Origin of the sequence: Curtobacterium sp. 18060, assembly GCF_902706105.1 — a bacterium.
Taxonomy (GTDB): Bacteria; Actinomycetota; Actinomycetes; order Actinomycetales; family Microbacteriaceae; genus Curtobacterium.
The window spans coordinates 111,664-277,172 of the sequence record NZ_CACSJV010000001.1 but is presented as its reverse complement, the minus strand read 5'-3'; the positions used below and the strand labels follow the sequence as shown (position 1 = coordinate 277,172).

Sequence of the window (165,509 nt, the reverse complement as noted above, 5' to 3'; positions counted from 1 at the left end):
GACCCCGACCCCGACGCCCACGTCGAAGCCGACCCCTGCTCCGACCCCGTCCGCGCCGAGCACGGTGCCGCCGGTGGCCCCGTCGGAGACCGGTCTGACCGACGCGAACCGCGGGAGCGTCTCGGCGCCGTCGTCGGCTCGTGCGGGGGAGACCATCACGGTGACGGTCGGCTCGCAGTACGCGGGTGACGTCGTGAACGTGTGGCTGTACTCGACCCCGACGCTGCTCGGCACCGTGACGGTCGGCGCTGACGGCACGGTGCGCGTCACGATCCCGTCGGACACCCCCGCTGGTGCACACCGCCTCGCGGTGACGGCCGCGGACGGGAGCCTGATCGGCTGGACCCCGATCACGATCACTGCTGACGGGCAGCTCGCGTTCACGGGTGCCGAGGGCCTCGGTGTCGGTGCGCTCATCGCGTTCCTGCTGCTCGCCGCGGGTGCGGGCGTCCTGATCGTCCGCCGCCGGAGGACCGCGGCCGCCGCGGAGTAGTCCCCACGCCCCACGGGGGCACTTCGTGAGCAGGAATGGTCGGGTTCGCCGTGCGCGACCCGACCATTGCTGCTCACCATGCGGGGGTGGGCGCGACCCACGGACGGACGGGAGGCCCGTGGCCAGGCCGCCACGGGCCTCCCGTCCGGCAGTGGCTGCGTTTGACCGACGCGACCCGCGTCGGCTACGCTCTCACCTTGGTCTGTGCGCCACGCGCGCCGGACAGTCAGATGAGCCCTCCATCCGGGCGTTCCGCCGGCTTCTGCCGTGGGGAACCCCGACCGGAGTGGGATTCACGGACTCCTCACCTCGACACGAAAGCAGCACTCCTGTGACTCGCACGTTCTCACCGAAGCCGGCAGACGTCCAGCACGACTGGATCGTCATCGACGCGACCGACGTCGTCCTCGGCCGTCTCGCCACCCACGCCGCGGCGCTCCTGCGCGGCAAGCACAAGGCCACCTTCGCCCAGCACATGGACATGGGTGACTACGTCATCATCGTGAACGCCGACAAGGTCGCCCTGACCGGTTCGAAGCTCGCGAAGAAGGTCTACTACCGCCACTCCGGGTACCCGGGCGGCCTGACGGCGACCTCCTACCCGGAGATGCTCGAGAAGCACCCCACCCGCGCCGTCGAGAAGGCGATCCGCGGCATGCTGCCGAAGAACACCCTCGGTCGCGAGCAGCTCAAGAAGCTGAAGGTCTACGCCGGCGCGGAGCACCCGCACTCCGCGCAGCAGCCCAAGGCGTACATCTTCGACCAGGTCGCACAGTAGTTCCGGCCACGACGACTTCAAGGACACAGAAAACTCATGGCTCAGATCGCTGATTCCCTCGACCAGACCCCGGAGAGCTTCACCACGGAGAGCGCACCCGCCGCTGCCGAGGCTGCTCCCCGTCAGATCCTCAACGTCTCCGGCGGTGCCGTCGGGCGCCGCAAGGAGGCCATCGCGCGCGTTCGCCTCGTTCCGGGCTCCGGCACGTTCGTCGTGAACGGTCGCTCGCTCGAGGACTACTTCCCGAACAAGCTGCACCAGCAGCTCATCAACGACCCGTTCAAGGTCCTCGAGCTCCTCGGCTCGTACGACGTCGTCGCCCGCATCACCGGTGGCGGCCCCTCGGGTCAGGCCGGCGCACTCCGCCTCGCCATCGCCCGCACGCTGAACGAGATCGACCGCGAGAACAACCGCGCGACCCTCAAGAAGGCCGGCTTCCTCACCCGTGACGCCCGCGTCATCGAGCGCAAGAAGGCCGGTCTCAAGAAGGCCCGCAAGGCTTCGCAGTTCTCGAAGCGCTAGTCGTCACCGGCTGAAGATCGCAATGCCGCGTCTGTTCGGTACCGACGGGGTTCGTGGTCTCGCCAACGGCGAGCTGACGGCCGCGCTCGCACTGGGTCTTGCCCAGGCGAGCGCGGCCGTTCTCACACACGGACACCATGCCGACGCCCGCCGGGCGTCCGGTCGACCGCGCCCGCGCGCGGTCCTCGCGCGTGACCCGCGCGTCTCCGGCGAGTTCCTCGGTGCCGCCGTCGCGGCCGGGCTCGCTTCCGCCGGCGTCGACGTGCTCGACGCCGGGGTCATCCCCACCCCCGCTGCGGCGTTCCTCGTCGCGGACATCGACGCGGACTTCGGCGTGATGATCTCCGCGTCGCACAACCCCGCCCCGGACAACGGGATCAAGTTCTTCGCCACGGGTGGTCGCAAGCTGCCGGACGAGGTCGAGGACCGCATCGAAGCGGCCATGCACGACCACTCCGCGCCGACCCCCACCGGCATCGACGTCGGCCGGATCACCCGGTTCGCCGACGCCGAGGACCGCTACGTCGTCCACCTGCTCGGCACGCTGCCGCACCGGCTCGACGGCATCCACGTCGTGCTCGACTGCGCCAACGGTGCTGCCGCCGGCGTCTCGCCCGAGGTGTTCGTGAACGCCGGGGCCCGCGTGACGCTCATCGGCGCCGAGCCCGACGGATGGAACATCAACGACGGCGTCGGCTCGACCCACATCGACAACCTGTCCCGCGCCGTCCTGGCTGCCGGCGCGGACATCGGCATCGCGCACGACGGCGACGCCGACCGCTGCCTGGCGGTGGACGCCGCGGGCAACGCCATCGACGGTGACCAGATCATGGCGATCCTGGCGCTGTCGTTGCAGGAGCGCGGGCGGCTGAAGGACGACACCCTCGTCGCGACGGTCATGTCCAACCTCGGGCTCAAGCGCGCCATGGCAGACGCGGGCATCACGGTGATCGAGGCCGGCGTCGGCGACCGCTACGTGCTCGAGAAGATGAACGAGGGCGACTACTCCATCGGTGGCGAGCAGTCCGGCCACATCATCTTCAACGAGTACGCCACCACGGGCGACGGCATCCTGACCGGGCTGCACCTGGTCGCCGAGATGGCGCGCACCGGGAAGTCGCTGCAGGAGCTCGCCTCGTGCATGACGGTGTTCCCGCAGGTGCTGCTCAACGTCCGCGGCGTCGACCGGCACGGTCTCGCCGACCAGGGTGTGCAGGACGCGGTCGCCGCGGCTTCAGCAGCGCTCGGTGACACCGGTCGGGTCCTGCTCCGTCCGTCGGGTACCGAGCCGGTCGTGCGCGTGATGGTCGAGGCCGCCTCGCAGGACGACGCTCAGCGCATCGCCGAGGAGCTCGCCGCCGTCGTGCAGGACCGCCTGGCGCTCGACGCCGCGTAGGGCGGGCGCGACTTCGCGCTGCGCGCGCGCCGCGTTCGCGCCCCGCTGCGGTCGTTGTGCCCCGACTCTTCGGGGCGCGATGCCCGTACCGGGGCGCAATCGGGCGAGCACGCGACCGCGTCGCGCCCCGCTTGCGTCGCGCGCCCCGCTGCGGTCGTTGCGCCCCGACTCTTGGGGGCGCGACCGCCATACCGGGGTGCAAGCCCGCGCGCACCCGCGCGCGCCCGCGCTAGATCTTGCGGAGCAGGACCGAGTTCACCTTGTGATCGGCGGCCTTCTTGAGCACCAGGGTCGCGCGGGACCGGGTCGGCAGGACGTTCTCGAGCAGGTTCGGCTCGTTGATCGCCCGCCAGACCTCGGTCGCCGTCCGCACCGCGTCGTCGCGCGACAGCGAGGCGAACCGGTGGAAGAAGGAGTCCGGGCTCGAGAACGCCTCTTCCTGCAGGGCCAGGAACCGGTCGACGTACCAGGCCTCGATGTCCTTGGTCTTGGCGTCGACGTAGATCGTGAAGTCGAACAGGTCGGACAGCGCGAGCCGCCCGTGCACCGGCGGGGCGAGCACGTTCAGGCCCTCGACGATGAGGATGTCCGGCTGGCGGACGACGATCTCGGCGTCCGGCACGATGTCGTAGACCAGGTGCGAGTAGTACGGCGCCCGGACCTCGGTCGCGCCGCTCTTCACCTGGCTGACGAACCGCAGCAGGGAGCGACGGTCGTAGGACTCCGGGAAGCCCTTCCGGTCCATGATCCCGCGACGCTCGAGCTCGGCGTTCGGGTACAGGAAGCCGTCGGTGGTCACCAGCTCGACGCGTGGGGTGTCCGGCCAGCGCTTCGTCAGCTCGCGGAGCAGTCGGGCGACGGTCGACTTGCCGACGGCGACGGAGCCCGCGACGCCGATGACGAACGGCGTGCGTCCGGCGCGGTCACCCAGGAACGCCGATGTCGACGCGTGCAGGTTGCGGGCGCCGGCCGCGTAGAGCGTCAGCAGCCGTGACAGCGGGAGGTAGACCTCCTGCACCTCCTGCATGTCCAGCCGGTCGCCGAGCCCGCGCAGCTGCACGATCTCGGTCTCGGTGAGCGACAGGTGCTCCTTGGGTGCGAGCTGCGACCACTCGTGCCGCGGGATCTCCACGAACGGGGTCGGGTGCGCGACGGCGGTCTCCGGGATCGGCATGGGGACGAGCGTACAGACGGGAGGCCCGGTGCAGGTGAGCTGACCGGCTCACCTCTACCGGGCCTCCCGTCCAGTGCTCGGTGTGCGTCCGCAGGACGCGGTGCGTCAGGCGGGCAGGGCGGCCTCGATGGCCGCGATCACCTCGGGGGCGTCCGGCTTCGTGGTCGGACGGAAGCGCGAGACGGTGCCGTCGGGGGCGACGAGGAACTTCTCGAAGTTCCAGCTGACCCGTCCGGCCTTGCCGTCGGCGTCCGGGGTCTCCTTGAGCGCGTGGTAGAGCGGGTGCGCGCTCTTGCCGTTCACCTTGACCTTCTCGGACATCGGGAAGGTGACGCCCCACGTGGTGGAGCAGTACTCGTCGATGGCCTCGGACGAGCCGAGCTCCTGCAGGAACTGGTTGCTCGGGAACCCGAGGACCGTGAAGCCGCGCGGGCCGTACTGCTTCTGGAGGGCCTCGAGCTGCTCGTACTGCGGAGCGAGACCGCACCGCGACGCCACGTTCACGACCAGCACCGCCTTGTCCGCGAACGAGCCGAACGTGGTGTCCTCGCCGTGCAGCGTGGTGATGGCGATGTCGTCGAAGCGTCCCATGGCCGAAACGTTATCCCCAGCCCTGCTGCTTCGCAGGGTCCGCGCTCAGGCAGACCGTAGGATCGCTTCCATGTGTGGAATCGTCGGCTACGTCGGCAGCAACAGCAGCCAGGACGTCCTCCTCGGTGGCCTCCGTCGCCTCGAGTACCGCGGCTACGACTCGGCGGGCATCGCCGTGGTCGACCCTGCGGGGGACCTCGTCTCCGCCAAGAAGGCGGGCAAGCTCCAGGCCCTCGTCGACGAGCTCGAGTCGTCGCCGATCCCGGACGGCACCACGGGCATCGGGCACACCCGCTGGGCGACCCACGGCGGCCCGACGGACGGCAACGCCCACCCGCACCTGGCCGACGGCGACAAGCTCGCCCTCATCCACAACGGCATCATCGAGAACTTCTCGGAGCTGCGCGCCGAGCTGCAGGCCGAGGGCATCGAGTTCCGCAGCGAGACCGACTCCGAGGTCGCCGCGCACCTGGTCGGTCGGGCGTTCCGCGAGACCGGTGACCTGACCGCCGCCATGCAGCAGGCCGTGCAGCGACTGGACGGGGCGTTCACGCTCCTCGTCGTGCACGCCGACCAGCCCGGCGTCGTCGTCGGCGCCCGTCGCAACTCCCCGCTCGTGGTGGGCCTGGGCGACGGCGAGAACTTCATGGGCTCGGACGTCGCCGCGTTCGTCGCCTACACGCAGCGTGCCCTCGCCATCGGGCAGGACGAGATCGCCACGATCCGCCCCGACCGCGTCGACGTCATCCACTTCGACGGCACCCCGGCCACCCCAAGCGAGTTCGAGGTGAACTGGGACGCCTCCGCAGCCGACAAGGGCGGCTGGTCCTCGTTCATGGCGAAGGAGATCAGCGAGGAGCCCGAGGCCGTCGCCAAGACGATCCTCGGCCGCGTGCACGACGGCGCCGTCACCCTGACCGACCTCGACCCGATCGCCGAGCGTCTGGCCACGGTCGACCGCGTCATCGTGATCGCCTGCGGCACCGCTGCGTACGCCGGCATCCTCGGCAAGTACGCCATCGAGCAGTGGGCCCGCATCCCGGTCGAGGTCGAGCTCGCCCACGAGTTCCGCTACCGCGACCCGGTGCTGAACGACCGCACCCTCGTCGTCTCGATCAGCCAGTCCGGCGAGACCATGGACACGCTCATGGCCGTCAAGTACGCCCGCGAGCAGGGCGCGCAGGTGCTGTCGATCTGCAACACCCAGGGCGCGACGATCCCGCGCGAGTCCGACGCCGTGATCTACACGCACGCCGGGCCCGAGGTCGCCGTCGCGTCGACGAAGGCCTTCATCGCCCAGGGCGTCGCGCTGTACCTGTTGGGCCTGCACCTGGCCACCCTCCGCGGCACCATGACGGCGGAGCAGATCGCCGAGCAGGTCGCCGAGCTCGAGGGCCTCGCCCCGAAGCTGCAGCAGACCATCGAGGACGCCGCCGGCATCAAGGACCTGGCCCGCTGGATGGCGGACACCCGCAGCGTGCTGTTCCTCGGTCGCCACGTCGGCTACCCGATCGCGCTCGAGGGTGCGCTCAAGCTGAAGGAGCTCGCGTACATCCACGCCGAGGGCTTCGCCGCAGGTGAGCTCAAGCACGGCCCGATCGCGCTCATCGAGCCCGGGCAGATCGTCTTCGTCATCGTGCCGTCGCCGCGTGACCCGCGGTCGCTGCACCCGAAGGTCGTGTCGAACATCCAGGAGATCCGCGCCCGTGGCGCTCGCGTGATCGCCATCGCGGAAGAGGGCGACGCCGCCGTGCTGCCCTTCGCCGACGAGGTGGTGCGCATCCCGCTCGCGACCCCGCTGTTCGAGCCGCTGCTCGCCGTGGCGCCGCTGCACATGTTCGGCATGGAGCTCGCCGCGGCCAAGGGCCTCGACGTCGACCAGCCGCGCAACCTCGCGAAGTCGGTCACCGTCGAGTAGTCGCACGATGATCATCGGCATCGGGGTCGACGTGGTGGACCTGGAGCGGTTCGAACGGGTGCTGTCGCGCACGCCGGCGATGCGTGCGCGGTTGTTCACCCCGGCCGAGCAGGTCCGCGACGGCGAACAACGGCCGATCGCGTCGCTCGCTGCGCGGTTCGCGGCCAAGGAAGCCCTGATCAAGGCGTTCGGCTCCAGTGCTGGGCTCAGCTGGCAGGACCTCGAGGTCGTGTCGGACGACCAGCGCAACCCGTCGCTGACGCTGCACCAACAGGCGCGACAGGTGGCGGATGCGCGTGGCGTGACGAGCGTGCACCTGTCGCTCTCGCATGATGGAGGGATCGCGACCGCGTTCGTGGTCCTGGAGGGAACAACGAAGTGAGTGCGTTCACCGGCATCACGGTCGATCGTGAAGCGCTGATCGAGAACTACGCGACGATCGCCGAGCAGGTCGCACCGGCCGGCGTCATCGCGGTCGTGAAGGCCAACGCCTACGGCCACGGCGCGCTCGACGCCGCACGGGCCTTCGTCGACGCCGGTGCCGAGTGGCTCGGCGTCGCGGACATCGACGAGGCCGTCGCGCTCCGTCAGGGCGGCATCGACGAGGACGTCCGGATCCTCGCGTGGTTGCACGCCCCCGACGAGGACTTCCGCCGGGCAGCGCAGTACGGCATCACCCCGGCGGTGTCGAGCGTCGAGCAGTTGTCCGCCGCTGCCGACTCCGAGGTCGGCGCCGTGCACATCTGCGTCGACACCGGCCTGAGCCGCAACGGTGCGGTCGAATCCGAGTGGACCGAACTCTTCGCGACCGCCGGGGCTCTCGCCCGTGGTGGCAACCGCACCCGTGTCGAGGGGCTGATGTCGCACCTGTCGAACGCGTCGCGCACGGACGACCTCGACCAGGACGCAGCACTGCAGCGCGCACTCGACGGCCTCGCCGCCAACGGCATCGTGCCCGACCTGGTGCACCTCGCCGCGAGCGCCGCGAGCATCGCCGTGCCGGAGACGCGCCGCGACCTGTCCCGCGTCGGACTCGCCCTGTACGGCCTGAGCCCGTTCACCGACCGCACGTCGGCCGACCTCGGCCTCCGCCCCGCGATGCGTGTGACCGCTGCCGTGCTCCGCACCGTCGACGTCCGCGCCGGCGAGGGCGTGTCCTACGGCTACACCTGGCGGGCGTCGACCGACACCCGCCTCGCCGTCATCGGCCTCGGGTACGCCGACGGCTTCGACCGCGACTTCGGCAACCGGGTCTCGGTCCGCATCGGCGACCGCACGTTCCCGGTGGTCGGCCGGGTCGCGATGAACGCCATGCACGTGGACATCGGCGACGCCGACGTCAGCATCGGCGACGAAGCCGTGCTCTGGGGCGACCCGGCGAACGGCGACCCCGCGGTCGAGGACTGGGCCGCCGCGATCGGCACCATCAACTACGAGGTGGTCGCCCGGGTCGGCCACAGCGTGCACCGGAGGACGACGTGAGCTCCGCACCCCTGCGCCAGGCACGGATCGACCTGGACGCCTACCGCGCGAACCTCGACCTGGTCCGCGAGTGGATGGACCCCGTCGCGGTCATGGCGATCATGAAGGCCGACGCGTACGGCCACGGTCTCGAGCCGATCGCGCTTGCCGCGGTGGACGCCGGCATCCGCTGGATCGGGGTGCTCACGGTCCCCGCGGCCCTGCGTCTGCGGTCGATCGGCGTCGGTGAGGACGTCCACCTCTTCACCTGGCAGCACGACCCCGCCCTGGACTTCCGCGACGCCATCGACTCCGCCGTCGACCTCGGTGTCTCGAACGTGCCGGAGCTGCGGCGCGTCATCGACGCCGTCGACCAGCGACCCGCGCGCGTGCACCTCGGCTTCGACTCCGGGCTGCACCGCGACGGAGCGACCCCGGCGGCCTGGCCGGCGCTCGTGTCGCTCGCGCTGGACGCCCAGCGCGCCGGCCGCATCGAGGTCGTCGCGGCGTACACGCACCTGGCGGAGTCCTCGGACCAGGACGACGCCGACGCCGTGGCGCTCTTCGACGCCGCCGTGGAGCAGGCCGACGACCTCGGGCTCGATGTCCCAATGGAGCACGTCGCCGCCTCGCTCGCCGGGTTGGAGCGCAAGGAGTTCCGCAAGGACATGGTCCGGATGGGCGCCAACTTGTTCGGCATCCCCGGCGCGGACGGTGTGTCGGCGGCCGACCTCGGGCTCGAACCCGTGATGACCCTGACGGCGTCGGTCGCGAAGACCAAGCGGGTGCCCGTCGACACCGGCGTCTCGTACGACTACACGTACCGCACCGCCTCGGAGACCACCCTCGCGCTCGTGCCCGTCGGGTACGCGGACGGCGTCCCCCGTCTGGCGCAGGGCCGCATCGAGGTGGCGATCGGCGGGAAGCGCTACCCGATCGCGGGCCGTGTCGCCATGGACCAGTTCCTGGTGGACGTCGGCGACGACGACGTGCAGACCGGCGACACCGTGACGCTGTTCGGCACCGGCGAGCACGACGAGATGACCGTCCTCGACTGGGGCCGTTCGCTCGGCACCATCGGCGAGGAGATCGTCTGCCGCATCGGGACCCGCGTGCCACGGTTCTACGAGGGCCACGACATCGAGGGACACGTCGGGGAGTACCTGCGGGGCGACCAGTCGTGACCGGCGCCGCTCGGGTCCTGCTGGACACCGCCGTCGACGGCACCGATGCGATGGGCCAGCTCGGGGCGCGGCTGGCCGCGGTCCTGCGTGCCGGGGACCTGGTCGTGCTCACCGGGCCGCTCGGCGCCGGCAAGACGACGCTGACCCGTGGCCTCGGCGCTGCCCTCGGCGCGCGTGGTCAGGTGTCGAGCCCGACCTTCGTCCTCGCCCGGACGCACCCCACCACCGTCGGCCCGGACCTGGTGCACGTCGACGCGTACCGGCTGTCCGACCCCGTCGAGCTCGACGACCTCGACCTCGACTGGGATGCGTCGATCGTCGTGGTCGAGTGGGGCCGCGGCATGGTCGACGGCATCAGTGACAGCGTGCTCGACGTCGAGATCACCCGTGCCACCGGAGCCGACGCGGCCGACCGCGGGGCCGACGACGACGTCGATCCCGACGACGTGACCGACGAGCCGCGCCGGGTCGTCGTCACCGCGACGGGCCCGCGCTGGACGGGCGTCGACCTCTGACTCTGCAGCGCGTGGACACCGGTGCGGTCGACGACCTCCGCACCTTCCTCGTCGGTGCCGACCTGACCGTCGCTGGTCTCGACCGTGCTGGCCTCGACCCTGCCGGTCTCGAGCCGACCGTCCGGCTGTGGGTCGACCGTGCCGACGACGGCCGCGTGGTCGGCAGCACCGGGTACGAGACGAGCGCCGACGGTGTCCACGTGCTCGTCCGCAGCGTGGCGGTGGCGCCGCACCTCCGGGGGCTCGGCCATGGCACCCGACTCGCACGCTTCGCCGTCGACCACGCCGCGACCACGGGCGCGCGACGGGCGTGGCTGTTCTCGCGGCGCTCCGGTCCGTTCTGGCAGTCGCTCGGGTTCACCCCCGCCGACCGTGACGACCTGGCGGCCGTGATGGCCGACACGCACCAGGTCCGGTCGTTCCGGCGGACCGGGCAGTTCGCGCACGAGGTCGCCTGGTCCCTCGACCTGACCGCAGTGTGAGCCGGCACGGCCTGGCGACAGCGGGCGTCCCGGTGCCGCCCAGCCGGCTCCGGGAGGATGCGGTGTGCCGACGCTCATCGTGACCGCCCACCCGGACCCCGACTCGCTCACCCACCACCTCGCGGCTCGCCTGCAGGACGCCCTGCCGGCCGGGACGGTCGAGACCGCCGACCTGGCGGCCGAGGGGTTCGACCCGCGGTTCACGCTGGCCGACCGGCACACCTACCGGACCGGCACGGACGCGCCGGCCGACGTCGTCGCCGAGCAGCAGCGCATCGACCGCGCCACCGACCTCGTCCTCGTGTTCCCGGTCTGGTGGTGGTCCGTGCCCGCGGTGCTCAAGGGGTGGATCGACCGCGTGTTCGTGAACGGCTGGGCGTTCGACGTCGACCCGCACGGCGGCATCCGTCGGGCGCTCGGACGGCTCACCGTCCACCTGGTGCCGATCGCAGGTGACGACGCCGGCGTGTACGAACGGCACGGGTACGCCGAGGCGCTCCGGACGCAGGTCGAGCACGGGATCGTCGACTTCTGCGGTGCCCGCCGGGGCGCCACTGTGTTCGTGCACGACTCCGAGACCGAGGACGCCGAGGCCCGCGAGCGCGCGGTCGCCGCGGCGGTGGAGGGTGTCCGTCGGGCGGTCGTCGACCGTGAGCCGGCCGGCGCACGGTAGCCTCGCAGCAGATCTGGTGAGCGCGAACGGGGGGAACCATGCGCATCGTCCTCGACACCGGCGGCTTCAGCGACGTGGAGGTCGGCACGGTGGACCGTGACGACACCGAGTTGGTGTTCCGGTCGCCCGCAGGATGCAGAGCCGGGGCGACGCTCCCGAGACAGCATGACGGATCGAACGTCCCCGCGCTCCCCACGTGCGGGTGCTTGGAAGTTCGACCCGAAGTTATAGGGCGGAGGGTACTTTGCTTATGATGAGGAGATGCGCCGAGAAGACTTCCGTTCAGATCGGTTCGGCACACTCACGACGCGTCCGTTGTCCGAGTGGCCGCACGCCTACTTCTTGCCTGCACCCCTCCCACGCGAACTCGTCCTCGAGCCCGTGACGAACGCTGCGGTGTCACGCGCCGACATCGCCATCGGCCGGTTGGCCGGGCTCGGGCAGCTCGTGCAGGAGCCGGAACTGCTGCTCGGCCCATCCATGGCACAGGAAGCCCTTGCGAGCTCGCGGATCGAGGGCACACAAGCGTCGCTGAGCGATGTGCTCAGCGTCGAGAACGACGACGAGATCCTGGACGACGACCTTCGTGAGGTCGACAACTACCTACGAGCGGCGCGCGAGGGCGTCGACCTCCTCGCGGACCTGCCGATCACGCAGCGGTTCATCTGCGCGCTGCACGAGACCCTCATGCGCGACGTGCGCGGCGACGAGAAGTCTCCTGGAGAGCTCCGCCGCTCGCCGGTCTGGATCGGATCACCGAACGCTCGGCCCGAAACCGCACGCTTCATCCCACCGCACCAGGACCACCTGCCGGACACGCTCGACGACTGGGAGCGGTTCGTGAACGGACGGTTGGACACGATGTCGGTGACCGTGAAGTGTGCGCTGCTGCACTACCAGTTCGAGACGATCCACCCGTTCCTCGACGGTAACGGCCGGATCGGCCGGCTCCTGATCGGTTTCTCGCTCATCGCGGACGGCATCCTGCCGGCGCCGATCCTGCACATCTCGGGCTACTTCGAACAGCACCGCACGGAGTACTACGAGCGGTTGCAGGCTGTCCGGGAGCGCGGGGAGGTGGACGAGTGGATCCAGTTCTTCGCGGAGGCGGTGACCGTCCGGGCGAACGACAGCGCCGAACGGATCAGGAAGCTCGTCGAGATCCGCGAGCGGTACCGCCTGGCCTCGCGAACGGAGCGTTCGGCCCTCCCTGGGCTCGTCGACGTGGTCTTCAGGAACCCGGTCGTGACGGTCACGTCCGTCCGGCGTGCGCTCGACGTCTCGCAGCCGACGGCCTCGTCCCTCCTCCGCCGCGCGGAGGAGTACGGCTGGCTCCGGTCGCTGGGGCGTTCGGGCCGAGGCGGACGCGAGCGGTGGCGTGCCGACGAGATCTGGAACGCGGTCGCTGGCAGCCTCGACGAGACCTGATCCCACCCCGCCTACGATGGACGGGTGCTCCTCGCCATCGACACCTCCGCCGGAACCTCCGTGGCCGTCGTCGACCCGGCCACCGGCAAGCCCCTCGCCACCCGCGACACCGAGGACAGTCGCCGGCACGCCGAGGTGATCGGCCCGTTCCTGGCCGAGGCGCTCGCCGAGGCCGGCATCACTGGCGCGGACGTCACGGGCGTGGTCGCCGGCATGGGCCCCGGCCCGTTCACCGGTCTGCGCGTCGGGATCGCCGCCGCCCGCACCTTCGCCGCCGCGGTCGGCGTGCCCGTCCTGCCACTCGTCAGCCACGACGCGGTCGCGGCCGACGAGCGCGACGGGCGACGAGACGGACCGTTCGTCGTCCTGACGGACGCCCGCCGGCGCGAGGTCTACTGGAGCGCGTACGACCAGACCGGCACGCGGGTTGCGGGTCCGGGTCTCGCCAGGCCCGCCGATCTCGACGAGGCGATCCGTGCCTCCCGGCCCGAAGCGGTGGGCTGGGACCGCGTGACGGCCCTGTCCATCCCTGCCTGGAGGCTCGGATCACTCGCCGCGGACCGCCTGCGATCCGGCGCGGGGTTCGACCAGGACACCCCCCTCTACCTGCGGGAACCCGACGTCACGGTGCCGGGTGCGCCGAAACGGGTGAAGCAGTGACGGTGCCGGACGGGCTCCGCCTGCGGCGGGCGCACCCACAGGACCTCGACGACATCATGTGGCTCGAGCACGTCTCGTTCCCGACGGACGCCTGGTCGGCGTCGCAGATGTCGGGCGAGCTGTACTCGCCGCACGGGTACTACGTCGTGATCGAGACCGTCGATGACTCGGCCGCGCCGTCGGTCGTCGGGTACGCCGGACTGTCCTCGCTGGCGGGCAACCCGGTCGCCGACGTGCAGACCATCGCGGTCGCAGCCGAGCAGCGCGGCAAGGGACTCGGGCGGGTGCTCTTCACGGACCTCCTCGACGAGGCCCGTCGCCGCGGTGTGCGGGAGGTGTTCCTCGAGGTCCGCGCCGACAACCCCGTCGCGCAGTCGATGTACACGGCGTTCGGGTTCGAGCACATCGCGACCCGGCCGCGGTACTACCAGCCGGACGGCGTCGACGCGTGGGTGATGCGGGCGGAGCTGCCGGTCGCAGCAGACGCGACGCCGTCGTCGTCGCCGTCGCCGTCGCCGTCGACCGTCGGACCGATCGGACAGGAGGCGCTCGATGAGCGTGGCTGAACCACTGGTGCTCGGCATCGAGACGAGCTGCGACGAGACGGGCGTGGGCATCGTGCGGGGGAGCACCCTGCTCGCGAACGTCATCGCGTCGAGCATGGACGAGCACGCCCGGTACGGCGGCGTCGTGCCCGAGGTCGCCGCGCGGGCCCACCTCGAGGCGATGACCCCGACGCTGCACGAGGCACTCGAGCGGGCCGGGGTCACCCTCGACGAACTCGACGCCGTCGCGGTCACCGCCGGGCCGGGGCTGGCGGGCGCGCTCATGGTCGGGGTCGGTGCCGCGAAGGCGCTCGCCGTCGCCACCGGCAAGCCCCTGTACGGCGTGAACCACCTGGTCGGGCACGTCGGTGCCGACGTCCTGCGCACGGACGGCAGCGACATCGAGCTGCCGACGATCGCACTGCTGGTGTCCGGCGGGCACACCTCGCTGCTGCTCGTGAAGGACCTGGTCGGCGACGTCGAACTGCTCGGCGAGACCATCGACGACGCCGCGGGTGAAGCGTTCGACAAGGTCGCGCGGCTGCTCGGCCTGCCGTACCCCGGCGGGCCGCAGATCGACCGGGCTGCGGCGGACGGCGACCCGAAGGCCATCCGGTTCCCCCGCGGCCTGACGCTGCCGAAGGACCTGGCCGCGCACCGCTACGACTTCTCGTTCTCTGGGCTGAAGACCGCCGTCGCCCGCTGGGTCGAGCGGTGCCGCGACGAAGGGCGCGAGGTGCCCGTGGCGGACGTCGCCGCGAGCTTCCGCGAAGCCGTCGTCGACGTCCTGCTGACCAAGGCCCTGAACGCGTGCCGCGACACCGGCGTGGACCGGCTCCTGCTCGGTGGCGGTGTGGTCGCGAACGCTCGGCTGCGGCAGGTCGCCGAGGAGCGGTGCGCCGCCGCGGGGGTGCAGCTGCGGATCCCGCCGTTCGACCTGTGCACGGACAACGGCGCCATGATCGCGGCCGTCGGCGCACGCCTGGTCGCCGAGGGGCACGCGCCGAGCGACCTCGGGATCGCGGCCGACTCGACGTTGCCGGTGACGACCGTCCAGGTCTGAACCGTCCGGGCACCGTCCAGGTCTGAACCGTCCGGGCACCGACCCGGTCTGAACCGTCCGGGCCCCGACCGGTCGGCCCTCGGGCGCCTGTGGGAGGATTCACCTGGCGTCGGAGAGACCGGGCGCCGAGAGGGGTGGACGGTGTCCGATCAGAACGAGTGGCCGAAGCCGGGCGAGACGACCCCGGGCGGCACGACCGGCGGGCAGCCCGAGGGGACGTCCGCTCCGGACGCACCGCAGGCCCCCGACGCACCACAGGCCCCGTCGGCTCCCGAGCAGCCGCAGAACCCGTACGGGCAACAACAGCCGTCGAACCCGTACGCGGCACCGCAGCAGCCGAACCCCTACGGCCAGCCCCAGCAGTCCAACCCGTACGGCCAGCCGCAGCCGTCGAACCCGTACGCGGCTCCGCAGCAGGCGCAGAACCCGTACGCGGCTCCGCAGCAGGCGCCGCAGAACCCGTACTCGGCACCGCAGGCGCCGCAGGACCCGTACGGCGCCGCCCAGAACCCGCACGGCCAGCAGAACCCGTACGCGCAGCAGCAGGGCGGCCAGAACCCCTACGCGCAGCCGCAGCAGCAGCCGTACGCGCCCGCGGGTGCCTACGGTGCGACGGCGTACCAGCCCTACGCGCAGCGCCCGAAGACGAACACGCTGGCGATCCTGTCGATCGTGTTCGGACTCGCCGCCGTCCCGATGTGGTTCATCGCGATCCTGCTCGGCCCCGCCGGCGCGATCCTCGGCCACGTCGCGCTCGGCAAGATCAAGCAGAACGGTGAGGCCGGCCGAGCGCTCGCCCTGACCGGCATCATCGCCGGCTGGGTGATGACCGGCGTCTGGCTGATCTGGATCGCCTTCATCATCTTCCTCGGCGTGATCGGCCAGAGCGGCTACTCCGACTACGGCTACGACTCGGGGACCGGCGCGTTCCTCAGCTGAGCCGCTCGCACAGGATCGCGGTGTGCCGGCCCTCCAGCCGGGTGAGCACGAGGGTCACACGACCGGTCCCGCGTAGCCGCAGGCGCTTGCGGAACTGCGCCGGGTCGACGTCGACGCCGCGCTTCTTGATCTCGACGGTGCCGATGCCGTCGGCGGCGAGCCGCGCTGACAGGCGCTTCACGTCGAGCGGCATGGTGTCGAGCACCCGGAAGCCCTGGGCGAAGGGCGTCGACACGGCACGGTCCGAGGTGACGTACGCGATCCCGTCGGAGAGCATGTGGCCGTCCAGGGTGCGGGCGAGGTCGCCGATGAGCCGTGCGCGGATGACGGCGCCGTCCGGCTCGTACAGGTAGGCCCCGAGCGGCCCCACCTCGGCGTCCTCCGAGTCTGCCGGGCCGGTCATCTCGGCGATGCCGCGCGCACCGATCACCGTGGCGGCACGGCGGATCCCCGGCCGGGCGAGGGGTCCGAACCACAGCGCGAGCTCGACGACCTCGCGGTCGACGGACGTCCACTGCGCCTCGGCGGTGTCCGGGATCAGGTCGCGGTCGATCCCCGGCCCGAGCTTCACGCCGGTCGGCGTCGTCGTCGCGGTGGCGAACACGGTGTCCAACGAGGGTGACCAGTCGTCCGGATCGGCCAGCCGGCGGGTGTCGGAGTGGCCGGAGGTCCGACGTGCGGGGTCCATCCAGATGCCGTCGACGCGGGAGACGTCGAACGAGGCCGCGTCGCCCAGTTCGACCCGGGCGTTCGGCCACACCGCGAGGTTGTGCGTGGCGACCGCCGCGGTGACCTCGTCACGGTCGACCGCCGTGACGTCGAGGTCGAGGGCCGCCATCGCCATCGCGTCGCCGCCGATCCCGCACCCGAGGTCGGCGACCCGGGTCAGCCCGGCTGCGGCGAAGCGCCCGGCGTGCTGGGCGGCGACCTGCAGCCGGGTGGCCTGCTCGAGTCCGGCCTCGGTGAAGAGCATGCGTCCGGCGAAGTCGCCGAACTTGCCACGGGCCTTCTGCCGGAGCTTGGCCTGGGTCAGGACCGCGGCGACGAGCTGCGGGTCGTGCCCCTCGGCACGGAGCCGCGACACCACCCGGACGATCTCGCCGCCGTCCGAGACGCCGGGGGTACGGTCGAGCAGGGCCATCCCGTCGGGGGTCAGCAGTGCGGCGAGTTCGGCGGCTTCCATGTCCCGATCCTCCCAGGTGCTGGATGTTCCCCTGATGTGCTGGCACTCGGATTGACCGAGTGCCAGTGTCCCCCTAGAGTTGGCGTTGGCACTCTCCTGTGCGTAGTGCCAACCCGGTTTTCATCTGTACCGAGTCCGTACCGAGAAAGAAGAGGTCACCGTGGCCGTCAGCATCAAGCCGCTCGAGGATCGCATCGTCATCCGCCAGGTCGAGGCGGAGCAGACCACTGCATCCGGTCTGGTCATCCCCGACACCGCGAAGGAGAAGCCCCAGGAGGGCGAGGTCGTCGCCGTGGGCCCCGGTCGCATCGACGACAACGGCAACCGCGTCCCGCTGGACGTCGCCGTGGGTGACAAGGTCATCTACTCCAAGTACGGCGGAACCGAGGTCAAGTACTCGGGCGAGGACCTGCTGGTCCTGTCGGCCCGCGACGTCCTCGCGGTCGTCGTCAACTGAGTCCAGTACTCCACGCGAACGCCCCGTTCGGCCTGTCGGCCGGCGGGGCGTTCGTGCGTCTGCGGGCTTCCGGTAGATCCGTTGCGTGCACGTGCTCCGACCGGGAGGCCCGTGGCACGCCCGGCCCGTCGGTGGCCGTTCCTAGGATGGTTCCGTGAGTGAACCGAGTCCCGCGCGACCCGTCCGCAGCGAGGCATCCGTCGGCGTCGTGCAGGCGATCATCGCGTACGGGCTCTGGGGCCTCATGCCCCTGCTCTTCGCGGCGATGGCCCCGGCCGGCGCATTCGAGATCGTCGCCTGGCGGATCGTCTTCGGGCTGGTGTTCTGCGCGGTCGCGATCGCCGTCACCCGCTCGTGGCTCCGGACCCGTTCCCTCATGGCGCAGCGCCGGGTGATGGCGGTGATGGGGCTCGCCGCGGTCCTCATCCTGGTGAACTGGACCGTGTACGTCCTGGCGACGACGACGGGCCACACCGTCGAGGCCGCGCTCGGGTACTTCATCAACCCCCTCGTCACGATCGCGCTCGGCGTCGTCGTGCTCCGCGAACGCCTGCGGCCGGCGCAGTGGGCCGCGGTCGGCATCAGCGTCGTGGCGGTCGTCGTGATCGCCGTCGGCTACGGCCAGGTGCCGTGGATCTCGCTCGTGCTGGCGTGCTCGTTCGGCCTGTACGGCCTGGTGAAGAAGCGCGTCGGTGGCACCGTCGACGCGCTGAGCGGTCTGACGATCGAGACCGTGTGGCTGCTGCCGATCGCGGTCGTGGCGCTGGTCGTGCTCGGCGCGACGGGGCTCGGCGGCGGCGTGACGTTCACGAGCGAGGGCTGGGTGCACGTCCTCGTGACGGTGCTCACCGGTCCGGCGACGGCGGTCCCGCTCCTGCTGTTCGCCTCGTCGGCGCGGCGGGTGAGCCTGTCGACCCTCGGGCTGACGCAGTACCTCGCGCCCGTGATGCAGTTGCTCGTCGGTGTCGTGGTGCAGCACGAGGCGATGCCGCCCGCGCGCTGGTTCGGCTTCGGCATCGTGTGGTTGGCGCTCGTGGTGCTGACGGCGGACTCGTTCGTCGCCGCGCGGGCGTCCCGTCGCCGAGCGCTCGCACCTGCTCCGGCCGAGCCCGCCTGACGGACGCACCCCGGGCCCCCCGTCCGCCCGTCGGTGCCGCGCCGTGCCTGGCCCGAGTCTCGGCGTGCGCGACAGTTCTCGCGTGCGCGACGCCGAGAAACGTCGCTGGGCCCGAGTCTCGGCTCCGTGAAGCCGAGACTCGGGCCCAGAGTGGGACCGGTAGTGCTGGTTACTTCTTGACCGCGCCCTGGATGGCGCTCTGGTAGACGGGCTTGTTGTCGCCGTCGAACTTGTAGATGCCGATGTAGGCGCTCGACGGGTCGTTGTTGTCGTCGAACGGACCGATGCCGGACGGGCCGGTGTAGTGGATGTCCTTGCCGTCGTCGAGGAGCGCGACGCATTCCTTGAACGTGGCGCACTCGGTGCCGCCGTCCGCTCCGGAGACCGCGGCCATGTTGGCCTGGATCGTGCCCGAGTCGGTGCCCTTGCCCTTCACCGCAGCGAGCGCGGCGAGGACGGTGGCGTCGTAGGACTCCGCCGCGTACGAGTAGTCGGCGAGCGTCTTGTTCGACGAGTCCTTGTAGAAGGCGGACAGCTGCTTCTTGAAGTCGTCCTTCGGCGAGGCACCGGGGATGGTGCCCTGGGCGCCGGTCAGGGTGCCCTTGTCGAAGTCCTTCGAGTAGTCGGCCGTGTTGCCGTCGGACATGTAGATCTTCGCCGTGTTCCCCTGCGAGACGAGCTCCGGGATGATCGACTTCGTCTCGTCGAAGGCCAGGACGACGATCGCGTCCGGCTTGGCTGCGAGTGCAGCCGTCACCTCGGACGAGAACGTGGTCTGACCGGGCGGGAACTCCTGGCCCTCGCCCTTGCCGCCGTAGACGACCTGGCCACCGGAGGCCTCGACCGCGGACTGCACCGAGTTGCGGAGGCCCGTGCCGTAGGTGTCGTTGAAGACGAGGAACGCGACCTTGGCGTTGCCGTCACCGGTCACGAGCTGACCGAGCGCCGAACCCTGCACCGAGTCCGGCGGAGCGGTCCGGTAGTAGTACGACGAGTAGCCGGACAGGTCGCTCGCGGTGTTCGCGGGCGAGATCTCGACGATGCAGTTGCTGGTGAGCTGGTCGATGACGTTGAGCGTGACCGACGAGGACTCGGCGCCGATCGCGACCGGGACCTTCGCGTTCACGAGCTTCGTCGCCGCCGAGCTCGACACGGTCATGTCGTTGCTGTCGCCCGAGTCCGTCGCCGGGTCGATGGTGACGTCCTTGTCGAGGACGCCGCCCGCGGCGTTGATGTCCTTCACCGCGAGGCCGACACCGGACTCGGCCGGCGGGTTCAGGTACGCCAGCGAACCGGTGAGCGGCAGGATCGTGCCGATCTTCAGCGCATCGGTGCTGGGGGTGTCGGGGGCCTTGCAACTGGCGGCGGGGTCCTTCTTCGCACCGCTCGACGCCGAGCTGGACGGGGAGTCGCCGCTGCTGGTGGTGGAACACGCGGCGAGCAGGACGGCTACTGCGCCTGCCAACGCCAGTGCCGTGGTGGCACGGGTGGTTCTGATCATCCGTGGAGCCCTTTCTCTGCGCGGAGGCCGTGCCGCTTCGGGTCGAACGCGGCGCCTCCACTGGATGTCGAGAAACGTAGGGTCCCGGTGTTTCGCCCGTGTGACGGGGCGGTACGGAAAGTGTTTCGTTACCGAGCCGTGATCGTTTCTGTGCGGAGGATCAGGGATCGGCGATCCGGGCAGCCCGCGCGTCAGCCGTCGAGTTCAGCCACGGAACGCAGCACGCAGAACTCGTTGCCCTCCGGATCGGCGAACACCACCCACCCACCGTCGTCGTGTCGGAGGTCCGCGAGTTCGGTCGCACCGATGCCCCGCAGCCGCTCCACCTCGGCATCGCGCGTGCGGTCGGTGGGACGCAGGTCGAAGTGGATCCGGTTCTTCACGGACTTCGCCTCGGGCACCTGGATGAACAGCACCTGGTGCGAGCCGTCGGGAGCGGTGATCATGCACTCCTCGTGCCCGAGGCCGTTCGGGTCGTCGGCGATGTCGACGTAGCCGAGGACCTGCTTCCACCACTCCGACAGGGCGAAGGCGTCACGGCAGTCGATCGTGGTGTGGGAGACGGCGCTGACCATGCCGTGACACTACTGCCGGCAGACGACGAACGCCCCGCTCCGGTGGGGAGCGGGGCGTTCGGGGTGCAGTCGGCTCAGCTGCGGTAGTTCGGTGCCTCGACGACCATCTGGACGTCGTGCGGGTGCGACTCCTTGAGCCCGGCAGCCGTGATGCGGACGAACTTGCCGCGGGCCTTGAGCTCCGGGATCGTGCGGCCGCCGACGTAGAACATCGACTGCCGGAGTCCACCGGTGAGCTGGTACACGACGTTGCCGACCGAGCCGCGGTAGGGCACCTGGCCCTCGATGCCCTCGGGGATCAGCTTGTCGTCGTTGGGGACGTCCGCCTGGAAGTAGCGGTCCTTCGAGTACGAGGTCTTCTTGCCGCGGGTCTGCAGTGCGCCCAGGGAGCCCATCCCGCGGTACGCCTTGAACTGCTTGCCGCCCACGAAGACCAGGTCGCCGGGGGACTCGTCCGTGCCGGCCAGCAGCGAACCGAGCATGACGGTGTCGGCACCGGCCACCAGGGCCTTGGCGATGTCGCCCGAGTACTGCAGGCCACCGTCGGCGATGATCGGCACGCCGGCCTCGCGCGCAGCCAGGGACGCCTCGTACACGGCGGTGACCTGCGGGACGCCGACGCCGGCGACGACGCGGGTGGTGCAGATCGAGCCGGGTCCGACGCCCACCTTGACGGCGTCGACACCGGCGTCGATGAGCGCCTGCGCACCGGCACGGGTCGCCACGTTGCCGCCGATGACGTCGATGTCCGCGAAGGACGGGTCGGCCTTGAGACGGCGCACCATGTCGAGCACGCCTTCGCTCTCGCCGTTGGCGGTGTCGACGACGAGCACGTCGACGCCCGCGTCACGCAGGGCCTCGGCACGCTGCCAGGCGTCGCCGAAGAAGCCGATCGCGGCACCGACGCGCAGTCGGCCCTCGTCGTCCTTGGTGGCGTCCGGGTACTGCTCGCTCTTGTCGAAGTCCTTGACGGTGATGAGGCCGCGGAGCTTGCCCTCGGCGTCCACCAGCGGGAGCTTCTCGATCTTGTGCTGCGCGAAGATCGCGATGGCTTCTTCGGGGTCGATGCCCTCCATCGCGGTGATCAGCGGCGCCTTGGTCATGACGTCGCGCACGAAGGTGGTCGACTGCTCGAACGTCGCCACGAACCGCATGTCGCGGTTGGTGATGATGCCGACGAGGGTGCCGTCCGCTTCGACCACGGGCAGGCCGGAGACCCGGAACTGTCCGCAGATCGCGTCGACCTCGGCCACGGTGGCGTCCGGGGTGGTGGTCACCGGGTTGGTGATCATGCCCGACTCGGAGCGCTTGACCTTGTCGACGTAGGCCGCCTGGTCCTCGATGGAGAGGTTGCGGTGGAGGATCCCGATGCCACCCTGCCGCGCCATGGCGATGGCCATGCGGGCTTCGGTGACGGTGTCCATCGCTGCGGAGAGCAGCGGGACGTTGACGGAGATCCGCCTGGTGAGCCGGGACGCGGTGGACGCCTCGCTCGGGATGACGTCGGTGTGCCCCGGCAGGAGCATGACGTCGTCGTACGTGAGTCCGATGAATCCGAACGGATCCGGCTGGTCCATGGGTCCCCTTCGTGGGCGAGTGAAGTGGTCGAGACACCGAGAACGCAACGGCGGGTTCCGGATAGCACATGGTAACGCGCGTGGGCCGTCCCGCTATTCCGCGTTCCGCCTGGGAGAACGGATCGCGGCTCTCCTCCACACAGGTCACGGTTGCGCGACGACTCACAGCGGGAACGAGTTGGAAACACGGGTGTCACACAATCCCCATAGCGTCACTCGACATCCGAACGAGAGGCTCTTCCGTGGGATCCATCACTCCTCCGGGACGGGCGCAGCCGCGCCTGTTCCGCCTCCGCCAGGCCCGGCGACGACCGGTCCTGGCGGCCGTGCTCGTCGCCGCGTTCCTGGCGACCTTCCTGATCGACTGGGCGGTCACCCTGCCGGCCTTCAGTGCCACGTCGGCACCGGCGACCAGCCAGGCCTGCACCGTCAGCCCGACGAACGGGTGCATCCAGGGCACGATCACCGACTCCGAGCGGGAACCGGCCGACGACGTCGACGTCGACGTCGCCGGGCCCGGCGGCTTCGCCGAGACCGCCACCACGAACGCCGACGGCCGCTGGTCGGTCAGCGTCGACGAGGCCGGCGAGTACACCGTGAGCGTCGACCAGGACACCCTGCCGAAGGGCCAGTACCTGACGAACGCGGCGGACGCGGAGCGCAAGGTCCAGGCGACCCTGAACGCCAACGTCGGGCAGATCTTCCAGCTGTCCGACCAGAAGGGCGCCACCACCACGACGGACTCGTCGAGCGTCAGCCCGCAGCGGGCCTGGCAGCAGTTCGCCTCGGGGATCCGCCTCGGCCTGCTCATCGCGCTGGCGTCGATCGGCCTCTCGCTCATCTACGGCACGACGGGGCTGTCGAGCTTCTCGCACGGCGAGCAGGTCACCCTCGGCGGGCTGCTGGCCTACGTGTTCGCGAACCAGCTCGGCTGGAACATCTGGGTGACCGGCATCGTCGTCACGCTGCTGTGCGCGGCGACCGGGTACCTGCAGGACGCCGGGATCTGGCGGCCACTGCGGCGCAAGCGGATCAGCCTCACGCAGCTCATGATCGTGACGATCGGTCTGTCGATCGCCGCCCAGTACGCGTTCCAGTACTTCTTCGGCGCCGCGACCGTCCGGATCCAGCAGGGCAACCCCGAGACCGTCCGGTTCGCCGGGGTCACGCTCACGGTGCAGTCCTACGTGGCGATGGGCATCGCGCTGGTCGTCCTGATCGCGACCGGCCTGTTCCTGGCGAAGACCCGCTTCGGCCGGGCCACCCGCGCGGTGTCGGACAACCCGGCGCTCGCCGCGGCGTCCGGCATCGACGTCGACCGGGTCATCCGGTTCGTGTGGACGCTCGCCGCCGGTCTCGCCGGCCTGTCCGGCGTGATGCTCGGCCTGGTGCTGAACGGCGTGAACTGGCAGACCGGCCTGCAGCTGCTCCTGCTCATGTTCGCCTCGGTGACCCTCGGTGGTCTCGGGACGGCCTACGGCGCGCTGGTCGGATCGATGATCATCGGCGTCGTCGTCGAGCTCACGAACCTCGTGCTCCCCGGTGACTTCAAGTACGCCACCGCCCTCGTCATCCTCATCCTCATCCTGCTGTTCCGGCCGCAGGGCATCTTCGGCCGCGCCGAGCGGGTCGGCTAAGGGAGCACGCGCATGGACTACATCCTCAACCTGCTGTCCTCGCTCACCCAGGAGGCCCTCGCCCCGACCACGGCGGCGTTCGCCCTGGCGGCCATCGGACTGAACGTGCACTTCGGCCTGACCGGGCTCGTGAACATGGGCCAGGCGGCGTTCCTGCTGCTCGGCGCCTACGGCTTCGCGATCTCGATCACGAACGGGCTGCCGTTCGTGATGGCCGTGCTCATCGCCCTGCTCGTCGCCATCGTGTTCGCGATCATCCTCGGCGTCCCGACGTTGCGACTGCGCGGCGACTACCTGGCGATCGTGACGATCTCCGGCGCCGAGATCATCCGCATGGTCGGCCGCTCCAGCCTGCTGACCACGACGACGGGTGGCTCCAACGGCATCACCGGGTCGAGCTACCGCGACCCGTTCACCGCCCTGAGCCCGCTGCCGGACGGCACCACGACCATCCTCTGGTTCACCTACGCGAACAACGGCGTCAACGGCTGGTGGATCCGCATTGCCGCCTGGGCCCTCGTCGCGCTGTTCACCTTCGTGCTCTTCCTGCTCATGCGCAGCCCCTGGGGCCGTGTCCTGAAGGCGATCCGCGAGGACGAGGACGCCGTCCGCTCCCTCGGCAAGAACGTCTACTCGTACAAGATGCAGGCGCTCGTCTTCGGTGGTGCGCTCGGAGCGCTGGCGGGGATCATCTACGTCCTGCCGAGTTCGGTGCAGCCGGACGCCATGGGCCGCTCGATGACGTTCTTCATCTGGACGGCGCTCATCCTCGGCGGTGCCGCGACGGTGTTCGGTCCGGTGCTCGGCGCAGTGCTGTTCTTCGTCGTCCGGCTCTTCATCCGCACCCTGGCCGGCGACTTCATCCCCGACTCGATCATGAACGCCCAGCAGGCCGAGCAGTTCTCGTACGTGCTCGTCGGCGTCGCGCTCATGCTCCTGATCGTGTTCCGACCACAGGGCCTGCTCGGCAACAAGAAGGAGCTGACGTTCAGTGTCTGAGACCTACGGCTACACGAAGGCCGACCCGATCCTCACGGTCGACGGCGTCACCCGGCACTTCGGCGGCATGACCGCCGTGGACGTCGAGCACCTCGAGGTCCAGCGCGGCTCCATCACGGCCCTGATCGGCCCGAACGGCGCCGGCAAGACGACCTTCTTCAACCTGCTGACCGGCTTCGACAAGCCCAGCCCCGGCGCCAGGACGCAGTTCGACGGCGCCACGCTGCAGAAGACCAGCGCGACCCACATCGCCAACCGCGGCATGGTCCGCACCTTCCAGCTGACGAAGGCGTTGTCGCGGCTCACCGTGATGCAGAACATGCTGCTCGGCGCCCGCGACCAGCCCGGCGAGAACTTCTTCGCCGCGCTGATCAAGCCGGTGTGGGCGAAGCGCGAGCGGGAGATCACCGCGAAGGCCGAGGACCTCCTCGCCCGCTTCAAGCTAGACGACAAGGCGGACGACTACGCCGGGTCGCTGTCCGGCGGCCAGCGGAAGCTCCTCGAGATGGCCAGGGCACTGATGTCCGACCCGACGATGATCATGCTCGACGAGCCGATGGCGGGCGTGAACCCCGCGCTGACGCAGTCGCTGCTCGGGCACATCCAGTCCCTGCGCGACGACGGCATGACCGTGCTGTTCGTCGAGCACGACATGCACATGGTCCGGCACATCTCGGACTGGGTGGTCGTGATGGCCGAGGGCAAGGTCGTCGCCGAGGGCCCGGCGGACACCGTGATGGACGACCAGGCGGTGATCGACGCGTACCTGGGCGCGCACCACGACACCGACCTGGGTGACGACTCGCTCCTCACCGAGGAGACCTTCGAGGAACTGGCGGAGGAAGTCGCGGAAGAAGACGCGGCGGACGCAGCAGCAGAGGAGAAGACCCGATGACGGACGCAGTCGACCCCACGAACGCGAGCAGCGCCTCCAGTCCGGAAGCGCCGAAGGCGAGCACCGCCACGCTGGAACGCGAGCCGGTGCTGAGCGCGAAGAACCTCGTCGCCGGCTACCTGCCGGGGGTGAACATCCTGAACGGCTGCGACCTGGACTGCTACCCCGGCGAGCTCATCGGGATCATCGGGCCGAACGGTGCGGGCAAGTCCACGCTGCTCAAGGCACTGTTCGGTCTCGTGTCGATCCGTGAGGGGTCGGTCACGCTGCAGGGTGAGGACATCACGAACCTCAAGGCGAACAAGCTCGTGCAGGCCGGCGTCGGCTTCGTCCCGCAGACGAACAACGTGTTCCCGTCGCTGTCCATCGAGGAGAACCTGCAGATGGGGCTGTACCTGCGGCCCCGCAAGTTCGCCGAGCGCCTCGAGGTCATCTACGACCTGTTCCCGGTGCTCGCGCAGCGCCGCGGCCAGCGGGCGGGGTCCCTGTCCGGCGGTGAGCGGCAGTCGGTCGCCATGGCACGTGCGCTGATGATGGACCCGAAGGTGCTGCTGCTCGACGAGCCGAGTGCCGGGCTGTCCCCGGTGCGGCAGGACGAGACGTTCCTGCGGACCCGCCGGATCAACAAGGCCGGTGTGTCGATCGTCATGGTGGAGCAGAACGCGCGACGCTGTCTGCAGATCTGCGATCGTGGGTACGTGCTCGACCAGGGGAGGAACGCGTACTCGGGCACGGGGAAGGAACTCGCGGACGACCCGAAGGTCATCGAGCTGTACCTCGGGACGCTCGCCAAGGACGTCGACGCGGGGCGCTAGCGCACTGTGTCGACTGCGGGTACCGCTGTGGGGGTGGTATCCGCGACGGGTGGGGCCGTGCGTGGTCGCTTCGCGCCGCACGGCCCCGCTCCTGCATGCGGTTGTCTGTTGGCCCACCCCGGTGCGTGGCCGGCTCCGGTTCTGACGGGAGGCCCGCCCCGCGTCCGCCGGGTCGGTATCGTTCCGCAGGTGCAGAGACTGTCAGCGGGTGCGATGGACGCCCTGGTGTGGGTGGTCTTCATCGCGCTGTTCGTCGGTGCGGCGCTGCTCGTGAAGGTGGCGGCTGCGCTCCTGGTCGTGCTCGTGGTGCTCGCGCTCCTGCTCGGCTTCGTGCTGCGGGTGCTCCGCAAGCGACGCCGGACCCCGCGCCGCCCCCGCTGACCGCGCCCCGCCGTCCGGTCCGCACCGTCCGGTCCGTGCACGCCCCCGGACCTGCCCGGTAGGCTTGCCGGGTGAGCGAAGTCGAGATCGGTGCAGGCAAGCGCGGACGTCGGGCGTACGCGTTCGACGACATCGCGGTGGTCCCCTCCAGGCGCACGCGTGACCCGCGCGACGTCAGCGTGCAGTGGTCGATCGACGCGTTCACCTTCGCGTCGCCGATCCTCTCCGCGCCGATGGACTCCGTGTCGTCGCCGGCCACGGTGATCCAGATGGGCAAGCTCGGCATCCTGGGCGTCCTCGACCTCGAGGGGCTGTGGACCCGCTACGAGGACCCGACGCCCTACTACGACGAGATCAAGTCGCTCACCGACGGCAACGTCACGAAGCGCATGCAGGAGATCTACTCCGAGCCGATCAAGCCGGAGCTGATCACCGCGCGCCTGGCCGAGATCCGTGCCGCCGGGGTGCCGGTCGCCGGCTCGCTCAGCCCGCAGCGCACGCAGGAGTTCTCGAAGACGGTCGTCGACGCCGGTGTCGACCTGTTCGTCATCCGCGGCACGACGGTCTCGGCCGAGCACGTGTCGCAGAACGAAGAGCCCCTCAACCTCAAGAAGTTCATCTACGAGCTCGACGTCCCCGTGATCGTGGGCGGTGCCTCGACGTACACGTCGGCGCTGCACCTCATGCGCACCGGTGCTGCCGGCGTCCTCGTCGGCTTCGGCGGCGGTGCTGCGTCCACCACGCGTGCCGCGCTGGGCATCCACGCGCCGATGGCCACCGCGGTCGCCGACGTCGCGGGTGCGCGTCGTGACTACCTCGACGAGTCGGGTGGCCGCTACGTGCACGTCATCGCCGACGGCGGTCTCGACACCGCCGGGGACATCGTCAAGGCGATCGCGGTCGGTGCAGACGCCGTCATGCTCGGCACCGCACTCGCCCGTGCCACCGAGGCACCGGGCGGCGGCTTCCACTGGGGTGCCGAGGCGCACCACCCCGAGCTGCCCCGTGGCCGCCGGGTCGAGGTGGGCACGATCGCCCCGCTCGAGAACGTGCTGAACGGCCCGACCCCGACGTTCGACGGCCGCGCCAACCTCGTCGGTGCGCTGCGCCGCTCGATGGCGACGACCGGATACTCCGACGTCAAGGAGTTCCAGCGAGTAGAAGTGGTCGTGGCGCCGTACCACCAGTGATCCTGGTGGCACCCGCGCACCGACGCGGGTGACGCTTCGGCGCCGACCGTGACCCGGAGGCGACGATGGCGAAGTCCAGCACCACGAAGCAGACCAGTTCGGCCGGACGTCCTGGCGACGTCGTGCCGGGGGCGGGGTTCGACCCCGCGGCCAAGCTCGGCCCCGACGAACGCGCGGCGGCGATCGAGACCCTCAAGACGAAGGAACTCGACGTCTTGGTCGTGGGCGGCGGCATCGTCGGTGCGGGCAGTGCGCTCGACGCCGTCACCCGCGGCCTGACCGTCGGCATCGTCGAGGCCCGTGACTGGGGTTCCGGCACGTCGAGCCGTTCGTCGAAGCTCGTGCACGGTGGCATCCGCTACCTGGAGCAGTTGAACTTCGGGCTCGTGCGCGAGGCCCTCATCGAACGCGGCCTGCTGCTGCAGCGGATCGCCCCGCACCTGGTGAAGCCGGTGCGCTTCCTGTACCCGCTCAACCACCGTGTGTGGGAGCGGTTCTACATCGGCATCGGCATGGCGATGTACGACGCCTTCAGCTGGTCCGGCGGTCGTCCGCCCGGGGTCCCGCACCACCGGCACCTCAGCCGTACGCAGGTGCTCCGCTCGATGCCGTCGCTCAAGAAGGACGCCTTCGTCGGCGGCATGACCTACTACGACGCCCAGGTCGACGACGCCCGCTACGTGGCCTCGCTCGTCCGCACCGCGGCCTCGTACGGCGCCCATGCGGCGAGCCGCATCCGGATCGAGGGCTTCATCAAGGTGGGGGAGCGCGTGGTCGGCGCGCAGGCCCACGACATCCAGACCGGCGAGCGGTTCGAGATCCGCGCGAAGCAGGTCGTGAACGCCACGGGCGTCTGGACGGACGACACCCAGGCGATGATCGGCACCCGCGGGCAGTTCAAGGTGCGGGCGTCGAAGGGCGTGCACCTGGTCATCCCGCGCGACCGGTTCCAGTCGAACATGGGCATGATCCTGCGCACCGAGAAGAGCGTGCTGTTCGTGATCCCGTGGGGCCGGCACTGGCTGGTCGGCACGACCGACACCGACTGGTACCTCGACAAGGCGCACCCGGCGGCGACCGCAGCGGACATCGACTACATCCTCGAGCACGTCAACAAGGTGCTCCGCGTCCCGCTCACCCGCGAGGACGTCGAGGGCGTCTACGCCGGACTCCGGCCCCTGCTGGCCGGGGAGTCCGACCAGACCTCGAAGCTCAGCCGCGAGCACGTGGTGGCGCACACGGTGCCCGGGCTCGTCGTGGTCGCCGGCGGCAAGTGGACCACCTACCGGGTGATGGGCAAGGACGCCATCGACGAGGCCGTCGCCGCGATGGACGGCAAGATCCCGGCGTCGACGACCGAGGACATCCCACTGCTCGGGGCCGAGGGCTACCCGGCCGCGTGGAACCGTCGCGCACGGACCGCCCGCAGCTTCAACGTGCACAAGGTCCGCATCGAGCACCTGCTGAACCGCTACGGCACCCTGGCCACCGAGGTGCTGCAGCTCGTCGAGCAGGACCCGACCCTGGCCGAGCCGCTGCCGGGAGCCGACGACTACATCGGTGCCGAGGTCGTGTACGCCGCCTCGCACGAGGGGGCCCTGCACCTGGAGGACGTCCTCGCCCGCCGCACCCGCATCTCGATCGAGGCCTGGGACCGTGGTGAGTCGGCGGCCCCGGTCGCCGCGAAGCTCATGGCCGACGTGCTCGGCTGGGACCAGGAGACCACCGAGCACGAGGTGTCGAACTACCTGAAGCGTGTGGCCGCGGAACGCGAGTCGCAGCTGCAGCCCGACGACGGGAGCGCGGACCGTGTGCGGCTCGAGGCACCGGACATCGCGTTCGGCTTCGACGAGGACGACGTCGTCGTGGGCGGTGGCCGCAGCAGCGGCGCGGAGGGCGCGAAGGCGTCCGACGAGCAGGTGGTGGGGGAGAAGACGAGCGAGCCGGAGTAGCGACCCGCGTTGCGGACGCGGCCACGGGCCTCCGGACGGGAGGCCCGTGGTGCGTCCGTCAGGCGGCCAGCGTCTCCGACACGGCGCGGCCACGGCGTCGCTCGCCGACGACGAGCACGACCGGGATCGCGAGCAGCGCGACGAGGCTGGTGACGTAGAGGACACCCGCCCAGATGGTGTGGTCCTCGCCGCCGATGCCGTAGCCGTCGGCCACGTCCATCCCGAGCTGGAAACCGGAACCGAACACCTGGACGGCGCCGGCGGCCACGATCGACAGTAGCCAGGCGGCGGCGACGTGCGCCGTCGTCCGCCGGACCAGCGTCACGATCAGGACCGTGACCGCCAACGCGATGCCGACCGCTGCGATGACGAGCACGGCCACGACGTCGGTCCGCACCTGGAAGCCCTGCGCGTCGAGGTGGCCGTAGATCGCACCGAGCGACTGCCCCGGCACCGCACTGAGCGGGTCGAGCACGAGCGCGTTCACCGCCAGCAGTCCTGCGTAGAGTGCGACGACCAGCGTCCCGACGAGCCCGACGACGATCCGCGTGTTCCCCATCCACAGAACAGTAGCGACCGGAATGCGCGGGGCCGTGCGGTGGTTAGCATGGGCGTACTCGAAAAGGGAGCCATCATGGTCGACGTCCATCGCGTCAAACTCCCCGGAGTCGGCGTGCTGCACAGCTTCTACACCGACGACGGTGGCAAGTGCGGTGTCATCACGCACCGGTCGGGTCACTCCGACCTCATCTCGTTCGCCGACGTCTCCGACGGCGCGGACAAGTCCGAGAAGGTCTCGCTGCGCCTCAGCGAGGACGAGGCGCACACCCTCGCCGAACTCCTGGGCGGCACCCGGATCACCGAGGGCCTCGACAAGCTCGACGAGATCCCCGGGCTGTCCATCGACTGGTTCTCGGTCGACTACGACGACGCGATCGCCGGCAAGCCGCTCGGCGACCTGCACGACTCCGGCTTCATCGGTCTGACCGTCGTGGCCGTGGTCCGTGGCGACAGCGCCAACCCGGCACCCTCGCCGGACTTCGTCGTCTTCCCCGGTGACACCATCGTCGTCGCCGGTTCCCCCGAGAAGGTCGCCAAGGCCTTCTCCTTCTACCGCAGCGGAGAGCTTGCGGCCGCATCGGCCGAGGCCCCGCGGAAGAGCTAGCGCATGCACCTGGGCGGTGAACTGCTCACCATCGGTGTGCTGTTCGTCATCGCCTACGTGCTCGGGCGGCTCGGCAAGACCATCGGTCTGCCGGCGATCCCGATCTACATGATCGTCGGGCTCATCGCGAGCCCGCACACGCCGTGGATCGGCCTGAACGTCGAGTCGCACACGATCGAGCTCATCGCGACGTTCGGGCTCATCCTGCTGTTGTTCAACCTCGGGTTGGAGTTCGACCAAGAGGAGTTCTACGGCAACGCCGGCAAGCTCCTGGTGTCGGGCGGCACCTACGTCGTCATCAACATGGGCGTCGGGTTCGCCTTCGGCTTCTCGCTCGGCTGGGGCACCCGAGAAGCCCTGATCATCGCGGGCATGACGGCCACCTCGTCGAGCGCGATCGTCACGAAGCTCCTCATCGAGCTGCGACGACTCGCGAACGACGAGACCCCGATGATCCTGGGCGTCACGGTCATCGAGGACGTCTTCATCGCCGTCTACCTGGCGATCGTCTCCGTCGTGCTGTCCGGCGACACCAACGCGTGGGCGGTCGTCGGCAAGCTCGCGCTCGCGTTCGGCTTCCTCATCGTGATGTTCACGCTCGCCCGGTTCGCCGGCAAGTGGGTCTCGAAGATCTTCGCGACGCGTGACGACGAACTCTTCACGGTGCTGTTCTTCGGGCTCGCCGTGATGTTCGGTGGCATCGGCGACCTGCTCGGCGTGACCGACGCCATCGGCGCCTTCGTCATCGGTCTGCTGTGCGGCGCCACCCGGTACCGCGACCGCATCGAGCAGCTCGCCCTGCCGATGCGTGACGTCTTCGCCGCGTTCTTCTTCGTGAACTTCGGGCTCGGTCTCGACCTGTCGACCTTCGGCGAGGTGCTCTGGCCGGTCCTCGGTGCGATCGGCATGACGGTCGTGCTGAACGCGGTCGCCGGGCAGATCGTCGCGCGCATGAACGGCTTCAACGTCCAACAGGGGATCAACACCGCCGTCATCCTGGTGAACCGTGGCGAGTTCGCGCTGATCCTCGCGACGCTCTCGGCTGCCGCCGGACTGGAGGCCCGGATCACCGCGTTCGCGGGCCTCTACGTCCTCGTCATGGCGATCCTCGGGCCGCTGCTCGCGGTGAACTCGGAGCGGATCGGCCGCCTCGTGGTGCGCCCCGCCCGCCTCGCCCGCCTGCGCGGACGACTCGGTGGCCGCCGTGCGGTCGCCGCGGCTGCCGCCGCCGAGGCAGCAGAGGCCGAGGAAGCCGAAGCAGCGTCCGCCGCCGCGGTCCGCCGTGCCGAGCGGGACCGCCAGTTCGCGGAGGAGTTCGCGCTCGTGGAGGCCGCTGGCAGGGACGAGCAGGAGAATGGGTCACCGGAGGCGACCGACGAACCCGTCACGTCGCCCGTCGAGATCCCCACCGAGCGCCCTGAGCGTCCGGTCCGACAGCGCGATCCGGAGTACTGATACAGATGTGGGCCGTTGCCCGACGACCGAGGTGGATCGCGCTGCTGTTGCTGGCGCTCGTGCTCGCGGCGGTGTTCGCCGGGCTGGGCAAGTGGCAGCTGGAGCGGAGCATCGCCAACGGCAAACCGCTGCCGGCGACCACCGAGACCCGCAAGGCGCTCGAGGCGGTCACCGCCCCGGAAGAACCCGCGAGCGAGACCATCGCCGGCCAGAAGGTCACCGTCACCGGCACGTTCGTCGCCGGCGACACCACGATCCTGACCGGCCGCACCGGGGGTGGGACGTACCAGACCGTGGGGCACTTGGTGGACTCGGATGGTGGGGCGAGCCTCCCGGTCGTCATCGGGTGGTCCGACCAACGGTCGGCCGCCGTCGCCGGTGGTGACCGCCTGACGGACGGGCAGACGCTCACGGTGCAGGGCCGGTACTACCCCGCCGAGTCGCCCGACCAGGACACCTACAAGCAGGCGGAGTACTCCGCCGTGGCACCCGCGCGCTTCGTGAACACCTGGAAGGCGTTCGACGACCGGATGTACCTCGGGTACGTCGTCGCCGATGGTGCCACCGCGCAGGCCGCCGACCTCGGCACCATCGCCGACCGGGCGCCGTCGCGCGAGGTCCAGTTCGACTGGCTGAACCTGTTCTACGCGATCGAGTGGGTCGTCTTCGCCGGCTTCGCGGTGTTCCTCTGGTACCGGTTCGTGAAGGACGCCTGGGAGCGCGAGGAAGAGGAGCGGCGTGAGGCTGCCCTCAGCGTCGACGGGGCCCTCGCGGACCGACGGTAGGCTGGTCGTCATGGCCTTGACCGTCCGAACCCGCGACATCCCGAAGATCCCGGGTGCGGTGAAGTGGTACCGCGTCTCCGCGTACATCACCGGTGTGCTGCTGCTGGCCCTCGTGATCGAGGTCATCATCAAGTACACGCCGCTCCAGCTCGAGATGCAGCTCGGCAACGGCCCGTTCTTCGTGCCGAACGGCACGGCCGGCGAAGCACCCGGCACGTTCAACCTGTCGATCGCGATCCTCATCGCGCACGGCTGGCTGTACGTCCTCTACCTCTTCACGGACTTCCGTCTGTGGAGCATCATGCGCTGGAAGCCCTCCCGCTTCCTGCTCATCGCCCTCGGTGGCATCATCCCGTTCATGTCCTTCGTGGTCGAACACCGCATGCAGCAGAAGGCCATGGACACCTACCACGAGCTGATCGCTGCCCAGCAGCGTGAGAAGGAGGCCGCTCGGTGAGCGAGACCGAACAGCGTCCCGTCCTCGTCGTCGACTTCGGGGCCCAGTACGCGCAGCTCATCGCGCGTCGGGTCCGCGAAGCGAACGTCTACAGCGAGATCGTCCCGCACTCCATCACGGCGGAGGAGATCCGCGCGAAGGACCCCGCAGCCATCGTGCTGTCCGGTGGTCCGTCGTCCGTGTACGAAGAAGGTGCACCGTCCCTCGACGGCGACATCCTCGACCTCGGCGTCCCCGTGCTCGGCATCTGCTACGGCTTCCAGGCCATGGCGACCGCCCTCGGTGGCGAGGTCGCGAACACCGGCCTGCGTGAGTACGGCGCGACGTCCGTCGACGTCAGCGGCACCGACAGCGTCCTGCTCGGCGGGCAGCCCGGGTCCCAGGTCACGTGGATGTCGCACGGCGACTCCGTGGCGAAGGCCCCCGAGGGCTTCGAGGTCCTCGCGTCGAGCGCGTCGACCCCCGTCGCGGCCTTCGCGTCCGACGAGCGCAAGCTCTACGGCGTGCAGTGGCACCCCGAGGTGAAGCACTCCGAGCACGGCCAGGCCGTCCTCGAGAACTTCCTGCACCGCGCCGCCGGTCTGCCCGGCGACTGGAACTCGAGCAACGTCATCGACGAGCAGGTCGCCCGGATCCAGGCCCAGGTCGGGTCGAACCGCGTGATCGCCGGCCTGTCCGGCGGTGTCGACTCCGCCGTCGCCGCAGCCATCGTGCACAAGGCCGTCGGTGACCAGCTCACTTGCGTCTTCGTCGACCACGGGCTCCTCCGCGCCGACGAGCGCAAGCAGGTGGAAGAGGACTACGTCGCTTCCACCGGTGTCCGGCTCATCACGATCGACGCCGAGCAGCAGTTCCTCGACGCCCTCGCCGGCGTGAGCGACCCCGAGCAGAAGCGCAAGATCATCGGGCGCGAGTTCATCCGCACGTTCGAGGCCGCGGCCGAGGCACTCGTGCTCGAGGCGCGTGGGGACGGCGACGACGGCGAGGTCAAGTTCCTCGTGCAGGGCACCCTCTACCCCGACGTCGTCGAGTCCGGCGGCGGAGCGGGTACCGCGAACATCAAGTCGCACCACAACGTGGGCGGCCTGCCCGAGGACATGACCTTCGAGCTCGTCGAGCCGCTCCGTGCGCTCTTCAAGGACGAGGTCCGTGCCGTCGGTCGCGAGCTCGGCCTTCCCGAGGTCATCGTCGGCCGCCAGCCGTTCCCCGGACCGGGGCTCGGCATCCGCATCGTGGGTTCGGTCGACAAGCAGCGGCTCGAGCTGCTCCGCGCCGCCGACAAGATCGCGCGCGAGGAACTCTCCGCAGCGGGCCTCGACGGGGAGATCTGGCAGTGCCCGGTCGTCCTGCTCGCCGACGTCCGCTCCGTGGGTGTCCAGGGTGACGGCCGCACGTACGGGCACCCGATCGTGCTCCGTCCGGTCTCGTCCGAGGACGCCATGACCGCGGACTGGACGCGCCTGCCGTACGACGTGCTCGCGAAGATCTCGAACCGCATCACGAACGAGGTGCCCGACGTCAACCGGGTCGTGCTCGACGTCACGTCGAAGCCGCCGGGGACGATCGAGTGGGAGTGACGCTCCCCTGAACGACCGGAGGCCCGGCACGCCCTGCGTGCCGGGCCTCCGCGCGTCCGGGGGCGGCGCTGCCGGGGGAGTGGGTGCTGCTGGGGGTCGTCGAGTGGCGACAACACCCCGCGGGCCCGGTGCCGAGCGGTCACGAACTGTCGGTTGGCCCCGGCCCGGGCGACACTTCGTGACCACTCGCCGGGCGACCGGCGGGGTGTTGCGACCACTGGCACTGCCGGCGCTCCCGCCCACCGCCCTGCTCCGGGAACGACGAAGGGCCCCGGCAGCGCCGGGGCCCTTCGTGTACGCAGTGGTACTAGTTGCGCGCGCTGCTCGCGACGATGGCGAGGATGCGCAGGATCTCGAGGTACAGCCAGACGAGCGTCACGATGAGGCCGAACGCCGCGGTCCACGCGTAGATCTTCGGGGCGCCACGCTGGACACCGGTCTTGATCTGGTCGAAGTCGAGGATCAGCGAGTACGCCGCCATGACCACGACGAAGATGCCGATGAGGACGCCGAGCGGGATACCGAACAACGTCACACCCATGAGGCCGAAGGCGCTCTGGGTCACACCGGTCCACATCAGGACGAGGTTCACGAGCGAGAACGCCATGTACCCGACGATCGCGATGAGGAAGAAGCGGGTGGCCTTCGGGGTCGCACGGACCTTGCCCGACAGGAACAGGAGCAGCGTGACCGCGAACACCCCGAGGGTGCCGAACACGGCCTGGGCGACGATGCCGCCAGTCTGCGTGAAGTTGTACTCGAAGAAGTTCGAGATCCCGCCGACGAAGAGCCCCTCGAAGAACGCGTACGTCAGGATCAGACCCGGCGAAGGCTTCTTCTTGAAGGTGTTCACGAGCGCCAGGACGAACCCGACGATCGCGCCGACGATCCACACGATCGGGGGCAGGTTCCAACCGGCCACCGCACCGACGAGCAGCACGCCGAAGGCGAGCAGCGTCTTGACGATGGTGTCCTCGTACGACATGCGGTCGGTGTCGACCGTCGATGCCGCCGGGCGGTCGTACATGTACTGCAGCTGCTCGGGGGTCATCCCGCCCTGTGCCTGCTGCGGGGTCTGTCCCCAGCCGGCCTGCTGCTGACCAGCGCCACGCCCGCCCCAGGTGTTGGGTCCCTGGGCGTTGAAGGCGGGGGACTGGTCGAAACCGGGCTTGAAGGCCATGGTGTCCTCTTCCTAGGAGATATGAGTCCTCTCAGCCTAGGTGCGCTCGGTCGCGGAAGGCTGAGGATTCGCGGCGAGCGGACGCGGGCCCGGAGGCCCTGACGACGGCAGCCTATGGGCACCCGCTGCGCGCGCGCCTCGAAGTCGTCGAGAGTCCGCCGTCCAACGCGCCGAGCCGGACGGCAGCGCCGAGCCCGACGGCACCGCCGGGTAGAGCCAGGTGACGAGCGCGACCGAGATCGTCATGAGCAGGAACCAGGCCACGATCTTCGTCGGGGCCACCGGGTGCCAGACGGCGAGCTGCGCGGGGTAGCTCCACGCTCCGGCCCAGGTCGCGACGTTCTCGGCGAGCCAGATGAACACGGCGACGAGTCCCATGGCGACGAGCACCGGCATGCGCATCGTCGCTCGGTGGATCCGGACGTGCATGGTCGTGCGGGCGAAGAGCAGGACGACGAGTGCGAGCAGGACCCAGCGGGCGTCGGGCAGGAAGTGGTGCCCGAAGAAGTTCAGGTACACGCCGGCAGCGACGACGGCGAGCAGCCACTGCCGCGGGTACCGGTCGAACCGCAGGTCGAACAGGCGGTGCACACGGACCATGTACGACCCGACCGCGCCGTACATGAACCCGGAGAACAGCGGGACCCCGGCGATGACGAGCAGCCCGCCGGGTTCGTACGACCACGAGCCCATGCGCGTCTTGAAGACCTCCATGGCGGTGCCGACGACGTGGAAGAGCAGGACGACCCGGAGTTCCCGCACGGTCTCGAGCCCGAACACGAGCATGCCGAGCTGCAGCAGCACCGCCACGGCGGTCAGCACGTCGTTCCGGAACGCCGCCGGCACGGTCAGTGAGGCCCCGGCCATCGAACCGAGCAGCAGCGCCCCGAACGCGCACGCCCACGCCTGCTTCGCGCCGAACACCAGGAACTCGGTGACGAACAACCGGACGGGCCGGTGCGGCTGGTGCCCGGCGTCGAGCAGTCGGCGGGCGGCACGGTCGATCCTGGCCTCGACGGCGGTGGAGAGCGATCGGACGGTCATGCAGCGATGGTCAGCGCCGATGCTGAGATGCACGGGCTCCGGCCGGGCGCGTGTGTCCCGCGACACAGGGCGGCCCGCCGTCACCCTGGCCCAGTAGGGTCGCGCCATGACCCTCGTGATCGCCCACCGCGGTGCGTCCGGCTACCGCCCCGAGCACTCGCGGAGCGCGTACGAACTCGCCATCGAGCTCGGTGCCGACGCGATCGAGCCGGACCTGGTGCCCACGAAGGACGGCGTGCTCGTGCTCCGCCACGAGAACGAGGTGTCCGGCACCACCGACGTCGCGGACCACCCGGAGTTCCGGCACCTGCGCACGACGAAGACCGTCGACGGCCAGAGCCTGACCGGCTGGTTCACCGAGGACTTCACCTGGGCCGAGCTGCAGACGCTCCGCACCCGGGAACGTCTTCCCGCGCTGCGGCCCGGGTCGGCCGAGCACGACGGCGAGGAGCCGATCCTGCGCCTCGAGGACCTGCTCGCGATCCTCGACGCCGCGCCTCGTCCGGTCGGGCTGGTCGCCGAGGTCAAGCACGCGGCGTTCTTCGACCGCGCGGGCTTCCCGATGGGCGAACTCGTCGACCGCGCGCTCGGTGACGCCGGGTGGCGCCGTGACGAGCGGCTCACGGTCGAGAGCTTCGAGAAGGGCGTGCTCCGCGACCTGCGCGAGCGGCACACGGGTGGTCGGCTGGTGTACCTCCAGGAGGCCCGCGGCAGCGCCGCCGACGAGGTCGCGTCCCACGGATCGCTCGCCCCCACCTACGCCGCGGAGCGTTCCGAGGACGCGCTCGCGTCGTTCGCGACCGAGTTCCACGGCATCAGCGTCGACCTCGGCACGCTGATGGCCGGGGCGGACAGCGTCGCGCTCGAGGACCCGACGCCGGTCCGGAGCGCGATCGTCGACCGTGCGCACGCCGCGGGCCTCGCGGTGTACACGTGGACGCTCCGACCGGAGAACCGGTTCCTGCCCGGGCCCCTGCGCCGCGGTGGGGACGTCGCGGCCTTCGGCGACTGGGAGCGCTGGTACACCTCGGTGATCCGGACCGGCCTCGACGGGGTGTTCGCGGACCACACCGACCTGGCGGTCCTCGCCCGGTCGGCTGTCGGGGGTCCCGCTTAGACTGTCCCGAACATGACGATCGTGCTCGACCCCTTCGAATCGACGCCCGAGCCGGGCGCCGGTGCCCGTGCGTACGAAGACCCGTTCACCGCGGGTCTGAACCCCCAGCAGAGGGAAGCCGTCGAGTACCGCGGCGAGTCCCTGCTGATCGTGGCCGGTGCCGGATCCGGCAAGACGAGCGTCCTCACGCGCCGCATCGCGCTGCTGCTCGCCAACCGTGAAGCCTGGCCGTCGCAGATCCTCGCTATCACCTTCACGAACAAGGCCGCGGCCGAGATGCGTGAGCGCGTCCGGGCCCTGGTGGGTGGCGAGTCCGACGGCATGTGGATCTCGACGTTCCACTCGGCGTGCGTGCGCATCCTCCGGCGCGAGGCGGAGCGCTTCGGGTTCGCGCAGTCGTTCACGATCTACGACTCCGCCGACTCCAAGGCCCTGCTGAAGCGGATCATCAAGGACCTCGAGGCGGACACGCTCGGGCTCACGGTGGGCGCCGCGGCGTCGAAGATCTCGAAGCTCAAGAACGAGCTGCAGGACATCGACTCGTACGCGCGCAACATCAACGTGAACGACCCGCAGGAAGTCATGTTCACCGAGGTCTTCCGTCGGTACACGAACGACCTGCGCCGGGCGAACGCGTTCGACTTCGACGACCTCATCGGCCAGACCGTCTTCCTGTTCCGGGCGTTCCCCGAGGTCGCTGCGCTCTACCAGCGGCGCTTCCGCTTCATCCTGGTCGACGAGTACCAGGACACCAACCACGCGCAGTACTCCCTGATCCGCGAGCTCACGCGTCCGGTGCCGGTCGACCAGGTCGACAAGCTCGAGGACTCCGGCCAGCACGTCGCCCGCATGCGCGAGCGCGACGGGTCGATCGCCGGAGCGTCCCTGACCGTCGTGGGCGACTCGGACCAGTCGATCTACGCGTTCCGCGGGGCCGACATCCGCAACATCGTCGAATTCGAGCGCGACTTCCCGAACTCCAAGGTGATCCTGCTCGAGCAGAACTACCGCTCGACGCAGACCATCCTCGACGCCGCGAACGCCGTCATCGCGAACAACTTCGACCGTCAGGCGAAGAACCTGTTCACCGACGTCGGCGCGGGCGAGAAGATCGTCGGCTTCACCGGGTACACCGGCCACGACGAGGCCCAGTTCGTCGCCGACGAGATCCAGCGCTTGCGCGAGGACGGCATGGACTACCGCGACATGGCGGTGTTCTACCGGACGAACTCGCAGACCCGTGCGCTCGAGGAGATCTTCATCCGTGCCGCGATCCCGTACCGGGTGCTCGGCGGCACGAAGTTCTACGAGCGCGCCGAGATCAAGGACGCCATGGCGTACCTGATCACCGTGGCGAACCCCGCCGACCCGATGGCGCTCCGTCGTGTGCTCAACGTGCCGAAGCGCGGCATCGGCTCCGTCACCGAGACGACCCTGCAGCGCTACGCCGACGAGCACGAGACCACGATGCGTGATGCCCTGCGGCACGCGGGTGAGCTCGGCTTCGGGCCGAAGGTGCGGAACGCCATCACTGAGTTCGCGGCGCTGCTGGACTCCGTGTCCGAGAAGGCCCCGACGCAGCCGGTCGTCGACACCCTGACCCAGCTGCTCGACGGCTCCCACCTGCTCGAGAACCTGCGGAAGTCGCCCGACGCGCAGGACGCCGCCCGGGCCGACAACATCGACGAGCTCGTGGCGGTGACGCGCGAGTTCCAGAAGAACAACCCCGAGGGCACGCTGACGGACTTCCTGACCGAGGTCTCGTTGGTCGCAGCGGCGGACGAGCTCGACGACTCGTCCGGCACGGTGTCGCTCATGACGCTGCACACGGCCAAGGGGCTGGAGTACGAGGCTGTGTTCCTGACCGGCGTCGAGGAAGACCTGCTGCCGCACCGGATGTCCGCGAACGAACCGGGTGGTCCGTCGGAGGAACGCCGGTTGTTCTACGTCGGCATCACCCGCGCGAAGAAGGTCCTGTTCCTGTCGCTGGCGATGACCCGCGCCCAGTTCGGTGACGTCAACGTCGCCATGCCGTCGCGCTTCCTGCAGGAGATCCCCGAGGGGCTCATCGAGTGGAAGCAGTCGCCGGGCATGGCGAACAGCCGTGGTGGCACGCAGCCCCGGGCGCTCAACGCGAAGCGCGAGGGCGGCATCGGCGGCGGCGGTGGCGGTGGTTACCGCGGCGGTGGCGGCTGGGGCGGTGGGTCGTACGACCGCGCGGCCGCTGCGTCGAAGACCCGCCCGAAGACCGAGTGGGCGAACCGGGTGTCCGGCCAGGTCCGCGACAACGGCGACATGGAACTCGTCGCCGGCGACCGGATCAAGCACGTCGACTTCGGCGAGGGCACCGTGTCGGCGGTGACCGGCCAGGGCGCGAAGCGCATCGCCGAGATCGCGTTCGACTCCGCGGGCCGCAAGAAGCTGCTCATCAAGATCGCGCCGATCGAGAAGCTCTAGCCAGAGCTGGCTGAACGTCCGTACACCCCGCCGGCTCCCCGGCGGGGTGCGTTCGTCGTGGGCACGAGGACGTCGCGCCACGCCCGAGACCTGGGAGTCCACCCCTGTTCGGGTGACACCGAAATACAGGTGAGGTTAGCCTTACCTAACGTGACACCCATCGAACTGCTGACCACTGCCAACGCCGAGCGCTACCGGTCGACCGTCGGGTCGACGGTGGACCAGCTCGCCGACCGACTCGCCACCGTCGACCGCCCGACGACCGCGACCGCCCCGGAAGCGCTCCACGACCGGGTGCGCGCGGTCGACCTGGACGCCGCTCCCGTCGGGACGGAACGGGCGCTCGCCGAACTCGACGACCTGTTCGTCCGCGAGGCCGTGTGGTTCCACGACCCCGGCTACCTCGCGCACCTGAACTGCCCGGTCGCACTGCCCGCGGTCGCCGCCGAGTCCGTCCTCGCCGCGGTGAACCCGTCGGTCGACACCTGGGACCAGTCCCGCATCGGCACGGACATCGAACGCCACGTCGTCGACTGGCTGGCCCGTCGTGCCGGGTTCACTGCCGGCGACGGGGTGTTCACCTCGGGCGGTTCGCAGTCCAACCTGCAGGCGCTGCTGCTGGCGCGCGAAGCGGTCGGCGTTGCCGGAACCGTGTTCACGACGGCGGAGACCCACTTCAGCATCGCGAAGTCGGCACGACTCCTCGGTCTCGAGGCCGTGGTCGACGTCGCCACCGACCACGCCGGTCGGATGCGGCCGGCAGCCCTCGCGGAGGCGATCGCCGCGACCCGGGCAGCGGGCCGTACCCCGATCGCGGTCGTCGCGACCGCCGGCACCACCGACCGCGGGGTCATCGACCCGATCGAGCCGATCGCCGACGTGTGTGATCTGGAGGACGTCTGGCTGCACGTCGACGCCGCGTACGGCTGCGGACTGCTCGTCTCCCCGACGCGTCGGCACCTGCTCGCCGGCATCGAGCGGGCGCGCAGCGTGACGACCGATCTGCACAAGTCCTTCTTCCAGCCGGTGTCCTCGAGCGCGCTGCTCGTCCGTGACCCGGCCGACCTGCGCCGGACGGCCTGGTACGCCGACTACCTCAACCCCGAGGACGCCGCCGAGCCGAACCAGGTCGACAAGTCGCTGCAGACCACCCGCCGCTTCGACGCCCTGAAGCTCTGGGCCACCCTGCGCGCGACCGGGGCCGACGCGATCGGCACCGCGTTCGACGCCGTCATCGACCTCGCCGCCGCCACCCACCGGATCGTCGAGGAGCACCCCGACCTGGTGCTCGTCGCGCCGACGCAGCTCAGCACCGTGCTCTTCCGCTGGCAGCCCGCCGGGGTGAGCGACGAGCAATCCGACGCGCTCGTCGCCCCGATCCGTGCGGCGCTGCTCGCCGAGGGCCGGGTCCTCATCGCGAAGACCGTGATCGACGGCCGACCCTGCAACAAGCTGACGCTGCTCAACCCCGAGACCACCCCGGCGCAGATGCGCGCCTCGCTCGAGCACGTCGCCGCGACGGCAGCACGGGTCCGCGCGACCACCACCGCCCCGGAAGGAGCAACGCGATGACCACCGACCGCACCGTGCACGACCTGATCGGCATCGGCATCGGCCCGTTCAACCTCGGCCTCGCCTGCCTCACCGACCCGCTCGACGACCTCGACGCGGTGTTCCTCGACGCCGCCGACGGCTTCGCCTGGCACCACGGCATGATGCTCGACGACGCCACGATCCAGGTGCCCTTCATGGCGGACCTGGTGACGATGGCCGACCCGACCTCGCCGTTCTCGTTCCTCGCGTGGCTCAAGGAGACCGGCCGCCTGTACCCGTTCTACATCCGCGAGGACTTCCACCCTCTGCGCAGCGAGTACGACGCCTACTGCCGGTGGGCCGCCGACCGGCTCGACACGCTCCGGTGGGGCCGGTCCGTCACAGCGGTGGAGCACGACTCGGCGACGGACGTGTTCACGGTGCACGCCGAGACCGATCAGGGTCCCGAGACGTACCGCGCACGCCACGTCGTGGTCGGCATCGGTACGGAGCCGTCGGTCCCCGCCCCGCTGCGCGGGATCGCCGGACCGGTCATCCACTCCGCCGAGTTCCTGCCGAACCGCGACGCGCTCCGCGGTGCCGCCTCGATCGCGGTGGTCGGCAGCGGGCAGTCCGCTGCCGAGGTCTACCGCGAGCTGCTCGAGGACCTGCGCCAGGACGGCTACCGACTCGACTGGATCACCCGGTCGCCGCGGTTCTTCCCGATGGAGGACACGAAGCTCACGCTCGAGATGACGAGTCCGGAGTACACGGACCACTTCCACGGCCTGCCCGAGGATGCTCGCGACCGTCTCGGGCGCGAGCAGCGCGGGCTGTACAAGGGCATCAGTGCGGACCTCGTCGACGAGCTCTACGACCAGCTGTACCGGATCAGCGCACGCGGCCCGATCCCGACGACCCTGCGCACCGAGACCAGTGTCGTCGACGCCGAGTGGCTCGCCGACCGGGGGTCGTACCGGCTGACGCTCCGCCACGAGCAGCTCGACCAGACGTACGAGCACGAGGTCGAGCGGCTCGTCCTGGCGACCGGCTACACGCCGCGCACGCCGCGGTTCCTCGACCCCGTCGAGCACCTCGTCGCCCGTGACTCCCGTGGTCGCCTGGCCGTCGCGCGCGATCACCACGTCGACACCCTCGGCGGACGCATCTGGGTGCAGAACGCCGAGGAGCACACGCACGGCCTGACCGCGCCCGACCTCGGCATGGGCGCGTGGCGGAACGCGTCGATCATCCGGTCCGTCACGGGTCGCCCCGTGTACGGCCTGGAGGCCCGGATCGCCTTCCAGGAGTTCGGCCTGCCCGCCACGGACCAGTCCACCGCCGCTCCCGCCGGTGCGCACCGCGCGCCGGCCCGGCAGGCGACCGAGCGCACGGAGGTGCCCGCATGAGCGCGCACCTGACGGGTACCGACGTGACGGGTAGTGGACTGACCAGTGCGCCCGAGGCGACGGTGTCTGCCGGAGCTGCTCCGGGCCTCCTGGCCGTCGAACCCGTGGTCCCGGAACGCGACGCCGTCGTCGTCCAGTCGTGGCTCGCGCATCCGGCGTCGTCGTGGTGGGAGATGGGCGACCTCGACGTGGACGGCGTCCGGGACTACCTGACCGGCGTGCAGGCGGACCCGGCGCAGGCTGCGTGGCTCGGCCGACGCGACGGTGAGCCGTGCTTCCTGGTCGAGACCTACGACCCCGCCGCCGTCCTGCTCACCGACGTGTGGGCGGCGGAGCCCGGCGACGTCGGCATGCACCTGCTCGTCGCACCGGTGCCCGCCGGCGGCCGCGTGCACGGACTGACGAGCGCCGTCATGCGCGCCGTCGTCGAGCACTGCCGCGACGTCCTCGGCGCGCGGCGGGTCGTCGTCGAGCCGGACGTGCGGAACACCGCGGTGCAGGCGAAGAACGCCGAGGTGGGCTTCCGCGCGCTGCGCCAGGTCGACGTCGACGGCAAGCGGGCACTGTTGTCGGTGCTCGACACCGACCGGATCGGCGTGCCCGACGACGACGGTCCGGCCGCGCACCTGCGACCCGAGCACCTGGAACCCGCCGAACGACACCTGGTGGCGAAGGCCATCGCCGAGTTCACCCACGAGCGGCTGATCGCACCCGTGCCGGACGGGGAGGGGTGGCGGCTCGACGCGGGGGACTCGACCTACCGGTTCCGGGCACGGCAGCACGTGCTCGAACACTGGTCGATCGACGAAGCCTCGCTGACGCGCACTCGCGCTGGGATGCCGGCGTCGCTCAGTGCGCAGCACCTCGTGCTCGAACTGCACGAGGTGCTCGGGATCCCCGACGAACTGCTCGGGACGTACCTGGAGGAGATCGCCTCGACCCTGGCGAGCGCTGCTGCGAAGCATCGGCGGGGCGGGCCGTCCGCCGCGCAGCTCGCGCGTGGGCGGACGGGCGACTCCGTCGAGGCTGCCGTCGCCTCGTTCCAGGACGTCGAGGCAGCGATGACCGAGGGCCACCCGGCGTTCGTCGCCGCGAACGGGCGGATCGGGTTCGGACTCGATGAGTACCGGGCCTTCGCGCCCGAGGCTGGCGGCCGTTTCCGGTACCGGTGGCTCGCCGCCCGACGGGAGCACACGCACCTGGCGCTCGCCGCGGACCGGACCGAGCGCGACCACTGGGCGGCCGAGCTCGACCCGCAGACCATCGCCGGGTTCCGCGCCACGCTGGAACGTCGAGGCCTCGACCCTGACGACTACGTGTGGATCCCCGTGCACCCCTGGCAGTGGCAGCACCGGATCGCCGTGACGTTCGCACCCGACCTGGGGCGGCAGGACCTCGTCGACCTCGGCGAGGGGCCGGACGAGTACCAGCCGCAGCAGTCGATCCGCACCGCGTTCGACCGCTCGGACCCGACGCGCTCGTACGTCAAGACGGCGCTCGCCGTGCAGAACATGGGGTTCCTGCGGGGGATGTCGCCCGCGTATATGCGGAACACTCCGGCGGTGAACGACTGGGTCGAGTCGATCGTCAGCGCCGACCCGACGCTGGCCTCGGTCGGGTTCTCGGTGCTCCGTGAGCACGCCGCCATCGGCTACACCGGCGACGCGTACCACCGGGTCGACGTGTCGTCGCCGCAGCGCAAGATGCTCGCGGCCCTGTGGCGGGAGAGCCCGCTGCCGCGGGTGACGGACGGCGAGCGACTGCTGACGATGGCGGCGTTGCTGCACCGGGACGCCTCGGGGAACGCCGTCGTCTCGGCGCTGATCGAGGCATCGGGGCTGCCTGCCGACGAGTGGGTGCGGCGCTGGCTCGACGCCTACCTCTTGCCCGTCGTGCACTGCCTGACCGTGCACGACCTGGTGTTCATGCCGCACGGCGAGAACCTCGTGCTCGTCGTCCACGACGGCGCCGTTGTCCGTGCCGTCATGAAGGACATCGGGGAAGAGGCAGCGGTGCTCGGGCGCCACGACGATCGTCCCGTGCCCGCCGACATCGACCGGATCGTGCACCCGGTGTCCGACGACGAAGCGGCCCTTGCGGTGTTCACCGACGTGTTCGACGGGGTGCTGCGGTTCGTCGCGGCGATCCTCGACGACGACGGAGCGCTGCCGGAAGGCCGGTTCTGGGAGGTCGTAGGGGAGTGCATCGACGCGCACGCCGCCGCGCACCCGGACCGCCGACGGCAGTTGGACCTCCGTGTGCCGACGTTCGAGCACTCCTGCCTGAACCGGCTGCAGCTGCGGAACACCCTGTCGATGGTCGACCTGGCGGACCAGTCGTCGTCGCTCATCCGGGCGGGGGCGATGGCGAACCCGATCGGGCGGTAGGGGCTGCGCGGCGGACGGCGGACCTACTCGGTGCGAGGTTGACCACTCCGTGCAGCGCAAGAAGCGCGCACGGAGTGGTCAACCTCGCACCAGCCGGAGCGGCGCCGGTGCGGGGTGCGGGAGACTGGACGGGTGCAGACGGGCGGGGGCGGCGCGACGGGTGAGGTCACGGTCGACCTCGGGGACGTCCTCGACGCGGATCAGACCTGGCGCCGTGCATTCCGGCTAGTCAGGTGCATCCGAGGCGCCGGACTGTTGCTCGGCGGGGCGGTCCTCGTCGGGGGGTCGTCGTCGCGGACCGGCCGAGAGACCGCGGTACCGCAGTGGTCCTGGTCGGCACGGTGCTGGTTGCCGCGGGGCTCATCGCCCTCGGGTACCTGGTCACGCGACGCCGGCTCCGGCTGGCCCGGGCTGCGCGGACGACGGCCGTCGATGCCGGTGTCGCTCGTGTCCTCACGCAGGCGCGGGCTGCTGGCGTCCCCGACCTCGACCCTGCCAGCGTTCGACGTGTGTTGGTCGAGACCGACAACGGACCGGGGCCCTGGTACGACCCGAAGCTCGGTCCGCACACATGGCCGGTGTGGCGCGTGCGGACCACCGACCCCACGGCGACGGTGTTCGTGGTGGCCAGGAAGTCCGACGACGCCCGGTCGCTGACGATCACCGTCGAGTCCGCGAAGCCGTCGTGGTGGCAGCGGGACTGACCGGGAGCGGACTCGACTACGGCTGCAGGCGGGTGGCCGACCAGGCGCCGTCGGCGAGCACGTACTGCAAGCGGCGGTGCATCCGGTCGCGGCTGCCGTGCCAGAACTCCACCACGTCGGGCTCGAGCCGCCACGCGACCCACCCGGCCGGCCGTGGGACGGCGTCGTCGGACTCGTCGAGCAGCACGTTGGCGTCGTCGATCAAGTCCTGCAGCGTCCGCGGTTCGAGCACGGCGGACTGGTCCGCGATGGCGGTGGCGGCGCGGGACTTCGGCGACCGGTCGGCGAACAGCGCGTCGGATTCGTCGTCGGACAGCTGCACCGCCCGGCCCTCGAACCGGAGCTGCTGCATGGTCTCGCGCCAGTAGACCTGGAGTGCCGCGTGCGGGTTGTCGGCGAGCTGACGACCCTTCGGGCTCAGCGTCGAGGTGCCGAACACGAGCCCGCGGTCGTCGAGTCGCTTCACGTCGACCGTGCGGGCGGACACCCGGCCGTCCGCTCCGGCCGTGGCGAGGGTCATCGACTTCGGCTCGGAGACGTCGCGTTCGTCCGCGGCATCCAGCCACTGCTGCGCGAGGTCGAGCGGCGACGCCGGGGGTGCGTCGAACTCGGGCAGGTGCAGGGAGTCGTCACCGGACAAGGAAGAGGACATGGGTCCACCCAACCGTGCTCAGTTCTGCCACGTCCAGGCTGCCGGGGGACGCCCGCCCCGGGGTCCCGCACTCGCTGGGAGCTCGACCCGGGCAAGCGCGGTGTTCGTACGGAGCGTCCGGTTGAGGTTGCCCGGATCCGGTGTGGTCCCCGTCAGGGCGATCCGCAGCCGAGCGGCGTCCGCCGTGGTGAACGGATCGTCGAGCAGCGCTCGTGTGAACGGCAGGTCTGACCAGAGGAGGACCCGTGCGCGCTCGAGCGCCGAGTCGACGATCCGGTCGTGGTCGAACGGCAGTCCGAGCGGCAGCGCGCCGACGTCGTGCCACGTTGCGTCGGCGTGCGCTGCCGGGTCGATGACCGCGAGGAACGCGATGCTGATCGCGGAGCTCCGTGGATCGCGGTCGGGTCCGTCGAACGCGCCGACCTGCGCGAGGTGGCGCACCGCTGCCGGGCCGACGCCGGTCTTGGTCCGCAGGGCGCGCCGCGCACCGTCGGCGAGGATCTCGGTGCCGTCGAGGAGCACGCCGGGGAGCGCTTCCTGTCCGGCGTACGGTGCGTACGCCCGACGCGCGGTGGCGACCCGCAAACCGTCCGTCGTCACGAAGGACACCGGGACGACGTCGATCGCGATGAGCGGTTGGTCGCGGATCGCCGCTGCGGCATCGGTCACGCGGTGGCCGCCCGGCGGGTGGCACGAGCCGAACGCTCGTCGCGGAGCGTCTGGCGGACGTCGGCGAAGGACTGGAGGCGCGTGAAGCGGCCGTCGACCCACACCGGCTGGAGCAGGCTGGTCGCCTCGTCGTCGGCCGTGGCCTGGTCGGTCTGCCGGATCTCGCCGGTCTCGTCGCGGTGCAGGGCGATGCGGCCCTTCGCGCTCTTCTTGCCGCTGCCGGTCTTCGGGTCCTTCTGGATGTCGACGGGCTCGCCGTCGACGAGTGCCCACGTGGCCTTGACCGCGCTGCCGAGGTTGTCGCGGGTCATGTACTGGTACGTGTACGACCCGATGCCGAGCACGATGTTGTCGCTCGAGTACCCCTTGGCGGCCAGGCGCTCGTAGATGCGACGGGCACGGTCGAGCGTGATGCTGTCGCCGTAGATGACGCCGATGTGCTGGTCGAGGACCTTGAAGCCCTGCTCGTTCACGGTGTGCCCGAAGATCTCGTCGAGCAGTTCGACGACGCCCTTCTGCTCGTGGCTGCGGTCGGCGGCGAACAGTTCGGCCTGGTCGACACCGTGCACGGTGCCGGTGACGATGTCGACCGGGTCGCCCGAGTCGGGTCGGATGACGAGCTTGCCGTCACGACCGGTGATGCGGTCCTTGAGCTGCGGCAGGGTCTCGGTGATGACCTTGAACAGGTCGAAGCCGTCGCTGACCGCCGAGACGATGCCCGTCGGGTACACGTCGAGGATCTGCTCGAAGGTCGCCAGCTCGCCGTCGGCGCCGCGGACGCACATCACGCTGTGCTCGGTGGCGGGCACGCTCGCGGCCACCCAACCGTTGTCGCCCGGGTAGTAGCGGTCGATGAAGTCGAGCGACGGCATCGAGTCGGTGCCGAGGAACGACAGGAGGTGGCCCGCGCCACCCGCTGCGGCCGACTCGATGCTCGACTGCCCACGGAACGAGAAGTCGTGCGCGGCGAAGTCGATGCCGGCCGGGACCGCGCCGGTGCGGGCGGCCCAGTCCTCCATCAGGTCGCGGTACTCGAGCGCCTTCGTCGCGACCGTCGACGGGTGCCAGATCGACGCCGACAGGGCGGTCTCGATGTAGTTGGGCAGCCAGTAGAACTCGTCGATCGTGTTCTCGACGGTCAGGGTCGCGACGCCGATCGGTGCGAGGGTGCCCTCGGGCAGCGCACGGATCTCGAGGGGCAGGTAGCCGAGGCGGTGCAGGGCCCGGACGTGGTCGGTGCCGATGTGGTTCGGGCCGAAGTAGCTCTGCAGCGCTTCGTCGAAGAGCCGGACGACCTCGTCTTCGTCCGCCGCGAAGAACGGTGCCCAGGCCTCGACGAGCGAACGCTGGATGAACGCCTGCAGCCCGAAGACCACGGCGTGCGTCGACTCGGGCATGTGCGCGTTCGACCGGTTCGTCCAGTTGATCAGGATGCGGGTGGTGCCGGCCGGGTAGACCTGCCGGTGCGAGTGCTTGTAACCGTCGACGGCCAGTAGCGGCGCGATCGGGCTCGCCGTGGTGATGCGCGGCTCGATCCCCGTGGTCGTTCCGGCGTTCGCGGTGGTCGTGGTGCTCGTGGTCTGCGTCATCGGATCTGCTCCGTCAGGTAGGGGGTGAGTGCGATCGTGCGCAGGCCGTCGATGGCGTTCTGCGCCGGGTACGAGTCGGTGGTGACGATCTCGCCGAAGTGGTCGGCGAGCTGTGCTGCCCGGCCGGAGAAGACGCCGTGCGAGACCCAGAGGCCGAGGCGTTCCTTGGGCAGGCCCGTCGAGCCCGCGAGCCCCATGAACGTGCCGCCGCCGTCGCAGATGTCGTCGACCACCAGGAACCGGCCGGTGTCGGGCAGGGGTTCGCAGGTGAAGCCGTCGAGCTTGCCGGTGTCGGGGTTGCGGTGCTTCTCGGCCCGGTAGAGCGGCAGCCCGCACGCCTCGGCGACCGCGGTTGCACGGGGGACCGCGCCCTTGTCCGGAGCGATGATGCCGGTGTACGGGTCGCCGCCGTCGTGCTCGGGTGCGCCGACCACGGCGTCACGGACGACCTGCTCGCTCGTGACGACGGTCAGGTTGTCGACCAGACCGACGATGACCGGCGAGTGCGGGTCGAACGCGATGACCTGGTCGAGGTGGAAGCCGTTGAGGACGTCGGCGTAGACCTTCGCGCCGAACGGCAAGCCGCGGTCTTGCCGGGCTCCGGGCAGGTATGGGACGAGCGCGACGGACCTCGATCCGCGCTGCCGCACGGCGTCCGCCCACATGCCGAGCATGATCAGGTCGTCGCCGCTCGTGCCGCGCAGGGTCGCGATCTCGGTGAGTCTCCCCGGCTCGGCGGTGTCGTTCGCGACCTTGACGTGGGCTTCACCGGCGGGGAACCGCATGGTGGAGAACGTCGCTGTCGTCTGGTTGCCCTGGGCGTCCCAGGTGCTGAGTTCGACTGCCATGGCTCGACCGTACCACGGTATTTGTCAGGAGGACAAGAACGCAGTCTCGATCGCTGCCTGCGCTCCAGCCCGCCACGGCCGCGGCAGCCCTGAGGGACGTTCCACCACGAAGATCGCCGGGTGCGGGCGGTCGCCGAGGGCGTGTCTGATCGCCGCAGCCGTCGCCCGGGGGTCTCGGGCCAGCACCACGGGGAGCGACCACCGACCCGAACGGAGCATGAGCGACCGCCCGGGCGAGACGGTGTCGGCGGTGATCGCGGCCCAGAGGCCGGCGGCCGTCCCGAGCGGCGTCGGCGTCACGGACCGGAGCGTGGCGAGCACCGGCGGCCGAGGAGGTGGGAGGAACTCCGTACCGGCGCGGGACGGGCCCGCCGGGTCGATGACGAACCGTACCGAGCCCGTGGCCTCGCGCTGGCGGAGTGTGTCGCTGGAGATGCACTGCGTCCCAGCACCGAAGTCGGTCGGACGGTCGGTCGGATCGCTGTAGGCCCACTGCACCGCGGCACCGCGGTCGGCCTGCTCCCGTTCCGGTCGGCCACGCGAGTCGACGACCACGTGCAGTTCTACCGGGACGCCGACCCGCTGGACCACGACCGCCGGGTGTCCACGGTGCATCGGGCTCAGTGCCGTTCGACGTGCGCGAGCGGCGGCTGCTGACGCACCCACGTGGCGTGCTCGACGGGGAGCTCGTCGATCCAGGCGGTGAGGACCGGCACCGGCACGTCGTGCGCGCGTGCGACCTCGAACACGATCTCGGAGAAGGCGAACGCGGCGTCACGGTCCGCCGTCGCCACCACGACCATGAGGTCCTCGGGCACGATGTCGACACCGTGGCGGAACAGCCACACCCGGACCACGCCCGGTGTGAGCGGAGCTCGTTCGGCGAGTGCGTCGGAGAACCCCTGGGACGCGGACGGTGCCGGGCGGAGCGTGACCTCGGCGCCGTCGGGGAACGGACCACCCGCGGCGATGACCGTCTGCTTCTCGTCTGGCTGCACGACCTGCGGGTAGGGCTGGTCGATGTCGAGCACGAGACCCCAGTCAGTGGGCAGGCCGGCGACCAGACGTGACATCGGCAGTGACAGCGGCGTCGCGGCGACCCCGGCCGGGATGCGGGCGACGGCCGCTGCGGGATCGGTGAAGGCCAGCGCGAGGGGGATGCCCTCGGGGCTGACGACGCCGAGTGGGATTCCCTGCTCGTCGTGACGGAGCGCGACGACCTCGGCAGCTGCGAACGCGAACCGCGAGCGCACCATCAGGGCGCGTCGCTGTGCGGAGGTGAGGTTCGTGGTGGTGCTCATCAGGAGAAGATCCTCGCGAACAGGCTCGGTCGTGCTGCCGACGGGGGTGTGAACACGAGCGCGAACGTCGGGTGCAGCGGGTCGCCGGGATGGGGGATGTCGCGGATGATCGCGTACCCGTCGGAGAGTACCTCCGACTGGACGCCCTGCGGGAACACGAACCGGGCGAGCAGTTCGGCCCAGTCGTCGGCTCCGCGGATCTCGGTGCCCCACGTCGGGCGGACGACACCGGACAGCGTCGCGTACGCGCCGAGGTCGGGACGCACGTCGTACCCGAGGTCGCCGATCGTGCGGACGATCGGAGCGAGTCTGCCCCAACCCTGTTCGTACGGGCCGGTCGACGGCACGGTGTACGTTCCGCGGGCATCGGCCGGCAGGGGTTCCACGGTCTTCTCGATGCGGGACACCGTCGTCGGCACCACCCCGGGTTCGTGGCGGTCGATCGCTGCTCGGTCCGGGCTCAACGTCGTGCGGAAGCGGCGCGGTTCGTACTCGTTCCGCCAGCCGTCCTCGATGTTCGCGTCGGTCCGGCCGTCGACGGCGAACGATGCGACGTGGAACGAGTCCGGCAGGGCCACCGACTCGAGGACCGCGGGTGCGGAAGTCGTGTGGACGAGCGCCGCGCGCGGGACGACGACCTGTCGCCCGCGTTCGAACAGCGTGCCGTCGAGGTCCTCGACCTCGTGGCCATCGTCCGACAGGGCGTTGAGCAGTCGCAGGCTCGCGCCGTACTCCGGCCACAGTGGGTCGACGGTGTCGGTGATGGTCCACCGGCCGTCCGCGGCGCGCTCGGGCAGGGCGTTCCAGGACGGTGAACGGTCCAGGAGCTCGTGACCCGCCCGGGTGACGCCGCTACGGGTCACCGCAGTCGGTCCTGGACGGACTGCGTCGCCTCGCTGATGTCCCACGGCGCCGTCACGATGCCCGCCGCGACGGCCGGCCCGCGCGAGCCGAGGTCGTGCAGCGCGTTCGCGTACTGGTTCGTCGTGAGGACCCCCGGCTGTGGACTCCGCGTGGCCGGGTCCATCAGGACCTGGTTCATCCCGTCGGGGACGACGTTCCCCGCCTGGTCGACCGGGCTGAGCACGCCGGTGTTCACCAGGTCGCTCGTCGACTTGTCCGTGAAGAGCTGGTGCTGCCCGCCACCGCCGAACTGGGTGTTCGCCTGCGCGGTGCCCTCGGCGTGCGGCAGCGGTTGGTTCACCAGGTAGCTGTCGCCGGTGTTGCGGTAGTCGGGGTGCGTCGAAGCTCCTGCCGGGACGCCGTCGTGACCGGCGTGGGACTGCACGCCCACCTGCACGGACTCGCTGTAGTTCGAGGCGCTGCCGCCGGCGTGCATGGTGCCGTCGGGGACGTAGAAGTTGCCGTGGCCAGGACCGCTGATCTGGAGCGTCTGCCCGACGAGCGAGTCGGCGTCGCCGTTCGCCCAGCGGTCGACACCGAGGTAGCCGCTCTGGAAGCCGCCCTTGCCACCCTGCCAGTGCCGCGCGAGTTCGGCGAGGGAGGACCCGCCGTTGTCCCAGTACGCCTGCGTGGCCTTGTTCGCGATCTCCGGCATCGACCGGACCGAGGCGATGAAGCCGTCGCCCGGACGTCGGAGTGCACCGACCGCCGCGGAACCGCCGTGCACGGCGAGGGCGCGGAGCGACTCGACCGAGCGGAGGGCTGCACCGTGGCGCAGGTTGTTGACGAGGTGCAGACCCGGCGCGAACAGCTGTCGGCTCTCCGAGGCGACGTGTCGACCGGCCGAGCTGAACTTGGCAGCGAGTGAGGCGCCCTTCGCGAACTCCTCGCCGATCTTCGCCGCGGTGGTGATCCCCTTCATCCCCGGGATGCAGTCGAGCAGCGCGAAGGCGAGGTCCCACCCATCGGCGGTGCCCTTCGACATCTTGTACAGGGTGTCGGCGAGCACGAGCAGGGCGGCGCCGAGCACGATCCAGGCCAGTGGCCCGCCGATGATCATGACGATGATCCCGCCCACCGCGACGACGACCTTTGCCACCGACACGATGGTCTCCCACGTCTCGGACCCGAAGATCTTGTCCCACGTGGACTGCTTCCCCAGCCCCGCGTCGGCCGCTTCACCGATCTTCGTCGCGGTCCGCTGCTCCGCGTCCTGCCAGTCACCCTTCGCATCGGCGACGAGTCGCTTCGCTGCGTCGATCCGCGACTGCGCCGCCGCGATGTCGCCCTGCGCGGACGACACGGAGCCCTGTGCGACGGAGGCGTTGTCGGACGCTGCCCGCAACTGCGCCGGTGACGGCACGTCCACCCCGTCGGGCACGTCGGACCCGGCCGGGTACTCGTCCGCGACCTTCGACAGGTCGGACGATGCCGACTGGTAGTGCGACAGGTTCGACTGCGCGTCGGAGAGCCGGTCCTGCGCCGCGGCGAGGTCCCCGGAGGCGTCCTTCGCGTCCGCGAGCGCACCATCAGCCCGGTACTGGGTGTCATCGACCGTGTCCGCCCACCCCGACAACGCCGTCGCGGCGAGTTCGTAGGAGTCGACGAGCTTGGTCAGGTCCGACGGGGTGTCCTCGATCGCGTCGACGAACACGTCGGCGGCTTCACCCTCCCAGTCGGTCAGCCACCCGGACCCCTTGACCGACTTCAGCCGGGTCGAGGCGTCATCGGCCGCGTCGGAGATGCGCTGGTACTCCCGCGACATCATCCGCAACGTCGACGGATCCCCCTTGACCGGGTCATCACCCTGATCGACGACATCCCACCCCGACGGCCGCCCCATGACTACTCCGCCCTCGAGGCAGCGGGTCCGCCGCCGCCGTTCTCGTCGTTGACCTGCAGTGCCTGTGCGAGCTGCTCGTCGGTCTCGGTGTAGGTCTCGACGGACGCGCTGAGCATGTCCGCCAGCGCCTTCGTCGAGTCGCTGATCTTGTCGCGCTTGTCACCCCAACGGTGGTCGAAGTCGTGCAGGGCGTCCTGCACGGTGCCCGAGCCGATCTCGTCGTCGGACGCATCGACGCGCTTGTGCGCCTGTTCGAGCGTGCTGTGCACGGTCGACAGGTCGGTCTGGAGCTCCCCGAGCCCCATCAGGTCAACGAGCAGTCTCGAAGCCACGGAACAATCCCTCCCCGATCACGAACCGGAAGCCACCGCCACCGGAACCGCGTCGACCCCGTGCCCCACGCGATCGCGGGACACGGGGTCGTCAGCGGTGTCAGCCCTTGAGGCCGGAAGCGAGCGACTCGTCCGTCTCGGACAGGGTCTGCGACGCCTTCGACAGGAACGTCGAGAGGCCCTCGAGCCCCTGGACGGTCTGGGTCACGCCACGGTTGAACTCGTCGTAGGACTCGCCGAACGCGACGGACGACTTGTCGGTGACGTAGCCGTCGGAGATGAGCTGCTGGATCTTGCGCTGCAGGGCGGAGAGACGGTCTTCGATGTCCGCCTGACCCGCCTTGAGGTCGGAGGCTGCTGCCTCGAGGTCTGCGTACGAGACGTTGATGTTCGCCACGGTGTGACTCCCTTTCCCCGGAGTTTCGTCATGTCCCCCCAACGGGGCGTGTTGCAGGGGACACTACCATCGTCCTGCGACATGTAGTCAATGCTACGGGGGATGCCATGACCTTCACGTTCACGATGGTCGACCGCGAGAGCGGTCAGACCGCCAACGTCTACGTCGACGGGGACGACACCCGTGCGGTCGGCGAGCTCGTCGCCGAGGCCGAACGCCTCATCGCGACGGACGTCGTGGCCTCCGGACGGACCCCGGCGTACTTCGTCGGCGAGCAGCCGCTCGACCTGGCGGCGACGGTCGCCGAGTCCGGTGTGCGCGAGGGCGTGGTCGTGGCCCGCAGCCTCGAGCAGGTGCCGCCGCAGCCGCTCCGTCCACTGACCGACGCCGAGATCCGGATCGTCTCGGGCCTGCACGCCGGCACCATCGTGCGGGTGGGCACCGGCACGGTGACGATCGGCACGGCGACGAACGCCACGGTGCGCATCCCGGTGAGCACCACCGCCGAGGTCGAGGCCGAGGCCACCGGGGCCGAGACCGTACCGGAGGTCGCCCTGCTCGTGTCGGTCACGGCCGACGGCGCGAAGGTCCGTCCGGCGAACGGCTTCGCCGGGGCGGTGCTCGACGGTGCTGCCGTCACCGAGGAGACCGACTGGCCGGAGACCGCGCAGCTCGCGATCGGCGGGGTCCTGCTCGGCTTCGGTCGGGCACCGGACCGTGGGGCGCACCTGTCCCTGGCCGACGACGGCATGTCGCTCGAGTACAACCGCCCGCCGCGCATCCTGCCGCCCGACGAGCACACCCGCTACCAGCTGCCGGCCCCGCCGACCGAACCCCCGGCGCGGGCGCTGCCCATCCTGATGGCGCTGGCGCCGATGGGCATGGCCGTGATGTTCGTGTCGACCACCGGTCGCTGGATCTACCTGCTCATCGCCCTGCTGTCGCCGATCCTGATGATCATCACGGGCCTCCAGGGTCGCCGTCAGGGCAAGAAGACGTACCGCCAGCGGATCGTGGAGTACGAGGACACCAAGGCGCGCATCGAGGCGGACGCGACCGAGAGCCTCCAGTCCGAACGGGCACGCTGGATCGCGAGCGCCCCCGACCCGGCTGCCGTCTACGAGACGGCGGTCACGCCGCTGCCGCGCCTGTGGGAGCGGCGTCGGACCGACCCCGACCACCTGCTCGTCCGCGTCGGCACGGCGACGCAGCGCTCCGAGGTGACCATCGAGGACCCGGAACAGCTGTCGCACAAGCGGACCGTCGCGTGGGACGCGACCGACGTGCCGGTCCGGATCCGCCTGGCGGAGCGCGGTGTGATCGGCATCGCCGGCCCGGACGACGACGCCCGACGGCTGGCGAACTGGGTGGTCGCGCAGCTCGCGACGCTGCAGAGCCCGAAGGACGTCACCTTCACGCTGCTCACCGACACCACCCGGACCGCGCTGTGGGAGTGGATGTCCTGGTTGCCGCACGTCCGCCGCGACGGCGCCGACCAGCCGATGACGAGCATCGCCTCGAACGCCGCGACGACCGCGCGGGCTATCGCCGAGCTCGCGGCGGTCATCGATGCCCGGAAGGAAGCCGGCATCGGCAAGAAGACGCCGCCGGCCGACGAGATCGTCGTCGTGATGGACGGCGCCCGACGCCTGCGAGCGATGCCGTCGCTCGTGCAGGTGCTCAAGGAGGGGCCGTCGGTCGGAGTGTTCAGCATCTGCCTCGACCTGGACGAGCGGCTCCTGCCCGAGGAGTGCGACGCCGTGGTCGTGGTCCGCGACGACCGGATCCGGGTCACGCAGCAGCGCAGCGAGCGGATCGACGATGCCCGACCCGACCTGGTCGACCAGGACTGGCTCGAGTGGGTCGCCCGGTCGCTGTCGCCGATCGTCGACGCCAGCCCTGACGTTCAGGACGGCGCCATCCCGTCGTCGGCGCGGCTGCTCGACGTCCTGCAGCTCGAGCCGCCGACGTCCGAGGCCGTGCAGGCCCGCTGGCTGCTCGGTGGGCGCAGCACGACCGCCGTCATCGGCGCCTCGATCGACGGGCCGTTCGCGATCGACCTGCGGAACGACGGTCCGCACGGACTCGTCGCCGGCACGACCGGCTCCGGCAAGTCCGAGTTGCTGCAGACGATCGTCGCGTCGCTCGCCGTCGCGAACCGGCCGGACGAGATGAACTTCGTGCTCGTCGACTACAAGGGCGGTGCGGCGTTCAAGGACTGCGTCGACCTGCCGCACACGGTCGGCATGGTCACCGACCTCGACACCCACCAGGTGGAGCGGGCGCTCGAGTCGCTCGGCGCAGAACTGCGCACCCGCGAGCACGCCCTGGCCGAGGTCGGCGCGAAGGACCTGGAGGACTACCAGGACCTGCAGGCGAAGCGCGCGGCGTCGGGCGACGCGATCCCGAGCCTGCCGCGGCTGCTCATCGTCATCGACGAGTTCGCCTCGCTCGCCCGCGAGCTCCCGGACTTCGTCAAGGGCCTGGTGAACATCGCCCAGCGCGGTCGGTCGCTCGGCATCCACCTCGTGCTCGCCACGCAGCGCCCCGGCGGTGTCGTGTCGCCCGAGATCCGCGCCAACACGAACCTGCGGATCGCGTTGCGCGTCACCGACCAGTCGGAGAGCCAGGACGTCATCGGCGCGAACGACGCCGCGCGGATCGCGAAGACGACGCCCGGTCGCGCGTACGTGCGGCTCGGCGCGGCCTCGTTGCTGCCCTTCCAGTCCGGTCGGGTGGGCGGGCGTCGGCCCGGCACGGACGACCAGGAGGCCCGGCCCGCCCTGGTCCGCGAACTCACCTTCGCCTCGTACAGCGAACCAGCCCCCCGCCCGGCAGCCGTCGAGGCCGCCGCCAGCGACGTGGAGGTCACCGACCTGAGCGTCCTCGTCGCGTCGATCGGCGACGCCACCCGCGCCCTCGGCACCCCCGAGCAGCGGAAGCCGTGGCTGCCGCCCCTCGGTGCGGTCGTCGGACTCGACGACGTCGAAGCCGCCGGTGCCTCGGCCGCCCCCGAGCTGCCGCCGCTCGCCGTGGCCTGGGGCATCGAGGACCACCCCGCCGACCAGCAGCAGCGCCCCGCCGTGTTCGACCTCGACGCCGACGGCCACCTGTTCGTCATCGGGTCGCCGCGCTCCGGCCGCAGCCAGACGCTCCGCACCCTGGCCGGTGCGATGGCCCTGCGCCTCGGCGTCGGCGACGTGCACATGTACGGGATCGACTGCGGCAACGGCGCCCTGCTCGCGCTCGGGGCCCTGCCGCACTGCGGTGCCGTGGTGCAGCGGCACGAGCCCGACCGGGTCTCGCGGCTGCTCGGCATCCTGCTCCGCACCGTGCAGGAGCGCCAGGCGGCCTTCGCGAGCGGCGGGTACTCGTCCATCGCCGAGCAGCGGTCCGACCAGCACACCACCCCGCTGCCGCACGTCGTCGTGTTCCTGGACCAGTGGGAGAGCTTCATGGCGACCCTGGCCGACGCCGAGAACGGTGCGCTGCACGACGCCGTCCAGACGCTGCTGCGCGAGGGCGTCGGCGTCGGCGTGCACCTGATCGTCTCCGGCGACCGCACGCTGACCTCCGGCCGGATGTCGAGCCAGGTGGAGCGGAAGCTGCTGCTCGCCCTGGCCGACCGCGGCGACTACAACTACGAGGGCATCAACGGCAAGAAGCTGCCGGAGTCGATCCCGCCCGGCCGTGGCTTCCGGAACGCCACCGCGACGGAGACCCAGGTCGCCGTGCTGCCCGGTGGCCTCGGCGGCCGTGACCAGGCGGCGGCGATCCGCGGCATCGGCGACGAGGTCCGCGCCCACGTCCCCGCGACCGTGCCGAAGCCGTTCCGGATCGATGTGCTGCCGCGGTCCATCACGTTCGAGGAGGCCGTGCGCTACCTGCCCTCGGCGGACGCCTCGGTCGGCCGGGTCGCGCTCGGCGTCGGCGGCGACGAGCTCCGGCTCTTCACCCACGACTTCGTGCAGGACACCCCGGTGTTCATCGTCGCCGGCAGCCCGCGCTCCGGCAAGAGCACCGCGCTCGTCGCGATGGCCCGGCACGTCCTGTCCGCAGGTGGGTCGGTCGTCGCGGTCACGCCGCGGGACTCCCCGCTCCGGGCACTCGAGGGTGCACCGCGCGCGACCGTGGTCACCGACGGCGGGATCGGGGCGGAGGGGCTCTCCGCCGCGATCGACACCGGCTCGGACGGCTTCACGCTCGTGCTCGTCGACGACGCCGAGGCACTCAAGGAGACCCCGGCCGAACCGGTGTTCCGGGCGGTCATGGACTCCGACCGGGGCCGTTCGGTCGGGCTCGTCATCGCGGGCGACGTCGAGGGCGTCGCGAGCGGGTTCCGTGGCTGGCAGGTCGACGCGAAGAAGGCCCGTCGCGGGATGCTGCTCGCACCGCTCAGCACCGTCGACGGCGACCTGATCGGCACGAAGCTGTCGAAGAGCCTGGTGACGCAGGACCGGGTGCCGGGTCGGGCGCTGCTCAACGACGCCGACCAGGCGCTGCGGCTGGTGCAGGTGCCCGCCGACTGACGGGGACAGCGCGACGTCGCGCGCCAGCGTCGCGCCGCCGCGCCGCTCGGCGTCAGCCGAGTGGGGCTTCGCCGACCAGCGCGGTCTGCGGCTCGGCGCGAAGCGTGTGGCCGCCGAACACGACCACGTCGCCCGGCTGCACCACGGTGCGCTGCGCCGGCGGCACCATCGTCGCCGGGAACCCCGGCCGCTGCAGCTCGACCCCGTTCGCCGACGCCGTGTCGAGCACCCAGAGCGACCCCTCGGCACCGAAGCCGAACTCCAGGTGCGTGCGGCTGAGCAGCTTGTCCGGGTCCTCGAGGGCGATCATGTGCGCGTAGCCGCCGTCCGGGTGGGCGCTCGCCGGGTCACGGCCGATCAGCCCGCCACCGGACACGGTCACCCGCTGGTGGTCGTCGAGCACCAGGACGGCCGCCGCGGTCTGCCGGGCCGGAGCCGCGTCACGGCGAGCCGTGCCACCGGCGGAGCCCAGGGGACGCCCGGGCAGCTGCGCGACGGTCGCCCGCACCCGGTCGGCGCTGGCGCGGGGAGCCGGCGGCGGCGTGACGACCGCGCGGGCGAGTTCGCCGCGCTGCGCCATCCGCGCGAGGTCGTCGACGGTGACCCGCTCGACGACGGGCTCGACGGGCTTCCGACGCTTCCGGAACGGCCAGATCCGCATCAGTCGACCCCGCCGCCGACCGTGGCCGAGTCGATGAGCTCGAAGGTGTCGGTCACGGTCTCGAACAGTTCGTACAGCGGCTCGGCCAGGTCGGTCGCGGGCGAGGACACGCTCACCAGCGCGACCTGGTCACCGGCCGGCACGAACGTCTGCATCAGCACGACGTCGAACGAGCCGCGGCCGTCCGGCGCCTGCACGGTCGAGACGCCCCAGACGCGCGGCACCCGGCCGACGCGCGGGACCTCGTGCACGTCGACGTGCATGCCGTCGTCGTCACCGCCGAGCGCGGCGACGTGGTCGGTCAGGGCGGCGAGCGGGTCGCCGCCGGCCTCGGGCGCGGGCAGGACCGTGACGGTCAGGGCGCCGGAGACGATGCCGTCGTCGCTCGGCTCGGCGAAGGCCGCGCAGTACCGCGCACCGCTGTCCCACGCCGACCGCGCGAACCGACGGAGAGCCCGGACGATCTCGGTCCGGTGGTCCCAGAGCTCGCGCTGGTCCTCGATGCGCTCCTGCACCAGGGCGCTGATCCGGTCGTCGCGGCGCTCCGGCTCGACGGGCAGTTCGAACCAGGAGCGCGGGACCGTGATGGCGAAGTGGTCGACCGACATGCCCGCTACCGTACCGTGGCGTGTCGCCCGGCCGTCCGGCGCATCGCCCGCAGCAGCAGCGGACCCGGCAGCCGCAGCAGGGCCCCGGGCAGGACCGACCGCACCCCGCTGACCACGGCGATCGTCCGCTGGAACCGACGGTGCTCGCGCGGCCCCCACGCGAACCCGTACGCGGTCCGCAGCCGTTCCGGCAGCATCCCGACCGTGACGATCCGGACGAGCGGCATCGCGGCACGCACCCAGAGCGGCGCGAACCGCGGGTGGAGCAGGTCACGCACCACCCCGCGGGCGTCGTCGGTGACCTCGAGCCGCTCGAGGGCGTCGGCCCAGTACTCGTCGAAGGCCGCGACCGAGGTCGGCCAGCGCTCGGCGGGCACCCGCAGCGTCGTCGCGATCGGGGCGTACGCGGCGAGCACGGCCTCGGCGCGTTCCGCCGTGACGGGAGCGCCGAACAGGTCGTGCGCCCGACGAGCCGAGTCGAACAGGGTCGCGGCCACCCACAGCTGCCGGTCGACGTCGTCCGCGCCGGTCACGGGCGCGTGGGCACGGTTCACGAAACCCGCGGCGATCGCGGCGTCCTGCTCCGTGCCGGAGACGACGGCGTACACGAACATCAGGGTGTGGGCCAGCCGCTGCTGCGGTCGACGGGCGAAGTCCGAGTGCCGGCGGACCCCCGCCGCGACGACCGGGTCGGCGATCTGCAGCAGGATGGCGCGGCCGCCCGCGGCCACGGGTGTGCTGTCACCGAGGAACCGACGCAGGCTGCGGTCGTGGACGCGACCGGACGACGGACGGGAGGTGGGCCCCACCAGCCGGGTCCGGCGCACCGCGCCAGCGGGGTGACGGCCGTGACTGGAGGGACGTGGCGGGCCCGGCACCGGGCCTCCAGGCCGTGGGGTGGTCACGGTCCACCCCGTCGGCGTCGCGCCCGCAGGTCGGGGACGAGATCAGCGACGATCGCCGCGACGAGCGCGACCGCGCCGGTCAGGAGGGCGGCCACCAGGTACGTGCCGTCGACCCGGACGTCGCCCGTCAGGGCGAGCAGGGTCGCGACGAGCCAGATCGCGGGGAGCGGCCAGAGGCGGCTCGGTGCTCCGGTGACGACGGCTCCGACCACCGCGACCGCGAGGAGCGGCACCCATCGACCTGCCGGCTCGGACTGCGCGGCGAGGTGTGCGGAGGCCGCGACGAGCAGCATCGCCGCGATCGCCACCAGGCGGGCGGCCGACGGCATGCTGCGGACGCTGGCTCGGACGCGACGGAACACGGCCCGATGCTACGGGCCGTGTTCCGCGGATCCCTGGGGGAGGCGCTGATCAGGCGGTGCGGATCAGAGCGGCTTGGTGCCGAGGTCGCCCCCCAGGTCCGGCCGGTCCTCGTCGGCGTCGTGCTCCCACAGGTCGGGCGACCCCTCGCGCGGGGAGCCGCCGGTCGGGCCGTCGTCGGTACCGTCACCGCGCTGCGGCTCGACGGTCTCGCCGGCGACCGCGTCGTTCGTCACGGTCTCGAGGGACTCCTCGGACTCGTCCACCTCGTACGGGCCGACGTGCTCGCGGTCGATGTCGTCGTCGCGGCGCTGCTGGGCCTCGAAGTCGTCGACGGGGCTGATGCCGGGATCGCTCATGGTGTCCTCCTGGGTGTGGGTGGTGCCGGGTGTCCGATGGTGTTCAGGCGCTGACGAAGTGGACGTCGCCGGAGCCGAGCGCGAGCTGCTCCGCCAGGCCCTTCTCGTCGGTCGCGCCCCAGCGTTCGGCGATCTTGCCGTCACGGAACTTCGAGACCTGGATGCCGCGGACCTCGAAGGCGCGACCCGTCGGAGCGTGGCCCTGGAACGGACCGGTGTGGGTGCCGCGGATCGTGAACACCGCGGTGATGTAGTCGTCCGTGACGACGAGCGGGTCGGGCTCGAGCGTGAGGTCCGGGAACGCGGTGGTGAACTCGGTCCAGAAGTCGACGATCCCCGCGAGGCCGGGCTGCTGGTCGGGCGCGGGGTCGTGGTCCACGACGTCCTCCGCCCACACCTCGGGGAAGCGGTCGAAGGCCCGCGCCTCCAGGATCTCGCCGAGTCGTTCCTGTGCCTGCTGGTTCTGTTCCGCGGTCATGCGGGGTCCTTCCGTCGGGGTGTTCCGGTGTACGCCGGTCCCCCTGGGACGACCCGGAACGCCGGGGGAGTTCACCTCGACGTCACCTGCTCGTCACGAGGGACGTGCACACTGCCGGTGCTCGGGGGAGTGGAGCGCGGTCGCCGACGGGTGGTCGAGCGACCGCGCCTTCCCCTGCGTCCCGCGCCGCCCGTTGTCTCGACGTCCATGTCGCCGCGCTAGGCTGCGTGACGGCCGTTGTCTCGACATCGAGCGACCCTCGATGTGGAGTGCGCGACCGGGAAACCGATGCCGATCGCACGAACCGTGCGGGAAGAAGAACAGCGTGGATCTTTTCGAGTATCAGGCCAGGGACCTCTTCGAGTCCTACGGCGTCCCCGTCCTCCAGGGGATCATCGCCGACACCCCGGAAGAGGCGAGAGCGGCGGCCGAGAAGATCGGTGGCGTCGTGGTCGTCAAGGCCCAGGTGAAGGTCGGCGGTCGTGGCAAGGCCGGTGGCGTCAAGGTCGCGAAGACCCCGGACGAGGCCTACGAGCACGCTCAGGCGATCCTCGGCCTCGACATCAAGGGCCACACCGTGCAGCGCGTCATGATCGCCCAGGGCGCGGACATCGCCGAGGAGTTCTACTTCTCCGTGCTGCTCGACCGGGCCAACCGCTCCTACCTCTCGCTCACCAGCGTCGAGGGCGGCATGGAGATCGAGCAGCTCGCCGTCGAGAAGCCCGAGGCACTCGCCCGCGTCGAGGTGGACCCGCTCACCGGGATCGACGCTGCCGCCGGTCGCGCGATCGCCGAGCAGGCCGGGTTCCCGGCGGAGCTCGTCGACCAGGTGGCCGACGTCTTCTCGAAGCTCTACGACGTCTACAAGGGTGAGGATGCCACGCTCGTCGAGGTGAACCCCCTCGTCCGCACCGGCGACGGCCAGATCCTGGCGCTCGACGGCAAGGTCTCGCTCGACGAGAACGCCGACTTCCGCCACCCCGCGCACAAGGACCTCGAGGACTCCGCCAGCGAGGACCCGCTCGAGGCCAAGGCGAAGGCCCACGGCCTGAACTACGTCAAGCTCGACGGCCAGGTCGGCGTCATCGGCAACGGCGCGGGCCTCGTCATGTCGACGCTCGACGTCGTCGCCTACGCCGGTGAGCGGCACGGCGGCGTGAAGCCCGCGAACTTCCTCGACATCGGCGGCGGCGCCTCGGCCGAGGTCATGGCCAACGGCCTCGACGTCATCCTCGGCGACCCGCAGGTGAAGAGCGTCTTCGTGAACGTCTTCGGTGGCATCACCGCCTGCGACGCCGTCGCGAACGGCATCGTCGCCGCCCTCGGGATCCTCGGCGACGCGGCCACCAAGCCGCTCGTCGTGCGCCTGGACGGCAACAACGTGGAAGAGGGCCGACGGATCCTGGCGGAGGCAGCGCACCCGCTCGTCACCGTCGCCGCGACCATGGACGACGCGGCCGAGCAGGCCGCCGAACTCGCCGCTGCCGCGGCCTGAAGGGACTGACCATGTCGATCTTCCTCAACAAGGACTCCAAGGTCATCGTCCAGGGCATCACCGGCGGCGAGGGCACCAAGCACACCGCCCTCATGCTCAAGGCCGGCACCCAGGTCGTCGGTGGCGTCAACGCCCGCAAGGCCGGCACCACCGTCACCCACGGTGACGTGTCGCTGCCCGTCTTCGGCACCGTGCGCGAGGCCATCGACACCACCGGTGCCGACGTCTCCATCGTCTTCGTGCCGCCGGCCTTCGCCAAGGACGCTGTGCTCGAGGCCATCGATGCCGCGATCCCGCTCGTCGTCGTCATCACCGAGGGCATCCCGGTGCAGGACGCCGCCGAGTTCTGGGCACACGCCAAGGCGCTCGGCGGGAAGACCCGCATCATCGGCCCGAACTGCCCCGGCATCATCACCCCGGGGGAGTCGCTCGTCGGCATCACCCCGGCGACGATCACCGGCAAGGGACCGATCGGCCTCGTCTCGAAGTCGGGCACCCTGACCTACCAGATGATGTACGAGCTGCGGGACCTGGGCTTCTCGACCGCCATCGGCATCGGCGGCGACCCGGTCATCGGGACGACGCACATCGACGCGCTCGCCGCGTTCGAGGCCGACCCCGAGACCGAGGCCATCGTGATGATCGGTGAGATCGGTGGCGACGCCGAGGAGCGCGCAGCCGAGTTCATCAAGGCGCACGTCACGAAGCCGGTCGTCGGGTACGTCGCGGGCTTCACTGCCCCCGAGGGCAAGACGATGGGCCACGCCGGAGCGATCGTGTCCGGTTCCGCCGGCACCGCCGAGGCGAAGAAGCAGGCGCTCGAGGCCGCAGGCGTGAAGGTCGGCAAGACGCCGTCCGAGACCGCTGCGCTGCTGCGCGAGGTCGTCGCCCGCTAGCGGTTCGTCCGTTCCGCTGAACACCGGTGTTCGTTCGTCGGACCGCGTCATGCGCGTGTTCGTCCGACGAGCACCGGTGTTCTGCGTGGGGTCCCCGCGGCACCGGTAGCATCGCGGCGTGGTCGAGCGGAGCGGGCAGCGGGGTGAACCCGGACGCTTGGGGATCGTGGTCGGGCTCGTGTCGGCACTGGTCGGCATCGGCTTCCTCGCCACCCCGATCCGTGCGGTCGACACCCCGGGAGGCGTGCACCTCTGGAGCATCGCCATCGCTCTGATCGCATTCGGTGCGTGGTTCACGTGGGCTGCATTCCTCCTGCCGCGTTCTCGCACGAACCCGAGCCTGCGGCGCGAGGACATCGACATGCCGCACGACCCGGCGATCTACGACCCGGCCGACTACGAACGGCGACCGGGCTACGTGACCGAGGTCGACGGTCGCACTGGCCAGACGCCCATCGCGGTCGCTGTGTCGGTTGCTTCCCTGATGTGCGCGCTCTTCGTCGGCGGACTCATCGGACTCGATCGGTGGATCGCCTGGCCATTCGCGATCGGCATCGCGGTCGTCGCGTGGCAGATCATCACGATCAGCGGGCGCCGTCGGAACTGAGTCCGTCCGGGACCACCCGCTGAGTCTGCTGCGGAGCCGCGCGGCTCACGGCCGAGAGCCGGACTGCCACGTATCCTCACTGCGATGAACCGCCTGGGAACCGCTCTGCTCGCCGCGATCGAGGCGGTCGTGACGGTCGGCGTCGGCATCGGGATCGCACTGGTCCCGCTCACCCTGCTGTGGGGCTTCGAGTACGGCCTGCAGATCGACTGGGACGTGTTCTGGAAGGCCACCGGCAGCGTCTGGCTCGTCGGCCACGGCGTCGACGTCTCGTTCCTGCTCGGGTCCGCGCTGGCGAAGAGCTCCGGGGTCAGCGGTGCCGCCGACCCCATCCACGTGACGCTGGCGGCGCTCGGCTTCGCGGTCGTGACCGCCTGGCTCGGCGCCCGTGCCGGTCGACGCTTCGCGGAGACCGAGCACCGCACCACCGGCCTGCTGGTCGGGACGGCGGTCGTCGCGGCGCTCGGCCTCGGCGTCGCGCTGTCGTCGACCTCCGCTGCCACGCAGCCGACGATCTGGCAGGCCGTGGTCCTGCCCGCGCTGTGGTTCGGGATCCCGGCGCTCGTCAGCTCGGAGGTCTGCCGACGACGACGGGACCTGCCGGCGGACCCCGCCACCCAGCGTGTGCTCGACCTGCTCGACCGCGTGCCCGTGCTCTGGCGTGCGATCGCCGGGTTCGGTCTCCGTGCCGGGACCGCCGCCACCGGAGTCGTCGTCGCGTTCGCCGGGGTCGTCGTCGCGTTCCTGCTCTTCACCTCGTTCGCCGAGGTGATCACCCTGTACGAGCAGTCCCACGCCGGTGTGATCGGTGGCATCGCCCTCACCGTCGGGCAGCTCGCGTTCCTGCCGGACTTCGTCGGGTGGGCGACGTCGTGGCTGATCGGCCCCGGGTTCGCCATCGGCACCGGTTCGAGCGTGTCCCCGATCGCCACGACCCTCGGACCGATCCCCGGACTGCCGGTGTTCGGCGCACTGCCGACCTCGGGCCACACCTTCGGCCTGGTCTGGATCCTGGTACCGGTGATCGCCGGCTTCGCGATCGGCGGCTCGATGCGCCCGCGACTCGTCCGTGTGCTGGGGAACGCCGACTCCGCACTCCACCGAGCGCTCGCCGGTGTCGCGACGGGCATCGTCGCCGGTGTCCTGACCGGGCTGATCGCCTGGGTGTCGTCCGGATCGTTCGGCCCCGGACGACTGGCCGACGTCGGCCCGCACGCCCTGGTGGTGGGTGGGTTCGCCGCGCTCGAGATCGGCCTGCCGGCGGTCATCGCCCTCGCCGCTGGCAGCGACCTCGTCCGCCTGCCGGACCGGGGCTGGACCCGGGAGCGCTGGACCGAGGCGGACGACGACGACGCGGACCGGAGCGGAGCCGAGGCCGGGACGGGATCGCTGCTCGCCGCGCTCGACCAGGCCGGCGCGGGACGGACCACCGACGTGCACCGGTTCGTGGTCGAGGAGTCCCACGACGGGTCGACCGCTGCCCGCTCGCGCGCCGCTGTGACCAGCCCGACGGAACCGATCGCCGACGAACCGGTCGCGCCCGCGCCCATCGCAGCGCCTCGTACGCCCCCGCGCGACCCGGACCACGACGTGGAACTGCCGGCCTGGGCGAAGACCGACGCCGTCGCTTCGGAGCGTCTGGCGGACGAGAGCCCGACCGAGCCCCGCTCGTCGGGACGTGCCGCGATGGGTGCCCTGCGCGATCGACTGCACGGTGTCGCCGACGGTGCGCGCGAACGGGCTGGGGGACTCCGCGAGCGAGCTGGTGGACTCCGCGACCGCGCCGGCGGACTCCGCGACCGCGTGACCGGTGCCGACGCCGTAGCGGAGCAGCAGCGCCCTGCGCCCGCTCCGGAACGGCCCGCCACGTCGACGTCCACGCCCGATCACACCGACGCGCAGCCAGCGTTCCCGTGGAGCACCGAGGAGTTCGTCGCCGGACGGGACGACGTCGACGACGAACCGGCCGCACCCGAGGCCCCCGCAGCTGTTCCCACCCAGGCGGCCCGTCCGACGAACTGGGACGTCACCGACCAGATCCCCGACGAGGAGCTGCCTTGGTGGCGCCGCCCGAAGGACGATCGCTAGCGCCGACGTCACGTCGCGCGGGTCCCGGTAGGGTTGGTGCCGTGCTCGAACTGGTCGTCCTGATCTCCGGTACCGGGTCGAACCTCCGAGCCCTGCTCGAAGCGACCTTCGACGCCGAGTACCCCGCCCGTGTCGTCGCCATCGGTGCCGACCGCGATGCCGAGGGTCTCGGTCTGGGCGAGGAGTTCTCGATCCCCACCTTCACGGTGCCGTTCTCGCGCTACGAGACCCGTGCCGAGTGGGGGCAGGCACTCGCCGAGCAGATCCGCCCGTGGTCGCCCGACCTGCTGGTGCTCTCCGGCCTGATGCGCCTGCTGCCCCCGGCCGTGGTGTCCGAGTTCGCCCCGGGCATCATCAACACCCACCCGGCGTACCTGCCCGAGTTCCCCGGCGCCCACGGCGTGCGGGACGCCCTGGCAGCCGGCGTCACCGAGACCGGCGCGAGCGTCATCGCGGTCGACGACGGCGTGGACACCGGCCCGATCCTGGCCCAGGAGCGCGTCCCCGTGCTCCCGGGCGACTCCGAGTCGACGCTGCACGACCGCATCAAGCCGGTCGAGCGCCGCCTGCTCATCCAGACCATCCTCGACATCGCCAACGGCACCACCGACCTGAAGGGCACCCCGAGCGCATGAGCGTGCACGCAGCCGACCCCAGCCTCTACCGCGACCGTGACGTGGTGCCGGTCCGCCGCGCACTCATCTCGGTGAGCGACAAGTCCGGCCTGCTCGAGCTCGCCGGTGCCCTCGCCGAGTCGGGTGTCGAGATCGTGTCGACGGGGTCCACCGCCCAGACGATCCGTGACGCCGGGTACGCCGTCACCGACGTCGCGAGCGTCACCGGGTTCCCGGAGTCGCTCGACGGCCGGGTCAAGACGCTGCACCCGTCGGTGCACGCCGGTCTGCTCGCCGACCTGCGCCTCGAGTCGCACGAGCAGCAGCTCGCCGACCTCGGGATCGCGGCGTTCGAGCTCGTCGTCGTGAACCTGTACCCGTTCGTCGAGACGGTGGCCTCTGGTGCCGACACCGCGACCGTGGTCGAGAACGTCGACATCGGCGGCCCCGCGATGGTCCGTGCGTCGGCGAAGAACCACCCGAACGTCGCGATCGTCGTCTCGCCGTCGTCCTACGCCGAGGTCGTCGAGGCCGTCCGCGCGGGCGGCACCTCGCTCGAGCTCCGCAAGCGTCTGGCGGCCCAGGCCTTCGCGCACACCGCGGCGTACGACACCGCGGTGGCGTCCTACTTCGCCAGCGACGTCGTCGCGGCCGCTGCGGCGCCGACGACCAGCGGCGACATCCAGACGCCCGGTGCGTTCGACGAGCACCTCGGCTTCACCGCAGACCTGTCGGCCACGCTCCGCTACGGCGAGAACGCGCACCAGGCAGCCGCGTTGTACACGAGCACCGACGGCGCCGGCATCGCGCAGGCGACGCAGCTGCACGGCAAGGAGATGTCGTACAACAACTACGTCGACGCCGACGCGGCCGTCCGTGCGGCGTTCGACTTCGACACCCCCGCGGTCGCCATCATCAAGCACGCCAACCCGTGCGGCATCGCGATCGCCCCGGCGGACGCCGCCGACCCGATCGCCTCGGCCCACGCCGCCGCGCACGCCTGCGACCCGCTGTCGGCGTTCGGTGGGGTCATCGCCGCGAACCGTCCGGTCACCGTGGCGATGGCCGAGACCGTGAAGGACATCTTCACTGAGGTCGTCGTCGCCCCGGGCTTCGACCCCGAGGCGCTCGAGATCCTGTCGCGCAAGAAGAACATCCGCCTGCTCACGCTGCCGGCCGACTTCGCCCTGGCACCGCGCGAGGTCAAGCAGATCTCCGGCGGCTTCCTGGTGCAGGACGCCGACCGCTTCACGGCGTTCGACCAGTCCACGTGGACCCTGGTCGCCGGCGCGCCCGCCGACGAACAGACCCTCGCCGACCTGGCCTTCGCGTGGAAGGCGAGCCGTTCGGTCAAGTCGAACGCCATCCTGCTGGCGAACCAGGGCGCGAGCGTCGGGGTCGGCATGGGCCAGGTCAACCGGGTGGACTCGTGCCACCTCGCGGTGAACCGTGCCGGTGACCGCGCGACCGGCAGCGTCGCGGCGTCCGATGCGTTCTTCCCGTTCGCCGACGGCCTGCAGGTGCTGCTCGACGCCGGTGTGCGCGCGGTGGCCCAGCCCGGTGGCAGCGTCCGCGACGACGAGGTCATCGCCGCGGCGACGGCCGCGGGCGTCACGATGTACTTCACGGGCGAGCGCCACTTCTTCCACTGAAGTGAACAAATCGCGGCACCCTATTGCGCGCTGAGAGTCACTGTGAATAGTCTGTAAGGCTCCGCGACAGGCAGCCGACGGTCCCTCGGGACCGGTGGCACCGCGGACACAACGGTGACGAAGACGACGACTGGAGTGACGATGGACAACATGACCGGAACCGTGGCGACGGCCGCCCGTGCAGGTCTCGTGTCCGTCGTGGGGACCACTCCCGCACGGCGATCCCTGATCGCACCGCGACCGCGCGTCGCGGCCGCCGTCTAGCCAGGCCGTTCCCACGGCCTCGCGGCGCCGCACGACCAGCGTCCGCGAACCACCCGCCTGAACCCGGGGGACGAGTGTCTCCCGGTGCCCTCCGGCCCGACCGACGTCACGCGAGTGACGGCGGAGGCGCGACCACGCGCCCGGCCGATGATCACCACGCAACGCCACACCGAGCCTCCAGGTCGAGGCCGCGCACGCACCGCACGCCAGAGCAAGCAAGCAGCAGGCGGCCAGGGCGCAGCGCGACCCGGGGACCCGGCAGACGCATGAGGACGCAACGCATGTCCAAGTCGCCCACCACGGCGCGCCCGTCCACCTTCCGCGCGATCGCGCGGATCTACCCCTACGTGAAGCCCTACCAGGGGCGCCTCATCGGCGGCATGGCCGCAGCGATGGGAGCCTCCTTGGTGGCGCTCGCAATCCCCTACGTCCTGCAGTGGCTCGTCGACGGCCCGCTGTCATCGAAGGACGGCGCACAGATCTGGCCCGCCGGCCTCGGCGTGCTCGCCCTCGGTGTGCTCGAGGCGTTCTTCATCGCCTCGCGCCGCCGGATGGTGATGCGCCCCTCGACGCGGATCGAGGCCAGCATGCGGAACTCGCTGTACGCGAAGCTGCAGGACCTGCCCGTCGCGTTCCACGACCGGTGGGAGTCGGGGCAGCTGCTGTCCCGTTCCGTGTCGGACCTGTCGTTGATCCGCCGCTGGCTGGCCTTCGGTGTCGTCCTGCTCGTCGTGAACGTCGTGACGATCGTCGTCGGCTTCGTCGTGCTGTTCACCTTCGGGTGGCTGCTCGGGCTGATCTTCCTGATCGCGTCGATCCCGCTGTGGATCAACGGGCTGCTGTTCGAGCGTCGGTACTCCGTCGTCGCGCGCCGCAGCCAGGACCAGGTCGGTGACCTCGCGACGAGTGTCGAGCAGTCGGTGCACGGCATCCGCGTGCTCAAGGCGTTCGGCCGCGGCGGGTCGAAGCTCGAGGAGTTCAGCGAGCAGGCCGAAGCCCTGCGTGGCACGGAGATCAAGAAGGCGAAGGCCATCGCGAGCATCTGGCTGTGGCTGCTGCTCGTGCCGGACGTCGCGTTCGCGCTGTGCCTGCTCGCCGGCATCTGGCTGGCGTCGCAGGGCGAGATGACCGTCGGTCAGCTGTTCGCGTTCTTCGCGACGGCGACGGTGCTGCGGTTCCCGATCGAGTCGATCGGCTTCCTGCTCTCGATGACGTTCGACACCCGCACGGCGGTCGACCGCTTCTTCGAGGTCATGGACTCCGAGAACACCATCACGGACCCGAAGGACCCGAAGACGATCACCGAGCCGCACGGTGCGCTGTCGTTCAACGACGTGCACTTCCGGTACCAGGACTCCGCGCCGCAGTACCCGGACCTGATCAACGGCGTCGAGCTGCAGCTGCAGCCGGGCGAGACCATGGCGCTCGTCGGGCTCACGGGCTGCGGCAAGACGACGCTGCTCTCGCTGGTGCCGCGTCTGTACGACGTGACCGGCGGATCGGTGACGATCGACGGGGTCGACATCCGCGACCTCACCCGCGAAGAACTGCGCCGGCACGTCGGCGTCGCCTTCGAGGACGCCACCCTGTTCTCGTCGACCGTGCGTGAGAACGTGCTGCTCGGTCGACCGGACGTGCAGGGTGCCGAGGCCGAGGCGCTCATGCGCGAGGCACTCGACATCGCGCAGGCGTCCTTCGTGGACGACCTGCCCGACGGCGTGGACACCCGGGTGGGCGAAGAGGGGCTGTCGCTGTCCGGTGGACAGCGCCAGCGCCTGGCGCTCGCTCGCGCGATCGCCGCGCGGCCGTCGGTGCTCGTGCTCGACGACCCGCTGTCGGCGCTCGACGTCGACACCGAGGCACGGGTCGAGGCGGGCCTGCGCCGCGTGCTCGCCGACACCACGTCGCTCATCGTGGCGCACCGTCCGTCGACGGTGACGCTGGCCGACCGGGTCGCCCTGATGGAGAACGGCGTCGTCACCGCCGTCGGGACCCACCACGACCTGATGGCCACCAACGAGCACTACCGCTACGTCATCTCGTCGCTCGACGACGACGACGCGACCGCACGACAGGAGGCGATGGCATGAGCCAGCAGACGGACCAGAACCTGCCGGGAGGCACGGCACCGGTCACCGACGACGCTGCGGACGCGCAGTCTGCCGCGCCCGTCACCGCCTCGATCACCACCCTGGGCGTGCGCGGCGAGGAGCGCGAGGACTTCACCAAGGCGGAGAGCAAGCGCCTGCGGCGTCGCTCCCTCGCCCTGCTCGGTTCCCTCGCGGCCCCGCTGAAGCTCCGTCTGGTGCTGCTCGGGATCGTCGTCGTGGTCTCCACGGCGGGCACGGTCGCGGGCCCGGCGCTCATCGCGTGGGGCATCGACAACGCCCTGCCCGCGGTGATGGACCAGAACGACTGGGTGCCGGCGTTCGGCGTCGTCGCGACGTACATCGTCGTGGCCGTCCTCGGCGCAGTGCTCACCGCCTGGTACACCGTGCTCGCCGCACGGATCAGCCAGGCCATCCTGTTCGACCTGCGCAAGCGGGTGTTCCTGCACACGCAGCGGCTGTCGCTCGAGTTCCACGAGACCTACACGTCCGGTCGGATCATCTCCCGCCAGACGAGTGACCTCGACTCGATCCGTGAGCTGCTCGACTCCGGCCTGAACCAGCTCATCCAGGGCGTGCTCTACATGGTGTTCACCGCCGTGGCCCTGGTGCTGCTCGACCCGACGTCCGGCCTCGTGCTCGCGGTGTCGCTCGTGCCGCTCTGGTTCCTGATCCGCTGGTTCCAGAAGAACTCGCAGACGCTGTTCCGCGCCACCCGCGTCACCTCGGCGCGCGTGATCGTGCACTTCGTCGAGACGATGACGGGCATCCGTGCCGTGCAGGCGTTCCGCAAGGAGTCGCGCAACAAGGACGAGTACGGCGGCTTCGTCGAGGACTACCGGCTGGCGAACACGAAGGTGTTCAACCTGTTCGGGACGTTCGACCCGGTGCTCGTGCTCATCGGCAACGCCACGCTCGCTGCGGTGGTCGTCGTCGGCGGCTTCCGGATCGTCGGTGGGACGCTCGAGGTCGGTGCGCTGCTCGCGGTCGCGCTGTACGCCAAGCGCTTCTTCGACCCGGCGCAGGAGCTCGCGATGTTCTACAACGGGTACCAGTCGGCCTCGGCGGCGATGGAGAAGATCTCCGGCGTCCTCGAGGAACGGCCGAGCGTGCCGGACCCCGTGAAGCCGACCAAGCTGGCCGACGCCACGGGCAAGATGGACTTCGACGAGGTCGTGTTCGCCTACAACGCGGGCAAGGTCGTCCTGCCGGAGTTCGACCTGCACATCCCGTCCGGGCAGACCATCGCGCTCGTCGGATCCACCGGCGCCGGGAAGTCGACGCTCGCCAAGCTCATGGCGCGCTTCTACGACCCGTCGCACGGTTCCGTGCGGCTCGACGGCGTGGACCTGCGCGACCTCGACACGAAGGACATGCGCCGCGCGATCGTCATGGTCACGCAAGAGGCCTACTTGTTCTCCGGCACGGTCGCGGACAACATCGCGCTCGGCAAGCCGGGGGCCTCCCGCGCCGAGATCGAGGCGTCCGCCAAGGCGGTCGGCGCGCACGAGTTCATCGTGGCGCTCCCCGACGGGTACGACACCGACGTGAACAAGCGCGGTGGTCGTGTCTCGGCGGGACAGCGGCAGCTGCTCTCGTTCGCGCGGGCGTTCATCGCGGACCCGAAGGTGCTCATCCTCGACGAGGCCACGGCGTCGCTCGACATCCCCTCGGAGCGGCTGGTGCAGGAAGGGCTCGAGACCCTGCTCGCCGACCGCACCGCGGTGATCATCGCGCACCGCCTGTCCACGGTCGCGATCGCCCACCGCGTGCTCGTGATGGAACACGGGAAGATCGTCGAGGACGGCACCCCCGCCGACCTCATCTCGGGTACCGGGCGGTTCGCACAGCTGCACGCGGCCTGGCGCGACTCGCTCGTGTAGGACGCAGCCGGGCTGCACCACGTGGTTGGCTTGCTCCATGAGCAACGACAGCGTGCAGCCCGGCGGCGTCGCCCTGCGCGACCCCTTCTACGGCGCACCCTTCACCGAGGCCGTCCGGCGGTTCTGGCGGAAGTACACCGTGTTCACCGGACGGGCCTCGCGTGCCGAGTTCTGGTGGTGGTGGATCACGTCGCTCGCGATCGGACTCGTCCTGCAGCTCGTCCCGCAGGCGTTCACGCCGGACACCGCGCTGTTCGAGAACCCCGTCGGGTCCTACCTGTTCGTCCTCTGGGGCCTCGCGACCCTGATCGGGTCGCTCGCCCTCAGCGCCCGACGGCTGCACGACGCCGGCCTGTCCGGCTTCTGGCAGTTCCTGCACGTCGTGCCCGGCATCGGCTCGCTCGTCGTGTACGTGCTGTGCCTGGTCCCGACCAGCCCGAAGGGCGAGCGCTTCGACCGCTGACCGCCGGCGGACGGACGGCCGACGTGCGTGGGCCGGGCGTCAGAACGGGTCGTCCGCATCCGTGGACGGCGACCAGCGGGCACGACGCATGTCGAGCCTCCAGGCCGCCGTCCCCTGCACGAGCGGCGTGCCCTCCGCGCGGTAGTGCTGGAGCGCACGGGCCTCGTGGTGCAGCGGCGGGTGCCCACCCGCGCGTACCACGCGCCACCAGGGCAGGTCGGCGCCCTCGTGCGCCATCACCTTGCCGACCGCACGCGACGCGCGTGAGCCGAGCGCCGCGGCGACGTCGCCGTACGTCATGACGTGACCCGGCGGGATCATCCGGACCACCTCGGCCACCGCCGCCCCGAAGTCCTGCTCCGGCGCCGGGGCGTCGTCCTCGGGCACGTCGTCGGTGAGTACGTCGTCGGAGACGTACTAGAGCGTCAGGACCGCGAAGTGGTCGCCGTACTGGGTCTCGCGGACGACCTCGAAGCCGACTGCACGGAAGAACGCCTCGGGGCTGTCGTCGCCACCGGGCTCGTACACGACCGTCAGGCGTTCCTGTCCACGGCTGCGGGCCTCGTCCGCCAGGCCGTGCACGGCGAAGCGGCCGACGCCGCGACCCTGCGCCGTGCCGGCGACGTTGACCCGCCAGATGGCGCTGCGCAGCTCTTCCTGCGCGTTGTCCGCGTCGAACGAACCGATGATGAGGCCCAGGACCTCGTCGCCGTCCAGGACCACCCGGGTCCACGCGGAGCTCGGCTTGACGTCGGACTCGGCGACCCCGTAGGTGGTCGGCTGCACGAACTGTTCCTGACCCGGCTTGAGCGTCAGGGAGTTCGCCGCGGCAGCGGTCTTCGCGGAGAGTTCTTCGAGACGCAGGTCGGCCATGCGGCCAGGGTAACGGTGCGACCCGTGTGGGGGCCAGCGCGGACGGCAGACCGAGACCGCACCGTTGCCGCGGTATGGTCGCGGAATGGCAGAACATCGGCGTGGAGCGAACCTCCCGTCGATCGGCGGGTTCAACCGCACGGTCGTGCTCGATGCCGTCCGACGCTCGCCGGACGGCCTGAGCCGTGTCGAACTCGCCTCGCGGACCGGCCTCAGCGCGCAGACGGTGTCGAACGTCACCCGCTTCCTGATCGAGGCCGGCATGATCGTCGAGTCCGGCACCGTCGTCGCCGGTCGGGGCAAGCCGCGCACCATCCTGCGGCTCGAACCCGGCAGCCGCTACGCCGTCGGCGTGCACGTCGACCCGGCCGTCGTCACCTACGTGCTGCTCGACCTGGCCGGTACCGTCGTCGCCTCGTCCACCACCTCGACCCCGACCGCCGACGACCCGTCCGAGGTCGTCCGCTCCATCGGCTCCGCCGTCGACGGCCTGATCGCCGACGCCGGCGTGGACGTCGACGGGGTGCTCGGTGTCGGGATCGCCAGCCCCGGCCCCATCGACGTCGACGCCGGCATCGTCGTCGACCCGCCGTTCCTGCCCCGGTGGCGTGACGTGCCCCTGCGCGACGCGCTCGCCGAGGCCACGGGCTACCCCGTCCTGCTCGAGAAGGACGTCACGGCCGCCGCGGTCGGCGAGATGTTCCTGGCGGGGGAGTCGTCGGCGCGGAACTTTGCGTTCGTGTACTTCGGCACCGGCTTCGGCGTCGGGCTCGTCGTCGACCACGAACCCGTGCGCGGGGTCGGGTCGAACGCCGGGGACGCCGGGCACATCATGGTCGACCAGCGATCGCTCGCCGGCACCCCCGACGGGTCCGGCACCCGCGGCGAGGTCGGCGCGGCCGTGGCACCGGACCGACTCGTGCGGATCGCGCGGGAGCGGGGGGTGGCGTTGTCCGGCGGCGGCGACGCTGCCGGTGCGGTCTCGTCCGGCGGTGTGGTCTCGTCCGGTGGTGCGGTCTCGTCCGGTGGTGCGGCCGTGTCCGGTGGTGCGGCCGCGTCCGACGGGTCGGTCCCGTCCGACGGGTCGGTCGACGCGGTGAACCGTGCCTGGGACGAACTCGCCGAGGCCATCGCCGCCGGCGACGAGGCCGCGATCACGCTCGCAGCCGAAGCCGGCACCGTCATGGGCGACGCCGCCGTCGTCATCGTGAACCTGCTCGACATCGACCGGGTCGTGTTCGGCGGACCGTTCTGGTCCCGCATCGCGAGTGCCGCACTGCCGGCCGCCCGCGCGGCGATCGTCGGGTCGCCGTTGCTCGTGCCGAAGCACGCGGTCGACGTGGTCGAGAGCGACCGCGGTGCCGACGTCGCCGCGGTGGGGGCCGCGTGCCTGGTGCTCGACGCCGCGTTGTCCCCGCGGGCGAGCGGGCTGCTCATCCGCCGCTGACGGCGGTCGGGGGTGGCTCGCACCGCCCGCTACGCTGCGAACCGACGGATCCGCCAGGTGGGCGGCGAACGACGGGGGACACATGACGGACAACGGCGCCGCGGGCACGATCGACCGACGCTGGGCGAAGGTCCGGCCGTTGGTGTTCCGGACGATCATCGGCGCGGTCGTCGCAGCCGGGCTCGTCGGCATCGTGGCGGTGCTGGTCGGCGACTTCGGACGGGTCGCGGTGCAGCTGCTCCTGACGATCGTCGTGGTGGTCGTCTTCGCCCTGCTGTCCTGGTACGACGCCGACGTCTCGTCACGCCGATCGGGCACGTTCGCGTTCGTCAGCATTGCCACGTCGATGTACCTGCTCGTCGCGGGGCTGTACAAGGTGTGGCTCGCCCCGACGGACTCCTCTGGCGATGACGGCCTCTGGCTCGTCGGCGAGCGGTTCTGGCACTGGATCTGGCTCGTCGGCGTCGCCCGCGTGGCGCTCCTGCACGTGCACCTGCTGCTCGTCATCCACCGCCGGTACCCGACACCGGCGCTCCAGGTCGTCGCGAAGGCCACCGTCGGGGTCATCGCCCTGCTCGCACTGCTGCTGTCGATCCCGCTGCTCGCACCCGACGTGGACTACGCCCGCGGCTACTGGCGACTCGTCTGGGTGGTGGTCATCCTCGACCTGCTCGGAACGGTCGTCGTCCCGCTCAGCAACGCGCTCTTCCGCCCGCGGGGCGCCGTCCCGGCGGGGGCGGTCGGAGCGTGGCCGACGCCGGAAGCGCCGCCGGCAGCACCCCCGACGGCGCCCGCGACACCGATCGCGACGTGGGCCGCCACTCCGGTGCCCGATGCCCCGACGGCTGCCACGGCCGCCACGGCGGCCGGCCCGGTCAGCGGGGACCGGTACCGGTACGAGCCGCGCCCGGAGGCGTCGCGTGCCCTGGCGTGGCCGCGGTACGTCGACGGCACGCCACTGCCGGCGCTGCCCGACGGGTCGCCCGACTTCTCCGGGGTCGCGCAGGGCTGAGGGATCCCGCGCTCGGGCGCCGCGCGACACCTGTCGTTCACCGGGCGGCCACCGGTCGGACGCCCGGGTGCTGAACAGTCGTGCAGGTCTCCCCTCCCCTCCCGAGAAGGACCTGCATGCGCACTCCTGCCCTGCGCCCCCGCTCCGTGCGGATCGGTGCTGCCATCGTCACCGCGCTGGCCCTCGGCGCCGGTGTCGTCACGGCCAGCCCGGCACTCGCCGCCGTCGGTGACGACGACCCGAGCGTCGGCGCCGCCGCCCCGAACGGCCTCGTCGTCAACGAGGTCGAGTCGAACGGCGACGACACCGACTGGGTCGAGCTGCAGAACACGTCGTCGGCGTCGATCGACCTGACCGGTTACGCGTTCCTCGACGACGACAGCACCCACGACGCCTACGTCCTGCCCGCCGGCTCGACGATCGCCCCCGGCGGGTACTTCGTCATCGACCAGCTCTCGGCGACCGCACCGGGGTTCGACTTCGGACTCGGTGGCGCCGACACCGCGCGGGTGTACGACCCCGCCGGCGACCTGGTGCTCCGGTACTCGTGGACGAGCCACGCGGTCGTCACGTACGGCCGGTGCGCCGACGGGACCGGTGCGCTGGTCGACACCACCGCGTCGACGAAGGGGGCCGCCAACGACTGCTCCTCGCCCGTGCGCATCAACGAGGTCGAGTCGCAGGACGGCACCCCCGGCGACTGGGTGGAGCTGACCAACGTCGGTAGCACCACGGTCGACCTGGGCGGGTACGTCCTCAAGGACAGCGAGGACGACCACGCGTACACGATCCCCGCCGGCACGACGATCGCGGCCGGGGGCTTCACCGTCCTCGACGAGGCGGACTTCGGCTTCGGACTCGGCAAGGCCGACTCCGCCCGGGTCTTCGATCCGCGGGGTGCGCTGGTCGACTCGTACTCGTGGACGGCCCACGCTGCCGCCACGTACGGCCGCAACCCGGACGGCACCGGCGACTTCGCCGAGACCGCCGAGTCGACGAAGGGCACGGCGAACCGGTTCGCCGGAGTCGTCACCGCCGAGCCGTGGCCCGGTGGCGCCGACGAGACCGTGCTCGACGACGAGGACACCTTCACCGGTGACCTGAGCGGCATCGACTGGACCACCTCCAGCACCTCCGAGGACGGCCAGCTCTGGGCCGTGCAGAACGGCGACGGCCTGCTCTACCACCTGACCTCGGACGGTCAGGGCGGCTGGGCGCCGTCGAACGCCGCGGGCACGGACCTGCGGTACGCCGACGGCACGGGGACCCCGGACGCCGAGGGCGTCACCGTCACGAGCGACGACCCGGGCGCCGTGTACGTGTCGACCGAGCGGGACAACGACGTGTCGAAGACCAGCCGTCCGTCGGTCCTGCGGTACGCCACCACCGACGGATCCGAGTCGACGTTGCGCGCCACCGACGAGTGGAACCTCGCAGCCGACTTCCCGGGGCTCGGTGCGAACGCCGGTCTCGAGGGCGTCACCTGGATCCCGGACTCGTGGCTCACCGAGCACGGCTTCGCCGACGAGCACACCGGCGCGGCCTACGCGCCGTCGACGTACGCCGGACACGGCGAGGGGCTCTTCTTCGTCGGCGTCGAGGGCACCGCGAGCGTCTCCGCCTACGCCCTGATGGCGGACGGCTCGTTCCAGCGTGTGGCCACCATCGGTTCGCCGTTCGCGGTCGTCGCCGACGTGCAGTTCGACCCGACCCTCGACGCGCTCTGGGTGGTGTGCGACGACGCCTGCGCCGGACGCAGCGCGCTGTACGAGCTGACCAACGGTGTCTTCACCGCCGCGAAGGTCTTCGAGGCTCCGTCGAACGCGGACCGGACGCTCGCCAACGAGGGCTTCGCGATCTCCGGCGTCTGCGCCGACGGGCAGCGTGCGACCTTCTACGCCGACGACAACGACACGAACGGGTTCTCGCTCCGCACCGGGACGTACCCGTGCGAGGGCGGCGGCACCGACCCGGGCACGGACCCGGGCACCGACCCGACCCCCACGCCCACGCCTGCTCCGGGTGACGGCGGATCGACGCCTGCGCCGACCCCCGGGACCGGTGGACCGACGCCGACCCCGTCGCCGACCGCTCCGACCGCTCCGGCCGCCCCGGTGGCTCCCTCGGAGACCGGCCTGACGGACACGAACCGTGGGGGCGTCTCGGCCCCGTCGTCCGCCCGCGCGGGGGAGACCATCACGGTCACGGTGGGCACGCGGTACGCCGGCGACCGGGTGAACGTGTGGCTGTACTCGACGCCGACGCTGCTCGGCACCGTGACGGTCGGCGCTGACGGCACGGTGCGCGTCACGATCCCGGCCGATGCTCCGGCTGGCGAGCACCGCATCGTCGTGACCGCGGAGGACGGCACGGTGCTGGGCTGGACCCCGATCACGATCACCGCTGACGGGCAGCTCGCGTTCACGGGTGCCGAGGGCCTCGGTGTCGGTGCGCTCATCGCGTTCCTGCTGCTCGCCGCGGGTGCGGGTGTGCTGATCGTCCGCCGTCGCAAGGCGGCGGCGGCGGAGTAGTCCCCACGCCCCACGGGGGCACTTCGTGAGCAGGAATGGTCGGGTTCGCTCAGCGGACCCGACCATTCCTGCTCACCATGCGTGATCAGCAGTCCTCGCCGCCCCCGCAGTAGCGTCGGAGCATGAGCATCGACGTCCTCCGGTACACCGCCTTCGCCGCCGAGCCCGGGGGCGGCAACCCCGCCGGCCTGGTCCTCGACGCAGCAGCGCTTTCCGACGACGAGATGCTCGCCGTCGCCCGCGAGGTCGGCTACCCCGAGACCGCGTTCGTCGTCGGCGCCACGGCGACGTGCCCGCACGTCCGCTACTTCTCGCCCGCCGCCGAGGTGCCGTTCTGCGGGCACGCGACGGTCGCGCTCGCGGTGGCGCTCGCCGAACGGCAGGGGCTCGGCCGCCGAGTGTTCACGACGGCCGCCGGCGAGGTCGCCCTCGACGCCACCACCGGTCCGGACGGGGTGGTCCGGGTCGCGATGACGAGTGTCGAACCGGCGACGCGGGACATCGACTCGGCGCTCCTCGGGCGGTTGTTCGACCTGCTCGGGCTCACGGCCGACGACATCGCGCCGGGCTTCCCGGTGCTCGAGTCGTTCGCCGGCAACTGGCACCCGGTGCTCGTGCTGCACGACCGCGAGCTCTTCCACCAGTTCCGGTTCGCACCCGGACCGCTCGCCGACCTCAAGCACGAGGCCGGCTGGCAGGGGACGGTCACAGTGCTGCACCGGACCGGGGAGCGCGAGTACGAGGCGCGGAACCTGTTCCCCGCCGGCCGCATCACCGAGGACCCGGCGACGGGTTCGGCGGCAGCGTCGACCGGGGCGTACCTGCGCGAGGTCGGTGCCGTCGAGCCGGGGGACCGCGTCGTCATCCGGCAGGGGCGCCACGTCGGTCGTCCGAGCCTGCTGCTCGTCGACGTGCCGGAGTCCGGCGGGATCACCGTGACGGGGAGCGCGACCCCGATCGACTGACGGACGTTCCTTCCCAGAGCGCGTGCGATGGGAAGCGGAATCGGGCGTACCTGGTCGAAAGTTCCGACCAGGTACGCCCGATTCGGCACGGTTCACCCCCAACCACGCGCACCCGACGCGCGCGGCGCGAAAAACTCCTTGACACGGATAAGTCCATACGCTGGACTAATCCTGCGCGCGGGCGATGGAGCCCGCGGATGTCACCCGTGCAAAGGAGCACCGATGAAACGCACCCGCATCATCGCCGGACTCGCAGCCGTGGCCGTCGCCGCGGTCGGCCTGGCAGGCTGCTCAGCCTCGGGGTCCGCCTCGAGCGACACGATCAAGATCGCGTACCAGAAGTTCGGAGCCTTCCAGCAGCTCGACGCCCAGATGAAGGTCGTCAAGAAGGAGTACGAGAAGGACAACCCGGGCAAGAAGGTCACGCTCGTCCCGATCCAGGCCCAGGGCAACGACTACTACACGAAGCTCGCGCTCATGAACAAGGCGCCCGCGACGGCTCCCGACGTCATGTACGAGGACACCTTCCTCGTCAAGGCCGACGCCGAGGCCGGCTACCTCCTGCCGCTCGACAAGTACACGGCGAAGTGGAAGGACTGGGACCAGTTCTTCGACAACGCCAAGCAGGCCGGCCAGGGTGACGACGGCAAGATCTACGGCGTCCCGATGGGCACCGACACCCGTGCGCTCTGGTACAACAAGGACATCTTCAAGTCCGTCGGCCTGCCCGTGCCGTGGCAGCCGAAGACCTGGGACGACGTGCTCGCCGCGGCGAAGACGATCAAGGACAAGAAGCCCGACCTCATCCCGTTCAACATCTACTCGGGCAAGGCGCAGGGCGAGGCGTCGACCATGCAGGGCTTCGAGATGCTCCTGTACGGGGCGGACGGCTCCGGCAACACGCTCTACAAGGACAAGAAGTGGGTCACGGGCTCGAAGCAGTTCGAGGACTCGCTGCAGTTCGTGAAGGACGTCTACCAGGGCGGCCTCGGCCCGACACCGCAGCAGGCGCTCGACACGAACGTCGGCACGACCATCGCGCAGACGTGGCTGCCGAAGGGCAAGCTCGCGATCGACCTCGACGGTTCGTGGCAGTCCGGCACGTGGCTCAAGTCCGGCACCGCGCCGTGGGCCGAGTGGAACGACGTGATGGGTCAGGCACCGATGCCGACGCAGAACGGTCAGGACCCGGGCTACAACTCGATGTCCGGTGGCTGGACCCTGGCGGTCGGCGCGAAGTCGAAGAACCCGCAGGCGGCGTTCGACTTCATCACGAGCTTCCTCGACAAGGACGGCTCGCTGAAGTACGACACCGAGAACAGCCAGATCGCCGTCCGCAAGGACGTCGCGGACGACACCGCCTACACCGACGCCAACCCGACGTTCAAGTTCTTCTCCGGACTGGTGGAGAACACGAACTTCCGCCCGGCGACGAGTGACTACTCGCAAGTGTCGAACGCGATCCAGGTCGCGATGGAGTCGGTCATGACCGGACAGCAGACACCGAAGCAGGCGGCCGCCGTGTACGACAAGGCCGTCACGCAGGTGGTCGGCAAGGAGAACACCGTCTCGGCTGGTTGACGGACGTCACCCACTGACGGACGGGAGGCGCGGGGCGGCCCCGCACCGCGCCTCCCGTCCGTCCTTCCCCACCTTCGGAACCCCTCCGCACCCGGAAGGCACCCATCGTGTCCAGCACCCCCCTCGCGCCGACGTTGTCGGCGCCCGGTGCGCCGAAGCGCACCGATCCACCCGTGCCGCGCAAGCGGCGACCACTGCGGAACGTCGGCCGAGCGGTCCCGCTCCTGCCCGCCCTCGTCCTGCTCGTCATCTTCCTGCTCGGCCCCGTCATCTCGTCGTTCTACGGGTCGTTCACGAACTCCGCGCTCACCGGCGCCGGCGCTGCCGACCAGCAGTTCGTCGGCTTCCAGAACTACGTCGAACTGTTCCAGGACCCGGACTTCCCGAAGTCCGTCATCCTGACGGTCGTGTTCCTGCTCGCCTCGGCGGTCGTGGGACAGAACGTGCTGGGGCTGGGCCTCGCACTCCTGATGCGCTCGGCCAACAAGGCCGTCCGCGCGATCGTCGGTACCTTCGTCGTCGCCGCCTGGGTCCTGCCCGAGATCGTCGCCTCGTTCGCCGCGTACGCGTTCTTCAACGACGAGGGCACGCTCAACGAGTTCCTGAAGTCCATCGGCATCAGCGGACCGAACTGGCTCTACACGTTCCCGATGTTCGCCGTGATCCTGGCGAACATCTGGCGCGGTACGGCCTTCTCGATGCTCGTCTACTCCGCCGCCGTGCAGGAGGTCCCCGAGGAGATCACCGAGTCCGCCGAGGTCGACGGTGCCACCGGGTGGCAGCGCCTCGTCTACATCACCCTGCCGGTGATCCGACGGAGCATCTCCACCAACCTGATGCTGACGACGCTGCAGACGCTGTCGGTCTTCACCCTCATCTTCGTGATGACCGGGGGTGGGCCGGGCACGAACTCGTCGACCCTGCCGATCCTCGCCTACCAAGAGGCGTTCAAGTTCTCGCAGCTCGGCTTCGGGACCGCGATCGCGACCATCCTGCTCGTGGTGGGGGCGGTCTTCTCGATCATCTACATCCGAGCACTCAAGCCGGAGGTGGACTGATGGCCATCACTGCCCCGTCCCTCGACCCGACCACCACCCGCTCGGTGACCGCTCCCGGTTCGCTGCACATGACGTCGCCCCGCGGCCGCACCATGCGGTGGGTGGCGAACACCGTGCTGCTCGTCATCGCGGTGTGCTTCGCGGTCCCGCTGCTCTGGCTCGTCCTCGCCTCGGTCGACACCCAAGCATCGCTGTCCGTGAAGCTGCCGACGCAGTTCACGCTCGACAACTTCACGAAGGTGCTCACACCCGAGCTGTCGTTCATCCCACTCGCGAACAGCCTGCTGCTCTCCGGCGGCACGGCAGTCGTCACCGTGGTCTTCGCCCTGCTCGCCGCGTACCCGCTGTCCCGCTACAAGATGCGGGTCAACAAGCCGTTCCTGTACAGCATCCTGTTCGGGACCGGCCTGCCGATCACCGCCATGATGGTGCCCGTCTACGCGCTGTTCGTGTCGCTCAACCTGATCGACAACGTGTGGGGCTGCATCTTCTTCCTCGCCGCGACGTCGCTGCCGATGGCGATCTGGATGGCGAAGAACTTCATGGACTCCGTGCCGATCTCGCTCGAAGAAGCAGCGTGGACCGACGGGGCGTCGATGATGACCACCCTGACGCGCATCGTCGTCCCGCTCATGCGTCCGGGCATCGCCGTCGTGTTCATCTTCGTGTTCATCCAGGCGTGGGGGAACTTCTTCGTCCCGTTCGTCCTGCTGCTCTCGCCCGACAAGGTGCCCGCCGCGGTGAGCATCTTCAACTTCTTCGGGCAGAACGGGGCGGTCGCGTACGGACAGCTCGCCGCGTTCTCCATCGTCTACTCCGTGCCCGTCATCGCCCTCTACGTGATCGTGTCCCGAGGCCTCGGCGGCGGCAACGCCCTCGCCGGCGGCATCAAGGGCTGATCCGCTGGCCCCGGTCGGCTCTCTCGAAAGGAACCACATGCACCAGGACGAACCGCTCGTCGAGGCCCGGATCGCCCGCCTCGTCCGCGACCGTGTCGACCCCGCCGTCCACCGCCGCTCGGCGCCGGTGACGATCGAGGCGTGGGAGGTGCCGGACGAGCCGGTGCCGTTCGACTCCGCCGTCCAGCAGGCGTACACACCGTTCACCGTGGGCAGCGCCTGGGGTGGCCGGCCGTGGGGGACCACCTGGTTCCGGATCACCGGCACCGTCCCCGCCGACTTCGGTACCGCGCCGGGGACCACTGCGGAACTGCTCGTCGACCTCGGGTTCACCAAGCGGCACCCGGGGTTCCAGGCCGAGGGACTGGCGTACCGGCCCGACGGCTCCACGATCAAGGGCGTGGAGCCGCGGAACGACACCGTGCCCGTCGAGGTCGGTGCAGGGGAGTCGTTCGAGCTGTACGTCGAGGCCGGCGCCAACCCGGACATCGGCGGCGACTCGTTCCAGGGCGCGACGCCCCTCGGGTCGCGGTCGACCGCGGGCGACAAGCCGATCTACCGCGTGCGCGCCCTCGAACTCGTCGAGCGCGACGACACCGTGTGGGAGCTGCAGCAGGACTTCTGGGTCCTGCGTGGCCTGATGGCGGAACTCCCCACCGACGGCACCCGCGGCGCCGACATCCTGCACGCCCTCGAGCTCGCAGCCGACGCCCTCGACCCCGACGACGTCGCCGGCACCGCAACCGATGCTCGTCAGGTGCTCGCACCCGTACTGGCCGTCCCGGCCAGTGCCGCGGCACACCGGGCGATCGCCGTCGGCCACGCGCACATCGACTCCGCCTGGCTCTGGCCGGTGCGCGAGACGATCCGCAAGTGCGCCCGCACCTTCTCGAACGTCCTCGACCTGATGGACCGCGACCCGGACTTCACCTTCGCGTGCTCGTCGGCGCAGCAGTACGCGTGGATCCGCGACGGCTACCCGTCGATCTGGGCCCGCATCAAGCAGCGCGTCGCCGAGGGCCGGTGGATCCCGGTCGGTGGCATGTGGGTGGAGTCGGACACGAACCTGCCCGGCGGTGAAGCGCTCGCCCGCCAGTTCGTCGCCGGCAAGCGCTTCTTCCTCGAGGAGTTCGGCATCGACACCCCCGAGGCCTGGCTGCCCGACTCGTTCGGCTACTCCGGCGCGCTGCCCCAGATCGTCCGGGCCGCCGGCTCGAAGTGGTTCGTCACCCAGAAGCCGTCGTGGAACGAGACGAACGTCATCCCGCACACGTCCTTCCACTGGGAGGGCATCGACGGCTCGCGCATCCTGACGCACCTGCCGCCGGCCGACACCTACAACTCCGACGTCTCCGCCGCCGATCTGCACCGGGGCGAACAGAACAACAAGGAGCGCGGCGTCGCCAACACCTCGATGCTGCTCTACGGCTTCGGTGACGGTGGCGGCGGACCCACCCGCGAGATGGTCGCAGCCGCCCGACGCCAGCACGACCTGGACGGCTCGCCGCGCGTGCAGCTCGGCACCCCCGCCCAGGTCTTCGAGGAGCTCGAACGGGTGCTGCCGACCCCCGGTGTGTGGTCCGGCGAGATGTACCTCGAGTTCCACCGTGGCACCTACACGTCGCAGATCCGCACGAAGCAGGGCAACCGCCGCTCCGAGCACCTGCTCCGCGAAGCCGAGCTGTGGGCGTCGACCGCGGCCGTGCGCCTCGGGCTGGACTACCCCTACGAAGAGCTCGAGCGCGCCTGGCACACCGTCCTGCTGCAGCAGTTCCACGACATCCTGCCGGGGTCCTCGATCGCCTGGGTCTACGAGAACGCCGAGGAGAACTACGCGCAGATCGCCCAGGTGCTCGAGGGGCTGATCGGCAACGCGACGACCGCGCTCGCGAACGGGGGCGCTGCGGCGCTCGCCGGGGTCGGGGCCTCGTCGTCGGCCGCCGCCGGCGGCAGCAGCGCGCTGCTCGACGCGCCGTCCGGCGCCGACGCCGTCGGCGGCAGTGGCTCGTCCGGGAACGTCGTGCGCTTCAACGCCTCGCCGGTCGCGGCGGGAGACGCGGCCGCCCTGGGTGGTTCGCTCGGCTCGGAACCGCGACCCGTGCCTCCCGTCCGCTCCGGCGACCACTTCGTGTTCGACACGGGCGTCGTCACGGCGACCATCGACGGCGCCGGCCACGTCGTGTCGCTCGTCGACCGCGCCAGCGGGCGCGACGCGATCGCACCGGGTGCGGCCGCTGCCGAGTACACCGTCTTCCGCGACACCCCGAACCAGTGGGAGGCGTGGGACATCGACCGTGCGTACCAGCGCAACGGCACCGTCCTGTCAGCGTCGTCGGTCGCGATCGACGGCTCCTCGCTCGTGGTGGAACGGGCCTTCGGGTCGTCGACGCTCACGACCCGGTACTCGGCGGTCGCCGGGCTCGCAGAGCTGGTGATCGAGACCGAGGTCGACTGGCACGAGCACCAGAAGCTGCTGAAGCTCGCGTTCCCGGTGGACGTCCGTGCGTCGTCCGCCTCGAGCGAGATCCAGTTCGGCCACATCGACCGGCCGACCCACCAGAACACCTCGTGGGACCACGCCCGCTTCGAGACGTCGGCGCACCGCTGGGTGCACGTCGCCGAGCCCGGGTTCGGCGTCGCGGTGGCGAACGACTCCACCTACGGGCACGACATCACACGCTCGACGCGGCCCGACGGCGGGACCACGACGCTCGTGCGCGAGTCGCTGCTGCGCGGGCCGACGTTCCCGGACCCGAACGCCGACCAGGGGCACCACGTGTTCCGGACGGTGCTGCGGGTGGGGGCGTCGGTGCTCGACGCTGCCGACTCCGGCTACCGGCTGAACCTGCCGGTGCGCTCGGTCGCGGGGACGACCGGGGTTTCGCCGCTGGTCTCGGTGTCGTCGCCGCAGGTCCTGGTCGAGGCCGTGAAGCTCGCCGAGGACCGCTCCGGTGACGTGGTCGTGCGACTGTACGAGGCCTCCGGTGGTCGGGCGACCGACGTCGGGGTGTCGTTCGGGTTCGACGTCGCTTCGGTGGCGACGGTGGACCTGCTGGAACGCCCGCTGGGGGACTCGTGGGACTCGGGGGAGCCGGTCGTGCTCACGCTCCGGCCCTTCGAGATCGTGACCCTGCGGGTACGCCGGGCCTGAGGCAGCGGGGCCGGTCCCCCTCGGGGGAGAGACCGCGGCGCCGGACGGGACACGGGTGCGTTCCGTCCGGCGCCGCTCTGCGTGTGGTTGGTGGGCGTACCTGGTCGATTCGGGCGTACCTGGTCGAAAGTTCCGACCAGGTACACCCGATTCCGCTTGGCATCGCGGCCGTTCTGGGAAGGAACGTCCTCCCTCCACAGGCGGGCAGGCCTGGAGGCCCGTCCACAGACCTCGACGTCAGCCCGCTGGGCGCATGGCGGGTCGGGCAACGTCTCCTCCATGAACGAACCGCTGCCCATCCTCCGAGCCTCGGCCACGCGTGAGGCCGGACTCGACGCCACCACCCTGCGCCGCCGGACCCGACTCCAGGGTCCGGGCCGACTCGTCCGGGCAGGGCCGAACGCGTTCGTCGACGGCGCAGCGTGGGACGCGGCCGGGCCACGGCAGCGGTACGTCACCCGCGTGTACGCGCGGCTCGGCCGGCTCGGCCCGCGGGCGACGGCCTCGCACGACTCAGCGGCCGCGGTGCACGGGCTGCCCGCGCTCGGCGGGTGGAGCGTCCCGGTGCACGCCACCGTGCCGGAGTCGATGTACCGGGGCAGGACCGCTGAGCTGGTCCTGCACACGAGACCGGTGTCCGGCGCTGAACGGGTCCGGGTCGGCGACCTCGCCGTGACCGCGGTCCCGCGGACGGTGATCGACATCGCGATGAGCGGGGACCTGCGCACTGGGGTCGTCGTGGCAGACGCTGCGCTGCGCAACGGGACCGAGCGCGACGAGCTGTGGCGAGCGGTGCACCCGAGTGCTCGCGGGCGGGCCCGGGCCGCGCAGGTCCTCGACCTGGCCGACGGACGTTCGGGGTCGCCGGCGGAGTCCCTCGCGCGCGTGGTCTTCCGCGAGCTCGGGTTGCCCGCTCCCGTGCTGCAGCAGGAGTTCGTCGTCGATGGCCGCAGGTCCGCCGTCGACTTCTGGTTCCCCGCAGAAGGCGTCGTCGTCGAGATCGACGGACGCGCGAAGTACACGCAGGACCGGTACCTCGGCGGTCGCAGCCAGATCGAGGTGTTCCTGGACGAGAAACGTCGCCACGCCAGGCTGCTCACGGTGCCGGGTGTGCGGACGATCATCCGGCTCGAGTGGCGGGACCTGTTCGACCTCGATGCGCTGGCGCTCCGGTTCCGCGCCGCGGGGTTGCCGTGTGCGATCCGCCCGGTCCGGAGCGCCCGCCGCACCGCAGTCGGTGGGCGTCGGTGAGCCGGCTCAGCGCGGCGTGGTTAGCGTGGCGGCATGGCAGTGCAGGAGATCTGGCTCGTCCGCCACGGTGAATCGCTCGCGAACGTCGCCGCCGCCCGAGCAGAGGCAGCGGGCGACGACGTCATCGACGTCGAGTACCGGGACGCCGACGTCCCGCTGAGCCCGCTCGGCGAGTCGCAGTCGCGGTCGCTCGGACAGGAACTCGCCGATCGTGGCATCGACGACGTCCCCGTGGCGCTGTGGGTCTCGCCGTACCTGCGTGCGAAGCAGACCATCGAGATCGCGCTCGGGGCCGGCGGGCTGGCCGAGCCCGAGAAACGGGTGGACGAGCGGCTCCGCGACCGCGAGCTCGGTGTGCTCGACCTGCTCACCCTGCAGGGTGTGCGGAACCGGTACCCCGACGAGGAACGTCGCCGGCAGTGGCTCGGCAAGTACTACCACCGGCCAGCGGGCGGCGAGTCCTGGGCCGACGTGATGCTCCGGCTCCGATCGGCACTCGTCGACGTCGAACGGATCGAGGGCACCGAGCGGCTCGTCGTCGCGGCCCACGATGCCGTCGTGATGCTGGTCGTGGCGGTGTGCCTCGACCTCGACGAGCCGGCGCTCATGGAGTTCGCTCGGACGCACGCGGTCGCGAACGCCTCCCTCACCCGACTCCGGCGCGAGCGTGCGGGCGCACCGTGGGTGCTCGAGGAGTTCTCCTCCGTCGGGCACCTCGACGACGACGAGGTCACGGCACACACCGGCCGGAAGGACGACGAGCATGTCCGCTGAGACCGTCACCCCGAACTTCCTGCGGGACTGGCCGCTCCCCGAGCCCGGCGCCGGCAAGTACGGTCGCGGGCAGGTGCTCGTGGTCGGCGGCGCAGCGCGGACGCCCGGAGCCGCGATGCTCTCGGCGCTCGCTGCACTCCGGGTGGGAGCGGGGCGGCTCACCCTCGCGGTGGGACGGAGCATCGCGAACGAGGTCGCGGTCGCCGTGCCCGAGTCCGGCGTCGAACCGCTCGACGAGGACGCGGACGGTCACGTCGCCGTGGGCGCGATCGAGGGGATCGCGGACTCGGCTGCGAGCGCGGACGCGCTGCTCGTCGGCCCAGGACTCGACGAGCCGAACGGCACCCGTGACCTGGTGGCCGGACTCGCCGACGTCGTCGGACCACAGACCACCGTCGTGCTCGATGCGTTCGCCCTCGGGGTGGCGGCCGACGTGCGGGACCGTCTGGAACCGCTCCGGGGTCGGCTGGTGATGACGCCCAACTCCGGCGAAGCCGAACGGCTCCTCGGTCGGGAGGGCAGCGGCGACGACGTGGCCGACGCGATGGCGATCGCGCAGCGGTTCGGTGCGGTCGTGGCCCTGGGGGACGCCATCGCGACTCCCCAGGGGCGGAGCTGGATCAAGGGCACCGGCTCCGGAGGACTCGGCACCAGCGGCAGCGGCGACGTCCTGTCGGGTGCGGTCGCCGGCCTGCTCGCTCGTGGCGCGGAACCGGCACAGGCGGTGGCGTGGGCGTCCTACGTGCACGCGGCTGCCGGTGATCGGCTCGCGGTGCAGGTCGGGCCCCTCGGGTACCTGGCGAGCGAACTCGTGACCGAGATCCCGCGGGTGCTCGTCGAACTCGGCGCCTGAGCTCGCCCGTTCTTTCCCAGAGCGCGCGCGATACCTCATGGTTTCGGGCATACCTGCCAGGAACTTTCGACCAGGTACGCCCGAATCGACCAGGTACGCCGCCCGCGCCGCGCCGCCCCGCGCCGCTCAGCCCTGCAGCGCCTCCACGGCCTTCGCGATGCGCCGCGCTCGGGTCTCCGGCGCCTTCGCCTGCGACACCGGGTCGGCGAGCGCTCGCTGCCGCGAGTTCGAAAGGGTGTCGAAGGCCGCACGGACCCCGGCCTCCTGCAGCGCCGCCGCCAGGTCGTCGGGCAGGTCGATGACCCGGGGCTGCGTGTCGACGACGAGCGTGACCTCGACGGTGTCCCCGGCAGCGATGCCCGCGGCCTCGCGGTGCGACGCGGACAGCGGCACCAGGAACTGCTCGTCCATGACCCCGACGGTGGACCGGTAGGTGTAGCCGCCGTTGATCGTGACCACCACCGGCGGGCGCTTCCCCGCACCCAACGCGTCGATCACGGCGGACGGGACCGGGAGCCCTGTCGCCGTCTTCCTCGCCAGCAGGACCGTCGTCGTGAACTGCATCCGTGCCTCCAGTGCGATGTGGACGCGACCGTGCGTCCGAGGTGGGAAACCAGCAGAACCGTACAGGCGTACCCGCTGTTCCGCCACCGTTCACCGCCGCAGCACGGGCCGGAAACCGGCCACGTCCACGATCGTCCCGGGCCGAACAACCCCCGGCCCCACCCGCAGCACCCACCCGAAAGGCACCTCCCGTGCAGCACAAGCGCACCATCGCCGGCATCGCCCTCGCCGCCGCAGCGATCGTCACCCTCGCCGGATGCTCGGCCACGAGCTCGGCCAGCACGACGAAGGACGACACGAACTGGAAGACCGCCACGAGCGCCGAGGCCTCCGGTGGCATGGACGCCCTCGTGAAGGCTGCGAAGGCCGAGGGACAGCTCAACGTCATCGCGCTGCCGCCGTCGTGGGCCAACTACGGCAAGATCATCGACGGTTTCACGAAGAAGTACGACATCAAGGTCAACTCCGCGAACCCGAACGGCTCCAGCGCCGACGAGGTCGCCGCGGTGAAGTCGCAGAAGGGGCAGTCCACCGCTCCCGACGTGCTCGACCTCGGCAACGCCGTGCTGCAGGAGAACCTCGACCTGCTGACGGACTACAAGGTCGCGAACTGGAGCGACATCCCGGACACGCTCAAGGAGCAGGACGGCGCCTGGACCCGCGACTACACGGGCCTGATGTCGATCGGCTACGACTCGTCGAAGATCACGGACGCCCCGAAGGACCTGACGGACCTGCTCGGCTCCGAGTACAAGGGCAAGGTCTCGATCGCGGGCGACCCGACGCAGGCGAACCAGGCCGCATCGGCCGTGTACCTGGCCGCGCTCGAGAACGGCGGCTCGGCCGACGACATCACCAAGGGCGTCGACTACTTCGGCAAGCTCAAGCAGGCCGGCAACTTCCAGAACGTGCTGCCCACGCAGGCCACGGTCGCCTCGGGTGAGACCCCCGTGGTCATCCAGTGGTCGTACAACAACCTCGCGTGGGGCCCCGCAGCGGGTGCGAGCGGCAACAAGAACTGGAAGACCGTCGTGCCCGAGGGTCAGGCGCTCGGTTCGTACTACTCGCAGGCCATCAACAAGGACGCCCCGCACCCCGCCGCAGCGCGCCTGTGGCAGGAGTACATCGCCAGCCCCGAGGCGCAGAACCTGTACCTGCAGGCCGGTGCGTTCCCGTCGACCCTCGCCGCCCTGGAGGAGTCCGGCAAGGTCGACCAGGACGCCCTCGACGCCGCCGGTGGTGCGCCGAAGGACTACGTCGAGCTGACCGACGCACAGGTGGCAGACGCCGCGAAGGTGCTGTCCGCCAAGTGGTCCTCGACCATGGGGTCCTGACCAGCATGACCACCGCATCGGCGGGCGCGCCCGCGGCGAGCGCACCGGCGACGAGCGCGACGAGCGCGACGAGCCCCGTGCTCCCGCCGTCCGCACGAGCGTCCGCCGATGCCGTCCGACGCGGCGCCGGACCCCGTGTCCGGCGCCGCGTCGGCCTGGCTTGGTTCGGCCTCACCCCGTTCGCCGCGTACGTCCTGCTCTTCCTCGCCGTCCCCGCGGTGATCGCGGTCGGCAGCGGGTTCTTCACCGACGACGGCGCGTTCACCCTCGCGAACCTCGCAGCGTTCGCCGAGCCCTCCGTCCTGCGGGCCTTCGGCGGCTCGTTCGGCCTGTCCGCCGTGTCCGCCGTGATCGGCGCCGTCATCGGAGCGCTCGTCTGCTGGGCACTGTCGGCACTGCGGCCCGACGGGCTCGTCCGGTCGATGATCGACTCGGCCGCGAGCGTCCTCGCCCAGTTCGGCGGCGTCATGCTCGCGTTCGCGTTCATCGCCACGATCGGCGTGCAGGGTCTCGTCACGACGTGGCTGGTGTCCCTCGTCGACGTGGACCGCAACGCGACCGGCGCCTTCCTCTACACGGTGCCCGGTCTCGTCATCCCCTACGTCTACTTCCAGGTGCCGCTGATGGTCCTCACGTTCATGCCCGCGCTCGAGGGCGTGAAGACGCAGTGGGGCGAGGCCGCCGCCACCCTCGGCGCCTCCCGCGCCACGTACTGGCGCCGGATCGCCCTGCCCGTGCTCGCACCGGCGTTCTGGGGCTCGTTGCTCCTGCTCTTCGCGAACGGCTTCTCGTCGTTCGCCACCGCCGCGGCACTCATCTCGCAGGGCGGCATCGTGCCGCTCACGATCCGCACGCAGCTCACCAGCGAAACGCTCATCGGTCTGCAGAACGTCGCCGGGGTGCTCGCGTTCGGCATGGTCGTCGTGATGGCGGTCGTGATGGGCGCGTACTCGTTGCTGCAGCGCCGGGCCGCAAGGTGGCAGCGATGAGCGCAGCAACGCCGGTGGGGCCGTCGCGTCCGACGTCGGTCGCCTCCGGTCGGACGGGAGGCGCGGCTCGCGTCGGCCGCTTCGGCACGGCCCCGTCACGGGGCACCGCCACGGCCGTGCTCACGGTCGTCGGGATCGTCTTCGCCGTCCCGCTGGCCGCGCTGGTGCAGTTCACCTTCCGCCAGGGCACCGACGACGGTCTGACCTTCGCGCACTGGGCGGCCATCGTCGACCCGGTCAACGCGTTCACCTACCAGCCGGTGTTCGACGGCCTCGGGGCATCGCTGCTCATCGCGGTCATCACCGTCGGCATCGTGCTGTTCGTCCTGCTGCCCGCCCAGATCATCACGGCGCTGCGCTACCCGAGGCTCCGCCGCGTGCTCGAGTTCGTCTGCATCGTCCCGATCACGGTCCCCGTGGTGGTGCTCGTCGTCGGCTTCATCCCCGTGTACCAGGTGGTCTCGCGGGTCTTCGGGTCCGGTGCCTGGACCCTGGCCTTCGCGATCGGCATCGTCACGCTGCCGTTCGCGTTCCGCCCGATCGCCGCCGCCATCACCGCGACGGACATGACGGTGCTGTCCGAGGCCGCCCGGTCGCTCGGCGCCTCGTGGTGGACGGTCACCTGGCGGGTGCTCCTGCCGAACCTGCGCCGGGGCATCACCGCCGCGTGCTTCCTCACCATCACGGTGGTCCTCGGCGAGTACACGCTCGCCGCGTTCCTGTCCCGCACCACCTTCCAGACCGCGCTTGTGCTCGTGCAGCAGACCGACCCGTACGTCGCCGCGATCTTCTCGGTCGCGGCCCTCCTGTTCGGCTTCGTGCTGCTCGTCGTCATCGGCCGCATCGGGACGGGCCGTCGTGCCGGCCGTACCCGCACCGTCCGCACCACCCGCGTCAAGGAGTCCGCATGACCGTCACCGCACCGGCAGCCCCGGCGTCCCTCGCCTCCACCGGCGCCGTCGTCGAGCTCGAGGCCGTCGAGAAGCACTACGGCACGCACCGGGCCCTGGCCGGACTGTCGCTCCGCGTCGAACCGGGCGAGTTCGTGTCCCTGCTCGGCCCGTCGGGCTGCGGCAAGACGACGGCGCTCCGGGCGCTCGCCGGCCTCGAGGCCATCGACGCCGGCGCCATCCGCATCGACGGCCAGGACGTCGCCGCCACCCCCGTGAACAAGCGCGACATCGGGATGGTGTTCCAGCAGTACTCGTTGTTCCCGCACATGACGGTGCGGCAGAACGTCGCGTTCGGCCTCGAGATGCGCCGTGTCCCCGCCGCCGAGCGCAGGAGCCGCGTCGTCGAGGCACTCGACATGGTGCACCTGGGCGAGTTCGCTGAGCGCTACCCGCACCAACTGTCGGGTGGCCAGCAGCAGCGCGTCGCTCTCGCCCGCGCCCTGGTCACGCGGCCCCGCGTCCTCCTGCTCGACGAGCCGCTGTCCGCCCTCGACGCCAAGGTGCGCGTCTCGCTCCGTGAGGAGATCCGCCGCATCCAGAGCGACCTCGGCATCACCACGGTGTTCGTCACCCACGACCAGGAAGAGGCGCTCGCCGTCTCCGACCGCATCGCCGTGATGAACGCCGGCGACATCGAGCAGATCGGCACGCCGGAGGAGCTCTACCGCTCCCCGTCGTCGGCGTTCACGGCGGACTTCGTCGGCCAGTCCAACCGGCTGCAGGGCGACCTGCGCGGCGGCGACGTGTTCGTGTACGGGTTCCGCGTGCCCGCGCTCGACGCCTCGGTCGCCGACGGCCCGGTGCTCGCCTACGTCCGACCGGAGGACGTCGCCTTCGCCCCGGAGGGCATCACCGGCACCGTCGTGTCGTCGAGCTTCCTCGGCTCGATCCGCCGCACCACGGTCCGGCTCGACGACGACACCGTCGTGACCGTGCAGCACGAGGTCGGCGACCGTCGCGCCGCCGGCGAGTCCGTCGCCGTCCGCCTGCTCGGCGCCCCCGTGGCGGTGGCCCCGCTCACCTGACCGCGACTGCTCGTTCGACGAAAGCGACAGTCCTCGCCGGGCCGGGCCCGTTCCCTCCGCGAAAGCGACAGTTTCCCGCGGAAGGTCGGCGGCACACTGTCGCTTTCGCGGGGTGGGCGCGACCACGGGCGGACTGGAGACGCGGGGCGGGGCCGCCCCGCGCCTCCAGGCCGGTTGGGTCAGCGCTGGAAGCGCGCCTCGCGCTCGTCGGACAGGGCGGCCGCAACGCGGGCCCGCATGTTCGCGGGCATGTCGGGCAGGTCGTCGAGCCGGGCCCAGAACGCCTCGGTGTTCTCGCCGTCGGCGGGGTTCGGCGTGCCCGAGACGTACCGGCAGGCGAACACCAGGTCGAGGTACTGCGCCTGGTCGCCGTTCGGGTACGTCATCTCCGGCAGCACCTGCACCCACGCCAGCCGTTCGGCCACGGCGACGACGTCGGCCTCTTCCAGGACCTCGCGCTCGGCAGCGACGGCGGGTTCCTCGCCCGGGTCGACGATGCCGGTCACCGGGGTGAAGGCACCGTTGTCCGCACGACGGACCACGAGGAGCTCCTGGTCGGCACCGGAGCCCCGCGTGACCACGGCGGTGACGCCCGTCAGCCACAGCGGATCGGTGCCGATCCTCGAGCGGAGGGACAGGACGAAGTCGGGGGTGGGCATGTCCCCACGCTACCGATCCCGCCCTGTCGGAGACTGGTCATGACCAGTAGCATGGGCGTGTGGAGATCATCATCCTGCCCACGCCGGCTGAGGTCGGTCGCGTCGCCGCGGCCAAGATCGCGTCCGTCGTCGCCAAGAAGCCGTCCGCCGTCATCGGTCTCGCCACCGGATCCAGCCCGCAGGGCATCTACACCGACCTGCAGCGTCGGGTCGGTGCGGGCGAGATCTCGTTCGCCGAGGCTCGTGGGTTCGCCCTCGACGAGTACGTCGGCATCCCGCTCGAGCACCCGGAGTCGTACGCCAGCGTCATCGCGCGCGACGTCGTGGCGCCGCTCGGGTTCGACCCCTCGCGGGTGCGGGTGCCCGACGGTCGTGCCGACGACCTCGAGTTCGCGGCGAAGGAGTACGACGCCGCGATCCGTGCCGCCGGCGGGATCGACGTGCAGATCCTGGGGATCGGCGCGAACGGGCACATCGGGTTCAACGAGCCGACGTCCTCGTTCGCCTCGCGCACCCGGATCAAGACCCTGGCGCCGTCGACCCGTGACGCCAACGCGCGGTTCTTCGACTCGCCCGAGCAGGTCCCGACGCACTGCATGACGCAGGGGCTCGGCACCATCCTCGACGCCCAGCAGCTCGTCCTCGTCGCGCAGGGCTCCGCCAAGGCCGACGCGGTCGCCGCCGCGGTCGAGGGACCGCTCAGCTCGTTCGTCCCCGGTTCTGCGCTGCAACTGCACGAGCACGCGACGGTCGTCGTCGACGAGGAAGCCGCGGCCGGCCTGCAGCTCGCCGACTACTACCGCTACACGTACGCGAACAAGCCGGCGTGGCAGGTGTTCGAGTAGGTCCGACGATCAGCCGTCTGCACGCTGCCGGAACGCGGTGTGCAGGCGGCTGAGGCCGTCATCGAGGGTCTCGGCCGAGCACCCGAAGTTCAGCCGCGCGAAGCCCTGACCCTGGCGTCCGAACGCCGGTCCGGAGGCGAGCGCCACCTTCGCCTCGTCGACCAGCAGCGCCGCGGGGTCGTCGCCCCACGGCAGGGCGCGCAGGTCCAGCCACGCCAGGTAGGACGCCTGCGGCTGCCGGTACTCCGCCCCGGGCAGGACGTCACCGATCCGCTCGGCCAGGGTGCGGCGGTTCGCGGCGAGTTCGGTGAGCAGGGACGCGAGCCACGGTCCGCCTTCGCTGAACGCGGCGACGCTCGCGGTGTACCCGAGGATCCCGGTGCGCTCGACGACCTCGGTCGGCAGGGCGTCGAACCACGCACGGGCCCGCTCCGAGGCGCCGACGATCAACGCGCACTTCGTGCCCGCGAGGTTCCAGGCCTTGCTCGCGCTCGTCAACGAGACCCCGAGCGCGGCGGCCTCGGGGCAGGACTCCAGGAACGGCGTGAAGACCGCGTCGGCGTGCACGAGCGGCGCGTGGATCTCGTCCGAGACGACCACGGCGTCCCACTCGGCGGCGAGCTTCGCGAGTGCGACGAGCGACGAGCGGTCGTGCACCAGGCCGAGGGGGTTGTGCGGGTTGCAGAGCAGCACGGTACGCGCGCCGTCGGCGAACGCCTGCGCGAGGCCGTCCAGGTCCATCCGCCAGCCGGCCGTGGTGTCGAACGGGTCCGCGGGGCCGTCGGGTGCGAGCAACGGGACCTCGGTCACGGTACCGCCGGCCTCGGACACGTACTCCCAGAACGGCGGGTACACGGGCGGCATGATGACGACCTGGTCGCCCGGCTCGATGATCCGGCGGAGCATCTCCACCGCAGCAACCGACACGTCGGTGGTGGTGCGGACGAAGTCGGGGTCGACGCGCCAGGCCCACCGGCTCTCGGCGAAGTCCGCGAACGCCTCGGGCAGGGCACGACCGTGGCCGACGTACCCGGTGTCACCGTTGGTGACCGCGGCGACGAGGGCCTCACGCACCGGTTCTGCGAGCATCGAGTCCATCTCGGCGACGAACATCGGCAGGACGTCCGGCGGGTACGCGGTGTACTTCTCGCTCGTACGGCTGCGGTGCGCATCGAACACGGAGACCATGACGCTCATGCGCCCATCCTGACAGTGCCCGTCGCCGCCCGGCAGGATGAACCCGTGGAACCCCGCTCGCGTACCGTGCTCCGGGCCGCCCGTGATGCGGTGCTGGTGGTGGCCGGCAGCGTCGCGATCGGCCTGGTGATCGTGATCGCCGGACTGGGATGGCTCGACGACATGCCCTACCGGGGGTCCTCGACCGAAGCGGCCTACATCGCGGTCGCGGTGGCGGCGGTGGCCGTCTGCGGGTTCGGGGCGCTCGTCGGCCTCGCCGCGATCAGGGCGTCGGTCAGCTCGTCGGACGGAGCCCGGCGAGCAGGATCTCGACGTAGCGCTCCGGATCGCTGACCCGGGTGCCGCCGGCGACGGCCGCCTCGCGCAGCCCGCACAGCAGCCGGCGGAGGTCGTCGGCGTCGACGTCGGTCCGGACGATCCCCTCGGTGCGTCCCCTCGCGAGCAGCGCGTCGACGGACACCACCAGGTCGCCGGCGAGGGCAGCGGTGTCCGCACAGGAGAACCCGCCGTTGGTCAGCAGGTCACCGAGGGCTGCGTCGTCCACCATGCTCCGGAACGCGGCTGTGACGACCCCGCGGAGCGCATCGGCTGCGTCCGGCAGCACGACGGCGTCGCGGACCTGGTCGAGCATGTCCTCGAGCGCGTCGATCGCGAGCGCTTCGAGCAGGTGCTGCTGGCTCGGGAAGTGCCGGTAGGCGGTCCCGACCCCCACTCCGGCCTCGTGCGCGACGGCGTTGAGCAGGGCCGGTTCGCCCCGGTCGACGAAGGTGCGGGCGACGTCGAGCAGTGCCGTCCGGTTGCGCTGGGCATCGGAGCGCAGCGCCTCGGGTCGGGCCATCGCGATCGTCATGTGGACACTCTATCCGGTTGTGCTAGCGTTCCGGATGGATCATCCGATTGGGTGCGCCGAACGAGCAGGAGACGACGATGGACAGCTTCGAGTGGGAACCGGCGGCGATGCCCGACCAGCACGGCAGGACCGTGGTGGTCACCGGCGCGACCGGTGGGCTCGGCCTCGTCGTCGCCACGACCCTCGCCTCGGCCGGCGCCCGCGTCGTCGCCGGCGTGCGTGACCTCGACAAGGCGGCTCGCGTCCTCCCCGTGGGTCTCGACCTGGAGGCGCGGCTCGTCGACACCGCGTCCGTCGCGTCCGTCACGGCGTTCGCCCGCCACCTCGCCGAGGACGGCATCGCCGTGGACGCCCTCGTCAACAACGCCGGTGCGACGATCGGCACCTTCGGGCGCACCGACGAAGGAATCGAGCGCACCTGGGCGACGAACGTCGTCGGGCCGGCCGTGCTCGCCGAGGCGATGCTCCCGCTGCTCGGCGGGCCGTCGCCCCGCGTCGTGCTCGTCGGCTCGAACCTGTCGCAGCGCACCCGCCGCGTGCCTGGTCCGGGCGGGGTCGACGGTCCGGACGACTACTCGCAGTTCGGTGTGTACACCGACTCCAAGACCGCGGCCGCAGCGCTGAGCGTCGACCTCGGTGAACGACTCCGTGCTGCCGGTTCGGACATCCGGTCGGTGATCGCGCACCCCGGCATCGCGGCGACGGGGATGAACGACCAGGCGGAGACCCTGACGCAGCGCCTCGGCGGCATGGTCGCACGCAGCTTGGCCCGGACCGCTGCGGACGGCGCTCGTTCGACCCTCTGGGCAGCCACCGCCGCGGACGTCACCGAGGGGGTGTTCGTCGGACCTGCCCTCCGCCGTGGTGACCGGCGGCTGCACGTCGTGCCGGTGCAGGGCCCGGCGGCGGACCCGGCGTTCCGCGCTCGCGTCCGGGCGTTCGTGGACCAGGTCGCGGTGCGCGACGGGTCCTGATCATCCGTTCACGTGGGCAGCAGGTGCCGGAGTGCCGCTTCCGTGATGCGCGCCGGCATCGTGTGGCCGCCGTCGAACACCTCGGTCGTCGCGACACCCGGAGGGAACGCGTCGAGGACGCGCCGGACGCCGGCGAGGGGGAACAGTCCGTCGTCCCGTCCCGCCGCGACGAGGACCGGTTGATCAACGGCCGACGCGACCAGGGGGACGTCGCCAGCGGCGGTGAGTCCCGGGACGAACCAGGCCGGGTTGTGGCGGATCCGAGCGTCCTCGAACGAGGCCAGCGTACCGAGTCCGCAGCTGACCACGCCCCGCGTGAGTCGGGCGTCCACGGCGAGTGCGAACAGCGCCACCTGTCCGCCGAGGGAGTGTCCGACGATGCCGAGTTCGGTGTCGGCAGTACTCGTCTCGATCATCCAGGACGTCACCGTGGCGATGTCACGCGAGTGCTTCGCCTGCAGGCTGCTGCCGTCTGCCACACGGAAGAGCGCGTCGAGGCGTTCGTCGGCCGCCGGGTCGTCAGTCCAGTCGCGTCGGCGTTCCTCGAAACCGATCAGATCGGGGATGACCACGCGGGCCCCACTGCGAGCGAGCACCACGCCGTAGGCGAGAGTCGGATCCCCCGCCCGCCCGGCGGCCTCGCTCTTCCCGGAGGTGAAGTCGCCCGCGTGCTGGTGGACGGCGATGACGTCCGTTCCCCCGCCGTGGTCCGGGGTCAGGAGGAAGCACGGGATGGTGTCGCCGTCGGCCGTGTCCAGCTCGACGCGTGCCCACCGCACCGACCCGTCGCGTCCGAGCGGCTCCAGGCGGACCGCCACCGGACGGAGCTCGTCAGGGGACGGCAGCCCGAGCAGGTCGCGGACGCGTCCTCGGGCCGGTTCGTCGGTCGTCGACACCATGCCCGGACGCTACCAGCGGCGGTGAACCCGCCTGTGGGCCCCGAACACGCCGACCGTGGTGAACAGCAGGAGAGGGCTCGGTGACGGATCGCGCGTCCCCCGTCCGAGGGGGCTAGCGTCGCCGACGTGAACCGTTCTCGCGTGCACCGTCGCCCGCTCGTCCGCCCGCTCCCGCTCGCCGCGGTGGCCACGATCGCCGCGCTGCTCGGGACGGGGGTCGTCGCCGCGCCGGCCGTCGCCTCGCCGTCAGGGCAGGCAGCGCAGACGGGGCGGACTGTCTCCGATCCCGCCCGGTACGTCGACCCGTTCATCGGCACGAGCGGCGACGGCAACACCTGGCCCGGCGCGACCGCACCGTTCGGCATGCTCCAGTGGAGCCCCTCCGGCACCGCGGGCGACCAGACCTCGACCCCGGTCGCGAACGGCTACTCGTACGACGTGAACCGGCTGCGCGGCTTCAGCCTGACGCACCTCAACGGTGCCGGCTGCGCGCCGGGGGCCGCCGGTGACGTGCCGATCATGCCGGTCACGACCCCGATCACGACGTCGCCGTCGGCCGACTCCACCGACGCGGTCTACGCCGCCGGCTACTCGCACGACGACGAGTCCGCGAGCCCCGGGCGCTACGGTGTCGCACTCGACAACGGCGTCCGCACCGACCTCGCCGTCACCACCCGGGCCGGGATCGGCGAGTTCGCGTTCCCCGCCGGGAAAGCCGCGAACCTGCTCTTCCGCACCTCGAACTCGATCAACGGCAGCGAGGCCGCGACCACCCGCGTCGACGCCCGGACCCGCACTGTGAGCGGCAGCGTCCTCACCGGCGGCTTCTGCAGCCGCCGGGCGAACGGCGGCGGGGCCACCAACCCCGACCGGCGCAGCTACTACCGGCTGTTCTTCACGGCCACCTTCGACAAGGCGTTCACGAGCACCGGCACCTGGCAGGACGGCACGGTCCGACCGGGAGGCACGTCCTCCTCCGGTGGGGAGGGCTACCTGACCGGCGCCGACCGTGCCGGACGCGGCTCCGGCGCGTGGGTCGGGTTCGACGCGCGTCGCGGTGCGACGGTGCACGCGAAGATCGGCATCTCGTACGTGAGCGCCGCAGGAGCGATCGCGAACCGCGACGGCGAGGTGACCCAGCGATCGACCGTCGCGAGTGTGGCGGCCGGCACACGGGCCTCCTGGAACCGCGAACTGTCGCGTCTGCGCGTCGGAGGCGGCACCGCGGACCGCACCACCCAGCTGTACACGTCCGTGTACCACGCGCTCATGCAGCCGAACACGCTGAACGACCGCGACGGCCGCTACCTCGGGCCGGACCAGCGGGTGCACCGCATGGACCGAGGGCACCGGGCCGTCTACGGCACGTACTCCGGGTGGGACCAGTACCGGGCGCAGATCCAACTGCTCGCACTGCTGCGGCCGGACGTCGCCGGGGACATGGCGCAGTCGATGCTGCGGTTCGCCCAGCAGAACGGTGGGGTGTGGGACCGCTGGCTCCACCTCGGGGCGCCGACGCACGTGATGACGGGTGACCCCTCGGCCGCGACCCTCGCCACCTGGTACGCGATGGGGGTCCGGAACTTCGACGTGCGGGCCGCCTACGCCTCGCTGAAGCACCAGGCGACCGTCGAGAACGCCGACGCCGAGAGCGACATCGGGTGCCCGGGCCAGTGCCTGGCGCAACGCCCGGCGCTCGACGAGTACCTGCAGCGTCAGTACGCCGCGAACGACGACTGCTCGTGCTGGGGTGGCGCTGCCGAGACGCTCGAGGACTCGATCTCCGACAGTGCGCTCGGGTACTGGGCGGGTTCCCTCGGGCTGCGCTCGGACGCCCGGGTGTTCGCGGAGCGCGGGACCTACTGGAAGAACACCTTCAACGCGGCCGTCGGACACCAGGCCGCTCGTCAGGCCGACGGATCGTGGACGCCCGACTGGTCGCCCTCGACCGGCACCGGGTTCGCGCAGGGGACGAGTGCGCAGTACACCTGGCTCGTGCCGCAGGACGTACGGGGGCTGTCGACGGCCCTGGGTGGCGACGACGCGGCGGTCGCGCGACTCGATGCGTTCTTCCACGACAGCACTGGTGCGTTCGCGGTGACCGGCGGCGACGCCACGAAGTTCGACCCGACCAACGAGCCGGACATCCACACGCCGTGGATGTACAACGCGCTCGGCAAACCGTGGAAGACGCAGGAGACCGTGCGCCGGGTCGTCGACGACGCCTACACGACCGGGCCGAGCGGGCTGCCGGGCAACGACGACCTGGGCACGATGAGTGCCTGGTACGTCTTCGCGTCGATCGGGTTGTTCCCGCAGACGCCGGGGCGGGCGGAGATGCTCATCGGCAGCCCGACGTTCAGCACGGTCGACATCCGGCGGTCGAGCGGGGAGCGGATCGTCGTCCGGTCCTCCGGCACCGCGCCGTACGTGCACGGTGCGCGGTTGGACGGGCGGACCCTCGAGAAGTCGTGGGTCCCGGCGTCCTTCGTCACCCGCGGCGGCACGCTGTCGCTCCGGGTCGGGGACGCGGCGGACACGACGTGGGCGAGCGGTGCTCGGGGGCGCCCGATCGACCGGTGAACAGCGCTTGACACGTCGTACTCCAGTACTGATATGTTGACCCCGTCCGGAGGGCGGAAGGGGCAGCATGGGGGATCTGGTGGTCGACCTGTCGACGATGCAGGCGGTGTCACGAGGGGTCCTGCAGGCGGCTGGTGACTTCCGGTCCGAGCGTGCGCTGTCCGGGGCGGACAGCGGCACGTTCGGGTCGGCGACGGTGGAGTCGGCATTCGTCGTGTCGGCCAGCGCCCTCGACGCGATGATCGGTTCGCTCGGTGACGACGCGGACACCCTGGGCGGGTACGTGACCACCGCTGCCGAAGCGGTCCTGCGCGCCGACGCCGACCTCGCCCGGCGGGTCCGGTGAGCGCCGACCCCACCGCCGGAGACCCGGACGGCATCCAACGCGTCGCCCGCCTGCACGACGAGCACGCGGATGCCGTCCGCGACGGAGCCCGTCAGGTGCTCGTCGCGGCGGAGTCCGCGGCGGCCGGGTGGCAGGGTGCAGCACAGCAGCAGTTCCTGACGGTCGCAGCGACGGTGCCGGCGAGTGCGCACCGCGTCGCCGCACGGTTGGACGCCGCGGCGACGGCGCTCGCCGACTACGCGCGCGAGGTCCAGCAGATCCAGGACGAAGCCGCTCGCCTGCAGACGGCGCTCCGGAACACGGCCGACGACATCGCGGTGAACGCGCGGGCGGTCCGCGCCGCGACCCGGACGGCGGCCGGACCCGATGCGGTCGAGGCGGACGAGGTCCTCCTGCAGCAGGTGCAGAACAGCGGCGTCTGGCTCGCGGGGCTCGAGGCGCGGTTGTCGGCGCAGTGGGACGAGCTCGTCGCCCGACGCGCTGCCGCGGACCGTGCGGCGGCGTCTGCGCTCGACGACCGAGCGGTGCTCGGCGGCCTCGTCTCGGCTGCGGCCGCCCGGGCGATGAGCGACGGGCAGTTCACCACCTGGCTCGGCACCCTCGACCACGAGAGCATCGCGGCGCTGCGGGACGACCCGCGCATCGCCCGGCGTCTCGCAGGGCTCGACGCCACCGACGTCGCCGGGTGGTGGCAGGCGATGTCCGGCCCGGACGGAGCGCCGTCGGCAGCCCAGCGGGCGTTCGTCGTGGCGTTGCCCACGGTGATCGGGAACCTGAACGGCGTCGCGTACTGGGCACGGGTCCGGGCGAACACGACGGTGCTGGTCGACCGGCTCGCCCACGCAGAACGGCAGGTCGCGCACTGGCGGGAGCAGCTCGACGCCGCGAAGACCCCGGCCGGAGCTGCCGCCGCCCGAGCGGAGCTGTCCACGTGGTCGCGGCAGCGCGATGCCTACCGGAACATCCAGGACACCCTCGACACGACCCCGGTGTCGCTCGTGTCACTCGTCGACGACCGTCCACCACTCGGGCAGATCGTCGCCGGTGACCTCGACCGCGCCGCGCACGTCAGCGTCATCGTGCCGGGCATGAACACCGCGACGGACCAAGACGGCACGGTGCAGAACTACGGCAAGATCGCGATGGGGATGCGCGCTGAGCAGGTCCGCGTGTCCGGCGTCCGCGCCGGCGACATCGCCGTGGTGTCCTGGATCGGGTACCACCCACCGATGGCCGACGACCCGACGTTCGCGGCCGTCGTCGCGAACGGCCGCGCGCACGAGGGCGCCGACCGACTGGTGGCCGACCTCGACGGGTTCCATGCGGCACGCGCCGCCGCCGGACGCGACGCCGACCTCACCGTGCTGGGGCACTCCTACGGCACGAACGTGGCGACGATCGCGTTGACGAGGACCCACGCCGACCACGTGGTGCTGCTCGGCTCGGCCGGGGTCACGGACGTCGCACCGAAGGCTTCGGCGCTGCACGTGCCGGCGGGCGAGGTCTTCGCCAGCCAGGGTGCCGAGGACGGCTGGGCCGTCACCGGCCAGAACCTGTCGGGTCGGCGGGATCCGACCGAGTCCTCGTGGGACGCACACGAGTTCAGCTCGGAGACCCAGCGGGGCAGCGACGGCACGCTGCACGGGGTCACGCAGCACGGCCCCTACGTCGGCGGGAACGGTGACGGCCGGTACTCGTACTTCGACGACGGCACCACGGCCCAGCACAACAGCGCGCGGGCAGCGATGGGACTCGGCAGCACGATCCCTGAACAGGGCGGCCCGTTCGACCGCATGCGACAGCAGACGACGGACGATTGGCTCATGTACGGCTGGCAGACAGGACTCACCGGTGACCCGAGGCTCTGAACGGTGGGGCGGAGCCGTCGTGGCATCGGTCGCCGTCACGATGCTGTTGGCCGGGTGCGCCGACGCCGCCCCGTACTCCCCGATGCAGAAGGACACGTCGATGAACGTCGAAGAATCCCACCAGGACGTCCTGGACGTCTTCGCTGCCGTCCGGTCGGTCGTCGGCGAGGACGGCTGGGGCGATGACGATCCCGCATGGTTCATCTGCGGTACCGGGAGCCACGAAGCGGCTCAGTACTCGTACTCGGCGACCCGTCGGCTGCCGCTGCCCGGTACGCCCGAGCAGGTCGCCCGGCGCGTCGTGACGGCGCTCGCCGCTGTCGGGTACGACGGCGCACGGGTGCAGCGCGACGCGACACTGACGCCGGAGCGGACGGTCATCGGCTACCCGAACGGCTACCTCGGCGGTACCGCGAGCGACGGGTTCGCCGTCATGTTCCAGGTGTACGAGTCCCACGCCGACGTGTCCATCTACGGGCACTGCGTGCCGGGGAAGGCTCCGAAGTTCGGTGAACCACTGAACCCACGCCCCACCGACCTGCCCTGACCGACGGACCGGCAGGCCCTACGATCGACCCGACAGAGGGGGACCACCATGACCGAACTCGCCGACTGGGAGACCGAGGGCGCCAAGACCCGACCGACGACCCCGGACGATCGCAACCGGCCACCAGCACCGGCCGCCCTGCGCGCCACGACCTGGATCGGGGGGGCTGCTGCTCATCGCGGCGGTGTTCGTGTTCGTGGGTGCGTCGTCCCTCGGCGTGCGCGAGGACGAGTCCGAAGTGCACTTCCTCACCCGACTCGTCATCGTGGTCGTCATCGGGGTCGCCGTCGCCGGGCTCGGTGCGGTCGCCCTGCTGCTGCGGCTCGTCGCGGGAGCACTCGTCCGGCACTGATCAGCGCAGCTCGCGCCCGCCGCCCCACACCCGCTGCACCTCGAGCGCCGGGGACAGCGCCACGAGGTCGGCCGCGTACCCCGGCGCGAGCCGTCCCAGTCGGTCGCCGAGCCCCAGGGCCGCGGCCGGCACGCTCGTCAGGGCCGCGACGGCCTCGGGCAGCGTCCGTCCGGCGAGCGAGACCGCGTTCCGCAACGCCACGTCCTGCGTCAACGTCGACCCCGCGATGGTGTCGGTCCCGGCGACGTGCGCGACCCCGTCGGTCACGGTGACGTCGAGCGATCCCAGTCGGTACGAGCCGTCGGCAGCGCCCGCGGCACCCATGGCGTCGGTGATGAGCGCCACCCGGCCCGGAGCAGCCCGGAGCAGGGTGTCCGCGACGACCGGGTGCACGTGCACGGCGTCGAGGATGAGCTCGAGCGTCACCCGGTCGTCGGCCACCGCGGCACCGATCGGCCCCGGGGCGCGGTGGTGCAGCCCCGGCATGGCGTTGAACGCGTGGGTCAGCAGCGTCGCACCGGCGTCGAACGCGGCACGGGCTTGGTCGTAGGTGCCGACGGTGTGGCCGACGGCGACGGTGACCCCGGCGGCGACGAACCGGCGGACGGCGTCGAGCGCGCCCGGCAGTTCCGGCGCGATGGTGACCTGGCGGATGACGCCCGCGCCGGCCTCGAGCAGTGCGTCGACCGCTGCGGGGGACGGGTCGATGAGGAACGACTCGTTGTGGGCGCCCTTGTTGTGCGGGGACAGGAACGGCCCCTCCAGGTGCGCACCGAGCACGAGCGGGTCGGTCGCCATCACGGAACGGATCCGCGCGAGCGAGTCCGCGAGGGCGGGGACCGGGTTCGCGACGAGGGACAGGACCGACCGGGTCGTGCCGTGCGCCCGGTGGACGGCCAGCGACTCGGCGAAGGAGTCGTCCTCGTACGACTCGGTCGCACCGCCGTGCCCGTGCAGGTCGATGAACCCGGGCGTCAGGACCGCGTCGCCCAGGTCGACGACCTGGTCCGCCGCGGGGGCTTCGGGGCCGGAGCCGACCGCGTGCACCACGGCACCGGCGAGCAGGACCCAGCCGTCCGCCGTGGACCCGGCCGCGTCGACGACGCGGGATGCGCGCACCAGGGTGCGCTGCGCCTCCCGGCCGGCCTGGAGGCCCGTGTCGGTCATGCGGTCTCCCTGCGGAACGCGATCACGCCGCTCAGGGCGGCGATCACGATGAAGACGAAGCCCACGACCGGGTGGCCGATGGAGATCCAGGTCGCGCCCGCGGCGGTGACCAACGCGACCTCGACGATCGTCTTGCCGACGATGTCGGTCTCGATCGGCGACGCCGGCGAGCGGAAGAAGTACCAGACGACGGCCGCGAACAGCGGAGCGCCGACCATGAACAGGTAACCGGGCAATGGGAGCTGCCACGACCAGTAGCCCCAGAATGCCAGGGAGACCAGACCGAACGTGCAGACCAGGACGCGCAGCACGCGCCAGACGTCGAACGGCCGTCGCTGCCTGCCGGCGGGTGCCGGGCCGGGGACTGATTCCCAGTCGACGGGGGACTGCGGGGCGTTCGTCATGGTGCTGCCTACTTGAAGATGATGGTGCGGGCGCCGTCGAGCAGGACGCGGTCCTCGGCGATCCAGCGCACTGCCTGGGTGAGGGTGCGGGACTCTTCGTCCTGGCCGATGGAGACCAGCTCGGCGGGGTCCTTCGTGTGGTCCACGCGCACGACGTTCTGCTCGATGATCGGGCCCTCGTCGAGGTCGCTCGTGACGAAGTGGGCCGTCGCACCGATGAGCTTCACGCCGCGGGCGTGCGCCTGGCGGTAGGGGTTCGCGCCCTTGAAGCCAGGCAGGAACGAGTGGTGGATGTTGACCGCGCGGCCCTCGAGCGCCGCGCAGAGCTCCGGCGACAGGATCTGCATGTAGCGGGCGAGCACGACGAGTTCGATGTCGTGCTCCTCGACGGCTTCGAGCACACGGCGCTCCATGGCCGCCTTGCCGTCCGCGTCGGTGACCGGACGGTGCTCGAACGGCACGGAGTAGAACGACGCGAGCTCGGACAGGTCCGGGTGGTTGGACAGCACGAGGGGGACCTCGATCGGCAGCTGCCCACCGCGCTGGCGGTAGAGCAGGTCGTTGAGGCAGTGCCCGGCCTTCGACACGAGGACGAGGCTGCGCAGCGGGCGACCGACGACGTCGAGCTGGACGCGGGCATCGTACCGGGCGGCGACGGGGGCGAGGGCCGCCTCGAAGGTCGCACGGTCCACCGGCGCCATGACCTGCAGGCGCATGAAGAACGTGTTGGTGTCGACGCTCGAGAACTGCTGCGACTCGGTGATGTTGCCGTTGGCGGCGACGACCGCTCCGGAGACGGCGTGCACGATCCCGGGCTGGTCGTCGCAGACGAGCGTCAGGGTCCAGTGCGTGGGGGTCGGGTCGGTCACCGGATCAGGGTACCGGGCGCGGCGAGCGCGGTGCTTCGTGAGCAGAAATGGTCGAGTGCCGTCACGCGACCCGACCATTTCTGCTCACGAAGCGGGCGCGGCGGCGGCGGCGGCCGTGCGGAGGCGGCGGTCGGCCAGGGTCAGGACCGTCAGGAGCACCGCGACCCCGAGGATCACCCACGCCAGCACGTGCAGGTCCGGTGTGGTCGGGGCCTGGCCGAACACGCCACCGATGAGCGACGAGGCCCCGATCGCCCCGATGTACACCGCCGTGCGGGACAGCCCGGCCGCGGTGCCGATGTACGACGCGGGCACGAGCCGGTACAGCGCCGCCTGGTTCGACACCGACGCCAGCGCCTGCGGGACGCCGAACAGCGCCGGCGCCAGCGCGAGCAGCACGACCGGCGACCCGGTGTGCAGGAAGAGCAGGAGCGCCCCGCCGACGATCGGCACGACGGCCGCGACGATCAGGGGTCCGCGCACGACGGTCTTCCGGGCGACGACGAACGACGCGATCCCGGCCACGATCGCGGCCGGCAGCTGGATGTACCCGGCGACGTCGCTCGAGTACCCGGCGACGTCCTGCACCCACTGCGAGAACCCGTAGGTCATCGTGTACGCGAGCAGGTACGTCAGGAACAGTCGCACGTAGGTGCGGGACAACGCGCCGTTCCGAGCGAGCATCCGGACGTCCACGAACGGCCGGACCGCGCGCAGCTCCCACAGCACGAGGGCGACGAGCAGCACGATCGCCACCGCGAGCAGCCACCACAGGCCGGCGGACAGGTCGAGCAGGAACACGAGCAGCGCCGAGACGGTGCCCGTCATGAGCAGCATGCCGAACGGGTCGAGCGCCTGCAGGACGGGCAGGGCCTCGTCGTCACGCGGACGGAGACGGTCGGACGGCAGCCACATCGACGCCACGACGATGCCGAACGCCGCCAGGGGCACGTTCACCAGGAAGATCGCGTGCCAGCCGAACGCGGCGATCAGCGCGCCGCCGAGCGGAGGCCCGGCCGCCGCGGACACGAGCGAGGTGATGGACAGCGCTCCGAGCACGAGCGGCGGGGTCGGCTTCCCGATCCGTGCCGAGTGCTGTCGGAGGGTGGTGAGTGCTGCCGGGTACGCCGACGAGGTGCCGATGCCGATGAGCACGCGGGCGAACACCGCGCCGCCGAAGCCGGTCAGGAACTCGGGCACGACCCCGGCGATACCGACGATCACGAGCCCGGTCAGGAACACCTTCTTCGGGCCGAAGCGGTCGGCGAGCTTGCCCATCGTCGGCTGCGCGATCGCACTCGCCAGGTACAGGGCGGCGACGAGCCAGATCGCCTGCGCCGCACCGATCCCCAGGTCGCGGGAGATCGGCGTGAGCGCGACGGACACCATCGTGGTGTTGATCGGGTTGAGCAGCGGCCCGACGAGCACCGGGATGAGGAGCTTCGGGCCGAAGCCACTGCCGGTGCTGCCCGGCGCGACGACGGGGGTGGGAGTGGTCGAGGTGGACGTGGGAGTGCTTCTTCCGGGGTCAGCGTTCGGTGAGCGGGGCGAGGATCGCGATCGCTCGGGCGACGGTGTCGCGGTCGGCGTCGGGCAGCGCGGCGAGCCGGTCGGTCAGGACGCGGGTGCGGGTGGTCCAGGCGTCCTCGCGGGCACGGGCACCCTGGTCGGTCGCGCGGATGAGCGCACGGCGGCCGTCGGCGGGGTCTGGACGTCGTTCGACGAGGCCGAGGTCCTCGAGCGCCTGGACGGTCGCGCCCATCGACTGCGGCCGGACGCCCTCGGCGCGGGCGAGCTCGGCGACCGTGCTCTCGCCGTACCGCAGCAGGCGGCCGAGCGCGGCGGTCTGGGACGCCGTGACCTCGTCGGCCTTGCCGGTCAGCAGCGTGCGACGGATCCGACCGTAGAGCGTCAGCAGGTCGCCGGCGAGCGCGGTCGGATCGGGTGATTCCATACCGGCACGGTACTACTTCGACAGTGCAACTTGCAAGGTGGCCTTGCGAGTCCCGGGTCCGCCGCTCCGGATCGGCTCAGTACTCGAACACGATGCGGCGCTTCGTCACCACGAAGCCGGCCCGTTCGAACGCCCGGCGCATCGGGGTGTTCGCCGCGTCCGTCGTACCGACCACCTTCGGCTCGCCGGCCTCGGCGTGCACGCGCAGCCCCTCGGCGAGCAGCCCGTCGACCACACCGCGCCCACGGTGCTGCGGCAGCACGCCGATGAAGCTGATCGCCGCGTCGTACGCCGTCCGCGTCGCCAGGACGAACCCGACCACCGGGCCGCCCGGGTCGAGCGCGATCCGCCAGCCGTCGCGCGACCCCGGCAGCGAGCGGTAGAACTCGAGGTCGTCGGCGGCGGCGCCCCGCGGGCCGAGTTCGTCCACCGAGGCCACGGTGTGGGCGTCGAGGCTCCCCACCGCGACGCGGGCGAACAGGTCCACGAACTCGTCGTCGTCACCGGACCGGAAGCGCAGCGATGACGGCATCGGCACTCCGTGGTCCGGCGTCCACGCCACACTCACCCGCTCCGTCGATCGTCCGAGCCCTGCCGCCCGGGCGGCCGCCGTGCGCCACGACACCGCGGCGACGGCGTCGGGGTCGTCGTGCCAGTCCACCGCGACGTCGACGATCCACTCCGGCACCACCCCGAACGCAGCGGTCGCCCCCGTGATCAGCCCGGCGGCGATCGCCACCCGGTCGCGCTCGGGCACGTCCGGAGCGACCAGCAGGTCGTCGAGGGTCGACGGCGCCTCGGCGTCCGCGCCACCCCACCAGAGCGCCCGTGCCACCGGACGGCCGTCGCGCTCGGCCAGCCACGACCACCCCGGCCGGTAGTTGTCCGTGCCGGACTCGGCGCGGTACCGGTCCGGACCGATCCACGCGACCGGTTCCGACGTCGAGAACGCGAGCAGGGCCTCCCGGTCGTCCTCGGTGGTCGCGCGGAAGGTGACCGTCACCGCGGGTCGGTCATCGTCGTGATCAGGTGCTCCTGCACGTAGCCGAGCCAGTCGTAGACGTCGCGCAGGCCGACGCCCGCGTCGGCCTCGACCGAACGCTCCTCGTCGTCGGCGTCGACGATCCCGAGGCGGTCGGCGATCGTCAGCCGCAGGTCGGTCAGGGTGCGGAGCCAGGCCTGCTCGTCCTCCGGGTCGAGGGCACCGTCGCGGGTCCCCGTCAGCCACTCGTGCACGGTCGTCGCGTTCGTGGTCTTCTGCGCCAGCAGGTCGGACTGCGTGTACTTCCGGAACTCCGCGCTGGCGTCGTCGTCGTCCGGGTAGGCGTCCGGGAACATCCGCTCGGCCACCGGGTCCGCCGTCAGGTCGCCGTCGAGCACCTGGCGCAGCTGCTCGGTCAGGGACGTGAGCAACCCGCGCTCGCCGGAGGACATGCCGAGGTGGACGCCGTCGGCCCAGCGGACGAAGGGGATCACGCTTCGGGCGCCTTGTCGACGGTCGCCTGCAGGCCGTAGCCGTGCATCGACTGGACGTGGGCCTCCATCGCCTCGCGCGGACCCGTCGCCACGATGGCCCGACCCTCGGTGTCCACCTGGTGCATGAGCCGTTCCGCCTGCGCGCGGCCGAAGCCGAAGTGCCGCTGGAAGACGTACGTGACGTACGACATCAGGTTCACCGGGTCGTCCCACACGACGGTGACCCACGGGGTGTCCGCGCGCGCACTGGTGCGTTCGTCCGGGGTGGTCCGTTCGTCCACGTCGGGCGAGGTCAGCGTCATGCATCCAGGGTGACACAGGGCGGACGGCTCGGTACGATCGTCACGTCGCGACTGGCGTTGGATGGGTCACCATCGGGGAGCGACACCTGACACGGTGCGCGGCCGTACGCCTGGGCTGCACCGACCGATCGTCCGTGCGCGACCCACCGGTCGTCGCCAACCCACGTAGGAGAACCGTGTCCATCACCGATCTGCCCGCCGTCGACGGCTCCGTCGACACCGACCGCGCAGCCTTCAACGCCCCGCTCTCCGAGGTCGACCCCGAGATCGCCGCCGTCCTGCAGCAGGAGCTCGGCCGTCAGCGCGACACCCTCGAGATGATCGCGTCCGAGAACTTTGTGCCGCGCGCCGTGCTCGAGTCCCAGGGCTCCGTCCTCACCAACAAGTACGCCGAGGGCTACCCCGGCAAGCGCTACTACGGCGGCTGCGAGTACGTCGACGTCGCCGAGCAGCTCGCCATCGACCGTGCCAAGGCGCTCTTCGGTGCTGCCTACGCGAACGTCCAGCCGCACTCCGGTGCGACCGCGAACGCGGCCGTCCTGCACGCCATCGCCTCGGCTGGCGACACGATCCTCGGCCTCGAGCTCGCGCACGGCGGGCACCTGACCCACGGCATGAAGCTCAACTTCTCCGGCCGCATCTACAACGCCGTCGCGTACGGCGTCGACCCCGAGACGTTCGAGGTCGACTACGACGACATCCGCGCGAAGGCGATCGAGCACCAGCCGAAGGTCCTCATCGCTGGCTGGTCCGCCTACCCGCGCCAGCTCGACTTCGCGAAGTTCCGTGAGATCGCGGACGAGGTCGGCGCCAAGCTCTGGGTCGACATGGCGCACTTCGCCGGCCTCGTCGCCGCCGGTCTGCACCCGTCCCCGGTCCCGCACGCCCACGTCGTCTCGTCGACCGTGCACAAGACCCTCGGCGGCCCCCGCTCGGGCATCATCCTGTCCAACGACGAGACCCTGTTCAAGAAGCTGAACTCCGCGGTCTTCCCGGGCCAGCAGGGCGGCCCGCTCATGCACGTCATCGCCGCCAAGGCCACCGCGTTCCTGCTCGCCGGCACCCCCGAGTTCAAGGCCCGCCAGGAGCGCACCATCCGCGGTGCCCGCTTGCTCGCGGATCGGCTCACGCAGCCGGACGCCCGCGCGGCCGGCGTCGACGTCCTCACCGGTGGCACCGACGTGCACCTGGTGCTCGTCGACCTGCGCACCTCCGAGGTCGACGGCAAGCAGGCCGAAGACCTGCTGCACGAGGTCGGCATCACCGTGAACCGCAACTCCGTGCCGTTCGACCCGCGTCCGCCGATGGTCACCTCGGGTGTCCGCATCGGCACGTCGGCGCTCGCCACGCGTGGCTTCGGCGACGCCGAGTTCACCGAGGTCGCGGACATCATCGCGCTGACCCTCATGCCGAACCCGGACATCGCAGCGCTCTCGGCCCGGGTGAAGACCCTGACCGACGCGTTCCCCCTCTACGCGTGAGCGACGCTCTGACCCCCCTGCCCGTCGAGCGATGGGCGGGGGAGGGCTCGGCGGTCCGCATCGACGGCACCGCCCTCGCTGCCCGGACGCTCGACGAACTGCGGGTCCGCATCGATCGGTTGCACGAGCACGGCATCCGTCCGGGGCTCGGCACGATCCTGGTCGGGGAGAACCCCGGTTCCCTGTCCTACGTCGCGGGCAAGCACCGCGACTCGGCGCAGATCGGGCTCGACTCGCACCGCATCGACCTGCCTGCGACGGCATCCGCCGCGGACATCCGAGCCGCGATCCTGCAGATGAACGACGACCCCCGGGTCACCGCGTTCATCGTGCAGCTGCCGCTGCCGGAGGGCATCGACCCGACGCCGATGCTCGAGCTGATGGACCCGTCGAAGGACGCCGACGGCCTGCACCCGACGAACCTCGGTGAGCTCGTGCTCGCCGTGCCCGGTGGTGCCGGCACCATCGACGCGCCCCTGCCCTGCACCCCGCGGGGCATCGTCGCGATGCTCGAGGCGTACGACATCCCGATCCGGGGCGCGCACGTCACGATCATCGGGCAGGGCCTGACGGTCGGCCGGCCGCTCGGTCTGCTGCTCACCCGCCTCGAGGCCACCGCCACCCTGACCCACTCCCTGACGGCGGACGTCGCCGCGGAGTGCCGTCGCGCCGACATCGTCATCGCGGCGGCCGGGGTCGCCGGGCTCGTCAAGCCGGACTGGATCCAGCCCGGTGCGGCCGTGATCGACGTGGGCATCACCCGCGTGGTGAACGAAGAGACGGGGAAGGCCAAGCTGCACGGCGACGTCGACCCCGCCGTCGCGTCCGTCGCTGGGTTCATGTCGCCGGTGCCCGGCGGCGTCGGCCCGATGACCCGCGCGATGCTCATGAAGAACGTGGTCGAGGCGGCGGAGCGCCACCTGAAGTAGGTGCGGCGGTCGGTGCCGCTGGCGCGCGTCCGTTCGTGCCGCGGTCCGTGCCGCGAAAGCGACAGATTCCCGCGAACAGTTCGCGGGAATCTGTCGCTTTGGCGGGGTGGTCGTGTCCACGGGCGGCCGGGAGGCGCGGCTCGCCCCCGCCCCGCGCGTTCGGGGGACGGGTGCGGAGCCGCCCCCAGTGCTACGGTCACCGCATGGGGGAGAACGTCCAGACCGCGCCCGTGATGGCGGCCACCGGCAGGAAGCTGCGTCCGCGTGCGTGGGGACTCGTACTCGTCGGGATCGTCGCACTGGTGCTGTCCCCGAACCTGGTGCTCTGGAGCACGTCGACGGGCTACGGCGGAGTCGACGCCGACGACAACTGGATCGACAACGGCGGCAAGGTCCTGGAGACCGCGCCCATCACGGTGCAGGTCGAAGCGCACGTCGCACCGGCCGCACTCGCACTGCTGCTGCTCGTGGTCGTCGTCGGGATCGTCCTGCCGCCGACGCTCGCGCGCTACGGGCACCGCACCCTCGGCGACATCGTGCGGTACTCGGCGTACCTGGCCGTCCCGGTGTGCATCGTCGTCGGCGTGCTGGTCTACACGGTGTGGCAGGGCCACGTCGTGATGGACCAGCTCCAGCACGAGGTGCTGCACCCGCACGGGTTCCCGTGGGGCGGCGTCACCGTCACCACGGGACACATGACCCGCTGACGCCCGAGTCTCGGCCGCGCTGCCCCGAGTCTCGCGGTGAGCGACCGTTCTCGGGGGCGGCACCGCGAGGACGGTCGCCCAGCCCGAGTCTCGCCCGTACTGGCGCGAGACTCGAGGGGCTCAGTCGCGGCGGGCGCCCTGCGCGGCGTGCACCGTGAAGACGTTCGGCTCGCGGTACCCGGCGGCTGCGAAGGCGGCGGTGACGGCCTCGGTGATCGCGCCACGGGCCTCCCGGTCGACCAGCGCGATCGCCGCACCACCGAACCCACCACCGGTCATCCGCGCACCGACGGCGCCGTGCTCGACGGCGGTCGCGACGGCCAGGTCGAGCTCCGGCACGGAGATCTCGAAGTCGTCGCGCATCGACTCGTGCGACGCGACGAGCAGCGAACCGATCGCCCGCGGGCCCTGTTCGCGCAGCGTCCGGACGGTGTCGAGGACGCGCTGGTCCTCGGTCACGACGTGGCGCAGGCGGCGGAAGGTCTCGTCGTCGAGCAGCTCCTGCGCACGGGGCAGGTCGTCGACGCTCAGGTCACGCAGGGCCTCGACACCGAGCACCTGCGCACCCTTCTCGCACGAGGCCCGACGAGCCGCGTACCCGCCGGTGGCGTGGGCGTGCTCGACCCGGGTGTCGATGACCAGGACCTCGAGCCCGTTGGCCTCGAGCGCCAGGTCGACCACGGCGGTGTCGAGCGTGCGGCAGTCCAGGAACACGACGGCGTCCTGCTCACCGAGCAGTGACGCGGACTGATCCATGATGCCCGTCGGTGCGCCGACGGCGTGGTTCTCGGAGTACTGCCCCACGCGGGCGAGGGTCTTGCGGTCGAGGCCGAGCTCCCACAGGTCGTTGAAGGCGAGTGCGACGCCGCACTCGATCGCTGCGCTGGAGGACAGGCCCGCGCCGACGGGGACGTCGGACTCGATGAAGACGTCGAACCCGGTCGTGTCGGACAGGTCCGCGCCGGCCTGCTCGCGGAGCGCCCAGGCGATGCCGAAGACGTACGCCGACCAGCCGGTCATGTTCGACGGGTCGAGGTCGTCGAGCGACAGCTCGAGCACGGTGCCGGCGTCGAACGCGGACGAGACGCGCAGCAGACGGTCCGGCCGCGGAGCGATCGACGCGCTGGTGCGCCGGTCGATCGCGAACGGCAGGACGTACCCGTCGTTGTAGTCGGTGTGCTCACCGATCAGGTTGACCCGGCCGGGGGCGGAGTACCGCACCGCCGGCTCGTACCCGTAGACCTGCTGGAACGTCATGCTCGCTCGATTCCCTGTCGGATGAACTCGGCCGCCTTCTCGGGCACGAGGTCCCCGATCCAGGCGCCCATGGCGGCTTCACTGCCGGCCAGGAACTTCAACTTGTCCGCCGCCCGACGCGGCGACGTGATCTGCAGCATGAGCCGCACGGTGTCCCGCCCGACGTGCACCGGCGCCTGGTGCCAGGCGGCGATGTACGGGGTCGGGTCGTCGTAGAGCTCGTCGATGCCCCGCGTCAGGCGCAGGTGCATGTGGGCCAGTTCGTCCTTCTCGGCCTCGGTCAGACCGGCGAAGTCGGGGACGTGGCGGTGCGGCAGCATGTGGATCTCGATGGGCCAGCGTGCGGCGAACGGCACGAACGCCGTGAAGTGCTCGCCCTGCAGCACGACCCGGTCCGAGGCGCGCTCGTTCGCCAGGTGCTGCTCGAACAGGTCGGGCCCGAAGCGCTCGATGGAGTCGAGCAGGCGCTGCGTGCGGGGCGTGATGTACGGGTACGAGTAGATCTGCCCGTGCGGGTGGTGCAGCGTGACACCGATCGCTTCGCCGCGGTTCTCGAACGGGAACACCTGCTGGATGCCGGGCATGGCGGAGAGCGCGGCGGTGCGGTCCGCCCAGGCCTCGACCACGGTGCGGGCACGCGACTCGGAGATCGACGCGAAGGACCCCTCGGTCGCGGGCGAGAAGCACACGACCTCGCACCGGCCGACGCTGCGCAGCTGCCGGTTCAGGCCGACGTCGGTCAGCGCGTCGAGCGAGCCGGGTGCGTCATCGGCTTCGAGCGCCGGACCGAACGACGGTGACCGGTTCTCGAACACGGCGACGTCGTAGGTGCTCGGGATCTCGGACGGGTTCTGCGGTGTCTGCGGCGCGAGCGGGTCCTGGTCGGCCGGCGGCAGGAACGCACGGTTCTGCCGGCTCGCGGCGATGGAGACCCACTCGCCGGTCAGGACGTCCTGGCGCATCCGCGCGGTCTCGGGCCGAGGATCGAGCGCACGCTCGTCGATGGCACGCTCAGCGGGCAGGGTGCTGTCCGCATCGTCGAAGTAGAACAGGTCGCGGCCGTCCGCGAGCTTCGTCACGCGCTTGGTGATCACCAGAACAGCCTAGCGCCGATCCGAAGCGTTGCGAAAGTCTTCGGAAGCAAGCGAAACTAGAGCCGTGACCGACGACGACCTCTCCTTCCTGGCCGGATCGCTGCCCGCGCCGCTGCGGCAGGACCGCATCGTCTCCATCGTCGAGGGCGCACCCGGCATGGTCCGGACCGCCGCGCTGGCCGCGTCGCTCGGCACGAGTGAGGTGACGGTCCGGCAGGACCTCGCGGTCCTCGACCAGGAGGCCCGGATCCGCCGGGTGCACGGCGGAGCGGTCCGCCTCGGGGCCGGGTCCACCGAGCGCCCCTTCGAGGAGACCGCCGTCGAGCACCAGGTGGCCAAGGCCGCCATCGGCCGCGCGGCCGCAGCGCTCGTGCGGTCCGGCGAGTGCGTCGTGCTCGACGTCGGCACCACCCCGGCAGCGGTCGCCGAGGCGCTCGTCGCCCGCACGGAGCTGTCCGACCTCACCGTCGTCACGAACTCGCTGACGACCGCGCTGGCCCTCGAGCGCGCCGTGCCGCGGTTCACGGTGATCGTCACGGGCGGCACCCTCCGACCGCTCCAACACTCGCTCGTCGCACCGTTCAACAACACCCTGTTGCCGGTGATCGCCGCTGACGTCGTGTTCCTCGGTGGCACCGGTGTCGACGTCGCGCACGGTCTGACCAACGTCAACCTGCCCGAGACCGAGGCGAAGCGGGTGCTCGCGGCCACGGCTCGGCGTACGGTCGTGGTCGCGGACGGGTCGAAGTTCGGCCGGGCCCACATCGGGGTCGTCCGCGCGCTCGAGGACATCGACGTCGTCGTCACCGCCGAGGCCGAGGCGGACGCGGTCGCCACGATCCGGGCGGCCGGCGTCGAGGTCGTCGTCGCGGACGGCGAGGACACACCCGGAAGGAACCACACCCCATGACCGCAGCACCCACCGGTGGCCAGTACCGCCTGCACCACGCTGGACCGGACGGCGTCGTCGAGGCCGTCGTGACCGAGGTCGCTGCCGGCATCCGAGAACTCCGCGTCGCCGGCTTCGACCTGACCGAGCCGTTCGCCGTCACCGAGCAGCCGCCCGGCGCCAACGGGATCGTGCTCGTGCCGTGGCCGAACCGCGTCGCCGGCGGGGTCTGGGAGCTCGACGGCAAGCGGCAGCAGCTGGACGTCTCGGAGCCGAAGTACGGCAACGCCTCGCACGGTCTGCTCCGCTTCGCGCCGTACCGCGTGGTGTCGCAGACCGAGACGGGCATCGTGCAGGAAGCCACGATCCACCCGCAGCACGGCTGGCCGTTCACCCTCGAGACCCGCGTGCACCACGAGCTCGTCGACGACGGCATCCGGGTGACGCACGAGATCACGAACCGTTCCGGAGCCCGCGCGCCCTTCGCCGTGGGGGCGCACCCGTACCTGCGCGCCGGTGACACCCCCGCAGAGGACCTCGTCGTCACCCTCGACGCCGCCACCGCCTTCACCGTCGACGAGCAGAAGGTGCCGAACGGTTCCGTGTCGGTGGAGGGCACTTCGTTCGACCTGCGACAGGGACAGCGTGCCGGTGACGCCGATCTCGACACCGCGTACTCGGACATCACCCCGGACGCCGACGGTGTCCGCCACACGACCCTGCACGGCCCTGAGGGTGACGGCGTGCAGCTCTGGCAGGACGCGTCGTTCCCGTACGTGCAGGTGTTCACCTCGCGGGAGTACCCGCGTGGCGACGCCAAGGGCCTGGCCGTGGCGGTCGAGCCGATGACCGCTCCGGCCAACGCCCTGAACTCCGGCGAGGGCCTGCGGTGGCTCGAGCCTGACGAGACCTGGACGGGCACCTGGGGCATCCGCCGCGTCTGGTCCTGACCGCCTTCGTGCACTGAGAAGGCCCCGCCGGATGTCCGGCGGGGCCTTCTGCATTCGTGGCGGGGAGCTGCGGGTCAGCCGCGGCGCATGCGGAGCGCCTCGACCGCAAGGGACTCGCTGGCGTAGCGCCCGACCTCGTGCGCCCAGGCCGGGTCGTCCCCGCGCAGGGCGATGAAGTCCTTGCGCTGTCGGCACACGTAGCCGAGCACCGCGGTGGCCGTCGCGACCTCGATGAAGTCCTTGCGGATGTGCCGGGTCGTGACCTGCGCGTTGCGACGGAGCGTGTCGAGCAGGAGCTCGTTGCTCATCGTCGTGTTGGTCGCGGCGGCGAGCTCGACGATGCGGCGCGCGTCCCCGGTGCTGCTGGTCTGCGTGGCTTCGATGGGCTCGATCACGGTGTACCCCGTTCGTTCGTGGTGGTGCGGTGCTGCAGGATCCGGTGATCGGATCCGGGAACGACACTATCGGCGGCAGCCCACCAGTCGGCTGTGCGCAGGCTGATGTGTGCAGGGGATCTGCCATGAGCCAGCTGGGGACGACTTGTACCCCGAACACGAACCCGAGGTCAGGCGCAGCGTTCGTCGTCGGGCGCAGCGAGCGCGTCGAGGGAGTCCGAGACCCGTCCGGCCATGTACTGGTAGCCGGCGTCGTTGAGGTGCCCGCCGTCGAGCGCCGCGTAGCCCGGGCTGTTCGCCGCGGTGAACCACTGGCCGGCGAGCGGGTCGATGAACGGCACACCCGCAGCAGCCGCTCCCGCGGAGACCGAGGCGGCGACCCCGACGTTCGCCTTCGCCCGTGGCATCGGCGCTGACGGCCCGAGCGCCACGACGACGGCGTCCGGCCAGGTCTGTTCCGCCGCGCGGAGGGTCTGCTCGACGCGGGCCTGCAGCGTCGACGAGTCGACGAGCCAGTCGTTCTGGCTGCCCTGCACGATGACGAGCTGCGGAGCGTCGGTCGTGGCGTGCCGTTCGAGGCGGGGGCCGAACGTGTAGTGCGAGGACCCGGTACGCCCGGTGTCGACGTAGCCCGTTCCCGGGTAGCCGTCGATGGTGGCGTCCCAGTTGCGGTCGGCTGCGAGGTCCTGCGCCCATCCGTGGACGCCGCTGGTGGAGCCGCGGCCGGTGGTGTATGAGTCGCCGACGATCAGGACGTGCGAGCCGGGGACGATCGCGTCCGCGACCTCGGCGGAGGAGACGCTCGACGACGTCGAGATGGGCTGGCAGGCACTCGACACGGTCGGCAGGATGACGAGCAGCCCGCTGACGCCGAGAGCCATGGCTCCGAGCGCGATGCCGGGGAGGAGTCGTCGTGCCACCCGCCACATCTTAGACAACGCACTTGGTGTGGGCCCCGTGGGGCTCGAACCCACGACCCTCGGATTAAAAGTCCGGTGCTCTACCAACTGAGCTAGAGGCCCTCACCCGCAAGGCTAGCGGGTGAGGGCCTCTGGGAAGAACCTGGTGTCGAGGGTCAGCCGCGACGCCCGGTGAGCGTCCGCAGCAGCCACAGGACGACGGCCACGATGAGCAGCACGATGCCGACCCACAGCAGGAACTTGAGGCTCGCGGTGAAGCCACCGACGAACAGCAGGATGACCGCGATGACGGCCAGGATGATGAGCAACGGGTTCATGGGGGAGTCCTCTCCTTCACGTTCGGGAGGAGCGCCTCCCGACGAGACACCGTACCCGCGGCGCTGCCGTTGCGTTCTGGGCGAACGGAGGGCGGGCGTGTCACCGGCCGTGCCTACACTGACGCGGTGCCTCGCGATCACCACCGTCCTGTCCACTTCACCGATGCCGAGTTCGCCGCGATCCAGGGCGGCGAGGACCCCGCCGTCGTGAACCGTGTCGCGCACGAGACCGCGAACGCGCTGCTGCACCGGGTGCGTCAGGATCCGGACCCCGCGGTGGTGGAGCGGCTCGTCACCTACACGGACGTGCACGGCATCGACGCGATCGCCGAACTCTGGGCGCGGGTGGGTGCGCACACCCTGCCGGGTGCCCTGTGGCGGGTGTACCTCGTCCGCACCGTGATCCGGCAGAACCCGGAGGAGATCGCGTACTTCTTCCAGCGCGGCACTGAGCGCATCGGCACGATCGACCAGGCCGTCGCGGGGGCGGAGCAGCCGACCGGTCCTGCCGAGATCCTCACCCTGGCGGACCGCATCCTGCACGGGCTGTACACGGGCGACTTCGCCGTGGCGCTCGACCGTGGGGCGGCGTTCTGCCGGCTGACCGCGGCCGGTGCGACTGCGGTGGCGGACGAGTCCGACCTGACCTCGACCGGCCGCGCGAGCGAGCTGACGCGGCGGGCGCTCCGTCTCACGGAGCTGGCGGCCGACCTGACCGAGGCGGCGGCGCTCTGGCGTCGCGAGAGCCTGGACTAGCGAGCGAACGCGCCGGACCCGCACCGGGCCTCCCGGCTGGCTGCGCATGGTGAGCAGAAGATGTCGGGTCGCATCGCTGCAAGCGACCATTTCTGCTCACGAAGCGAGACGAGACGAAGCGAGACGAGACGGAACGCCGCAGGGCAGAGAAAAACCGGGCCGCAGAAGCGCCTCTCGGCGCGAGGCCGCTCGAAGCGGCGAATTTTGGAGCCCGGGGCTTGCTGCGGCCCGGCGAGACCAACTCTACGACGCGTCGGCTGAGTCTGCTGCCCTGTTCACTCTCGGTGGACAGATCCGGACCCGGGCGTGCCCGGCAGAGGCCCGGACGCGGCGTCCCGACAACTTCTCGGCATCCGATCCAATCCACCAGGGGCACCGCGCCGAATCATCAGCGTGACGGACTTGATGACCGTCACGAACGCGAGAGGCCCGGCGTGACCCGGACCGGTATCCGCCGGTCAATTCCCTGTGGGTCACGCTGGCCTCTCGTCTCGACCGCACGACGCGGCGGCTTCGTCCTCCCCGGGGCGCGACCGCAGCACAGCACCACCGCAGCACAGCACCACCAGCACCACCGCATCACGCAGCACCCCTGACAGAACGGCCACAACCGGTCGCCGACGCACCCGAGAGGAGGGAAATCTGCAATGCTTGCCCTCGTGGATAGCGACACCGAACGCTGGAGCTCGTCAGAGCCAGCCCAGGCATCGCCGGACGACCTCTTGGCGCGGGTTGCCTCCGGTGACCAAGCCGCCTTCGCGGACCTCTACGACGTCCTCTCCGGCCGGGTCCTCGGACTCGTGACGCGGCTCCTCCGGGACCGCGCCCAGTCCGAAGAGGTCACGCAAGAGGTGTTCCTCGAAGTCTGGCAACAGGCCACCCGGTTCGACCGGAAGCGCGGGACCGCCTCCAGCTGGGTCCTGACCATGGCGCACCGCCGAGCGGTGGACCGGGTCCGGGCGTCGCAGGCCTCGCACGACCGGGACACGAAGATCGGCATCCGCGACCTCGAGTCCGGTTTCGACCAGGTCTCCGAGTCGGTCGAGATCCGTATCGAACACGAACGTGTCGGCAGGGCCCTGGCCAAGCTGACCGAGTTCCAGCGGCAGGCCGTGCAGCTCGCGTACTACGGAGGCTTCTCGCACAGCGAGATGGCCGAACAACTCGGTGTCCCCATCGGCACCGTCAAGACCCGTCTCCGTGACGGGATGATCCGACTCCGAGACGAAATGGGGGTGACCTCATGACCGAACGACACGACGACCCCGCCCTGCTGACGGGTTCCTACGCACTCGACGCGCTGTCCGACGATGAGCGCATGCTCCTCGAGGACGTCCTCACGACGTCGCCCGAACTCCAGGCCGAGGCCGACTCGCTGCGCGAGACTGCGCTGCAGCTGGCCTTCGCCGCCGCTCCGATCGAGCCGCCGACGTCGCTCCGCGCGTCGCTGCTGGCCCAGATCGCGACGACCCCGCAGGCTGCACCACTGGCCGAGACGGCTCCTGCCGTCGACACGACCTCCGTCCAGGAGGCCCGTCCCGAGCCCGCCAGGCACGTCGCCTCGATCGCCGACGGCTCCACCACCGGTGGCCGGGCGACCTCCGAGGCTCGCCGCCGCTGGTTCCAGCGTCCGGCAGCCATGCTCACCAGTGCTGCTGCGGTCGCCGTGGTCTTCCTCGGTGTCGGCCTGGGGGTCGGCGTCGCGAACGGCCCTGCCGACGGACCGGGCACCGGCACCACGCAGGCATCGAGCGGCCTCGACCGCATCTACGCCGCGTCGGACTTCCAGCGCAGCACCACCAAGGTCGGGGGCGGCGGCACGGCCACGGTCGTGTGGTCGAGCGACCTCGGCAAGTCCGCGGTGATCCTCGACGGTGTCGCCCAGGCGCCGAAGGGCAAGACGTACGAGCTCTGGTACATCGGCTCCGAGAACGAGGGCGGCACGATCAAGTCGGCCGGCCTGGTCGACGGTGTCGCGGACGGCGTGCACTCGGCCGTGCTGAAGGGCTCGATGTCCGACGGCGCGACGATCGGCATGACGGTCGAGCCGGCCGGTGGTTCGGAGCAGCCGACCACGACGCCGATCATGGCGGTCCCGACCACCTCGGCCTGACCCTCCCCGGAAGGTGCTCACGCGATCGATGCGTGGGCACCTTTCGTCGTTCCACGAGGCGATCGACGCGTGCATCGTCGGAACATGCGCACGCACCGTCTGCGTGCGCATCGAGCGACGAACCACGAGACGATCGACGCGTGGATCGTCGGAACATGCGCACGCACGCACCCACGCCGTGCGCCACGCACCCCGCACGGCCCCCGCGCCCAGCGCAACCACGAAGGCCCGGTGCGCATCCGTGGCGGACGTGCACCGGGCCTCCCGGTCGTCCGTCAGGCCGACCGACTGACAGCGATCAACCGAAGCGACCCGAGACGTAGTCCTCGGTGGCCTGGACGGACGGGTTCGAGAACATCGTGGTGGTGTCGTCGAACTCGATGAGCTTGCCCGGCGCACCGGTGCCGGCGATGTTGAAGAACGCCGTCTTGTCGCTGACGCGCGAGGCCTGCTGCATGTTGTGCGTGACGATGACGATCGTGAACTCCTTCTTGAGCTCCTCGATCAGGTCCTCGATGGCCAGGGTGGAGATCGGGTCGAGCGCCGAGCAGGGCTCGTCCATCAGCAGCACGTCGGGCTGCACCGCGATGGCGCGGGCGATGCAGAGACGCTGCTGCTGCCCACCGGACAGGCCCATGCCGGGCTTGTCGAGGCGGTCCTTGACCTCGTTCCACAGGTTCGCACCCTGCAGGGAGCGCTCGACGATGTCGTCGGCCTCGGAGCGGGAGACGCGCTTGTTGTTGAGCTTCACACCCGCGAGCACGTTGTCCTTGATGGACATCGTCGGGAACGGGTTCGGACGCTGGAAGACCATGCCGACCTGGCGACGGACGAGCACCGGGTCGACCCCGGGGCCGTACAGGTCGTCGCCGTCGATCTTGACCGAGCCCTCGACCCATGCGCCGGGGATGACCTCGTGCATGCGGTTCAGGGTGCGGAGGAAGGTGGACTTGCCGCAGCCGGACGGGCCGATGAAGGCGGTGACGGTGCGGGGCTCGATGGTGATGTCGACGCCCTCGACCGCCTTGAACTTCGAGTAGTAGACGTTGAGGCCGTCGACCTCGATGCGCTTGGACACGTTGATCCTTCTGGTGGGTGGGGAAGTGGGTTCGCTAGCGCGAGAGCTTGGGGGCGAAGAGTCGGGTGACGAACCGGGCGAGCAGGTTGAGCGCCATCACGATGAGGATGAGCACCAGCGCGGCGGTCCAGGCACGGTCGACGAACGGCTGCGGGTTGGCGCCCTGCTGCGAGTACTGCGTGTACGCGTACACCGGCAGGGTCATCATCGGGTCCTTGAACAGGTCGTAGTTCATGCTCGCGGTGAACCCGGCGGTGACGAGCAGCGGAGCCGTCTCGCCGATGACGCGGGCGATGGAGAGCATGACGCCGGTGGTGATGCCGGCGAGCGACGTGGGGAGGACGACCTTGAGGATCGTGAGGTACTTCGGCACCCCGAGGGCGTAGGACGCTTCGCGGAGCTCCATCGGCACGATCTTCAGCACCTCTTCGGTGGAGCGCACGACGATCGGGATCATCAGCACCGACAGGGCGACCGAGCCGACCAGGCCGAAGCGGGCACCAGGGCCGAGGAACAGCGCGAACAGCGAGTAGGCGAACAGCCCGGCGACGATCGAGGGGATGCCCGTCATGACGTCGACGAAGAACGTGATGCCCTTCGCCAGTGCGCCGCGGCCGTACTCGACCAGGTAGATCGAGGTGAGCAGCCCGATCGGCACCGAGATGAGCGCCGCGAACAGGGTGATCTCGAGCGTGCCGACCAACGCGTGGATCGCGCCGCCGCCCTCGGAGATCACGCCGCGCATCGAGTACGAGAAGAAGTTCGCGTCGAAGCGGGCCAGGCCGTCGGCGATCACGGTCCAGAGCAGCGACACCAGCGGCAGGACCGCGATGACGAAGGCGGTGATGACGAGCGACGTGACCAGTCGGTTGACGGCCTGACGACCGCCCTCGACGATGCGCGAGACGACCACGATCAGGACGTCGAACAGGACGGTGCCGAGGAACAGGGCGGCGACGACGTTGAAGTCCTTGACCGAGCCGCCGGCGTTGAGCAGGGCGAACACGGCCACCAGGGCGACCCAGCTGCCGACCAGCAGCAGCCACGGCACCGAGCGGTGCAGCTTGCCGTTGGCGTAGACGTTGCCGGCGGTGCCGGTCTGACGGAGCGCGAGGGACATCGGGTGCGACCTCTCAGCTGACCCGCGTGCGGACGATGTACCGCGCGAGCATGTTGATGACCAGGGTGATGACGAACAGGATCAGGCCCGTCGCGATCAGGGCGTTCAGGGCGGTCCCCGATGCCTCGGCGAACTGCAGCGCGATGTTCGCGGCGATCGTCGAGGGGTTCTGCGAGGTCAGCATCTGGAAGGTGACGTTCGTCGAGACCGACAGCACCAGGGCGATCGCCATCGTCTCGCCCAGGGCACGTCCGAGCCCGAGCATGATCGCGGAGACGATGCCGGACTTCGCGAACGGCAGCACGGACAGGCGGATCATCTCCCAGCGCGTCGCACCGAGGGCCAGGGCGGCTTCCTCGTTGAGCGTGGGCGCCTGCAGGAAGATCTCGCGCATGACGGCCGTCATGATCGGGATCGCCATCACGGCGAGGACGATCGATGCGGTCAGGATGGTGCGGCCGGTGCCGGACACCTGGCCGGAGAAGAGCGGGAACCAGCCGAAGTACTCGTTCAGGAAGGCGTAGAACGGCTTCACGAACGGCGCCAGCACCACGATGCCCCAGAGGCCGTAGACGACCGACGGGACCGCGGCGAGCAGGTCGATGACGTAGCCGAGCACCGGCGCGAGGCGTCGCGGTGCGTAGTGCGAGATGAACAGGGCGATCCCGAGTGCGAGCGGGACCGCGATCACGAGCGCGATGAGCGCGGACCAGACGGTGCCGAACACCAGGGGGCCCACATAGTCCCAGAAGTTCGTGGCGTTGTTCGGCAGGTCGCCGACCTTGGCGGCGAACGCCGGGATGCTCTGCCAGACGAGGAACGCGGCGACGAGCACGAGCACGAAGAGGATGAGGCCGCCGGCGATCACCGAGGCGGCGGAGAACACCCGGTCACCGACGCGGACGACGGCCTTCGGCTTGGTCGGGGTGACGGTGGCCCCTGGCTGGGCCGGTGCGGTCGTCATGGGACTCCTGTCGGAGGAACGCCGGGGGAGGCGACGGGTTCGGGTGGTGGAGCGTGGAGCGGGGAACGGGGTGCTGGTCGGACGGGCGCTGGCGGTGGAGCCGGGCTGCTCGCGTCGCGACGAGCAAGGGCCCGGACGCCGGTCAGGTGGGTGGGACCGGCGTCCGGGCGCTTGGGGGTCTTACTTGATGGAGTCGACCGCGGCAGCGGCCTTCTCAGCCAGGTCGGACGACAGGGCGGCCGACTTGGCCTCCTTCGCCGCGGCGTCCTGGGCGTCGCCGGTGACGACGTAGTTCAGGAAGCCCTTGACCAGGTCGGCCTTGTCCGAGTCCTTGTACTCCTGGCACGCGATGGCGTAGGAGACGAGGACGAGCGGCCAGGCACCGTCAGCGGTGTCCTTGCGGTCGATGTCGATCGCGAGGTCGTTGTCCTCGCGGCCGGTGGCGACCTTCGAGTCGGCGACGACCTGCGCGGCGCCGTCGGCCGAGATCTCGGTGGCCTTGTCGCCGACCATCAGCTTTGCCTTGTCGAGGTCGCCCGCGCCGGAGTCGTCGATGTAGGTGATCGCGTTGGAGGCGCTGCCCATGGCGGAGGCGACACCGGAGGTGCCCTTCGCGCTGTCACCGACCGAGTACGGGAAGGTCTGGCTCGGCTCTTCGGTCCAGACGTCGCCGGCGTTCGCGGAGACGTACTCCGAGAAGTTCTGCGTGGTGCCCGAGTCGTCGGAGCGGTGCACGACCGTGATGTTCGCGTCCGGCAGGTCGACGCCGTCGTTCAGGTCGGCGATCTGCGAGTCGTTCCACTTGGTGATCTTGCCCGAGAAGATGCCCGCGATGGTCTTCGCGTCGAGGGTCAGGTCGCTGACGCCGTCGACCTTGTAGGCGATCGCGATCGGGGAGATGTAGACCGGGATGTCGATGGCCTTGGTGTCGGCCTTGCACAGGTCGAAGGAGCCCGAGAGCTCCTCGTCGTTCAGTGCTGCGTCGGAGCCGGCGAAGTCCGCGGCGCCCGAGATGAAGTTCTTGCGGCCGGCGCCCGAGCCGTCGGGCGAGTAGTTCACCGTGACGCCCTTGGCGACGTCCTGGAAACCGGCGGCCCAGGTGGCCTGCGCGGTCTGCTGGGCGGACGAGCCGGAGCCGGTAAGGGTTCCGGTGAGGCTCGAGGAGCCGGTGTTGCTCGAGGAGGACTCGGTGCTGCCCGCGTCCTCGTTCGCCGCGCACGAGGAGAGCACGACTGCGCCGGCGATCGCGATTGCTGCGATCGAACCGATTCGCTTGATGTTCACAGGGGTCCCTTCGGGGATGGGGTGCAGTGGGACCACTGCGGTCCCTGGGCCGGTGCCGACCCGGGAGCGACTGTAGGGACGCGAGGTGACGGGGATCACGCGCGTTGGTGAACGGAAGGTGAACGAGGGGTTGTGCCGACCGGGAGGCGCGGATCGCGTTCCGGGCGCGGCGGACGCCCGGCGCGCGGCCGGGTGCAGGGCGTGTGGTCGCTACGCCGGGATCGTGTTGCGGTGGGTCTCGACGGCGACGAGGGTCTCGCCGGCGATGTGCATCACCGAGAAGTCGCCGACCGACAGCATCGCGGCACGGCGCAGGTCGAACCGGCCGGAGTCGTCGGCGGTCGCGGTGGCGATCCGCGCGATGATGTCCGGCAGCACCGGCCCGTGCGAGCACAGCACCGCGGTCTTGCCCTTGTCGAGTCGCCGACGGACGACGCCCTTGACGTCGGCGGCGCCGCGGTCGTGGGCGTCCTGGCTGATGTCGGAGCTGCTCGAGACGCCGAGCTTCGTGGTGGCCGACAGCGGTTCGACGGTGGCGAGGCACCGTGCTGCCGTGCTGCTCACGATCTTCTTCGGACCGAACGCGGCGACCGGCGACGCCGCGGCCTTGGCCTGCGAGCGGCCGACGGGCAGGAGCGGACGGGTGGCGTCCGGGCCGTTCCAGTCGGAGCCGGGCACGGTCTTCGCGTGCCGCAGCGCGATCAGGGCGAACGTGCGGTGGTGGCCCGCGGCGGCGCGCTCGGCGAACCGGTCGAGGATCGCCACGTCGCGCTCGTACGTCAGGCGGTTGCGCGCGTCGTCGATCGTGACCCATTCGAGTGCGGCGACCTCGTGGTTCGGGGTGAAGTCGCCGGCACGGGCGTACTCCTTCGCCGAGACGCGCGCGGCCCAGTAGTGCACGACCTTGTCGCGGCCGTTCGGCAGCACGTACTCGGCGGTGCCGAGCGGGGCGCCGAGGTGCACGCGGTAGCCCGTCTCCTCGTCGATCTCGCGCACGGCGGTCGTCGGGACGGCCTCACCCGGGTCGACCTTGCCCTTGGGCAGGGAGACGTCCTTGTGGTGGTCGCGGTGGATGAGCAGCACGAGGGGCGTGCCGTCCTGATCGCGCCAGACGACTGCGCCGGCGGCGAGGACGGGGCCCGAGGGACCGCCGCTCACCGAGTGGAGCGCTTCCGAGCCGAGATCTTCCGCATGGTCACATTCTGCACGTCTTCGAGCGGACGACCGTCATCGTCGGTCGAGTGCCGCGTCCACTCGCCGTCGGACTCGAGGTGCCACGAGCTCGCGGTGTCGGCCATCGCCAGGTCGAACATCGCGAGCACCTCGTTGATGTGGTCCGGCGCGGTCAACCGCACGAGGGCTTCGACCCGGCGGTCGAGGTTGCGGTGCATCATGTCGGCGCTGCCGATGAACACGGCCGGGTCGCCCTCGTTGTGGAACGCGAACGCGCGGGAGTGCTCGAGGTACCGGCCGACGATGCTCCGCACCCGGATGGTGTCGCTCACCCCTTCCATCCCCGGCTTGAGCGAGCAGATGCCGCGCACCCAGATGTCGACCGGCACACCGGCCTGGCTTGCCAGGTAGAGGGCGTCGATGATCTGCTCGTCGACCATCGAGTTGACCTTGATCCGGATGCCGGACGGCTTGCCGGCGCGGGCGTTGTCCGCCTCGGTCTGGATGCGCTTGAGCAGCCCCTTGCGCAGGTGCAGCGGTGCGACGAGCAGCCGCTTGAACTTCTTCTCGATCGCGTAGCCGGACAGCTCGTTGAACAGGCGCGTCAGGTCCTTGCCCACGGTGTCGTCCGCGGTGAACAGGCCCATGTCCTCGTAGATGCGCGAGGTCTTCGGGTTGTAGTTGCCCGTGCCGATGTGGCTGTAGTGCTTGAGCGTGCCGCCCTCCTGCCGGATGACGAGCACGAGCTTCGAGTGCGTCTTCAGCCCGACCAGGCCGTAGACGACGTGCACGCCGGCCTTCTCGAGCTTGCGGGCCCACGTGATGTTGTTCTGCTCGTCGAAGCGCGCCTTGATCTCGACGAGCGCCAGGACCTGCTTGCCCGCGGCGGCGGCGTCGATCAGGGCCTCGACGATGGGGCTGTCACCGGAGGTGCGGTACAGCGTCTGCTTGATGGCGAGCACGTGCGGGTCGGCCGCGGCCTGCTCGAGGAACGCCTGCACGCTCGTCGCGAAGGACTCGTACGGGTGGTGCACGAGGACGTCGTTCGCCTTGATGGCGCGGAACAGGTCGGGCTTCGTGTTCGGTTCGCCCGGCTGGAACTGCACCGGGGTCGTCGGCACGTGCTTCGGGTAGTGCAGGTCCGGACGGTTGATCTTCGAGATCTCGAACAGGCCGCCGAGGTCGAGCGGCGACGGCAGCCGGAAGACCTCCTGCTCGGTGATGTCGAGCTCGCGCACGAGCAGGTCGAGGGTCACCGGGTCCATGTCCTCGGTGATCTCGAGGCGGATGGGCGGCCCGAACCGGCGACGCAGCAGTTCGCGCTCGAGGGCCTGGATGAGGTTCTCGGCCTCGTCCTCCTCGATCTCGACGTCCTCGTTGCGGGTGACCCGGAACACGTGGTGCTCGAGCACCTCCATCCCCGGGAACAGGTCGTCGAGGTGGTTCGCGATGAGGTCTTCGAGGGGGATGAACCGCATCCGCCCGGAGTTGTCGTCCGGCAGCTTGATGAAGCGGGAGAAGTTCTGCGGCACCTTCAGGCGCGCGAACTCCTGCCGCTGCGACTTCGGGTTGCGGACCCGGACCGCCAGGTTGAGCGAGAGCCCGGAGATGTAGGGGAACGGGTGCGCCGGGTCGACCGCCAGGGGCATGAGGACCGGGAAGATCTGCTCGTTGAAGTACTCGCGCATCCGAAGCCGGTCGGCCTCGTCCAGGTCGGACCAGTGCTCGATGTGGATGCCGGCGGCGTCGAGGTCGGGCTTGAGCGAGCCGATGAACGCCTGGGCGTGGCGGTCCTGCAGCTCGTGGGCCTTCTTCGCGATGTCGCGCAGGACGTCGCTCGGTGCGCGGCCGACGTTGGTCGGGACGGCGATGCCGGTGTCGATGCGGCGCTTCAGGCCGGCGACCCGGACCATGAAGAACTCGTCGAGGTTCGACGCGAAGATCGCCAGGAAGTTCGCACGCTCGAGCAGGGGCTGCGTGCGGTCCTCGCCCAGTTCGAGCACCCGCTGGTTGAAGCGCAACCAGCTGAGCTCACGGTCGAAGTAGCGGTCCGACGGCAGCGACTCGTGCTCGATCTCGACGACCTCGTCGAAGTCGTCGAGGTCGGGTGCGACGGATTCGCCGTCGAGCTGCGGTTCGGTGTCCATGTCCACATCCTGCCACCAGGGCACCACGGCCGGAGGGGCTCTGGTGGACGCTGTGGAAACCCGCGGTGAACGGACCGTTTGTGAAGGAACGGTCACGATATACGAACGGTGACATCTGCGCCGGTTTGTGGGTATGGTGGGTCCCGTCAGAGCCTCCGGGGGGATTCCACTGCGCGGGGGTGCAGCTACGAATGAAAGAGGTTCATCATGTCGCGTGTCCTTTCGACCGAGCAGGCCAAGACCGCCATCCGTCAGGTCCAGTCGATCATCAACGGTGGGTTCACCGACCAGATCTCGCAGCTCGACGCCCAGGGCCGGATCCTGTCCGACTCGAACGTCTGGGACGGCCCGCTCGCGGCGACGTTCCGTGGGTCGACCTGGCCGGAGACCAAGGCCGCCCTCGACAAGGCGAAGACCGAGCTCGAGCAGCTCCGCACGCAGCTCGACAAGATCTCGCAGGACATCTTCACCGCGGGTGGCGGCGCGTAAGCAGCCACTCGTTCCGCCCGGACCGTCGCGCTCGCGGCGGTCCGGGCGTTCGCGGTCGGTGGGGCCGCGTGACCAGCACGACCAGTACGACTTCGGGGGATGAACCATGGCTGACCTGCACGGCAACGATCCGGTCGAGTTCGACAACGCCACGGCCGACGCGCTCAGCACGGCACTGAACGGCGCGGCCGAGTCGATCGAGGGACAGGCCGGCTCACGGCAGTCCTACGTCACGACCGCGTCGCAAGAGTTCCGCGGGCACTTCTCCGAGCTCTTCGCGGAGAACGCGTCGACGGCAGCGTCCGACGGTTCGACGATCGCCGCGAACCTCCGCACCGTCGCGGGGTGGGTCGACAAGATGAAGGCCGCCGCCGAGCGGGAGAACGCTCGTCGCAAGGAAGCCCGCGACTGGGAAGCGGAGTACGGCGACCGGAACTTCTTCGAGTGGGTGCACGACAAGGTCGCCGGGGCGCCCGTGCCGCCCACCGTCCACCACGAGGACGCACCGACCTTCGACCAGGCGACCGGACCGAGCACTCCGCGCCAGACGCCGAACCCCGGCTCCGGTGGCGGGGGTGCGGGCGGGACGTCGTCCGCGAAGCCCGCCGACCTCCGCTCGTTCGCCACCGGGTCGTCGACGCTGAACCAGTCCCTCGACGGCAAGCCGGCCGGTGTGCGCGGCAAGCTCACCGACTTCGCGTCGAAGTGTTCCTGGGGGCACATCGACGCGACGAGCCTGGTGAACGCCTTCGAGCAGTGGATCACCGCCAACGGCCAGGACGTCACGTGGGCGAACACCATCGCCGACGCGTTCGCTGCTGCCGGCGGTGAAGGCGCCGTCTCCACGGTCTCGGATGCCGCGCTCGCCGCAGCTCTGGCTGCAGCCGGGGTCTCGCAGTCCCGCACGGACCTGCAGTTCGATCCGCCGTCCGCCTACGGGGCCCAGCCGACGACCGGCTACTCGATGGACCCGGTCAACACCACGACGGGCAACTTCCTCGAACCGGAGCTCGACCTCGGGTTCACCGGTGCATCTGCAGCGCTGCAGGTCACCCGCATGTACAACTCCCTCGACCAGCACGTCGGGCTCTTCGGTCCGGGGTGGGCGTCGATCCTCGAGACCCGGCTGCTCATCGACGACGAAGGCGCGTCCTTCGTCGGTGCTGACGGCCGCCAGGTCCGGTTCCCGCGCGACGGCGAGGGCTGGGCGCGCGGAGTCGGCGAGAACCGCAGGCTCGCGGCCGAGGGTGACCGGCTCGTCGTCCGCGACAACCAGGGCGGGCGCATCGACTTCTCGCCGTCGGGGCAGTGGCTCGGACAGCGCGGCGGAGCCGGCACAGCGGTCCGCATCGAACGGAACAGCGACGACGTCGTCGTCCGCCTGGTGCACGAGCGAGGCCGCTCGATCGACGTCGACCACGTCGACGGCCGGGTCACGGTGCTCCGCGCGTCCGACGGCCGCCGCGTCGAGTACGGGTACGACGACCGGGGCCGCCTCGTCACGGTGACCGATGCCGTCGGCACCCGGACCTACGGCTGGAACGACGACGACCTGATCATGACGGTCACCAGCGCGGCCGGTGTCGTCGAGGTCGACAACACCTACGACGACCAGCGCCGCGTCGTCGAGCAGGTCAGCCCGCACGGCCGCACCGTGCGCTTCGCCTACCTGCCCGGTCGTGTCACGGTGGTGTCCGACCACGACGGATCCAGGTCGAACTCCTACATCGCCGACGCCAAGGGGCGTCTCGTCGGGGTCATCGACTCCGACGACCGCCGCCAGTCGATGAGCTACGACCGCCACGGCAACCTGGTGTCGGCGACCGAGCGCGACGGGTCCGTCACCGTGCACGCGTACGACGACCGCGGCCGGAAGACCCGCACCGTCACGCCGTCCGGCGGTGACCTGACCTACGGGTACGACGAGCAGGACCGCGTCACGACCGTCGTCACCGAGGCCGGCGCCGTCGTCACCTACGAGTACGTGGGCGACGACCGCGACCCGTCGGTGATCACCGACCCGGTCGGCGGCCGGACTGAGCTGAGCTGGCGAGACGGCGCGCTCACCCACGTCGTCGACCCGACCGGCGTGGTCCTGACCTTCGACCACGACGCGTTCGGCGAGCTCGTCGCGACCACGAACGCCGTCGGCGCCACCGCTCGGATCGAGCGCGACGCCGCCGGTCGCCCGGTCGCCGCTGTCAGCCCGTCCGGCGCCCGGAGCGAGTACCGCTACGACGCAGCAGGGCTCCTCGTCGAACGGCGTGACGCCGACGGGGCCGTCTGGCGCTTCGAGTACGGCGCCGGCTCACGCATCGCAGCGGTCGTGGACCCACTCGGAGCACGCACCACGTTCGACTACGCCCCGAACGGCGAGCTCGCGACGACCACCGACCCGCTGGGTCGGCGTGTCTCGCGGACGTTCGACGACCAGGGGAACCTGGCGGAGCTCGCGTTGCCGGGCGACGCGGTCTGGACGTTCGCGCACGACGCGTTGTCGCGCCTCCAGGCCGTCACCGACCCCGCCGGCGCGACCTGGCGTCGTGAGTACGACGTCGTCGGCGAGCTGACGGCGACCATCGACCCGACGGGCGTCCGCCAGGAGTTCTCGGACGACGTCGCGAGCGGCGTCGCGACCCTGCGTGACGCCTTCGACTCGGCGACCGTCCGGTTCGACGAGTACGGCCGACCCGTCGAGTCCACGTCTGACGAGACCGGTTCCGAACTCATCACCTACGACGCCGCCGGTCGCCCCGTCGAACTCGTCGACGGCGAAGGCGGACTGACCCGACTCGAGCGCGACCTCGCCGGTCGCGTCGTCGCGTTGGTCGCCCCCTCGGGCGCGCGCTCCACGTACGAGTACGACGCCTGCGGGCGTCCCGCCGCAGCCACCGACGCCGCGGGGGCGCGGACGACGCTCACCTACGACGCGGACTCCCGTGTCGTGGCCCGGACCCTGCCCACCGACGAGGTCGAGGAGATCACGTACGACGCCGTCGGGCGCGTGGTCACGCAGACGACTCCGGGTTCCGGCACCGCGCGGTTCCGCTACGACCAGGCCGGGAGGCTCGTCTCCAGCCACGACGCACGCTTCGGCCGTCGTCGGTTCCGCTACGACCCCGCGGGCCAGCTGATCCAGGTCGTCAACGGTCTCGACGGGGTCACCTCGTTCGAGTACGACGAGCGCGGGCGCCTGGTGACGATCACCGACCCTGCCGGCGGGACCACTCGACGCGAGTACGACGCCGCCGACCGTGTGGTCGCGGTCACCGACCCGCTCGGCCGGACGACCACCGCGGCCTACGACGCCGCCGGCCGTCAAGTCCGGCAAACGGATGCCGAGGGACGAACGACCGAGTGGACGTACGACGCGGCCGGCCGACAGCGGGCCGTGCTCGTCGACGGTGCGGTGCAGTCGGAGATCTCCCGCGACGCCGTCCACCGCACGGTCGTCGTGTCGGACCACACCCGTGGTGCCGGTCGGACGATCGAGCACGAGCTCCAGCGCGACCGCCGTGGCCTGCTCGTCCGCCGTGCCCGAGGCGACCGGTCCGTCGCGTGGGAGTACGACGCCGACGGCAACCGCACGGCTCGGGTCGACCCGAACGGCACCCGCACCACCTACCGCCGCGATGCCGTCGGCCGCGTCGTCGGGGTAGAACGGGACGGCGCCCCTGCCGGCACGTTCTCGTACGACGCCTCGGGTCGGATCGTCCAGGCGGCCACCGGCGACCTGGTGCAGTCGTGGTCGTACGAGGGTGGCGCACTCGTCGCGCACACCTCGACGACGCTCGACGGTGCCGCGACCACGCGCATCGAGCGCGATGCCGATGCGCGGATCACCGCGGTCGACGGACCGTCCGGAGTGGTGTCGTACGAGTACGACGCTGCCGGCCAGCTCGTCCGTGCCGGGGACTCGACGTGGACCTACGACGACCGTGGGCGGCTCGTCGCCGAGACCGTCGGCGGGGCCGAGACACGCCACGAGTACGACGCCGCCGGACAGATCATCGCGACGATCACCGTGGGCGGCCGGACCGAGTACGTCCACGACGGTCTCGGCCGACGAGTCCGGCGGACCGCCGCCGACGGTTCGACCACCGAGTACGCGTGGTCCGACCTGGGGTACCTCGCTGCCGTCGTCGACCGCGACGCCTCGTACGCTGAGACCGGTCGGCTCGACGTCTGGGTCGATGCCCTGGGTGAACTCGCCGAGGTGGCCGGGGTCGCGGCGTGGTGGGACTCCGCCGCGGTCGTTCCGTCGCTCATCAGCATTGCCGACACATCGTTGCTCGACCTGCCGGGGGGTGTCACCGCGATCGGCGATGTCGTCACGCAGCCCGCGTGGCGCAGCGCGCGCGCCACCGACGCTGCGGACCCTTGGGCGGCGCTCGCTGCCGTCACCGACGTCGGGCTGCCCGCGGGGGTGGCACTGACCGGCTCGGGCGGGGTGTCCGTCGCCGGGTTGGAGTGGCTCGGCGCACGTGTGTACGACCCTGCGGCGCGAGGCTTCCTGTCGGTCGACCCGCTCGCGCCGATCCTGGGTGCGGCGTGGTCGGGGAACCCCTACTCGTACGCCGGCAACGACCCCTTGCAGGCCGTCGACCCGCTCGGGCTGCGGCCGGCGACGGACAAGGACCTGCAGGCGTACCGGGAGGCGAACCAGGGTGCGATCGCCAACGTGCGCGACTGGGCTGACGAGCACTCGGAACTCATCTCCAACATCGCCATCGGCGTCGGGATCGCCGCAACCGTCCTGGCGATGTGCACACCGCTGGGGCCAGTGGTGGCCATCGCAGTGATGGCCGGCGGCGGCGCGGCCCTCGCTGGGGGGATGTCGATCAAGTCGAATCGCGGGAAGGACGGGAAGGTCGATTGGGGCGCGGTCGGTGTCGATGCCCTGATCGGTGGAGTCGCTGGCGCGGTTGGAGGAGGGACTTCACTCGGCTTGTCCAAGGCCGTTCCCGCTCTGGGTAGATCGAGCATCAGCTGGGTAGCGCGAGCGGGTGGATCTCGAGTGCTCGGGGAAGCAGGGCGATCCGCGATCTCCAGCGGTGTGCAGAACGCTACGAGCAACATGGCTGACTACGGAGTGAAAACGGGCTGGCAAGGTGACGCCGGTGGGTATCTCCAAGCCGGGGGTGTGGGAATGGCAACAGGCACGGCTTTTAGTGCAGTATCCAGCGCTTCCGCGCCGAAGCTCGGTTCGATGTTGGCTTCGAGGCTGAACCTCGACGACGTTGCAGGATCCACCGGCCGTCACGCGAATCTTGAAGGAGTGTCGACTGCCACGCAAGCGGCTAGTGCCGTGGTGAGCAAGGGTGTCGACTCCGCGGTAGGAGGATTCCAGAGCGTTGTGAACGAGATAGCTCGGCCCGGCGGTGACGCTTCGGGCGCGAACCTCAGCAGGAGCTTCTGGAGCGGCGTTGTAGGAGGCGCTGAAGGACCTGACGTGCACAGCCCAATCGCTCGGCACCGAGGATAGAGTCTTCTCGTGAGCGTTCCTGCGGAAGACCAGACGCCGGCGAGAGCCACCCGTGTAGCAAAGAGCCGAGCCCGGATCCGACGGGAACGTCTGAGCGCCGTGGCAATTCTTCTTCTGGTGATCGGTGTCCCGGTCATCGTCTTCGGGTTCGGCCCGTCGATTCTACGGTGGTATGACGATGGGCATCGCATCGAAGTCGTCTGTAACGTGCGATCCGCGGAGGCGAATATTTCGTCTTCGCGATCCGCGAAAGGCGCAGGGGGGTCGGAATCGCAAGTTACCTTCCACACCGACTGTGGCAACCTTCTCTACCTGAACGGTGTTGATAGATCAAACATGAAGAGAATAGCTGCCGCGGTCAACGCCGGTGAAGACTATCGGTTTCAAGTCGGGGCAGGCTCGTATAATCTGCGCTCGGGTCTCAAGATAGTGAAGGTGGCACCAACGATTTACAAGTACGCAGAAGTGAGTAAATAGCTTCCTGCGGGTCAAGGTGGGGTATTGTCAGCGATGTTCTTGGTGGGTAGCTTCGCCAATCGGGCGACGCTGCCCGCTCGCCCGGCGGGCGTCTTCGAGATCATCTGTAGATGAGCATTCCCTGGGTCGAAGGCGTCGGATAGCGTTCGTCGGGTCGGAGTGACGGTTGACTGGCACGGGGTCAGCGAGGGCGCAGACCGCTGTCGACCATGTTGTCGGAGGGAGACAGTCTGTGGATCACGAGATCGCGCGACCCAACGTTGACCGTGGCGGATTTGCTCCCGGAAGCTCTGGCCGGATTTGTTTTCGGGGCAAAGGGGCCACCTTCGCCGGGGCAATGAGAGGGTGCGTGTTATGAGCGACGATTCAACCGCGCGATCCGTCGGCAACGCTCCAGGTCATGTGAGCCGAGACGCCTACTCGAGGTCGCGTTGGATGCGCTATTTTTCGGCGCTCGGTGTAGTGATCCTGATAGTGATCGCCGTGTTCGTTGCGCCGGCGTCGCTGAATGCCTACGACGCGGCACGCCACGCTTGGATATCATGTGACGTGAAATCGGCTCATGCGGGAACTGGTAGCAATGTCAACCGAATTGGGATTGGTGGTTCGCGCGCGGAGGTTGAAATACAGACGAAGGACTGCGGGTCGCTGCTGCTTCGTCAAGGTGTTACTCAGGCAAACTCGAAGCAGGTTGCGACCAGGCTCGAAGAAGCTGGGCGGGTGAAATTGGAGGTGGGCACTGGGTCCTACGCACTTCGATCGTTTCTTGGTGTGATCAACCGCCTCCCCACCGTCTACCGATTCCGCTCTGCATAGGGGGCTGAACGCTTCAAGTCATCCCGAAGGTGGCTCAGATCCTGCGCACGGCTGGCGGGGCAGGGGTCCGACAAGCAAGTGCCACTATGTTTACCAAAGGCGGGCAGCTGGCCATCGCAGGAGCGGTCCAGGGTGTCGGGGCCAACGTTGCCGCCTACGGCGTGAAACTCGCGATGTGCACGCCGCTGGGTCCTGTGGTGACCATCGCCGTGATGGCCGGCGGCGGAGCTGAGCTGCTTTGGCCGGGGGCCTCTCGAACTGGAAGAACAGGCGGGAGGATGGCAAAGTGGATTGGCGGAAGGTCGGTTTGGCGTGATGCATTCTCGCCTGAAACGTACGGGTTCGAGCTGACGAAGGGGAGCCGCGGGAAGGCCGTGGCGCGTCCGTCCCGATGCCGGGACGGTGGACTGCCTGCCGGCTGGCCAGTTTGTCGGCACGACGGGCGTCGGAGTCACGGTTGACTGATACCGGCGCTGAACGAGTCGCACGGAGAAGGCGCGTGCGGCGGGAAAGGGTCGCGGCATCGATCGTCCTCGCTGTCGTTGTCCTCGTACCCCTGCTGGGCTTCTTCGTCGGGCCGATCACCTTGAAGGTGTACGACGCAGGACACCGGGTGCATGCAGTCTGTACCGTCACCTCTGCCCACAGCAGCGCCGAATCGTCCCACTCGCTGAAGGGGATCGGTTCGTCGACGTCGCAGATCGTGTTCGAGACCTCGGACTGCGGAACACTCGTTCTGCAGCGGGGCGTCACCCGTGACAACGAGGATGACCTCGCCGAGACCGTCGTCTCGGGCGAGCGCTACGAGTTCGACGTCGGTGCGGGCTCCTTCGCCGTGCAGAGCTTCCTCAACACGATTCGACAGGCCGTCTACGTCAAGAGCTTCGAGCCGGCCTGAGGGTGGCTGAGGCGCTCGTCAGTGCCCGAAGACCCGGACGAAATCGTTCCACTGCGCCGGCGCACGCTGCTCGAGCCATGCGCACAGTTCCGGGTAGGCCGCATCGATGGAGATGACGCTGATGACGCCGCGCTGCCCGTTCACCTTGATGTCCAGGCCGCCGAATCGGTTGGTGGTGGGCCGGATGTGCTTGATCGCCGTCGGGTCGATGGTCCGTGCTGCGCGGAACATCGGGGTGACCACCAGCTGGGAGTCGTACGCCTCGACGCGACGGCGCTTCTGCCCGACGCCGAGGTAGACGAACAGGATCCCGAACAGCACCATGGCGACAGCAGTGATGAGCATCCCGATCGCGTCAGGGTCGTCGAGCAGCGTGAGCGTGGCGAGGAAGAAGAACCCTCCCACGACGATGAACACGATCCCGATGATCCGGAGCAAGAGGTAGTTCCACCGGCGTGCGCGGACGGTGAAGAGCACGCCGTACGCCTCGTCGCCCACGACGGTGGACGGTGGTCGCTTGCGATCGCTCCGGCGGACGAGCGCGCTGACGGCGGCCGGGATCGCGATCATCGCGATCAGCGCGATGAGGACCGGCGAGAGGTTGAGTGTCACCGATCTGCCCCCGGTCGTGCGTATGGACGTCGTCGTTCGATGGGCCCGAAGCCCTGGTCCCCCTGGATCATGCGTGCAGAGTATCAGCGCGGCTGTGGACAGCGATCGCGCGACGCTCCGGATGCGATACGTTGTATGCCAGTCGGGGCGTGTGGCCCGAACGGGGGCGGCCAGGGCGGCCGATCGACGCGGACCCGACGCCATCGAGCAACTAGCATCGATGTGCTCGACGATTCTCTTGGGGGGAAGACCGTGATCAACCAGCGTGCCGGGAACACCGGAGCACGAAGCACCACTCGCCGGCTCGTGGGGGCGGTCGCCGTCACCGGCATCGCCGCGCTGGTGCTCGCCGGGTGCACGTCCGACGACAAGCCGGTGGCTGACCCGTCACGGATCCTGCAGACGGTCGACACGCGTCTGGCCGCGGACGGCTCGATCACGTCGATCTCCGACACTGCGATCTCCGTCGCGGGCAAGGACTCCTCGTCGGCGACGACCGACCACGACCCCGCCAAGGCGGCTGGCGACCTCCCGCTCCGCATCACGACGCAGTACTCGACGTCCAAGAAGACCGGTACCGACCTCGCCGACCTCGACGGGTACTCGGGCCGGATCGCGATCGACCTGACGATCGAGAACCTCACGGTCACGTCGAAGAACCTGACCTACGACGTCGCCGGGACCTCTCGCTCGACGCCGGCGCTGGTGGGCGCGCCCTTCAGCGTCGCCGCTTCGACCGTCCTCACCGGCACCGCGGCCGACCGGATCGTCACCGATGCCGCTGACTCCGGTTCGTCCACGGACGGAGTCGTCAGCACGAACGAGGACGGGGACGCGGTCGTCCAGTGGGGCCGCCTGCTGGCACCGCCGACATCCGGCGCGAGCAGCACGCTGCACCTCGTCGCCGACGTCAAGGACTTCACGGCGCCCACGTTCGACGTCGCCGCGCAGCCCGGGCTGTCCACGGACCTGTCCTCCACGGGCGTCGTCAACGCGGCCTTCGGGTCCGACAGTGACTCCGAACTCGCGCTCCAGCGCCGCACGATCGACCTGATCTCGCAGGTGAACGAGGTGCTGGCGCGCGCCGGTGGCACCATCACCGAGGTCCGGTCGAACCTCGAGACCACGTCGAAGACCCTCGGAGTCAGCACGGCCGAGCGGCTCAAGGAGAGCAGCTCGTCCTTGGCGGGCACCATGCGGTCCCTGTCCGGCGAGCTCGGTTCCCTGAACGGCGACCTCGGGGCGACCGTGAAGGCGACACAGTCCACCGTGCTGCAGCAGCTCCAGCAGACCACGACGAGTCTCGACAGCCTGCTCGGCGACACCTCGGCGACGGCACCGGCCACGGTGCTCGACGGCAACGGGTGCGCGGCGACGCCGAAGACCTCGACCGCGGGCGGCAGCGTCTACGGCAACCTGCTCCGCGTCTCGTCGCAGCTCGAGGGCTACGCCGACGCGAGCGAGGCGTGCAAGCAGCAGGTCAGTGCGCAGTTGGCGGGATCCGTCGGCCCGGCGTCACCGGACGCAGCGACGTGCGCCCCTCAGGAGGCCCGTGGATCGTTGACCTGCGCGCTCTGGGAATCGTCGCGTGCGGTGAGCACCTCGTTGATCGGTCTGGTCAGCACCGGGCAGCAGCTCGCCGACCAGCTCGACCCCAAGCTCGCGGACACGGCGATCGAGCAGTCGAACGCCCTGCGCGCCAAGCTCGGCGAGATCGACACCGCGGTCCAGGCCCTCGGAAGCGACGGCACCGGCGAGGTTGCTCGCACCCTGCAGGCTTTGCAGGACCTGCGTGACCAGACCGCCAACGACCTCGGCCCCGTGCGCGACGCCGTCACGACGGTGAACCGGCAGGCAATCGCAGCGAGCGGGCTCGTGGGCAACGCCGGCGATGGTCTGTTCAGCACCTCGATGCAGGCGCAGAACCGTGAGGTCGCCGACCAGCTCTGCGCCCTCGCGGCAACCGACCAGCTCGACGCGGAACAGGCGGATGCGCTGCGGGGCTACCTGACCGCGACCCCCTGCCCCGGCGCCGAAGAGGGCACGACGCTGAAGCCCGGTGGACGGTTCAGCACCCCGATGGATGAACGCCTCACGGACCAGGCGAAGCAGTGGGACGCGGTGATCGCGGCAACCGATCTCCGTTCCGCGACCGGCATCGGTGCCGCGATCACGACGCTGTCCGACGACGTCGATGCACTCGACGACGGCATCGAGGAGGTGCGTCGAGCGGTGCGCAACGACGGGGGTTCGGTCGACGGCGCAGCCCGCCAGCTCGAGGAACTGGTCGAGCAGGCAACGAAGTCGAGCGATGTGGTCGGCACCCAGCTGACCGCGATCAGCGCCCAGCAGACCGAGCTGCAGGACGCCGTCCGCAAGGCCTTCGCAGACGCGTCCACGCAGTCCGAGAAGGACGTCCAGGAGATCATCGACCAGCAGGTGCGGCAGGTCAGCGAGACGGCGAAGGGCAGTCGTGACGCCGTCATCTCGGCCTTCGACAAGTCGATCGCCGGCCTCCGGTCCACCTCGGGCGAGGTCACGAAGGACTCGAAGGGCACGATCGACGAGCAGAAGAGCACGCTCGAGCAAGAGGGTTCGGAGCTCTCCTCCGCGGTCGACCGGCAGACGGCGTCCAGCCTCGAGCGCATCGCGGCCAGCACAAGCGCCTCGACGCGCGACGTGCAGGGTGCCTCGACGCTGCTGACCGGCGACCTCAACCGCGTGATGCTCGACCTGGGCGACCGCAAGGTCAACGGCTCCGGCATCCTCGGCGCCATGGCCACGAGCGCGGCGAAGTCCGACTCCGCCGACTACCAGCTCGCCCTGGCGTCGCAGAACGCCGCGGGGTACGCGAACGTCCGGGCCGAGGACGTCGCCGGCATCCTGCTCCAGCAGGAGCAGTTCCGTGCATCGCTCGATGCGGCGACGACGCTGCCGGCGTTCCAGCTGAAGGTCCCGGCCAGCGCGACGTCGACCACGCTGTACACCTTCCGGATCGGGGCGGACCGATGAGCGACAAGACGACCGAAGTCACGGCGACGGAGAGCGCCGACGGAACGCGTCCGCGCAGCCGCCGTCCGCTGCTCTTCGTCGGCATCGCGGTGCTCCTGGTGGCCGCGGTGGTCGCCGCCGTCCTGACGTTCCGGGTGTTCGGCAGCAGCACCCCGGCCGAAGCGGTCTCGGCGACCGTGCCGGTGAAGATCACGGTGGGGCACGTCCCCGCGAAGACGACGATCGGCGTCATCGTCACCCTCGGCGACGGCGAGGGATCCGAGTGGAACGAAGCGGCGCAGGGTGCGCTGGTGGCGGAGCGTCGGCTCGCACTCGGTGGCACCGACGTCGCGCTCGTCACGAAGAACGACGGCGGGACCGCTGCCGGGGGCACGGCCGCGGTCGAGGCCCTCGCGAAGAGCGGGGTCGCGGGCATCGTCGTCGCCTCGTCGGGCAGCCACGTGTCCGGCGCCCTCACTGCTGCTGCGGCGAAGGGCATCCCGGTCGTCCTGCCCTACGCTCCGGCGGAGAAGGACTCCTGGTCGACGGCGCCGGCGGCTGGCTCGATCAGCACGGCGATGACCACGGCACTCGGCGACGCCGACGCGCCACTGCTGGTCGACCTGGGCGGCGGTGCTCCGGCGGGCCTGCGGGTCGCGCACGTCCTGGACGGGGACGACACCGCGGACGCTGCAGCGCTGGCCACGACCGTCGCCGAGCGCACCGGCGCGACGAGCAACGAGGAAGACGCCGATGCCGATGCCAACGCGAAGACGGTGACGCCGGACTCCGACGCGGTCGTCGTCAGTGGCTCCGCGCAGCGCCAGGGTGCCTTCGTCGCCGCGCTCCAGGCCGAGAACGTCACGGTGCCGGTCGTCCTCACCCCGGATGCGACGAGCCCGGCGTTCGGCGCAGCGCTCGTCGAAGCCGGCGGCAGCCTGAGCGGCGCCTTCCGGACCGTGGGTGTCGCCACCGACGACGCCCGAGCGCTCGCCTCCGATGCCGGGGGCCGCGCGATGTCCGCCTTCCTCGGCGGTGTCCGGGTGCTCGCCGGTGACCAGGACGCCGAGAACCTGACCGGTGACCAGCCGTTCTCGGCGGTCGCGGGCGCAGCGGACTCGCGTAGCCACGACGCCGTCATCGCCCTGGTCCGCGCCGTCGGTTCGGCGCGGAGCGTCGAGCCGGCGGACGTCACCGATGCCCTCGCCACGCTCGACCTCGACGCCGATGCGGGCATCGCCGGTCCGGCACTCGACTTCACGCGGCAGCAGGCCCTCGGGACGCCCGCGACGGTGCTCGCGGCGTCGGCACAGCAGCTCGGTCTCCGTCCGGCCAGCACCGCGTCCGGCGACGGCACCGGGAGCGGAACCGACGCTGCCCGGACCGCGTCGCTCGTCTGGTTCGACGACTCCAGCACGGACTGACCCACCCACGCACCGACCCGGAAGAGGAACGCGAGCATGCGCCTGTTGATCGAGCTCGACGACCGACGTGATGCGGTCGAGGTCGACGGGTGGTCCGGCGCATCCTCGCTCGGGGACCTCGTGTCCGCGGCCATCGGCCTCACGCTCGAACCCGGCACCACCCTGGCGGTCGACGGGCACCGCACCAGCGTCGACACCCCGCTCCGGGACCTCGTGCTGCTCGAGGGATCCCGCATCGGACGAACCCCCGAGGAGCGTCCGCTCGGCACCGACGGCTGGACCGTCACGCTCGCCGGCGGGCTCGAAGCCGGGCTCGTGGTGCCGGTCTCTCGTGGGCGGAAGCTCGTGGTCGGAAGGGCGCCGCAGGCCGACGTCGTGCTCCCCACCGAGAGCGCGTCGTGGGAGCACTGCACCGTCGAGCGCGAGGACGACGGTGTCCGGGTGCGCGACGCGGGATCGACGAACGGCACCGTCATCGCCGGGGAGCGCATCGATGCCGAGGGGGTCCTGCTCACCGGGACGACGAGCGTCATCGTGGGCGGGGCCGTGCTGCTCGTCCGGCCGGCGCTCGACGAGGTGCCCGTGCCGGCGGCCGGCTCGATGGCGAACCTGACCCCGGCGGCGACGGCGCCGTTCAACCGTCCACCGCGCGCCGGACGGACCTCCGACGCCGAGACGGTCGTGCCGCCCGGACGCAAGGACGTGCCACCGGCGTCGAAGTTCAGCTGGATCACCGTCGCCGCGCCCCTGGTGCTCGCCGGGGCGATGGTGCTCCTGCTCGGCGACGCACGGTTCGCGCTCTTCGCCCTGCTCTCCCCGGTCACCGCGATCGGCATGTGGTTCGAGCAGAAGCACCGCCGCGCGAAGAACCTGAAGGAGGAGGACACCCGCTTCGCCGAGGCCGTGGAGTCCTTCCGCGGTGAGATCTCCGAAGCCGCGGCCGTCGAGGCCGCCCGCCGCCAGGAGCTCGTGCCCGATCCGGCGACCGTGGTGCGGCGAGCCGAGCTGCCGACCACCCTGCTGTGGCAGCGCCGCTCGGATGACGAGGACTTCCTGAGCCTGCACGCCGGCACCGGGGACGCTCCCTGGCGGCCCGAGGTCGACCAGCGTGCAGCGTCCGCGAAGCTCGAGGACGAGGCGAAGGCCGCCATCGCCGACAGCCGTCTGACGGCCGCGCCGGTGGTTGCCGACCTGTCCGACGCCGGCGTCGTCGGGATCGTCGGCGACCGTCAGGGCGCCCTCGCCCTGGCGCGCAGCCTGCTCACGCAGGCCACCGTGCACTGCGGTCCAGCGGACCTGACGGTGGGCGTCTTCTGCGACGCGGGCCGCGCGGAGGACTGGGGGTGGGCCTCCTGGCTGCCGCACGCGCGTGTGGCGGGGAGCAGTACCGGCGCCCGCTGGATGTCGGCGCAGCGCGACCAGAGCGCGGCGATGCTCCGTGGCCTGCGGGAGTCGCTCGACGAGCTGCCGACGCCGAACCTGCTCGTCGTGGTCGACTCCGAGGTGCTCACCGAGGGACGGGATGCTCCCGCCCGCAACCTGCTCGGCCAGGGCCGCTCGGTGCCCGGGCAATCCCTGCGCCCGGGGGAGCGACCACGCCGGGTGAGCGGGATCGTCATCGCGACGAACGAGCAGCAGCTCCCCGCCGCCTGCACGTCGATCATCACGGTCGGTGCCGATGCCGCCGCCACGGTCTACCGCCCAGAGGACCGCACCCGTGTCGAGGACGTCGTGCTCGCCGGCCTCAGCGTCGAGACCGCCGAGCGCAGTGCCCGGAGCGTCGCCCACTTCGACGATCCTGAACTGCTGGTGCCGGGGGCGTCCTTGCCCTCGCTCGTCCGCCTGCCCGAGCTGTTGTCGAGCGAGGGGATCCGCACGGCGTGGGACGCCCGCACGGGCTTCTCGACCCCGATCGGCTCGTCCGAGAGCGGTGTGCTCGAGATCGACCTGGTGCGCGACGGCCCACACGGCCTGGTCGGCGGCACGACGGGTTCGGGCAAGAGCGAGTTCCTCCGGTCCCTCGTGGCCGGGCTCGCCGCGCGGAACGACCCGACACGCTTGAACTTCCTGCTCGTCGACTTCAAGGGCGGTGCGGCCTTCGCGGCGTGTGAGCGCCTCCCGCACACCATCGGCACGATCAGCAACCTCGACGAACAGCTCGCCGACCGTGCGATCAGGGCACTCGAAGCTGAACTCGAACGACGCCAGCGGGTGTTCGCCGCAGCCGGAGCCGACATCGACAACCTCGATGCCTACCTGGCGACGAAGCCGGTCGAGCCGATGCCGCGGCTCCTGCTGGTCGTCGACGAGTTCGCGATGCTCGCGAAGGACTTCCCGGACGTCCTGACGTCGCTCGTCAGCATCGCGGCCGTCGGCCGAACGCTCGGCGTCCACATGATCCTCGCCACCCAGCGGCCGGCCGGTGTGGTGAGCGAGGACATCCTCGCGAACACGAACATGCGGGTCGCCCTGCGGGTGCAGAGCCGCGAGGACTCGACGAACGTCATCGGTGTCCCCGCCGCAGCCGGGATCGGTCGACAGCAGACCGGCCGCGCCTACGTGAAGCTCGGGCAGGACGACATCACCCCGGTGCAGACCGCTCTGGTCACCGGCCGAGCCCGTGACGAGCGTGCCGAGCAGCCGGTCTCGGTCCGGCCGACGGATGTGTTCGGTGTCCCGGCGCCGATGCCGGCACCGGCGCCGACCGCGTCGGACGTCACCGACCTCGACCAGCTCATCGAGGCGATCGGGCAGGCGAACGAGGCTGCCGGGTACGCCCCGCCGCGTCCGATCTGGCCCGAGGCGCTCGGCGACCGCGTCGAGCTCGCCGCCCTGACCGACGGGCGATCCACGACGGTGCCCGTCGCGCTCGCCGACGACCCGGACCACCAGCGCCAGGTCACCACCGGATGGGACCTCGACGAGGGCAACCTCATGCTCATGGGCATCCCGGGCAGCGGGACGAGCACCGCGCTCGCCACGATCGCGCTGCAGCTCGCGGCAGCGTCGAGCCCCGACGAGCTCGACCTGCTGGTGCTCGACATGGGTCCGGGGGACCTCGCCCCACTCGCGCAGTTGCCGCACACGACGGCCTACGTCGGCTCCGGTGCGGGTGCGGGGGAGCTGCAGACGCGGTTCCTGCGGCACCTCCGCGTCGAGCTCGAGCGTCGTCGTGCGGCACCCGGTGGACGCCGTGCCGTCGTGCTCATCGACGGCCTCGCCGCCCTGCGCGACGAGTACCAGGACTTCGAGGGGCAGCAGCTGCTCGACGCGCTCTACCGGGTGTACGCCGAGGGACCCGCGCTCGGCATCTCCTTCGCGGTCTCGACGACGCGCGCGAAGGCCGTGCCGTCGGCGATGGACGAGGTCACCACGCAGAAGTGGATGTTCCGCCTCGCGGACCCCTACGACTACGCGTCCATCGGGGTCCGCCCCAAGGACGTCCCGCCGCCGGTGCCCGGCCGCTTCATCGACTCGACCATGCGGCTGCAGTCGCACGTCGCGACCCCGGACGTCCCGCTCGCCGAGGCCGTCACCCGGATCGCGGACACCCGTCCGGGCAGCAGCCGGAAGGCGAGTGCCGTCGGTCGGCTGCCCGATGCCGTGCTCGTGGACGAGCTCGGCGCCGGAGCGGTGTTCGCGGGTGAGCCCTGGCGGATCCCGATCGGCATCGCGGAGGACGATCTGCAGCCGGCGTCGGTCGAGGTCTACGACGGCGAACACGTGCTGGTCGCCGGCCCGGCCCGGTCCGGCAAGTCGAGCGTGCTCCTCGCCGTCGCCGAGCTCGCGCGGACAGCCGAGGGCGTGCGTCCGGCCGTGTGGGCGATCTGTGACCGCCGTTCCCCGCTCGCCTCCGGTTCCTTCGACCGCATCGCCGTCGGCCCTGACGAGGTCCCGGCCCTGTTGGCCGGGCTCCGGCTCGAACGCGGTCCGGTGCTGCTCTTGATCGACGACGCGGAGCGGTTCGAGGACGGCGACCAGGCCATCGCGACGCTGCTCACGACCGAGCGCCCCGGACTGTGCGTCGTGGCGGCCGGCCGGTCCGCTGACCTCCGGTCGATGTACAGCCACTGGACCCGTTCGGTCCGGAAGTCCCGGTGTGGTGTGCTGCTGCAGCCGGACGTCGACTACGACGGCGAGCTCCTCGGCGTCACGCTGCCGCGTCGCGCGCCCGTCGCGCTGACCGTCGGCCGCGGCTACGCCGCTTCAGGCGGGACCGTCCGTCTCGTGCAGACCGCGTCTGCTGTCAGCTGACGGAGACGCCGAGACCGTCGACCTGGAGGCCCGTGGCTGCGTCCGCCACGGACGGCAGGATCGACCCGCAGTCACGACCAGAGCGCGCTCAGTCGCGCGTCGTGATCCCGAAGGGCGAGCTCTCGAGGTTCGTGAAGTTCCCCACCGTCGCCCGCACCGTGCACGACGGCGCGACCGACAGCGCCGTGACGACCAGCCCGTCGGAGGACACGGCCAACGCCCCCGAGCAGCCGTCGGCGAACCGCACGCCGGACTCCCCGCCGGCCACGTCGACGAGCATCTGCGACGGGCGTCCCGTGGCGGGACTGCGGTAGAGCGGGTTGAGCTCGTCGGCACCGTTCGGCCACACCGGCACCAGGGTGACCGGCAGGGCCGTCTGACTGACCGTGCGGTCGGGCGTGCGGACCTCGACGCCCTGCAGCCGCTGGACCGGGTAGGCGGTCCCGCGCACCGAGTCGTCGCTCACGGCAGCAGTGGTCGCCTCGCCGACACTGTCGAGCCACGTCTGCAGCGCCGCGCCGTCCGTGACGGAAGCGAGCGGCACCGAGGCCTCGACCGTGACGTCGCCGCCGGCGGGAACCTCGACCCCGGACAGGGCCCAGGCGCACGCGGTATCGACACCAGTCAGCGAGGGCTGGTTGCGCTTCGCCGAGATGCCCTCGCCGGACCAGGTGACCGCGGGGCAGGACGCCCCCGAGCGGGAGCCCGGCACGACTTCGAGGAACGGACCGGTGAGGGCCGACGCCTGCGCCGCGTACGTGACGCGCAGGTCGACGGTGCCCTTCGCGGGGTCGATGGTCGCGCGGCGGGTGGTGGCGAGGCCCGTGGGCAGTGGGCGGTCCTGCTGGTAGGCGTTGGCGGCCTGTGCGGTCGCGGTGCCGGCGCCCGGCGTCTTCCGCAGCGCACCGGGCAGCCACACGACGCCACCGACGACCAGTGCGGCCACGAGCACGACGCCGATGCCACCGAACAGGAGCGCACGGTTCGTCAGCCACTCGGGACGGGCGAACCGACGCGCCGGTGGGGGCTCGGCAGCGGGGGCGGCCGGCAGCGGCTGTCGGGCCATCGGCCGGATGACGGTCTGCGATCCGGCCGGGCCCAGTTCCGGAGCCGGCCCTGCCAGGGCTTCGTCCTCTAGTACCCCGGTGTCATCCCGATCAGCATCGCGCTCGGGACGGACCCCGCGGACCACGGTGGCGGGCCGCTCGACCTCGTCGAACGCGTCCGGGTCGCTCGTCGCGGCCAGCGCAGGGGCCGAGGCGAGGGACCGGGCGAGTCGCCGCAGGGTCGCCGCGGCGTCCGCTGCTGCCGGACGGCTGTTCGGGTCCTTCGTCAGCAGGGCGGACACCGCGGACCACAGCGCACCGGGCACGTCGAGCGGCGGTGGGTTCGAGGTGACGTGCCGGTACGCCACGGCGAAGTCCGTGCCGGGCCCGGCGAAGGGCGTGCGGCCGGACAGCAGCTCGTAGAGCATGACCCCGGCGCCGTAGACGTCCGCAGCGGGACCGGCGCGGCCGTGGCTGATCGACTCGGGCGCCATGTACTGCGGCGTGCCGAGGAGCCCGGTGGTGGTGCGCTCACGCTCGGCGACGACCGACGCGATGCCGAAGTCGGTGACCCGGACGTCGCCCGTCGCACCGGCGGCCCAGGGGGTCTGGAGCAGCACGTTGTCGGGCTTGACGTCGCGGTGGGTCACGTCGCGCTCGTGCGCCGCGGCGAGGGCGTCGAGGGTCTCGGCGGTGATCGTCAGAGCGTCCCGCGGGGTCAGCGGACCGTTCGATGCGAGCAGATCGCGCGCGGACCCACCGGGCACCAGGTCCATGACGATCGCGAGCCGGTCGCCCTCGACGACCAGGTCCCGCACCCGCACGATCGAGGGGTGCTGCAGCGCGAGGAGCACCGAACGCTCGCGGACGAAGCGTTCGACGATCTGCGGGTCGGCGGCGAGCTCGGCACGGAGCAGCTTCGCGGCAACGTGCTCGCCGGTCGCGGTGTGCTCGGTGCGCCAGACCTCGCCGGTGGCACCGGTCCCGAGCAGCTCGACCAACCGGTACGACGCACCGAGTGGCTCACCCTGACCGTACTGCGCCACTGCGTCCCCGACTTCCCGATTCCCCCGCTGGCCGACCCCTCGCCGACCACGCAATGTTACCGGCCGGTCGGCGCCTCCGCCTGCTCCGGCGCGGCGTACTGCACGTCGATCGCGTACTGCTCGAACCCGGACCGTCGGTAGAGCGCCAGCGCGGGTTCGTTGTCGCCCTCGACGTACAGTGCGGCGGCGGTCAGCCCGCGGCCGCTGAGCCGAGCGGTCCCCGCGCGCATGAGCACCCCGCCGAGCCGCTGTCCCTGCAGGTCGGGCCGGACGGCGACGGCGTAGAACTCGCCGATGCCGTCCTCGACCTTGAGCCAGCACGAGCCGGCGAGCTGCCCCGAGGCGTCGCGGAGCAGCAGCAGGTCCTCGCCGGAGAACCAGGCGTCCGATTCGCGGGCGTGCAGGTCGTCGAGCGTCATCCGGCCCTGCTCGGGGTGGTGCGCGAAGGCCGCGGCGTTCAGGGCGAGCCAGTCGGCCTCGTCCTCGGTGCCGGGTCGGAACGCGGACAGGCTGTACCCGGCCGGCACGTCGGCAGAAGCCGCGTCCGGAGAGGGCCCGGCTCCGTCGATCGGCGCCCGGAGCTGCAGCAGTGTCCGGACCGCGCGCCAGCCGAACCGATCGGCCAGGGCCCGCGCTGCGGGGTGGTCCCCGTGTGCCCAGGCGAGCACGGGAGCGGCCCCGCCGCCCAGCGCGAGCGCCTGCGTGACGAGGCCGGTGCCGGTGCCGCGACCACGGGCCTCCCGGTCGACCACGAGTTCCAGCTCGCCGTCACGGACCGCGGCGACCCCGTCGTCGACGGCGAGGACGGTTGCGCGCCCGGCGCGGACGTCGACCAGGGTCTGGTCCGAGAACGGCGGTGCTTCACCGGGCACGACGAACCGTGCGAGGTCCGGCACTACTGGCCCATCAGGCGCTCGGCCTCGTCGTCGTAGACGTTGAAGCGGTACCCGACGTTGCGGACGGTGCCGATGAGCGACTCGAGGTCGCCGAGCTTGGCGCGGAGACGTCGGACGTGCACGTCGACCGTGCGGGTGCCACCGAAGTAGTCGTAGCCCCAGACCTCGCTGAGCAGCTGCTCGCGCGTGAAGACCCGGGACGGGTGCGTGGCGAAGAAGCGCAGCAGTTCGAACTCCTTGAACGTCAGGTCGAGCGGCCGGCCGCGGACCTTCGCCGAGTAGCTGGCCTCGTCGATGACGACACCCGACGCCTGGATCTTCGAGCTGGACTGCCCCTTGGCAGCACGGCCCGCGGACAGCCGGATGCGGGCGTCGATCTCGGCCGGGCCCGCGCTCTCGAGCACCACGTCGTCGACGTTCCACTCGCTGTTGACGGCGGTCAGGCCACCCTCGGTCACGACGAGCACGATGGGCGTCGTCGAGCCGGACGAGGCCAGGATCTTGCACAGGGCCTTCGCGCTGACCAGGTCGGTGCGGGCGTCCACGAACATCAGGTCGCTCTGCGGCGCGTTGACCAGCTGTGCGGCCTCGGCCGGCACGTGACGGATCCTGTGGCTCAGGAGACCGAGGCTCGGCAGGACGTCGCCGGGCGCGGTCGAGGTGAGTACCAGGAGCTGTGCCACAGGACCTCCGCAGGTGGATGACGTCGTGGACACATCCTAGTGATGCTCGGGAAGTCCTCATCCGGCCGGACGGTTTGCGCGGCAACCCGCAAGCGCGCGCCGGGCGCGGAGCCGCTGCGCCTGCGCGCCGGGCGCGGAGCCGCTGCGCCTGCGCGCCGGGCGTGACCCCTGTCATGATGGAACGCGTGACCCAGCCAGTGCAGCCCACCGACCAGCGGCGCCTCAAGCTGACGTCCGTCCTGCCGGTCTGGATCCTGGCCGTCGTCGGGGCGGTGCTCGTCCTGACGCTCGCCGAGCGCGACGCCTTCGCCTGGCTGCTGCTCGTGTTCGTCGCCTGCGTGATGGTGAGCTTCGTGCTCCAGCTCATCACCGCGACGAAGGACGGGCTGGTCGAACGGATCAGCATCGCGTCGTCCGGTGCCTTCGTCGTGGTGCTCGTCACCGCGGTGGTGCTCCTGGCGCGTTGAGCCGAGCCGCGTAGACTCCGGGGCATGGATTCGCTGCTTGCGCTCGAGCTGTTCTACGTGGGCCTCCTCGGCCTGGCGTCGCTCGCGATCGCGTTCATCTCGGTCGTCGTCGTCGTGAAGCTGTTCAAGGGTCAGCGTTGATCGAGCTCCCCGAGGGCCTGGCGCCCGAACTGGTCCCGTTGTCGTGGCTCGTCGGCGTCTGGGAGGGCACCGGCGCCGTGGAGTACCCCGTCGGTGACGAAGAGGCGCCCCGCACCTACGAGTTCGGCCAGCGCGTGAGCTTCAGCCACGACGGCCTGCCGTACCTCAACTACTCGTCCACCACGTGGTTGCTCGACGACGACCACACCCCGCTCGCCGCCGAGATGGGCTACTGGCGGATCGACCGTCCGACCGAGCCCGGCGACCGCGGCCCCGCGATGCTCCTGGGTGAGGGACCGACGCCGTTCACCACCGTCGAGAGCGTCGAGGCGCTGCGCAACACCACCGACGGCTTCGACGTCGAGGCCGCGATCGTGCACCCGACGGGCGTCAACGAGCTCTACGTCGGCCGCGTCCTCAAGGGCCGGATCGACCTGGCCACCGACGCCGTGATGCGCTCGCCGAACGCGAAGGACTACTCCGCCGCGACCCGCCTGTACGGCCTGGTCGAGGGCAAGTTGTTCTGGGCGTGGGACATCGCCGCCCTCGGTCGCGAGCTCACCTCGCACGCCTCGGGGCAGCTCGCGAAGGTCGACTGATGTCGGCGTTCGCGGTGCGCGACGGCTTCGTCGCGGCATCTGATGCGCCCGGCGCGCCCGCAGCCCACTTCGGCAACCCCCTGGGCGAGCAACGGCTGCTGGCCCGTGGCCGCGCGGTCGTCGAGCTCGGTCTCGGCGTGGTCACCGTCTCCGGCCCGGACCGCCTGTCGTGGCTCAACTCGATCACCTCGCAGCAGCTGACCGGCCTGCCGACCGACGTCAGCACCGAGACCCTCGTCCTCGACCAGTCCGGCCGGGTCGAGCACGCCGCCCGCGTGGTCGACGACGGTGCGGTCGCGTGGCTCCTCACCGAGCCCCAGGACGCCGCACCGCTCGCCGCCTGGCTCGACTCGATGCGCTTCATGCTCCGGGTCGAGGTCGCCGACCGTTCGGCCGACTTCGCGACCCTCGGCTGGTTCGGCGAGGCCGCCCCGTTCGCGTCGACCGTCCTGCCGGACCCGCCCGTCGTCGAGTGGGTCGACCCGTGGGCAGCCGTCACGCCCGGTGGGTGGAGCTACGCCGCCCAGGAGGCCCACCCCGGCTCCGACTGGACCCTCCGCATCGCCGTGGTCACGCCCGGCACCTCGGCCGCGATCGCTGCGTCGGACGAACCCGTCGCGGGGCTGCTCGCGTACGAGGCACTGCGGATCGCCGCCTGGCGTCCGACGCTGTCCGATGCCGACGAGCGCACCATCCCGCACGAGCTCGACTGGCTCCGCTCCGCCGTGCACCTGACGAAGGGCTGCTACCGCGGGCAGGAGACCGTCGCGAAGGTGCACAACCTGGGCCACCCGCCGCGTCGGGTCGTGCAGCTGCACCTCGACGGCTCCGACGCCGTGCTGCCGGCTCCGGGCACGCCCGTGATGCTCGGCGACAAGGAAGTCGGGCGACTGTCGGCCTCGGCGGTCCACCACGAGCTCGGCCCGGTCGGACTGGCCGTGGTCAAGCGTTCCCTCGACCCCACCGCGACGCTGACGCTCATCGCCGACGACGTCGTGGTGACGGCGGCGCAGGAGACCATCGTCCCGCCGGAGGCCGGCGCCACGGCGAACGTCCCGCGGCTGCCCCGGCTCGGAGCCGTCAAGCGCTCGTAGGCTCCGTCCGGCGGTCGTCGGTCGCCTGGTGTGCGCGCAGGTTTCCGACAGACCACGAGTTGATCGACTGGTGTTCCGTCGGGTGATGCGCACGCATCGTGTGCGTGTGCATCTTCCGACAGTGCACGCGGTGATCGACTCGTGGATCGTCGCCAATCCGCCGCCGCCGCCGTGGCGCAGTCCCGCCGCCGCGCCGCCGCCGCCCCCGTCAGGCGGGCTCGACCACGTCCCACGGCACGCTGAGCTCGCCGAGCCGCCACCTCGTCGGCCCATGCAGCACCGGCCACCCGCGGTCGCGCATGCCCCGCACCGTGGCGATCCACCGCTGCCGGGGCCCGTACGTGCCGAGCGGCGCCGCGACCGCCCACGACAGGTCGAGGTCGCGCAGGAACGCGTGCACCCGCTCACCCGGCACGTTCCGGTGGATGAGCGCCTTCGGCAGCCGTTCGGCGACGATCGACGGCACGTCGAGTCCGGCGAGCCGCAGCGACACCGTGAACGACACCGGTGCGTGCTCGTCGAGCGTCACCCACGAGGCCACCCGCCCGACCTCGTTGCACGTCCCCTCGACCAGCGCGCCGCCGGGCTGCAGCCGGTCCTGCATGATCCGCCACGACCCCACCACGGCGGACTCGTCGTACTGCCGCAGCACGTTGAACGCCCGGATCACGGCCGGTCGGCGGTGCCCGGGCGTGGGCGTCTCGAAGCCGCCGAGCCGGAACGTCACACCGTCGCGGGTGCCCGCGTTCGCGAACGCCACGCGTGCCGGTTCGATCTCGATGCCGGTGACCTCGACGTCCGGACGCACCAGGGCCAGACGGTCGCGCAGCTCGAGCGTCGTCGTCGGCGAGGCCCCGTACCCGACGTCGGCGACCAGCGGGTCGTCGGCCTTGCGGAGCGCCGGCAGCGACGCGATCCACCGGTCGACACGACGGAGCCGGTTGTACCCGGTCGTCCCGCGCGTCACGTTCCCGATGGGCATGACGTCAAGGGTACGGGCCTGCCGACGCTCGGTAGACTCGGCAGCATGACCTCCACGCTCGTCCTGCTCCGTCACGGAAACAGTGACTGGAACCAGAAGAACCTGTTCACCGGTTGGGTCGACGTCCGGCTCAGCGAGCTGGGCGAGAAGGAGGCGAAGCGCGCCGGCGACCTCATCGCCGAATCGGGCATCGTCCCCGACGTCCTGTACACCTCGCTCCTCACCCGCGCGATCCAGACGGCCGACATCGCGTTGCTCCAGGCCGACCTCGCCTGGCTGCCGGTCAAGCGCGACTGGCGCCTCAACGAACGCCACTACGGCGACCTGCAGGGCAAGGACAAGGCCCAGACGCTGGCCGAGTACGGCGAGCAGCAGTTCATGGAGTGGCGCCGGTCGTTCGACGTCCCGCCGCCCCCCATCGCCGACGGCGCCGAGTGGTCGCAGGCCGGTGACCGCCGCTACGCCGACCTCGGCGACCAGCTGCCGCGCACCGAGTCGCTCAAGCTCGTGATCGACCGGCTGCTGCCCTACTGGGAGTCGGACATCACGAAGGACCTGGGCGAGGGCAAGACCGTGCTGGTCACCGCGCACGGCAACTCGCTCCGCGCGCTCGTCAAGCACCTCGACGACATCTCCGACGACGACATCGCCGGGCTGAACATCCCGACGGGCATCCCGCTGGTGTACGAGCTCGACGACGACTTCCGTCCGACGAAGCCGGCGTACTACCTCGACCCCGAGGCCGCTGCCGCCGGCGCTGCCGCCGTGGCCGCCCAGGGCGCCAAGAAGTAGCACCGCACGCACGAACGCCCCGCCCGGTCTCCGGGCGGGGCGTTCGTCGTTCTGCTTGTGGGGCCGCGAAAGCGACAGTGTGCCGCGAACGTTCCGCCGACTCCTGTCGCTCTGCCGGGAGGAACGGATCACCGCACCGCCGACGTGTCGCTTCGGCGGGGCGGTCGGCTCCTCGAGCCTCGGCTGGTCAGACGAAGTGCGACGCGATCTCCTGCACGAGGGCCCCGACGTCGTAGGGCTTCGTCGTGTCGACGCGGACGACGGGGAGCAGCCCGGTCGGTGCCGCGGTGGGGCCGAGGGTGTCCCAGGTGTCGATGATCGATGCCAGGTCGCCGTGGACCTCGTGCCGGATCGGAGCGTCCGGCTCGTAGCGGTCGCGCAGGCGTTCGTCGGCCGTCGCGCGGTCGACGTGGCACCAGACCTCGACGGCACGCGGCGAACCGGCCGTCAGGAGCCCGGCGGTCAGGAAGTCCCGGCTCTCCGGGGTGACCCAGACGGCGTCCAGGACGACCCCGTTCTCGACCGCGCCGGCCATCGCCCACACGGTGTCCATCGCGATGCCACCGAGCGGACGCGACGCGATCATCGGCCCGACGATGTCGGCGAGGGGCTCCTTGATCCGGTCCTTCGACAGGAACGGGCAACCGAGCACCTCGGCCAGCGCAGCGCCGATCGTGCTCTTGCCGGAACCGGGCATGCCGTTGACGATGATCGCGACCTGAGCCATGCGTCGATCCTCGCAGACCGCGCAACCGCGGTCAGACCACGGCGCTCAGACCGCGGCGGTCGAACTCGAGGCGCCGGTCCAGTCGCCGGTCGCCAGGTACTCGACCTTCTTGGCGATCGACACCGCGTGGTCCGCGAAGCGCTCGTGGTAGCGGGAGGCCAGGGTGGCGTCGACGGTGTCGATCGGCCCGCCCTTCCACGCCTCGCCGAGCACGAAGTCGAACACGCTCGCGTGCAGTTCGTCGACAGCGTCGTCCTCGTCGCGGATCTCCGCGGCCAGGGCGATGTCCTCGGTCGCGAGCAGCCGCGTGAGCTTCTGCGACATCGCGACGTCGTGCTTGCCCATCTCCTTGAAGGTGCCGCGGAGCCCCTTCGGCACGACCTTCTCGGGGAAGCGCTGGCGGGCGAGCTGCGCGATGTGCTCGGCCATGTCGCCCATGCGCTCGAGCGAGGAGCTCACGCGCAGGGCGGTGACGACGACGCGCAGGTCGCGGGCGACCGGAGCCTGGCGGGCCAGGATGTCGATGGCGATCTCGTCGAGGCTGTTGGCGGCCTCGTCGATCTTCTGGTCATCGGCGATCACCTCCTCGGCGAGGGCGACGTCGGAGTCGCTGAAGGCCTGGGTGGCCCGGGTGATGGCGGACTCGACGAGTCCTGCGATCTCGGTCAGTCGCTCCTGGACGTCCTGGAGTTCCTGCTGGAAGACTTCGCGCATGGGGGAGTACCTCTCTCTGCGTACCGGACGAGTGTCGTCAGCCCAGGTGAACGAACGGTGACGTGGGGCTGAACGCTTCGCGATCCGGCCTTCCGGGACGGGTGAACGGTACCGGAACCCCGCATGACCATCCCTACACTGGCGGCATGGACAACGCGTGGCTCGTGCCACTGTCGATGCTCCTCGGCGGGGTCTTCGGCGCGGGCGTCGTGGTGCTGATCATCACCGCCGAGCGCACGGCTCGTGCAGCAGACGTGGCGGAACGCACCCTGCCGGACGGTGTCGCAGCGGTGATCGCGACGATGCACAACCCGGCGGTGGTCATCGACCCGTCGAACACGGTCGTGGCCGCATCGCCCCAGGCACTGACCGTCGGGCTCGTCGTGCGGCGCCGGCTCGTGCACCAGGAACTCCTCGACCTGGTCGACCGGGTGCGCAAGAGCGGCGAGATGGGAGCGGAGGACCTCGAGCTCCCGCGCGGACGGCACGGGGAGCTCATCGGCTACCTCAGCTTCCGGGCCGCGCAGCTCGGCAACCGGTACGTCCTCATCACGGCCGACGACCTGACCGAGAGCCGGCGCATCGACGAGGTCCGCCGTGACTTCGTCGCCAACATCTCGCACGAGCTGAAGACGCCGATCGGCGCCATCGGGCTGCTGTCCGAGACGCTCGTGATCGCGGCCGACGACCCGGAGCACGTCAAGAAGTTCGCGGCGCAGCTCATCACCGAGTCCGAGCGGCTCGGCGCCCTGACGAAGGACATCATCGAGCTGTCCCGGCTGCAGTCGGTCGACGCGTTGGAGAACAGCGAGGAGACCGGTGTCGACAAGATCGTGCAGGCAGCGATCGACGCGAACGAGGTCGTCGCGCGCGCCCGCTCGATCGAGATCATCCGGGCGAAGAAGTCGAAGCTCCGGGTGATGGGCGACCCGGGCCTGTTGCAGGTCGCCGTCTCGAACCTCATCGCCAACGCGGTGAAGTACTCGCCCGACGGCACCCGCGTCGGCGTGGGCGTCCGGTCCGCGAAGGGCTTGGTCGAGATCGCGATCACCGACCAGGGCGTCGGCATCCCCGAGGCCGATCTGGACCGCGTGTTCGAGCGGTTCTACCGTGTCGACCCGGCACGGTCACGGGCCACCGGCGGCACCGGCCTGGGGCTCGCCATCGTCAAGCACGTCGTCGGCAACCACGGCGGCGACGTCCGTGTCTGGTCGCAGCCCGGCAAGGGCTCGACCTTCACCATCCGCCTGCCCGAGGCGGACACCGAACTGACCACCGCACTCGAAGAGCAACTGGAAGAGCAGCCATCGTGACCAAGATCCTCATCGTCGACGACGAGCCGGCCCTGAGCGAGCCCCTGGAGTTCCTGCTGCAGCGTGAGGGGTACGAGACCTCCGTCGCGGCCGACGGCGTGACCGCGCTGTCGAAGTTCGACTCGGAGAACCCGGACCTGGTGCTCCTCGACCTCATGCTGCCGGGGCTCTCCGGCACCGAGGTCTGCCGCCAGATCCGGACCCGGTCGAACGCGCCGATCATCATGCTGACGGCGAAGGACTCCGAGGTCGACATCGTCGTCGGGCTCGAGCTCGGCGCGGACGACTACGTGACGAAGCCGTACTCGACGCGCGAGCTGGTGGCCCGCATCCGTGCGGTCCTGCGCCGACGCACCGAGGACGACCCGGCGGACAGCGGGATCCTGCAGGTCGGGGGCATCCGGATGGACGTCGAGCGGCACACGGTATCGGTGGACGGGTCGGAGACGGCGATGCCGCTCAAGGAGTTCGAGCTGCTCGAGCTGCTGCTCCGGAACGCCGGCCGGGTGCTCACCCGTGGGCAGCTCATCGACCGGGTGTGGGGCTCCGACTACTTCGGCGACACCAAGACGCTCGACGTGCACATCAAGCGCATCCGCTCGAAGATCGAGCGCGTGCCGTCCACCCCGGAGATCCTGGTGACGGTCCGCGGTCTCGGGTACCGCATCGAGGCCTGAGACGGACGGACAGGAGGCCCGGCGCGAGTCCCTGGGACTCGCACCGGGCCTCCTGTCTGACGCGGTGGCGCTTGCGCGGTGCGGCTACTCGCCGTCCGTCGGCGTGGCCGACGGGGTCTCGACCGGCAGCGTAATCTGGCCGGACGGCTCGGGGGTCGAGGTCGGCGCGAGGGTGGCGTACTCCTCTTGCGCGGTGGTCAGCACCGGCACGTTGGCCGAGACGCCCTCGGCGTCGGGGTACGAGAAGTACACCTTGACGAGCGAACCGGGCTTCGCGTCCGCGCTGTCGAAGTCGAGGGTGTCGTGCTGCGAGTCGTTCGCCAGGTCGACGTGCGAGTTCGCCGGCACCAGCACGGTCTCGGTGTCGCCACCGATCTCGACCGACACGGTGATGCCGTCGGTGTCGGAGTTGTTCACCAGCGTGCCGATGAACCGCGCGCCCTCGCCGTCGTCCGAGATGAGGATGGCGTTCCGCACGTCGACCTTGCCGGTCGAGACGTTGACGCCGTCGGTGATCTGCTTGATGTCGACGGTGTGCGCGGGCGACATGAACTCGCACCCGGTGGCGCCCAGCGCGATGGTTGCCGCAACGGCGACGGACACGAGTACCCGAGCTCGCAAGAGATTCCTCCGTAAGTCGATGAGGACCAGACGGTCCCGCTCCATCTTAGCGATCACCGGGAAGGCCCAGTGCTGAGGGTCCCCTTACCCGAACACCCCTTGTGGTAAACTGGAAGTCTGGGAACGGAGCCTGATACATGCAATTCGAGGTCGGCGAGACCGTCGTCTACCCCCACCACGGGGCGGCAACCATCTCTGAAGTCAAGACGCGCGTCATCAAGGGCGAGGAAAAGGTCTACCTGAAACTGCGGGTCACGCAGGGTGACCTGACGATCGAGGTACCGGCGGACAACGTCGACCTGGTCGGAGTCCGCGACGTGATCGGCAAGGAAGGGCTCGACAAGGTGTTCGAGGTCCTCCGGGCGCCGTTCACCGAAGAGCCCACCAACTGGTCGCGCCGGTACAAGGCGAACCTCGAGAAGCTCGCTTCCGGGGACGTCATCAAGGTCTCCGAGGTCGTCCGCGACCTCTGGCGACGCGATCAGGACCGCGGCTTGTCCGCGGGTGAGAAGCGGATGCTGGCCAAGGCGCGGCAGATCCTGATCTCCGAGTTGGCCCTGGCCGAGAAGACCGACGAGGACAAGGCATCGACCGTCCTCGACGAAGTCCTCGCGTCCTGAGCGCACTGCACACCACGACGACCGCACGGTTCCCCGAAGGGGTGGACCGGGCGGTCGTCGTCGTTGCAGCCGGGTCCGGAACCAGGCTCGGCATCGGCACCGCGAAGGCGTTCGTGCCCGTCGCGGGGCAGCTCATGCTCGCGCGGGCGCTCGAGCCGCTGTTCACGTTGTCGGCTCCGACGCTGGTCGTCGTGGTCGCGCCGTCGACCATGCTCGAGGAGTGCCGTCAGGTGGTCGCCTCGGTCGCGGGCGCTGCGGTCGCGTACACGGCGGTGGTTCCGGGAGGCACGGATCGCCACGGCTCGGTCCAGGCCGGCCTGGGCGTGCTGCCGGACTCCGTCACCGCGGTGCTGGTGCACGACGCGGCGCGGTGCCTCACGCCGGCCGCGCAGTTCGACCGGGTGTTCGACGCGGTCGAGGGTTCGGTCGCGACCGGCACCGGTGACGGCGTCGTCCCCGCGCTCCCCGTCACCGACACGGTCAAGCGGGTGTCCGGCGACGTGGTCGTCGAGACCGTCGACCGGTCCGCGCTCGTCGGGGTCCAGACGCCGCAGGGCTTCCCACTCGACGCACTCCGACGGGCGTACGCGGTGTCGACGCAGTCCGAGACCGACGACGCCGGCGTGTTCCAGGCGGCCGGTGGCACGGTGCGCTTCGTGCCGGGTGACGCCGATGCCTTCAAGATCACGACGCCGTGGGACCTCGGACGAGCAGAGTCGATCGTCCGGTCGCGCGCCACGGTCCCGGGCGACCCCGGTGCCTCGGCGGTCCGGCTCGGGCTCGGGGTCGATGTGCACGCGTTCGACGTCGAGTCGCCGTGCCGCGTCGGCCTGCTCGACTTCCCCGGCGAACCCGGCCTCTCCGGGCACAGCGACGGTGACGCCGTGGCGCACGCGGTGTGCGACGCCCTGCTCTCCGCGGGTGGCCTCGGTGACATCGGTGGGACGTTCGGCACCGCCGACCCCGCCTACGCCGGTGCCGCCGGGGACGTCTTCATCCGCGGTGCCGTCGGGCTGCTCGCCGACGCCGGCCTCGTCCCCGTGTCGGTCACCGTCCAGGTCATCGGGAACCGGCCGCGCATCGGGGCCCGTCGCGCCGAGATGCAGGACGCCCTGTCCGCCGTCGTCGGTGCCCCCGTCGCGGTGTCCGGCACGACGACCGACGGCCTCGGGTTCACCGGCCGGGGCGAGGGGCTCGCCGCGATCGCCACGGCCGTCACCCGACCGGCCTGACGTCCTAGGCTTGGGATCGTGACCGTTCGCCTCTACGACTCCCGCGCCGCAGCCGTCGTCGACCTCGTCCCCCTGGTCGACGGACAGGTCAGCGTCTACGTCTGCGGTCCGACGGTGCAGTCGTCGCCGCACATCGGACACCTGCGCTCGGCCCTGGTCTACGACATCTGGCGCCGCTGGCTGACGTACCGCGGTCTGCGCGTCACCCTCGTGCGGAACGTCACCGACATCGACGACAAGGTGCTCGATCTGGCCGCCGGCACCGACGAAGCGTGGTTCGCCCGCGCCTACCGCGTCGAGCTCGAGTTCACCGCCGCGTACAACGCCCTCGGCATCCTGCCCCCGACCTACGAGCCGCGGGCAACAGCGAGCGTGCCGCAGATGCACGACATCATCACGAAGCTCATCGACC

152 protein-coding genes, 1 tRNA gene, 1 pseudogene and 1 riboswitch (1 of these 155 running past the window's edge) are annotated in these 165,509 nt (G+C 70.8%); of the genes and pseudogenes, 94 read left to right on the top strand and 60 right to left on the bottom strand.

The window, feature by feature from the left end; genetic code table 11:
- The 4 genes and pseudogenes from GVL05_RS01320 to glmM form a co-directional block, all read left to right on the top strand.
- Positions 1–493, top strand: a pseudogene (locus tag GVL05_RS01320) (cell wall protein); the annotation flags it as partial.
- Between the two features lie 331 nt (positions 494–824).
- Positions 825–1,271 carry a 50S ribosomal protein L13 gene (rplM, locus tag GVL05_RS01315; protein ID WP_071259898.1) on the top strand — a complete coding sequence of 149 codons (447 nt, stop codon included), beginning with the start codon at positions 825–827 and terminating at the stop codon, positions 1,269–1,271.
- A gap of 36 nt (positions 1,272–1,307) precedes the next feature.
- On the top strand, positions 1,308–1,793 hold the full coding sequence (gene rpsI, locus GVL05_RS01310) for a 30S ribosomal protein S9 (protein ID WP_111083442.1): 486 nt from the start codon (positions 1,308–1,310) through the stop codon (positions 1,791–1,793).
- 22 nt (positions 1,794–1,815) lie between these two features.
- Positions 1,816–3,189, top strand: coding sequence for a phosphoglucosamine mutase (glmM, locus tag GVL05_RS01305; protein ID WP_159570572.1), 1,374 nt, complete (start codon positions 1,816–1,818; stop codon positions 3,187–3,189).
- Between the two features lie 229 nt (positions 3,190–3,418).
- Here glmM and coaA read toward each other — a convergent pair whose 3' ends face one another.
- Together coaA and GVL05_RS01295 are read right to left on the bottom strand one after the other, a co-directional pair.
- Positions 3,419–4,363 carry a type I pantothenate kinase gene (gene coaA, locus GVL05_RS01300; RefSeq protein ID WP_123339480.1) on the bottom strand — a complete coding sequence of 315 codons (945 nt, stop codon included), beginning with the start codon at positions 4,361–4,363 and terminating at the stop codon, positions 3,419–3,421.
- A gap of 105 nt (positions 4,364–4,468) precedes the next feature.
- Positions 4,469–4,954, bottom strand: coding sequence for a glutathione peroxidase (locus tag GVL05_RS01295; RefSeq protein ID WP_159570569.1), 486 nt, complete (start codon positions 4,952–4,954; stop codon positions 4,469–4,471).
- 70 nt (positions 4,955–5,024) lie between these two features.
- Here GVL05_RS01295 and glmS point away from each other — a divergent pair, with 70 nt between their 5' ends.
- The 12 genes from glmS (at position 5,025) to GVL05_RS01235 (ending at position 15,822) form a co-directional block, all read left to right on the top strand.
- Positions 5,025–6,872, top strand: a complete 1,848-nt coding sequence (glmS, locus tag GVL05_RS01290) for a glutamine--fructose-6-phosphate transaminase (isomerizing) (RefSeq protein ID WP_159570566.1) — start codon at positions 5,025–5,027, stop codon at positions 6,870–6,872.
- A gap of 7 nt (positions 6,873–6,879) precedes the next feature.
- A complete protein-coding gene (locus tag GVL05_RS01285) occupies positions 6,880–7,254 on the top strand; it encodes a holo-ACP synthase (protein WP_123293157.1) in 375 nt (124 codons plus the stop codon).
- On the top strand, positions 7,251–8,354 hold the full coding sequence (gene alr / locus GVL05_RS01280; RefSeq protein ID WP_134194341.1) for an alanine racemase: 1,104 nt from the start codon (positions 7,251–7,253) through the stop codon (positions 8,352–8,354). The genes GVL05_RS01285 and alr (GVL05_RS01280) overlap by 4 nt, the downstream gene beginning before the upstream one ends.
- Positions 8,351–9,517, top strand: coding sequence for an alanine racemase (gene alr, locus GVL05_RS01275; RefSeq protein WP_159570563.1), 1,167 nt, complete (start codon positions 8,351–8,353; stop codon positions 9,515–9,517). Before alr (GVL05_RS01280) ends, alr (GVL05_RS01275) begins: the two co-directional genes overlap by 4 nt.
- Complete coding sequence (gene tsaE / locus GVL05_RS01270; protein WP_235035784.1) at positions 9,514–10,032, top strand: tRNA (adenosine(37)-N6)-threonylcarbamoyltransferase complex ATPase subunit type 1 TsaE; 519 nt, start codon at positions 9,514–9,516, stop codon at positions 10,030–10,032. Before alr (GVL05_RS01275) ends, tsaE begins: the two co-directional genes overlap by 4 nt.
- Before the next feature lie 11 nt (positions 10,033–10,043).
- On the top strand, positions 10,044–10,514 hold the full coding sequence (locus tag GVL05_RS01265; RefSeq protein WP_134194339.1) for a GNAT family N-acetyltransferase: 471 nt from the start codon (positions 10,044–10,046) through the stop codon (positions 10,512–10,514).
- A gap of 64 nt (positions 10,515–10,578) precedes the next feature.
- Complete coding sequence (locus tag GVL05_RS01260) at positions 10,579–11,187, top strand: NAD(P)H-dependent oxidoreductase (RefSeq protein WP_159570560.1); 609 nt, start codon at positions 10,579–10,581, stop codon at positions 11,185–11,187.
- A gap of 261 nt (positions 11,188–11,448) precedes the next feature.
- Positions 11,449–12,615 carry a Fic family protein gene (locus GVL05_RS01255; RefSeq protein ID WP_159570557.1) on the top strand — a complete coding sequence of 389 codons (1,167 nt, stop codon included), beginning with the start codon at positions 11,449–11,451 and terminating at the stop codon, positions 12,613–12,615.
- A gap of 24 nt (positions 12,616–12,639) precedes the next feature.
- On the top strand, positions 12,640–13,275 hold the full coding sequence (tsaB, locus tag GVL05_RS01250; RefSeq protein ID WP_131845967.1) for a tRNA (adenosine(37)-N6)-threonylcarbamoyltransferase complex dimerization subunit type 1 TsaB: 636 nt from the start codon (positions 12,640–12,642) through the stop codon (positions 13,273–13,275).
- Positions 13,272–13,841, top strand: a complete 570-nt coding sequence (gene rimI / locus GVL05_RS01245; protein WP_200849130.1) for a ribosomal protein S18-alanine N-acetyltransferase — start codon at positions 13,272–13,274, stop codon at positions 13,839–13,841. The genes tsaB and rimI overlap by 4 nt, the downstream gene beginning before the upstream one ends.
- Positions 13,828–14,883, top strand: coding sequence for a tRNA (adenosine(37)-N6)-threonylcarbamoyltransferase complex transferase subunit TsaD (gene tsaD / locus GVL05_RS01240; RefSeq protein WP_111083431.1), 1,056 nt, complete (start codon positions 13,828–13,830; stop codon positions 14,881–14,883). Before rimI ends, tsaD begins: the two co-directional genes overlap by 14 nt.
- Before the next feature lie 141 nt (positions 14,884–15,024).
- On the top strand, positions 15,025–15,822 hold the full coding sequence (locus GVL05_RS01235) for a DUF4190 domain-containing protein (RefSeq protein WP_159570554.1): 798 nt from the start codon (positions 15,025–15,027) through the stop codon (positions 15,820–15,822).
- On the opposite strand, the gene GVL05_RS01230 is transcribed toward GVL05_RS01235, so the two are convergent.
- Positions 15,815–17,005, bottom strand: coding sequence for a class I SAM-dependent methyltransferase (locus GVL05_RS01230; RefSeq protein ID WP_159570552.1), 1,191 nt, complete (start codon positions 17,003–17,005; stop codon positions 15,815–15,817). The two genes, GVL05_RS01235 and GVL05_RS01230, sit on opposite strands and share 8 nt — an antisense overlap.
- A gap of 160 nt (positions 17,006–17,165) precedes the next feature.
- On the opposite strand from GVL05_RS01230, the gene groES reads away from it, so the two are divergent.
- Together groES and rarD are read left to right on the top strand one after the other, a co-directional pair.
- On the top strand, positions 17,166–17,462 hold the full coding sequence (gene groES, locus GVL05_RS01225; RefSeq protein ID WP_110893972.1) for a co-chaperone GroES: 297 nt from the start codon (positions 17,166–17,168) through the stop codon (positions 17,460–17,462).
- A 154-nt stretch (positions 17,463–17,616) separates the two neighbouring features.
- Positions 17,617–18,579, top strand: a complete 963-nt coding sequence (gene rarD, locus GVL05_RS01220) for an EamA family transporter RarD (protein ID WP_200849129.1) — start codon at positions 17,617–17,619, stop codon at positions 18,577–18,579.
- 169 nt (positions 18,580–18,748) lie between these two features.
- Here the strand turns inward: rarD and GVL05_RS01215 are convergent, their stop codons facing one another.
- The 3 genes from GVL05_RS01215 to guaB form a co-directional block, all read right to left on the bottom strand.
- Positions 18,749–20,080, bottom strand: coding sequence for an ABC transporter substrate-binding protein (locus GVL05_RS01215; RefSeq protein WP_123293169.1), 1,332 nt, complete (start codon positions 20,078–20,080; stop codon positions 18,749–18,751).
- Between the two features lie 191 nt (positions 20,081–20,271).
- Entirely contained in the window at positions 20,272–20,655 is a 384-nt protein-coding gene (locus GVL05_RS01210) for a VOC family protein (protein ID WP_131845971.1), read from the bottom strand.
- Between the two features lie 74 nt (positions 20,656–20,729).
- Positions 20,730–22,232 (bottom strand): IMP dehydrogenase, encoded by a 1,503-nt coding sequence (guaB, locus tag GVL05_RS01205; RefSeq protein ID WP_123293173.1) that lies wholly within the window; start codon positions 22,230–22,232, stop codon positions 20,730–20,732.
- A gap of 242 nt (positions 22,233–22,474) precedes the next feature.
- Between guaB and GVL05_RS01200 the strand changes: the two genes are divergently transcribed.
- The 7 genes from GVL05_RS01200 to GVL05_RS01170 all read left to right on the top strand — a co-directional run bounded on the left by GVL05_RS01200 (position 22,475) and on the right by GVL05_RS01170 (position 30,101).
- Positions 22,475–23,869, top strand: coding sequence for a branched-chain amino acid ABC transporter permease (locus GVL05_RS01200; RefSeq protein WP_235035783.1), 1,395 nt, complete (start codon positions 22,475–22,477; stop codon positions 23,867–23,869).
- 12 nt (positions 23,870–23,881) lie between these two features.
- Positions 23,882–24,868: a branched-chain amino acid ABC transporter permease gene (locus GVL05_RS01195; RefSeq protein WP_123293176.1), complete on the top strand. Its 987-nt coding sequence runs from the start codon at positions 23,882–23,884 to the stop codon at positions 24,866–24,868.
- Positions 24,861–25,763 (top strand): ABC transporter ATP-binding protein, encoded by a 903-nt coding sequence (locus tag GVL05_RS01190; protein ID WP_159570549.1) that lies wholly within the window; start codon positions 24,861–24,863, stop codon positions 25,761–25,763. The genes GVL05_RS01195 and GVL05_RS01190 overlap by 8 nt, the downstream gene beginning before the upstream one ends.
- The gene (locus GVL05_RS01185; protein WP_123293180.1) at positions 25,760–26,578 is read left to right on the top strand and encodes an ABC transporter ATP-binding protein; all 819 of its coding nucleotides are present in this window, start codon (positions 25,760–25,762) and stop codon (positions 26,576–26,578) included. Before GVL05_RS01190 ends, GVL05_RS01185 begins: the two co-directional genes overlap by 4 nt.
- 189 nt (positions 26,579–26,767) lie before the next feature.
- Entirely contained in the window at positions 26,768–26,959 is a 192-nt protein-coding gene (locus GVL05_RS01180; protein WP_123936942.1) for a hypothetical protein, read from the top strand.
- A 71-nt stretch (positions 26,960–27,030) separates the two neighbouring features.
- Positions 27,031–28,149 carry a GuaB3 family IMP dehydrogenase-related protein gene (locus tag GVL05_RS01175; protein ID WP_123339491.1) on the top strand — a complete coding sequence of 373 codons (1,119 nt, stop codon included), beginning with the start codon at positions 27,031–27,033 and terminating at the stop codon, positions 28,147–28,149.
- Positions 28,150–28,214: 65 nt separating this feature from the next.
- Positions 28,215–30,101 (top strand): glycerol-3-phosphate dehydrogenase/oxidase, encoded by a 1,887-nt coding sequence (locus GVL05_RS01170; RefSeq protein ID WP_159570546.1) that lies wholly within the window; start codon positions 28,215–28,217, stop codon positions 30,099–30,101.
- Positions 30,102–30,159: 58 nt separating this feature from the next.
- Here the strand turns inward: GVL05_RS01170 and GVL05_RS01165 are convergent, their stop codons facing one another.
- The gene (locus GVL05_RS01165) at positions 30,160–30,660 is read right to left on the bottom strand and encodes a hypothetical protein (protein WP_159570543.1); all 501 of its coding nucleotides are present in this window, start codon (positions 30,658–30,660) and stop codon (positions 30,160–30,162) included.
- Between the two features lie 75 nt (positions 30,661–30,735).
- Between GVL05_RS01165 and GVL05_RS01160 the strand changes: the two genes are divergently transcribed.
- From GVL05_RS01160 to guaA, 5 genes are read left to right on the top strand one after another with little or no spacing between them, the layout of a single operon-like run.
- Positions 30,736–31,266, top strand: coding sequence for a cation:proton antiporter regulatory subunit (locus tag GVL05_RS01160; protein ID WP_071260110.1), 531 nt, complete (start codon positions 30,736–30,738; stop codon positions 31,264–31,266).
- 3 nt (positions 31,267–31,269) lie between these two features.
- Positions 31,270–32,721 (top strand): cation:proton antiporter, encoded by a 1,452-nt coding sequence (locus GVL05_RS01155; RefSeq protein WP_132099123.1) that lies wholly within the window; start codon positions 31,270–31,272, stop codon positions 32,719–32,721.
- A gap of 5 nt (positions 32,722–32,726) precedes the next feature.
- A complete protein-coding gene (locus GVL05_RS01150; protein WP_159570540.1) occupies positions 32,727–33,506 on the top strand; it encodes an SURF1 family cytochrome oxidase biogenesis protein in 780 nt (259 codons plus the stop codon).
- A gap of 10 nt (positions 33,507–33,516) precedes the next feature.
- Positions 33,517–33,963, top strand: coding sequence for a DUF3817 domain-containing protein (locus GVL05_RS01145; protein ID WP_111083416.1), 447 nt, complete (start codon positions 33,517–33,519; stop codon positions 33,961–33,963).
- A complete protein-coding gene (gene guaA / locus GVL05_RS01140) occupies positions 33,960–35,540 on the top strand; it encodes a glutamine-hydrolyzing GMP synthase (protein ID WP_111083415.1) in 1,581 nt (526 codons plus the stop codon). The genes GVL05_RS01145 and guaA overlap by 4 nt, the downstream gene beginning before the upstream one ends.
- Before the next feature lie 307 nt (positions 35,541–35,847).
- Here the strand turns inward: guaA and GVL05_RS01135 are convergent, their stop codons facing one another.
- Both GVL05_RS01135 and GVL05_RS01130 read right to left on the bottom strand, forming a co-directional pair.
- A complete protein-coding gene (locus tag GVL05_RS01135) occupies positions 35,848–36,720 on the bottom strand; it encodes a Bax inhibitor-1/YccA family protein (RefSeq protein WP_111083414.1) in 873 nt (290 codons plus the stop codon).
- Positions 36,721–36,756: 36 nt separating this feature from the next.
- Positions 36,757–37,764: a DUF817 domain-containing protein gene (locus GVL05_RS01130; protein WP_159570537.1), complete on the bottom strand. Its 1,008-nt coding sequence runs from the start codon at positions 37,762–37,764 to the stop codon at positions 36,757–36,759.
- Positions 37,765–37,870: 106 nt separating this feature from the next.
- Here GVL05_RS01130 and GVL05_RS01125 point away from each other — a divergent pair, with 106 nt between their 5' ends.
- The 6 genes from GVL05_RS01125 to GVL05_RS01100 all read left to right on the top strand — a co-directional run bounded on the left by GVL05_RS01125 (position 37,871) and on the right by GVL05_RS01100 (position 47,371).
- Positions 37,871–38,881, top strand: coding sequence for a glycerophosphodiester phosphodiesterase family protein (locus GVL05_RS01125; RefSeq protein WP_159570534.1), 1,011 nt, complete (start codon positions 37,871–37,873; stop codon positions 38,879–38,881).
- A 12-nt stretch (positions 38,882–38,893) separates the two neighbouring features.
- Entirely contained in the window at positions 38,894–41,338 is a 2,445-nt protein-coding gene (locus GVL05_RS01120) for an ATP-dependent helicase (RefSeq protein WP_159570531.1), read from the top strand.
- Between the two features lie 150 nt (positions 41,339–41,488).
- Positions 41,489–42,910, top strand: a complete 1,422-nt coding sequence (locus GVL05_RS01115) for a pyridoxal-dependent decarboxylase (RefSeq protein ID WP_159570528.1) — start codon at positions 41,489–41,491, stop codon at positions 42,908–42,910.
- A complete protein-coding gene (locus tag GVL05_RS01110) occupies positions 42,907–44,280 on the top strand; it encodes a lysine N(6)-hydroxylase/L-ornithine N(5)-oxygenase family protein (RefSeq protein WP_159570525.1) in 1,374 nt (457 codons plus the stop codon). The genes GVL05_RS01115 and GVL05_RS01110 overlap by 4 nt, the downstream gene beginning before the upstream one ends.
- Positions 44,277–46,667 (top strand): GNAT family N-acetyltransferase, encoded by a 2,391-nt coding sequence (locus GVL05_RS01105; protein WP_159570522.1) that lies wholly within the window; start codon positions 44,277–44,279, stop codon positions 46,665–46,667. The genes GVL05_RS01110 and GVL05_RS01105 overlap by 4 nt, the downstream gene beginning before the upstream one ends.
- Before the next feature lie 323 nt (positions 46,668–46,990).
- On the top strand, positions 46,991–47,371 hold the full coding sequence (locus tag GVL05_RS01100; RefSeq protein ID WP_159570519.1) for a hypothetical protein: 381 nt from the start codon (positions 46,991–46,993) through the stop codon (positions 47,369–47,371).
- Positions 47,372–47,387: 16 nt separating this feature from the next.
- Here the strand turns inward: GVL05_RS01100 and GVL05_RS01095 are convergent, their stop codons facing one another.
- From GVL05_RS01095 to GVL05_RS01050, 10 genes are all read right to left on the bottom strand, one after another.
- Complete coding sequence (locus GVL05_RS01095) at positions 47,388–48,023, bottom strand: pyridoxal 5'-phosphate synthase (RefSeq protein WP_132099117.1); 636 nt, start codon at positions 48,021–48,023, stop codon at positions 47,388–47,390.
- An 18-nt stretch (positions 48,024–48,041) separates the two neighbouring features.
- The gene (locus tag GVL05_RS01090) at positions 48,042–48,692 is read right to left on the bottom strand and encodes an NUDIX hydrolase (protein WP_159570516.1); all 651 of its coding nucleotides are present in this window, start codon (positions 48,690–48,692) and stop codon (positions 48,042–48,044) included.
- On the bottom strand, positions 48,689–50,281 hold the full coding sequence (locus GVL05_RS01085) for a nicotinate phosphoribosyltransferase (RefSeq protein ID WP_159570513.1): 1,593 nt from the start codon (positions 50,279–50,281) through the stop codon (positions 48,689–48,691). Before GVL05_RS01085 ends, GVL05_RS01090 begins: the two co-directional genes overlap by 4 nt.
- A complete protein-coding gene (locus GVL05_RS01080; RefSeq protein WP_159570510.1) occupies positions 50,278–51,129 on the bottom strand; it encodes a phosphoribosyltransferase family protein in 852 nt (283 codons plus the stop codon). The genes GVL05_RS01085 and GVL05_RS01080 overlap by 4 nt, the downstream gene beginning before the upstream one ends.
- A 24-nt stretch (positions 51,130–51,153) precedes the next feature.
- A complete protein-coding gene (locus GVL05_RS01075) occupies positions 51,154–51,744 on the bottom strand; it encodes a hypothetical protein (RefSeq protein WP_159570507.1) in 591 nt (196 codons plus the stop codon).
- A gap of 5 nt (positions 51,745–51,749) precedes the next feature.
- Positions 51,750–52,430 (bottom strand): hypothetical protein, encoded by a 681-nt coding sequence (locus GVL05_RS01070; protein ID WP_132099112.1) that lies wholly within the window; start codon positions 52,428–52,430, stop codon positions 51,750–51,752.
- On the bottom strand, positions 52,430–53,293 hold the full coding sequence (locus GVL05_RS01065) for a hypothetical protein (protein ID WP_131877598.1): 864 nt from the start codon (positions 53,291–53,293) through the stop codon (positions 52,430–52,432). Before GVL05_RS01065 ends, GVL05_RS01070 begins: the two co-directional genes overlap by 1 nt.
- Positions 53,290–55,176 carry a putative T7SS-secreted protein gene (locus GVL05_RS01060; RefSeq protein WP_327785628.1) on the bottom strand — a complete coding sequence of 629 codons (1,887 nt, stop codon included), beginning with the start codon at positions 55,174–55,176 and terminating at the stop codon, positions 53,290–53,292. The genes GVL05_RS01065 and GVL05_RS01060 overlap by 4 nt, the downstream gene beginning before the upstream one ends.
- 2 nt (positions 55,177–55,178) lie before the next feature.
- Positions 55,179–55,508: a hypothetical protein gene (locus tag GVL05_RS01055; protein ID WP_123936922.1), complete on the bottom strand. Its 330-nt coding sequence runs from the start codon at positions 55,506–55,508 to the stop codon at positions 55,179–55,181.
- Positions 55,509–55,608: 100 nt separating this feature from the next.
- Complete coding sequence (locus GVL05_RS01050; protein WP_071404660.1) at positions 55,609–55,905, bottom strand: WXG100 family type VII secretion target; 297 nt, start codon at positions 55,903–55,905, stop codon at positions 55,609–55,611.
- 107 nt (positions 55,906–56,012) lie between these two features.
- On the opposite strand from GVL05_RS01050, the gene GVL05_RS01045 reads away from it, so the two are divergent.
- Positions 56,013–60,434, top strand: coding sequence for an FtsK/SpoIIIE domain-containing protein (locus GVL05_RS01045; protein ID WP_159570501.1), 4,422 nt, complete (start codon positions 56,013–56,015; stop codon positions 60,432–60,434).
- A gap of 52 nt (positions 60,435–60,486) precedes the next feature.
- Here the strand turns inward: GVL05_RS01045 and GVL05_RS01040 are convergent, their stop codons facing one another.
- The 6 genes from GVL05_RS01040 to GVL05_RS01015 all read right to left on the bottom strand — a co-directional run bounded on the left by GVL05_RS01040 (position 60,487) and on the right by GVL05_RS01015 (position 63,805).
- Positions 60,487–61,095, bottom strand: coding sequence for an FHA domain-containing protein (locus GVL05_RS01040; protein ID WP_123293218.1), 609 nt, complete (start codon positions 61,093–61,095; stop codon positions 60,487–60,489).
- On the bottom strand, positions 61,095–61,703 hold the full coding sequence (locus GVL05_RS01035) for a hypothetical protein (RefSeq protein WP_159570498.1): 609 nt from the start codon (positions 61,701–61,703) through the stop codon (positions 61,095–61,097). Before GVL05_RS01035 ends, GVL05_RS01040 begins: the two co-directional genes overlap by 1 nt.
- Before the next feature lie 5 nt (positions 61,704–61,708).
- Entirely contained in the window at positions 61,709–62,512 is an 804-nt protein-coding gene (locus GVL05_RS01030; protein WP_159570495.1) for an oxygenase MpaB family protein, read from the bottom strand.
- Positions 62,513–62,604: 92 nt separating this feature from the next.
- Positions 62,605–62,970 carry a hypothetical protein gene (locus tag GVL05_RS01025; RefSeq protein ID WP_159570492.1) on the bottom strand — a complete coding sequence of 122 codons (366 nt, stop codon included), beginning with the start codon at positions 62,968–62,970 and terminating at the stop codon, positions 62,605–62,607.
- Positions 62,971–63,033: 63 nt separating this feature from the next.
- Complete coding sequence (locus GVL05_RS01020; protein ID WP_131877586.1) at positions 63,034–63,327, bottom strand: hypothetical protein; 294 nt, start codon at positions 63,325–63,327, stop codon at positions 63,034–63,036.
- 43 nt (positions 63,328–63,370) lie between these two features.
- The gene (locus tag GVL05_RS01015; protein WP_159570489.1) at positions 63,371–63,805 is read right to left on the bottom strand and encodes an ester cyclase; all 435 of its coding nucleotides are present in this window, start codon (positions 63,803–63,805) and stop codon (positions 63,371–63,373) included.
- A gap of 325 nt (positions 63,806–64,130) precedes the next feature.
- Here GVL05_RS01015 and sucC point away from each other — a divergent pair, with 325 nt between their 5' ends.
- From sucC to GVL05_RS00970, 9 genes are all read left to right on the top strand, one after another.
- The gene (gene sucC, locus GVL05_RS01010; protein WP_159570486.1) at positions 64,131–65,300 is read left to right on the top strand and encodes an ADP-forming succinate--CoA ligase subunit beta; all 1,170 of its coding nucleotides are present in this window, start codon (positions 64,131–64,133) and stop codon (positions 65,298–65,300) included.
- A gap of 11 nt (positions 65,301–65,311) precedes the next feature.
- Positions 65,312–66,196, top strand: a complete 885-nt coding sequence (gene sucD / locus GVL05_RS01005) for a succinate--CoA ligase subunit alpha (RefSeq protein WP_159570483.1) — start codon at positions 65,312–65,314, stop codon at positions 66,194–66,196.
- A 118-nt stretch (positions 66,197–66,314) separates the two neighbouring features.
- A complete protein-coding gene (locus GVL05_RS01000; RefSeq protein ID WP_159570480.1) occupies positions 66,315–66,803 on the top strand; it encodes a hypothetical protein in 489 nt (162 codons plus the stop codon).
- 84 nt (positions 66,804–66,887) lie between these two features.
- Positions 66,888–68,891, top strand: coding sequence for a DUF6350 family protein (locus tag GVL05_RS00995; RefSeq protein WP_159570477.1), 2,004 nt, complete (start codon positions 66,888–66,890; stop codon positions 68,889–68,891).
- 41 nt (positions 68,892–68,932) lie between these two features.
- The gene (gene purN / locus GVL05_RS00990; RefSeq protein ID WP_131845996.1) at positions 68,933–69,526 is read left to right on the top strand and encodes a phosphoribosylglycinamide formyltransferase; all 594 of its coding nucleotides are present in this window, start codon (positions 68,933–68,935) and stop codon (positions 69,524–69,526) included.
- Entirely contained in the window at positions 69,523–71,157 is a 1,635-nt protein-coding gene (purH, locus tag GVL05_RS00985) for a bifunctional phosphoribosylaminoimidazolecarboxamide formyltransferase/IMP cyclohydrolase (RefSeq protein WP_131845997.1), read from the top strand. Before purN ends, purH begins: the two co-directional genes overlap by 4 nt.
- Before the next feature lie 545 nt (positions 71,158–71,702).
- Complete coding sequence (locus GVL05_RS00980) at positions 71,703–73,511, top strand: ABC transporter ATP-binding protein (RefSeq protein WP_159570474.1); 1,809 nt, start codon at positions 71,703–71,705, stop codon at positions 73,509–73,511.
- Positions 73,508–75,412 carry an ABC transporter ATP-binding protein gene (locus GVL05_RS00975; protein WP_235035782.1) on the top strand — a complete coding sequence of 635 codons (1,905 nt, stop codon included), beginning with the start codon at positions 73,508–73,510 and terminating at the stop codon, positions 75,410–75,412. The genes GVL05_RS00980 and GVL05_RS00975 overlap by 4 nt, the downstream gene beginning before the upstream one ends.
- Positions 75,413–75,449: 37 nt before the next feature.
- Positions 75,450–75,875 carry a DUF805 domain-containing protein gene (locus GVL05_RS00970; protein ID WP_159570471.1) on the top strand — a complete coding sequence of 142 codons (426 nt, stop codon included), beginning with the start codon at positions 75,450–75,452 and terminating at the stop codon, positions 75,873–75,875.
- A 39-nt stretch (positions 75,876–75,914) separates the two neighbouring features.
- On the opposite strand, the gene GVL05_RS00965 is transcribed toward GVL05_RS00970, so the two are convergent.
- Together GVL05_RS00965 and GVL05_RS00960 are read right to left on the bottom strand one after the other, a co-directional pair.
- A complete protein-coding gene (locus GVL05_RS00965) occupies positions 75,915–76,262 on the bottom strand; it encodes an MGMT family protein (RefSeq protein WP_235035781.1) in 348 nt (115 codons plus the stop codon).
- Positions 76,263–76,292: 30 nt separating this feature from the next.
- Entirely contained in the window at positions 76,293–76,748 is a 456-nt protein-coding gene (locus GVL05_RS00960; protein ID WP_111085338.1) for a GNAT family N-acetyltransferase, read from the bottom strand.
- Between the two features lie 85 nt (positions 76,749–76,833).
- On the opposite strand from GVL05_RS00960, the gene GVL05_RS00955 reads away from it, so the two are divergent.
- The 11 genes from GVL05_RS00955 (at position 76,834) to GVL05_RS00905 (ending at position 92,270) form a co-directional block, all read left to right on the top strand.
- Complete coding sequence (locus GVL05_RS00955) at positions 76,834–78,195, top strand: ROK family transcriptional regulator (protein WP_159570468.1); 1,362 nt, start codon at positions 76,834–76,836, stop codon at positions 78,193–78,195.
- An 82-nt stretch (positions 78,196–78,277) separates the two neighbouring features.
- Positions 78,278–79,207 carry a hypothetical protein gene (locus GVL05_RS00950; protein ID WP_159570465.1) on the top strand — a complete coding sequence of 310 codons (930 nt, stop codon included), beginning with the start codon at positions 78,278–78,280 and terminating at the stop codon, positions 79,205–79,207.
- 116 nt (positions 79,208–79,323) lie between these two features.
- A complete protein-coding gene (locus GVL05_RS00945) occupies positions 79,324–81,738 on the top strand; it encodes a lamin tail domain-containing protein (protein WP_159570462.1) in 2,415 nt (804 codons plus the stop codon).
- Positions 81,739–81,860: 122 nt separating this feature from the next.
- Complete coding sequence (locus GVL05_RS00940) at positions 81,861–82,703, top strand: PhzF family phenazine biosynthesis protein (protein ID WP_159570459.1); 843 nt, start codon at positions 81,861–81,863, stop codon at positions 82,701–82,703.
- Between the two features lie 222 nt (positions 82,704–82,925).
- Positions 82,926–84,284, top strand: a complete 1,359-nt coding sequence (locus GVL05_RS00935; protein ID WP_123293238.1) for an extracellular solute-binding protein — start codon at positions 82,926–82,928, stop codon at positions 84,282–84,284.
- 173 nt (positions 84,285–84,457) lie between these two features.
- A complete protein-coding gene (locus GVL05_RS00930) occupies positions 84,458–85,342 on the top strand; it encodes a carbohydrate ABC transporter permease (protein WP_235035790.1) in 885 nt (294 codons plus the stop codon).
- 68 nt (positions 85,343–85,410) lie between these two features.
- Complete coding sequence (locus GVL05_RS00925; RefSeq protein WP_173169120.1) at positions 85,411–86,241, top strand: carbohydrate ABC transporter permease; 831 nt, start codon at positions 85,411–85,413, stop codon at positions 86,239–86,241.
- Between the two features lie 37 nt (positions 86,242–86,278).
- On the top strand, positions 86,279–89,392 hold the full coding sequence (locus tag GVL05_RS00920; RefSeq protein ID WP_159570456.1) for a glycoside hydrolase family 38 C-terminal domain-containing protein: 3,114 nt from the start codon (positions 86,279–86,281) through the stop codon (positions 89,390–89,392).
- 279 nt (positions 89,393–89,671) lie between these two features.
- Positions 89,672–90,643 (top strand): hypothetical protein, encoded by a 972-nt coding sequence (locus GVL05_RS00915; RefSeq protein ID WP_159570453.1) that lies wholly within the window; start codon positions 89,672–89,674, stop codon positions 90,641–90,643.
- Between the two features lie 33 nt (positions 90,644–90,676).
- Positions 90,677–91,417 (top strand): histidine phosphatase family protein, encoded by a 741-nt coding sequence (locus GVL05_RS00910; protein ID WP_159570450.1) that lies wholly within the window; start codon positions 90,677–90,679, stop codon positions 91,415–91,417.
- Positions 91,407–92,270 carry an NAD(P)H-hydrate dehydratase gene (locus GVL05_RS00905; RefSeq protein WP_133937279.1) on the top strand — a complete coding sequence of 288 codons (864 nt, stop codon included), beginning with the start codon at positions 91,407–91,409 and terminating at the stop codon, positions 92,268–92,270. Before GVL05_RS00910 ends, GVL05_RS00905 begins: the two co-directional genes overlap by 11 nt.
- Before the next feature lie 126 nt (positions 92,271–92,396).
- On the opposite strand, the gene GVL05_RS00900 is transcribed toward GVL05_RS00905, so the two are convergent.
- Entirely contained in the window at positions 92,397–92,834 is a 438-nt protein-coding gene (locus GVL05_RS00900; RefSeq protein ID WP_159570447.1) for a YdeI/OmpD-associated family protein, read from the bottom strand.
- Positions 92,835–93,025: 191 nt separating this feature from the next.
- On the opposite strand from GVL05_RS00900, the gene GVL05_RS00895 reads away from it, so the two are divergent.
- From GVL05_RS00895 to GVL05_RS00880, 4 genes are read left to right on the top strand one after another with little or no spacing between them, the layout of a single operon-like run.
- The gene (locus tag GVL05_RS00895; protein WP_123936902.1) at positions 93,026–94,168 is read left to right on the top strand and encodes an ABC transporter substrate-binding protein; all 1,143 of its coding nucleotides are present in this window, start codon (positions 93,026–93,028) and stop codon (positions 94,166–94,168) included.
- 5 nt (positions 94,169–94,173) lie between these two features.
- Positions 94,174–95,157 (top strand): ABC transporter permease subunit, encoded by a 984-nt coding sequence (locus tag GVL05_RS00890; RefSeq protein ID WP_159570444.1) that lies wholly within the window; start codon positions 94,174–94,176, stop codon positions 95,155–95,157.
- Positions 95,154–96,068, top strand: coding sequence for an ABC transporter permease (locus tag GVL05_RS00885; RefSeq protein WP_159570441.1), 915 nt, complete (start codon positions 95,154–95,156; stop codon positions 96,066–96,068). Before GVL05_RS00890 ends, GVL05_RS00885 begins: the two co-directional genes overlap by 4 nt.
- Positions 96,065–97,135, top strand: coding sequence for an ABC transporter ATP-binding protein (locus GVL05_RS00880; RefSeq protein WP_131921947.1), 1,071 nt, complete (start codon positions 96,065–96,067; stop codon positions 97,133–97,135). The genes GVL05_RS00885 and GVL05_RS00880 overlap by 4 nt, the downstream gene beginning before the upstream one ends.
- Positions 97,136–97,314: 179 nt before the next feature.
- On the opposite strand, the gene GVL05_RS00875 is transcribed toward GVL05_RS00880, so the two are convergent.
- On the bottom strand, positions 97,315–97,794 hold the full coding sequence (locus GVL05_RS00875; protein WP_123340944.1) for an NUDIX domain-containing protein: 480 nt from the start codon (positions 97,792–97,794) through the stop codon (positions 97,315–97,317).
- Positions 97,795–97,853: 59 nt separating this feature from the next.
- On the opposite strand from GVL05_RS00875, the gene nagB reads away from it, so the two are divergent.
- On the top strand, positions 97,854–98,639 hold the full coding sequence (gene nagB, locus GVL05_RS00870) for a glucosamine-6-phosphate deaminase (protein WP_111085323.1): 786 nt from the start codon (positions 97,854–97,856) through the stop codon (positions 98,637–98,639).
- Between the two features lie 9 nt (positions 98,640–98,648).
- Here nagB and GVL05_RS00865 read toward each other — a convergent pair whose 3' ends face one another.
- Positions 98,649–99,836: a MalY/PatB family protein gene (locus GVL05_RS00865; protein WP_159570438.1), complete on the bottom strand. Its 1,188-nt coding sequence runs from the start codon at positions 99,834–99,836 to the stop codon at positions 98,649–98,651.
- 45 nt (positions 99,837–99,881) lie between these two features.
- Here GVL05_RS00865 and GVL05_RS00860 point away from each other — a divergent pair, with 45 nt between their 5' ends.
- Entirely contained in the window at positions 99,882–100,169 is a 288-nt protein-coding gene (locus GVL05_RS00860) for a hypothetical protein (protein ID WP_123671476.1), read from the top strand.
- Here the strand turns inward: GVL05_RS00860 and GVL05_RS00855 are convergent.
- On the bottom strand, positions 100,111–100,686 hold the full coding sequence (locus GVL05_RS00855) for a TetR/AcrR family transcriptional regulator (RefSeq protein ID WP_123671477.1): 576 nt from the start codon (positions 100,684–100,686) through the stop codon (positions 100,111–100,113). The genes GVL05_RS00860 and GVL05_RS00855 overlap by 59 nt on opposite strands.
- A 77-nt stretch (positions 100,687–100,763) precedes the next feature.
- On the opposite strand from GVL05_RS00855, the gene GVL05_RS00850 reads away from it, so the two are divergent.
- The gene (locus GVL05_RS00850) at positions 100,764–101,660 is read left to right on the top strand and encodes an SDR family NAD(P)-dependent oxidoreductase (protein ID WP_159570435.1); all 897 of its coding nucleotides are present in this window, start codon (positions 100,764–100,766) and stop codon (positions 101,658–101,660) included.
- Positions 101,661–101,668: 8 nt separating this feature from the next.
- Here GVL05_RS00850 and GVL05_RS00845 read toward each other — a convergent pair whose 3' ends face one another.
- A complete protein-coding gene (locus GVL05_RS00845) occupies positions 101,669–102,559 on the bottom strand; it encodes a S9 family peptidase (RefSeq protein ID WP_159570432.1) in 891 nt (296 codons plus the stop codon).
- Positions 102,560–102,685: 126 nt separating this feature from the next.
- On the opposite strand from GVL05_RS00845, the gene GVL05_RS00840 reads away from it, so the two are divergent.
- From GVL05_RS00840 to GVL05_RS00820, 5 genes are all read left to right on the top strand, one after another.
- Positions 102,686–105,142: a GH92 family glycosyl hydrolase gene (locus GVL05_RS00840; RefSeq protein ID WP_235035780.1), complete on the top strand. Its 2,457-nt coding sequence runs from the start codon at positions 102,686–102,688 to the stop codon at positions 105,140–105,142.
- Between the two features lie 67 nt (positions 105,143–105,209).
- A complete protein-coding gene (locus GVL05_RS00835; RefSeq protein ID WP_159570429.1) occupies positions 105,210–105,488 on the top strand; it encodes a hypothetical protein in 279 nt (92 codons plus the stop codon).
- Positions 105,485–107,356: an alpha/beta hydrolase gene (locus GVL05_RS00830; RefSeq protein ID WP_159570426.1), complete on the top strand. Its 1,872-nt coding sequence runs from the start codon at positions 105,485–105,487 to the stop codon at positions 107,354–107,356. Before GVL05_RS00835 ends, GVL05_RS00830 begins: the two co-directional genes overlap by 4 nt.
- Positions 107,340–107,903: a hypothetical protein gene (locus tag GVL05_RS00825; protein WP_235035779.1), complete on the top strand. Its 564-nt coding sequence runs from the start codon at positions 107,340–107,342 to the stop codon at positions 107,901–107,903. Before GVL05_RS00830 ends, GVL05_RS00825 begins: the two co-directional genes overlap by 17 nt.
- 184 nt (positions 107,904–108,087) lie before the next feature.
- Complete coding sequence (locus GVL05_RS00820) at positions 108,088–108,255, top strand: hypothetical protein (protein ID WP_159570423.1); 168 nt, start codon at positions 108,088–108,090, stop codon at positions 108,253–108,255.
- On the opposite strand, the gene nagA is transcribed toward GVL05_RS00820, so the two are convergent.
- The 8 genes from nagA to clpS all read right to left on the bottom strand — a co-directional run bounded on the left by nagA (position 108,256) and on the right by clpS (position 114,427).
- Entirely contained in the window at positions 108,256–109,422 is a 1,167-nt protein-coding gene (nagA, locus tag GVL05_RS00815; protein ID WP_159570420.1) for an N-acetylglucosamine-6-phosphate deacetylase, read from the bottom strand. It abuts the gene before it with no gap.
- Complete coding sequence (locus GVL05_RS00810; RefSeq protein ID WP_159570417.1) at positions 109,419–109,826, bottom strand: YrdB family protein; 408 nt, start codon at positions 109,824–109,826, stop codon at positions 109,419–109,421. The genes nagA and GVL05_RS00810 overlap by 4 nt, the downstream gene beginning before the upstream one ends.
- Positions 109,827–109,834: 8 nt before the next feature.
- Positions 109,835–110,695, bottom strand: coding sequence for a formyltetrahydrofolate deformylase (gene purU / locus GVL05_RS00805; protein ID WP_159570414.1), 861 nt, complete (start codon positions 110,693–110,695; stop codon positions 109,835–109,837).
- An 84-nt stretch (positions 110,696–110,779) separates the two neighbouring features.
- Complete coding sequence (locus tag GVL05_RS00800; RefSeq protein ID WP_159570411.1) at positions 110,780–112,123, bottom strand: MFS transporter; 1,344 nt, start codon at positions 112,121–112,123, stop codon at positions 110,780–110,782.
- Positions 112,124–112,223: 100 nt separating this feature from the next.
- Positions 112,224–112,649 (bottom strand): MarR family winged helix-turn-helix transcriptional regulator, encoded by a 426-nt coding sequence (locus GVL05_RS00795; RefSeq protein ID WP_123293262.1) that lies wholly within the window; start codon positions 112,647–112,649, stop codon positions 112,224–112,226.
- Between the two features lie 76 nt (positions 112,650–112,725).
- Positions 112,726–113,652 carry a GNAT family N-acetyltransferase gene (locus tag GVL05_RS00790; protein WP_159570408.1) on the bottom strand — a complete coding sequence of 309 codons (927 nt, stop codon included), beginning with the start codon at positions 113,650–113,652 and terminating at the stop codon, positions 112,726–112,728.
- Positions 113,649–114,125, bottom strand: coding sequence for a DUF2017 family protein (locus GVL05_RS00785; RefSeq protein WP_159570405.1), 477 nt, complete (start codon positions 114,123–114,125; stop codon positions 113,649–113,651). The genes GVL05_RS00790 and GVL05_RS00785 overlap by 4 nt, the downstream gene beginning before the upstream one ends.
- On the bottom strand, positions 114,122–114,427 hold the full coding sequence (clpS, locus tag GVL05_RS00780) for an ATP-dependent Clp protease adapter ClpS (RefSeq protein ID WP_185003162.1): 306 nt from the start codon (positions 114,425–114,427) through the stop codon (positions 114,122–114,124). The genes GVL05_RS00785 and clpS overlap by 4 nt, the downstream gene beginning before the upstream one ends.
- Before the next feature lie 37 nt (positions 114,428–114,464).
- Positions 114,465–114,550, top strand: a riboswitch (ZMP/ZTP riboswitch).
- Positions 114,551–114,618: 68 nt separating this feature from the next.
- Between clpS and glyA the strand changes: the two genes are divergently transcribed.
- The 3 genes from glyA to GVL05_RS00765 all read left to right on the top strand — a co-directional run bounded on the left by glyA (position 114,619) and on the right by GVL05_RS00765 (position 117,544).
- Positions 114,619–115,908, top strand: a complete 1,290-nt coding sequence (gene glyA, locus GVL05_RS00775) for a serine hydroxymethyltransferase (RefSeq protein ID WP_134195338.1) — start codon at positions 114,619–114,621, stop codon at positions 115,906–115,908.
- The gene (locus GVL05_RS00770; protein ID WP_235035778.1) at positions 115,905–116,837 is read left to right on the top strand and encodes a bifunctional 5,10-methylenetetrahydrofolate dehydrogenase/5,10-methenyltetrahydrofolate cyclohydrolase; all 933 of its coding nucleotides are present in this window, start codon (positions 115,905–115,907) and stop codon (positions 116,835–116,837) included. Before glyA ends, GVL05_RS00770 begins: the two co-directional genes overlap by 4 nt.
- A 203-nt stretch (positions 116,838–117,040) precedes the next feature.
- The gene (locus tag GVL05_RS00765; RefSeq protein WP_159570402.1) at positions 117,041–117,544 is read left to right on the top strand and encodes a hypothetical protein; all 504 of its coding nucleotides are present in this window, start codon (positions 117,041–117,043) and stop codon (positions 117,542–117,544) included.
- Positions 117,545–117,664: 120 nt separating this feature from the next.
- On the opposite strand, the gene galK is transcribed toward GVL05_RS00765, so the two are convergent.
- Together galK and galT are read right to left on the bottom strand one after the other, a co-directional pair.
- The gene (gene galK / locus GVL05_RS00760) at positions 117,665–118,801 is read right to left on the bottom strand and encodes a galactokinase (protein ID WP_159570400.1); all 1,137 of its coding nucleotides are present in this window, start codon (positions 118,799–118,801) and stop codon (positions 117,665–117,667) included.
- On the bottom strand, positions 118,798–119,895 hold the full coding sequence (gene galT, locus GVL05_RS00755; RefSeq protein WP_159570397.1) for a galactose-1-phosphate uridylyltransferase: 1,098 nt from the start codon (positions 119,893–119,895) through the stop codon (positions 118,798–118,800). The genes galK and galT overlap by 4 nt, the downstream gene beginning before the upstream one ends.
- Positions 119,896–119,959: 64 nt before the next feature.
- On the opposite strand from galT, the gene GVL05_RS00750 reads away from it, so the two are divergent.
- Together GVL05_RS00750 and GVL05_RS00745 are read left to right on the top strand one after the other, a co-directional pair.
- Positions 119,960–120,805 carry a DeoR/GlpR family DNA-binding transcription regulator gene (locus tag GVL05_RS00750; protein WP_200849128.1) on the top strand — a complete coding sequence of 282 codons (846 nt, stop codon included), beginning with the start codon at positions 119,960–119,962 and terminating at the stop codon, positions 120,803–120,805.
- Entirely contained in the window at positions 120,802–121,734 is a 933-nt protein-coding gene (locus GVL05_RS00745) for an aldose 1-epimerase family protein (protein WP_159570394.1), read from the top strand. The genes GVL05_RS00750 and GVL05_RS00745 overlap by 4 nt, the downstream gene beginning before the upstream one ends.
- Before the next feature lie 74 nt (positions 121,735–121,808).
- On the opposite strand, the gene GVL05_RS00740 is transcribed toward GVL05_RS00745, so the two are convergent.
- From GVL05_RS00740 to GVL05_RS19955, 4 genes are all read right to left on the bottom strand, one after another.
- Entirely contained in the window at positions 121,809–122,129 is a 321-nt protein-coding gene (locus GVL05_RS00740) for a hypothetical protein (RefSeq protein WP_111085292.1), read from the bottom strand.
- Positions 122,130–122,299: 170 nt separating this feature from the next.
- Complete coding sequence (locus tag GVL05_RS00735) at positions 122,300–123,049, bottom strand: SGNH/GDSL hydrolase family protein (protein ID WP_159570391.1); 750 nt, start codon at positions 123,047–123,049, stop codon at positions 122,300–122,302.
- A gap of 29 nt (positions 123,050–123,078) precedes the next feature.
- A tRNA-Lys gene (locus GVL05_RS00730) sits at positions 123,079–123,151 on the bottom strand.
- Positions 123,152–123,204: 53 nt separating this feature from the next.
- Positions 123,205–123,366, bottom strand: a complete 162-nt coding sequence (locus tag GVL05_RS19955; protein WP_146249745.1) for a DUF2207 domain-containing protein — start codon at positions 123,364–123,366, stop codon at positions 123,205–123,207.
- A 126-nt stretch (positions 123,367–123,492) separates the two neighbouring features.
- Here GVL05_RS19955 and GVL05_RS00725 point away from each other — a divergent pair, with 126 nt between their 5' ends.
- The 3 genes from GVL05_RS00725 (at position 123,493) to GVL05_RS00715 (ending at position 126,235) form a co-directional block, all read left to right on the top strand.
- Positions 123,493–124,122, top strand: coding sequence for a DNA-directed RNA polymerase subunit beta (locus GVL05_RS00725; RefSeq protein ID WP_123936881.1), 630 nt, complete (start codon positions 123,493–123,495; stop codon positions 124,120–124,122).
- A 647-nt stretch (positions 124,123–124,769) separates the two neighbouring features.
- A complete protein-coding gene (gene sigK, locus GVL05_RS00720) occupies positions 124,770–125,369 on the top strand; it encodes an ECF RNA polymerase sigma factor SigK (RefSeq protein ID WP_123293272.1) in 600 nt (199 codons plus the stop codon).
- Complete coding sequence (locus GVL05_RS00715) at positions 125,366–126,235, top strand: anti-sigma factor (protein ID WP_159570388.1); 870 nt, start codon at positions 125,366–125,368, stop codon at positions 126,233–126,235. The genes sigK and GVL05_RS00715 overlap by 4 nt, the downstream gene beginning before the upstream one ends.
- 298 nt (positions 126,236–126,533) lie before the next feature.
- On the opposite strand, the gene pstB is transcribed toward GVL05_RS00715, so the two are convergent.
- From pstB to GVL05_RS00685, 6 genes are all read right to left on the bottom strand, one after another.
- Positions 126,534–127,313 (bottom strand): phosphate ABC transporter ATP-binding protein PstB, encoded by a 780-nt coding sequence (gene pstB / locus GVL05_RS00710; RefSeq protein WP_159570385.1) that lies wholly within the window; start codon positions 127,311–127,313, stop codon positions 126,534–126,536.
- A gap of 34 nt (positions 127,314–127,347) precedes the next feature.
- Positions 127,348–128,433 (bottom strand): phosphate ABC transporter permease PstA, encoded by a 1,086-nt coding sequence (gene pstA, locus GVL05_RS00705; protein WP_123936879.1) that lies wholly within the window; start codon positions 128,431–128,433, stop codon positions 127,348–127,350.
- 13 nt (positions 128,434–128,446) lie between these two features.
- On the bottom strand, positions 128,447–129,397 hold the full coding sequence (gene pstC, locus GVL05_RS00700) for a phosphate ABC transporter permease subunit PstC (protein ID WP_159570382.1): 951 nt from the start codon (positions 129,395–129,397) through the stop codon (positions 128,447–128,449).
- A gap of 180 nt (positions 129,398–129,577) precedes the next feature.
- The gene (gene pstS, locus GVL05_RS00695) at positions 129,578–130,681 is read right to left on the bottom strand and encodes a phosphate ABC transporter substrate-binding protein PstS (RefSeq protein ID WP_123936877.1); all 1,104 of its coding nucleotides are present in this window, start codon (positions 130,679–130,681) and stop codon (positions 129,578–129,580) included.
- A gap of 210 nt (positions 130,682–130,891) precedes the next feature.
- Entirely contained in the window at positions 130,892–131,839 is a 948-nt protein-coding gene (locus tag GVL05_RS00690) for an NUDIX domain-containing protein (RefSeq protein ID WP_159570379.1), read from the bottom strand.
- Positions 131,836–134,001: an RNA degradosome polyphosphate kinase gene (locus GVL05_RS00685; protein ID WP_159570376.1), complete on the bottom strand. Its 2,166-nt coding sequence runs from the start codon at positions 133,999–134,001 to the stop codon at positions 131,836–131,838. The genes GVL05_RS00690 and GVL05_RS00685 overlap by 4 nt, the downstream gene beginning before the upstream one ends.
- Positions 134,002–134,208: 207 nt before the next feature.
- On the opposite strand from GVL05_RS00685, the gene GVL05_RS00680 reads away from it, so the two are divergent.
- From GVL05_RS00680 to GVL05_RS00660, 5 genes are all read left to right on the top strand, one after another.
- A complete protein-coding gene (locus tag GVL05_RS00680; RefSeq protein ID WP_027466625.1) occupies positions 134,209–134,490 on the top strand; it encodes a hypothetical protein in 282 nt (93 codons plus the stop codon).
- Between the two features lie 106 nt (positions 134,491–134,596).
- Positions 134,597–139,975, top strand: coding sequence for a DUF6531 domain-containing protein (locus GVL05_RS00675; RefSeq protein ID WP_159570373.1), 5,379 nt, complete (start codon positions 134,597–134,599; stop codon positions 139,973–139,975).
- A 9-nt stretch (positions 139,976–139,984) separates the two neighbouring features.
- Entirely contained in the window at positions 139,985–140,452 is a 468-nt protein-coding gene (locus tag GVL05_RS00670) for a hypothetical protein (RefSeq protein WP_159570370.1), read from the top strand.
- A 354-nt stretch (positions 140,453–140,806) separates the two neighbouring features.
- On the top strand, positions 140,807–141,268 hold the full coding sequence (locus tag GVL05_RS00665; RefSeq protein ID WP_159570367.1) for a hypothetical protein: 462 nt from the start codon (positions 140,807–140,809) through the stop codon (positions 141,266–141,268).
- Positions 141,269–141,725: 457 nt separating this feature from the next.
- A complete protein-coding gene (locus GVL05_RS00660; protein WP_159570364.1) occupies positions 141,726–142,166 on the top strand; it encodes a hypothetical protein in 441 nt (146 codons plus the stop codon).
- An 18-nt stretch (positions 142,167–142,184) separates the two neighbouring features.
- On the opposite strand, the gene GVL05_RS00655 is transcribed toward GVL05_RS00660, so the two are convergent.
- The gene (locus tag GVL05_RS00655) at positions 142,185–142,778 is read right to left on the bottom strand and encodes a hypothetical protein (RefSeq protein WP_159570361.1); all 594 of its coding nucleotides are present in this window, start codon (positions 142,776–142,778) and stop codon (positions 142,185–142,187) included.
- A 252-nt stretch (positions 142,779–143,030) separates the two neighbouring features.
- Here GVL05_RS00655 and GVL05_RS00650 point away from each other — a divergent pair, with 252 nt between their 5' ends.
- Genes GVL05_RS00650 through GVL05_RS00640 form a run of 3 tightly spaced genes read left to right on the top strand, consistent with a single transcriptional unit; the run spans position 143,031 to position 151,447 of the window.
- Positions 143,031–145,790: a hypothetical protein gene (locus GVL05_RS00650; RefSeq protein ID WP_159570358.1), complete on the top strand. Its 2,760-nt coding sequence runs from the start codon at positions 143,031–143,033 to the stop codon at positions 145,788–145,790.
- Positions 145,787–147,193: a hypothetical protein gene (locus GVL05_RS00645; RefSeq protein ID WP_159570355.1), complete on the top strand. Its 1,407-nt coding sequence runs from the start codon at positions 145,787–145,789 to the stop codon at positions 147,191–147,193. Before GVL05_RS00650 ends, GVL05_RS00645 begins: the two co-directional genes overlap by 4 nt.
- Before the next feature lie 36 nt (positions 147,194–147,229).
- Positions 147,230–151,447 carry an FtsK/SpoIIIE domain-containing protein gene (locus GVL05_RS00640; RefSeq protein ID WP_159570352.1) on the top strand — a complete coding sequence of 1,406 codons (4,218 nt, stop codon included), beginning with the start codon at positions 147,230–147,232 and terminating at the stop codon, positions 151,445–151,447.
- 88 nt (positions 151,448–151,535) lie between these two features.
- Here GVL05_RS00640 and GVL05_RS00635 read toward each other — a convergent pair whose 3' ends face one another.
- Genes GVL05_RS00635 through GVL05_RS00625 form a run of 3 tightly spaced genes read right to left on the bottom strand, consistent with a single transcriptional unit; the run spans position 151,536 to position 155,118 of the window.
- Positions 151,536–153,539 (bottom strand): serine/threonine-protein kinase, encoded by a 2,004-nt coding sequence (locus tag GVL05_RS00635; RefSeq protein ID WP_159570349.1) that lies wholly within the window; start codon positions 153,537–153,539, stop codon positions 151,536–151,538.
- A 56-nt stretch (positions 153,540–153,595) separates the two neighbouring features.
- A complete protein-coding gene (gene mshD, locus GVL05_RS00630) occupies positions 153,596–154,435 on the bottom strand; it encodes a mycothiol synthase (protein ID WP_159570346.1) in 840 nt (279 codons plus the stop codon).
- Positions 154,435–155,118, bottom strand: coding sequence for a winged helix-turn-helix domain-containing protein (locus GVL05_RS00625; protein WP_123293289.1), 684 nt, complete (start codon positions 155,116–155,118; stop codon positions 154,435–154,437). The genes mshD and GVL05_RS00625 overlap by 1 nt, the downstream gene beginning before the upstream one ends.
- A 185-nt stretch (positions 155,119–155,303) precedes the next feature.
- Between GVL05_RS00625 and GVL05_RS00620 the strand changes: the two genes are divergently transcribed.
- From GVL05_RS00620 to GVL05_RS00610, 3 genes are all read left to right on the top strand, one after another.
- Positions 155,304–155,585, top strand: a complete 282-nt coding sequence (locus tag GVL05_RS00620) for a hypothetical protein (RefSeq protein WP_123936868.1) — start codon at positions 155,304–155,306, stop codon at positions 155,583–155,585.
- 137 nt (positions 155,586–155,722) lie between these two features.
- On the top strand, positions 155,723–156,325 hold the full coding sequence (locus GVL05_RS00615) for an FABP family protein (protein WP_159570343.1): 603 nt from the start codon (positions 155,723–155,725) through the stop codon (positions 156,323–156,325).
- Complete coding sequence (locus tag GVL05_RS00610) at positions 156,325–157,419, top strand: folate-binding protein YgfZ (RefSeq protein WP_159570340.1); 1,095 nt, start codon at positions 156,325–156,327, stop codon at positions 157,417–157,419. Before GVL05_RS00615 ends, GVL05_RS00610 begins: the two co-directional genes overlap by 1 nt.
- A 208-nt stretch (positions 157,420–157,627) precedes the next feature.
- Here the strand turns inward: GVL05_RS00610 and GVL05_RS00605 are convergent, their stop codons facing one another.
- A complete protein-coding gene (locus GVL05_RS00605; protein WP_159570337.1) occupies positions 157,628–158,401 on the bottom strand; it encodes a class I SAM-dependent methyltransferase in 774 nt (257 codons plus the stop codon).
- 45 nt (positions 158,402–158,446) lie between these two features.
- Here GVL05_RS00605 and GVL05_RS00600 point away from each other — a divergent pair, with 45 nt between their 5' ends.
- Positions 158,447–159,193, top strand: coding sequence for a phosphoglyceromutase (locus tag GVL05_RS00600; protein WP_123293294.1), 747 nt, complete (start codon positions 158,447–158,449; stop codon positions 159,191–159,193).
- A 187-nt stretch (positions 159,194–159,380) separates the two neighbouring features.
- Here GVL05_RS00600 and GVL05_RS00595 read toward each other — a convergent pair whose 3' ends face one another.
- Positions 159,381–159,920, bottom strand: coding sequence for an AAA family ATPase (locus GVL05_RS00595; RefSeq protein WP_159570334.1), 540 nt, complete (start codon positions 159,918–159,920; stop codon positions 159,381–159,383).
- A 45-nt stretch (positions 159,921–159,965) separates the two neighbouring features.
- Positions 159,966–160,634, bottom strand: coding sequence for a phosphate signaling complex protein PhoU (phoU, locus tag GVL05_RS00590; RefSeq protein WP_123293296.1), 669 nt, complete (start codon positions 160,632–160,634; stop codon positions 159,966–159,968).
- Positions 160,635–160,780: 146 nt separating this feature from the next.
- Here phoU and GVL05_RS00585 point away from each other — a divergent pair, with 146 nt between their 5' ends.
- Together GVL05_RS00585 and GVL05_RS00580 are read left to right on the top strand one after the other, a co-directional pair.
- A complete protein-coding gene (locus tag GVL05_RS00585; RefSeq protein WP_159570331.1) occupies positions 160,781–161,947 on the top strand; it encodes a cell wall metabolism sensor histidine kinase WalK in 1,167 nt (388 codons plus the stop codon).
- A complete protein-coding gene (locus GVL05_RS00580) occupies positions 161,944–162,624 on the top strand; it encodes a response regulator transcription factor (protein ID WP_159570328.1) in 681 nt (226 codons plus the stop codon). The genes GVL05_RS00585 and GVL05_RS00580 overlap by 4 nt, the downstream gene beginning before the upstream one ends.
- Before the next feature lie 84 nt (positions 162,625–162,708).
- Here the strand turns inward: GVL05_RS00580 and GVL05_RS00575 are convergent, their stop codons facing one another.
- Positions 162,709–163,227, bottom strand: coding sequence for a DNA modification methylase (locus tag GVL05_RS00575; protein ID WP_159570325.1), 519 nt, complete (start codon positions 163,225–163,227; stop codon positions 162,709–162,711).
- Positions 163,228–163,382: 155 nt separating this feature from the next.
- Between GVL05_RS00575 and GVL05_RS00570 the strand changes: the two genes are divergently transcribed.
- The 3 genes in view from GVL05_RS00570 to cysS are tightly spaced (at most 41 nt apart) and all read left to right on the top strand, a layout consistent with a single transcriptional unit that may run on beyond the window.
- Complete coding sequence (locus tag GVL05_RS00570; RefSeq protein ID WP_017888066.1) at positions 163,383–163,865, top strand: CarD family transcriptional regulator; 483 nt, start codon at positions 163,383–163,385, stop codon at positions 163,863–163,865.
- A gap of 41 nt (positions 163,866–163,906) precedes the next feature.
- On the top strand, positions 163,907–165,097 hold the full coding sequence (ispD, locus tag GVL05_RS00565; RefSeq protein ID WP_159570322.1) for a 2-C-methyl-D-erythritol 4-phosphate cytidylyltransferase: 1,191 nt from the start codon (positions 163,907–163,909) through the stop codon (positions 165,095–165,097).
- Positions 165,098–165,115: 18 nt separating this feature from the next.
- On the top strand, positions 165,116–165,509 hold the 5' portion of the coding sequence (gene cysS, locus GVL05_RS00560) for a cysteine--tRNA ligase (protein WP_123671505.1). It continues 1,016 nt past the right edge of the window; the window shows 394 of its 1,410 coding nt (coding positions 1–394); it begins with the start codon at positions 165,116–165,118; its stop codon lies off the right edge, out of view.

Bases quoted from the DNA above. Each gene is read 5' to 3' on its own strand.
- rpsI (WP_111083442.1), top strand. From the start codon at position 1,308: ATGGCTCAGATCGCTGATTCCCTCGACCAGACCCCGGAGAGCTTCACC.
- glmM (WP_159570572.1), top strand. From the start codon at position 1,816: ATGCCGCGTCTGTTCGGTACCGACGGGGTTCGTGGTCTCGCCAACGGC.
- coaA (WP_123339480.1), bottom strand. From the start codon at position 4,363: ATGCCGATCCCGGAGACCGCCGTCGCGCACCCGACCCCGTTCGTGGAG.
- GVL05_RS01295 (WP_159570569.1), bottom strand. From the start codon at position 4,954: ATGGGACGCTTCGACGACATCGCCATCACCACGCTGCACGGCGAGGAC.
- glmS (WP_159570566.1), top strand. From the start codon at position 5,025: ATGTGTGGAATCGTCGGCTACGTCGGCAGCAACAGCAGCCAGGACGTC.
- GVL05_RS01285 (WP_123293157.1), top strand. From the start codon at position 6,880: ATGATCATCGGCATCGGGGTCGACGTGGTGGACCTGGAGCGGTTCGAA.
- GVL05_RS01255 (WP_159570557.1), top strand. From the start codon at position 11,449: ATGCGCCGAGAAGACTTCCGTTCAGATCGGTTCGGCACACTCACGACG.
- tsaD (WP_111083431.1), top strand. From the start codon at position 13,828: ATGAGCGTGGCTGAACCACTGGTGCTCGGCATCGAGACGAGCTGCGAC.
- GVL05_RS01230 (WP_159570552.1), bottom strand. From the start codon at position 17,005: ATGGAAGCCGCCGAACTCGCCGCACTGCTGACCCCCGACGGGATGGCC.
- GVL05_RS01215 (WP_123293169.1), bottom strand. From the start codon at position 20,080: ATGATCAGAACCACCCGTGCCACCACGGCACTGGCGTTGGCAGGCGCA.
- GVL05_RS01210 (WP_131845971.1), bottom strand. From the start codon at position 20,655: ATGGTCAGCGCCGTCTCCCACACCACGATCGACTGCCGTGACGCCTTC.
- guaB (WP_123293173.1), bottom strand. From the start codon at position 22,232: ATGGACCAGCCGGATCCGTTCGGATTCATCGGACTCACGTACGACGAC.
- GVL05_RS01195 (WP_123293176.1), top strand. From the start codon at position 23,882: ATGGACTACATCCTCAACCTGCTGTCCTCGCTCACCCAGGAGGCCCTC.
- GVL05_RS01185 (WP_123293180.1), top strand. From the start codon at position 25,760: ATGACGGACGCAGTCGACCCCACGAACGCGAGCAGCGCCTCCAGTCCG.
- GVL05_RS01170 (WP_159570546.1), top strand. From the start codon at position 28,215: ATGGCGAAGTCCAGCACCACGAAGCAGACCAGTTCGGCCGGACGTCCT.
- GVL05_RS01165 (WP_159570543.1), bottom strand. From the start codon at position 30,660: ATGGGGAACACGCGGATCGTCGTCGGGCTCGTCGGGACGCTGGTCGTC.
- GVL05_RS01160 (WP_071260110.1), top strand. From the start codon at position 30,736: ATGGTCGACGTCCATCGCGTCAAACTCCCCGGAGTCGGCGTGCTGCAC.
- GVL05_RS01155 (WP_132099123.1), top strand. From the start codon at position 31,270: ATGCACCTGGGCGGTGAACTGCTCACCATCGGTGTGCTGTTCGTCATC.
- GVL05_RS01150 (WP_159570540.1), top strand. From the start codon at position 32,727: ATGTGGGCCGTTGCCCGACGACCGAGGTGGATCGCGCTGCTGTTGCTG.
- GVL05_RS01145 (WP_111083416.1), top strand. From the start codon at position 33,517: ATGGCCTTGACCGTCCGAACCCGCGACATCCCGAAGATCCCGGGTGCG.
- GVL05_RS01135 (WP_111083414.1), bottom strand. From the start codon at position 36,720: ATGGCCTTCAAGCCCGGTTTCGACCAGTCCCCCGCCTTCAACGCCCAG.
- GVL05_RS01130 (WP_159570537.1), bottom strand. From the start codon at position 37,764: ATGACCGTCCGATCGCTCTCCACCGCCGTCGAGGCCAGGATCGACCGT.
- GVL05_RS01125 (WP_159570534.1), top strand. From the start codon at position 37,871: ATGACCCTCGTGATCGCCCACCGCGGTGCGTCCGGCTACCGCCCCGAG.
- GVL05_RS01120 (WP_159570531.1), top strand. From the start codon at position 38,894: ATGACGATCGTGCTCGACCCCTTCGAATCGACGCCCGAGCCGGGCGCC.
- GVL05_RS01110 (WP_159570525.1), top strand. From the start codon at position 42,907: ATGACCACCGACCGCACCGTGCACGACCTGATCGGCATCGGCATCGGC.
- GVL05_RS01105 (WP_159570522.1), top strand. From the start codon at position 44,277: ATGAGCGCGCACCTGACGGGTACCGACGTGACGGGTAGTGGACTGACC.
- GVL05_RS01095 (WP_132099117.1), bottom strand. From the start codon at position 48,023: ATGTCCTCTTCCTTGTCCGGTGACGACTCCCTGCACCTGCCCGAGTTC.
- GVL05_RS01085 (WP_159570513.1), bottom strand. From the start codon at position 50,281: ATGACGCAGACCACGAGCACCACGACCACCGCGAACGCCGGAACGACC.
- GVL05_RS01080 (WP_159570510.1), bottom strand. From the start codon at position 51,129: ATGGCAGTCGAACTCAGCACCTGGGACGCCCAGGGCAACCAGACGACA.
- GVL05_RS01075 (WP_159570507.1), bottom strand. From the start codon at position 51,744: ATGCACCGTGGACACCCGGCGGTCGTGGTCCAGCGGGTCGGCGTCCCG.
- GVL05_RS01070 (WP_132099112.1), bottom strand. From the start codon at position 52,430: ATGAGCACCACCACGAACCTCACCTCCGCACAGCGACGCGCCCTGATG.
- GVL05_RS01060 (WP_327785628.1), bottom strand. From the start codon at position 55,176: ATGGGGCGGCCGTCGGGGTGGGATGTCGTCGATCAGGGTGATGACCCG.
- GVL05_RS01045 (WP_159570501.1), top strand. From the start codon at position 56,013: ATGACCTTCACGTTCACGATGGTCGACCGCGAGAGCGGTCAGACCGCC.
- GVL05_RS01040 (WP_123293218.1), bottom strand. From the start codon at position 61,095: ATGCGGATCTGGCCGTTCCGGAAGCGTCGGAAGCCCGTCGAGCCCGTC.
- GVL05_RS01035 (WP_159570498.1), bottom strand. From the start codon at position 61,703: ATGTCGGTCGACCACTTCGCCATCACGGTCCCGCGCTCCTGGTTCGAA.
- GVL05_RS01020 (WP_131877586.1), bottom strand. From the start codon at position 63,327: ATGAGCGATCCCGGCATCAGCCCCGTCGACGACTTCGAGGCCCAGCAG.
- GVL05_RS01015 (WP_159570489.1), bottom strand. From the start codon at position 63,805: ATGACCGCGGAACAGAACCAGCAGGCACAGGAACGACTCGGCGAGATC.
- sucD (WP_159570483.1), top strand. From the start codon at position 65,312: ATGTCGATCTTCCTCAACAAGGACTCCAAGGTCATCGTCCAGGGCATC.
- GVL05_RS00995 (WP_159570477.1), top strand. From the start codon at position 66,888: ATGAACCGCCTGGGAACCGCTCTGCTCGCCGCGATCGAGGCGGTCGTG.
- purH (WP_131845997.1), top strand. From the start codon at position 69,523: ATGAGCGTGCACGCAGCCGACCCCAGCCTCTACCGCGACCGTGACGTG.
- GVL05_RS00980 (WP_159570474.1), top strand. From the start codon at position 71,703: ATGTCCAAGTCGCCCACCACGGCGCGCCCGTCCACCTTCCGCGCGATC.
- GVL05_RS00975 (WP_235035782.1), top strand. From the start codon at position 73,508: ATGAGCCAGCAGACGGACCAGAACCTGCCGGGAGGCACGGCACCGGTC.
- GVL05_RS00970 (WP_159570471.1), top strand. From the start codon at position 75,450: ATGAGCAACGACAGCGTGCAGCCCGGCGGCGTCGCCCTGCGCGACCCC.
- GVL05_RS00960 (WP_111085338.1), bottom strand. From the start codon at position 76,748: ATGGCCGACCTGCGTCTCGAAGAACTCTCCGCGAAGACCGCTGCCGCG.
- GVL05_RS00955 (WP_159570468.1), top strand. From the start codon at position 76,834: ATGGCAGAACATCGGCGTGGAGCGAACCTCCCGTCGATCGGCGGGTTC.
- GVL05_RS00950 (WP_159570465.1), top strand. From the start codon at position 78,278: ATGACGGACAACGGCGCCGCGGGCACGATCGACCGACGCTGGGCGAAG.
- GVL05_RS00945 (WP_159570462.1), top strand. From the start codon at position 79,324: ATGCGCACTCCTGCCCTGCGCCCCCGCTCCGTGCGGATCGGTGCTGCC.
- GVL05_RS00940 (WP_159570459.1), top strand. From the start codon at position 81,861: ATGAGCATCGACGTCCTCCGGTACACCGCCTTCGCCGCCGAGCCCGGG.
- GVL05_RS00935 (WP_123293238.1), top strand. From the start codon at position 82,926: ATGAAACGCACCCGCATCATCGCCGGACTCGCAGCCGTGGCCGTCGCC.
- GVL05_RS00925 (WP_173169120.1), top strand. From the start codon at position 85,411: ATGACGTCGCCCCGCGGCCGCACCATGCGGTGGGTGGCGAACACCGTG.
- GVL05_RS00920 (WP_159570456.1), top strand. From the start codon at position 86,279: ATGCACCAGGACGAACCGCTCGTCGAGGCCCGGATCGCCCGCCTCGTC.
- GVL05_RS00915 (WP_159570453.1), top strand. From the start codon at position 89,672: ATGAACGAACCGCTGCCCATCCTCCGAGCCTCGGCCACGCGTGAGGCC.
- GVL05_RS00910 (WP_159570450.1), top strand. From the start codon at position 90,677: ATGGCAGTGCAGGAGATCTGGCTCGTCCGCCACGGTGAATCGCTCGCG.
- GVL05_RS00905 (WP_133937279.1), top strand. From the start codon at position 91,407: ATGTCCGCTGAGACCGTCACCCCGAACTTCCTGCGGGACTGGCCGCTC.
- GVL05_RS00900 (WP_159570447.1), bottom strand. From the start codon at position 92,834: ATGCAGTTCACGACGACGGTCCTGCTGGCGAGGAAGACGGCGACAGGG.
- GVL05_RS00890 (WP_159570444.1), top strand. From the start codon at position 94,174: ATGACCACCGCATCGGCGGGCGCGCCCGCGGCGAGCGCACCGGCGACG.
- GVL05_RS00885 (WP_159570441.1), top strand. From the start codon at position 95,154: ATGAGCGCAGCAACGCCGGTGGGGCCGTCGCGTCCGACGTCGGTCGCC.
- GVL05_RS00880 (WP_131921947.1), top strand. From the start codon at position 96,065: ATGACCGTCACCGCACCGGCAGCCCCGGCGTCCCTCGCCTCCACCGGC.
- GVL05_RS00875 (WP_123340944.1), bottom strand. From the start codon at position 97,794: ATGCCCACCCCCGACTTCGTCCTGTCCCTCCGCTCGAGGATCGGCACC.
- GVL05_RS00865 (WP_159570438.1), bottom strand. From the start codon at position 99,836: ATGAGCGTCATGGTCTCCGTGTTCGATGCGCACCGCAGCCGTACGAGC.
- GVL05_RS00855 (WP_123671477.1), bottom strand. From the start codon at position 100,686: ATGACGATCGCGATGGCCCGACCCGAGGCGCTGCGCTCCGATGCCCAG.
- GVL05_RS00850 (WP_159570435.1), top strand. From the start codon at position 100,764: ATGGACAGCTTCGAGTGGGAACCGGCGGCGATGCCCGACCAGCACGGC.
- GVL05_RS00845 (WP_159570432.1), bottom strand. From the start codon at position 102,559: ATGGTGTCGACGACCGACGAACCGGCCCGAGGACGCGTCCGCGACCTG.
- GVL05_RS00835 (WP_159570429.1), top strand. From the start codon at position 105,210: ATGGGGGATCTGGTGGTCGACCTGTCGACGATGCAGGCGGTGTCACGA.
- nagA (WP_159570420.1), bottom strand. From the start codon at position 109,422: ATGACCGACACGGGCCTCCAGGCCGGCCGGGAGGCGCAGCGCACCCTG.
- GVL05_RS00810 (WP_159570417.1), bottom strand. From the start codon at position 109,826: ATGACGAACGCCCCGCAGTCCCCCGTCGACTGGGAATCAGTCCCCGGC.
- GVL05_RS00795 (WP_123293262.1), bottom strand. From the start codon at position 112,649: ATGGAATCACCCGATCCGACCGCGCTCGCCGGCGACCTGCTGACGCTC.
- clpS (WP_185003162.1), bottom strand. From the start codon at position 114,427: ATGACGCTGACCTCGCCCGACGTGGACGAACGGACCACCCCGGACGAA.
- GVL05_RS00765 (WP_159570402.1), top strand. From the start codon at position 117,041: ATGGGGGAGAACGTCCAGACCGCGCCCGTGATGGCGGCCACCGGCAGG.
- galK (WP_159570400.1), bottom strand. From the start codon at position 118,801: ATGACGTTCCAGCAGGTCTACGGGTACGAGCCGGCGGTGCGGTACTCC.
- GVL05_RS00745 (WP_159570394.1), top strand. From the start codon at position 120,802: ATGACCGCAGCACCCACCGGTGGCCAGTACCGCCTGCACCACGCTGGA.
- GVL05_RS19955 (WP_146249745.1), bottom strand. From the start codon at position 123,366: ATGAACCCGTTGCTCATCATCCTGGCCGTCATCGCGGTCATCCTGCTG.
- sigK (WP_123293272.1), top strand. From the start codon at position 124,770: ATGCTTGCCCTCGTGGATAGCGACACCGAACGCTGGAGCTCGTCAGAG.
- GVL05_RS00715 (WP_159570388.1), top strand. From the start codon at position 125,366: ATGACCGAACGACACGACGACCCCGCCCTGCTGACGGGTTCCTACGCA.
- pstA (WP_123936879.1), bottom strand. From the start codon at position 128,433: ATGTCCCTCGCGCTCCGTCAGACCGGCACCGCCGGCAACGTCTACGCC.
- pstC (WP_159570382.1), bottom strand. From the start codon at position 129,397: ATGACGACCGCACCGGCCCAGCCAGGGGCCACCGTCACCCCGACCAAG.
- GVL05_RS00685 (WP_159570376.1), bottom strand. From the start codon at position 134,001: ATGGACACCGAACCGCAGCTCGACGGCGAATCCGTCGCACCCGACCTC.
- GVL05_RS00680 (WP_027466625.1), top strand. From the start codon at position 134,209: ATGTCGCGTGTCCTTTCGACCGAGCAGGCCAAGACCGCCATCCGTCAG.
- GVL05_RS00675 (WP_159570373.1), top strand. From the start codon at position 134,597: ATGGCTGACCTGCACGGCAACGATCCGGTCGAGTTCGACAACGCCACG.
- GVL05_RS00665 (WP_159570367.1), top strand. From the start codon at position 140,807: ATGAGCGACGATTCAACCGCGCGATCCGTCGGCAACGCTCCAGGTCAT.
- GVL05_RS00645 (WP_159570355.1), top strand. From the start codon at position 145,787: ATGAGCGACAAGACGACCGAAGTCACGGCGACGGAGAGCGCCGACGGA.
- GVL05_RS00640 (WP_159570352.1), top strand. From the start codon at position 147,230: ATGCGCCTGTTGATCGAGCTCGACGACCGACGTGATGCGGTCGAGGTC.
- GVL05_RS00610 (WP_159570340.1), top strand. From the start codon at position 156,325: ATGTCGGCGTTCGCGGTGCGCGACGGCTTCGTCGCGGCATCTGATGCG.
- GVL05_RS00605 (WP_159570337.1), bottom strand. From the start codon at position 158,401: ATGCCCATCGGGAACGTGACGCGCGGGACGACCGGGTACAACCGGCTC.
- GVL05_RS00600 (WP_123293294.1), top strand. From the start codon at position 158,447: ATGACCTCCACGCTCGTCCTGCTCCGTCACGGAAACAGTGACTGGAAC.
- GVL05_RS00595 (WP_159570334.1), bottom strand. From the start codon at position 159,920: ATGGCTCAGGTCGCGATCATCGTCAACGGCATGCCCGGTTCCGGCAAG.
- phoU (WP_123293296.1), bottom strand. From the start codon at position 160,634: ATGCGCGAAGTCTTCCAGCAGGAACTCCAGGACGTCCAGGAGCGACTG.
- GVL05_RS00585 (WP_159570331.1), top strand. From the start codon at position 160,781: ATGGACAACGCGTGGCTCGTGCCACTGTCGATGCTCCTCGGCGGGGTC.
- GVL05_RS00570 (WP_017888066.1), top strand. From the start codon at position 163,383: ATGCAATTCGAGGTCGGCGAGACCGTCGTCTACCCCCACCACGGGGCG.